Annotated in this window: 157 protein-coding genes (2 of these 157 cut by a window edge); 51 read left to right on the top strand and 106 right to left on the bottom strand. The window is 47.1% G+C overall.

The annotated features are described in order from the left end of the window. From HB364_RS09330 to HB364_RS09295, 8 genes are all read right to left on the bottom strand, one after another. On the bottom strand, positions 1 to 1,344 hold the 5' portion of the coding sequence (locus tag HB364_RS09330; RefSeq protein WP_208419885.1) for an arylsulfatase. It extends 81 nt beyond the left edge of the window; only the first 1,344 of its 1,425 coding nucleotides appear in the window; it begins with the start codon at positions 1,342 to 1,344; its stop codon lies off the left edge, out of view. Between the two features lie 84 nt (positions 1,345 to 1,428). Then, complete coding sequence (locus tag HB364_RS09325; protein WP_167287613.1) at positions 1,429 to 4,311, bottom strand: TonB-dependent receptor; 2,883 nt, start codon at positions 4,309 to 4,311, stop codon at positions 1,429 to 1,431. A 174-nt stretch (positions 4,312 to 4,485) separates the two neighbouring features. Beyond that, positions 4,486 to 7,422, bottom strand: a complete 2,937-nt coding sequence (locus tag HB364_RS09320; protein ID WP_167287612.1) for a glycoside hydrolase family 2 protein — start codon at positions 7,420 to 7,422, stop codon at positions 4,486 to 4,488. 89 nt (positions 7,423 to 7,511) lie between these two features. Then, positions 7,512 to 8,639 (bottom strand): glycoside hydrolase family 88/105 protein, encoded by a 1,128-nt coding sequence (locus HB364_RS09315; protein WP_208419884.1) that lies wholly within the window; start codon positions 8,637 to 8,639, stop codon positions 7,512 to 7,514. 62 nt (positions 8,640 to 8,701) lie between these two features. Beyond that, positions 8,702 to 9,499, bottom strand: coding sequence for a rhamnogalacturonan acetylesterase (locus HB364_RS09310; RefSeq protein WP_167287611.1), 798 nt, complete (start codon positions 9,497 to 9,499; stop codon positions 8,702 to 8,704). 33 nt (positions 9,500 to 9,532) lie between these two features. Beyond that, on the bottom strand, positions 9,533 to 11,437 hold the full coding sequence (locus HB364_RS09305) for a rhamnogalacturonan lyase (protein WP_167287610.1): 1,905 nt from the start codon (positions 11,435 to 11,437) through the stop codon (positions 9,533 to 9,535). A 198-nt stretch (positions 11,438 to 11,635) separates the two neighbouring features. After that, the gene (locus HB364_RS33500; RefSeq protein WP_167287609.1) at positions 11,636 to 14,227 is read right to left on the bottom strand and encodes a rhamnogalacturonan lyase family protein; all 2,592 of its coding nucleotides are present in this window, start codon (positions 14,225 to 14,227) and stop codon (positions 11,636 to 11,638) included. Positions 14,228 to 14,570: 343 nt separating this feature from the next. Beyond that, on the bottom strand, positions 14,571 to 15,035 hold the full coding sequence (locus HB364_RS09295; RefSeq protein ID WP_167287608.1) for a hypothetical protein: 465 nt from the start codon (positions 15,033 to 15,035) through the stop codon (positions 14,571 to 14,573). 238 nt (positions 15,036 to 15,273) lie between these two features. Between HB364_RS09295 and HB364_RS09290 the strand changes: the two genes are divergently transcribed. Beyond that, positions 15,274 to 17,745, top strand: coding sequence for an N-6 DNA methylase (locus tag HB364_RS09290; RefSeq protein ID WP_167287607.1), 2,472 nt, complete (start codon positions 15,274 to 15,276; stop codon positions 17,743 to 17,745). 39 nt (positions 17,746 to 17,784) lie between these two features. On the opposite strand, the gene HB364_RS09285 is transcribed toward HB364_RS09290, so the two are convergent. The 12 genes from HB364_RS09285 to HB364_RS09230 form a co-directional block, all read right to left on the bottom strand. After that, the gene (locus HB364_RS09285) at positions 17,785 to 18,108 is read right to left on the bottom strand and encodes a hypothetical protein (protein ID WP_167287606.1); all 324 of its coding nucleotides are present in this window, start codon (positions 18,106 to 18,108) and stop codon (positions 17,785 to 17,787) included. A gap of 312 nt (positions 18,109 to 18,420) precedes the next feature. Then, on the bottom strand, positions 18,421 to 19,350 hold the full coding sequence (locus HB364_RS09280) for a glycoside hydrolase family 43 protein (RefSeq protein ID WP_167287605.1): 930 nt from the start codon (positions 19,348 to 19,350) through the stop codon (positions 18,421 to 18,423). 62 nt (positions 19,351 to 19,412) lie between these two features. Beyond that, complete coding sequence (locus HB364_RS09275) at positions 19,413 to 23,033, bottom strand: DUF4450 domain-containing protein (protein ID WP_167287604.1); 3,621 nt, start codon at positions 23,031 to 23,033, stop codon at positions 19,413 to 19,415. A 58-nt stretch (positions 23,034 to 23,091) separates the two neighbouring features. Beyond that, positions 23,092 to 25,251 (bottom strand): hypothetical protein, encoded by a 2,160-nt coding sequence (locus HB364_RS09270; RefSeq protein ID WP_167287603.1) that lies wholly within the window; start codon positions 25,249 to 25,251, stop codon positions 23,092 to 23,094. Between the two features lie 16 nt (positions 25,252 to 25,267). Next, entirely contained in the window at positions 25,268 to 28,117 is a 2,850-nt protein-coding gene (locus tag HB364_RS09265; RefSeq protein WP_246228369.1) for a glycoside hydrolase family 2 protein, read from the bottom strand. Between the two features lie 21 nt (positions 28,118 to 28,138). Then, positions 28,139 to 29,137, bottom strand: a complete 999-nt coding sequence (locus tag HB364_RS09260; RefSeq protein ID WP_167287602.1) for a family 43 glycosylhydrolase — start codon at positions 29,135 to 29,137, stop codon at positions 28,139 to 28,141. Positions 29,138 to 29,223: 86 nt separating this feature from the next. After that, on the bottom strand, positions 29,224 to 29,658 hold the full coding sequence (locus tag HB364_RS09255; protein ID WP_167287601.1) for a nuclear transport factor 2 family protein: 435 nt from the start codon (positions 29,656 to 29,658) through the stop codon (positions 29,224 to 29,226). A 43-nt stretch (positions 29,659 to 29,701) separates the two neighbouring features. Then, entirely contained in the window at positions 29,702 to 32,572 is a 2,871-nt protein-coding gene (locus HB364_RS09250; protein ID WP_167287600.1) for a glycosyl hydrolase, read from the bottom strand. 90 nt (positions 32,573 to 32,662) lie between these two features. Then, positions 32,663 to 33,985: a rhamnogalacturonan acetylesterase gene (locus tag HB364_RS09245; protein WP_167287599.1), complete on the bottom strand. Its 1,323-nt coding sequence runs from the start codon at positions 33,983 to 33,985 to the stop codon at positions 32,663 to 32,665. 41 nt (positions 33,986 to 34,026) lie between these two features. Continuing rightward, positions 34,027 to 35,361, bottom strand: a complete 1,335-nt coding sequence (locus tag HB364_RS09240) for a glycoside hydrolase family 88/105 protein (RefSeq protein ID WP_167287598.1) — start codon at positions 35,359 to 35,361, stop codon at positions 34,027 to 34,029. Between the two features lie 143 nt (positions 35,362 to 35,504). Continuing rightward, complete coding sequence (locus HB364_RS09235; protein WP_167287597.1) at positions 35,505 to 37,499, bottom strand: RagB/SusD family nutrient uptake outer membrane protein; 1,995 nt, start codon at positions 37,497 to 37,499, stop codon at positions 35,505 to 35,507. A 34-nt stretch (positions 37,500 to 37,533) separates the two neighbouring features. Further along, entirely contained in the window at positions 37,534 to 40,830 is a 3,297-nt protein-coding gene (locus HB364_RS09230) for a SusC/RagA family TonB-linked outer membrane protein (protein WP_167287596.1), read from the bottom strand. 635 nt (positions 40,831 to 41,465) lie between these two features. Between HB364_RS09230 and HB364_RS09225 the strand changes: the two genes are divergently transcribed. The 7 genes from HB364_RS09225 to HB364_RS09195 all read left to right on the top strand — a co-directional run bounded on the left by HB364_RS09225 (position 41,466) and on the right by HB364_RS09195 (position 56,835). Next, entirely contained in the window at positions 41,466 to 43,688 is a 2,223-nt protein-coding gene (locus HB364_RS09225; protein ID WP_167287595.1) for a fasciclin domain-containing protein, read from the top strand. Between the two features lie 21 nt (positions 43,689 to 43,709). Further along, positions 43,710 to 46,994 (top strand): SusC/RagA family TonB-linked outer membrane protein, encoded by a 3,285-nt coding sequence (locus HB364_RS09220; RefSeq protein WP_167287594.1) that lies wholly within the window; start codon positions 43,710 to 43,712, stop codon positions 46,992 to 46,994. An 11-nt stretch (positions 46,995 to 47,005) separates the two neighbouring features. Further along, on the top strand, positions 47,006 to 48,496 hold the full coding sequence (locus HB364_RS09215; protein WP_167287593.1) for a RagB/SusD family nutrient uptake outer membrane protein: 1,491 nt from the start codon (positions 47,006 to 47,008) through the stop codon (positions 48,494 to 48,496). A 16-nt stretch (positions 48,497 to 48,512) separates the two neighbouring features. Next, positions 48,513 to 50,192 (top strand): fasciclin domain-containing protein, encoded by a 1,680-nt coding sequence (locus HB364_RS09210; protein ID WP_167287592.1) that lies wholly within the window; start codon positions 48,513 to 48,515, stop codon positions 50,190 to 50,192. A gap of 97 nt (positions 50,193 to 50,289) precedes the next feature. Further along, positions 50,290 to 51,735 carry a fasciclin domain-containing protein gene (locus HB364_RS09205; RefSeq protein WP_167287591.1) on the top strand — a complete coding sequence of 482 codons (1,446 nt, stop codon included), beginning with the start codon at positions 50,290 to 50,292 and terminating at the stop codon, positions 51,733 to 51,735. 27 nt (positions 51,736 to 51,762) lie between these two features. Continuing rightward, entirely contained in the window at positions 51,763 to 54,972 is a 3,210-nt protein-coding gene (locus HB364_RS09200; protein WP_167287590.1) for a SusC/RagA family TonB-linked outer membrane protein, read from the top strand. A gap of 111 nt (positions 54,973 to 55,083) precedes the next feature. Further along, the gene (locus HB364_RS09195; RefSeq protein WP_167287589.1) at positions 55,084 to 56,835 is read left to right on the top strand and encodes a RagB/SusD family nutrient uptake outer membrane protein; all 1,752 of its coding nucleotides are present in this window, start codon (positions 55,084 to 55,086) and stop codon (positions 56,833 to 56,835) included. Between the two features lie 123 nt (positions 56,836 to 56,958). On the opposite strand, the gene mddA is transcribed toward HB364_RS09195, so the two are convergent. Continuing rightward, positions 56,959 to 57,696 (bottom strand): methanethiol S-methyltransferase, encoded by a 738-nt coding sequence (gene mddA, locus HB364_RS09190; RefSeq protein ID WP_167287588.1) that lies wholly within the window; start codon positions 57,694 to 57,696, stop codon positions 56,959 to 56,961. A 115-nt stretch (positions 57,697 to 57,811) separates the two neighbouring features. Next, entirely contained in the window at positions 57,812 to 58,369 is a 558-nt protein-coding gene (locus HB364_RS09185) for a GIN domain-containing protein (RefSeq protein WP_167287587.1), read from the bottom strand. A gap of 270 nt (positions 58,370 to 58,639) precedes the next feature. Between HB364_RS09185 and HB364_RS09180 the strand changes: the two genes are divergently transcribed. Then, a complete protein-coding gene (locus HB364_RS09180) occupies positions 58,640 to 59,587 on the top strand; it encodes a bifunctional helix-turn-helix transcriptional regulator/GNAT family N-acetyltransferase (protein WP_167287586.1) in 948 nt (315 codons plus the stop codon). Between the two features lie 20 nt (positions 59,588 to 59,607). On the opposite strand, the gene HB364_RS09175 is transcribed toward HB364_RS09180, so the two are convergent. Next, positions 59,608 to 61,968 (bottom strand): CocE/NonD family hydrolase, encoded by a 2,361-nt coding sequence (locus HB364_RS09175; protein WP_167287585.1) that lies wholly within the window; start codon positions 61,966 to 61,968, stop codon positions 59,608 to 59,610. Positions 61,969 to 62,301: 333 nt separating this feature from the next. On the opposite strand from HB364_RS09175, the gene HB364_RS09170 reads away from it, so the two are divergent. From HB364_RS09170 to HB364_RS09160, 3 genes are all read left to right on the top strand, one after another. Continuing rightward, positions 62,302 to 65,457: a sensor histidine kinase gene (locus HB364_RS09170; protein WP_167287584.1), complete on the top strand. Its 3,156-nt coding sequence runs from the start codon at positions 62,302 to 62,304 to the stop codon at positions 65,455 to 65,457. Between the two features lie 27 nt (positions 65,458 to 65,484). Beyond that, positions 65,485 to 66,234, top strand: coding sequence for a LytR/AlgR family response regulator transcription factor (locus tag HB364_RS09165; protein WP_167287583.1), 750 nt, complete (start codon positions 65,485 to 65,487; stop codon positions 66,232 to 66,234). Positions 66,235 to 66,435: 201 nt separating this feature from the next. Beyond that, positions 66,436 to 67,272 carry an alpha/beta hydrolase family protein gene (locus HB364_RS09160; protein ID WP_167287582.1) on the top strand — a complete coding sequence of 279 codons (837 nt, stop codon included), beginning with the start codon at positions 66,436 to 66,438 and terminating at the stop codon, positions 67,270 to 67,272. Here HB364_RS09160 and HB364_RS33495 read toward each other — a convergent pair. From HB364_RS33495 to rhaT, 5 genes are all read right to left on the bottom strand, one after another. After that, entirely contained in the window at positions 67,224 to 68,636 is a 1,413-nt protein-coding gene (locus tag HB364_RS33495) for an FGGY-family carbohydrate kinase (RefSeq protein ID WP_167287581.1), read from the bottom strand. The two genes, HB364_RS09160 and HB364_RS33495, sit on opposite strands and share 49 nt — an antisense overlap. Positions 68,637 to 68,647: 11 nt before the next feature. Then, positions 68,648 to 69,922: a TIM barrel protein gene (locus tag HB364_RS09150; RefSeq protein WP_167287580.1), complete on the bottom strand. Its 1,275-nt coding sequence runs from the start codon at positions 69,920 to 69,922 to the stop codon at positions 68,648 to 68,650. Between the two features lie 11 nt (positions 69,923 to 69,933). Then, positions 69,934 to 70,248, bottom strand: coding sequence for an L-rhamnose mutarotase (gene rhaM / locus HB364_RS09145; RefSeq protein WP_167287579.1), 315 nt, complete (start codon positions 70,246 to 70,248; stop codon positions 69,934 to 69,936). Between the two features lie 77 nt (positions 70,249 to 70,325). Continuing rightward, complete coding sequence (locus tag HB364_RS09140; protein WP_167287578.1) at positions 70,326 to 72,479, bottom strand: bifunctional aldolase/short-chain dehydrogenase; 2,154 nt, start codon at positions 72,477 to 72,479, stop codon at positions 70,326 to 70,328. A gap of 10 nt (positions 72,480 to 72,489) precedes the next feature. After that, positions 72,490 to 73,611 carry an L-rhamnose/proton symporter RhaT gene (rhaT, locus tag HB364_RS09135; protein ID WP_167287577.1) on the bottom strand — a complete coding sequence of 374 codons (1,122 nt, stop codon included), beginning with the start codon at positions 73,609 to 73,611 and terminating at the stop codon, positions 72,490 to 72,492. Positions 73,612 to 73,885: 274 nt separating this feature from the next. Here rhaT and HB364_RS09130 point away from each other — a divergent pair, with 274 nt between their 5' ends. Next, a complete protein-coding gene (locus HB364_RS09130; protein WP_167287576.1) occupies positions 73,886 to 74,917 on the top strand; it encodes a GntR family transcriptional regulator in 1,032 nt (343 codons plus the stop codon). Here HB364_RS09130 and HB364_RS09125 read toward each other — a convergent pair. Together HB364_RS09125 and HB364_RS09120 are read right to left on the bottom strand one after the other, a co-directional pair. Beyond that, complete coding sequence (locus tag HB364_RS09125) at positions 74,900 to 75,649, bottom strand: hypothetical protein (RefSeq protein WP_167287575.1); 750 nt, start codon at positions 75,647 to 75,649, stop codon at positions 74,900 to 74,902. The two genes, HB364_RS09130 and HB364_RS09125, sit on opposite strands and share 18 nt — an antisense overlap. Positions 75,650 to 76,107: 458 nt before the next feature. Beyond that, positions 76,108 to 77,319, bottom strand: a complete 1,212-nt coding sequence (locus HB364_RS09120) for an ROK family transcriptional regulator (protein ID WP_167287574.1) — start codon at positions 77,317 to 77,319, stop codon at positions 76,108 to 76,110. A 278-nt stretch (positions 77,320 to 77,597) separates the two neighbouring features. Here HB364_RS09120 and HB364_RS09115 point away from each other — a divergent pair, with 278 nt between their 5' ends. The 3 genes from HB364_RS09115 to HB364_RS09105 all read left to right on the top strand — a co-directional run bounded on the left by HB364_RS09115 (position 77,598) and on the right by HB364_RS09105 (position 83,893). Then, positions 77,598 to 78,812 (top strand): ROK family transcriptional regulator, encoded by a 1,215-nt coding sequence (locus HB364_RS09115; protein WP_167287573.1) that lies wholly within the window; start codon positions 77,598 to 77,600, stop codon positions 78,810 to 78,812. A gap of 102 nt (positions 78,813 to 78,914) precedes the next feature. Next, positions 78,915 to 82,247, top strand: a complete 3,333-nt coding sequence (locus tag HB364_RS09110) for a SusC/RagA family TonB-linked outer membrane protein (protein ID WP_208419881.1) — start codon at positions 78,915 to 78,917, stop codon at positions 82,245 to 82,247. 32 nt (positions 82,248 to 82,279) lie between these two features. Continuing rightward, positions 82,280 to 83,893: a SusD/RagB family nutrient-binding outer membrane lipoprotein gene (locus tag HB364_RS09105; RefSeq protein ID WP_167287572.1), complete on the top strand. Its 1,614-nt coding sequence runs from the start codon at positions 82,280 to 82,282 to the stop codon at positions 83,891 to 83,893. Between the two features lie 62 nt (positions 83,894 to 83,955). On the opposite strand, the gene HB364_RS09100 is transcribed toward HB364_RS09105, so the two are convergent. Beyond that, positions 83,956 to 84,978 (bottom strand): hypothetical protein, encoded by a 1,023-nt coding sequence (locus tag HB364_RS09100; protein ID WP_167287571.1) that lies wholly within the window; start codon positions 84,976 to 84,978, stop codon positions 83,956 to 83,958. A 129-nt stretch (positions 84,979 to 85,107) separates the two neighbouring features. Next, positions 85,108 to 85,644, bottom strand: coding sequence for a hypothetical protein (locus HB364_RS09095; protein WP_167287570.1), 537 nt, complete (start codon positions 85,642 to 85,644; stop codon positions 85,108 to 85,110). A 269-nt stretch (positions 85,645 to 85,913) separates the two neighbouring features. Between HB364_RS09095 and HB364_RS09090 the strand changes: the two genes are divergently transcribed. After that, the gene (locus tag HB364_RS09090) at positions 85,914 to 86,120 is read left to right on the top strand and encodes a hypothetical protein (RefSeq protein ID WP_167287569.1); all 207 of its coding nucleotides are present in this window, start codon (positions 85,914 to 85,916) and stop codon (positions 86,118 to 86,120) included. Here the strand turns inward: HB364_RS09090 and HB364_RS09085 are convergent. Both HB364_RS09085 and HB364_RS09080 read right to left on the bottom strand, forming a co-directional pair. Continuing rightward, entirely contained in the window at positions 86,098 to 86,763 is a 666-nt protein-coding gene (locus HB364_RS09085) for a DUF2306 domain-containing protein (RefSeq protein WP_167287568.1), read from the bottom strand. The two genes, HB364_RS09090 and HB364_RS09085, sit on opposite strands and share 23 nt — an antisense overlap. 159 nt (positions 86,764 to 86,922) lie before the next feature. Beyond that, positions 86,923 to 88,332, bottom strand: coding sequence for a putative oxidoreductase C-terminal domain-containing protein (locus HB364_RS09080; protein ID WP_246228367.1), 1,410 nt, complete (start codon positions 88,330 to 88,332; stop codon positions 86,923 to 86,925). A 288-nt stretch (positions 88,333 to 88,620) separates the two neighbouring features. On the opposite strand from HB364_RS09080, the gene HB364_RS09075 reads away from it, so the two are divergent. From HB364_RS09075 to HB364_RS09030, 10 genes are all read left to right on the top strand, one after another. Further along, the gene (locus tag HB364_RS09075) at positions 88,621 to 91,971 is read left to right on the top strand and encodes a VCBS repeat-containing protein (protein WP_167287567.1); all 3,351 of its coding nucleotides are present in this window, start codon (positions 88,621 to 88,623) and stop codon (positions 91,969 to 91,971) included. Positions 91,972 to 92,000: 29 nt separating this feature from the next. Then, positions 92,001 to 92,594 carry an RNA polymerase sigma-70 factor gene (locus HB364_RS09070; protein ID WP_167287566.1) on the top strand — a complete coding sequence of 198 codons (594 nt, stop codon included), beginning with the start codon at positions 92,001 to 92,003 and terminating at the stop codon, positions 92,592 to 92,594. A gap of 115 nt (positions 92,595 to 92,709) precedes the next feature. Beyond that, positions 92,710 to 93,927, top strand: a complete 1,218-nt coding sequence (locus HB364_RS09065; protein ID WP_167287565.1) for a FecR family protein — start codon at positions 92,710 to 92,712, stop codon at positions 93,925 to 93,927. 245 nt (positions 93,928 to 94,172) lie between these two features. Further along, a complete protein-coding gene (locus HB364_RS09060) occupies positions 94,173 to 97,550 on the top strand; it encodes a TonB-dependent receptor (protein ID WP_167287564.1) in 3,378 nt (1,125 codons plus the stop codon). A gap of 18 nt (positions 97,551 to 97,568) precedes the next feature. Further along, positions 97,569 to 99,122, top strand: a complete 1,554-nt coding sequence (locus HB364_RS09055; protein WP_167287563.1) for a RagB/SusD family nutrient uptake outer membrane protein — start codon at positions 97,569 to 97,571, stop codon at positions 99,120 to 99,122. A gap of 118 nt (positions 99,123 to 99,240) precedes the next feature. Beyond that, positions 99,241 to 101,442, top strand: a complete 2,202-nt coding sequence (locus HB364_RS09050; RefSeq protein ID WP_167287562.1) for an alpha-N-acetylglucosaminidase — start codon at positions 99,241 to 99,243, stop codon at positions 101,440 to 101,442. 10 nt (positions 101,443 to 101,452) lie between these two features. Then, on the top strand, positions 101,453 to 102,583 hold the full coding sequence (locus HB364_RS09045; protein ID WP_167287561.1) for an acyltransferase family protein: 1,131 nt from the start codon (positions 101,453 to 101,455) through the stop codon (positions 102,581 to 102,583). A 14-nt stretch (positions 102,584 to 102,597) separates the two neighbouring features. Further along, positions 102,598 to 105,873 carry a GH92 family glycosyl hydrolase gene (locus tag HB364_RS09040; RefSeq protein WP_167287560.1) on the top strand — a complete coding sequence of 1,092 codons (3,276 nt, stop codon included), beginning with the start codon at positions 102,598 to 102,600 and terminating at the stop codon, positions 105,871 to 105,873. 186 nt (positions 105,874 to 106,059) lie between these two features. Then, on the top strand, positions 106,060 to 108,411 hold the full coding sequence (locus HB364_RS09035) for an ABC transporter permease (protein WP_167287559.1): 2,352 nt from the start codon (positions 106,060 to 106,062) through the stop codon (positions 108,409 to 108,411). Positions 108,412 to 108,436: 25 nt separating this feature from the next. Further along, positions 108,437 to 110,788 (top strand): ABC transporter permease, encoded by a 2,352-nt coding sequence (locus HB364_RS09030; protein ID WP_167287558.1) that lies wholly within the window; start codon positions 108,437 to 108,439, stop codon positions 110,786 to 110,788. Positions 110,789 to 110,790: 2 nt separating this feature from the next. Here the strand turns inward: HB364_RS09030 and HB364_RS09025 are convergent, their stop codons facing one another. The 13 genes from HB364_RS09025 to HB364_RS08965 form a co-directional block, all read right to left on the bottom strand. Further along, on the bottom strand, positions 110,791 to 113,418 hold the full coding sequence (locus tag HB364_RS09025; protein WP_167287557.1) for an alpha-L-arabinofuranosidase C-terminal domain-containing protein: 2,628 nt from the start codon (positions 113,416 to 113,418) through the stop codon (positions 110,791 to 110,793). Between the two features lie 82 nt (positions 113,419 to 113,500). Beyond that, positions 113,501 to 115,906 (bottom strand): glycoside hydrolase family 127 protein, encoded by a 2,406-nt coding sequence (locus HB364_RS09020; RefSeq protein WP_167287556.1) that lies wholly within the window; start codon positions 115,904 to 115,906, stop codon positions 113,501 to 113,503. Between the two features lie 156 nt (positions 115,907 to 116,062). Then, positions 116,063 to 118,243 carry a DUF6055 domain-containing protein gene (locus HB364_RS09015; RefSeq protein WP_167287555.1) on the bottom strand — a complete coding sequence of 727 codons (2,181 nt, stop codon included), beginning with the start codon at positions 118,241 to 118,243 and terminating at the stop codon, positions 116,063 to 116,065. A 43-nt stretch (positions 118,244 to 118,286) separates the two neighbouring features. Then, the gene (locus tag HB364_RS09010; protein ID WP_167287554.1) at positions 118,287 to 119,231 is read right to left on the bottom strand and encodes a DUF5007 domain-containing protein; all 945 of its coding nucleotides are present in this window, start codon (positions 119,229 to 119,231) and stop codon (positions 118,287 to 118,289) included. Positions 119,232 to 119,261: 30 nt separating this feature from the next. Further along, positions 119,262 to 119,930: a hypothetical protein gene (locus HB364_RS09005; protein ID WP_167287553.1), complete on the bottom strand. Its 669-nt coding sequence runs from the start codon at positions 119,928 to 119,930 to the stop codon at positions 119,262 to 119,264. A gap of 18 nt (positions 119,931 to 119,948) precedes the next feature. After that, on the bottom strand, positions 119,949 to 121,454 hold the full coding sequence (locus HB364_RS09000) for a RagB/SusD family nutrient uptake outer membrane protein (RefSeq protein ID WP_167287552.1): 1,506 nt from the start codon (positions 121,452 to 121,454) through the stop codon (positions 119,949 to 119,951). 10 nt (positions 121,455 to 121,464) lie between these two features. Beyond that, complete coding sequence (locus tag HB364_RS08995) at positions 121,465 to 124,629, bottom strand: SusC/RagA family TonB-linked outer membrane protein (protein ID WP_167287551.1); 3,165 nt, start codon at positions 124,627 to 124,629, stop codon at positions 121,465 to 121,467. A 412-nt stretch (positions 124,630 to 125,041) separates the two neighbouring features. Then, positions 125,042 to 126,244, bottom strand: coding sequence for an efflux RND transporter periplasmic adaptor subunit (locus tag HB364_RS08990; RefSeq protein ID WP_167287550.1), 1,203 nt, complete (start codon positions 126,242 to 126,244; stop codon positions 125,042 to 125,044). Between the two features lie 23 nt (positions 126,245 to 126,267). Then, positions 126,268 to 130,623 (bottom strand): CusA/CzcA family heavy metal efflux RND transporter, encoded by a 4,356-nt coding sequence (locus tag HB364_RS08985; protein ID WP_167287549.1) that lies wholly within the window; start codon positions 130,621 to 130,623, stop codon positions 126,268 to 126,270. Positions 130,624 to 130,779: 156 nt separating this feature from the next. Next, the gene (locus HB364_RS08980; RefSeq protein WP_167287548.1) at positions 130,780 to 131,094 is read right to left on the bottom strand and encodes a DUF6660 family protein; all 315 of its coding nucleotides are present in this window, start codon (positions 131,092 to 131,094) and stop codon (positions 130,780 to 130,782) included. Positions 131,095 to 131,175: 81 nt separating this feature from the next. Further along, positions 131,176 to 132,009 (bottom strand): helix-turn-helix domain-containing protein, encoded by an 834-nt coding sequence (locus HB364_RS08975; protein WP_167287547.1) that lies wholly within the window; start codon positions 132,007 to 132,009, stop codon positions 131,176 to 131,178. A gap of 250 nt (positions 132,010 to 132,259) precedes the next feature. Next, on the bottom strand, positions 132,260 to 132,598 hold the full coding sequence (locus tag HB364_RS08970) for a cupin domain-containing protein (RefSeq protein WP_167287546.1): 339 nt from the start codon (positions 132,596 to 132,598) through the stop codon (positions 132,260 to 132,262). Between the two features lie 25 nt (positions 132,599 to 132,623). After that, positions 132,624 to 134,912: a polysaccharide lyase 6 family protein gene (locus tag HB364_RS08965; RefSeq protein ID WP_167287545.1), complete on the bottom strand. Its 2,289-nt coding sequence runs from the start codon at positions 134,910 to 134,912 to the stop codon at positions 132,624 to 132,626. Positions 134,913 to 135,754: 842 nt separating this feature from the next. Here HB364_RS08965 and HB364_RS08960 point away from each other — a divergent pair. From HB364_RS08960 to HB364_RS08950, 3 genes are all read left to right on the top strand, one after another. Then, positions 135,755 to 136,150 (top strand): hypothetical protein, encoded by a 396-nt coding sequence (locus tag HB364_RS08960; protein WP_167287544.1) that lies wholly within the window; start codon positions 135,755 to 135,757, stop codon positions 136,148 to 136,150. A gap of 121 nt (positions 136,151 to 136,271) precedes the next feature. After that, positions 136,272 to 136,727, top strand: a complete 456-nt coding sequence (locus HB364_RS08955) for a hypothetical protein (protein WP_167287543.1) — start codon at positions 136,272 to 136,274, stop codon at positions 136,725 to 136,727. Between the two features lie 62 nt (positions 136,728 to 136,789). After that, a complete protein-coding gene (locus HB364_RS08950; RefSeq protein ID WP_167287542.1) occupies positions 136,790 to 137,527 on the top strand; it encodes an ankyrin repeat domain-containing protein in 738 nt (245 codons plus the stop codon). A gap of 70 nt (positions 137,528 to 137,597) precedes the next feature. On the opposite strand, the gene HB364_RS08945 is transcribed toward HB364_RS08950, so the two are convergent. From HB364_RS08945 to HB364_RS08930, 4 genes are all read right to left on the bottom strand, one after another. Then, entirely contained in the window at positions 137,598 to 138,578 is a 981-nt protein-coding gene (locus tag HB364_RS08945) for an alpha/beta hydrolase (protein ID WP_208419880.1), read from the bottom strand. Between the two features lie 194 nt (positions 138,579 to 138,772). Continuing rightward, positions 138,773 to 139,630 carry a helix-turn-helix domain-containing protein gene (locus HB364_RS08940; protein WP_208419879.1) on the bottom strand — a complete coding sequence of 286 codons (858 nt, stop codon included), beginning with the start codon at positions 139,628 to 139,630 and terminating at the stop codon, positions 138,773 to 138,775. Between the two features lie 107 nt (positions 139,631 to 139,737). Continuing rightward, entirely contained in the window at positions 139,738 to 140,502 is a 765-nt protein-coding gene (locus tag HB364_RS08935) for an alpha/beta hydrolase (protein ID WP_167287539.1), read from the bottom strand. Between the two features lie 105 nt (positions 140,503 to 140,607). Then, positions 140,608 to 141,459 carry a helix-turn-helix domain-containing protein gene (locus tag HB364_RS08930; RefSeq protein ID WP_167287538.1) on the bottom strand — a complete coding sequence of 284 codons (852 nt, stop codon included), beginning with the start codon at positions 141,457 to 141,459 and terminating at the stop codon, positions 140,608 to 140,610. A gap of 63 nt (positions 141,460 to 141,522) precedes the next feature. Here HB364_RS08930 and HB364_RS08925 point away from each other — a divergent pair, with 63 nt between their 5' ends. Beyond that, positions 141,523 to 142,476: a hypothetical protein gene (locus HB364_RS08925; RefSeq protein WP_167287537.1), complete on the top strand. Its 954-nt coding sequence runs from the start codon at positions 141,523 to 141,525 to the stop codon at positions 142,474 to 142,476. Positions 142,477 to 142,616: 140 nt separating this feature from the next. Here the strand turns inward: HB364_RS08925 and HB364_RS08920 are convergent, their stop codons facing one another. The 7 genes from HB364_RS08920 to HB364_RS08890 all read right to left on the bottom strand — a co-directional run bounded on the left by HB364_RS08920 (position 142,617) and on the right by HB364_RS08890 (position 155,507). After that, the gene (locus HB364_RS08920; RefSeq protein WP_167287536.1) at positions 142,617 to 144,773 is read right to left on the bottom strand and encodes a glycoside hydrolase family 97 protein; all 2,157 of its coding nucleotides are present in this window, start codon (positions 144,771 to 144,773) and stop codon (positions 142,617 to 142,619) included. A gap of 14 nt (positions 144,774 to 144,787) precedes the next feature. Next, positions 144,788 to 146,614, bottom strand: coding sequence for a RagB/SusD family nutrient uptake outer membrane protein (locus HB364_RS08915; protein WP_167287535.1), 1,827 nt, complete (start codon positions 146,612 to 146,614; stop codon positions 144,788 to 144,790). Between the two features lie 20 nt (positions 146,615 to 146,634). Continuing rightward, positions 146,635 to 149,772 carry a SusC/RagA family TonB-linked outer membrane protein gene (locus HB364_RS08910; protein ID WP_167287534.1) on the bottom strand — a complete coding sequence of 1,046 codons (3,138 nt, stop codon included), beginning with the start codon at positions 149,770 to 149,772 and terminating at the stop codon, positions 146,635 to 146,637. Between the two features lie 249 nt (positions 149,773 to 150,021). Beyond that, on the bottom strand, positions 150,022 to 151,626 hold the full coding sequence (locus tag HB364_RS08905) for a DUF6377 domain-containing protein (protein ID WP_167287533.1): 1,605 nt from the start codon (positions 151,624 to 151,626) through the stop codon (positions 150,022 to 150,024). A gap of 70 nt (positions 151,627 to 151,696) precedes the next feature. Continuing rightward, positions 151,697 to 153,775, bottom strand: coding sequence for a CehA/McbA family metallohydrolase domain-containing protein (locus HB364_RS08900; RefSeq protein ID WP_167287532.1), 2,079 nt, complete (start codon positions 153,773 to 153,775; stop codon positions 151,697 to 151,699). 106 nt (positions 153,776 to 153,881) lie between these two features. Then, positions 153,882 to 154,928, bottom strand: coding sequence for a nucleoid-associated protein (locus HB364_RS08895; RefSeq protein WP_167287531.1), 1,047 nt, complete (start codon positions 154,926 to 154,928; stop codon positions 153,882 to 153,884). A 57-nt stretch (positions 154,929 to 154,985) separates the two neighbouring features. Continuing rightward, positions 154,986 to 155,507, bottom strand: coding sequence for a DinB family protein (locus HB364_RS08890; RefSeq protein ID WP_167287530.1), 522 nt, complete (start codon positions 155,505 to 155,507; stop codon positions 154,986 to 154,988). A 201-nt stretch (positions 155,508 to 155,708) separates the two neighbouring features. On the opposite strand from HB364_RS08890, the gene HB364_RS08885 reads away from it, so the two are divergent. After that, the gene (locus HB364_RS08885) at positions 155,709 to 156,866 is read left to right on the top strand and encodes an RCC1 domain-containing protein (RefSeq protein ID WP_167287529.1); all 1,158 of its coding nucleotides are present in this window, start codon (positions 155,709 to 155,711) and stop codon (positions 156,864 to 156,866) included. 11 nt (positions 156,867 to 156,877) lie between these two features. On the opposite strand, the gene HB364_RS08880 is transcribed toward HB364_RS08885, so the two are convergent. From HB364_RS08880 to HB364_RS08860, 5 genes are read right to left on the bottom strand one after another with little or no spacing between them, the layout of a single operon-like run. Continuing rightward, positions 156,878 to 157,996: a bile acid:sodium symporter family protein gene (locus HB364_RS08880; protein WP_208419878.1), complete on the bottom strand. Its 1,119-nt coding sequence runs from the start codon at positions 157,994 to 157,996 to the stop codon at positions 156,878 to 156,880. Positions 157,997 to 158,043: 47 nt separating this feature from the next. After that, a complete protein-coding gene (locus tag HB364_RS08875; protein ID WP_167287528.1) occupies positions 158,044 to 158,970 on the bottom strand; it encodes an RraA family protein in 927 nt (308 codons plus the stop codon). Positions 158,971 to 158,977: 7 nt separating this feature from the next. After that, positions 158,978 to 160,228 carry an amidohydrolase/deacetylase family metallohydrolase gene (locus HB364_RS08870; RefSeq protein WP_167287527.1) on the bottom strand — a complete coding sequence of 417 codons (1,251 nt, stop codon included), beginning with the start codon at positions 160,226 to 160,228 and terminating at the stop codon, positions 158,978 to 158,980. A 9-nt stretch (positions 160,229 to 160,237) separates the two neighbouring features. Then, positions 160,238 to 161,452 (bottom strand): aminotransferase class V-fold PLP-dependent enzyme, encoded by a 1,215-nt coding sequence (locus tag HB364_RS08865; protein WP_167287526.1) that lies wholly within the window; start codon positions 161,450 to 161,452, stop codon positions 160,238 to 160,240. Positions 161,453 to 161,484: 32 nt separating this feature from the next. Continuing rightward, the gene (locus HB364_RS08860) at positions 161,485 to 161,952 is read right to left on the bottom strand and encodes a RidA family protein (RefSeq protein ID WP_167287525.1); all 468 of its coding nucleotides are present in this window, start codon (positions 161,950 to 161,952) and stop codon (positions 161,485 to 161,487) included. A gap of 307 nt (positions 161,953 to 162,259) precedes the next feature. On the opposite strand from HB364_RS08860, the gene HB364_RS33490 reads away from it, so the two are divergent. After that, positions 162,260 to 164,695 carry an outer membrane beta-barrel protein gene (locus tag HB364_RS33490; RefSeq protein WP_167287524.1) on the top strand — a complete coding sequence of 812 codons (2,436 nt, stop codon included), beginning with the start codon at positions 162,260 to 162,262 and terminating at the stop codon, positions 164,693 to 164,695. A gap of 36 nt (positions 164,696 to 164,731) precedes the next feature. On the opposite strand, the gene HB364_RS08850 is transcribed toward HB364_RS33490, so the two are convergent. Then, complete coding sequence (locus HB364_RS08850) at positions 164,732 to 165,706, bottom strand: App1 family protein (protein WP_167287523.1); 975 nt, start codon at positions 165,704 to 165,706, stop codon at positions 164,732 to 164,734. A 57-nt stretch (positions 165,707 to 165,763) separates the two neighbouring features. Between HB364_RS08850 and HB364_RS08845 the strand changes: the two genes are divergently transcribed. Next, entirely contained in the window at positions 165,764 to 166,651 is an 888-nt protein-coding gene (locus HB364_RS08845) for a diacylglycerol/lipid kinase family protein (protein WP_208419877.1), read from the top strand. Between the two features lie 4 nt (positions 166,652 to 166,655). On the opposite strand, the gene HB364_RS08840 is transcribed toward HB364_RS08845, so the two are convergent. From HB364_RS08840 to HB364_RS08825, 5 genes are all read right to left on the bottom strand, one after another. Further along, positions 166,656 to 167,618, bottom strand: a complete 963-nt coding sequence (locus HB364_RS08840) for a c-type cytochrome (protein ID WP_167287522.1) — start codon at positions 167,616 to 167,618, stop codon at positions 166,656 to 166,658. Positions 167,619 to 167,727: 109 nt separating this feature from the next. Further along, positions 167,728 to 168,282: a DUF1415 domain-containing protein gene (locus HB364_RS08835; protein ID WP_167287521.1), complete on the bottom strand. Its 555-nt coding sequence runs from the start codon at positions 168,280 to 168,282 to the stop codon at positions 167,728 to 167,730. Positions 168,283 to 168,346: 64 nt separating this feature from the next. Then, positions 168,347 to 168,469, bottom strand: a complete 123-nt coding sequence (locus tag HB364_RS33305) for a hypothetical protein (protein WP_262889759.1) — start codon at positions 168,467 to 168,469, stop codon at positions 168,347 to 168,349. A gap of 47 nt (positions 168,470 to 168,516) precedes the next feature. After that, positions 168,517 to 169,392: a retron system putative HNH endonuclease gene (locus HB364_RS08830; protein WP_167287520.1), complete on the bottom strand. Its 876-nt coding sequence runs from the start codon at positions 169,390 to 169,392 to the stop codon at positions 168,517 to 168,519. Continuing rightward, positions 169,389 to 170,774 carry an AAA family ATPase gene (locus HB364_RS08825; protein ID WP_167287519.1) on the bottom strand — a complete coding sequence of 462 codons (1,386 nt, stop codon included), beginning with the start codon at positions 170,772 to 170,774 and terminating at the stop codon, positions 169,389 to 169,391. The genes HB364_RS08830 and HB364_RS08825 overlap by 4 nt, the downstream gene beginning before the upstream one ends. Positions 170,775 to 172,011: 1,237 nt before the next feature. Here HB364_RS08825 and HB364_RS08820 point away from each other — a divergent pair. Further along, a complete protein-coding gene (locus HB364_RS08820) occupies positions 172,012 to 172,308 on the top strand; it encodes a DUF4884 domain-containing protein (protein WP_167287518.1) in 297 nt (98 codons plus the stop codon). Between the two features lie 3 nt (positions 172,309 to 172,311). On the opposite strand, the gene HB364_RS08815 is transcribed toward HB364_RS08820, so the two are convergent. Continuing rightward, positions 172,312 to 173,148 carry an MBL fold metallo-hydrolase gene (locus HB364_RS08815; protein ID WP_167287517.1) on the bottom strand — a complete coding sequence of 279 codons (837 nt, stop codon included), beginning with the start codon at positions 173,146 to 173,148 and terminating at the stop codon, positions 172,312 to 172,314. A gap of 98 nt (positions 173,149 to 173,246) precedes the next feature. Between HB364_RS08815 and HB364_RS08810 the strand changes: the two genes are divergently transcribed. The 9 genes from HB364_RS08810 to HB364_RS08770 all read left to right on the top strand — a co-directional run bounded on the left by HB364_RS08810 (position 173,247) and on the right by HB364_RS08770 (position 184,072). Next, complete coding sequence (locus HB364_RS08810; protein WP_167287516.1) at positions 173,247 to 174,380, top strand: DmpA family aminopeptidase; 1,134 nt, start codon at positions 173,247 to 173,249, stop codon at positions 174,378 to 174,380. Further along, positions 174,380 to 175,204: an aminotransferase class IV gene (locus HB364_RS08805; RefSeq protein ID WP_167287515.1), complete on the top strand. Its 825-nt coding sequence runs from the start codon at positions 174,380 to 174,382 to the stop codon at positions 175,202 to 175,204. The genes HB364_RS08810 and HB364_RS08805 overlap by 1 nt, the downstream gene beginning before the upstream one ends. 67 nt (positions 175,205 to 175,271) lie before the next feature. Then, positions 175,272 to 175,874: a TetR/AcrR family transcriptional regulator gene (locus HB364_RS08800; RefSeq protein ID WP_167287514.1), complete on the top strand. Its 603-nt coding sequence runs from the start codon at positions 175,272 to 175,274 to the stop codon at positions 175,872 to 175,874. Between the two features lie 72 nt (positions 175,875 to 175,946). Next, positions 175,947 to 176,687, top strand: a complete 741-nt coding sequence (locus tag HB364_RS08795; RefSeq protein ID WP_167287513.1) for an SDR family oxidoreductase — start codon at positions 175,947 to 175,949, stop codon at positions 176,685 to 176,687. Positions 176,688 to 176,846: 159 nt separating this feature from the next. Continuing rightward, on the top strand, positions 176,847 to 177,932 hold the full coding sequence (locus HB364_RS08790) for a Gfo/Idh/MocA family protein (RefSeq protein ID WP_167287512.1): 1,086 nt from the start codon (positions 176,847 to 176,849) through the stop codon (positions 177,930 to 177,932). A 66-nt stretch (positions 177,933 to 177,998) separates the two neighbouring features. Beyond that, positions 177,999 to 178,982 (top strand): ABC transporter ATP-binding protein, encoded by a 984-nt coding sequence (locus tag HB364_RS08785; RefSeq protein WP_167287511.1) that lies wholly within the window; start codon positions 177,999 to 178,001, stop codon positions 178,980 to 178,982. 108 nt (positions 178,983 to 179,090) lie between these two features. Further along, positions 179,091 to 180,197 carry a Gfo/Idh/MocA family protein gene (locus tag HB364_RS08780; protein WP_167287510.1) on the top strand — a complete coding sequence of 369 codons (1,107 nt, stop codon included), beginning with the start codon at positions 179,091 to 179,093 and terminating at the stop codon, positions 180,195 to 180,197. Between the two features lie 262 nt (positions 180,198 to 180,459). Next, complete coding sequence (locus HB364_RS08775) at positions 180,460 to 181,554, top strand: helix-turn-helix domain-containing protein (RefSeq protein ID WP_167287509.1); 1,095 nt, start codon at positions 180,460 to 180,462, stop codon at positions 181,552 to 181,554. 121 nt (positions 181,555 to 181,675) lie between these two features. After that, on the top strand, positions 181,676 to 184,072 hold the full coding sequence (locus tag HB364_RS08770; protein ID WP_167287508.1) for a TonB-dependent receptor domain-containing protein: 2,397 nt from the start codon (positions 181,676 to 181,678) through the stop codon (positions 184,070 to 184,072). Between the two features lie 66 nt (positions 184,073 to 184,138). Here HB364_RS08770 and HB364_RS08765 read toward each other — a convergent pair whose 3' ends face one another. After that, positions 184,139 to 187,297, bottom strand: a complete 3,159-nt coding sequence (locus HB364_RS08765; protein ID WP_167287507.1) for a TonB-dependent receptor — start codon at positions 187,295 to 187,297, stop codon at positions 184,139 to 184,141. Between the two features lie 527 nt (positions 187,298 to 187,824). On the opposite strand from HB364_RS08765, the gene HB364_RS08760 reads away from it, so the two are divergent. Continuing rightward, the gene (locus HB364_RS08760) at positions 187,825 to 188,436 is read left to right on the top strand and encodes a peptidylprolyl isomerase (RefSeq protein WP_167287506.1); all 612 of its coding nucleotides are present in this window, start codon (positions 187,825 to 187,827) and stop codon (positions 188,434 to 188,436) included. 680 nt (positions 188,437 to 189,116) lie between these two features. Here the strand turns inward: HB364_RS08760 and HB364_RS08755 are convergent. From HB364_RS08755 to HB364_RS08735, 5 genes are all read right to left on the bottom strand, one after another. Continuing rightward, entirely contained in the window at positions 189,117 to 189,824 is a 708-nt protein-coding gene (locus HB364_RS08755; protein ID WP_167287505.1) for a DUF6602 domain-containing protein, read from the bottom strand. After that, positions 189,824 to 190,672, bottom strand: a complete 849-nt coding sequence (locus HB364_RS08750; RefSeq protein ID WP_167287504.1) for an SIR2 family protein — start codon at positions 190,670 to 190,672, stop codon at positions 189,824 to 189,826. The genes HB364_RS08755 and HB364_RS08750 overlap by 1 nt, the downstream gene beginning before the upstream one ends. Beyond that, complete coding sequence (locus HB364_RS08745) at positions 190,669 to 193,260, bottom strand: N-6 DNA methylase (RefSeq protein ID WP_167287503.1); 2,592 nt, start codon at positions 193,258 to 193,260, stop codon at positions 190,669 to 190,671. The genes HB364_RS08750 and HB364_RS08745 overlap by 4 nt, the downstream gene beginning before the upstream one ends. 12 nt (positions 193,261 to 193,272) lie before the next feature. After that, complete coding sequence (locus tag HB364_RS08740) at positions 193,273 to 195,804, bottom strand: DEAD/DEAH box helicase family protein (RefSeq protein ID WP_167287502.1); 2,532 nt, start codon at positions 195,802 to 195,804, stop codon at positions 193,273 to 193,275. A 208-nt stretch (positions 195,805 to 196,012) separates the two neighbouring features. Next, positions 196,013 to 196,228 (bottom strand): helix-turn-helix domain-containing protein, encoded by a 216-nt coding sequence (locus tag HB364_RS08735; RefSeq protein ID WP_167287501.1) that lies wholly within the window; start codon positions 196,226 to 196,228, stop codon positions 196,013 to 196,015. Between the two features lie 439 nt (positions 196,229 to 196,667). Between HB364_RS08735 and HB364_RS08730 the strand changes: the two genes are divergently transcribed. The 5 genes from HB364_RS08730 to HB364_RS08710 all read left to right on the top strand — a co-directional run bounded on the left by HB364_RS08730 (position 196,668) and on the right by HB364_RS08710 (position 199,133). Further along, entirely contained in the window at positions 196,668 to 197,039 is a 372-nt protein-coding gene (locus tag HB364_RS08730) for a hypothetical protein (RefSeq protein WP_167287500.1), read from the top strand. 18 nt (positions 197,040 to 197,057) lie between these two features. Next, positions 197,058 to 197,405, top strand: a complete 348-nt coding sequence (locus HB364_RS08725) for a hypothetical protein (RefSeq protein ID WP_167287499.1) — start codon at positions 197,058 to 197,060, stop codon at positions 197,403 to 197,405. Positions 197,406 to 197,493: 88 nt separating this feature from the next. Further along, a complete protein-coding gene (locus HB364_RS08720; RefSeq protein ID WP_167287498.1) occupies positions 197,494 to 198,264 on the top strand; it encodes a HEPN domain-containing protein in 771 nt (256 codons plus the stop codon). A 41-nt stretch (positions 198,265 to 198,305) separates the two neighbouring features. After that, complete coding sequence (locus tag HB364_RS08715; protein WP_167287497.1) at positions 198,306 to 198,743, top strand: hypothetical protein; 438 nt, start codon at positions 198,306 to 198,308, stop codon at positions 198,741 to 198,743. A 78-nt stretch (positions 198,744 to 198,821) separates the two neighbouring features. Then, positions 198,822 to 199,133, top strand: coding sequence for a hypothetical protein (locus HB364_RS08710; RefSeq protein WP_167287496.1), 312 nt, complete (start codon positions 198,822 to 198,824; stop codon positions 199,131 to 199,133). Between the two features lie 72 nt (positions 199,134 to 199,205). On the opposite strand, the gene HB364_RS08705 is transcribed toward HB364_RS08710, so the two are convergent. The 17 genes from HB364_RS08705 to HB364_RS08625 form a co-directional block, all read right to left on the bottom strand. Beyond that, entirely contained in the window at positions 199,206 to 199,817 is a 612-nt protein-coding gene (locus HB364_RS08705; protein ID WP_167287495.1) for a hypothetical protein, read from the bottom strand. 29 nt (positions 199,818 to 199,846) lie between these two features. Then, positions 199,847 to 200,833 carry a relaxase/mobilization nuclease domain-containing protein gene (locus tag HB364_RS08700; RefSeq protein ID WP_167287494.1) on the bottom strand — a complete coding sequence of 329 codons (987 nt, stop codon included), beginning with the start codon at positions 200,831 to 200,833 and terminating at the stop codon, positions 199,847 to 199,849. After that, complete coding sequence (locus tag HB364_RS08695) at positions 200,830 to 201,183, bottom strand: plasmid mobilization protein (RefSeq protein WP_167287493.1); 354 nt, start codon at positions 201,181 to 201,183, stop codon at positions 200,830 to 200,832. Before HB364_RS08695 ends, HB364_RS08700 begins: the two co-directional genes overlap by 4 nt. A 180-nt stretch (positions 201,184 to 201,363) precedes the next feature. Then, on the bottom strand, positions 201,364 to 201,732 hold the full coding sequence (locus HB364_RS08690) for a hypothetical protein (RefSeq protein WP_167287492.1): 369 nt from the start codon (positions 201,730 to 201,732) through the stop codon (positions 201,364 to 201,366). A 62-nt stretch (positions 201,733 to 201,794) separates the two neighbouring features. Then, complete coding sequence (locus tag HB364_RS08685) at positions 201,795 to 202,808, bottom strand: toprim domain-containing protein (protein WP_167287491.1); 1,014 nt, start codon at positions 202,806 to 202,808, stop codon at positions 201,795 to 201,797. A 61-nt stretch (positions 202,809 to 202,869) separates the two neighbouring features. Then, entirely contained in the window at positions 202,870 to 203,151 is a 282-nt protein-coding gene (locus HB364_RS08680; protein ID WP_167287490.1) for a helix-turn-helix domain-containing protein, read from the bottom strand. A 109-nt stretch (positions 203,152 to 203,260) separates the two neighbouring features. Further along, the gene (locus HB364_RS08675) at positions 203,261 to 204,304 is read right to left on the bottom strand and encodes a hypothetical protein (RefSeq protein ID WP_167287489.1); all 1,044 of its coding nucleotides are present in this window, start codon (positions 204,302 to 204,304) and stop codon (positions 203,261 to 203,263) included. Positions 204,305 to 204,398: 94 nt separating this feature from the next. Further along, positions 204,399 to 205,868: a Fic family protein gene (locus tag HB364_RS08670; protein ID WP_167287488.1), complete on the bottom strand. Its 1,470-nt coding sequence runs from the start codon at positions 205,866 to 205,868 to the stop codon at positions 204,399 to 204,401. Between the two features lie 224 nt (positions 205,869 to 206,092). Further along, complete coding sequence (locus HB364_RS08665; protein WP_167287487.1) at positions 206,093 to 206,440, bottom strand: helix-turn-helix domain-containing protein; 348 nt, start codon at positions 206,438 to 206,440, stop codon at positions 206,093 to 206,095. A 5-nt stretch (positions 206,441 to 206,445) separates the two neighbouring features. After that, complete coding sequence (locus tag HB364_RS08660; protein ID WP_167287486.1) at positions 206,446 to 207,573, bottom strand: tyrosine-type recombinase/integrase; 1,128 nt, start codon at positions 207,571 to 207,573, stop codon at positions 206,446 to 206,448. Beyond that, complete coding sequence (locus HB364_RS08655; protein WP_167287485.1) at positions 207,570 to 207,968, bottom strand: helix-turn-helix transcriptional regulator; 399 nt, start codon at positions 207,966 to 207,968, stop codon at positions 207,570 to 207,572. The genes HB364_RS08660 and HB364_RS08655 overlap by 4 nt, the downstream gene beginning before the upstream one ends. Before the next feature lie 278 nt (positions 207,969 to 208,246). Further along, positions 208,247 to 209,629, bottom strand: a complete 1,383-nt coding sequence (gene mnmE, locus HB364_RS08650; RefSeq protein ID WP_167287484.1) for a tRNA uridine-5-carboxymethylaminomethyl(34) synthesis GTPase MnmE — start codon at positions 209,627 to 209,629, stop codon at positions 208,247 to 208,249. A 154-nt stretch (positions 209,630 to 209,783) separates the two neighbouring features. After that, positions 209,784 to 210,617, bottom strand: a complete 834-nt coding sequence (locus HB364_RS08645) for an energy transducer TonB (protein ID WP_167287483.1) — start codon at positions 210,615 to 210,617, stop codon at positions 209,784 to 209,786. A 202-nt stretch (positions 210,618 to 210,819) separates the two neighbouring features. Continuing rightward, positions 210,820 to 211,656, bottom strand: a complete 837-nt coding sequence (locus HB364_RS08640) for an energy transducer TonB (protein ID WP_167287482.1) — start codon at positions 211,654 to 211,656, stop codon at positions 210,820 to 210,822. Between the two features lie 68 nt (positions 211,657 to 211,724). Further along, positions 211,725 to 212,252, bottom strand: a complete 528-nt coding sequence (locus HB364_RS08635; RefSeq protein ID WP_167287481.1) for an ExbD/TolR family protein — start codon at positions 212,250 to 212,252, stop codon at positions 211,725 to 211,727. A 31-nt stretch (positions 212,253 to 212,283) separates the two neighbouring features. After that, positions 212,284 to 212,952: an ExbD/TolR family protein gene (locus HB364_RS08630; protein WP_167287480.1), complete on the bottom strand. Its 669-nt coding sequence runs from the start codon at positions 212,950 to 212,952 to the stop codon at positions 212,284 to 212,286. Positions 212,953 to 213,100: 148 nt separating this feature from the next. Beyond that, positions 213,101 to 213,961 (bottom strand): MotA/TolQ/ExbB proton channel family protein, encoded by an 861-nt coding sequence (locus HB364_RS08625; protein ID WP_167287479.1) that lies wholly within the window; start codon positions 213,959 to 213,961, stop codon positions 213,101 to 213,103. Positions 213,962 to 214,421: 460 nt separating this feature from the next. Between HB364_RS08625 and HB364_RS08620 the strand changes: the two genes are divergently transcribed. Next, the gene (locus tag HB364_RS08620; RefSeq protein WP_167287478.1) at positions 214,422 to 216,968 is read left to right on the top strand and encodes a zinc-dependent metalloprotease; all 2,547 of its coding nucleotides are present in this window, start codon (positions 214,422 to 214,424) and stop codon (positions 216,966 to 216,968) included. 122 nt (positions 216,969 to 217,090) lie between these two features. On the opposite strand, the gene HB364_RS08615 is transcribed toward HB364_RS08620, so the two are convergent. The 13 genes from HB364_RS08615 to HB364_RS08555 all read right to left on the bottom strand — a co-directional run. Continuing rightward, positions 217,091 to 218,368: an ABC transporter permease gene (locus HB364_RS08615; RefSeq protein ID WP_167287477.1), complete on the bottom strand. Its 1,278-nt coding sequence runs from the start codon at positions 218,366 to 218,368 to the stop codon at positions 217,091 to 217,093. Between the two features lie 72 nt (positions 218,369 to 218,440). Next, positions 218,441 to 219,820 (bottom strand): NADH-quinone oxidoreductase subunit N, encoded by a 1,380-nt coding sequence (locus HB364_RS08610; protein WP_167287476.1) that lies wholly within the window; start codon positions 219,818 to 219,820, stop codon positions 218,441 to 218,443. Positions 219,821 to 219,841: 21 nt separating this feature from the next. Beyond that, positions 219,842 to 221,311: a complex I subunit 4 family protein gene (locus tag HB364_RS08605; RefSeq protein WP_167287475.1), complete on the bottom strand. Its 1,470-nt coding sequence runs from the start codon at positions 221,309 to 221,311 to the stop codon at positions 219,842 to 219,844. A 47-nt stretch (positions 221,312 to 221,358) separates the two neighbouring features. Further along, positions 221,359 to 223,290: an NADH-quinone oxidoreductase subunit L gene (gene nuoL / locus HB364_RS08600; protein WP_167287474.1), complete on the bottom strand. Its 1,932-nt coding sequence runs from the start codon at positions 223,288 to 223,290 to the stop codon at positions 221,359 to 221,361. Positions 223,291 to 223,373: 83 nt separating this feature from the next. Then, positions 223,374 to 223,703, bottom strand: coding sequence for an NADH-quinone oxidoreductase subunit NuoK (gene nuoK, locus HB364_RS08595; RefSeq protein WP_167287473.1), 330 nt, complete (start codon positions 223,701 to 223,703; stop codon positions 223,374 to 223,376). A gap of 15 nt (positions 223,704 to 223,718) precedes the next feature. Then, positions 223,719 to 224,222: an NADH-quinone oxidoreductase subunit J family protein gene (locus HB364_RS08590; protein ID WP_167287472.1), complete on the bottom strand. Its 504-nt coding sequence runs from the start codon at positions 224,220 to 224,222 to the stop codon at positions 223,719 to 223,721. Positions 224,223 to 224,239: 17 nt separating this feature from the next. Beyond that, on the bottom strand, positions 224,240 to 224,797 hold the full coding sequence (nuoI, locus tag HB364_RS08585; protein WP_167287471.1) for an NADH-quinone oxidoreductase subunit NuoI: 558 nt from the start codon (positions 224,795 to 224,797) through the stop codon (positions 224,240 to 224,242). Between the two features lie 100 nt (positions 224,798 to 224,897). Next, positions 224,898 to 225,983, bottom strand: coding sequence for an NADH-quinone oxidoreductase subunit NuoH (gene nuoH / locus HB364_RS08580; protein WP_246228365.1), 1,086 nt, complete (start codon positions 225,981 to 225,983; stop codon positions 224,898 to 224,900). Positions 225,984 to 226,103: 120 nt separating this feature from the next. Next, complete coding sequence (locus HB364_RS08575; protein ID WP_167287470.1) at positions 226,104 to 227,186, bottom strand: 2Fe-2S iron-sulfur cluster-binding protein; 1,083 nt, start codon at positions 227,184 to 227,186, stop codon at positions 226,104 to 226,106. Between the two features lie 41 nt (positions 227,187 to 227,227). Then, positions 227,228 to 228,583 (bottom strand): NADH-quinone oxidoreductase subunit NuoF, encoded by a 1,356-nt coding sequence (nuoF, locus tag HB364_RS08570; RefSeq protein ID WP_167287469.1) that lies wholly within the window; start codon positions 228,581 to 228,583, stop codon positions 227,228 to 227,230. Between the two features lie 26 nt (positions 228,584 to 228,609). Continuing rightward, the gene (locus tag HB364_RS08565) at positions 228,610 to 229,107 is read right to left on the bottom strand and encodes an NADH-quinone oxidoreductase subunit NuoE family protein (RefSeq protein WP_167287468.1); all 498 of its coding nucleotides are present in this window, start codon (positions 229,105 to 229,107) and stop codon (positions 228,610 to 228,612) included. Between the two features lie 19 nt (positions 229,108 to 229,126). Beyond that, positions 229,127 to 230,362 (bottom strand): NADH-quinone oxidoreductase subunit D, encoded by a 1,236-nt coding sequence (locus HB364_RS08560; RefSeq protein ID WP_167287467.1) that lies wholly within the window; start codon positions 230,360 to 230,362, stop codon positions 229,127 to 229,129. A 26-nt stretch (positions 230,363 to 230,388) separates the two neighbouring features. Then, positions 230,389 to 230,686 carry the 3' portion of an NADH-quinone oxidoreductase subunit C gene (locus HB364_RS08555; protein WP_167287466.1) on the bottom strand. 221 nt of this gene lie beyond the right edge of the window, so the window shows 298 of its 519 coding nt (coding positions 222-519); the start codon falls outside the window, past its right edge; the stop codon is at positions 230,389 to 230,391.

The following is a 230,686-nucleotide window of genomic DNA, read 5'->3' as shown; positions in this document are numbered from 1 at the left end:
TACTATATCCGGATGGGCTGCTGCTATATTTTGCTGCTCTGCCGGATCATTTTTAAGATCATATAATTCTATCGGACCATCTTTCACTTTTGATACGTTCAGCCGCACGCCTTTCCAGTTACCGTAACGCACCGCCTGCTTGCCGCCCTGTTCATGAAATTCCCAATAGAAATATTCATGCGCCTGCTGCGGTTTACCGGTCAGGGCAGGTACAATGGAAATACCATCCGTGTTTTTTGATACCGGTACATTAGCCAGTTGCTGAAAAGTAGGGAACAGGTCCCACCAGGCAGCCGGTTGTTCATTCACCATACCAGCCCTGATCTTCCCCTTCCAGTTGGCAATAAACGGCACCCGGATACCGCCTTCATACAGATCGCGCTTGATACCCCTGAAGATGCCATTGCCATCGAAGAGCTCCGGGTCGCCACCGTCTTCCCGGTGCGGACCATTATCACTGGTGAAAATGATAAGGGTATTATCGGCCTGACCACTTCGCTGAACAAACCGGTAGATCTCTCCCACATACCTGTCGAGCCTGCTTACCATCGCGGCAAAGGCAGCATGCGGATAAGGCTCAAAGCGGCCTTTGGAAGGCGCACCAGGTGGAAGTGGTGGTTCATTAAACTGTTTTACGTAACGCTGGTATACACTGTCGCGCGGTACATCCAGGTCGCCATGCGGCAATGTGTAGGGAAGGAAAAGAAAGAAAGGTTTATCCCCCGTTTGTTGCAGGAAATCCATAGCAGCCTGGTGTATCTTATCGCCGGAGTACATGGAATCACTGGTACGGTTACCGGGGAAATCAATACGTTTGTCATTGTCCCACAGGTGATCCGGGTAATAGTTATGCGCTTCCGACTGACAGTTGTATCCATAAAAACGCTCAATGCCCTGCTTCAATGGTTCACCCGCAGAGCCGGGATAGCCCATACCCCATTTACCAAAGGCGGCGGTCCTATAGCCGTTCTTCTTCAATACTGCTGCAATGGTGAGGGAAGAATCGGGTAAAGGGAATTGCCCTTCCGGTTTAAAGCCCCGGTTGCCACGGATGGGGGTATGCCCTGTATGCATGCCAGTCATGAGGCTGGCACGTGAAGGAGCACAAACAGTAGTGCCGGAATAAAATTGCGTGAACCGCATGCCGGAAGCGGCGAGTTGATCAATATTGGGCGTAGCCACTTTCTGTTGCCCGTAACAATGAAGGTCGCCATAACCCAGGTCATCGGCCACGATCAATATAATATTGGGTTTGCGGTTACTGGCAGACTTTTGCTGAGCCTGTACTGTACCGGTGTGAGTCAGCAATAAGGTGCATACAAGAGCGGGAACAATTAGTTTCATGCGCATTATTTAAACCATGCACAATTTAAAAGAAAAGCCCGACAACTTACGTTGTCAGGCGTTCCTTCTTATAGATCATGCACTTTAAAAACGTCTTCCGCCACCGCCATTGCCGCCACCCATTCTTTGCATACCACCGCCATTGCCCCTGTTCTGTCCGCCATTGGCCCTGCCGCCAAAACGGTTCAGGTTGTACATAAAGGTCACCAGGAAATAACGACGCAGTGTTTCTGTGAAAGTATCTTCTATATAATACTCATTGATAGTACGGTCAATATTCTTATTCTGGTTCAGCAGGTCTACCACACTGAAACGCAGCTCACCATTCCGCTTCTTAAACATGACCCAGGCAATGCTGGCATTCCACAGGGGAATAGGCTGGTTAAAGCCATCAGCCCGGCCACTGTTTACATAATAATCGAAATCACTGCTCAACATTACCCGTTTCAGGAAAGTATAGGTTACATCCAGTGAATAGTTGTGGTTGAAATACCGGTTGTTGGAGTTTTCCTGGAAGCCGTACCGTGCGTCATTGTAGTTGAAGTTGGCGCTGGTACCCACATCCAGTCTATCGGGAATATTATAATCATACCGGATACGCTGTCCAAGCGTGGTAGTGGTATTATAGCCCATCACACCCTTCTGCTGGCTTACATCACGGTTATAACGTACCGTACTGGTCAGGTTCAGGTTCATGGGACTACGGCGGCCGGTGGTCACCTTGATCAGGGGAACACCCACTGTACCGGAGAAGGAAGCATTCCAGGCGCCGTTCAGGTTCACCGGACGGATCAATTGCGTGGTACTATTGATCAGCTCCATGCTGTTCACGATCCTGTTACTGATCACGGTGGCATTGAGGTTCAGGTTAAAGAACAGGAAGTTGGATACATTGAAGGTATTATAGCTGAAATTGAAGTTATTGGTAAACTCCTGCTTCAGGTTGGGATTACCGGTACGGTATACCAACTGGTTACTCTGGTCTACCACATCCTGCAACTGGCTGATGCTGGGAGCGCGGGTACTTCCCCGGTAACCAAAGCGGATACTTTTTCGGGTGCCCAGGTTATAATTAAAGTTGGCATTGGGGAAGAAGTTGGTGTACCGCTGACTCATGGTACTGTCCTTACCCGTCATAGCCCGGTGGCTCAGGTTCTCTAAAATGGCGAACTGTACAGCGCCGCCCAACTGGAAATCATACTTCTGCTTTTTCACCCGGAAGTTGGTTCCCAGCCTGCTGGAGATAAAGGTATTTTCGAAGTAGTTGGTCTGATTCTTATTCACGCTGTCATACTCGCCCGATGAAGCCCTGTAATCGAAGGTCTTCCGGTCGCTCGTGCTTTCATTGATGGAATAGGCATAGTTTAATTCCAGTATCTTATCGGTACCAAACATTTCTGTCAGGGATGAGCTCACGGTATTATTCCAGGAGGTGGTGATCTGTTCATTTTGCTGGCGCTGGTCCCTGGTATAGTTCCAGGTGCTGTCGGGATTATAATAATTATATGGTGAAATAGTGTACCCATCGCCTTCACTGTCATTCACGGCGGTACTCCAGCCAATGGTAAAGGTGCGGCCCGGCTTTTTGAAGCGATGGCGGAATAAGAGGTTATTGTTAAAGCTAATGCCATCACGCTGATTGGTGCGTGAGCTGCTTCCTTCAATCGCTTTATAATTGTACTTGGGCGTGGAAGATATCGTAACAACGGAATCGAGGCTTTCCGATTCCGATTGCTGGATATTGATATTGGGCGTAAGCAGGATGGAGTTCATGCTGTCAATCTCATATTCCCAGCGAAATCCGAAGCGATGACTAAGGTTATCATTCTTCCGGTAGGATTGCTCATCACTCAGGGAAGTGGAATCATTGGCAAAAAGGTTCTGCCGCAAACTCTTGCTACGGTTAATAGTGCTGGTTTTGGACACAAAGTAATTGCCACTGAATTCCATTTTCCGGCCCCAGTCGTCCCGGTAATTCACGCCCGCGCTCCAGGATTTGGTATTACCATTGCCGGCGCTGCCACCACCTCCTCCGCCACCACCGCGGCCTCCGCCACCTCTTCCGCCACCACCACTAAAGCCGCCCATGCCTCCCATACCACTGATCATGTCATTGGAGGAAAAACCCAGCCGGTTGATATTATTAGCACCACCAATAATGGATATACGCTGGTCTTCATCAAACATATTCAAAGACAGGTTGCCCGTGTACCGGTCATTGCTCCCTGCCCCCACTGTAGTGCGGCCAAATATACCTTTACGGCGGTCCTTCTTCAATTTGATATTAATGGTACGCTGGCGGCTGCCGTCATCAATGCGGGTAAACTTGGCTTGATCACTCATGTCATCAAATACCTGTATACTTTCCACCATCTCCGCCGTGAGGTTCTTGGTAGCCAGCTTGGGATCATTGCCAAAAAACTCTTTGCCATCTACATAGATCTTGGGAATGTTTTCACCCTGGGAGCTAACGTTACCATCTTTATCCACTTCCACACCCGGCAGTTTCTTCAGCAGGTCTTCTACCGTGGCATTGGGTTTTGTTTTGAAGGCGCTGGCCCTGAATTCGACCGTATCTTTTTTAATAGTAATAGGCGGTGCAGTGACGATCACACTGGCCATCATGGAAGTATCGGTATTCAATTTCACTGAATCGAGGTCAAAAACTGACCTGGCTGCTGTGATATCCAGGTTACGCATAAAAGGCGCATAACCAGTGAAACTAATGCCTAATATATAGGAGCCTGCGGGAATGTTCTTTAGTTCAAAAGCGCCCGTCTTATCGGTTACAGCAAAACCAGTGGCCGATGAATCTTCCTTGTTCGTTATTGTAACAGTAGCGTCGGGCAAGGGGAGATTATTCATCACATCCACTACTTTACCTTTAATACTGCCAGTCACTTTTTGCTGGGCAAGCAGACAGTGGCCTGTCAGTAGCACCAATAAGGTCAGGGTAAATAACTTCATGCGTTGATTTTGGACGGGTTATAAGATATTGGACGTCGGCTTTTGCTGAAACCAGCAAGATACAACCGATTTTTTTACGCATATACCAGGTTTGCCAGCAGGATTTAATAAAATGCTAACAGTCATTAATGACTCAATCCCTGACTACCGACTTTACCCCCCTGATAATCACCCTTATTGATATATTTCTACTTCTATTATGCTTAACGTGCCTGTTGCGTTGGCATCATTCCTGGCTACCCCGTCATCCAGCTTTTTACCGGATACCTCCACACTATTATTATCCTGAGTGGTGGTATTACCCAACAAACTTATCCTGACTTTCTTTCCTTTGTGTGGCGTACACACAGCAGTATAGTAACCTAATGACCTTTCTGTATTGCCTTTAAATATTTCCTTACCATCTACCGTGATGCGAATAGGATAGGTCCTGCTACGGAAGTTATTCAGCTTCAGGGTCACTTCCCGCACCGTTGCCGCTTCGCTCAGTTCATATTCGATCCAGGCATCAGACAATTGGCGGCCATTGTTCCACTCGGTAAGTTCATTATCATCAAAACTTTCAAAAGCACTGTCGGCATGCGCCCCGGCCGTTGCCTTTACAATGGTCAATGCCTGGCGCTTCCAGGTAAAAGAAGGAGTTAATGGCGTAGGTCCTTTGCTTAGGTTGGAAGGAAGCCCATCGCCCGGCAACTGCGTACTTAATCCCTGCTTCACCATCACCGGAAGGGTGGTCAGGGTGAGGGTCGCCGGCTGAAGACCGTCTGCTTTGGCTGTTAGTACAACTTTACCTGCCTGCGTAGTGCTGCGTATCAACACCCGGTTTACGCCACATTCCACCGGCAGGTCTTTGGAAAGAATATAATTATCCGGTCCCTGCGCCATGCCGCCACGCCATTCGGCTGCCCCTTCGAGCGAGAAATGGACCAAATTCAGCGCAGTGGGACAACGTTTGCCTTTTGCATCTGTCACTTCCACCTCTACCAATGCCAGGTCATGGCCATTGGCTTTGAATCCTGCCGGGCTTACTATCGGTGTCAGTTTAACTGCATAGGCCTCTCCGGCAGTTGACTTTTCGGCAGTAACTATTTTCTTTCCCTGCGCATCGTAACCTGTTGCTGCAATGGTGCCGGCCTGCCAGCTTACATTTTTGAAGGTATAGAGGAACCGGTTGCTTTGTTCGCCAAAACCCAATGACTTACCATTCACAAATAACTCCACTTTATCAGCAGAGGAAATGACATATACATCTTTGGTAACTGCCGGCGTATAATTCCAGTGACCTACAATATGAATACGTGGCTTTTCAATATCTACCCATCCCTCCCACATTACCTGGTGGGCGAAATAGTTTTCCTTATAAATGCGCAGGGCATCCACTTCTCCGCTCCTGCGGTAATTCTCGGCACCACGGTGATGGGTATTGGATTCAGAGAATACAATGTTCACCCCACCAGAGCTCACCCGCTTGCCGGTACCCGGCCTTTCTTTCCAGAACTCATACCAGCGTGCAATGTTTTCTTTGGCGTGTGATTCCTGGTTACGGTTGTATTCCGGAGCTGGCTGTCCCTTGTGCTGCGGGCCATCGCCATCTTTGTGATAAGGAGGCGAATAGTCGTCCCAGTATTTACGCAGGCCCTCATCCCTTGAATATTCCATGGCCCACACCGGTATATGGGCGCTTTTGTTGATGTACAACATCTCGCCGCCATATTCAGCCACCTTACTATCCAGCATCTCCCGGCTTCCGATGGCCCTCCCGCCATGCGGATCATACTGATCACGGATGGCTTTCATAGCTGCCATGTGCTGCTCACTGATGGACTCATTGCCCGACTCGTAAAAGATGATACTGGGATTATTCCGGTTATAGATAATAGCGTCCCGCATCACCTGTGTACGTTGCGTCCAGCGCGTGCCTTCCACGTCTCTTTCCGCATCACCGGCCGGCATGGCCTGCATAAGCCCTACCCGGTCGCAGCTTTCCACATCCTGCTTCCAGGGCGTGATGTGCATCCAGCGCACCAGGTTGCCATTGCTTTCCACCATAAGTTGATTGCTGTAATCGCTCAGCCAGGCCGGCACACTCAGACCAATCGCGGGCCATTCATTGGATGTTCGTTGTGCATATCCCTTGATCTGTATTACCCGGTCATTGAGGTATACCATGCCCTCTTTAAAAGCCGTTTTCCGGAAACCTGTTCTGGTGACTACCTTATCCACTTCTTTTCCGTTTATCTTCAGGAGGGTCTCTACTGTATACAGGTATCCATATCCCCAGCTCCAGAACTCCAGGCCCTGCACAGCCGCCGCCGCTGTCAGGATGCCGGTAGCGCCTGGCGCGAGCGTACTGCGGTTGCCTGCAAAAGTTTTTACCGGCTTTCCCTGCCCGTCTTTGATCAGCACTTCATACTGTACAGTGGCCGGTTGCGCACTTTCATTTTTTACTTCCGACGCTGCATGCACCACAGCGCTTTTACCACGGATATTAAAACTGTCGGCATAGATGTATACGCCTGTTGTACCAAGGTTGGAGAATAAAGGCAAAGTCTGGTACACTTTACCTGTTACATGCAGGTATACATTTTTGGGAATACCACCGTAATTGGCATTGAAGTTCTTATCACTCCACTGGTATTTGGTATTGGTGGCTTTTTCACGATAATCCCAGCTATTGTCGGTACGCACAGCAATTACATTATCAGCGCCACCGGTGTTCACCAGGCTGGTAATATCATAACCAAAGGCAGTTACGCCATTTTCATGCAGGCCAATATGGGTGCCGTTTACATATACATCTGCCGCCTGTCGCACTCCTTCAAACTCCAGGAATATCTTTTGTCCCTGCTGCGTAGCAGGGATGGCAAAATGTTTCCGGTACCAGGCTATGCCGGTAGAGAGGTCAACAATATCTTTTTTAAAGGCATCATCTTCATTCCAGGCCCGCGGCAGTGTAATGGGCTTCCAGGAAGCATCATCATAATTAACCGCCTCTGCACCTGCGATATCTCCCACCTGCAATTTCCAGCCGGGATTGAAATTGTATTTTACCCTTTGGGCAGCAACAGTAATAGTGATCAGCAATAGAAGAGAAGTGGCAATGTATTTCATGGCAATAAAAGCGTTCGCGGATCACACAGATGCACAGCAGCATTTGTACAATTCGCATAAGATTTGTGTAATTCGTATCAATTCGTGTATTACTTCTTCAGCTTGTACACTTCCGATCCTGCCAGCAGGAAACAACCCAGCCCATAATCTTCAAAATCCGGTACATTGGTATAGCTAACCGGCTGACCGTCTTTAGGCTCTTTACCGGTACCCTGTACATAACCCAGCATGCCATTCGGGTGCAGACAATCTTTCACCATGGCATTCCAGGCATTGATCACTACCGGCAGGTAAGTTTGTCTGTCAATAATGCCTTTATTAATACCCCAGGCCATACCATAGGTAAACAGGGCAGTGCCGGTAAGCTCTTTACCACCAAAATACGTGGAATCGTGCAGACTTACATTCCAGAAACCATCTGTACGCTGAATGGGCAATAAGGCTTTCAGCATGGCTTTATAATCTTCCAGGTATTCCTTGTAATGCGGATCAGTTTTAGGCAACCATTCCATCGTACGCACCAGTGCCGCCACTACCCAGCCATTGCCACGGCTCCAATAGCAATCCTCTCCATTCGGCTCTTTATAGGGTGGTACAAAATCCTTATCGCGCCACCACAATCCCTCGGCTGCATTGTACAAACCATTGCCGCCATGTTTGTATTTGGAAAAGCTGTACAGGTCATATAGCTTGCGGAAATAGGCAGTATCCTGGTAGATCACGCCCAATCTTGTATATATGGGCATCGCCATTTGCAGGGCATCGATCCAGTTCCAGTCGTCCTGCTTATCACTTTGCACCATCAGATCAATAGATGCCTTGATATCGCGAATATGCGTGGAATCCTTGCTTTTGAGGAATAGCTCTATATAAGTTTGTCCGCAACATTGATTGTCGGCATTCCGGGTACGGATACCATCCCGCAACCCCCATTTGTGCTTGTTGCCCCATTCGTAGGCATAATCTATATAGGCCTTCTTTTTATCGGTACGGTACAACTCCATCAGTCCTTCATAATACACAGCACGGGTCCAGATATTGCTGGGACGCTCCCGGTTGGTAATAATAGACTTGCCCGGATCGGGCCACTTTTCCATGAAGTATTTATTGGCCAGTGTCATGGCCTTTAGCACTTCTTTCTTCTTTGGTATAGACTGTGCCTGTACTGTAATAGTCACCGTCAACATTGCTGCAACAAGAACAATCATTCTATTCATAACATGCTTTGAACTGTATTTCATTCTGAATGCTGGCTTCTGAATGCTGTATTCTTGTATTCCTATTTCTTCACATACTTTTTCAGCTCACAATCTTTCAGGGCCTGCACACCTTTCACTACGATCTCCGCATTCAGCTTTGCGCCGGCTTCATTGGTATGGGTATGATCAGCGGGAAAGAAAGTCTTTACCTGATCAGGCCCCAGCTTTTCATATTCATCTGCAATGGCATTGTTGAGGTCAATAAAATAAGCGCCGGTGGAAGTGGCCGTTTCCCGGGCCCATTTGCCATAACTATCATCTGCACGACTTACTTTACCGTCTTTGAAATTATTACGGGGCACCGGTGAACAGATGATGGGAATAGCACCCTTAGCCTTAGCCTCATTCACATATTTACGCATGTACCAGCCATAGGTGTATACCACCTCCTGTTTTTTGGTAATGGGATTGTAGATATCCTTGCTTTCTTCACCAATGCCCCGGATGGTACCACGGGCACGGGCTGTATCATCGAGCGGACCGGCATCATTATGACCAAACTGCATGAGCACAAAATCACCGGGCTTCAGTTCATCGAGGATGCGCTGCCAGCGACCTTCATTGATAAAGGTGCGGCTGCTTCTGCCACCAATGGCATGGTTGCGTATGCTGATGGCATTGGTATCAAAGAAAGGCGCCAGCAGGCTGCCCCAGCCCCATTGCTGGTTGGTGCCCTTTCCATCGCCATTGCGCACGGTAGAGTCTCCAATGATATACAGGGTAGGTTTTTGTTGCTGCCATATAATAAATGACATGGTGCCCGCTACAGACAGCAGCAGTATAACAGCCTTCAGGTATTTGCTAAACTTTGTTTTCATATAATTTTCTATCGTGTATTAAACAGCTAATTATTATTTCCTTCCAATCCCTTTAACTCCTGCTTCCGGTGCAAGCAATTTAATATTGGGTTTGGGCGGGTTCTTCATGCCTTCTCCCATAAAGAAGCTGGTATGTGGCGGTTGGTTATAGGCTACATTTTGCCAGGCAATGCTGAGCCGGTATTGCGGGTCATGCATCAGGGTATAAAAACGATGGGTGGTTGGTATGGAGGTAGAGAAAATGCGCAGCTCTTTATTGTCCGCAGTACGGTAGATCACTTCCTCGCGCCAGTCTCCCCAGATATCAGCGCTCAGCACAGGGTTTGACTTGGTGCCATTATTGCGCACACAATTGTATTGTGCCGCTTCCAGCAGGCGGTTCGTTTTACTGTTCTCATAATCCCATTTATCAATGGTAGTACCATTCAATACTTCGCTCAGTACATCGCCATCCCACCAGATGCCCATGTTACAGGCCGGCGTATTGTTGGCTATTTTATTTCCTTTGCAGTCAAACATGCCGGTAATGCCGGCGCCTGCTACCCAGCACTCATAACCGGGATAACGGGGATCAATGTCCAGCGCCAGTCCACGGCCCGGACCTTCCCCATCTTCCCCCGCTTTTACAGAAGCTTTCTTCCATAATACGGCCCCTGTTTTAGCATCCCGGAAGTTGGCGCCTGCATCATCAAAACGTTCCTGTATATCGAATACTTCCATGCCGGGATGAGTGGGATCGAGGTCTGTTACATGCAAGGCATCGCCATGGCCCAGTCCGGTTGAATACAATCCTTTGCCATCATCATCTATCGTCATAGCGCCATATACGATTTCATCTTTACCATCGCCATCCACATCGGCCACTGTTAAATTGTGATTGCCCTGGCCTCCATAGGCAGGATTTCCCTGCTGGGAATCGAATATCCAACGGGAGTTCAGCTTCCCTCCCTTCCAGTCCCAGGCAGCCAGCACGGTACGTGTATAATAACCACGGCACATCACCAGACTGGGATGCACGCCATCCAGGTAAGCCACACAGGCCAGGAAGCGGTCCATACGGTTGCCATACCCATCGCCCCAAATGCTTTTCAGTTCATCGGTAGTGGGTGTGAGGGAAGAAGGATGCCTGGCAGGTAAATAGGCAGTAGTAGCCAGTGCAGCGCCGGTAAGTCCATCAAAAATGGTAAGGTATTCAGGGCCTGCCAATATATAACCACGCTCATTGCGCCAATCTTTGGAGGAGTTGCCAATCACTTTTCCTTTGGCATCTATACTGCCATCAGCAGTTTTCATGGCAATCTCTGCCCGGCCATCACCATCCAGGTCATACACCATGAACTGGGTATAATGCGCGCCCTCCCGGATATTCTTACCAAGGTTGATGGTCCATAATAAAGTACCATCCATCTTATAGGCCTGAAAAATGGGAGGATCAGTAATGCCTGCCTGGGAGTTGTCTTTGCTGCGGCCTGCCTGGTGCAGGATGAGCTCATACTCACCATCTCCATCGAGGTCACCTACAGACGCATCGTTGGGCGAATAGCCGTCGGGCGTTTGCAATGGCAATGAAACATAGGGCAAAGTACCCGGTTGCAGGGTGAAGGAAGTACTGGTCATCACTTCCTCTCCTTTTATCCACTCCCTGACAAAGTAAGTATAGCTCTTTGTAGTATCAGCAGTAGTATCTTCAAAGGAAGTGGAAGACGTAACCGGCTGCTTATTCAGCTTAACAGGCTTACCGGATGCTGTCTTACGATACACATTAAAAGCAATATTATCAGGATCGGTGCCCAGCAGCCGCCAGCTTACAAAAACATGTCCATCAGGTTTTGCTGCAGCATGCACACCGCGGCCAAGCCATTCCATTTGCCGCTGTGCAGGAAGCGGACCAAAAGCAAGCAGGAATAACAGGCAGAGTAAGGAGTATTTCTTTTTCATATAGCTACTAAAATGCAAGTCGTGGCTGCCATCATAATCGTTGCATCACATCCATCCACTAATAATGATCAGCGCCGTTTTTGACGTTGAAAAGGTAGTGTGGCTTGCGGGGTTGTCCATCCTGTACTGTTCTGAAAAGCAAAGTGGCGAGTGATACAAAGAACCACTCGCCACTCGTCATTTGCCGATTGCCATTCATCACTGCTTCGTCACCTTCGTCGAAATGGTTTTATCATTATGTATAATCTTCACCAGGTACCATCCTGCACCCCAGGCAGTTCCTACCTGTACTTTATTTTGTCCTTTCCCTTTCTCAATCAGTCGTCCTGTTGCATCATAGGCTTCATAATGGAAAGCGCCCGGCGCTGTTAAGAAAAACACAGTGGGCGAAGGATTGGGATACACAGCGATCCTGATGCGTTCGTCCGCAGCATGTACATCGCTCAGGGCGATCCTGGCGCCGGTGCAACTCACCGCTGCCGGGTTATTGCCTGTTATAACAAGGTTATCAATATTGGCGGGGCCTGTAGCATTGATACCTTCCAGGCGCAGGTTCACCGTACCAGCCGGCAGGGAAACATTGGTTGATACATTGGTCCAGGTGGTCCAGTTGGCAGTAGCCGGGAAACCAATGCTGGCTACAGCCGTACTGCCATTCACCAATAATCGCGCAGGCCTGTCGGCGCCACCTCCATTGGAATAGCGCCAGTTGAGGTTATAGCTGCCGGCAGCAGGGGTGGTAATACGCCAGTTTACACCAGCATTGGCAGCATTATTGCCATTGGCAAAACCAGTGCCCGTAAAGCCGGCATTGTTATTATCTACTGTTCCATCCACACTGCAGAAACCGGTGGTGTTTTCCTGTATCGTAATACTATTACCACTTGGTGGCGGTGCGCCCACCATCACAATATTGGGCGTGGGTGGTGCACTCATATCGGTACCCAGGTAAAAGCCCGGATGCGGCGGTTGGTTGTAAGCCGTGTTCTGCCAGGCAATGGCCATGCGGTATTGTGGATCGTGCATGAGGGTGTAGATGCGATTGGTGGCCAGTATCGTAGTGGTGTATATTCTCAAGGCGCTGTTATCAGAAGCTCGCAGGATCACCTCTTCGCGCCAGTCGCCCAATACATCTGCACTCAATGCCGGCGTGGCCTTGGTGCTATTGTTGGAGGCGGTGCCGCTGGCCGATAATAGCGTACTTACAGAAGAAGAACTGTAATTCCATTTGCTAATGGTGGTGCCATCCAGCAGTTCTCTGGAAAGATCGGCATCCCACCATACCGCAAAGTTGATAGAGGGTTTAGTAGTCGTTATCTGTACACCTTTACAGGTATACAATCCGCCACGGGAAGCCCAGCATTCATATCCTTTATAACGCGGATCAATATCTGCTGCCAGTCCGCGGCCCACATCGGCACTGGCCTCTGCAACAGTCCACAACCTTGCACCATTGGCGGCATTCACCAGGGCGGCGCCTACCTGCCCATTACTGCCCGGACTTTCATAAGGCTGCCATATTTCCAGTCCGGCCCTGTCGGGGTCCATATCACTTACATGCAGGGCATCGCCGTGGCCCATACCATTGGCCCAGGAACCGGTACCATTATCATTGATGGCGCTGGAACCATTGATGGTTTCCTGCCTGCCGTCGCCGTCAATATCGGCTACACTTACCTGGTGATTGCCCTGGCCGGCATAGGCGCTGTTGCCGGAATTGTTGCTGTCAAAATTCCAGCGTTGTGTAAGCTGGCCATTGCGCCAGTCCCAGGCCACACGCACCAGGCGGGTATAATAACCGCGGCCAAACACCATGCTGGGACGCTGACCATCGAGGTAGGCTACATTGGCCACAAAACGATCTACGCGGTTACCATAGTTATCGCCCCAGGAGGATACCGTTCCTCTTGCAGGCAGGTAGTTGGTGGTAGCCATGGCTGCACCTGTTTGTCCATTGAATACCGTGAGAAATTCCGGTCCGGTGAGCACATAGCCGCTGGAATTGCGGTAATCGGCAGAAGAACTGCCGATATAAGTGCCCGCGCCATCGCGGGTAGCATCGGCTGTTTTGCAGGCCATTTCGGCCTTGCCGTCGCCATCAAAGTCATACACCAGGAACTGTGTGTAATGCGCGCCGGCCCTGATATTACGGCCCAGGTCAATACGCCACAGGCGGGTACCATTGAGCTTGTAGGCATCAATGTACACATTACCGGTATAGCCGCTTTGTGAATTGTCTTTGGCATTGGTAGGGTCCCACTTCAATATGATCTCATATTCGCCGTCACCGTCCAGGTCGCCTACAGAGGCATCATTGGCAGTGTAGGTATAGGCTTCGCCACTGGGTGTGGTACCGCCAGCCGGTATTTGCAGCGGCACGTTGAGGTAGGTCTGTGTAGTAACGCCTGCTCCGGCAGAAGCGGTCTGTTCCACACCACCGATCACCGGCCGCACGGTATAGGTGTCATTGGTGCTCACATTGTCCACCACATTGGTAGAACCGGTGATGGGTGAAACATTGATCTTCGTAGCGCCCCGGTACACGTTGAAAGCAATACCAGAGGGATCGGTACCCAGCATACGCCAGCCTACATATACCTGGCTGCTGCTGGTGCGTACAGCCACCACACCTCTGCCCAGGTACTCCATCTGGTACTGGGCATGCAATGCACAACTGATCAATAAACAGCAGAGAAAGAAGGATAGCTTCCGGCTGAGGAGCCTGGCAAAGCGGTGTTGCCCGGGGCGCAAGCTAATACCCCGTGTAGCACACAGTAGAGAACATTTCATATGGCTTATGTTTGGTTAAAGAAAACGAGGTCCGGGCCGCTGACGTAAAAGCGTCAACAGTCGAGCGTGCAACAACCAGATTCACATCCTGGATTTATTTTCACGGCTAAAATAACAGGCTGATAATGCCCCGGGGAGAGTTAAAAAACCGGAGAGAGTACCTGCATGTTGTATGCAGTCTTATTATTAGCAAATGCAAGCATATAAATTTAGAATAATGCTAACTGTTGGCTATCCTGTACCGTCATGGAGAAAGATCATCGCAAGTTAATCATACAGTTCCGGGTACTTTGCTCTTGATATACAACAAACACTTTCCTCTATCGCCCCTGTTGCCGGCGGCCTATCTTTCCCGGTGTATCAATACTTCTGTGATTATATCTTTTTTGAACCAGCATTGCTGCTGAAATGCCTGGTCAGCCAATCGTTTATTATGGGCATCATAACAGGCAAAGTAGTTGATCACTAAAACCGAATCAGCTCTAATCTCTTTGAGCTGGCATTTTTCAATGCGCAATTTCACCTTGTCCACCATTTCCAGCGATTCCAGGTATTGCTCTATAAACCAGTTATTGAAACCATTGTCTTTTCTGCGCTCTACAAATTTCACCGGTTTTCCGTTGACAGGTATACTAACCGTATCAAGTGGAGAGCCATGGAATGATCGCCGGTAGAAGTCCAGGTGAGCAAATTCCTGCAGATAGGATGTGTCCAGGGCCTGGACACGAATATACCATATATCCGATCCGTCCTGTGCGGAAGATAATAGCGCGGCTGATAGCAGCAGAAAGGAGATCAGAACTTTCATGTATATATAAATATTCTTTATTAAATTATAAGAAGGCTTTTGTTTCCGGAAAAGAGGTAAACAGCAAGCAATGCTTTTAACTTATTATTGGGAATATAACCTGTTGCTTGCGTTTTTTGGCTTCACAGATCCATTGCTGCTTGCCACCTATCTGTAACCGTTGCCCAATTTATAACATTAAAGTTAGTGCTGGTTTTTTCTATGTTTAGAAATATCTTTAGTACAGATTGGGAAAAATATGAATCCATCAAAACGCCCTGCTGTGCCGCCTGCTGTGAAAGAAGGTTATATAACGGACTTTATTTCAGGGGAGCTGGTGAAAGAAACACCGGCAGAGGTGGAAGCTGTGCAGGTGTTTTCCAGGCAGTTGGTGGAAGACTATGGTTATTCCAAAGAGCAGTTGCAAACCCGTCCGCAGATGCGGAATAAAGCAAAGTCACCGGATGCACCCAAAGAATCCTTTCCTGATATAGCTGTTTTTTCCAATCATAAAAAGAAAGAGCAGGATCTCTGCATGGTGGTGGAATGCAGGAAAAAGAGCCGGAAAGATGGCCGCGACCAATTGGAAGATTACCTGCAGCACTCCTCTGCAGAACTGGGCGTTTGGTTCAACGGTGCTGAAAGGCTATTCCTAAGGAAACTTGAAAAGGGCGGCAAAATTATTTTCCAGGAGATTCCCAATATTCCCCTGGCCGGCCAGCGGGTGGAAGATATTGGCAGGTTCAGGCGGCAAGACCTGAAAACCACCCACAACCTGAAAGCCATTTTCAGGGCCATCCGCAATTACCTTGCCGCCAATACCATCGGCGCCACCCGCGATGAAGTGCTGGCCCGGCAATTGATCAACCTGATATTTTGTAAGCTATACGATGAGCAATACACCGCCCCCCATGACATGGTGCGGTTCAGAGCAGGTATCCATGAAAAAGAAGTAGCTATTGTACAGCGTATCATGGAACTCTTCCAGGAAGTTAAGGTCAACAGGCAGGAGGTGATCGAAGCCGAAGACAAGCTTACTTTGGATAACGCTTCTATCGTGTATGTGGTAGGCGAGCTGCAAAATTATTCGCTGATGAATAGTGAAAGGGATGTGATTGCCGATGCTTTCGAAGTCTTTATTGGTCATGCACTGAAAGGAGGCCAGGGACAGTTCTTCACGCCCCGTAATGTGGTACGGATGATCGTGGATATGATAGATCCTGCTGAAACGGATAAGATCATTGATCCCTCCTGCGGAAGCGGCGGATTCCTGGTTGATGCTCTCCGGTACGTATGGGCCAAAGCAGCAAAAAAGTATACTCAACTGGGTTGGCAAGAAGACCAAATAGAAAAAAGGAAGCGGGAGATAGCCGTCAACAATTTCCGGGGCATTGACAAAGACTATTTTTTAAGCAAGGTGGCCAAAGCCTATATGAATTTGGTAGGTGATGGCGCCACCGGTATATTTTGTGAAGACAGTCTCGAAAGACCCGCCGCCTGGAAAAAGGCAACACAGGTTGGCGTGGAATGGGGCAGTTTTGATGTGATCATTACCAACCCACCTTTCGGAAGTAAGATCCCGGTAACCGGCAAGGATAAGCTACAACAATATGAACTGGGGTATAAATGGAAATATGATACATCAGCCGGGCGATGGTATAAGACCGGTATACTGAAAGAGCAGGAAGAGCCGCAGGTGCTGTTTATTGAAAGGTGCTTTGAGTTATTGAAAGAGGGCGGAAGAATGGCCATGGTATTGCCCGATGGCATCTTGGGCAATGAGCAGCAGGAATATGTAAGGAATTACATACTTGAAAAAGGAAGCCTGTTTGCCATTGTTGACCTGCCATTTATCACTTTCTGTCCGCATGTGACGATCAAGACAAGCGTTCTTTTTATCCAAAAAGGCAGGCAGGCAAAAAGTGATAAAGTGTTCATCTCCCTGAATGAACATTGCGGGCATGATAAGAAAGGCCGGCCTATCCCTGAAGATGATATTACTCATGTATTTAACCACTACGCTACCCAACAATCAGACGGGCACAACTTTTTCATTGATAAGTCGGTACTGGAACCCAGTTTCATTGCCAGGCGTTACCTGCAAAAATACGTTGACAATCTGTTGAAGATAAACAGTACCACCCATGCCGTAATAGCGTTTGAAAAGATTATTGAGAAGGTACACAACGGCGCCAATATCTCTGATGCATCCATTTATACAGCCAAAAATGAAGGCATCCCTTATATATTGGTAAGCAGCATTACCAAAGAGGGGATTGACTTTGAGAACCTGAAGTATATTAAACAGTGTTTAAAGACGGATAAAGAAGTGATCAAGAATACGGTCAATGAACATTCCATTGTAATGACCAGGGCTGGTAATTCCGGCATTGCAGCCAATATCCCACCCGACCTGGTGGGCGGTGTTGCCTCCGGTTTCCTGATCAATATCACCATTCAAAAAGAAGTCAATCCCTATTACATCGTTTCCTTCCTGAATTCCCAATACGGACAAATGCAACTGGAAAGAATAGCCAGCGGCTCCATTCTTCAAAGTATCCGCTCTTCCGATCTGAAAAAGATACAGATCATTTTGCCCAACCAGGAAATACAAAACCAGATCGGCAATAAGCTAAAAGAGGCTGTTTATGCCAAAGCCGCCAGCAGAAAAAGCATAGAAGAAGCTGACAGGGATATTTTACATCTCGTCAACACAACCTACTCAGCTTAAGCAGTAACGATTTTTCCCTTGCGATGCAAACGAAAGGAGTCACTTCTTTTTAGGAGTAGTTTCCTTGTTTGCCTGCATAGTCTTAAAATACTCCCTTATCAGCGAAGTATATAATTTATTGCTGGTTACATTTAGCCGTACCTGTGCTTCATGTCGCAATGCCTCATCGGCCATAATCCTTTTGGCCTCGTAATTGGCCTCTTCCATGATTGTATTAACACGTAGTTGCTTGGGGCTGAGCTTGCGGCGGCTCATATTGGGATAACTGCTAACCACCGTTTTATCGCCGTATTGCTTGAATACGATCTGTTTGGCCAGGTGACCGGAGAGTTTTCCCACTAATAGATTTTTACTGATAGCCATAAAAAGTTGTTTTACTGTTTTATGCTACTATTCGAGGGAGCCTTAAGGTAGTACTAAGATAGTACTTTGGTTCGACTTTGGTTCGGCCTTTTTAGGGTACCCTTCAGGTATTCTTCAGGTTTTCTTAGGGTTTTCCTAAGGTTTAAACCCCAGGAAAACCCTAGGATGACCCTAAGATGACCCCAGGATGGCAGGTTGATGATAGGTGGATGATCGAACCATAAAAGCAGCCTCCCGCTTCGATGGTAATGTTTTTAAACTGAAAGTTTTGCAGGGAAGATGGTGTGGCTGTCCTGCGGCATCCTGACGGGATTACGGGTTCAGTCTTGCAAACTCTTCCTTTGTGATGGTAAACACCGTGCCATGCCGGGTACCTTTGGGAAAGCTGACCTTATCAGAGATATCTGTCCAGTGTTGCAGGTCGGGTGATTGAACAGCACCATATTTATGTTCGGTGTATTTATCAAAATAAACGATCCAGTTGCCATTGATCTTGATAACAGTAGGCCCTTCCGCCCAATATTTACCGGTGATGGGAGCAGAAGGAGAACTATAGCCGGCTGTTAAGTTTTTACTGGTAGCTACACGCAGGTTCTTTTGCGGTGGCTTCCTGGTTTCATCTTTCAGGAACATCACATATTGTTTACCGTTCTGCTGAATGGTAGCGTCAATTACATTGAAATCTTTATCGTACAAGAGCTTCGTGGGAGTGAAGGTTTTAAAGTCTTTGGTGGTCACATAATACATGCGGTGATTGTATTTATCATCACCGGCAGTATCTCCATTGCTGAAGCGGCCGGGAATGGTAGTGGCCCAGTAGATCATGTATTCTTTTTTGCGGGCATCATAGAATATCTCCGGCGCCCAGCAGTTGCGAGCTGTGGGCTCATGTTCCATCACAGGAATGTATTGCTGTTCACTCCAATGCACCAGGTCTGTGGAGCTGGCATAACCAATGCCTCTCTCATTCCAACTCACCGTCCATACCATGTGGTAAGTGCCATCGGGTCCGCGTACAATGCAGGGGTCGCGCATCAATTTGTCCTTACTCACCGTGGGTTTCAGAAAAGAGCTATCGCCCCGCAGAGCAGTCCAGCTATATCCATCATAGCTATAAGCCAGGTGCAGGCCATCTTCGCCATTGCCTTTGAAGTAAGAAAAGAAGTAGACGGGATCTGAGGATTGTGCAGCAAGGAATGCGGTTTGAACAAGCAAGCAACAAGCAATAAGGATCTTCTTCATATAGGTCTGCATGATTAAGTTACAGGTAAGGCAAGATAAATAAAGTGTAGGATTTAGAGTTATCAATTCCTCACCAGCGTCACGCTCATTAATCCGATCACGACATCATTGGCGAGGGCGTGCAGGTTGAGCGACTTTAATTCTTTGCCGGCATCGAGTGGCAGGTCAAGGATGGTGGCGGCGCCGCCATCAATGGCACGGTTGCTGAAACCTTTAATGGTGGTATATTCCGGCGCCGTAGTGCCAATGTGGCCCGTTTTGAGGTAGAGCCGCAAGGGCGTGGGTGCATCGGTTGTAAAGGCATAGCCATCCGTATAATAATCCTGCTCAATGGGCCACCAGTTCTGCGGATTCTTCAGTGCCAGCGTATCAGCCGATCCATCGGTATACTGCACCCGCACCTCCCCATTCACCAGGCGACTTTGCATGGGATTGGTGCTGCCCGCCATGATGAGGTAAGCGTGGGAGGCCCTGCCGGATAAAGCAATGACGGCAGAGTCGGGATAATTGTCCCACTGCGATGTAAACAGGATATTGTTGGCATTGGTATCGCCGGGAGTAGCAAAAGGAATATGCTGATCGAGATTCAACTCATTGTTGTTGCTGGCCAACCTGCGCAGCCCCTCATCATTGATTACCGGCTGCACCAGTGGATAACACCAGTTGCCGATACCCTGCGTGGGTAATTGCAGCGTAGGCGATACAGGACGGGGCGACAGGTACACCTGCTCAAATATTTTGGTAACCCGCGCATTCAGTTGTGCAGAAAGATCAATTTTTTCAAAGGCAATACCGATGGAAGGAATGCTCCAGTTAAGGATGGTGGTGCTCACCCGGTTATTATTTCCCCATTCAAACTGCACCTGGTTACTGCCGGTAATCAGGTACTGCGCCGGAATATGTACCGTTGGCGAAACACCCCTGGCTGTTATTTCCAAGGGCATGCGGATCATGCGTGGACCGGGATTGATAACCAGCGTGCCTTTCACGGCTGTTGTATAGTTACGTACGATAAAATAGATACCGGTAGAATCCTGCCTTGCCAGGGGCATGATAACAACAGGCGGCTTTACGGTAAAACAAACCGGCTGCCACCAACTGGCATCACCCTGCCGCAGGCGCACAAAAACAGTCTTATCACCATAAGAAGGCAATATGGTTGCCTGCATTCTGTTATTGCTAACGGAAGGTTTATTCAACACCTGCTGCGGATCGTACACATCCTGTACAAGCGCCGCGCCGCCAGTAAGTGTTAATGGTTCACCAGCTACATACGAACTATCGTTTTGTATTTTTTGCAGTGTGGCTCCTTTCCAGGTAATGCTAATCGAGTAGCGTGATTGCTTTGGTACGGTTATCTCCAACAGGGGTTCACCAATGGCTTCTTTCACTTTCCAAGTGGTTGCTTTTCCATTTACTGTTACTGCTTGTATACCTGTCTTACGCATCCGCACGCGTAATCGCAGGTGCATGTTGTGCGCAAAAGCAGGAACAAGGGTATACTGATCTTTGACGGCATCCCGTTCAAAATCAAATTGCAGGTCGGGTACCTGCAGGGAAGCATTGTTCCAGGCCGCTGGTAAACCGGGCTGTATGGTGAGCGTATCGTGCAGGGCATCGGGTTGTACACCAAACAATCCTTCTACCAGGCTTCTGGCCGCCATACCCACGGGATCGGCAAAGTCGCGGTACAATTCGCCCCGTATGGCATCATAAAAAGGCAGTTGCTGGAAGTTACCCGGACTGGCGCCGATGTACATGCTTTCCACCAAAGCACTTTTCCATAACCGGTAGGCATCTTCGGCCCGGTTGCCCTGCCAGTAAGCGAGGGAGGTGTGCAGGTTCTCTGCCAGGACTACATTGTTGATAGACCAGGTGTAGGGCTGCCAGTTGGTGGTGGACAATACATAATGGTTGCCTGTTATTCCTTTTGCCTTCACCGGTATGTGCGGGATCTTTGTATCTATATACCGCAGCGACTGCCAGGCTTTGAAAGCATCCGGTACCTTGGAATCAATGGCATGGTAAATGGTCCACAGGCCTGCAGCGGGGTGCACCATTTTCCGCCCCAGCAGGTCTTTGTATTCTGCATACCAGCCATCCTGCGGCAACCAGAGTTGCCGGTGAATAGCCCCGTAAATTTTAGCCGCTTCCTGTTGATAAGGGGTTCCCTCTTTTCCTGCTATGCCGGCCAATTGCGCCGCCAGGGTATTGGCCCTGTAATTATAGGCCGAAGAATGGGTAACACCGCCGCCACTGTATTGCAGGGCATCGCTGGCCCAGATACAACAATAGGCATCATACAGGCCATCGTTATCCCCATCAAAATTTCTTTTCTCCCAGGCGAGGTGCTGCTCTATTACCGGCCACATTTCCCGGATATAAGCCGTATCACCTGTCCAGTAAAAATGAGTAAAAAGCTGGTCTATGAACACGAGGTTCATATCATAGTGATGCGGACGTATATCGCCATTGGGATTGCGACAGATATAACCACTGCTGAATAGGGCATTACCAATCTTCTCCTGGTGACGGGCCAGGTGCAGGGCAGTATCTGCCACTACAGGAGCTGTAAGCGGTGAAGTGAGCTGCGATAAAGCGTAACTGCTGAAGTGCGTGCGGGCACGATCGTGCCAGCCCAATGGATCAGCCGCATAAGCGCCCCGCCAGGCCGGCAGGCGCATGCGCCAGGCCACAGCGCCGTGCATATAAGTAGGATCATCCCAGATGGCGTCGGCAGCAATACTCAATGCTCCGCCAAGCGTATTGATATAAGGATCGGGCGTATTAACCTGTATTCTTGCAGCCAGGTTTTTACGGACCGCTTCTGCTGTACGAAACACAGCCGGTAATTCAGTATAGTTGATAGCGGTGGCTTCCTTGCCGGGCTGGCGTACCATGAAATACAGGGTATCTGTTTTCTTCAGCGGCACTGTTCCACCTATCAATGTTGTATCGGCAACGGCAGCAGCGCGGTCCAGTACCAGCGGTGATTGTTGCCGGCCTGCATGGGCAGCATGCAATGACATGCCGGTGGGAAAAACACCTTCCAGTTTTTTGGCTCCTCCTTCCCCAAACCGGACAGTAAAGCCATTGGCCTGGATGTCATAAATATTATTGACACAATAAGCAGGTTGTAAATAAAAAGAGGATTCAGGATCGGCGCCAATGTCTCCATCACGGGAGAACTTTTTACCGGTTACGCCGCCAAAAGCACTGAATAGTTGAATGGTGGTGGTAATGCCTTTTGGAACCACCTGTATGATCATGGCTTCCTGGTCGTACGTTGCCAGGACGGTCACCAGTAATGTCCCTGCTCCCAGTAAGGGATCTTTTATTTCATACAGCATGGCGCCGGGGCGGTAAATGGCCTTGATATTTTTGGCCTCCGTAAGCCATTTACTGTTGTTACCGGCTATCATGCCCAGCTTACAATTACCACCCATGCCCGGCAGATACAGGGCAAACTCAGGCAGGTCGCCGGCCTCTACCCGGAAAGCGGTGTTGCCGCCATACAGGGCACGGTTGAACCGCAAGGCGCCATTGGTAGTAACAAAATCTTTTCCTTCCGGACGGTAATGAATAGTACGCTCCTTGCCATGCCAGGGAGTGGCAGTTGACAGTTGACAGTTAGCAGTTAAGGGGCCCGTCAGAATCAGTGCGATATATAGAATACGTATCATGGGGAAATACGTGAATCGTGAATAGCTACTTGCCACTCGTTATTTACCACTTGTCTCGCTAAGGCATCTTCCGCAATCCTTCCCACTTCACCTGCCAGGTATCTTTCGGAAAACCCGGATTACGGGTAGTATCTGCATCAGACCCGGCACACATCAACGCAATAGCGCTTAATAAACCACCATTGCCCGGCAGGTAAATCGTTAATCGTTCATCCTGGTAATTATGGCCATTTACAAGATAGGTATTTGTTCGTACTGGTAGGAATAAGGCGTCTATGGCTTTCTCAGGAATATGTAATCTGGTAGCTGTCATGGCCGTGAGGGGGAAATCCCAACCCCAGGTATCTTCCCATTTCCAGACTTTCCACACCAGATCGAATGTATTTCTCATGACAACTGTATCCAGGTTATTGCTGCCCGGAATGGAAGCATAAGTGGCCAATACAGCCGGATGGTCTGTTTTATAGCGTTCGGTAGTATAACAATCCGGCGTACTTTCAGTAGCAAGATACACTCCATTGGCTTGTGGTAAAGGGGCCAGGTTGTTAATTATTTTGTCCCATTCCGGCTTACGGGGTAATCCCAGCCGCTGCCGCCATTGCTGCGCTATATTCAACGCCCAGTGCCAGTAGGCCAGCTCATAGGTAGGATTGAAGGTAGTTACAGCATCAAAGCATTCCTGGGCAGGAATGAGCCCCTTACCCAGGTTGTATTTCTTCTTTGCGGGATCATAAGCAGGGAAAGAAGCCATAAAATCGGCGGTGGCAAAGACGAGGTCCTTGTATTTCTCCAATACCTGCTTTGCTTTTCTTTCGCGGTAGCTCAGCTCCGCCATATAGATAAAATGGGGTTGCTGCCAGATGAGGAAAGAACCGACCGAAGAGGGTGATTCATTACCGGCATGATCGGTCATTTTCTGCCAGCGCAGGCCTTCAAAGCCCTGCCGGCGCGCAATGGCTTTAGCTCCATCAGCCACCGTAGCATACCAGTCGAGGCTTTTTTCCATCAGTTCTATCCTGCCCCACAAGGCAAAATGAACAGCATGCCACCAGTGCATCTCGAGGTGCGGCTTACCATACCAGCTATTGTAGGTAAGTCCGGTTTCCTGTGGCGGATAGATCGAGGAACATTGTATTTTGGTAAGATACTGAGACAGTATGATCCTCCTTTCCAGTTCAGGCGCTCGGGTGTCTTTACTGCCGGCGAAATCTACTGCACCGCCGCTTTTCCAGAACCGCTCCCAGTACAGTTTACTATTGCTGCCGGTTTCGGCAAAAGAGGGTAAGGATACGCGGGACGGCTTTGACGCAAACAGGAAACTGGCTTCAAAAGTATTGGAGCCACCTTCAGGCGTGATCACAAACCGGTGTTGTGATTGCTGTATGATAGATGCTGGTTGTTTCCAGGTTGATTGTACCACGTATCGGGTAGTATCAAGGAGGTGGCGGATGGTTATCACCTCACCACGGGGTACGGGCAACGCACTCAAAGGCGACAGGCTACTGTGCAATTCAGTAACGTGCTTATCGGCATTGGCTTCATTCACCCCTACATCTTTAAACTGTCCATTGGGATACGGGAAATGCAGGGTAATCTTTACCTTCTTTTGTTGTACCAGCGGTGATACGATCTTCACGGCCACCAGGTCCTGTTGCTGGTGCGCATAGGTGATCACCTGCACCGGCTGACCTTCTACAGTGAAGCGGCTGTTGATCTCACCGGTCCACATGTCCAGTTGCTGGTCAATGTTTTTGATATCCTCCACAGCAGCAGGCTGACCATTCTTTTTGATGATCTCGAACCCAATATTGCCCAATTGTAAACGATGGGGATTGACGCGGAAATAATCAGCAGCATTTTTATTGCGCTCCGGCTCTTTCCATTGCACAGGATAAGGGATCTTTTTGCCTTCCAGCTCGTAAGTACGTAGCGATTCTTCGAATTTATAGTTGCCGGTATTGGGAAAGCTGTGCCAGCCCCATTCGGATTGGGTGCCCAGGGGCACACCTCCTTTATAAAAAGCCGGGAAGCTTTGCAGGCCGGTAACATCTACTGTAAAAGCGAAGCTGCCATTGCCTACGGATAGCGATGACAGGGAATCCGCTTTATTGATCTTAATGGTATGGCGTTGTACAACTGCTTTGCGGTTAATGGCTGCTTGCTGTGCATTGGCCACGTAACAGGTTAACGATAATACACCTATTGCTATCCACTTCATGCTATTGCTTTTACAGTTAAAATAAATCATTCACCGAAGGCATGGTAAACTGCCTGCGCTGGTCTTCGGGTTTGGGCAGACCGAAATAGAACCAGAGGGTACGTTTTACCGGACCGTTGAATTTTGTAAACTCACCCGCCGGGCCCAGGTTGGTGGTATTGGTACTGATGTTCAAAGCCAGCTTGGTACCAATCGGTGGAATGGCATCGAGGAAAGAGATATCCCCTGCGGGCAGTGCCGGATGAGGCTGTATGCCCGACAGTCCATAAAAATTAAACAGCCTTACATATAAACCAGTATCCTTACTCGCCACCAGGAATTTACCTTCTACCGTATTCAGTTCCATCCAGGTGATATCAGCAAAATATCCTTTGAATTCCGGAAAGTTCCAGGGATAGCTGCCCGTTTGGGTGTTGTTGTACATGTTCTCCCACACATTATTGGTAACACCCTGCAGGCGGTTCTTCCATACCCGGTAAGGACCCTTGCCCAGCCATTTGGCGCTCAATACAAAGTTCTCCGGGTAACTGAAACTAATACCCGCCAATGCATAACTGCCTTGCAGGCTGTATTCATAATCAAGGCTTACCCATCCACCGGGGTGCATGGTCCAGCGGGCATATTTCAGATTACCGGTATAAGTAATTTCCACCACCCTGTTGTTACCACTGGGTGATTGTTTGATAGCGCTAAAAGTAGCTTCACCACCCACCAATACAGGACCATTGCGGAATAAAAGGTTATTACTGGCGGCATTGGTAACGCCGGTGAGTTGCCCGTTCTTCTTGCTGAAAGAAAGGGTGATGCCTGCCGAGCGTAAGGCCAGGGTGGAATCGGTCTCTGCCACGTTCACCGAATCGGTATTGGTAGAGATCACACTGCCCAGCAACTGTTCATTGCTTTTGATGTTATAGCTACGGCGATAGACCTCTTTGCCGGAGGGATCAATGGCAATGACAGTGAGCGCATCATGGTTTTTCCAATCAGCAGGCAGATTTAATGACAAGCTGCCTGATTGCGTGGCTGCAATAGCCGGACTATTGGCCGTACCCTTTTGTAAGATGGTAACGCCGGATTGTCCGCTGAAGGGTTTGGTATAGTTGACCAGTTGCCAGTTGAACCGGCATTGGCTGAGGTTGGTAAAATGATAACGGTTCTCCACCGGCAGGCTGCCGGTAAAATCAGCCGTCAATGTAGTGACCGGTATTTTAACCGGTGAGAATATTTCGCGGATGGCATAAAAGCTGCCTTCTTTTTCGCGGTGAGGGCCTACTACGCCGTCGGGTGCATTGACACCATTCACATCAATACGACCGTTAAAATCCGTACGCACGATCCCCTCATCTACCAGCGCCCAGAGGAAACCACCGCCCGATTTTTTAGCCTGCCAATGCAGCTCCCAGAAATCATGCAGGGCTGCCCCGCCGCCACCATCATCCTGGCAATGCAGGAATTCGGTAGGCATGTAAATATCCGGGCCATTCAGGATGTTCCTGCTGCTGTAGTAATCTTCATAATGATTGCAATCAATACCGTTAAAGGTATTACCGGGACGATGATGCGCATGGGTCACCGGGCGATTGCTCAGGTCATACAATCCGTAATCATCATCCAGTTCTTTATTGTGTCCACCTTCATTGCCATTGCTCCAGAAGATGATGGAAGGATGGTTGGCATCACGGGTCACCATTTCTTTTACCAGTGGCGCGCCTGCTTTGGTGCTGTAGGCTTTTTGCCAGCCGGCCAGTTCATCCAGTACATACAGGCCCAGTGAATCGCATAGTTCCAGGAAACGTTTATCGGGCGGATAGTGGGAACAACGCACGGCGTTCATGTTCATTTCCTTGATGAGCTGTATATCGGCGAGGTCAATAGCCGGGCTTACCGTACGACCGGTCTCGGGCCAGAAGACATGGCGATTGATCCCCTTCATTTTTATTTGCACACCATTGAGGTAGATACCATCGCCTTTACGTATTTCTATGGTGCGGAATCCAAAACGTTCTTTGGTTTGGTAGCCGGGTTGCGTACCATTGCCCAGCACTACCTGCACCGTATACAGGTGAGGCGTTTCGGCTGTCCATAATTGCGGATTGTTTACCTGGGTAGTGAGTTTTACCAGCGAGTCATTCGCTTTTACCGGTTGCCGTATGGTAGCTACTGTTTTACCGGCTGCATCTTTGATGATGGCCGTCAGTTGCCGGGACAGCCGGATATTTTTTAGTAATATATTCATGGCAAAGCTGCCATCGGCCCGCGCATCTATAGCGGTATAATCAATATACTCTTTGGGTACTGCTTCGAGGTATACAGGACGGAAGATGCCTCCGAAGATCCAGTAATCGGCCAGGCGCTCTGCATTGTTCACCGATTCATCGGCCGACATTTTGCTTACCGTCACTTCCAGCTTATTGGGCTTGCCGGCCAACAGCTTATCGGTGATATTGTATTTGAAACGGTAGAAAGCGCCCTGGTGCACAGCGCCTGCCAGTTGCCCGTTGATCTTTACTTCGGCATCCGTCATTGCCCCTTCAAAAACGATGAAGACCTCTTTATTTTTCCAGGCTGACGGTACGGTGAATTGGTGCCGGTACATGCCCTTCTCTTCCGCAAAGCGGAAATTACGGCCATAGGTTTTATAATCACGTCCATAATTATAAGCCCCAAATCCCTGCTGTTCCCAGCAGGAAGGCACTTGTATGGTTGTCCAGGAGCCGCTTTTACGACCTGCGGTGCAATAAAAATCCCAGCTTATGGTGTGATCCTTATCTGTGCCGGAGAGGTATTTGATCTCTTTTTCCTGACCGGCTGTAGTGGCGGTAATGGCCATGAAGAGCATGGCGCTTATGGTGCGATGAAAATTCATATCGTGTTGAAAGAAACTCTACTATCTCCCCTTCTTCTTTGGCTTCAGCTTATCATATACCGGCTTATTGCGGTCGCAGGTGAGCTCACCATCCTTGTATTCCAGCATGGCCAGTTGTATAAGGGTGCGTTTATCATCAACACTTCCCCGCGGAGCAGGTTTATCCTTCCTCCTGCCGGGATGCGTGAAATAGTATAAGTACACTTTGTCATCATTCACCACCACATCGGCATGGCCGCCGATGGCCTGGTCTTCTGCACCCGTACCCGGCTCTTCCAGTATGCGGGTGTTTTGCTTTTTCCATTGCAACAGGTCGGCAGAGTTATAGATATCCATTCCTTTCCATACATCTACGACCATCCAGTATTGGTCTTTCCAGCGGAAGACTTTGGGTCCTTCCCCTCTTGCAGCAATGGCTTTTCCTTTATCTTCCCAGTGGTACAGGTCTTTGCTATCGGCATACCAGATAGACTTACCATCTTTTTCATTGTTGTACCACAAACGCCAGTTGCCGTCCGGCAAGCGATATACAGAAGCGTCTATCACTTTATCATTTACGAGTGACAGGGTAGATTCATATTGCCAGTTGAGTAAATCCTTACTGGTGCAGTGCACAATGTTGCGGGGATGGTTCCAGTCGGCGAAAATGCCGGGCACATAGGTAAGGTACATATGCCAGGTACCGTTGTGTTCTATAATATCCGGCGCCCAGAAAGTGTAACCTGCATCGGGCCGGTAATTGATATTGGCCGTATCCTTGTATTTCCAGTGAATGCCATCATCCGATTCAGCAATGCCTATCCGGGTGCCATGCACCCACTTTACGCCGGAGGAGTCGGGCATGGTAGCACGGCGGTTGGTATAGAACATCCACCATTTCTTTATGGCCGGGTTCCAGATCACCACCGGATCGGCTGCACCATCATATACCGGATCGCGGTACAATGGTTTGGGAGCGGCCTGCTGGGTATAAGCCAAACAACTGAAGTGAATCAATATAATGATACAAACTACTCTCATGGTAATACTTTTTACCGGCAATCGGCAGTGCTTCCTATTCACCGGCATCTATTCCTACTAATCCTATAAATCTTTTAAATCATGGTTCAGACTAATTTCACTGCCTGCCTGGCCAGCAGTTTCCATTCTTTTCCCTGTTTTTTCCATACAGTAAGGATGGCCAGTTTTACAGAGCCGGGATTACCGCCATCATTGGTTTGTGCGGCCAGCTTGTGACGTACAACGGCCACATCGCCCGATACGGTGATGGTTTGCTCAGTCAGGTCAATCGACACAAAGTCAGATTTGCCACTGGCAATGGCTTCCACAAAAGCCGCCTTGTCTTCTATCTTACCGCCGGAATGGCCATAGCTTAATTTATCATCTGCTATTTTTTCCAGGGATGCTTTTTCGCCACTGACCATCGCTTGCCGGAGTGTTTCTACGGCAGCAGCCACGGCTGCTTCGTCTTTGCTTTGTGCTGTAACAGTCATAGTGATAAGGTTTACCATGAATAACAAGCTCATTAGTTTGATACGCATAGAATGTATTTTTTGCGGGTTGAGAATAGCCCCAAATTAGCTTTTATTCTATTATACGCGACGGGTCCGGTTGCTTAATTTTCAGCTTATCTATAAACACGATTGGCGTAAGTGTAACCTCTGTTGTCAGCCCGGAAGCCTTTGGTGTCCAGTTCACGGCCGTGAATAATCCGTCCGCTCCGCGGTTGGCCGGCAGCCTGGCCGGGAAGTTGGTATTGTAAAATTTCTTCCAACCCACTCCTTTTTTATCCATATCGGCAATGCGGTTGGCCATGCCATTGGTTACTCTTATTTCCAGCAGGTTACTGGCTTTCAGATCACCCGCCCAAATCACTGTTTGGAATACCGGGCCTATTAAGGTGGCTATCCGTTTGCCATTCAGGAATACTTCGGCCGATTCCTGTACGTTGCCCAGATCCAGCAGGAAGTAATCCGTTTCTGCAGCAGGCTCCGCAAATGTTATTTTATAGACAGCCGTACCAGAAAACTTCTTTACTTCTTCTCCCGGCCATTCGGTCCAGGAAGTGAGCTGTGTAGTGGTAGTAGCTGCAGGCAATACGGGCCCACCGCTGATGAATGACACATTCCAGGTGCCTTCGATCTTAATGGCTTTACCGGTAGCACCATAATAAGGGAAGACCTCACCACCCGGAGATTTGGCTGCTGTTTGCAACACGCAACTTTCGCCCGGGTTGAGTTGCAGGTAAACAGCGGTCTGTCCACCGGTCTCTTTCTGCACAACCGCCCTTCCCTGCCTTCCCTGCATGGGATCGAACAGCGCAACATGGTCAGCAGCAGTGCTGATGTTCACCAGGCTATCCACGCGTTGCTTGCCCGTATTGGTAATGAAATAATATTTACCGCCGCCGGGTATCGTTCTGCGTATACACTGTAATCCTTGTGCTGCCATGGTTTCCTGCGGTACTTTCGCAGCGGTCAACAGTTGTTGAAGATTATCACCCAGTATAAACTTCCCTTTACCAAGAACTGCCTGTTGCATACCATTGGCCCTTGTAAACTTTAATTGGGCCAACAAGTTCTTAAAGGCAGCCTGGCGTTTATCAAGTGTTCCATAACCAGGTACATCACCGGGTAATGTTTTATGTACTATAACCGTGGCGCCGTTCTGTGCCAATGTTACCAGCTTTTGCAGGGTTTCCAGCGGCAGGTATTTGGTTTCAGCCAGCAAGATGGTCTTGTAAGCATTACCACCCGACAATAAGCCTGTACCATTGTTCTTTACCTGTTGCAGTTGCTTATCGGAGAATATGTCAAAAGCATAACCCTTTTCCAGCATCCAGGCAGCGCTGTTTTTAAAATCAGTGTTCTCAAAACCTTCCATGCCATCGAAGTGATGCAGGAGGTCGCGGCCCGGTTCGGCAAAACGGTCGTAGATGGGGAAGTACAATAACACATCATTATCCGGTTTACCGGCCTGCAGGAACGACTGGCAACGCGCTACGTATTGATTGAGTGTTGGGAAATCTTTCCAGAAGGGATTGTTGGGATGGAAGTGTACGGCGGCATAGAATAACCAGCCCGGCCAGGGATCATCTTTAGGAGAGTAGTTGGTGCCATGATAGAAGATATGGTTCACTCCACCAACGAAGTATTTGTCCAATGCCAGCTTCACATCGCCCAGGGTAGACAGAAAATGTTCATTGAGCCAGGTGGCAGCTTCTGCGGAGGCCAATGGCTTGCCCATCACATGTGCCGTGGAAGTAGCAAATTTAAACCGTAAGATATCAGTGCCTTCTGTTTCCGGAATATCAATAGCGCCATAGAGGTCTAAGATATTGGCCGGTGAACCGTGCGACTGGTTGCGGATGAGCGCCCCTTTTGCTTTGGCCCAACTGTGCCAGGGTGTAGTGAATTTTTCCAGCAGTAATTCAGAAATGGTTTGCCGGTAGTCGCTCAACACCCGCTCGTTCTTCTCTTTGGTATCCTTGCCATAGAGAGCAGGCAGTTCTTTCCGGAGATCGTAGCCGCGCCGTTGCTGAAAGGCCTGCAGTATACCCGGTGTCCAGTTGGCTTGCCCGCGCGCATCATCCACTTCATACGAGTCATTGAAAAAGGAGCGGATGCCTTTTACACCTTTACCGGCAAAGGCTTTATCAAAGTATTGCAGGTAATGTTGCAAGGCCGGTAAGGAAAAGTGGTCTATTACATCTCCCTCGCCGCCGGGCGCAGCACGTTCAACCATTTTACCATGCCATCCCTGGAACAACCCATACAGGGTCCAGTTGCCCACAGGCGCTGTCCAGTTAAGTGTTCCGTCGGCACTTACTTTAGCAGTAAGGTCCTGGCTATTCCCTTGCTCATCATACCCCATCAACAGGGTCACTGGCAGTTGCTTTTCATAACGTACCTGGTCAAAAGCATATTCCTGCAGGTTCTTATTGGTAGCAATGGGCCAGGTCAATGTTTTTATATCTACCGGTTTACCGCTCACGGTACGCACCAGCGGTTGTTGGGTAAAGGTAATTTTCTCTGTAAGCTGTTCACCTCCTTTGAGGTTCCATGTTTTCAGGTTCACATTTTTACAGGCATCTTCGGGTGTAACCCAGGGACCGCCAAAGGGCCAGCCGGTACCAGTGGCCATGTCGATGCCCATATTGAGGCGTTTCGCTTCCTGTAAGGTATATTCCAGCATACCCACCCATTTCGTGGAGAGGAAAGGAATGAATTGCTGTTCGGCACCCCGCACACCATAGATAGGTGTTATTTCCAATCCACCGAGACCAGCCTCCTGGTATTGCCGCATCAAACCGCTGAGACCGGCTTTATTGACAGCACTGCCCTCCCACCACCAGCGTGTCCAGGGTTTGGCAGTTTGGGTAATGGCTGGCCATTTGATCTGCGCCTGCACGGCAGTAACAAGAAGCAAACAGGCAATGAATGATAATTTTTTCATGGTTTCATATAGCAACGATTTAGCGTTTTACCGGATGTCTAAAGTAGGCCCCTACAGTTATTGAATCATCCTGACCTATCCTGTAAACTCCTAATTCCCATCCGGCTTTGCCACATTCATCCTTGGGCTGAGCGGCCAATGCCACTTCCTGATGTCATCGGGCTTTGCAGGATTAAAAGAACGGACGTCTTTTTTAATGTACCGGGCAAGGTCCAGCTTATTATCCTTAATACCCTGTACAATACAACGGGCTATTTCATAAGCGCCATAGGGATTGAAATGAGTATTGTCTTTTAGCTCTTTCTCCTGGCCCGGGAAGGTACGGGCAGGATAGATGACGAAGGCCAACTGACTTTTATCAGGGCCCCAGGCTTCATATAAAGTCTTACTCATATTATTGAGGTCAATAAGCGCTACTTTTTCTTCGGCAGCCGTTTGCCTTACTGCCGCAGGATAATCACCCAGGGTATTGATCACTTTCCCGGTACTGTCGAAGTTGCGGCGGTGCATGGAAGTAACCAGCACCGGTATACCACCTTTCTTACGGGTTTCATCAATAAAGAATTTCAGGTCGCGCTTGTAGGAAGTAAAAGGACCTATGCCTTCTCCTTTCTGCTTTTGGTCATTGTGGCCAAATTCAATGAAGAGGTAATCACCGGGCTTCATAAGACTCAATACTTTTTCCAGGCGGCGGGCAGACAGGAAACTGTTGAGCGCCTCCCCCGATTCTGCATAGTTGGCAATGGCAACTTTACCCGGTTGAAAGAAAGCCGGGATCATCTGCCCCCAGGCAGCATAAGGTTCTTCGGCCTGGTCTACCACCGTGGAGTTGCCTGCGAGGAATACCGTGATGGCATCCTGTACTGGAGTTATTTCAACGGCGCACACTTTAGGACGGGCATCATTGAACTCCAGCGTAAGCTTATTGTCCCAATGCAGGTAATTGAGCTCACGCGGCTTTAACCGCACTTTCCGGTTGGTACCCTGTATCAATGAGTCGCGCACATGCACGGTAAAGGATACGGTGGCAAACTTTCCCTTCTTTGTTGTGACCTGTTGCACCATCATACGACGGCATTCGGCACGGATGGTAGCTACCGTGACACTGTCTGCATCCCCCAGGATAACAGTCACATTGTAATTGCCTTCCGGCAGTTTTACCGAAAACTGGAAAGGAAGGTCACTGGTAATAAAATCACTGCGCAATGCATCCTTGCCGCCTCTGTCAGTAGCGATCAGGTCGGCTCCGCGCTCAAAGCCATAACCGGTTTGTTCATTGTAAAAAGTGGTAGGGCCTACGGCGGTATAACCGGCAGCAGTGGGGCCTGTACCGAGGTCAAAGCGCCAGGCATTGGTTTGGGCATTCAGTAACAAGGAAGTAAGGCAAGCAAGCAGTGCTATAAAATGTTTCATACATTGTATTATTCTGAATACTGGATTCTGAATTCTATATTCTATTTCTCATAATACTGCAGCGCGCTGTCGTTGATCCTGTATTTATTTTTCTGCAATAAATCATAAATAGCGGCGCCAGCCAGTAATACAGGGCCATAGCCATGCGCGGCATATACATTTACCGGACGATAGTAATAAAAGGCTGGCTCAAATCCCATACCGGTGCCCACGCAGGTGCCTTCTACCTGTCCTTTATCATTTACTTTGGTAGATACAGCATTCCAGGCCAACAATGCCATGGGGCCATACGCTACAGGATCAATCCATCCTTTTTGAATGGCATGGGCAATGCAATAAGTATAGATGGCTGTAGCAGATGTTTCGAGGTAAGAGTCATTGCGGTCCAGCAACTGGTGCCAGAAGCCTGAGCCTGACTGATAAGCCGCGAGCCCTTTTATATGAGCACGTAACAGCTCCAGCACTTTGGCGCGGCCGGGATGATTTTCCGGCAATACATCCAGCAATTCCACTTTTGTCATAATGGCCCATCCGTTGGCCCTTGCCCAATGAAATTGCGGATGTTCCTGCATGCCCTGTACCCAGCCATGCATATACACATTCTTTTCTTTATTGAACATGCGTTCAGAAAACTGCGTGATCTGCTTTACGGCGTCATCGAAATATTTCTGATCACCGGTGAGCTTGCCCATTTGCGCCAGGGCCGGCACGGCCATATAAAGATCATCGAGCCAGATGGTATTGGGATGCGGCCGGTTGCGGGCCAGGGTACCATCGGGCAGCCTGAATTCTTTGGTAAAGATGTACTGCATGAAATTGTCAATGAGCGGCCGGAGGTTCTTTACGGCGCCGGCACGTTCTGTTTTGATCATAGCAGCGCACATAGCCCCGGCATCATCCAGCGCATGCGGGTCAATGACCGAACGCAGCGGATTGCTACGGTTCTTGTATTTTTCAAAGAGCGGTTTGAAAACAGGTACCGCATCTGCCAGCAATTGCATACGGCGGGTTGTATAATCAATGTATTTCTTATCACCAGTCGCTGCTCCCACCTGCAGCATACCGCTATAGGTAACACCCCATTCATAACTGGTGAGGCGAAAATCGCCGGGCTTGAAGATAGTGCTGGTATCGGCCCCGCTTAGACTGGACAGTACAGCTCCGGAATTACGATTAATAAATTGCGGAGGCGTGACGGCATCGAGGTAATCATATATCCTGTCCAGTACTTTTTTCACCGCTTCAGGAGCAGGTGGATCATAAGGTACCGGGTAGTTTACTTTCAGGGCATGCAACGGTGCTGTTACATCATTGGCTTTTTGCGCAAAGGCAGGAAGTGCTGCACAAAGCAAGCAGGAAAATAATATACGTTTCATTGAATTATTCATATGGTGCAATATATGTTTTATCTCTTCTCAACCATCCCGGTCTTTCTCGTGCCTTCCAACAAAACAAAAGGACGGTCAATAAAAATTGACACGTCCGTTGCTTGCTATTCTACTAACTAAGACTGCGCTCATTAATTGTAGCCCGCGTTCTGATAGGCTGTGATTTCCTCCCCCGTCAATGGCCTTCCGTTGATCTTTAATGAAATGATCTGCGGAAGGGGTATGGGCCTGAGTTTATGGAATGGTGACAGGTTAGTGGCATCCGCATTGTACAGTTTTGTCCTGGCATACAAAGACTCTGTACGGGCCAGGTCTTCCCAACGGTACAACTCGCCGCACAGTTCACGGGTCCTTTCATTCAGCATGAAATGAATGAAGCGTTCTTCCGTGGAGCTAACGGTGGGCGGATACATTTCGCTGGCGGCATTGGTCGTAAACAAGGCTGCTGTAGCCTGCATGGCTGTTTCTGTACTGTTCACGTCTCCTTCTGTACCTCCATAGAATAACCAATGGTGCGGGTTCTTTGGTTCACCCGCCTTATAAGCTGCCCTTTTCCGTACTACATTCACGTATTCCAGTGCTTTCGCATAATCCGCCTTGCGTCCATAAGCTTCGGCCACGATGAGGTAAGTTTCCGCCACCCTGGCCAGTGTGCCGTTTCGGATACCTCTTTCTTCCTGCAGGTCGGCAGTAAGGCGCACGCCATCGAGGAATTTTATCAGGGTTAAATATTTATTGTCTGAGAAATCAGAAGTGATAGGCGATGAAGGTGTCCGCTGTTTATAACGGGCGTATACCCGGGCACGGAACTTCGCACTGTCGATAAGCGTAAAGGGCCGGTCGATCGTATTCACTACGAAGAGGCCGGCTGTATCACCGATACCCACCATCTTCTTACCCACCAGGTCGGGGCTGGGTGCATTGGCAGCCGTAAACACCGGGATGGCCGCGGAATTGGCATGACTGGTAGGAGCATTCCTGTAATATACTGTTTGAAAAGATTTGAAGAACCGGGAATCATTTATCCTGTCGAATATATCAATGGTATAATCCGTGGGCCGTAAGCGGCGGAAAGGCCTTCCATTAAAAGCATCGCGGATCATGCCGGGGATCGGAATACCTGCATCGTACTGTGTGGGATAATACAAGTGTACGCGGTTGCCACTTCCGGCAATCGCCAGGTTATTACTGAACTGGGCAGCAAAAATGATCTCTGTGCTGTTGTTATTGGCCGCCAGCTTGGAGGCATCACCCAAAGGTGTAGCACCATCAAAGCCGGGCTTGGGTGGCGTGTGATTGGCATAGCTGGCGCTGTAGAGATTGGCATAGTTAGCCTCCAGGTTATGGGCGCCTGCTTTAATGACCGAATCACCATAGATGATGGCGCTGTCCAGATCGGTTGCTTTCTGGCCGCGGGCCTCTGTAACAGCGCTGGCCCTGGTAAGGTAGGCTTTTGCGAGGAAGTGGTAGGCTACAGATTTGGATATCCTGCCACGCTCGCTGGGTATCGCATAGGAAAGTACCGGCGCTACGCTTCGCAGGTCGCCAATGATCTGCTCATAAATAGCTGCCACGCTCGCCCGGGGAAATTCAGTACGCAGCGTATCCGAAGATTGATTCACCAGGGGTACACCACCAAACTGCTGCACAAGCTGGAAGAAATAATAAGCGCGCAAGGCCCTTAATTCTGCTATGCGCTGATTACGCTGGGCAGGTGTGCCCAGCAGGCGGGAATTGGCATCGGTAAAAGCGCTGATCAGTTCTATTCCCAAATTACAGCGGTTGATACCTGCATAGCTATTGGTCCAAAGGGTATTCACAAATCCGTCCGAACCGTTGGGATTCAGGAGGGAATTGTATTTATTCCAATGTTCATTGTTAAACTGATCACCCAGCCGGAATTCATCGGTGCCAAAATTCCAGAGCGCATAAGATTGTTCTCCTTCAAATTTCCAGCGCAAGGGCGCATAAGCCGATTTCACCAGATCTTCCATACCCTGATCGGTCTTATAATAATCCATCGTTAAAGTAGTGACCAGGTCTTCCTTGATAAACTTCTTACAGGAAACCACCGTACCGATGGTGATCAGGACAGCTATTACCGTTATTTTATATAGTATTTTCATTGGTTGTTCTTTTTTTGGCAAACAATTGATTTGCTTACAGGCCCAGTCTTACCCCTACCACAAAACTTCTGAAACTGTAAGAGTTGGGACCGGGGTTATTGGTAGTGGAATTGAACTGCTCCGTATACTGGATCGTTTCAGGGTCGTACGGTGATTTATTATGGAACAGGAATGGATTCACGGCATTAATATATACCGACATGGAGTTGGCCTTTACTTTTGACAGCAGCGACTGCGGCACCCGGTAAGTAAGCGAAATATTCCGGATGCGTACAAAGCTGCCATCACGATAGCCCAGCGTCTCCCAATAGGTAGGCACATCGGAAGTACGCGTGGGCTGCTGGTATTCATTAGATGGATTAGTAGGCGTCCAGTAATTGACCCGGCTGGATTGGAAACGGCCCACCAGGCCGGGACGTGGCACCCGGTACATACCGCCTTTGCGGATGTAGATCAGGCAGCTCACTTCAACATTCTTATAGCTGATGGTATTGGTGATGCTGCCGGTCCAATCGGCATTATCATAACCCAATACGGTTTTATCATTCCCATCCAGGAGGGTATCGCCATTAATATCCCGTACTCTTATTTTTCCGGGCCGGTATAACGTGTTGGCTGCGTTGGTGCCCTTTGTCCAGAGGTAATCCTTCAGGTAGCCGCCTTTGGCAGTATCGCCATATTGGTAGATGCCGTCGGACACATAATTATAATATACCCGTATCGGCTGGCCCACCATCCACAGGTTGAGCAGGTTATTATTGTTGGTACCGTCGATGGTCACGATGGATTCCTTGTTCTTACTGAACACGATATCAGTGGTCCAGGTAAATCCACCTTTATTAATATTCACTGAGCTGAGGGAAACGTCAATACCCTTATTACTTACTTCACCCAGGTTAATGTACATGGTGCTTACGCCGTTGGCAGAAGGGATACGCATTTCCTGCAACTGATCGGTAGTAGAGCTTTTGTATACATCCACACTACCCGTGATCCTGTTGCCCAGAAATCCAAAGTCAATACCTGCATTAATGGTGGCTGTTTTTTCCCAGGTCAGGTTGGGTGTTTTAAAAGTAGTGGGCGCCAGGCCTACCACAGCCGTTCCATTGGTCCAGTTGTAGTTGGTAAAATCAAGCGGGCCGTTGGTACGGTAGGGAGGGATGGAGGAGTTACCTACCAGGCCATAGCCTACGCGCAGCTTGGCAGTGCTTACCACGTTCTGGTTGGCAAAAAATGCTTCATTGTCAAGACGCCAGGCAACAGCAGCGGAAGGGAACCACTGTCCTTTACTGCCTTCGGCCAGTACAGAAGAATTGTCGTAACGGTTACTGAGCGTTAAGTAATATTTGTTTTTGTAGTTGTAGTCGATCCTTCCCATATAAGACAGTAACTGCTGGGCGCTGTAGCTACCGCTACCGGTAGTTACGCCGAGGGTATTGCGGTTGAGCGAATACCATTTTTGCTCTTCAAAAATGAGGTTGTTGGCAGAGAGGGCCAATACATCTGTTTTGTTGAGGCTCTGCATTTCATGCAGCAGGGTAATGTTAAAAGAGTGGTCCTTTTTAATCTTGAAGTCATAATACAGCAGGTTGTCATACACCCAGGAAATACTGTTGGTGATGGTATGGCTGGCGCTGGCGGCACCACCCTGCCGTACAGAGCTGAGGGAACCATTGAACTGTCCCTGGCGGCTATTACGGGAGTCAATGCCAAAAACAGCCTTGTACCGTAAGCCTTTTAATAAATTTACTTCTCCATATACATTACCAAAAATGCGGCTCACTTTCATTTCATTGAATACCGTGTTCACATCATTCATGGGGTTCACAATATTCTGGTCGCCACCTGCGTACAGGAGAAATTTACCTGTACTGTCATAAGGTTGTGCAAAAGGCAATTGACCGGAAGCAGCACCATACATACTAGGGCCTATATTCTGTACACTATTGGAATAAGTAATGCTATTGCCGAAGGTGAGGAATCTGGCAGGCTTGAACTCCGTGTTATTACCAATGGTATAACGGGTATAATCCTGACCGTACTCAATACCTTTCTGGTTGAAATAACCGGCATTAAAGCTGGCCCTGATCTTATCGCTTCCTGCTGTAATGGTAATGTTGTGCGAGTTGGTGATCCCCTGCCTGATAGCGCCATCCTGCCAGTTGTATCCTTTTACTTTGGAAGGATCATATAGATCCACGCTGTCGAGTACAGGTAGCTTCAGGTTGGCCAGTACGGTCTTTTCTTCCTGCGTGGTGGGACGCTTTACGGCTATATAAATATTATTGGCCCGGTCAAATACGCGCCACTGGTAAGCTGCTTTAATAACGGCAAGTGTGTATACGTCACCGTCGAACAGGTTAATATCAGCGGCTGCGTTGGGATAGTAATTATTGGGCTGGGAAGTATTCTGCGTAGCATTATACACCCTGTCGGCAGAGAAGGCCTGACGCCAGGCATCCATGAGTTCGGGGGCGCTGAAAACAGGCAGGTCTTTCAACAGGTTCTCGAATGAAACACTGCCGCTGTATTCAATGCTCACCTTACCTGCCTTGCCTTTTTTGGTCGTGATCTGTATCACACCATTGGCGCCGCGCACACCATAGATAGCAGTGGCGGATGCATCTTTCAGTACATCAATCGTCTCAATATCCAGCGGGTTCATATCATCAATGGTATAGCTTACCGGAATACCATCTACCACATATAAAGGTTCATTACTGGCCGAGAGGGAGCGGTTGCCGCGGATACGTATCCTTGATCCGGATCCTGGGCGAAAAGAGCTGGCCATGGCTTCCACGCCTGCCACACGGCCTTGCAGGGCCTGCGTAACATTGGTAACCGGCACCGACCTGATCTTTTCACTGTTGATAGAAGCGGTGGAGCCAGTTACATCGCCTTTTTTACGGGTACCATATCCTATCACCACCACATCTTCCAGCGCTTTGGCTTCTGCCACCAGGGTTACCGTAATACTGGTGTTGTTGTTCAATTTTATTTCCTGTGAGAGATAACCTATATGACTCACCACCAGGGTAACATTGGCGCCCGGCACAGGCAGACTGAAAGCACCTTTATCGTTGGTAGTGGCAGAAGTGCCGGTCCTTCTTACCGCTACCGTGGCGCCCACCAGTGGTTCATTTTTTTCATTGAGAATGATGCCGGTAATGGTGGTATCGAACCGTGGAGGCGGATCAGTCAAGAAACCATCATTAACAAAGTGATCTTTAAAAGGGGGAGAATCGTTGGATTTGGGAAATACTGAGAAAGGATGTAAACATATCAATAGGATAATGCAAATCCCATAAGCATGAAGTTGGCTTTTTTCCATACAGCAGTTTTAAGGCGTAATGATTAAGATCAATCGTTAGTTGGCCTAAATTAATCACCCACTACTGGATAATCATCCTGAACTATCCTGATGCAACGACAGATAATCAAAGCACCTGTATCGTTTTAGCAATTTCAAGTACTATTTTAACCCGGGCAAAAAGCGCAAATCCTGTATGGCAGGACGCTTCAGGACGGTTACTGTAACATAAAAGTTAATTTTAGTACCGGATTATTGTGGTCTAACGATTATTGACGTGGTAATTTTTTATGCTTTTGCTATTTGCTAAACCTAATTTTTAACCCGAACCAAATTTGCTTGCCATGCTATATGATGACTGCCTTAGTTGCTATGCAGCAGCTTTTTGTCCCTCCGTTGCAGGCGCTTCCCCGTTGATGATACTACGGGACAACCGGCTTATCAGCCACTTTTCAGCCGAAAAACACGACCGATGTAAATTTTCCGGACAAAATTATCCGGGCAGTTCACCCTGCCTGTAAATGTTATTGTTGTTCATTATAAAACGGTAGGTATTGATATGCCTGCCGCTACCTGTCCTTGCTGTATACCTTAACGGCTGCCTTATCCCTCCCATTTATATACATCGTTTCAAAAAAGAAAAACAGACAATTTCTATGCACAAGCTTCTACAAAAGATGCTCCTGGTTGCAACGATTATGTTGCTGCTGGTGGGTTGCCGCAAGAAAGCATTTGATGAGTATTATGGACGTCCGGACTCCCTGGAACCGCCTATCTATCAGCAACTGGCGGCAAGAGGTAATTTCAAGCACCTGCTGGCGGTAATAGACAAGGCAGGTTATAAGAATACCCTGGGTGCAGCAGGTTACTGGACCTTTTTTGCCCCGCACGACTCCGCCTTCCAGGTTTATTTCGCCGCCAATAATATCAATGGGGTTGATCAACTGGACAGCAATGCCTGCCGGCAGATCGTTACCTACAGCCTGGTATACAATGCCTATAAAAAGGAACGCATCGGCGATTACCAGTCCAATATCGGCTGGGTGAGCGCCAGCGCTTTCAGAAGACGTACTGCTAATTATACAGGCGTATACGATGGTGTGGACACCTTCGGAAACACCCTGAAGATGATCGCTTCCAACCGCAACGGTGTGAACTACTATGTAGAAGCCGACAATAATTATAAGTGCATTCCTTATTTCGTTGACAACTTCATGACGGCCAGGAACCTGACAGCGGCCGACTACAATTATTTCTATCCCACTACCACTTATACAGGATTCAATGTAGCCGATGCCATTGTAACGGAGAAAGACATCCCGGCAGAGAATGGAGTGATCCATATCGTTAATAAGGTCATTACCACCTTGCCTTCCATTGATCAATACCTGGCCACCAAACCGGAATACAGCCTGTTTAAAAAGCTGTTCGACCGGTTCCTGATCCAGTATGTACTGAATGCAGCGGCCACGAATAAATACCAGGCCGTAACCGGCAGCTCTGACCAGGTATATACCAAGGTCTACAATCCGCTGCTGGGTTTTGCCCTCAATAACGAGAACTTCCTGAAAGCACAGGAGAATGACGCACAGAATAATTCCTGGAGCATTTTCGTGCCTACGAATGATGCCCTTGATAACTACCTGAACACCGTTATACTGGAGCATTTTGACAAAGTAGAAGACCTGCCCATCAGCATTATCTACGATCTTGTGAATGCACACCTCTGGCAAAATGCGGTATGGCCCAGCAAGTTTAAGACTAGCCTCAATGTTATGAATGAGGAAGCGCGCTTTGATCCGGTTACTGATATAGCAGAAAAGAAGATCCTCAGCAATGGCATGTTCTATGGGACCAAGAAGGTACAGGATGCGAATGTTTTCACCAGTGTTTTCGGCAAAGCCTACCTCGACCCGAATTATTCTATGATGGTGTCTCTGCTCAACATGGAGCTCAAATTCCAGGTGTCCGATATCTACCGCAACTATACCATCTTCATGATCAGCAATGCCATGTTCAATGCAGCCGGTTATACCACAGATGTCAGTATCAGCAACAACCCTAATGATCAATGGCGTTATACACCACCTGCGGGTTCTACCATACCTGCCAGTACCGGCAGCACGGCCCGCAACCGCCTGCTGCGCATTTTGAATATGCATGTGGTGCCGTTAAAGGTCCTCAACAACTTTTCCGGCGAAGGTGTGGCAATGACGTATGGCAATGAAGTGATCGCTTATAAAAACAATACCGTGTATGGCCCCGGCAACGTAGACTCGAACAATGTAGCGACCATACAAAGTAGCAAGACGGCGAAGAACGGTATTGTTTATTATATAGACCGCATCATGGAATTCAGCGAGGCAGCGGTAGGCAAGCACATTGAAGCATTGGGCACACCCACCGGCTCCCCTTATAATGCCTTCTGGCAATTCCTGCGGAATTCTTCCCTATGGAACAATACCACAAAAGAAATACTAGGCGTAGCCTCCGGCACCTTTTATACTTTATTCGTTCCCGACAGTGCCGCCATCCAAAAGGCGGTAGATGATGGCCTGCTACCGAAGAAAGCAGACGGCAAGCCCAATTTCACGCCTACCATCCCAGCGGAAAAGTTTTTAGTAGACAAATTTATCTTATACCATTTCCTCAATAAAAGGATCATTGCAGCAGATGGCGGAGAAAGTGGCGCTTTTGAAACCAACCTCAAAAAGAGCAATGGCGATGCTACTACCATTTTTGTGAACAATGCGCCGGGCGTTATTACACTGAGTGATATGGAAAGCCGGGTAGCGCATGTAATATCCACGCCGGGCACTTACCTGAGCAACCGCTGTATGATCCACCTCACCGACAATTACTTAAAATACATTGACTAATTATTCCAAATTATATTGCAAATGAGGAAGTATTTTGTAAGAACCAGTTGCGCCCTGATCCTGGCAACCACCTGCTGGCATACCGGTTCGGCGCAAACACCTACCACAACAACCATCAGTAACCAGATCATTCGTGGAAGGGTTGTCGATACAAAAACCAAGACGCCTATTGCAGGCGCCTCTGTATCGGAAGTAGATGCTGATGGACGTATCATAAAAGGGGCCGCCACAGATATTGAAGGGAATTTTGCCTTGAAGATCACCAATGCTAAAAATAAGATATCTGTTTCCTATGTAGGTTATCAAACGGCCACCCAATCCATCAATGGCCGTACCACTGTTAATTTCTCATTAGGGGCCGGCGGCGGTGCCGACCTGGAGGAAGCCATCGTGGTAGCCGCCCGCCGGATAGATAACGGCATGGGGCAAAAAGCAGAAAGGAATTTGACCACGGCCGCCTCGCGGGTCAGCGCCAAGGATATGGAAGAGATGCAGGCCGCCAGTATTGACCAGGCTTTACAGGGCCGTTTGAGTGGTGTGGACATTACCGCCACCAGCGGTGATCCCGGAGCAGCCATGAATATCCGCATCCGCGGCGTTTCCTCTATCAACTCTACCGGCACGCCCCTGATCGTGGTAGATGGAATGCCTTATGAAACGGAAATACCCGGCGACTTTAATTTCGGGACGGCCGATGAACAGGGTTATGCACAGTTATTAAATATATCTCCCGCCGACATTCAAGAGATCACGGTTCTAAAGGATGCTGCTGCTACGGCTGTATGGGGAAGCCGCGCAGCCAATGGCGTGCTGATCATTACCACTAAACGGGGGAGCCGCGGTAAGCCAAGCATTACGTATACCTTCAAAGGCTCTACTGCCATACTACCCAATGCCATCCCGATGCTGAATGGCGACCAATATTCCACGCTGATCCCCGAAGCATTTATGAACCGCCTGGGCACAACGCTGAGTTCTTCCACCAGGGAGTTTAATTATGACCCCAATGATCCCTACTGGTATCATAATTACAGTAATAATGTGAACTGGGTAGATGCCATTAGCCGCACCGGTATCCTGCAGGACCATACCGTTTCCATGACAGGCGGCGGTGAGAAAGCAAAATATTTTGCTTCGGTCGGTTACTTCAATCAAACCGGCACCACCATCGGTACGGCGCTGAAACGGATCAACAGCCGCATTAACCTTGACTATACGATCTCGGACAGGATCAAGATCTTTACCAGTATTGCCTACACGCATACCGACCAGGACCGTAATTACCTTAGCTCCAGTGACGGTGCTATACGTAATGTGGCCTACCTGAAAATGCCCAATATGAGCATTTTTGAATACGATGAGCAGGGCAACCTGACCCCTAATTATTTTTCACCGGCCTCTAATGTGCAAGGCCAATACAGCCGCATTTATAACCCGGTAGCAATGGCCAGTGAAGCCAAGTACAGTGTGCTGGGGGAAAGGGTGGTGCCACGTTTCAAGTTAGATTATTCGATTATCAAGAACCTGCTGCGTGCCACTTTTGATATACAATTCGATATCAACAATACCAAGAACAACAGCTTCCTGCCGCAAATAGCTACCGGCCGGCCAAATACGGAAACAGTAGTGAACAGGGCTTACGACGGCGATATTGATCTGTTTAGCGTTACTACCCGTACCAATATCAACTTTACCCCCCGATTCAAAAATCCGGACCATGATTTTTCCAGCAACCTGAATATTTTCACGAGTGATTTCAAAGCGGTGAACCAGGAAGTGGTGACCTCCAATACAGCCTCTTCCCTGTTGGTAGACCCCTCCTCTCCTTCGCGCACACAAAACCAGGATCTGTCGGCTGTATCCCGCATCTCCCAAACAAGGACCGTGGGCGCTGTAGTGGTGGTGGATTACAGTTATAAGGATAAATACCTGTTTGAAGCCACGCTGCGCGGTGACGGTAACTCCCGTTTCGGGCCAGATTACAGGTATGGTTTGTTCCCCGGCGGCTCCATGCGCTGGCGTATTTCTGAAGAAGGATTCTTTAAAAAGATCAAGAAACTGGACGACCTGAGCTTCCGCCTGAGCTATGCCCTGAGTGGTAATGCGCCGCGCTATGATTATAGTTTCTTTAATACTTATAATACTTATTCCTGGAGCTACCTGGGCCAGAGCGGCGTATATCCCTCGAGCCCGGAACTGAAGAACCTACGCTGGGAAACAGTACACGGCGCCAATATTGGTATGAACGTTTCCTTATTTAAAGCACGCATACGGGCAGATATTGACGTATACCGTAACCGTACTACCGATCTTTTCGCCGGCTCTTTACAGATACCTACCACCAATGGATTTGATGGCTTGAATATGAATATCGGTACCATGGACAACCAGGGCTGGGAACTGGCCATCTGGACCATTCCTTACCGGAACAAGACCTGGACGATCGGCTTCAATTTCAACGTATCACAAAACCAGAATATTATCCGCAAGATCTCTGAATATGCGCTCAACAGCAAGGGAAATGTGGGCGCCAACGGTGAGTACCTGCGCCTGCTGCAGATTGATAATCCGTTCGGTTCCTTTTATGGCTATAAATACAAAGGCGTATATAAGGACAAGGAATCAACCATTGCGACCTCTGCCGCCGGCAAACCCATTATCGGACCCAACGGACAGATTGTATACATGCGTTTTAACTACCCCAACGTAGATTATACGTTCCAGCCCGGCGATGCCATGTATGAGGATATCAACCACGATGGCAATATTAACTATATGGATGTGGTGTACCTGGGCAACAGCAACCCTACCCTGGTGGGTGGTTTTGGTCCTACTTTCTCGTATAAAGGAAAGCTCACCTTCTCGGCCTATTTCAATTTCCGTTATGGATACGAAGTGATCAACGGCACAAAGATGTCCACTACCAGCATGATCAATTTTGATAACCAAAGTACAGCCGTACTGCGCCGCTGGCGCAAGGAAGGCGACGTGACCGATATACCCCGTGGTGTGATTGCCGGTGGCTACAACTATCTGGGCAGCGACCGCTACGTGGAAGACGCTTCTTTCCTGCGCTTCCGTACCATCACAGCCAGGTACCTATTTGACAGTAAGGTGCTGAGCAAGGTAAAGATGAAATCATTGAGTGCTTTCATTACCGCCGAGAACCTGGTTACCTGGACAAAGTATACCGGACAGGATCCCGAGGTAAGCGCCCGTGGAGCAGATCCCTTCCGCCTGGCCATTGATTATTCTATGACCCCTCCTTCCAAAATATTCACCATTGGCATTGTAGCTGGTTTTTAAACTTACTGAACATGAAAAAGATATTGATATACACTTTGAGCATTGCACTGGCAGGCAATTTTGCTTCCTGCAAAAAATGGCTCGACCTGAAGCCGCAGGATGGCATTGTGCGCGATGAGTTCTGGAAAACGAAAGAGCAGGTAGAATCGGCGGTGACCGGTATTTATGCTTCCATGCTGGGCAGCACCAGCAGCGACCGTGCTATGGCGGAATATTTTTTTATCTGGGGTGAGGCCAGGGCCGATATGGTAACACCGGGCTTCCGCGCCAGCCAGGATGAACAGGATATCGTGAACCTGAACATACTGCCTACCAATAATTTTACCAACTGGCGTTCTTTTTATCAAACCATCAACTACTGCAATACAGTAATAGAGCTGGCCCCCCCTGTACTGGAAAACGATAACACCTTTTCACAGGACCAGCTTAACCGGGCTATCGGGGAAGCACTGACCATACGATCGCTCCTGTACTTTTACCTGGTACGCAGCTTTGGTGACGTGCCCCTCAAGCTCACTGCTACAACCAGTGACCAGCAGGTAACCAATATTGCCAAAACAAGCCGCGATACGATCCTCAACCAGATCGTAACCGACCTGAAGAAAGCGGAACCTTATCTTCCGTTTACTTATGGCAATAAGAATTTTGATAAAGGCCGCGCTACGCGCTATACCGTGAATGCCCTGCTGGCCGATGTGTATCTCTGGATGGATAAATACAACGAGTGTGTGGCAGCCTGCGATAAGATTATCACATCGGGTAATTTTGGCCTTGTGCAGGAGGATGATTTCTTTGATAAGGTCTTCTATGAAGGTAACTCCAACGAAAGCATTTTTGAGTTGCAGTTCGATGCACAAAAGCTCAACCCGTTCTATGGCATGCATACACCTGGCAACCGCCGCTGGGGCGCCGCCTTCCACCTGACCGAAGATGTATACGGCATTGACCTGGTCAATACCGAACCTCAGTCAGACGTTCGCGGCGATGAGACCTCTTTCCGCGGAACTGATTTTTCTATCTGGAAATATATGGGCGCCGATAACTCGGGAGATAATTTCAGAACACAGGATCAATCCTTCGCGCACTGGATCTTTTACCGTTATGCCGATATTTTATTGATGAAAGCAGAGGCGATCAATCAACTGGACCAGCCACTGGAAGCATCCCGTATTGTAAAAACCATCCGCGAGCGGGCAAACGCACTGGAACTAAAAGAGATGGACAGCACCAACAAAAGCGCTATGACCGATTATATCCTGGAAGAGAGGCAGCGGGAGTTTGCTTTTGAAGGCAAACGCTGGTATGATGTGCTGCGCAATGCCAAACGCAATAATTATGAAGGGATGGACTTCCTGCTGAATATGGCCGCCATCAGCATTCCGCAAGACAGGCTGCAGGCAGCCCTGAATAAGCTGCGTGATAAGAACAGTCATTACTTCCCCATTTTTACCAATGAAATACAACTGAACCAGCTACTGGAACAAAATCCTTTTTATAAATAATTAATACCGCTTGTTTATGAAGCAGCAATCCGCCACACTGGCTTCTTTCATGCTGACCGCCCTGCTTACAGCCCTTATTACAAGCGGCTGTAAGAAACAACAGTTCAGAGACTCCACTACGGAGGATGTGAATATTGTGGGCTACCTGGAGAAGAACATTGATTCTTTCTCCTTATTCAAACAAATACTGGACAGGACCGATAACAGCGCCTTCCTGAATGCGTATGGTTCCTATACCTGCTTTGCACCCACGAACAGTGGTGTAAAAGCATGGCTGGCGGCTACCAATACCGCTTCTGTGGATGCTGCCGATATCAATGTCCTGAAGGAGCTGGTCAGGTTCCACCTGCTGTCGGATACCGTAACGACGGCCGCCTTTAAGGATGGCAAGTTGCCGGTACCTACTATGCAAAGCCAGTTCCTGATCACCGGCGTTACTTTTACGGAGGGTATCTCCACTTATACGGTCAACAGGCAGGCGGCCGTATTGCGCTCGAATATAAAGGTGGGTAATGGCATCATTCATGAAATTGATCATGTACTGCAGCCATCCAAGCAAACCATTGCCCAGCAACTGGAAAGCAATCCCAGCTTTTCCATCTTTGTGGAAGCTCTGAAAGCAACGGGCTATTATGATCTGCTCAATACGGTAGATCCTGATACTTCCAAACGATGGATGACAGTAATCGCAGAAAGCAACCAGGCTTTGGCCGACAGCGGTATCACTTCTTATGCAGACCTGAAAGAGCGGTATTCCAATACCGGTAATCCTGCCAACAGCAATGACAGCCTGCACATTTATGCAGCTTACCATATCCTGCGGGACATTAAATTCCTGGGAGATATTATCAACTCCGCTACCCACCAAACCTTGCAGCCGCAGGAAGTGATCAGTACGCAACTGATCAATAAGGAAGTAATCGTGAATGAGGACGTATTTGATGGTGTAGTGGAGAAAGGCATCCAGGTTATCCGGAATACCAGTGACAATGCCGCTACCAATGGGGTATGGCACGAGGCAGCCGCCCATTATATGGCAAAGTTCAGGGCGCCGGCTGCTGTGTACTGGGACCTCTGTTCATTCCCGGAGATCATGAAGCTACCTGCTTACTATAAAAAACAGAATTACCCTTTCGTGCGGACGAATGAACTGGACAAGCCTATTAAGGATATTGATTGGGAATACAAATCAGCCAGCACTACTTTGACCTACTTCTACAGTACCACCAGTTCGCTGGGCATTTACCAGTATAATAATGATTGCCTGGTATTACCATTGGGTTCCCCCAGCAGGGCTACCTGGTTTGAGTTCACCACCCCGGTGGTCATTAAAGGACGTTATAAGGTATGGGTTTGTTATAATGCGCGGAATTCAGTGGTATGTAATGTACGGATAAACGGGGATCTGATGCAAAGACCGGTTAACCTTGGCGAATTCAGGCCCGCCGGTAGCGACGCAGAACTTGAATCAATAGGCTGGAAACGTTATATCGAGTCCACTGGTTCCAATTCCGGTTATTATGTATCGCGCCTCGTGGGGATTATTGATATTAAAACCACAGAAAGGCATAAGCTGCGCCTGGAAACGGTTTCGGGAACCAACGCAAGCAATTACCTGGATATGATCCATTTTATACCGATAGATCAGAACCAGATATTGCCCCGTTTCCGTCCGGATGGAACTAAGGTTTATTAGTAATCAGCAACACTGTCACCCTGAGCCTCTCGAAGGGCTTCGACAAGCTCAGCCAGACACGCTACTTAACTCAACTGAATTTTAAAATAAGCGAATAATGCGAAGCAAGCTATTTCACCCATTACTGGCCCTGGCCCTTACCGGCCTGCTGTTTTCGGCCTGCAAGAAATGGGAAGACCATAATGCTATTACCGACCCTGCAACAGATAAGGACCTGTTTCAGCAGATCAGCACCAATACGAACCTCAGCAAGTTTACAGAGCTGCTCACCAAAACGGGCCTTGATAAAGTGATTGCATCCTCCAAAACATTCACCGTATTTGCCCCTACCAATACAGCGCTGGCCACCCTAGACCCCGCCATTGTAAATGATGCAGCGAAGCTGTACGCCTTTGTTGCCAATCACATTGCCAACCAGGTGTACCAGACCACGGCAGCAAGCTCCCAGTTGCGCCTGAAGATGCTAAGCGATAAGTACAATAATATGCTGGGTAAGAAACTGGAAGATGCCAATATTACAGAGGCAGACCGTTATGCTAAGAATGGTGTACTGCATGTCATTGACAAAATGGTGCCGGCACTACCCAATGCCTGGGAGTTCCTGGAAACAAGTCCGCTGGCCCCTTCCAAACAAAAGCAATACCTGCTGGCCCTCTTCCAGAATGTATTTGATACCAGCAATGCTGTACAGATCGGTGTTGACCCCAATACAGGCAATCCCATCTATCAGCCTGGTACAGATTCGGTACGCACCAATACTTTCTGGCGCAATGTGTATGACCTGCGTGATGAAAGCAAGCAGTATACTTTTTTTGTGCTGGCCGATCATGCCTGGGATACAGAGCTGATTAAGTATATTCCCCTTCATGTGGCCGGCACTGTTGACAGCATTTTGGGGCTTTCCAGTTGGGCCATAGTAAGGGACCTTGCCGTAGAAGGTGTATATGATCCTGCTACGATCCCCGATACGATCCTTTCCAAATTCAATACCAAGATGGGGATTGATAAGAGCGCCATTGCACAAACTGTAAAGACAAGTAATGGCGTGGTGTTTATCATGAATAAGTTAGATGTAAGGCCCGTCCACAAATTCCGTCCACTTATTATACAGGCAGAAAATTATAACACCTACAGTAATGATCGCCGTGGCAATACTTATTTCCGGGAGAAGTACAACCCCGTTACCGGTTATGATTTCAGGGATGTGCTGGTATACAATCATGGCGTGGCGACGTTCAACCTTGGTTATCGCCTCAATGGCATGCCTTCCATGAAGTACAAGGCTTACTGGGTAGCAGTACACGATAATATCAATGGCATGACCACTACTTTCACCCAAAAGCTGGGCATCGGCACCCCTACGGCTACCACCCTGCCTTATATAACAGTTACCGTGAACAACTACAATGAGGTATACCTGGGTGAGTTTACCCTCACCACGTACAGGCCCATGCTGATGATCTATCTCACGGCGGCCAATAGTACCTCTGCCACCGCCAATCCTATTGTGTGTGATTATATCAGGCTGGAGCCTGTTTTGTAAACCCTATTAGTTTTTTGAAACAATACCATGACGATGCTTATAGTAAGAAGTTTTATCAGGAAAACAGCGGCCGTATCGGCATTTGCGCTGGTGACGGGTACCCTGGCCGCGCAAACTGATTCTACTGCTGCAGACACCAGTATAGTAAAGGTGCTAAAGCCGGCTGCGCCCAGAAAAGGCGTACCTGTTACCGGCACCATCACCGATGCGGTGAATGGAAAAGGCATACCCGGCGTACGGATTAAGGTGGATGGGTTTTCCGCTGCCATTACCGACGACCAGGGGAGCTTTACCATCCAGGCGCCTGCCTACACCTCCACACTAACCATCGAGGGTGAAGGTTATGACAGCCGGAGTGTTCCGCTTAAAGGCAGGAATACGATCCAGATAGCCCTGCTCGATGATACGCATGAATCATTCCATGAAATGGTTACCCTGCCCTTTGGCCCTGTTGCCAAAAGCAAGGTAACAGCCGCTACCGGCCAGTACCATGTGAACGCCGCCTGGACACAGCCGGATGCCATGGCCGATGGCCTTTTACAAGGCCGCGTTGCAGGGCTGCATGTCATCCGCCGTTCCGGAACACCCGGCGCCGGTGCGAACCTGTTCCTGCGTGGTTATAATTCATTGTATGGCACCAACAAACCATTGATCGTAGTAGACAATATGTTGTATGATGCCAATGAATACGGGGAAAGCATCATTGCCAATTCTTCTGTTAATCCGCTGGCATTGATAGACGCCAAGGATATTGATAATATTACTGTATTGAAAGACGCCTCCAGCATTTATGGAACAAAAGGCGCCAATGGTGCGATCATTATTACCACTGCCCGGTCCAAAAGCCAGGCTACGAAGATTGACTTCGCCGCTTATACCGGCTTCAACCAGGCGCCTGATAACCTCCCTGTGATGAATGCGGCTGATTACCGCATCTATTTAAGTGAAATACTACAAAGCAAGGGAATGAGCAGTACGGAGATCGCGGCCCTGCCTTATATGATTGACGACACCAAGAACCCTGATTATGCCCGCTACCATTATAATACCAATTGGCAGAAAAATGTGCTGAAGAACAGTGCGAACCAAAATATTTTCCTGAAGGTAACGGGTGGAGATAATATTGCCACTTATGGCCTTAGCATGGGTTATATGGGCAATAAGGGAGTGGTAAAGGAAACGGACCTCACCCGCTATAATACGCGGTTCAATGCCGAGTTTAATTTCACCCGGCGCTTTACCGGTACCGCCAATCTCTCTTTTACGTATAATGAGCAAAACCTGAAAGACCAAGGCATAACTGAAAAAACGGCGCCCTTGTTCCTTTCCTGGATCAAAGCGCCGTTCCTGCCGGCCAACCAGGTGAATGATGCCGGGGTAGAATCGCCCAACTTCGCTGATGTGGATATACTGGGCATCAGCAACCCCGCTGCCATCATCGCCAATATGCAGGCTTACAATAAATACTACCGTTTCTTCGGTTCCTTTGGCTTTAAGTATGAGATATCAAAAAGCTTTAGCGCCAGCACGCTGGTAGGCGTCGTGTACGACAAGGTGCGGGAGAATTTCTTCATACCCCGTAAAGGCGTATCAGACGATAGTCTTTCCAATGCTATTGTCGACAGCCGTATGGGTACCCAGGTAAAACGTCTTTTCACAGTTTACAATGATACCCGGCTCGACTATAACAAGCTCTTTAACCGCGACCATAGCCTGCGCGCCAACCTGGGCATGCGCTACCAACATAATGACGCGGAACAGGACTATGCAAAAGGATTTAACTCCGCTACTGATGACCTGGTAAGTGTTCAGAATGGCCTGAATGCCCTGCGGCAGATAGGTGGCGGCATTGGTGAGTGGAACTGGTTAAACGTATATTTCGGCGCCGCTTATGGCTATAAAGAAAAGCTGTTCCTCACCCTGAATGCCGCGATGGACGGATCATCGCGCTTTGGCAAACAGGCGCCCAATGGCATCAGCCTTTCCGGCAACAAATTCCCCATCATGCCTTCCCTGGGGGCCGCCTGGCTCGTTTCGTCAGAAAACTTTATGGCCAACTCGCCCCTCGACCTGCTTAAGGTAAGAGCCACCTACAGCATTACCGGCAATGATGATATCGGCAATTACAGCACCCGGCAAACGTATGTATCACAAAACTTCCTGGGCGCCCAGGGTCTTGTACGTGGTAATATTGCCAACCCCACCCTGCAATGGGAAACCAATCACAAGCTGAATGCTGGTGTTGATGTAGCTTTCTGGAATGAGCGGGTGGGCCTGAGTGTGGAGGTCTACCATACCAAAACAACCAACATGCTGGTGTATGAATCACTGGGCACCCCTACCGGTTTCAAGACCCTACCCACCAATAATGGTGAGATGCAGAATACGGGTATTGAAGCAAGCCTGAATGTGCGCGTACTTAATAAACGTGACCTTACCTGGGATGCCGGCATTAATATCGGCACTTACAAAAATGAAATCGTAGCCGTTCCCGGTAACCAGTTCACTACAGAATATGGAGGCGCTACCATCCTTACGGCAGTGGGCGGCCCGGCCAACCAGTTCTATGGCTACACTACACAGGGTGTGTTTGCGAGCGATGCAGATGCTGCTGCTGCAGGCCTGACCAAGAAGAATACCGACGGTTCCTTCAGCGCCTTCAAAGGAGGCGATGTACGGTTTACTGATGTAGACAATAATAAGCTTATTGATGAGCGCGACCGCCAGGTAATTGGCGATCCCAACCCTGCTTTGTTTGGCGGCTTCAATAACCGGGTTATCTGGAAACGTTTTGAACTAAACGTGTTATTCACCTTTAGCCAGGGCAATGATGTATTCAATTATGTGCGTTACCGCCTGGAATCCTTAGGCAGTGTGGAGAATCAACTGGAAAGTGCGCGGAACCGCTGGCGTGGCAATGGTCATGTAACCAATATGCCCAAAGCTACCTGGGGCGACCCGATGGGCAATAGCCGCTTCAGCGACCGCTGGATAGAAGATGGTTCTTATATCCGCCTGCGCACTTTGTCGCTGCAATACGATCTGCCTTTGAAAGCGGGCAACTTTTTGAAGAATGCCAGTGTGTATGCTACAGCCAGCAACCTGTTTACCCTCACGGAATACAAGGGCTATGATCCTGAATTCAGCGCATCGCCCAGCGTGTTTGCACAGGGTATTGATACCGGGCTCGATCCTTTGTACCGGACGGTAACCCTAGGTGTGCGGATTGGTTTGTAATTAGCTGACAAGTGCCGCAGAGTCCCCCCGCTGTTGCGGGACAAGCTCTACGGGAGACTCCGCGGAGAAAGAGAAAGAAAAATTGATTGTTCTTGTTTCTAAATAAGTAATATGAAAAAGCTCTCTATAAAAACAATTCTACTGGCGGCGATGGTGATAGCTATAGGCGGAGGTTGTAAAAAAGCCTTTGACATCAAACCGGGCACAGAGCTCGACGCCAGCCAGATGTACCGCAATGTGTATGATGCGGATGCCGCCGTAATGGGTATCTATGGTAAGTTCATGGGCCTGGCCGACCGCTATATTATCCTCAATGAATTGAGGGGCGACCTGCTGGAATATACGACCAATGCCGATGAGTACCTGCGCCAGATCAGTACGCATACCGTAACGGCGGATAATCCTTATGCCAGTCCGCGCCCGTTTTATGAACTGATACTTAGTTGTAATGACGTACTGAAGAACTTCCTGATCATGAAGGAAAAGAATGCGATGAAGGAAGCGGAATTTAACCAGCGTTATTCGGATATTGCCTGCCTGCGTTCTTTCCTGTACCTGCAACTGGGCATTCATTATGGCGATGAGGTGCGGTATGTAACCGATCCGCTGGAAACCATAGAGGCAATAAAAGATGAGCGCCGCTTTCCGAAAGTGAAGTTTGATGACCTGCTCGATAGCCTCATCAGCTTTACAGAAAAGATACCCTTCCGTGACCCCTATCCCTCAGGCACTACCCTGAATATTACGCTGGATGGGTCGCCGACTTCCATTTTTTTTATCAATAAGAAATGCTTACTGGGCGACCTGTACCTGTGGAAAGGAGATTATAACAAGGCAGCCATTAATTACCGCCAGGTGATGGAAACAGCTACGGTAGGCGCGCAGGGCATCACCTATTACACCAAGTACAAAATTGGTTGGAGCACCGAAACCAATACTTATGTTAGCTATACAAGACCGGGGGATGCTTCCACCCTGAATTATGCAGATGGATGGCGTTTGGTGTTTGAGTCGGGATACGATGATCGCTATAACCGGGAGTGGATCTGGGCCATACCTTATGACAGCCGTTTCAGGCCTGAGAATCCGCTCATCAAATTGTTTTCACCTATTGGTGGCAGCTATCTTGTAAAGCCTTCCCAGGAGAGCATTGATAACTGGAAAAATCAGCAGCAAAGGCCTATCGCCGTAGCCGGCACAGGTGGCGGTATCCCTTATGATGCGCGCGGACCATTAAGCGTGAGAACGATTGGGGGGCAACTGGTGGTCATGAAGTTTTTGTACAATTATATCAATTATGCCACTAACCTGCCGCTGAACCCATTGAACAAAAACGGCAAGTGGTTTTTATTCCGTCAAACACACCTGCACCTGCGGTTTGCAGAGGCCGCCAACCGCGATGGCTATCACCGGCTGGCGTACGGGTTTGTCAATTCAGGGATTCGCGGCGTCTACCCCACACCGGCCAATACACCGAATGTAACTCCCTACGAAAACACCCTATTCTATCCCGCGCCTTACAATTTTGATGCACGCATGGGTGAGATACCTTTTTTCAGGGGCGACTGGCACCGGAATACCGGCATCCGCAACCGGGCATCGCTGCTCTATGATACGGTGCCTGCCAGTGCAGACAGTCTTACCTACCTGGAGAACAGTATTATCAATGAAGGAGCGCTGGAGAATGCTTTTGAAGGCACCCGCTGGCCCGACCTGCTGCGCATTGCACGCCGCCGCCATGATGGAACTATCCTCTCTGAGAAGATCTATAATAAACTGCAGAAGGATGGCATACCGCAAGCAGAAGCGGTGAAGGAGTACCTGAAGAAAGAGGAGAACTGGTATTTGCCGTTTAAATTATAGGATTCAGGATGTAGCATTCCGGATCCTTCAGGTGTTACTTAATGATTAAAGGCAAGCTGCTTGACACAGCTTGCCTTTTTTGTGGGAACAAGGTAATTCACCTTACTACTAAGTACTACTATCTTATCGTTTCAGCCACCGGAGAAAAGGTATCAGCATGGGCACCCATCTTTTGTAACGCCGGTATTGCTCACCGAAATGGGCAACCAGGTCGCGCTCTTCAAACTGTATTGCCACCAGTATATACCCGGTAGTAAGGATGGCGAATAACAAATGCGCCACCGTCATCGTAGAAGCCGACCAGAAAGCAATGAGGAAGCCCAGGTATAAGGGATGACGCACCATCTTATAAAACAAAGGCAGCCGGAAAGGCAGCGCGGTATAAGGCCTGCCTGTAAAATATAACCACACCTGCCGCAGGCCAAACAGGTCAAAGTGGTTAATGAGGAAGGTGCTGGTAAAAACAATGGACCATCCGCTGAGGTAAGCAATGGACAGGATGGCCTTGAATGCCGGATTTTCTACTTTCCATACGATGCCGCCCATAGGTTGCCACTGCCACATGAGGAATATGAGGCAAAGACTGGCCAGCAATACATACGTACTGCGTTCGAGCGGTTCGGGAATGATCATCGTCCACCGGTGCTTAAAGGCCGGCCGGGCCATCATGCTGTGCTGTAAAGCAAACAGCAGTAGCAGGGAAGCATTGATGAGCACCGCGCTCAGTAAAGAGGTTTGCGGAGCGCTGTCAATGGATTTGGGCACAAACAGGTTGCCTACAAAGCCGATGGCATACAGGATGGTACCAAAGAAAATGCAATAACAAATAATACCATACAGCAGGAATAATACTTTTTTCATACTAAGGGAGGTTCTGGATGAGTAATTGGTTTATGTGAGTGCGTGCAGAGAAGGCAGTGAAAGAAAGCTAAAAACAGGTGACACCTGTTTAAGCAGGCGCCACCTGTTTTTACGGTCAGCGCAATGGTCCCCGTGTTACATTAAGGATAGTATTCTTCTGGTAGTTAAATTCCATCTCCTCATTCTCAATGATGTTAATAACCCCGGTGGTCATTAAGCGTACATTGCAGGCGCCATCCAGCTCAATATCCAATTCGGGTGAATTGAGCACAGTAGTGGAACGTACCACGGCATTGTTGCCCAGGCGCAGGGTTTTCAGTCCCTTTACCGGCACCCATACATGCCCTTTCACTTTTGGCCCTTTGCGTGGCGAGCTGATCTTCAATCTTCCGCCCTGTTCCTTTACCTGCACGTATTGCAGGAAACCCGGGTCACCTTCCATACGCAGGATATTACCGCTGTCTTCCACCAATACCACGATGACATTGGCGTCTACAATAATATCCCCGAAAGTCCTTATTTCCAGTTCCTTTAATTCGGGCCAGGCAACAGCAGGAACGGCCATACTGGTATCGACCGCCGGGCAGCGGACAGGTCCGGAATGATTAACAGGAGATGCCTTTACGGCAAAGGCTACCAATAAAAACACGATGGCAAAAACACACTTTTTCATGGCTAATAAAAATTTATACCGCTTATTGACGGTATGGTTAATGATGATAATTGATAACAGGGGGTATTTTTATCGCACTGCAAGATTAGCACAGAACAGGAGCGAATAGATGCGCACATTAGCAGAAGGCCCTGCATCCTGCGTAATACCCGTAGCTTTTTGAGGGGATTGATGCCCGGCATTAAAATAATTACCCGTTCATGAATATTTTATTCCAACTAATCCAAAATACTTATATTTGCGTAACCAGTTACGTAAATAGCTACTAATATGGAATTCTTCAATCAAACCGGTAAGATGGCCATTGGTAGCCGGCTTCGCCTGCTTACAGACAGGATAACAGCCGATGCTGCCGATATTTACAAGCTCTATGAAATAGAGTTACAGCCGAAATGGTTCCCTGTTTTCCACGCCCTCTCACAGGGAAACTTTACGATCACCGAGATTGCCCAGCAAATCGGACACTCCCATCCTTCTGTTAGTAAGATCGTTGCTGAAATGTCTAAGAAAGGATTATTAACAGAAAAGAAGGATAAGCAGGACGGGCGTAAGAATGTGGTCAGCCTGTCGAAAAAAGGGAAAGAGCTGACAGAAAAGATCCAGGAGCAGTATACAGATGTGACGAATGCCGTGGAAACGATATTGAATAATACGCAGCACGACCTTTGGAAAGCCATTGAAGAATGGGAGTTTTTGTTGAGCCGTAAAAGCCTGTTGCGCTATGTACAGGAAGAAAGGAAACAACGTGAAAGCAGGCTGGTAAAGATCGTTCCGTACAGGCCCAAATATGCGGAGGCGTTTAGAAAGCTCAATGAAGAATGGATCTCCACTTATTTCAAAATGGAGGAAGCCGATCATAAAGCATTGGACCATCCCAAGGAGTATATTTTAGACAAGGGTGGTGAAATAGTAGTGGCCCTATACAACGAAGAGCCCGTTGGTGTTTGTGCATTGATTAAAATGAACGACCCGCAGTATGATTATGAATTGGCTAAAATGGCCGTATCGCCCAAAGCACAAGGCAAAAATATCGGCTGGTTGTTAGGCCAGGCAGTCATAGAAAAGGCCCGGTCACTTGGAGCCACTATGATCTACCTGGAAAGCAATACGATCCTCAAGCCTGCCATCAGCCTTTACCACAAATTAGGGTTTAAAAAAGTGACTGGCCGTCCTACCCCTTACGAGCGCTGCAATATCCAGATGGAACTTGCCTTATAACCCCAGGCATCACCAGGCTGTTATTTGCCTATGGGCACTTTTATGCAGGTAGGATATTCCCTGCTCATCAGGATGGTTGCTTTAATGATGCGTGGTTCGCTGGTCATTTCATTGGCTACCACACCGCCAAAACCGTAGTTCTTTTCATAATAGGGGCGGTTCAGGCTTTCAAATTCCATGCGCAGTTTGCTGCCCTTAGCAATCTTCTTTATATAGATAAAAGCGTCATTAAAAGACAATTTCTCCACCTTACCAGGTGTCATCAGTTCCGGCTTGTCGCCCCCCTTCCGGTAACGGCAGCGCAGGAGTGAACTACCAATAGCTTTGACTTTCCCTTCTGGTGTTACTTCAGAAAAATTAATCGAGAAGTCGGCATCAGGCACATTCAAGGAAATATACAGATCGGCCATAACACGGTCCGTCAGCATAATGTCTTTCTCCAGCGGGGCTGTTTCAAACATCAGGTTGTAAGGAGAGGCTATTTCAAAGGAATCAGTGTCTGGTGCTGATGAATAATAGATAAATGCTGAGTCAATCGCTTCGGTGATGTTATGCTGGTACTCCAGGCTTTGTTGCACAGCGACAGGCCTCGCCTGCAACTGGTAGATCGTTCTTCTTTTTTCAGTGGCTACCGGCGTTTTGTGCAGGTAGAACTTCAGGGTATCGGCAGTGGCGGCCTCAAAAGAGCTGGCACCCTTCCACTGTCCCGTACCGGTAGCAAAGTAAGTGATCTTGTCTTTTATCCAGGCCGGCTTTGCCTTTCCTTTCAGTGTCCAGTCGAACCAGGCAATCACATATTTATAAATGGGTACCTGGGCTTCTTTTTCAATGAGAATGCCCTGCTGGCTCGGAGCAGGATTCCATTGGGCGCCCCCATGGTCATAAGGACCAATCAGCAGGTAATGGTTCTTTTGAGCGGCTGCACCACCATACCTGTGATGGTTATTGTAGTAATACAAGGCCCCTGCCTGATCGCCGTCAAAATAACCGGTAATAGAAAGCACCGGTATATCCAGGGCCGCATAGTCTTCTTTGGCAGGGAGGATATCCTTCCAGTAACTGTCAAGATCAGGATGGCTTACCCATTTCTGAAAAAAAGGATTGGGCAGTCCTGCGAGGGAATCCAGTTTGGAGAAAGGAATATGCCTGCGGTACAATTCCAGTCCCTTGTTCCTCCAGAAACTATAATCACTGAATAAGGCGCTGTTCAACTCTTTGCCGCTCACATAAGTAGCCCATTGCAGGATATAGGGATAAAACATGTTGCTCCAGCGCGGGAAGTCAACACCAAAACCTACGGCCACCATCGGATTGATGGCCTTGAGGGCCGGATGCCTGTACTTTTTACGGATGGCCTGCCATTGGGTAAAGCCAAGATAGGAGCCGCCGGTAGTAGCCACCTTGCCATTGCACCAGGGCTGTTTGCTGATCCAGTCGATAATATCATAAAAATCCTGCGCGTCATTTTCATAAGGGAAGAAGTCTCCTTCCGATTGGCGGCGGCCACGGCTATCCACATACAAATAGATATAGCCATAAGCGCCGAATATATTCCCCCTGGTGGCTTCACCGCCTGAAGGATAGGGGCTCTGGCTGACAATAGCAGGCAGTTTTTCTTTTGTATTCACATCCCGGAACAACAAGGCGCTCAGTTTCGCGCCATTGCGCAATGGTATCTTCACCTCCATTTTCTCCACCTTTGATGGATCAAGGGCATACAATGTCCGTTGCAGCAGGGCATGCTGCTGCAACAGGAAGTCGCGCAGTGCCAGGCAACGCACTATATAAAGCACATTGCTGTACTCAATCTGGTTATTGGCTGCACCTTTGGCTTGCTGTAGCGTAGTAACAATAGCTTTGTCAAACACTTTAATATAATCCGGATGAAAAATACCCTTCCAGGTATTTACATTGTCCTTCTGAAAATCTTTATTGATAGCAGCTACCTTTTTATTCACCGCCTGCACAATACCCTCTGCTGCATCGGCAGTGAGATGAGCCATTATTTGCAGCTCCAGGAGGAAGTGAATGCCATTGACAGTGGAAGGCGTATAAAGCGCCTTTGTATAGGACAGCAGGGAGTCGTAGGCTTCTTTGTATTGTGCGCGGTAAATAGCGGTGGCGGCAATGCCAATGGCCGGATCGCGACGTAAGGCAGAATCATTGATTATGAAATCTTCGCCGGCATGTTTACAAAAAAGATACAAACTATCAGCCAGCCTGGTGATCTCTTTGCGTACAGCACTGGTATCATTGATATCCAATACCGGGTTGATCGTATAGATCTTACTGATGAAATAATCCTGTGGAAGCGTAGGTTTTTGTGCAAACGACGAGATAAGGGCTGCCTTACAAAGGCAAATAAGGATGATACAGCGCATATGGATGTGGTTAATGGAAAATACAATCAAATATAAGAGCACGGGCTGAATAATGAATAAACGCAGGATTTTTATCCCGCCCGGCAAGATTAGCACAGAACAGGAGCCAATAGAAGCGTACCTTAGCAGAAGGCCCTGCATCCTGCGTAATACCCGTAATTTTTTGAGAGAATTGCCCTGTGAGCATACCAGGGAAATACCCTACGAATGGACCAGGCGGCTCAATATAAAGTGGCTTTTACACAGGAAATGAGGCCATTGAATCAGGATACCCTCTTTAATTCCGGGAAAAAAGGTCTATTTACATACCAATAAACCCAGGCCCATTCATTCATGAAGTTGTTGCCAACCATTCAGCTAATCTTCCTGGCAGTGACCTGCTGTTGGCTTCCGTATGGGGCAGGGGCTCAATATAACTTCGACAAAGCCATTTACTTAAATAAAGAACAGGGGCTGCCGGCCAACCATGTATACCTGACCCAGAAGGGGCCGGACGGTTTTATCTGGGCAGGCACCCGGGAAGGGCTGTGCCGGTTCGACGGGCAGCAGTTCAAGGTATACCGGCAGGGCAATGACCTGCGCTATTCCCTGTTTGATAATACCGTGAATGCTATTTTACCCCTTAAGCGGGAGATATGGATAGGTACCAACCAGGGCATATCCGTGCTCAATATCAGCAGCGGGCAATTCAGGCATTACCAGTTGGGAGAAACGGGCAAAATGGATAGTCTTACCCGGGACCTGAATTATGCCGTTCATGTGATCAGGCAGGATGCTGCCGGGGTAATATGGGTGGGCACCCGCACTTTTGGCGTATGGGCTTATGACAAGGCAACAGATAATTTCAGACATTATACCGGCTCGCCTGCAGCCTATCCGCAGGTAGTACCCTTGCTGGGCTCCAACAGCTCTGTACTGAGCATAGAGCCCTGCAACAACAATGATTCCATTATATGGGCAGGAACAGTAGGTGGCCTGCAGGAAATTAATAAGTTTACCGGCGCCGTTAAATGGCATGTCTTTCCGCAAAAAGATAAAGATTACCAGGTAGCCGTGAATGCCTTTCGCAGGCTGTACCACCACACTGATGGGCTGCTGTATGTAGGCGGATGGTCGGCAGGCATGCATGTTTTCGATCCTGCTGCGCAAACTTTACGTCCGCTGCCGGTGAGCCATCGCTGGGGACGGGTACTGAAAACCCCGATTGCCAGCATCCTTCGTAAAAACGATCATGAATTGTGGATCACTACGCTGGACGGCCTGGTGATCTATGATACCCGCCTGAAAGACATTGTATGGTCCAGGCTCAATAACATTCCGGAAAATCTTTTTTATGGCGTGCATTGTATTGACGAGCACAACAGGATATGGTATGGCAATATCAATGGCATCCAGCTTTTTGATCCGGCCATGCAGCAATTCACCAGTTTTTCTTTCGAAGCCTTATACGGACGCGATTGGGCTTTTAACCGGCATATCATCAGCGACTCCACCGGCAGGATGATCACGGTATGTCCTATACAGGCCAACGGGCTGTACGTTTTTGATAAACTAAACAGCACCTGGACAAAGATGCCATTGAATGCACCAGCGCCTTATAAAAAACTGGAAGTACGCGGCCTGGTGCCGTTGCCCGACGGCAGGCTGGCCATTTCATCGGAACAGGGATTGTTCACTTACCAGGTAAGCACCCGGCAACTGCGGGCGATGAAGCCACCGCCTACACAGTTCAACAGGTGGTACGATATGCAGCTAGATAAACGGGGGCGTTTGTGGCTGGCGGCTGACCTGGATGGGCTCATTTGCTGGGACTACCGTACCGGTCAATACCGCAATTATAGCAAGCAGATCTGGGCCTATGATACTTCTATGCCTTCTGTAAGAGTGGCGAACCTGTTTGTAGACAGCCATAACAATGTGTGGTTTGCCCGTTATAACGGATTTGGGGTGTACCTCGCCGAAAAAGATAGCATTGCCAATTTTATTTATTCGCACAACCGGTCAACAAGCTTGTCCTATGTAAACTCATTTGCAGAAGACAAAGCCGGGCGGATATGGGTGAGCAATAATGAAGGATGGCTGGGCTTTGCACAGGTGCAGGCGCCGGAAAAAGGCATTGTATCAAAGACCTGGCTGCCGGATAAAAAGATTGAAGGGAAGATATACACGCTGGCCACAGATCGCCAGGGCCATGTATGGGGATATACCGATAAGTTACTGATACGTATCAATGCTACTGATACCAGCCTTTCCACGTTCAACTTTCAATACGGCTTGCGGGAAGTTGACTTTTACCATTTTTCTTTCCTGCCCTCCGGCGACATGGTGTTTGGAGGCCGCGCTGATATTGTGCTAGCCAATCCTTCCACCTTCAAACGCAATGAAGAGCTGCCCGCGCCTTATATCAGTGAACTCCAGGTGCTCAACCAGCCGGCCGCTTTTCCCGCAGTGTTTAACGATACTACCCTTAACCTGTCCTATAACCGCAACTTCTTTACTATTGGATTTTCGGCGCAGGCCTATACACTGGCCAATGAAGTGCGCTTCCGTTACCGGCTGCAGCGCTTTGATGACTGGAAGGAAGTAACCGGCAAGAATACCGCCAACTATACCAACGTGCCGCCAGGAGACTACATTTTCCAGTTGCAGGCAGCCAATAACGAGGGTGTATGGAATGAGAAAATGCTGCAGCTCTTTGTACACGTGGCCACTCCCTGGTGGCAAACCTGGTGGTTCCGGATCGCGGCGCTTGTAGTGGTGGCTGCTATCGTGTATTGGCTGTACCGGTTCCGGATCAAACAGATCAGGAAGAAGGCGCAACTGAAATCCCAATATGAAAAGAAACTGGCCAATGTGGAAATGAGTGCCCTGCTGGCGCAGATGAACCCGCACTTCCTGTTCAACAGCCTTAATTCCATTGACAGCTATATTATCAAAAACGAATCGAAGAAGGCTTCTGAGTACCTGAACAGCTTTGCGCGATTGATGCGGCTGATCCTGCAGCATTCGCGTTCCAATTATATCAGTTTGAAAGATGAGCTGGAAACGCTGGACCTGTACCTGCAGATGGAAGGCTTGCGTTTCCGGGACCAGTTCCGCTACGAAATAAACGTGGTGACCCAAACCGATACCGGCTCGATTGTGATACCGCCCATGCTGATACAGCCGTATGTGGAAAATGCCATCTGGCACGGATTGATGCATAAACAGGATGGCACGGAAAGAAAGGTGGAACTGCTGATCGAGGAACGCGACAATAACCTGTTCTGTGTGATACAGGATAATGGCATTGGCCGGGCGAAAGCGCAGGCACAACGGGCCTATAAGTTTGCCGGCAAGAAAAGGTCGATGGGCATGCAGATCACGCGCGACAGGCTGGAGATTATTAATAAGTTGTATAATATTAATACGTGTGTAACGATTACGGACCTGGTAGATGCGGAAGGTGGAGCAGCGGGGACGAGGGTGGAGTTGGTGATACCGGTATGATAATTCTATATTCTCAAAGCATTTTTTATGATCAAAGCAGTAATTATTGACGATGAGCACCACAGCATTGAAACGCTGAAGTGGAAGCTGGAAAATTATTGTCCCGAGGTATCGGTGGTGGCTTCTTTTGAAAAGCCGGCAGAAGGTGTAGCCTGGCTGAAACAAAATGCCCCCGACCTGCTCTTCCTCGATATCGAAATGCCCATGCTCAATGGGTTTGATGTGCTGGAAGAACTGGGCAGGGACATTGAGTTTGACGTGATCTTTACTACTGCCTATGACAATTTCGGCATTCAGGCCGTTAAGTTCAGCGCACTCGACTACCTGCTGAAGCCGGTGCAGAATAAAGAACTGAAAGAAGCCATTGAAAAACACCAACGCAAGACACAACGCCGGATACCACCGGAACAAATGGATGTATTGTTAAATAATATCCAGGCGGAAAAAAAAGGCAGGATGGGCCGCATTGCGCTCGCTTCCAAAGAAAGCATTGAGTTTGTAGACCCGCAGGTGATCATCTGCTGTGAAGCCAGCAGCAATTATACCACGATATACCTGACCGATAACCGGAAGAAAGTGATCTCTCGCATCCTGAAGGATTTTGAGGACATGCTGTCGCCTTATCATTTCTTCCGGGCGCATAATTCTTACCTGGTGAACTTAAACCAGGTGCGTGAGTTTATCCGTGGGGATGGCGGTTACCTGGTGATGGAGAATAAAATGAAGATACCGGTGTCTAAAAGCAGAAGGGAAGAGTTGATGAGTTTGTTGATGTAGCTATTCTCCGCAGCGTCCCCTGCGGGAGACACTGCGGGGAAGAATCCAAAATCCAGTATTCAGCATTCAGAAGCTTTTGCTTCGAGACTGCCTGAAGAACCAGGGCTAAAAGCCCAGTAATAAAGCTGCGAGGCTGTAAGCCTCGCAGCGCGGTAAGCAAATGTGAACAATCTACTATTTTGAATCCAATACAGTACCTCTATGTATGAAAGCAATACGATACGGACCAAGGATGGTTACAGGATCGGTGTGAAGCTGTATGCCCATGATACAGCCCATCACAAAGTGATCCTGATTGGCTCGTCCGTGGCCGTAACCCAGGAATACTACCATGATCTGGCTGTGTACCTCCAGTCGGAAGGATACCCCGTAGTCACTTTCGATTACCGTGGTGTAGGCCTGTCGGCGCCTGATCATTTAAAAGGCTATAAAGCCGACCTGCACCAATGGGCGGTACAAGACTTAGACGCAGTAATCCTTTATACCAGAAACAATTTTCCCGGAAAAGAAATTATTTTTATTGGTCATGGGGTGGGCGGCGAACTCGTCGGGCTGTCACCTGCCAGTCAATACATCAGTCGCCTGGTGCTCATCAACAGTTCCCTTACCTGTAAAAAATTATGGCCACTGAAAGGAAGGGTGCGCATCCGGCTGCAAAAGATATTCATCCGCACGCTCTATACCGTGTTTGGCTATTTGCCCGGCAAGTGGGCGGGCTCCTTGCCCAACCTGCCCAAAGGCGTGGTACATGAATGGCTCAACTGGTGCAGTAATTCCAATGGGCTCTTTGACCAATTCCCCGATAATAATTACCGAAAGTTACAGATACCTCTCCTTGCTTTCAGCTTTTCCGATGACTGGCGCTCACCCCGCAGGGCCGTACAGGAATTACTGAATTATTTCTCCAGTGCACAGGTTACCTGGCATCACTTAACCCCCGCCAATACAGGCATGAAGAAGACAGGCCACCTGGGGCCATTCAGAAAGCATTATCGTGATACAATATGGAAGTCGTTGTCGGTGTGGATAGAAAAGTGAGGGTATTTTTTGAGATCAATCAGTTCCAATGGCGCGGATTGCTTGTTCCAGTAAGCATGTACTGCCATGGCAGCGCCTACGGCTGAGGCCTGCGCAATGGAAGCGGCATACACTTCCACCTGCGGATAAGCATTGGCCAACAGGTGCATGTACACCGGATTGCGGCTAAAGCCGCCATCCACAAAGATCTTCTTCACCTCCCTGTTCATGACGAGGTTGGTAGAAGCTACCTGCTGCGCCATGAGGTCTATGATCAACTGGTGATAGGCTTCTTCATAAGTAGCAAACCCCGCGAGTGACCTGCTGCCAAAGGCCGACTGCTGCAAAAGCTTTGGTGCGTCTGCTGCTGTTTGTACGGCAGGCGCCGCTATTAGTTTGGCCACTATAGCCGGATTGTATGCCACCGTTTTATAATAGTTTTCAGACAAGCTGAAATGTTCCGCCAGTTTCTTCACCTGCTGCTCATGTTCATACCCTGCAAAGAGGCGGGATGCCTTGACCGGCTTCGCCCTGAATTCCATGTAACAGAGACAATCCTGTTGCAGCTCTTCAGCCAGTAACCTCGATTGGTTAAAGGGGTTGAGGGTAATACACCAGGTGCCTGTAGAAATGAGCACAAAGGGTTCGGTAAAGTTGGACAGGTAAGGGATCAGGGCAGCTGAACTATCATGTAACCCTACCCCACTCAGCACCGGCCGGCCGTTGAATGAAGCCGGGATCAACTGGTTGGAGGGGAAAATGGGCGCCAGTTTATCTATCACTGCTTCACGGAACAGCCACTCATGATAATGGTTCTGCGAGAAATTCCAAAGCGCCGTATGACAACCGATACTGGTAATATCCGAATAGGTTTTACCGGTAAGCAGGTAGCTCATGTATTGAGGCAGGTGCAGGGAATACCTGATCTTGTCGAACAACTGCGGCTTTTCCTCTTTTAACCAGTATAACTGCAGGCCGGAGTTGAGGTTGCCCAATGCCGGTGAAGCCGTATGAATGGAGAAGGTGATCTCCCCACCATATTTCTGGTAAAATGCTTTTTGCAGGTCGGCTGGGTAAGGCTTGAGGTAATTATACAAAGGCGCTACCGGTTTGCCTTCTGCATTGATGTGTACAAAGCTGGCGCCATAGGTAGAGCAATTCACCGCTTTAAGGTCGAACTCCCGCATGGCCAATATTTCCTGCAGGGATTTCCTGACCCATTGGGTGAGGGCTACAATGTCTTCACAGGGATCGCCATCCTCGTCTTTTGTTTCAGAGAAAGGCGTTGACCGCTCCAACAGGATGTTGTAGTCTTCATCGAAGATGAAAAACTTCTTATTGGTTTTGCCAATGTCGAAGATCGCTATGACGGGCGTGGTGGTCACTGGCTGCTTTATTATAATCCTGTAGCTACGGTTTTTTGTCCGCGGTCTTTGATCAACTGCTCACGCACTTTCGCAGTGCGGTAGAATGCGAGGGGCTGCAACGCGCCACCGGCCTGCAGGCGTGCTTCGGCCACGAGGGGACGCACATCTGTACGGTAAGCCTGTTGCAGTATTTCCTGGGCCTTTGCCACATCATTGTTTTCCTGCGCCTGTTGCAAAGCCTTTGTATCTACCAGCAGGGCCTGCGCATAAGCGATCTTGATCGCTTCTACTGATTGCAGCAGGTCTTCCAGCGGATCTTTTACATTGTGCGAGGCATCAATCATCCAGCCAAGGTCGGTAGTATGGTTCATAGACCGGGCATCCATCCCTTCCACCAGTTCATTAAAGATGAGGAATAACTGGTAAGGATTGATGCTGCCTACAGTAAGATCGTCATCACCATACTTGGAATCATTGAAATGGAAACCACCGAGCTTTCCTTCATTGAGTAAGAGCGCCACGATCTGCTCAATATTGGCATTGGGCAGGTGGTGACCAAGGTCTACCAGGGTATAGGCCTTCGGTCCTAATTTGTTGGCATATAATAATGACTGGCCCCAATCGCCCACGGTCATTGAATAGAAATTGGGTTCAAAAGCTTTGTATTCTACAAACATTTTCCAGTGGGCGGGCAGGGCGGCATAGATCTCCTGCAAACCTTCCAGCGTACGCTGAAATGCCTTACGGAAGTTGAGCTGGCCGGGAAAGCAGGATCCATCCGACAGCCATACGGTGATGGAATCGGAACCCAGCTCTACACCATGTTTTATCACCTCAATATTGTGTTCAATGGCTTGTTTGCGTACTGCTTTGTCCACATGCTGCAGGGAGCCGAATTTATAGCTATGCTTTTGATCTTTCTGGTCCTGGAAGGTGTTGGAGTTTACGGCATCGAAGCGCAGGCCGTGTTGTGCAGCCAACGCTTTGATGGCCTGTGCATTTTCGGGAATGTCCCAGGGTATGTGCAGGGAGATGGCGCCGCCCGATTGGTTGAGGCTATGTAATAGACCTACATCTTCAATCTTCTCTTCAAGGGTGCGGGGTTCGCCTCCGCCGGAAAAACGGCCAAAGCGGGTGCCACCAGTGCCGAGTGCCCAACTGGGGATGGCTACCTGGAAATCCTTTAGTTTCTGAATAACTGATTTAACATCGGGTACATCAGCGGCTACAAAATCCAATTTGCGTTTATGTTGAGCAAGAAGGTCACTGTTATGGCTGTCAATCTTATGCTTTTCCACTTGCATGTTCAATCGTTTTATGGTAAGTAAAATACTTCTTTTAAGGGAATACTCACGGGTGAATTATCCGGGTTGCTTTCCATAATGTCTTTCATGTAGGCCCACCACTTTTGCATGACGGGCTGTGCAGGCAGGTTATCCAGCGCTTTGGGATCCGTTGCCTTCAGCACGCCAAACAGGCTATTGGTGGTTTCATCGAGAAAGATGGAATATTCACTGATGCCGGTTTGTTTCAGCAGTTGTTCCAGCTCCGGCCACAGCGCCTCATGCCGTTTGAGGTATTCCTCTTCGAAGCCCTTATACAGTTGCATTTTGAATGCTACGCGCGCCATAGTAATTTTTTTCAGCCAGAGCCAGAGGCTCTGAAATAACCGTCACCAGCCAGAGGCTGGCGACAGTGGATGATTTATTATCTTACGAAAGCCATTGCTACTCCTCCATCCACATTCAGCACATTGCCGGTTGATTTATCCAGCAGGCCGCCTACGAATACGAAACAGGCATTGGCAATGTCTTCCGGTAAGATGATCTCATTGAGTAAAGTACGTTTGGCATAGAAAGCCGGCAGGTCTTCCACCTTTACGCCATAAGCTTTGGCGCGGCCTTCGGCCCAGGCGCCTTCCCAGATCTTACTATCGGAAATAACCGCATCGGGATTGATGACATTCACGCGGATATTGTCTTTACCCAGCTCGGCAGCATTGAGGCGGCTGAGGTGCAACTGCGCCGCTTTGGCAGAACCATAACCGGCATTATTCGGACCCGATACCAGGGCATTCTTACTTACAATGTTGAGCACATCGCCATCCAGTCCCTGCTTGCGCATGATATTCACGCCGGCCTGCGTTACAAAGAACTGGCCTTTCACCAGTACATCATACAGCAGGTCCCAATCTTTCTCTGTATGCTCTTCAATCGGCTTGGAAATGGAAAGACCGGCACAGTTCACTACAATATCTATCCCGCCAAAAGCAAGGGCCGCTGTAGTATAGGCATGCTCAATATCATTTTCATTGGTAACATCCAGCACCGCTGTACTGAAAACATCTTTACCATATTTTTTCTGGAAATCCTCTTTCGCGCTTTCCAGGCGGGAGGCATCATTGTCATTAATGATCACACAGGCGCCTTCATCGGCAAACTTTTTAGCGATGGCTTTACCAATGCCGCCGGCGCTGCCGGTTACCAAGGCAATCTTGCCGGATAGCGGTTTCGGCTTAGGCATCCGCTGCAGCTTGGCTTCTTCCAGCAACCAGTATTCAATGTTGAATGCTTCCTGGCGGGGCAGTGAAGTATAAGAAGAGATGGCTTCCGCGCCACGCATTACATTAATGGCATTCGCATAAAACTCGGCAGCTACGCGGGCCGTTTGTTTATCTTTCGCAAAAGTGAACATACCAACGCCGGGATACAGGATCACCACGGGATTGGGATCGCGCATGGCGGGACTATTGGGATGCTTGCAGGAATTATAGTATTCCGCATACATGTTGCGGTATGCCTCAAAAGGCGCTGTCAGTTGTTCTTTGAGTTGCTTGGCATCGGTTAGGTTAGCATCCGGCGCCAGGGTCAATACCAGCGGACTGATCTTGGTACGCAGGAAGTGGTCGGGGCAACTGGTACCCATGGGCGCCAGCCTGTCCAGATCTTTGGAATTAATAAACTGCAGCACCCGGTCATCATCGGTAAAGTGTCCGATCATACGGGAAGCCCCCCCTGATCCCCCCTGAAGGGGGGACATACCGGCTCCGGAACAAAAACCCCGTAATATGGGGGCGAGCAGGGCCGCCTGTTTCAGCCGGTCTTCTTTCTTAAGGGACGTTAGCTTAGCGCCACCGAAGGTGTTTTCCTTCTTTGATTTTGATTCTATGTATTCTGCGCAACGCTCTATCACTTCGAGGGTATTGATATAGCTTTCATAAGCCGTATCACCCCATGTAAAGAGACCATGAGAACCCAGCATAATACCACGGATGCCGGGATTTTCATCCAGGCATTGCTTCAGTTTAAGGCCGAGGTCGAAGCCGGGACGTTGCCATTCTACCCAACCAATAGCGCCTTTGAAGATCTCCTGCGTAATGCGCTTGCCGTCTTTCGCGGCAGCGATGGCAATGGCCGCATCGGGATGCAGGTGATCAATGTGTTTGAAAGGCAAAAAGCCGTGGAGAGGGGTATCAATGGAAGGTGCTTTGGAGCTGAGGTCGAATATGCAATGATTGAACAGCTCTACCATTTCATCTTCATACTGAATGCCACGGTATACGTTGGTAAGGCTACGCAGGCGGTCGACATACAAAGCAGCCAGGCCGCTTTTTTTAAGGGTGCCGATATCGCCACCGGAGCCTTTGATCCACATCACTTCTGTTTCCTTTCCGGTGAGGGGGTCTTTGGCTATTACTTTGCACGAGGTATTGCCGCCGCCATAATTGGTAAGCCGCAGGTCGGCGCCCAGCAGGTTAGAACGATAAATCAACAAAGCCACTTCATCACCAGCCATAGAGGCGGCTGTAGCTTCATTCCACAAATAACTGACATGCTTAAATGTTGATGTAGTAACAGACATTTTCAAATATTTAAATGCTATGAATTGCGGTTTGTTGTTGCTGTTCCTTTTTTGCCTTGTCTTTGAGATAGTTGCCATAGCCTACAATCAGTACGGACAGCAGGATCACCGCGATGCCGGTGATGATGGTATTTTTAGTTTTCCGGGTAACGCCTTTCCATTCGTTAAGCGCCAGGCCCCAGGCATTGGCGATGAGTATAATGAAGGCCATGTGCAGTATCCAGGAGCTGGCGCCATTGCCCAGCCTGCTTTCGCCCATGCCGTAGAAAAAGAACTGCAGGAACCAGGTAGTGCCGGCTAACGCTGAGAACAGGTAGTTTTTGCGGAGCGGCGCCTGCTTATTAGTATAGTCTTTAAATGTTTTATTACGGGCATTGAGGATCATGCACCAGATCAGGTTGGTGGTGAGCCCTCCCCATAATAACACCACATAGATCACATTGTTTCGATACAGGAACTCTCCTTCGCCAGGATGGGCGGCTTTCCAGGCCTCGTTGGCTACGACCGACATGGGCGTTCCCGCCTCAATGCCAAAGCTGAAACAGGCGCTGAGCACGCCGGAAATGATGGCTACCAGCAATCCCAGGCCAAGCTTAAATTCCTGATTGGCAGCACTTTTATTAGCGGCCAGGTCTTTATCTTTCATGCCCCCGGCCTTGCCGCAAATGATAATGCCGATTACGCATACCAGCAACCCCAATAGCACCATCTGTCCCCAGCGATGGGTAAACAGGTCGGTAATGGTATCCTTCCCGGCTTCGGGAAAAATATCATAATACACGGAGGGGATGAGCGAACCGAAAATGGAACACAGCCCCAGGATAATGGAGCTGCCGAGTGATACACCGAGGTAGCGAACGCCCAGCCCATACGTAAGACCGCCAATGCCCCAGAGCACACCCATGATATAGGTCCACTTGAGCACTGAAAAATCGGTTGAGCTAATGATGCTGCCAAAATCGGGGATGGTCAGATAAGCAGCCAGCGGGGGAACAATGAGCCAGGAGAAAAGGCCGCCAATGATCCAGTAGCTTTCCCAGGCCCAGCCTTTTACTTTTTTAAATGGTATGTAGAAACTTCCTGATGCAAAACCGCCGATAAAGTGAAATATAACGCCGAAAATAACACCCATGAGTTAAAAGTTTTTTCAATATGGCCTGGCAAGAAATTACAAAATAATGTGATTAAAAGTAGCCGGATTCAGTTAGTCCGCCGTCATGTACCATCATGGTTTGTAGACGAATAGCGCGTTATAAATGGTTGGGTGTGGTGACGGTATAAGATCCATTGCCGATTGCCGGTTCATGGTTGCTGTCCTGCCCTGCAATCGTTCCCGTAAATAAGCCGGTCTGCATGCCACATTTTTTGTAGGTTTGAGAATTAATGAGTTAACGAACGCCGCTGTGATGAAAAAGCCGCCGATCTATCAACACCTGTACATTGACTATCATTCCGCCACCCCCAAGTACCTGCAACTGGCCAATTCCATTGTAAAGGCTATTGCAGACGGTAAGATAGCGAAAGATGAAATATTGCCTTCTATCAATGAGTTGAGCTTCGAGTTTGAGATCTCCCGTGATACGGCCGAGAAAGGATATAAGCACCTCAAGAAAATAGGTGTACTGGGCTCGGTGCCGGGTAAAGGTTTCTTTGTGAAGACGACCGAGGTGAACCACCAGTTGAAGGTATTCCTGTTGTTCAACAAGCTAAGTCCGCATAAAAAGATCGTATATGATGCTTTTGTGGCTGCACTGGGTGAGATGGCCAGCGTGGACTTCTATATTTATAATAATGACTTCGCTTTCTTCAAAAAGCTGCTGGAAAACAAGAAAGATGATTATACGCATTATGTGATCATCCCCCATTTTATGGAAGGTGGCGATAATGCGCATGAGATCATTAATATTATAGACAAGAATAAGCTGATCCTGCTGGATAAGTTGGTAGCTGGCGTGAATGGTGAATATGGCGCCGTATATGAGAATTTTGAGAAGGATATTTACAATGCGCTGGAGCAGGCTTTGCAGCAACTGAGCAAGTATGATACGCTGAAGATCATTTTCCCCGCCTATACTTATTTCCCGCAGGAGATCTTAAAAGGCTTTTACCGCTTCTGCAATCAGTATGCGTTTAATTATAAGGTAGTACATGACATTGAGGAAGAACCGATACAGGAAGGCGAGGCCTATATTAACCTGATGGAAAATGACCTGGTGACCCTGATTGAACGAATACTGGCCACGAAATTAAAAGTGGGCAAACAGGTTGGAGTGATCTCTTACAATGAAACGCCGCTGAAGAAGATTATCCTGAATGGCATTACTACTATTTCCAGTGATTTCCAGATGATGGGTGAGAAGGCCGCACAATTAATCCTGGAGCGCAGCACAGAGCATGTAGCCATACCGTTTTATCTGACGTTAAGGGCTTCGTTGTAGAATTTCGAATTTAGTATGTAGCATTCCGGATTCTCCAGGTGTAACTGCGTGATCAATTCCGGGAGGACCTGTATGAAGCTTTCCATCGCTTAATACGTGCCATGCTCCAATCACTACCTCCTTTGCAAAAACGCTGGTAACTTCTGTCTCCTTCGCTAAAGCTTCGGCGGCTAAGGTTGCTTGTTTTTTCTCTTCCAGCTTTTTGATCCAGGCTTCTTTTGCTTCGCGGGCTTTGCGTTCTTTTTCTGCTTTGATGAGTTCCGGATATTTGGGCTTGCCGTATTTATCACGCTTGCGCATCATGGCTTCGAGGGATACTACCCTTCTCTTCCTGATCTTTTTTGGTTTGGGCTGGAAGATGGGGTTGTTGGGATCAACTGCTTTTATTTGTTCCCAGTATTCCACGTAACATTTCCAGAGGAGCTGTTTTACATGTTCATCTGTATAAGGATTCTCTTTTAATAAGGTGAAGGCTTCGCCGGTAAAGGAGCGGTACATCCAGAACTGGCGCCAGCCGGGTGGCAGGGCTTTGTATATCTGTGAACCAATCTTTGAGGCGCGGGTTAGCAGGCGGGCAAAGATCATGGTCTCTTTAAACTCCCAACTGGTTTTGACCCGCTCACTGGTGAGGGAACTTTGGGCGCGGGCATAATACTGTCCGTCCATTTTATAGAAGGTGATGCCATGAAGGGTGCCTTCAAAGCGGCAGAGTCCGGCGATTTGCTTTGCCATAGATTTGGATTATATACATGAATTTAGTCATATTTATTGTCTGAACCAAGATGAAGGGGATTAATGGGATTAATGGGATGGGAGGAGGGACGGGGCGCGGTTTTGGGGCTAAAAGCCCCGTAATAGACCTTCGAGGCTAAAAGCCTCGAAGAGCGGCACTAAGGGTTGAGCTGGTTGCTGGTTGGCAGTTACTGGTAGTTGAAACAACTTGTATGAATACCTAAGTAATTGATTGTAGAATAGTTAAACGTTCATTCCGCTGCCTGGCGGGGAGATGTGACCGGGTTGCGATTTTAGTAAAATGCGCCTTTACTATAGCTATGGGTTAAGGTTGGTATAGCTTTGGTATTTAGTACCCATTTAGTATCCACTTACTATCCCAGGCGGACCTGGTTACTATCAGGAGGAATCCCTTCCCTTAAGGGGGGTAGTTGTCCCGACGACTGACTGGTCATTGTTTACGCATATAAGAGCTCCTGCTTCTTCCGGTGCATGGGTAATTCATCAAAATGTTCCATAATGAGGGCCGCAGCGCCCAGGCGTTCTGCATTGTACCCGAGGGGCGAGATCATGATCTCAATATGCTCGGCTATTTTAGGAATGCAATGCTCATTAAGGGCCTGTTGCACAGGCGCCAGCCAAAGACGGCCGGCCAATGCCCCTCTCCCACTCAGTACGATCAAGCCGGGATTTAAGATATGAATAAGGATAGCTATTCCCCGGCCGATATGGTAAGCGGCCTGCGATAATAACTCTACTGCATATTTATCACCTTTTACGGCTGCCTCCATAATGGCCTTACTGGTTTCTTCGAGGTGTTCCGGCGACAGGTTTTTTAAGATGGAGGTCCGGCCTTCCTTCAAACCCTGGATGGCTTTCTCTGCAATCACCTGGAGAGAGGTTTCGGTTTCCAGGCAGCCCATTTTACCACAGTTGCAGATCTTATTATTGGTAAAAAGCGGTATATGGCTGAATTCTCCTGCAAATCCATTCTGTCCCCTGAATAAACTACCATTCAGGATCATGCCCAGCCCAATGCCCCAGCTAATATTGACCACCACCGCATTCCTGCGGTTGCGGGCAGCCCCCAGTTTCCATTCGGCAAGGGCTATTAAGCTGGAGTCGTTATCAATCAATACGGGTAAGCCGGTAACAGACTCAATGTAATTAATGATGTTATTATTAGTCGGATTCAGGAAGGAGTAATTAATGCCTTTCTGGCCATCCACAAATCCCGGCATGCCTATTCCGATACCAGCAATCTTTTCTTTGTCAATACCGGCATTCAGGATAAAATGACTCAGGTGACGGCCCAGTTCCTGCAGTGCCTGGGGATTCAGCTGAAGGGACAGTTCAATCCGTTCTACTTTAGCCACTACCTGGTTAGCCAGGTCCAATATACTAATATGGGTAATGAACTGATCCATCGCTACCGATATCACATACATGATATCCGGGTTTACCGCATATACCTGTGGCCGGCGCCCTCCGGTAGACATGGCATGGCCAGATTCGCGGACTATTCCCTCTTCGACCAATTCATTCAACGCGCGGGCGGTATGCGGCAGGCTTTTATCAGTTAAAGCGCTTAGCTCGGCACAGGATAACTTCTGATTAAAGTACAGATGCTTAATCAGTGACTTTTTGTAGATAGCCTGTTTCTCGGACACTTATTAAAATTTTTGTTTAACGGTTGGGATTCAGGCGAAAAGATACACAACTTTCTGCTGAAGGCCATTATCTATGCCTTACTATAACATCCCGGTAACGCGCTTTTGTTCCTTTTCTGCGGTTCTACTTCTTGTTATTTTTCATATAACTTCTTCCAAATTGTTAACCATTCGTCAATAAAACGTAAACAAATTGTGAAAGTTTTATTCATTTTTTAAAAAGTATTAGTAACTTACTGTAATATTTAAAGAAGTTATCTTGTTAATACAGCTGCTCGATGCCCGACAAACAAACCATTTACAGGAGAAAAATCATCAAGCACCTCTACTTTGATGGTTCCCTTTCCTGTACGGATTTGAGTTTGTTGACCAAAAAAAGCGTTCCGCTGACTTCCCGGGTATTGAATGAGCTGATTGAAGAAGGGTATGTGCTGGAAACCGGTCTCGCCTCCTCTACGGGTGGCCGCCGGGCGCAAATGTATTCGCTACGGAATGACCTGATGTATGTGGTATCCATAGCCATGGACCAACTGATCACGCGGATGGCCGTGCTGGACATGCACAATAATTATGTGGGCAAACCGGAGCAGTTCGAATTAAAGCTGGCCAATAACGCGCATGCCTTGCATGAGTTAAAAGATGCGATTGCCGGATTTATCGGGCGGCTGGAGATACCGAAAGAGAAGATAGCCGGGGTGGGCATTGGCATGCCGGGGTTTGTGGATGTGCGTAAAGGGATCAATCATTCTTTTCTTAAAGCCAGTGAAGGAAGCATTGTGCATTATATCGAATCGCACATTGGCTTGCCGGTTTTGATAGATAATGATTCCAGCCTGGTGGCCCTGGCAGAACTGCGGTTAGGCGCTGCCCGCAACCGCCAGAATGTAATGGTGATCAACATCAGTTGGGGCATTGGACTGGGATTGATACTGAAAGGAGAATTGTTCAGAGGATACAATGGCTTTGCAGGAGAATTCAGCCACATCCCGGTGTTCATGAATAATAAGATGTGCAGTTGTGGTAAAAGCGGCTGCCTGGAAACAGAAGCATCCCTGCTTACCATAGCAGATAAAGCGGTGACAGAACTACAACAAGGTAAGATATCACAGTTAAAAGACCTGCCGCGTGAACATGTGGAAGAAACCATACAGGCCATTGTAGAGGCCGCGGTGAAGGGCGACAAGCTGGCGGTAGGTCTTTTCTCTGAAGCAGGCTATAACATCGGAAGAGGCATTGCGATCCTTATTCACCTCCTTAATCCGGAACTGGTAGTACTGAGCGGAAGGGGCGCTGCAGCAGGCCGTCTTTGGTTGCCGCCCATTCAGCAAGCTATCAATGAACACTGCATACCCAAGATTGCAGAGAATACAGAAGTAATTATATCAACACTTTGTTTCCAGGCTGGCTTAACAGGGGCTGCTGCATTGGTAATGGAACATTTTGACAAAAATACGCTCGATCACTTATCGAGGAAACAAGAGAAAGTAGCCTGATCAGTTAGCCTTATCCTGCCGAATACTTCATTTTCCTACCCCAAAGCTTGTTTATAAACCAGACAAACTAACAATCATTTTCTAACAACCAAAACAATTACAATGAGAATGCAAATTGGCAGATGGCTTACTTTGCTCTGCATGTTCCTGGTGAGTACAGTATTGTACGCGCAGGAAAGGAAAACCGTAAGGGGTATAGTGCAGGACAACAAGGGCGTTGCGTTGGCGAACGCAGCCATCAAAGAAAAAGGGGTTAATAATACCGTTTTATCAAATACGCAGGGCGCTTTTACCATCCAGATAAAACCCAATGCTATTCTGGAAGTGAGCTATGTGGGGTATGACCTGGTAGAGATCCAAACGGGTAGTGACGACAGCTATACTATATCCCTGCAGGAAAAACAAGGTAGTTTGCAGGAAGTGGTAGTCACTTCTTTAGGCCTCTCCAAACAACAGAAGGCTTTGGGATATGCTGTAAGCACCATCAAGGCTGAAGATCTTACCCAAACAGGTTCACCTAATTTTGCTTCAGCGCTGTATGGTAAGGCTCCCGGTGTACGTATTGGTACTACGCCCGGAGGCGCCACCAGTGCTGTGAATATCACTATCCGCGGCATCAATTCTATTACCGGTAAAAACCAGCCCCTGATCGTGCTGGATGGTGTTCCTATCCGTGACGGTGAGGTAAAAAATAATGACTACTGGGGCGATCAACGTCTGCGGGGTAATGGATTATTGGATATTAACCCGGAAGACATTGACAATATTACCATTTTAAAAGGCGCTTCTGCTGCAGCGTTGTATGGTTCTGAAGCGGTAAACGGCGTGGTATTGATCACTACCAAGAGCGGCAAAGGCAAGAAAGGGTTCAGCGTGGATGTAACTGCCAATTACAGCAGGGATGAAGTGGCCTTTTTGCCGAAATACCAAAATGTAAGAGGCCCCGGCGCTCCTAAACATGTAGCCGATGGCGGTCAGGATGCTGAAGGCTTTATTTACCAGGACCTGGATGGGGATGGCGTAAAAGAAACGCGGGGAGTAGTTGGTTTTACTATCAACTTCGGGCCTAAATTCGATGGAAAACCGACAGTGGGCTGGGATGGTAAGATAAGACCTTATGAGGCGCAGACAGATAATTACAAGAGCTTGTTCAGGGTAGGCAATAATTCGAGTGTGAATGTAGCGATGACCCATGCAACTGAAAATGCCAATGTACGTTTCTCATTGACCCGTCAGGACAACCAGGGCGTAAGCCTTGGCGCCAAGAATACGAAGAATATCGCCAACCTGAACAGTTCCTTCCGGCTCCATAAAAATTTCTCTACCGATGTAATGATCAATTACATCAATCAACACACCAAGAACCGTCCTTATTCCATTGACCGGATGATCAACAATTTTACCGGTATGATGGGCAGGTTTGAACATGCTGACTGGTACCTGGACAAGTATAAAACCAGCAGGGGATATAAGTTTGTGACCGGAACGGACCAGAGCTTAACACCGGACGAGAATATCACCCTGCCTGGCTTCAAACCTGACCTGGCGGATTACGTATGGCGGATCAAAGAACACCGGGAAGACGAATACAGCAACCGGGTGATCGGTAGCCTTACCAATAACTGGCAAATCCTCAACAACCTGAAGTTGCGTGCCAGGATAGCTACCGACTTTACTTCAGAAAGGGCAGAGAGCAAACAATCTACCGAAATACCCTTGATCTTCGGGAACTCAGGCTTCTTTGCTTACAGAAACACCGTTAGTACTATTATTTATGGCGATGTATTGCTGACCTATACGCAAAAGATTACGCCCGACATCGAAATGAACGTAATGGGTGGTTATACGGCTACTGATACCAAAGTAACCTCCGTTCAAAGGGAAACCAATACCGGCCTGAGTGTAGAGAACTGGTTCGATATAAAAGCCTCTGTGAATACACCTGGCGCCAATGATGCTTTTAACTTCCGCAACAGGCTGGTAAAGGATGCATTTATCGGAACCATTAACGGCAGCTACAAAGATTACCTGTTTGTAGAAGGTACTGTACGGAGGGACAGAACTTCCAGCATGCACCCCGACAATAACAGCTTTGTATATCCTTCTGTTAATGCGAGCCTGGTAGTATCAGACGCTTTCCAATTACCGGCTTTTATTAATTATGGTAAGGTACGTGCTTCCTGGGGCATCGTAGGTAACTATCCTGATGTATATGCTGCCAATATCGCGTATACACAAAATACCCTGGGTGTGCAGCAGTCAGGCGGACAGGCAGTGCTGTATACCACCATTCCGCGTGACTTTGGCAATGATGGTATCCGTCCTGAAGAGAAACATGAAATTGAAGTGGGACTGGAAGCCAAGTTCCTGAATAACCGGCTCGGTGTAGATATCTCTTATTATAATGGACAGATCAAGGACCAGATATTGCCTATTACTATTCCTGGCAGTACAGGCGCCACTTCTGTGTTAACAAATATCGGCACCCTGAGAAATAAAGGCCTTGAAATAGGTATTACCGGCTCACCGGTAAGGGGCCGGGATTTCAGATGGGAATCAGGGATCAATTTTGCCTTTAATAAGAATATCGTAGAAAAACTGGCAGACGGTTCTACTGAATTAATACATGCCGATTACGACGGAAACGCCGCCCAGTTAATTTCCACCGTTGGTCAGCCCATGGGCGACTTCTATATTCACCCCGTAGCTAAAAACGATAAGGGAGAGATGATTGTTGAACCCAATGGTTTGCACAAACTGGATGAAAAGCTGGTAAAGGCCGGCAATGCCATGCCTAAGGTAGTGGGTGGCTTTTTCAATACCTTTTCCTACAAGAACTTCTCCTTAGATGTAATGACCGACTTCCGCTTTGGCGGTTATGTAATGCCCACCGGTGTTAACTGGATGATCAGCCGGGGACTTTTGGAAGAAAGTCTTAACTATATGGATGCTGCGCATGGCGGTTTGAGTTATTATGTCAATGCAGCCGGCAAAGGCGTGCAAACAACTGCTGCGGCAGGCCCCAACGGAGAAACAGTGTTCCACGATGGTATGCTGATGGGTGGTGTTACCGCCAATGGAGATCCCAACAACAATGTGATATCACAGGCTTTTTATTACTGGAATACTTACAACTGGGGTGGCCCTCAATACAGTTATTCAAGGTATGAGCTGTATGTAAAAAAGAACTCTTATATCAAGATGCGGGAAATGGCGCTGAGCTATAGTTTACCAGCGGAAGTAGCCAATAAGATAGGACTTAAGAGAGTACAACTCTCTGTATTTGGGCGGAACCTGTTTTACATATACCGGACCATTAAAAACATAGATGCCGAACAAACTGTGGCAGGCTCAAGATGGTTCCAGTCGCTTACCAATGCGGGTACGAATCCATCTACCAGAACTTTTGGTATTATGTTAAGAGCAGGTTTGTAAAATCTATTCCAGCATTACACAAAAATTATTACATGAAAAAGACATTCATTATACTGACAACAGCGGTACTGGTCCTTGGTTTTGCCGCCTGCAAAAAGTCGGACTTTTCCGATAGTTATGCAGACCCCTCCAAGGTAGCCGCTTCCACGGTGGATAAACAATATGCGGGCTTTATTACTTCTTTTACCTGGGCCAATTCTGATAGAGGTCAACATGGATATGTAATACCCTCTTATTGGGATTATTTTGTGGTATTGCGCACCACGTTGCTTCGCTATACCCAGGCCGTGGGCTGGGAAAACGGCGATAACCAATATGTACCTGGCTCTGCAGGGTTGAGGGACCGCTGGAACGATTATTATTATTTCGTGAGCCAATTCAGGGAACTGGAAAAGATCTATGCCAATCTTACCACCACTGAGCAGGCTGAGCTGCGTGCTTATATGCTGACAGCTACCATTTTCTTTTATGACCAAACTCAGAAGGTGGTAGACCTGCATGGTGGCATTCCCTGGTCGGAAGCCGGTAAGTTAAGCACCAATGGGGGCGATTATAAAGCATCCCTGCCCAAATATGATGATGCTGCAGCGATTTACACGAAGATGCTGGATGACCTGAAAGCATTTGCCACTGAGCTCAATACCTTAACGATCAGAACAGAACTGGCTTCCAAGTTCAAAAGCCAGGACCTGATCAATAAAGGGGATCTTACTATGTGGAAGCGGTATTGCAATTCGCTTCGCTTAAGAATGCTGACAAGGGTATCGGGCGTGACCAGCTTCCAGTCGAGGGTCAATAGTGAGATCGCCGAAATTCTGGGAGCTCCAACTACCTACCCCATTGTTACTTCCAATGCTGAGAATATTAAAGTATCCATTTATGACCTGAGCTCTGATCTGGCAGCCAAGGGATTCAGGAGCGGACTGGAAGATTGGAATGGTAATATATCCGGCAAGGCAATGATTGACCATATGAAAGCAAGCAGCGATCCCAGGTTACGGGCTATGTATGAGCCAGGCGCTAATGCCGGTGGTGTATATAATGGCCTGAACCAAATGCTGAACAGGGGTACTCAGAATGCATTAATTGCCGGTGGCACCATCGCCATTTATAACCGTTCTACTTTAAGCCGCAACCAGTTTTTCCCGGGCATATTGATCACTGCTGCTGAAGTAAGTTTTATGCTGTCAGAGTATCACCTGAGGGCAGCCAACAATGCTACGGCTAAAACAGCTTATGAAAATGGGATCACCCAGTCTATAGAGTATTATTACTGGTTAAGAAGCCTGAGTAACGATAATACTTCGGGCAGTCTTACTCCCACCAATGCTACTGAAATAAACAGTTATAAAAGCAGCGCTGCCATAAACTGGGACAATGCCGCTACAACAGCCGATAAGCTGAAATTGATCGCCACCCAGAAATGGATACACTATAGTGTGATACAGCCGATGGAAAGCTGGGCCGAGATCAGGAGACTGGATGCCCCGGTATTTAGTTTTGAAGTGGACAATTCCAATGCACAGACACAACCGCCTGCGCGGTGGATCTATCCCAGCACTGAACAGATCTATAATACAATAAATTATGACGCAGTAAAAGCCAATGACAAGCTGACGACGAAAATATTCTGGGATTTACAGTAGGGTTAGGTATTCATTTCAAGGAAAGGGAGGCCGTTAGATATGGCCTCCCTTAATTATTTTATCTAATTAATCCTTGTAAGATGGTGGTCCATTTCTTTGCCTTCCATTAAATACTGTATGCTACGGCCATCTTCCCCTTCCACCGTAAATTTCACTTTATAGGACTGCCTGTAATTACCGGCACCCGTTATCATAAAGTCTTTGCCGGGCAACAGGCTGAGTGGTAGTCCCTTTTCACACGACCATTGTATTTTGCCTTCTGTGGACTCAATTTTTGTAAGTGTGCCCGCAAGACCTTCATTCAGGATTTCCATATTGATCTCATTGGCACTCCAACTGGCATAGTGACCATCTGTGAGCAGCGGACCATCCAGGCGGTATATTTTCTCTACCCGGTAAAGCTCGTTGCGTTCACCGCTTAGTTCAATGCCTTTAAATTTATGCCGCTCATCATAATCGGTACAAATGAGTCTGCCCGAATCGCCCCGGCTAAGCGTGATCGTCTCCGTTTTATTGACAGGGTCAACAAAGAGTTTGGCAATATCCAATGGCTTACTGCTACTTACCCATCCTTCAAATTTGGGAATATAGGAAAGCTGAATATTGTTTTTATCAATCCCGGTTACCCGCGCGTATTTAGCGGAATAGCCCGACACAGGCGTTAATACATAATAATCATCGGGCGATGGTTTCCTGAACCTGGCCGCATTGTTGGCATATTGTTGTTCAAATTCCTTTTTATTGTATTTGTAGGAACGATGCTCTTCTACTTTTTCATTGATCATAAAACCCAACCCTACTATCCCCAGTAACAACGGGCCTGCATAAGTATACCAGGGCGTTTTCACCCGCAGGTCGGACCGGCCACGCAAGGCATCCTTGTATACTGACGGTATTTCATACAGTTGTCCGGCCTTGCGGATAGCCCATTTCTTGCCCAGTCCAAAGCAGGGTATCCAAAACAGGTGGAAATAGCTTTGTCTTACTTCAATGGAAAAATCAGGTTGTGCAGTTTGTGAAAGACCGATGGTCCGTGGATCAAAAGATTTGATCTTAAAATGATTCCAGCCGAAGACAATACTCATAAAGGATCAGGGTTTGGATGAACCTTTATAACGTAAAACCTGCTTTTGAAATTACCTTGTGCTCCTATAATTAACACGGCCGCTGCCAGAATACAACCGGCAGCGGCCATTATATATAGCATTAAAATATTATTCTATCTTTCTTCCCGACATTTCACGCTTTTCCACCTTCAATGTATTCAAAGCGCTTTTCCTGATCATGAGCTTAGCCTCTGACCCGGCGGGTAAGATATAATAACTTTTCCCGTCATACTTTATCTCGCCCAGTTCACGGCCCCAGGCATCAGCATAGAGGGTATAGGGAGCACGACCATCGCGTTTCAGCTTACCAAAGGTCAGGTAACGTCCTTCCCCCATTTCAAAGGATATGTCCATCCTGTCATCATAGGCCCTGGTACATACGCCGGGCGTATTTCTTTTTAAGGTAATGATGTTGACATATTTTCCATTTTCAAATTTGACCACACCCGCAGATACCTGTGCTGAACCGGAAGCTACTTCCCGGCGCAGTTCCACATCCCTGTCTACATAGAACTGCAGTTTGGATACAGGAATATTACTGGATTCGATCTTTGAACGGACGGATGGTGTAAAATAGGTTTTGGGCGTACTGCAGGAAGCAAACGCCCCGGCAGCCATCAGGGAAGTAAAAAATATACGCTTCATAAGTATGTAATTAGCAGGTTTGCAGTTTAAAATAATGCCTTTGCAAAGGTGCGTTGTTCTGACTTTGGGGCAGCGGTCAGGTTTAATAATGAAACGTTAAAGCAATTCAGGGAGAGGCGGGCCAAAGGCCCGGAAATAAAACTTCGAGGCTAAAAGCCTCGAAGAGCGGCGAGCGGCGCGAGCCAAGCAATGAAAGTAAGGGTATTTTTAACAAAAAGGCCGTTGCAATATTTGCTGAAAATGAATATTATTATGGAATACACGACTATATGGGTATAGCACTCTTTTTTCTCATTGTTTTTTTAGGCGTTGTTGGCCTGGTATCTTATGGTATATCCAGGGGTGTCCATGCACGATTGGTACGTGCAGGTAATTCCTATGCTACGGTTATTACCATCGCGACTTTTGTGCTGATCTTCAGTGCGATCATTGCAGGCACCATAGCAGCACTTTCTACCGTTGAGTGGGGACGGTAACCGTATGCGATCTCTTCCGGGAACTTCTGCGAATGATCCATTCCGCCAGCAAGAGGTTGGGCACAAATCCCAGCCAGGCATCAATCATGTATAGTGTCACGGGATCAATGGTAAAACTGTTGGACAGGATCAATTTCCACATACGGAGGGTGATCGCTGAAAAGGTAAGCGCATAACTGCGGATCATGTATTGCTTATGTTCCGTGAAGCGTTTTTGCCGGGCAGCAATCACCGCCTTGTACGTAAACCAAAACCATAAACAATCCAGGATAACGAAAGCGATCTTTGAGGGCAGCAGCCCATTCGCATATACGGCCATGATCATGGCTGCGGGAAAGTTAATGACCAAAATATCCCAGGCATACAGGCGGCCAATGAGCCGGTGCAGCTTTTTATAGCGCTTCAGAAAATCGGGGGAGAACTGGGTGAAGCCCGCCAGCAGGGCAATGATGGCAGTGAATACATGTACATAGAATGCTGCTTTCCATACCGGATTATGTATATAATCCTGTTTAAAACGCAGGAACTCCACATCATCGCGGAATGCCAGATAGCTGGCAGTGAGTCGCAGCATTAAAAAAGTACCCACGCATAAGACAAGGTAAACAAAGAGATTCCGGGCGATGAAAGCAACGATCTTCATGGCAGGGCCTGCGAGGTTTACTCAAACCTATATACAAATCTGTAGATATACAAGCCCGTATATACTATTAAAAGTTAAAACCTGCCGGGGAGGCGGAAAGACGGGAAGGGAACTCCGCAGAGTCCCCTTCGGGAGACTCTGCGGAGAATACTAATAAGATTATTTGCGGGTAGCTATTTCGAGTGCTTTGGTAGAAGTGTAGTATTTGGCCAGCATGCCGGGCACTTCCCAGTCGGGCAGTTTACCGGCTTTGAGGTACTGCAGGTAGCGCTGCATCACTTCTCCAAAATGCGCTTCATGGCCTGTTTTGAAGGATTGCGGGATTACCACTTTCCAGCCATTGGCCACTTTCTCTACGCTGATGCCGGCATAACGGCCTTGTAAGGTACCGATGGCATTCTGCAGGGCCTGGGCATAAGCAGTATCATTCTTAGCAGGGAGAACATATAGTGTAGGCTGGTTATTCTCCTCCTTACCCTGCCGTATTTCAAGCCTGGCCAGGGAACCTTTCAGCAGGGAATAATGGGTGTCTCCACTTCCTTCGGGCGCTTTGTAATCCCAGCGGGCAATGATTTTCACGTGCACGCCTTTCAGCGCATAATTCACCTCGCCATTGGCATGTGTTTGCAAAATGGAATCTTTTACTACAAAGGGCTTCAGGAAATCCGGGAAGCTGTCTTTCTTCGTCACTGCCGTAAACTGCGAAAGCGTAACCGGCGTAGGCCATAGACGGGCAGCATTGACCTGGATATCTTTTTTATAATCCAATACGGCATCGGGAAAGCATTGCCACTGCACCAGGTCAATGAGGTGCGTACCTACGTCGGCAATGGGTTCGCCTTGTTGGGCGGGATCAAAGAACCAGGAAGGACGGGTCAATGCTTTGCCGGAAACATATTTGTAAAAGTAGTGAACGCTTTCGATGACCACGCCGGGATCTTTAGCCGTTCCTTTGTGCTGTTCGCCAAAAACCGCCGGGATATGGGCCAATTCTTTCTGCAATACATTGGTGATCTCCGAGCGCTCGGTCATGATATCATACAACAATACTTTTTTGGCAGCAGCATCTGTAAAGGCTTGCTCCAGCAGGGTGAAATTGGCGGGCGTAATGGCCATGGGCTTATCGCCCAATACATTGAGGCCTGCATCAACAGCTTTCTTAATATACTCCGTCTTCTGCCTGTTGTTCCCGGCCAGCACTACCACATTGCCTTTTCTGTCGGCAATCATTTTATCGAGGTAATCGCCGCCGGTATATACTTCTTCTTTCCAGTGGGTAGGATTTTCTGCTCTTTCATTATACTGCTTGATAAGGCCCAGGTAGGCATCCAGTTCGGGGCCGCCGGGGGCATATACCTGTACTACGGAATCAATCTCAGGGTTGTCTGATTTCTGAACCAAGGCCGCATGAAAATGGCCGGGGTCCAGGGTAATAAGCCTTACGGCTGTGCTGTCGGTCATTACTGGTTCTGTTGAAGCGGTAGGTGATTGGCAGCCAGGGAGCACGGTGGCAAGCATACCAAACAAGGTCATGGTCAATGACAAGCGATAAATCATAGTGTTCTGCATAGCCCTAAAAATACAGCATTTGCTATTTTCGCGAAACCGATTTCGCAAATAAAAAGAAACTCATGCGTGGGAATCTTCCCAAAAAGGTTGAATTTAGGTTCCGGTGCCGTTTTATATGAAAACCTAAAAAGATTGTCATGATCACTTCAGGTACCATCTGATCCCTGAAAACGGCACCTCTGCCTTGTCCTGGTAAACGCATAGAAGACAGGTTGAGCATTTTATCAAACTAACTGTTACAGCTTCTAAACAGGTTAAGGTCTTTACACAGGAAGCCCCCATAACTGTATGACTAACTTAACGAGGTTTTCAGGACTGCTTGCTGCTATTGTACTTTCATCCTGCCAGCATGAAAGTGACCATCTTCTGTTTACAGCCATCCCGGCTTCTCATTCCCATATTGATTTCCGCAACGATATACAGGAAAACGAAGACTACAATATTCTTACTTATGAATACTTATACAATGGCGGCGGGGTAGCCACCGGTGACCTGAATAATGACGGATTACCGGATATCGTATTTACCGGCAATATGACGCCCAATAAACTTTATATCAATAGGGGCGGATTACAATTTGAGGACGTTGGGGAACAAGCCGGCATACAGGGCCGTTCCAAATGGAAAACAGGTGTAGTAATGGCCGATGTAAATGGCGATGGGCTGCTGGATATCTATGTTTGCTATTCGGGACCAGGCACCGATGAAGAAAGGGCCAATGAACTCTATATCAACAATGGTGTAAAGAATGGTATCCCCACCTTTACCGAATCGGCCAAACAATACGGGCTGGATGCGCCCGGTACGTATACTACGACGGTTTCTTTTTTTGATATGGACAATGATGGCGACCTGGACCTATTTATGGTGAACCACGCCGATATGTTCTTCAATCCCTATTTCAATACAAGCCAGCTACGTGCTGCCAGGAACCCGAAGTTCGGGAACAGGCTATACCGCAATGAGGAAGGGCATTTTACAGATATCAGTGCAGCAGCGCATATAGACGGCAGCGGGTTGAATTTTGGTTTAAGCGTGGCCATCAGTGATATTAATAATGATGGCTGGGCAGATATTTATGTGACGAACGATTATGATGAGCGTGATTTTCTTTACCTCAATAATCATGACGGCACCTTCAGGGAAGTATTGACAAAAGCCACCGGCCATATTTCAGAATTTGCCATGGGCAGCGATATTGCTGATTATAATAATGATGAAAGAACAGACATCCTGGTGCTGGACATGTTGCCGGAAGACAATTACCGGCAAAAGTTATTGAAAGGGCCTGATACTTACGACAGGTATATGATGCGCGTAAATGCCGGGTTTCACAAACAACAGATGCGCAACACGCTGCAACTTAATAACGGGATGGACAGCAGCGATATACCCCTGTTTAGTGAAACAGGCCAGTTGGCAGGCCTTTCGAATACCGACTGGAGCTGGGCGCCTTTGTTTGCCGATTTTGATAATGACGGCTGGAAAGATGTTTTTATTTCCAATGGCATTTTCCGGGATTTTACCAACCTCGATTATGTAAAATATACCTCCGGCTATTCTGCACAGTACACCAAGCGGGCAGGCAACAAAAAGGACATGTGGCAGTTGGTGCAGCAAATGCCTTCCATTAAACTCAGGAATTATGTATTCAGGAATAATCATGATCTCGGTTTTACCAATATGACCGATGCCTGGGGATTTACCAAAAAGTCCATCAGTAATGGCGCAGCTTATGCCGACCTGGATAATGATGGCGACCTGGATATGGTGATCAACAACCTGAATGATGAGGCAACTATTTACAGGAATAATACTTCGGGTACTGCCAAAACCCATTTTATAAAGATCAGGCTGATAGGGGAAAGCAGGAACAGCTTTGGTATTGGCGCAAAAGTGCGTGTACAAACGGCTGCCGGCGCACAAGTGCAGGAACAATTTCTTTCACGCGGGTTCCAATCTTCCGTAGACCCGGTGATGCATATGGGGCTGGGAAACGACAGTGTGCTGCAGACCATACAGGTTACCTGGCCCGGCGGGAAGACCTCCTTATTACAGCATGTTACAGCCGACACATTATTGTTGATCCGTGAACGGAATGCTGCTCCCGCCGGTTCGCCGGAGCAGCAGGCAACTCCGGTGAAGCAATTATTCGAGAACGTCACTCATAGTTCCGGTATCCATTTTGTGCATAAACAAACCCAGTACGTTGATTTTAAAATTTCTCCTTTATTGCCTTACCAGCTATCCAAAACCGGTCCCTGTCTTGCCAAAGCAGATGTCAATGGCGATGGACTGGAGGACCTGTTTATAGGCACTTCGGCAGGACAGGCAAACGCCCTGTACCTGCAAACAACAGCCGGCGCCTTTGTTTTGGACGCCAGTGAACCATGGAATAATGAAAAAGAGATTACCAATACAGGCGCTTTATTTTTTGATGCAGATAAGGATGGAGATGCTGATCTGTACCTTGTGAGCGGTGGAGCAGATCACCCGCTGAATAGTTCCCATTACCAGGACAGGCTGTATGAGAACGATGGCCGGGGACATTTCAGCCGTGTTGTTGATGCCCTGCCGGCAGAAACAGTGAGTGGAAGTTGCGTACAGTCCGCAGATATTAATAAAGATGGATTACCCGACCTGTTTGTGGGCGGGAGCTTTCAACCCGGCCGGTTTCCAGAGGCACCGGAGAGTTTTATCCTGAAAAATAAAAGCATCCCGGGCAGGATCAGGTTTGAAAAAGATGCGCAGCAAACCGATACGCTTCTTGCACACCCGGGTATGGTAACGGATGCCGCCTGGCAGGATATGAATAAAGACGGATGGGAAGACCTGATCGTGGTGGGGCGGTTTATGCCGGTATGCATTTTTGAAAACCATAAGGGTAAGCTGAGTGATGCTACCGCTGCTTATGGACTGGGCAATACCAATGGCTGGTGGTGCCGCCTGCTGGCAGGTGATTTTGACCGGGACGGAGACCCCGACCTGGTGGTCGGCAACCTCGGGAATAATACCCCCTTCAAACCTTCTCCACAGGAGCCATTGAGCATTACTTACGGGGACTTTTATGGCAATGGTTTTATTAATCCTGTTCTATGTTATTACAACCAGGGTAAGCGTTACCCTTATTATTCAAAAGATGAAATGGCAGAGCAGATGCCTTTCATCCACAAGAAGTTCCTTCGCTATACAGATTATGCCGGTGCGCAGTTAACCGATTTACTTACCGGAGAACAGTTGGCAAAGTCATCTTCTGTTGAGATTAAGACAACGCAATCCTCTTACCTGCAAAATGACGGGAATAAGAAAATGACGATCAAATACCTGCCGGCTATGGCCCAGATCAGTGCAGCCAATGGACTCCTGGAAACCGACGTAGACCAGGATGGGAATAAGGATGTGATACTTGCGGGTAATTTTTACCCGTTCCGTGTTCAGTTGGGGCCCCTGGACGGAGCAATAGGACTTGTGTTGAAAGGCAATGGCAAAGGTGATTTTACTTCCCTGCCTTATCCCGCCACGGGTTTATACCTGGCGGGCGATATACGTTCGATGGTGTCTGTAAAAGGCAGGAACGGAGCATTGATCGTTGCAGCCAGGAATGACGGCGCATTGGAAGTGATGAAGTTATTATACTAAGCAATACAAGAAGTGTGTTTTAAAATATAATGGGGTATCCGGCTAACCATACTGATCACAAGGCGCTTTTTGCCGCCATTGCGGCAGGAGATGAGGCTGCTTTTAAGGTACTGTTTGAACAGCACCGGTCGAAGCTGTATGCCATTGCCTTTAAGTGGACCAAATCGGCCTATGCAGCAGAGGAGATTACCCAGGATGTGTTTATCAGCATCTGGACCAGCAGGGCGCAATTACCCGCTGTAAAAGAGCCCGGGGCCTATATTTATACCATTGTTGCCCATAAGATAAGCAGGCATTTGAAAAAGGATGCCAACCAGTCACGGATCATCCGGTTGTTTTTACGCAATAAGAAGCATTACAGCAACGAAACAGAGGAAACCATTTATGCGGATGACAGCCGGAAGTTCATCAACCATGCTATTGCGCAGTTACCACCTCAAAAAAAGCTCATATACGACCTGAACCGCAACCACGGGAAAAGCTATGAAGAGATCGCAGAAGCCCTTGACCTTTCTCCCCACACGGTGAAAAGTCACCTGATGCAGGCAATCAAGTTCATCCGCAATTATGTAAAAGAAAACGCCCTGGCGCTTGCCGGGTTGCTCATTTCCCTGTTCCGGTAATAATTCTCAAAAATATTTCCCTGTTGGCTCATCCGTTTTTGCCCGGGGTGACTCTATGTTAATAGGGGTTTTCGACCATCCTGGGTTTACAGGCCGTTGATACTATTTACAAGCTATGGATAAAGGCAGAATAAGCTACCTGTTGCAGGAATACGCAGCAGGCAGGGCGTCACAAAATGAAGTGGAAGAATTATTTGAGCTACTGAAATCAGTGGAGCATGAGGATGTGCTACGAAACCTGATTGTAAAGGAAGGAACGGACAATGACCCAGGAATCAGCCTGCCGCAACATAAGTGGGATGAAATGTGGATGGCTATCAGCACGGCCGCAGCCACGCATCGGCCAAAACGGGTACGCACGATGCAATGGGTGAGCATTGCTGCCGCCATCCTGGTGATTGTTGCTGCAGGCTTTTATTTCTTTTCCGGAAAAAAAGAGCGGGCCGGCGAGCCGGTGACGGAAAAGAGTGACCCGCAGCAGGATGTTGCCCCGGGTGGCAACAAAGCCCTGTTAACGCTGGCAGATGGCTCCACCATTGTGCTGGACAGTATACAGAACGGCTTATTGGCGCAGCAGGGCAATATCATAGTGGTGAAGCTGGATAACGGGCAGTTGGCCTATAAGCCGGGCACTCAGGGACAGTTGCCGGGAACAGTTGGCTACAATACCATTGCTACCCCACGTGGCGGCCAATACCATGTAGTGTTGCCTGATGGGAGCGCAGTGTGGCTGAATGCTTCTTCTTCCCTGCGTTTCCCAACAGCTTTCACCGGCCAAGAACGCCGCATAGAACTTACCGGGGAAGCCTACTTTGAAGTAGCCAGGAATAAACAAGTGCCCTTTAAGGTATTTGTTCCCCCCCAACCAGGGAGGCTGGAAGGGACCGAAGTGGAAGTAACAGGCACCCATTTCAATATAATGGCTTATCCCAATGAGGAAAGCACTAAAACTACTTTACTGGAAGGGAGCGTAAGGGTCAGCAATCAACAGCCCGCATCCGGCCAGCAGCGACCAGCAGTCACTTTGAAGCCGGGCCAGCAGGCACAGATGGACAATGATAAAATATCAGTCGTTAATAATGTTAACCTGGACCAGGTGATTGCCTGGAAGAATGGGCTTTTCCGCTTTAAGGACACCGACATTAAGGAACTGATGCGCCAGGTGGAAAGATGGTATGATGTGGAAGTGGAATACCAGACAAAACGCAGAGACCAGGTGTACACGGGGATCGTAGCGCGGTCGGAAAACCTGTCATCCGTATTACAATTACTGGAGCTGACAGGAACTGTGCATTTCCGGGTACAGGGAAAGAAGATCATTGTATTACCCTAACAACCGATCAAAGTATTGTAAAACATAAAAATAGCTGCTATATGCAAGAACCGTAATCCGGGGATTGCCTGAAAAAAAACCGGGAACGTTGGAGCCGCTCCCGGTGGAATGTCAGGCTCTCCAATCAGGCCACAGCTAAATGACACTGTATTGTTAAACCAAAACGTAACAAAAGTATGAATTTGCTTGTACCAGGCAAAGCCGCTTATGAACGAAGGCTTGTGCCTTTTAAAATGCTGTTGATTATGAAATTGACTGCTATTTTATTGCTAACTGCTGCTTTACATGTGAGCGCCACCGGGCTTTCTCAAAAAATAACCTTCTCCAGGGATAATGCTACCCTGGAACAGGTATTTGAAGCCATACAACAACAGGCGGGTTATAGTTTCATCTTTAATAGTCACATGCTCGCCGGGGCTAAAAAAGTAAGTATCCGGGTAAGGAATGCTTCGGTGGAAGAAGTACTGAACCTATGCTTCAAAGACCAACCACTTTCTTTCGTGATACAGAATAAGGTGATTGTGGTAAAAGAAACTCCCCGCCTTACAGTTGCCCTACCCGGTCCGCCACCATTGCCACTTCGTGTTACAGGCACCGTGCAGGATGAAAACAATAAACCCATAGAGGGCGCCACGGTAAGCATACCCAGGTTATCTATTGGCACAGCCACCGATAAGGAAGGAAAATTTGCTTTAGAGGTTCCGGATGGCGTATATGAACTGGAGATCTCGTTTGTAGGCTATGCCACTGCACGAAAAAGTATTACAGTCAATAACAGTACCCCTCCTGTTACCATTACCCTTCAACTGGCCACTACAGCGCTTGGCGACCTGGTAGTAGTAGGTTATGGCACGCAAAGAAAAAGGGATGTTACCGGCAACATCACTACCGTAAAAGGAGATGATTTTAAAAACCTGCCCGTCAGCAATGCTGCACAGGCTTTGCAGGGCCGGGCATCCGGGGTTGATATTGTACGCAGTGACGGCGCACCGGGTGCAGCTTATACCATCCGGGTACGGGGCACCGGCACCATTAATAATTCTGACCCACTGATCGTGATTGATGGCGTACCTGCCACCAATCTGAATGATGTTAATCCCAATGATATTGCCTCCATAGAAATTTTAAAAGATGCTTCTTCTTCCGCTATTTATGGTACCCGGGCTGCCAATGGCGTAGTGTTGGTTACCACTAAAAAGGGCAACTATGAAGAGAAGATGCAAACAACCGTCAATGTTTATACCGGCTCTTCGCAGGTGATGAAATACCTGGACCTGCTGACAGCGCCCGACCTGGTAACATTGAAAAAAGAAGCCTTTAGCAATGACGGCTCGCCTGTTCCTGCTGTATGGAATGACACTTATTATGCCACCCAGCGGACCGACTGGCAGCGGGCGCTTTTCAACACAGGCAAAACAAATAATATCGATGTGGCAATAAGAGGGGGCAATGCTAAGTCGAAGTATAGTGTTTCGGCCAATTATTTTGATGATAAGGGAATTATTGTAAACTCTTTCTTTAAAAGAGTAAGCGGATCATTCAATTCTGAACATAAACTGGGGAGCAGGATCAGGGTAGGTGAAAATTTCCTGTATGCCTATACCAATGGCAATGCACTGGATACCCGGTCGACACAGACGGGCCTGGTATGGAGCGCCCTGCGTTTTAATCCTGCTATCCCTGTTCGTGATGATGACGGCTCCTGGGGAAGCTCAAAAGCCGATAATGAACTGGGCGATATCAATAATCCCGTATTCACAGCGGCAACAACAGATAAAAACAAAGAAGGCCGCCGTGTACTGGCCAGTGCTTTTGCCGAAGTGGATATTATCAAAGGGCTTACCCTGAAGGTGAATTATGGTTTTGACCAGACGGTCAGTGATGAATACAATTTTGAGATCGCCACACCCGATCAAACGCGGGTGAACCAGTTGGCTACCTTAACGCAAACAAGTGCAAAGTCCACCTCCTGGCTGCAGGAAATATTCCTTACCTATAATACGCTGTTCAAAAAAGATCACAGGCTGGGCTTAACAGCCGGCTACTCGGCCCAAACCTATGCAGGCAGCTCTTATTTTGCCCAACGGAGAGGTTATCCCGATCCGGCAGATGATCACCGCATACTGGATAATGGCAGCAGCGCCAACCAGTTTTCCGGCGGCAGCGGCAATAGCCGGCCTTATGCAGGCTTGCAATCCTATTTTGCAAGGGCCAATTATGCTTATAAAGGCAAGTATCTTTTAACCGCTACTATGCGGGCAGATGGTTCCAGCAAATTCCCGCCGGGTAAACAGTGGGGGTATTTTCCTGCCTTTTCAGCCGGCTGGCGTATATCGGACGAAAACTTTTTCAAGGATAATGTTTCCTTTATCAATAGTTTAAAATTGACCGGCGGATGGGGTCAATTAGGTAACCAGCAGATCAATGACTTCCAATACCTCGCTATTATCAGAAGCGGTGGTAATAATACACTGTATAGTTTCGGCACAAACGGCACCGTGGTAGATGGCGCTTATGTGATCAGTCTGGCCAATCCCAATATCACCTGGGAAAGGGCCGTGATGACCAATCTCAGCCTTGAATTTGGTTTGCTGAAAAACCATCTTACCGGCTCTATTACCTGGTTCAATAAGAATACACAGGATATGCTGATCCCGTACTCGCTGGTGGAGAACTATGGGGCCAATGTGTCGTTGTCGTATGGCGCCGGTAACGTAACCATTCCCTTTCAGAATCTTGGAGAGCTTAATAACCGGGGCATAGAAATAGACCTGAATTACCAGAACAAAGTGGGTAAGCTCAGTTATTCCATCGGGGCCAATGCTTCCTTTATAAAAAATAAAGTAACCTATCTGTACGGAACCAAAGCAGATTATATCGGGTCTATACTATATGGACGCCAATCCCTGGAGACGTCCCGTACTTATGAGGGACAACCTATTGCCTCTTATTATGGTTTTAAAACAAACGGTCTTTACCAGGAACAGGGTGATATTGATAAAGACCCAGGCATTGCGAATGATCCCAATAAAGCCACTATTAAACCGGGCGATGTAAGGTTTACAGACCAGAACGGTGATGGTATTATCAATGACAATGACCGGGTAAATCTTGGCAATCCCAACCCCGGTGCTGTGATTGGCCTTAATGGCAATGCCAGCTTTAAAGGATTTGATCTCGCTTTTTCTTTTGCCGGCGCACTTGGGTTTGAATTGTATAATGCCGACCGCATGGCCGGATTGGATGGCACGCAGGTGTTTAACTGGTACAGTGAACAACTCAACAGGTGGCATGGAGCAGGCACCAGCAATAGCGTACCCCGTTTAACCAGGGCCAATACCAATCAGAATTACCGTACATCGGACCTGTGGATAGAGAAGGGAGATTACCTGGCGCTCAAAAATATTTCATTGGGATATACATTCCCCGAATGGCGTATTGCAAAAGCCAGTATGCCCGCTACCAGGCTGTATGTAACCTGTTACAACGTTTTCTTCCTGACAGGCTACAGCGGCTATACGCCGGAACTTGGTTACACAGATGGTAATAAGCAAAGAGGGGTTGATGTAGCCCAATACCCTGCGGTACGTACCCTGACTGTTGGTGCAACTTTTAATTTTTAGCGCACAAATTTTACTACGATGCAAAGAAGATATTTATTTGTTTCCATTATTTGTTCAATACTGGTCGTTATTGCGGGCTGTATTAAACAGCCCCTTGATGTGCAGCCGGTAGGCGTTTATACCACTTCTAATTTCTGGCGCAACCAAAGCGATGTACTGGCGGGTATAGCCGGTATTTATAATGTGCTGACACAGGAAGAAGGCGTTGGTCATAATCTATACGCATTTGAAGATGCTTCCGATGATATTTCTGTGGATGGCGACCACTCCGACTTCTGGGAAATTGAGCGGTTCATTGCTACGTCCAACACTTACCAGTTGCGCCCTACCTGGGGCTGGGCCTATGAACAGATCGCAAGGGCCAATAATGCGATCATTTATGTTCCCAAAGTGCCTGTGATGGATGAGGCGATCAGGAAGCGTTCTTTGGGCGAGGCTTATTTTCTGCGCGCCCATGGCTACTGGACACTGAACCTTATTTTTGGTGAGGTGCCGCTTATTGTTGAGGAGAACGTATTGACAGGCAATTATAATATTCCTAAGTCTTCCGTTGATTCCGTCATGCAGCTAATAGAAGCAGACCTGTTAAAGGCAGCCGACTTATTACCTGAAACCTATGGTGCAGAAGACAAAGGACGTGTGAGCAAGGGCGCTGCCTGGGGTTTGCTTGCCAAGCTGTACTTATTCTGGGAAAAAGCAGACAAGGCAAGGGAGTACGGGTTAAAAGTAATACAGAATGCCAATTATGCCCTGTCTACTGCGTACACGGATAATTTTACATTGGGCAAGCAGGAATCCAATTCAGAGATCCTGTTCGCCGTCTGGAACAGGAATAACTTCAATAACGCCCTGATGAATGTTTATTTTACGCCAAGGGCCTGGAATGGCTGGGGATTTCATCACCCCACGCAAAACTTTGCCGATGAATTTGAGCCTAAAGACTCGATCCGTAAGAAAGCAACTTTATTATCGGTCGGTGATTCCATTCCAAACCAGACAACACTTATTGAGATCACCAGTAAAGACGCCTACCAGATGTTCTCCGGAATGACTGGCCAGTTTACCGGCAGGATGCTGCCCAGTAATTCACTGACAACGGGATACTGCATCAGAAAATATACGGCCTATAATACGGATGGTTCGGGCAACCTGGATGCCAACTTAAAACAACCGATCCTGCGGACGGCAGATATCTACCTGGTGGTGGCGGAAGCCAAGATCAGGTTAAACGGCGCGGGTGCAGGCGATGCAGAAATCAATGCGGTACGTAAGCGGGCGGGCTTGCCCGAGATCAGCGGGGCAGGGATGCCAGCACTTATTCATGAACGCAGGGTGGAACTGGGCGGAGAAAATATCCGGTTCTTTGACCTGCTGAGATGGGATAAAGCCAAAATTATCAATGTTGATACCATCTTTAATAAGCCCAAGAAAGCTTCTCCGTTGCCACCGTATAACGGAGCTGTGGTGGTGCCCGCACGCACCTTTGCCCGGCCTAAAAATTATTACATGCCTATTCCGCAAATAGTCATTGACCAAAGTAAAGGGGTGCTGAAACAGAACTCCAACTATTAAACCTTACCAACGTAGCAGTAGTTGGCATATAAGGTCCGGGTCGCTACGGACCGATCTACAAAAAGCAAAAAAGACCTGTAAAGCACCTGCTTTACGGGTCTTTTGCCAAAAGCAAAATATGAAAGCACCAGCGTTTCTTTTAATAGGCGTCGTCCTGTTCATGCACAACCCCTCGTTTTCCCAACTTGACGAGGAAGCTGTGACCTCCTTTATTACAAGGATCGTAAAAGACAAAGATTCTTTTTTCCGGGTAGCTTACATAGCGCCCGAAGCAGGTAAGGATGTATTTGAAATTGAAAGTGTGGCCGGCAAGATCCTACTGCGCGGTAACAATGGCCTTAGCATAGCTTCTGCGCTTAATTATTACCTGAAGCATTTTTGTCACAGCAGTATTTCCTGGAATGGCAACAACCTGCAACTGCCGGCGGTATTACCATCCACGAAAAGAAAGATCAGAAAGACCACACCGTACCAGTACCGGTATTATCTTAACTACTGCACGTTTAACTATTCCATGTCGTGGTGGAACTGGGAGCGCTGGCAGCAGGAAATTGACTGGATGGCCTTGAATGGCATTAACATGCCACTGGCCATAACAGGAGAGGAAGCTATCTGGCAGCGGGTATATACCTCGATGGGGTTTACCCATGATGACCTGAACCGGTTTTTCAGTGGGCCGGCTTATTTCTCCTGGTTCTGGATGGGTAATATTGATGCCTGGGGCGGTCCCTTGCCCCAACATTGGATGGATACGCACCGGGAGCTGCAAAAGAAAATCCTTGCTGCAGAAAGGGCCATGGGCATGAAACCGGTATTGCCTGCTTTTACCGGACATGTGCCGCCTTCGTTCAAAGACAGGTTTCCTGCAGCCAAACTAAAGAAAACGAACTGGGGAGCAGGCTTTCCCGATGTGTATATACTGGACCCTGCAGATCCGCTGTTTGAAACGATCGGGAAAAAGTTTATTGAAGAGCAAACCGCAGTGTATGGTACAGATCATTATTATTCGGCTGATACGTTCAATGAAAACCTGCCACCTTCCAACGATTCCACCTACCTGAATGACATCAGTAAGAAGGTATTTGAATCAATGGCAGCAGCAGATCCCAAAGCTGTATGGATCATGCAGGGCTGGATGTTCCATTACCAGGCATCTTTCTGGAAGCAGCCGCAGATACAGGCATTACTCAATGCCGTTCCGGATGATCACATGATCATGCTTGACCTGTACAGCGAAAGCCATCCGCTGTGGAACCGCACACAGGCTTATTATGGCAAACCCTGGATATGGAATATGCTGCACAATTTTGGCGGCAATGTCGCTTTGTGGGGAAGGATGCGTAATGTAGCCCATGATCCTGCTGCCGCTTTACATGACCCTGCCTCCGGTAAAATGGCAGGTATCGGGTTAACGCCTGAAGGAATAGCCCAGAACCCCGCCTTGTACCAGTTAATGCTGGAAAATGTATGGCGCGACAGTGCTATTGATCTAGCAGCCTGGTTGCCTCAACATACTTTACAACGTTATGGAACATTGAACCCCACCATCAATAAAGCCTGGACAATACTGCAGCAAACGGTTTACAGCGGAGGCCTGGGAGAAGGCGGCCCTGAATCTATTATTGTGGCAAGGCCTACCATTAACGGATGGGCAGACCGGGTAAGGACAAAGCTGGATTATAACCCGGTGGACCTGATGAAAGCCTGGGAATTGTTTGTACAGGCATCGCCTGCCTTGCAACACAGTGAAGGATTTCAATACGACCTGGTGGATGTAACCAGGCAGGTGCTTGCCAATTATGCCCTTCCCTTACAGCAAAAATGGGTATTGGCTTACCTGCAACACGATACAGCATCCTATAACAAGCATACAAGGGCTTTTTTGGAATTGATGGAGGATATGGATATATTACTATCAACCCGGCCCGATTTCTTACTGGGCAAATGGATTGCTGATGCGCGGCGCTGTGGCGCTGATGCAAAAGAAAAAGACCTGTATGAGCTCAATGCCAGGAACATCATTACGCTGTGGGGCGATAAGGACAGTGAACTACATGAATATTCCAACCGGCAATGGGCCGGACTAATAAAACATTTTTACAAGCCGAGGTGGGAACAGTTTTTCGTTTATTTAAAAGAAAAGATGAAGACAGGTGGCAGGATGGAGGCCAACGATTTTGAAACAATGGTTAAAGACTGGGAATGGAAATGGGTGAATGGCCATGAGCATTATACAGATGAGGTAAAAGGAAATGCGGTAACAATATCCGTAGCGCTTTATAAGAAGTATAAGAATAGCATACTGGCCGCTTATAAGTAAATAGCTTTTTATGACTGTTAAGAATGATCGATTTCTTTCACTGGATATTTTCAGGGGGTTGACTGTTTGTTTTATGATCATTGTGAATTCCTCGGGCTGGGGAGCCCCTCCCTATGGACCACTTGATCATGCCGAATGGTTTGGTTTCACCCCTACGGACCTGGTGTTTCCCTCTTTCCTTTTCGCCGTGGGTAATGCCCTGAGTTTCTCAAAAGCCAAATACAGCAGCAACTCCGCTTTCCTGTTGAAGGTATTTAAACGGACGCTGATCATTTTCCTGCTTGGCTACCTGATGTACTGGTTCCCCTTCTTTCATCGTACAGCAGATGGAACATGGGCCTTTAACCAGATCAGTAATACCCGGATCATGGGTGTATTGCAACGAATTGCGCTTTGTTACTGCATAGCCGCCCTGCTGACGCATTACCTGCGTGGCAAATGGATCGTGGTGATGGCTATTTTCCTGTTATTGGGTTACTGGGCATTGCTGTATTTGTTTGGCGAGCCGGGGCAGGAACTGACGATGCTGGGCAATGCAGGCACCAAACTGGATATTCTTTTGCTGGGCAATGATCACCTGTACCATGATAAAGGCGGGCCCATTGCCTTTGACCCGGAAGGTATATTGAGTACGCTGCCTGCCGTGGTAAATGTTATTGGCGGTTACCTCGCCGGCGTTTTTATCCAGCAAAAGGGTAAAAGTTTTGAAACCATTGCCCGGCTGCTGATGGCAGCCGCCATTATGATCTTTGTCGCCTTGTTCTGGGCGCAATTTTTCCCGCTGGCCAAAAAATTATGGACAAGCACTTTTGTACTGCTCACGGTTGGTCTCGATCTGGCGATACTTTCCCTGTTGATCTACGCTATTGAAATAAAACAATGGAAACGGGGCATCGGGTTCTTCCTGGTGTTTGGCAAAAACCCGTTGGCCATTTACCTGTTGTCGGAATTATTGTTTGTCAGTTTTATATTGATCATGGTACAGCGGGGGATAAGTTTCTATCAGTGGGTGAACCAAGCTTTTTTTCAACGCCTCTTTCCCGGTTCTTTTGGCAGTTTAGTATTTGCTGTTTGTTTTATGCTGCTGTGCTGGCTGGTGGGCTATTGGCTTCACAAAAGGAAGGTCTATATCAAAATTTGAATTAACATATTACCATGCGTTGTGGCGGCCTGATACTTTCTGCCGGTTTATTGTTCTGCGCGGTGCACCTGTCATTTTCCCAGGTACCTGGTTCCCTGCAATATGTAAATCCTTTTATTGGCACCACCAAAAGCAAGGTATTGACCAGTTGGGGCTCTGAAGGCGGCACGTATCCCGGCGCGGCAGCTCCTTCAGGGTATATACAGTTAACCCCTGAAACAAGGATGGCGCCAACCAGGGGATATGACTACAGCGACAGCAACATCTATTTTTTTAGCTGCCTGCAGCACCTCAGCGGCTTTCCCAATGGTTCTTCGGGACAGTTATATATTATGCCTGTTGATGCTCCTGCGCCTTTTAAATTGTACCAATACAAGCGGCCTTTTTTGCATTCAACCGAAAAAGCCGAACCTGGTTATTACCGTGTTCTTTTTACCGATAATCATACCCAGGTGGAAGCAACGGCTGCTGTACATACCGGCATGTTCCGTTTTACTTTTCCTGCCGGCGTACTTCCGAGGGTTTTTATCGGCGATGCGGGCACTATTACCACACCATCCAAGAAGATTGTACATACATCCCGGCATCATGCCGTTATTCATTTCAGCGAAGCGTATACTGCCACACAAGAAGTGGAAGGCGGCAGCATTTTTGCGTTTGCAGCCGCGGCAGCAGGTCCTACCATCCTTACGCTGCAATTAAGCGCCTCAACGGTGAGTGTTGAGAGCGCACAAAAGAATATCGATACAGAACTGCCTGCTACCAGCTTTGACCAGTTGCGGGAAAGAACGCGTAAGCACTGGGCGAAGGAATTAGCTGTTGTTGAGATCAGTGACAACGATATAAAAAATAAAACGATCTTTTATACTGCCTTGTACCATTCCTTATTGGTTCCCTGGATCATTTCTGATGTGGAGGGAAATTACCGGGGACGGGATGGGCTTGTACATACCACCAAGGGGCAACATGAATATGGGGCATTCTCACCATGGGATACTTTCCGCACCTTGCATCCCCTCTTATGCCTTTTATACCCGGCCAGGCAAAGGGATATGGTGTTGTCCATGTTGAATATTTATCAGCAATCGGGTTACCTTCCTATTGAATCTATGACAGGCAACCATGCTATTCCTATCATTGTAGATACTTACCTCAAGGGTATAAAAGATAATATTGACAGCAGCCTGGCCTACAGGGCTATGCAGAAAAGTATTGTGACCGGCCCGTTTATCCAGGGCGACATGGATAGTTACCATCAACAGGGATACATTCCGCTCCTATATCCTGAATCCGTTACAAGGACTGTAGAATATGCTTATGACGATTGGGCGCTGGCAACATTTGCCAGGCAGGTTATGAACGACGATGATGGATACCCTCATTTGCTGGAAAGAAGTTATTATTACCGTAACCTGTTCAACACACAGGAATTGTTTTTATTACCGAGGGATGAGGCCGGGTTCAGGTTACAACCGGGCACATTCGGGTATAAGGAAGGTGATGCCTGGACCTACTCTTATTTTATACCGCACAACGCAAAAGACCTGATCAACCTGATGGGTGGGAATGAGCGTTTCACCAGCCGGCTGGATGAGGCATTGAGTAATAACCGGATCGTTTTTGATAATGAAACGGTCTTTCACGTTCCCTACCTGTTCAATGCTGCCGGACAACCTGCCAAAACACAGCAGTGGGTAAGAAAGATCATGCGCTCCCGCTTCTCCCCTGACCCTGGCGGGCTTCCCGGTAATGACGACCTTGGTTCTGTGTCCAGTTGGTATGTATTAAGCGCCCTGGGGATTTTCCCTGTTTGTCCCGGACGGCCTTATTATACCGTTGGCGCTCCTGTTTTTAGCCACGTGACCATTCATCCTGAACAAGGGAAGCAGTTTGTTATTAAGAGTACCAATGCATCTCCCGAAAATTGCTATGTACAGTCATTACTGATCAATCATGCTCCCTATAACCAGTTGGCCATTCCCCATTCATTGATTGCCGAAGGAGGGGAAATGCAGTTTATAATGGGTAACCAGCCTGCGAAAAGATGGCCTGCGGATAAGGACCCGGTTATATTTTCTGAAACAAAAACGGGGTCGCAATTCACTGTAACAGGTGTTGCTGTAGCAAAGAAGAAAGTAAGTCCGCATGAACTATTCCAGGTCGTTTTCTCCCTGAAGAACCAGGGCAGTCCCGGCACCAATATTATGCGGGTGCTTGTTGATGGCCGGGAATATGCCCGTAAAAATTGTATGCTGCCAACGGGTTACAGGCTTACCGATTCTATTGCCTGCAGGTTATATAAACCCGGTAAACATTATTTGCAGATCAGTGGCGTCCATACAGTGATGATAGAAGTAGCCAACCTCCATATACCAGGTGCCAATCAACCTGCCATCAGTGACCTTGTTGTTAAGCCCATCATCCCGAAAGGAGCAGCACAGCAGGTAACCTTTCGTGTTCAGAATATTGACGGTGTTGTCCACACATATTCTGTTCCCATTATGCTGAATGATTCATTGACAAGCCGCAAAAGTCTCTCTCTTCAGCCGGGAGAGCAAAGAACGGTTGCTGCAACGTTGAGCGTTTCCGGAGAAGGCATGCAGGCCATTACCATAAAAGACAAGCGTGCAATTTTTAAGGTTTATACTGATAATAAAGCATCTGCCATATTGGATCTTGATCTGCGCCGGGCGGGACGGGACAGCACCGTACCGGACAGGTCGGGATTTGAAAACAATGGCAAGATCATGATAGCTCATGGCCGGCCAATTCCCGCTTCAGGAGATAGTATATTATTGGGGAATGACTGTTATATAGAAATACCTCCTTCGGCAAGCCTGGATAAGATGGGCGAAACCATTACGATGATGGCATGGATCTTTCCAACGACAAATAATACGGGACTGATAGATGTATTGACAAAAGGGGATAACCATGTACTGCAGTTAACAGGCAATAAAACACTGAGCTTTTTTGCCGGTGGCTGGGGAAGAGGTGATTGCACGGTAGACCTCCCTAAAGACTGGAAAAATAACTGGCATCATATAGCCGGTGTTTGTGATGGAAAAAACTTGCACGTATATGTTGACGGCGAGCTGAAAGGCAGCACCACGCTTGAGCAATCCGCCAATTTATCCGTCTCTAATAAATGGACCATCGGACGGAATGAAGAATTCCCTTTACAAAGGATATTCAATGGATATATGGACCAGGTGAAAGTTTTCGCGGCTCCATTGACGGGAGAAGAGATAAGATCGGTGATGCACCTGCTGGAAGGCTCCCACAGATAGAACATGGCTCCCCCTCTTCAAAACTTCACTACTTGCAGCTCAAATACTGTTAAATAAACTGTAAAGTATAGGCTAAACGGTGCACTCCCGGCGCAGGTTTCACAATATTTTTTCATCATTGCAGGCACGTTCCCGCTGTTCATTTCCGGCGTGTTTCATAAATGTTGTTTCACTTCAAACCTTTTTATGATACAAAACTACCTGAAGATCGCCTGGCGAAACCTGCTACGGCACAAAAGTTTTTCCCTCATTAACATCCTTGGTTTATCAGCAGGCATTGCGGCCTGTATTGTTATTTTCCTGTATGTACAGTATGAGTTGACGTATGACCGTCATAACAGCAAGGCCGACCGTATTGCCCGGGTAGTGACCACCCTGCATGCGCCGGGTTCGGCTGACACGGAATTTGGCACCAGCCCTAACCCGCTGGGCGATGCGCTTAAACGCGACTTCCCGGAAATTGTCGCTTCGGCCCGCCTGGACGAAAGTTCTACGATTATCAAGCATAACGGAGAGCTGATCGATGAACCTGATTTCTGCCTGTCTGATCAACATATTTTCTCCGTTTTTGACTACTCTTTTGTTGAAGGATCTGCTGCCGGCGCTTTGCATGAACCGGGTTCGGTGGTACTCACAGCCACTATTGCGAGGAAGTATTTTGGTAAGGAGCCGGCCGTAGGCCAAACGCTTATTTGCGACGGAAAGCCCACGAAGGTAACCGCTGTGATCGCCGACCCTCCGGGCAATTCTGATATCCGTTTCTCAGCTTTGCTGTATACTGATTATTCAAAAAAGACGGGCTGGGTGGAGGATTTCCCGGTGTATACTTTTGTTTTGTTTAACAAACCATCTGACCTTACCCCTTTTGAGCAAAAGATGAAACGGGTGGCCGACAAGTACTGCAGGGCGGAACTGGATAAAATGGGGGCCAAGGATTATTCTGTCACCTTTTCCCTGGAGCCTCTACCGGAGGTCCATTTCAGCAAGGGCAAGCTGGTAGATACACCGAAGGGCAATAAGCAGTTCAATTATGTTTTCTCTCTCCTGGCTATTTTCATATTGGTGATCGCTTTGCTTAACTATATCAACCTGTCAACAGCGAGGGCCACCGAGCGTGCAAAGGAAGTAGGTGTACGGAAAGTAAATGGCGCCCGGCCTTTCCAGTTGATCAGGCAATTCTTATTTGAATCCTTCCTGCTCATTGCCGTTGCCTGGACCATCGCCTTTGGTATTGTGCTGGCGATACTTCCCTATTTTAATTCCCTGCTGCACGTACAACTGCATCTTAGCTGGCAGGGAAGCGCGCTGTTCATGGGCTGCATTTTCGTGGTCACGATATTGCTGGCGGGCCTGTATCCTGCTTTTATATTGTCCCGGTTCAGGCCGGTGGAAATATTAAAAGGAAAATGGAAGAACAGCACCAGGGGTATTCTGCTTCGCAGGATGCTTACTACCGCGCAGTTTGTAATAACGGCTGCCCTGATCACCGGAACGATTGTGATCTACAGCCAACTACAATATATTGAAAATAAAAATCCCGGTTTTGTAAAAGAACAGGTAGCCACCATCCAGGTTTCCAATGATTCTTCGGATCAACATGCTGTGACGCCTTTTATCAATAGGTTGAAAGCAATTCCGGCCATAAAAGGCATTTCTGCGGGCAGCGGCCTTTGGATGGATGGACTGAGCATCGCTACTACTGTTGCCGGTTCCGGCGACAAGAAGCGGGAATTTATGAGCAATTATTACCTCATTGACAAAGACCTGTTGCCCTTGCTACAGATGCATTTAAAGGAAGGCAGGAATATATCGGATAGTCTTGGCACCGATAAAAAAGAAGCCTTTCTTGTGAATGAAGCCTTTGCCCAAAAGATGGGATGGTCCTCTGCGCTGGGGCAATCCATGGAAGGTTTTGAGCATAAGGGTACAGTGGTGGGTGTTGTAAAGAATTTTTATTATAAGTCCCTGCATAATATGGTGGAGCCGCTGGTCATGATCTATAATACCAATCCCATCAGGGCGGTGATGATCAAGATCCCACCCAAAGACCTGCCGCTTGTTGCAGCAGCCTGGAAAGAACATTTCCCGGCAAAGCCTTTCTCCTACACCTTCCTGGACGAAGCCTATAAAGCGCAATACGACAAGGACAGGTTAACGATGAAGCTGTTTACTTATTTTACTGTGCTGGCGATCCTGATCTCCTGCCTGGGATTATACGGTTTGGTATCATTAATGGCTGCGCAGCGCACTAAAGAGATCGGTGTCAGGAAGGTGCTGGGCGCTTCGCTGCAACAACTGCTCGTGTTGCTGACCAGTAGTTTTCTCAAACTGATCGTTTTGGCTTCCTTGATCGCATTACCATTAGCCTGGATTGCTATGCATGAATGGCTATCGTCTTATGCTTATCATATTTCACTGGCCTGGTGGATGTTCTTATTGCCGGTGGTGTTGATCGTACTGATCGCGCTGGCGGTGGTTGGCCAGCAGGTGGTAAAAGCTGCTTTGGCCAACCCGGTTACCGCTTTGCGCACAGAATAGTCATTGTTCCACTTCAAACCTTTTTATGATACGAAACTACCTGAAGATCGCCTGGCGAAACCTGCTACGGCACAAAAGCTTTTCCCTCATTAATATCCTTGGTTTATCGGCAGGCATTGCTGCCTGTATTGTTATTTTCCTGTATGTACAGTATGAGTTGACGTATGATGGCCATAACACCAAAGCCGACCGTATAGCCAGGGTGGTCAGCGCCCTGCATGCACCCGGATCGGCTGATATGGAATTTGGCACCAGCCCTTACCCAATGGCCGATGCCCTTAAACGCGATTTCCCGGAAGTAGCTTCCACCGCCCGCCTGGAACCCAAGCCCACTGTTGTGAAGCACAACGGAGAGTTGATGAATGAAAAAGGCTTCTACCAGGCCGATCAGGAGCTGTTTTCCGTTTTTGATTATACCTTCCTGGAGGGAACGGTTACCGGTGCTTTACAACAACCCCATTCCGTGGTATTGACCGCCTCCACTGCACGGAAATATTTTGGAAAGGAACCTGCCCTGGGTAAAACAATCATTTGCGACGATCAACCAAAGACAGTAACAGGGGTTATTGCCAACCCTCCCGGCAATTCGGATATTCAATTCACCGCTTTACTCTATACGGATTATTCAAAGAAGACAGTTTGGCTGGATGATTTTCCCGTATACACTTTTATCCTGTTTAATAAGCAGCCAGACCTCAGGAGCTTTGAGCGTAAGATGAAACGGGTAGCCGATAAGTATTGCCAACCCGAGCTGGATAAAGCCGACGCTGCAGGATACTCCGTTGGCTTTGCCCTGGAAGCTTTGGCAGACGTACATTTCAGCAAGGACAAGCTGGAGGACACTCCCAAAGGCAATAAGCAGTTCAATTATATTTTCTCCCTGCTGGCCATTTTCATATTGGTAATAGCGCTGCTGAATTATATTAATCTCTCTACAGCCAGGGCTACTGAGCGGGCCAGGGAAGTAGGTGTACGGAAAGTGAATGGCGCCCGTCCTTTCCAGTTGATCCGGCAGTTCCTGTTTGAGTCTTTCCTGCTTATTGCCATTGCCTGGACCATCGCTTTTGGTATCGTGCTGGTCATCCTTCCTTATTTTAATTCCCTGCTGCAGGTACAGCTTCACCTAAGCCGGCAGGGCAGCGCCTTGTTTTTGCTGTGCATTTTCGTTGTTACGATATTACTGGCGGGCCTGTATCCTGCTTTTATATTGTCCCGGTTCAAACCAGTGGAGATATTAAAAGGAAAATGGAGGCATAGCACTAAGGGTATCCTGCTGCGCAGGATGCTTACTACCGCCCAGTTTGTGATAACGGCTGCCCTGATCACCGGAACGATTGTGATCTACCACCAGGTAAAGTACATAGAAAATAAAGACACCGGATATGTAAAAGACCAGGTAGCTACCGTACACCTGGACAATGATTCTTTATCACAACGTTCCGCTCCTGCCTTTATCAATACCCTGAAAGGGATACCCGCCATCAAAGGCATTTCTGCCGGCAGTGGCATCCACTCAGAAGCCCTGTCTATGGGTACTACTTTTGCCGGAGCGACCAGAAGGGAGTTTATGTGCCATTATTATTTTATTGATAAGGAGCTATTGCCTTTGCTGCAGATCCGTCTGAAGGAGGGAAGAAATGTATCGGACAGCCTTGCAACGGACAGAACCGAGGCCTTTATTGTGAATGAGGCTTTTGTAGAAAAGATGGGATGGACTTCCGCTTCCGCGCTTGGACAACCTATGGATGGCTATTTCCACAAAGGCAAAGTGGTGGGCGTGGTGAAAAACTTTTATTATAAATCCCTGCATAATATGGTGGAGCCGCTGGTGATGGTGTATAATACCAATCCCATCAGAGCGGTGATCATCAAGATCGAGCCCAAGGACCTGCCGCTTATGGCAGTAGCCTGGAAAAAACATTTTACGGCCAAGCCTTTTACCTACACCTTCCTGGATGAAGCCTATAAAGCACAATACGATAAGGACAGGCTAACGATGAAGTTGTTTACCTACTTCACCGTATTGGCTATTCTTATCTCCTGCCTGGGGTTATACGGACTGGTATCTTTGATGGCAGTACAACGTACCAAAGAGATCGGGATCAGGAAGGTGCTGGGCGCTTCTGTACAACAACTGGTATCCCTGCTGACCAGGGACTTTGTAAAGCTGATCATCCTTGCTTCGCTGATCGCCTTACCGGTGGCCGGTATGGTCATGCATCAATGGCTATCCGCTTACGCTTATCATATTTCACTGGCCTGGTGGATGTTCTTATTGCCGGTTGTATTGATCATCCTGATCGCACTGGCAGTAATTGGTCAGCAGGTTGTAAAGGCCGCACTGACCAATCCTGTTCATGCTTTGCGGAATGAATAGCTTCAGCGGTGCGCCTGCTTCTTCCAGCCCGTGTCCTTCACACGCAGTATGGAAATAGAGTAGGGCTTTACCGTCGTTTCAAAAGAAGGTTTTATCCCGGTGAGTATGGTGCTTACCGGGATATATTTTTGCGGCTGGTCCAGTGAGTTCTCTGCCTCCGGATAATCAGCCTGCAGCGTGATCAATTGTGCTGAAGGGGATACGTTTGTTACGCCTTCCAGGTTGATGGTAGTTGTGTAGGGCGTTTCAGCGCCATTCACCAGCTTGATAATAATATCTCCTGTTTCCTTATCCCGGCCGGCAATGCTGAAGAATTTATTGGGCTCGCGGTAATTGAAGAGCAATTTGCCATCGAGGTAACAATCTACCTGGTCATTTCCTACTTCAATGGTAATATCATACCAGCGGCCTGTTTGAATAGGTTCGGGCAATCGCTTCTGCGGCATCATATTGGCCACAGAAAAACTATCCGCTACCAGCTCCACTACCGAATTGAGGTTTACATAAGAGCCAATGTGTACCCGCATTTGCCGGGCGCCGTCTTTCACGGCAAAGGGAACAATAAAGGCATTGGTACCACCTGTCTTGCGCGCTTTCAGTTTGAGTGTATAGGTATCGAATGTTTTACCGGCAAGGATGTTCAGCCGCTGCGCTCCCTGTGCGGTTTGCGCCAGGGCACTGTCTTTCACCACCCATTTACCACGTATGGCCTGCCATTCTTCCGGCCTGTTGATGAAATCACTTTTGTATAAAGTCTTGCCATCTTTCACTACTTCAATATCCCTGTACTCCGTTTGCGTATCCCAGGTGGCCAGTCCAATGCCACCGGTGAACTGCGGGGCAGGGCTCGCCGGAGGTGGAAGCGTAACGGCTGTCTGCACATTCTGATCGGCCCGGTGGTCATTCATCATTTTGATGGCATAGTAAGATATGCGTCCAAAGCTGCGGCCCGCATCGAAGTTAATGAGGTTTACCGGCCAGTGCTGTGTATTGACATTCTCAAACAAAGGCGCATAGCTCGACATCTTCACCAGGTCGCCATTGCGCTCCATGCCCATGATGTACACTGCATCGTTGAGTGCGGCCAGCATGTTACCACTGCCCACGCCGGCATTGGTAGCATATTCCCCTACATATACATCCCAGTCGCCCCGTTTGTATTTATCAAAGTGATCAAAGTTGTTGAATGACCAGTAGGCTGATTTATAAGCATGCTCATCGGCCATGTCTACTTTTTGCATACTGTCCAGCGTACGTTTATTGATATCACCAATGCCCATGCTGGCCATGAGAATGAGCTGCGGGTATTTCTTTTTGATGGCATCATAAAAAACATTGTACCGCTTTGCATAACGCGGCCCATGCTGCTCATTGCCTATTTCCACATATTTAAGCGGAAAAGGTTTTGGGTGGCCATTGGCTACCCGCACTTTACCCCATTTGGAACTTACCGGCCCGATGGCATATTCAATGGCATCGAGCACATCATCTACCACCGGCTGCAGGGAATCATCGGGAATAAAAGTGCCGCTGCGGTATTCGCAAGACACGCCGGCATTGAATACATACAAGGCATCAGCGCCCAGGTCTTCACAGAACTGCAGGTATTCATGGTAACCAAATCCATCACTGCTCCAGTAGCCCCATACACTATAGGTGCCGGGCCTTTTTTCTACGGGACCCAGTGTGCGTTTCCAGTTGGCCGCATTTTCAATATTAATACCTTCCACAAAACAACCACCGGGCCAGCGTACGAAAGCAGGCTTGAGATTGGCGAGGTATTGCGCCAGGTCTTTGCGCATACCGTTGGAGCGGTTCTTAAAAGTTTGTTGCGGGAACAGGGATACGAAGTCGAGCCATATGGTACCCGTACTGCCAAAGGAGAAGACCAGCTTCGCTTTCAGGTCGGTGGTTACCGGCTTCAGGGTACTGGTGTATTTTTTCCACCCAACTCCTTTTACATTGGGGAAGACCTGTTTTGCCAATACCTTCCCGTCCTGTGATTGGAGTGATACCGTTAACTGACCTTTATAACGATCATCTGTACGGGCATAGAATGACAGGTTGTACAACTCCCCGCTGTTGGTCCGGATGCCCCAGAAGCCTTCATTCACCAGGTTATTTTTTCCACCGGCATCCAATGCCTGGATATCTACCTGCATGGAATTGGGCGTGGCCTCATTCAAAGGCTTGTCCTGTGTAAGCTGTAGTTTGATATCACTCTTCTCTCCCACTTCCAGTGACCAGGCAGGCCATTGGCTGGTGAGTGGCCAGCGCATTCTCCAGTCACTTACGCGTGGTTGCAACATGAAATGTGGTGTACGGGCCGTGGGAATCAACCATCCGTTTTCGACCTTAGTGCCTGCCGGCAGCCGGCTTTCTTCAAAGCCACGGTTCTGGATGAGCTCGCCATACAGGCCGCCTTCACCACCATGGCTGATCTCTTCAAAGAAGATACCATGCAGGGTGGAAGCGATGGGGGCGCCGGGTTTTGCCGCATCAATGTTGATGACGGCCTGGCGCTGGCTGTGTGCAGCGATACTAATACCGCAGAGTCCTCCTGCCATCCACAAGGCTTTGCACGAGAGACATCTGCGGAGAAAATTAAAGATGAATAGTTTTGTTTGCATGTGAACACCAGGTTTGTCGCAGCGTCCTCCCGCTACCCACAAGGCTTTGCGGGAGAGACACTGCGGAGAAGTTTAAGTAGGTTTATTTCACAATCCACTCATGAATGCCGGTAGCGTGTTCTGCCGGTAGTTGTACCTCCATTTTCAGGGCAGTGGTGGTTACCGGTTCAAATTTTACCAGGTTGTATTTGTCTTTGGCAATTTCATATTGACCAACCGGCTGTACCGGCACCCAGTCATTGCCTTTCTTATAATAGAGTTTCCAGGAGGCAGGGATGCGGCAACCGCCCCAGGGACCATCATCGAACCAATAGACCTGTGATTGTGATATAGTATACTCCTGATCAAAATCATACTGCACCCATTCCAGTGTATTTTTCTTTGGCCACCAATGCAGGTAAGGCGCATTGTGGTCCTGGGAATTTTCCGGATCATACTGATCACTCAGCGCCTTGTACATGCGTGTATTCTGAAGGGAGGCAGTGGCCTTGCTTTTCGTAGCAATGGTAGGCGCCGGCTTTGGCTTGGCGGCTGATGCTTCATACGGTATCCATACCACCATTTCACCGGGGCCGCGGTTGGCCCAGCTATAGTAAGGAATGGCAGTTACTGTTTGCTCAGACTTTATCAGGTCATCACTGTTCAGTTTTCTTTTGGTGGACGAACCTTTCATTTCCAATACCGTCACGCCATTCAGCAGGCTGGGTTTATTTACAGCCTGTATAGCGGCTGATTTATCTACTACAATGTTTTGAACAGCACTGTCTTTATTGTCGGGCCCTTCCAGGCAATAGATGAGGGGGCCACGCTGCAAAGCAAAACGGCTCTTATCGTCTTTCACCGTTTCTTTGGCATACACTTTCTGGATCTCCATCGGTAATTCAAAAGCGATTACATCGCCCTTCTTCCAGGAACGGTTAATGACGGCATAACCTTTTACCATTTCATATTTCACCGGCTTTCCATTGAGGGTGATGGCCAGTGGTTTTTCTCTTTTATCAGCCGCATAGTACAGATCACCAGGTACCAACTCCTGCTTAGACCAACCGGGCACCCGTACCTGCAAGGCGAAAGCCGTTGTCTTTACGGGGCTCACTACAATCTTCACTTTCCCTTCCCAGGGATATTCTGTTTGTTGCTCCAGGTTTATTTTACCAGCCGGCAAGGTGATGCTGGCAGTGCCGCCGGCAAAAAGATTTACATAGAGGTTGTTCTTATTCTGTGCATACATGTACCCTGGCATGGAAGGCAGAAAACGCGCCATGTTGGAAATACAGCAGGCACAACCAAACCAGGCGCTGCGCTGGTGCTGTCCCATAGAGGCCAGCGGATTGGGATAAAAGAAACGGTCACCACTTAAGGAAACACCGGATAGTAATCCATTGTACAGGATACGCTCCAATACATCTACGTATTTGGCATCGCCATGCAATAAGAACATACGACTGTTCCAATATACATTGGCAATGGCAGCGCAGGTCTCTGCATAAGCCGACATGTTGGGCAACTGGTACGGCGCACCGAAAGCTTCACCGGCGCCGGTAGCACCGATACCACCGGTAATGTACAGTTTCCTTTCCACTACATCATGCCAGATAGCATCAATGGCTTTGAGGTAGGCTTCATTGCCTGTAAGGGCCGCAATATCGGCCATACCTGTATACATGTAGGTAGCACGCACGGCATGGCCTACTGCTGCTGACTGATCTACCACTTTTTTATTCGACTGGCTGTATTCTGAACCCTTTGGTCCGCGAATGTCCAGGAAGAACTTGGCCAGGTCGAGGTATTTTTTCTCGCCGGTAACCCGGTACAGTTTGGCCAATCCTATTTCCACTACCTGGTGGCCGGGTGACTTTTCTTCTTTACCATAACCAAAATCCTTTACCAGCAGATCGGCATTTTTGGTGGCAATGTTGAGGAGGTTCTTTTTACCGGTAGCCTGGTAATGTGCCACGGCTGCTTCAAAGAGGTGGCCGGAGTTATACAGTTCATGGCTGAGGTCTTCTTCTTTTTCCCAGCGCTTTGATCCTAACCAGTCATGCGGTTTGGCCGCTTTCATAGTACGGAAAGTATATAGGTAGCCATCCGGCTCCTGTGCATCAGCAATGATCTGTATGAGTGTATCGAGGTATAATTCCAGTTTGGGATTCTTTTGTACCTGCAATCCATAGGAAGCCCCTTCAATAGTCTTGTAGATATCCGTATCATCAAACGGGTACTCTGTGTATTTGTTGGGCGGCATTTTTCCCGCAGCCTTCAGGAAATTATCAACGCGCCCGGTACGCTGGCACTGGCTAAGGGTATAGGGAATGGTCACATCTGCATTCACCTGTATCTTGGGCGCCCAGAAATGATCGGTCAGGTGCACATGGGTAAAATCAACAGGCTGAATGGGATAATCGGAATGTTGTGCACAAACCGGTAATGCACCCGCCACTACGGCGGCACATATCACTACTTTTCTTTTGATTGATACAAACATCATAATGAAATGCTTAAAAATCCGCAGCGTCCCCTGCGGGAGACACTGCGGGGAAATAAATAACTTAATAAGTGGCAATTTAACAATTAATGAATGACAAAGACTGCCATTTTTCAGGCAGTCTTTATTATGATAATATCGGTTTATGCCGTAGCATTTTTAGTCTACCACCTGTAATTTACGGACAATAGACTGCCTGTTGCTCACTGCTTTCAGCACATAGGTGCCGGCAGTCAGTTTCAGGTCACCGATATGTAAATTGAGTATCCGTTTGTTATCCAGTTGACGGCGGTATAGTTCCCTGCCCAGCGACAGGTCGTATACATACACCACCACGTCCTTATCTTCCTCAAATCCATCTAATTGGACCGTGAATGCCGACTGTATGGGATTGGGATATACCAATAGATCAGCTTTCCTGCCAGGCGCCATTGTATTGGTAGTGAGCAGGCCGGCGGCACTTGCCGGACAGGAAACTGTTCCTGTAAAGGCCATCTGCGCGTCGGTAAACTGTGCATAGGTACTGTTCACATCCACATTGGAGGTATGGCTGGCCGGCCTTCCATCACAATTGGTACGGCCATTGTTGCCATGCGGCACCTGCAGGTACACCCCGTTTGTACTGCAATTGGGTATTTCTGCATCGCCGCCTACGATTACCGAATTACCAAAAGTGGCGCCCCATTCCATCGCATTGCCTTTTGCCTGCACAGTGCCGGAAACCGTACAGTTGTTCATGATGGCATTTTCTGAGATGACGGTACTACCGGAATAGTTACCGCCCCATACATTGGCATTGTCGCGGATGATCACATTGTTCTGCACAGTGGCATTTTGCACCCAGGCCGTTCCTTCAATACGCGCATTGCCGGAGATATTGGAAGAGCCCAGTACAATGGCATTGGGTCCTACATAAGCAGTGGAGGCTATTGTAACGGAATTGGCCACCCAGCCGCCGCCATTGGGATGGGTATGCCCATTGGTTTTGTAAGCCGACCGGAAATTGGATTGATAGCCTTCCGGAACAGCATTGGCAATGCGCAACTCATACGGATATCTTTTGATCTTTGGCCAGCCGGGCTCCCATACATAAGAGGTATGTGTAGTGGGTGCTCCTACCACCACAAAGTACAATTCTGTTTCACCGGCATTCATCTGGAAGCTCACCTGGCTTTCATTGGCCGAACTCAAGGTACTGTAGCGTGACACCGTACCGCTGCTGTTCAATGCCACAAAGCCATAACGCCAGCCGGCGGTGCTGTTCACTTCCGTATGTCCTTTAAACTTCACCGTTACATTGCGATTACTGCAGGTAGTATGCAAGGGGATAATGTTGTATCCATAATCCTGCGGAGCAAAAGCGTCGGGTACGATGTACCGCCCGGTAGAAGCATTGATCTGCTTCAGGATGGTATGCCTGCGCCAAACGTAATGCGGCTCCTGGGTCTTTATACGATTGTACTCTGCCCGCATGATGGCGCCAAAGTTATTACTGGTGTAATCATAGGCCACTTCCCGTTTGGCATAGTCATACATGAAATCATTGAGCTGCGCCTGGTTCCATCCTTTCAGGCGGCGGTAAGTGATCACCGGATGTTCATTGGCCACCGACTCTTTCCACAGGCGGTTCACCATGGTAATACCCTCTACATCCTGGATACGGTACAACCATTTAAAGGTTCCATAGTGGTGACGGGTAGAGCTCAGGTGAAAATGTTGTGTACCCCACCACCGCGGGAAATCATCACCCGCAAAGCGGGGATACATTTGGGTACGCATGTAATTAGCATGGGCCTCCCAGAAGAAGCCGGCAGGTTCCCAGCCTGTATAGCCGCCACCCACGGTATTTTCCTGTATTTTGATCATGCCCTGCAACGCATGGGTAAGCTCATGGCTGGTAACTGCTCCATCGCGCGCAGCATTGGGATGTACCCACATGGCGCCAATGGTATTGCCGTAGGTACCACCAAAAGCCCAGCCTGCAGGCCCACCACTACCCCAGGTATCGTTCATAACGATGATGATCTTATACTTCCCCAGGTTCTTAGTGGGTGCATCTGAACAAAACTGGAGCTGTGTAACAAATTTTACATAGATTTTTTCCAGTGTATCACAGATGGACTGCGGGTTGAAGCGCAGGTTAGGGTCGGAATAATTCGCCGGATTGGTGCCTACTATATTACCCCAGAAGACAACAAAGTTGGCCGACTGGTAGGATTTACTCCACGACCAGGTATTCAGCGGACTGGAGCTGAACTCCGTGGGGATGTAAACAGTCTTCTGCGCCAACAGGCAAATAGTAAACAGCATACAGACGGTTGTTAATAGCATTTTTCTCATACGACAAGTTTTAAGGTTAATGGTATTGGTTGGATAGTAATGCTTATAGTTTAGCCGCCGTGAGCATTTTTATTTTAATGATCCAGGTGCCGCGTGAATATACCCGGAACTGGAATGTAGGATTGATATGCTTGCCCAGGCTATTGGCCGAAGCCGGTATCCGGTAATAGTTATTGAAATCATTAAACGCGCCACGTATGAAAGGGAATGGCGTGATGGGATATTGGAATACGAGTGCGGTATCTGTCTTTTCTTCCGGGTAAAACGGGTCCATGGGTGCAAAATGAGGACGATCACCGCGTATGATCACCTGCCCTGCTTTGGGGTTAAAAGGCACGCCGTTCATGTCTATGAACATGATGATGATCTTATCGGGCCCGGTGGGCACTCTTTCAAACGTAACAGGTGCGCCGCCTGGCACCTGTACAAATCCGCCCTCCGGTAAAGGCGGCGCATCGGAGGTAGTAGCATTGGACCCGATGAGTTCATAGTGTTTCTTTGGACCTAACTGGATCTCACAGGCATTGTTAATGACTTTGCTGCCCTTCATGTTGGACACTTCAATGTCTATCTCATAAGTACCTATATCCACAAATTCAGAAGCCTGCGACATTTCGAGCCGGCCGCCAATTTCATTGACGTTAAAAGGCTTTACCATTTTTTTGGTGATCTTGCTTTGCAACAAAGCGATGGTGGAATCGGCAGCCGTTAATTCACCGGCAAACACCTGTACTTCCCGCTCTTTCAAGAGATCATCAGCAGCTTTGCCGGTAGCTTTATTCCTGATCGAGAGCAATTTTACTTTTATAGGTTGCGTAGAACCGTCTACCTCCAGGGGTCTTGAATAGGTAACACCAGCCTGAGTGGCCACAAAGGGATTAGCCCGGTAGAAGATCTTATCGCTGAAGAACCCCTCTTCAACTTTCTGACAACAATAGAATACCACACACAACAAACACAGCAGACCGGTTATTTTAAGCGTTTTCATGTTTGACTATTTATGATTGAAGCAATGGGGTTAAAAGGATGAAAAAATATGCCGGTTGCTCAACACGTGCAGTGTAGTAGCGCCATTGGAGGTTTGTATACCGGTGGTTTGGCATACTACCGATATATCTGTTTCATTGGCAGGCGGGGGCGTTCCGGGAATATCCAGCGCTCCCCTGACTTTAATAAAGTACAGGAGATAGGTAGGCGCTGAGCTACGTTCCACGTATTGGAAGTCTGTTTGCAACTGTTTTACCACTGCGCAGGATGTTTTGCCCAGGCTGGTATATGGCTGGGCCTCCAATTTTGCCTCGTCCAATGTTATTTTTTTATCAAAGAGGTATTGTCTTACCGAGTCGATGGTAATATCCTGGTAGAGGCTGTCGAATGTGTAGACCGCATTTTCATCAATGAGCTGTACTTCTGCCAGCTTTTTCTTCATGTAAGCGGTGATGGAATAGTTGGCCGGCGCAAAGAATGTAGCCGCTTTGTTGACTTCCTCTTTTAAGCTGTAGTGATCAATGATCTTTATGAGCGTATCAAAGCTTTTCCAGGGGTGTTGCGCCAGGTAATCATAATTACTCAGCGGTGTTTTAGGATCATGTACTCCCCCATCTGTGAGGTAGTTCGACTTTTTGCAAGCGGCCATTATGCCAAGCAGCATCACCGCTATTGCTATTATATAATGATTGTATTTCATTGTAGTTGCTTTTACAGTTTACATTCTTGTTTTCCAATAACCTGTTTGCTGTAACAGGGGATTATTGCTGATGAGGATAGGATCGATGGGCCATTTGTATTTCCCCTGCTGGAATTGCTCGGGCGTCATGCGCCCGGTACCTGAACCATCAAATTTGAGGATGCCTGTTTTCCTGGCAAGCCGTACCAGGTCGTAAAAACGGTGCCCTTCCAGGAAGAGCTCGCGGCCCCGTTCATCAATGACCGCCTCAAAGAGTTTATCATCGGTTACCGTAAGCGGGGTGGCTCCGGCAGCAGTACGAATCGTTTCTACCAGGGTGCGGGCCTCACCGTATTTGGCGGTAGCCGCCAGCGCTTCTGCACGCAACAACATAATATCCGCCAGGCGGAACACGACCATATTATTCAGGGCGATGGGAGAGGAAGGTTGTCCCTGTGAGTTGGTTTGCGTGTACAATATGTTGGAATATTTGATACAGACAGGATCGGCTGTATTGAAGAATGCAAAACCTTTGGCAACACGGAGGTCCGTATCGCTGGGAAATAGTGTATGAAGGGCATTGGCATCCAGCGTGAATGCCGTGTTGCCCAGGTTGGTGGCAAGGTAGGGTGATTTTAAGGTAGCAAAGGCGATACTGCCTGCAGAGCCTTCATTAACGGCGCTCTGTGCAATTTCAAAGATCCCTTCGGTTGATTTCCCTTTATAAATACCCAGGTAATCATTCCTGTTCACCAGTGTGTAGCCACCATGTGTGATCACCGAATCGGCAGCTACGGCACATTTTGGATAATCTTCGCGCCAGGCATAGATATGCGCCAGCAATGCATAGGCAGCTCCGCGGTTGGCCCGCACTGCGCGGTCGCCCGTACTGGCATAAGTCCAGGTAAGGCCTCCCGTCGCTGTATTCAGGTCTTTTATGCATTGATCAAGGATCGCTGCCTCACCTGTACGGGGTAATGGCGGCGCCTGTGTTACATCATCCACCGTTTCCAGTACCAGGGGAACATCTCCCCATATCCTTGCCATGTAGAAATAGGTAAAGGCCCGCAGGAAGTAAGCTTCCCCTATGAGGCGCTTCTGTGCAGCGGCTGCGTCGGGAGAAGTATATTTGTCCAGGGCTATACCCGGAATGTATTTGATACAACGGTTAGCCTGATCAATAACCCTGTAAAAGTTATCGAACCGGCGCAGCTTCATCATGCTGCGCCAGGTAGAAGAAAGCGGAACATTCAGTGACCAGTTGATACGGCCGATATCACCCCAATCTTCGCCCGGCAATGTATTCACAAATTGATCTGTTGGCAGATCACCATAAGCATGGTGGGCTATGCCCCTGTCGTTCCCTTCATTCAGGGCTTTACGCAATAATACATAGGCGCCTGCAATACCATTATTGGCTTCGTCTTCATTTGACCAGAAATTTTCATCGGTGGGCGCTGTAATGGGTTTCCTGTCGAGGAACTTACTGCAGGATACACCGGTTACTGCAATGAGTATGATGAATAATATATAATGAGTTTTCATGTGCCTGTTTTTAAAAGTTAACTTCTATACCAAATGTGAATTTCTTTGGTATGGGATAATCGTTCCCGGAAGAATAGCCATCCGGCTGTACCGCTTCAGGATCGGGCACGGTGGCATTGGAAAGCACCAGCAGGTTATCGAGTATGCTATATACCCGTACACCTTTGATGACCTTTAACCCTTTAAATAAATGTTGGGGTAATGCATAACCGATGCTGACATTTTTGACCCTGAAAAAGCTGGCATTCTCCACAAACAGGGATTGGCCGATATGCCATTTGTCTACGTTGTTACCAAAGAGTGAGGGATAGTCGGCCACATCACCTACCTGCTGCCAAAAGTTCAAGCCTCCAAAGTCGGAAGAGGGACCTGAGTAAGGGCCCCAGCGATAGCTGTAGTTATCGCCACTGCCGGCATCCTGCAGTTTATCTGACAAATAGCCATTCCATAAGTTCCTGCCGCTGATGAAGGTGCACAATACCTGTACACTGAGCCCTTTCCAGGTGAAGGTGTTGATGATACCGCCCTGCATCTTTGTTTGCGGGCTGCCCATTTCCACCTTGTCCAGGTCATCAATGATATAATCTCCATTCAGGTCCCTGCGTATGGGATCGCCTGCACCGAAGAAGTTACCGGTGGCGCTTCCCCAGCGCATCCTGTCGCCGGTTAATGGATCAACCGGAACATCTTTGTTGCTGGCATATACGCCCTGCACATCCCATACAGAGAAGCCAAATAACGGTCTTCCAATAGTGAGTTTCCGTTGCATCCAGGGTGGACCATAGATAAAGTCACGGTTGTTCTGCGGCAATTTGAGTACATAGTTGTCATTGAAAGCAATGTTGAGGGTGGTGGTCCATTTGAAAGCGGAATTGCGGGACAGGTTGTTGGTAGTGAGCGAAAGTTCTATCCCGGTATTACGCACATCCACGTAGTTATTGGTAGCTGTAGTATATCCTGTGGTAAGCGCTACCGGCACATCAAATACCATTTCTTTTGAGTCCTTGACATAATAATCAAGGGCCATGTTGATACGGTCATTCAGGAAGCTTGCATCAATGCCGATATTCGATTGCGGGCTTCTTTCCCAGGTGATATTGCGTGCCGGTGCAGAAGCCGAATAGTTGGGATATACAGCAGTAGCGCCATTGTAGGTTGTCATGCGGCCAGAGGAACCGGCGCCGAGTGAAGACCCGGGATAAGAACCATCAATGGCCAGTGTTCTGTATTGTGCATAGAAGCTGCCGGGATCCCTTCCCGTAACACCATAACTACCCCGCACTTTGAAAAAGGATATAACGCTTTTAAGCGGTTTAAAGAATGGCTCGTCGGAAATGATCCATCTTCCGGAGATGGCCGGGAATGTACCCCAGCGATCATTTTTACCATACCGTGAGGAAGCATCGCGGCGGAAGCTACCATCAATGCCATATTTCCCTTTATAATCATATCCTACACGGGCGAAGAGGGAGAGGCGCGCCCTTTCTTCAAACGAGGTACTGGCCGAAAGGCCGGCACCGGGAGAGATGCCCTGAATCATTTTAATGGCACTGACGGGTATGTCCAATGCTTCGGCATTGGTGCCATTAATGGTCAATTCTTCCATACCCTGACCGATGAGTGTTGTGATCGTATGATCTTTGATCTCTTTGGTCCAGGTGAGGTAGTTCTCCAATTCCCAGCGCCTACTATTGGAAGCAAAATGAATGGCATCCGACCTGCCGGGCGCAAACGGGTTGACAGTACCAGGCCGCAGGTAATCTCTCCGTACGTTGCCTACATTGTAAGACAATGAGCTGGTGAAAAGGATTTCCGGTGTGATATTCGCAATAAGCCTGGTGTTGCCGTTGACCGAAAATGTACGGTCATCATCCCTTACCTCATCATTTCTTCCCTGGTAGTTCTTCATATCCTGTTCTGTCACCCGCCAGAAAGATGATGGAAAACCCCAGGCGGTGAAAGGATACCGGTCGCCTGTACCGGAACCATGTTTGGATTTGGTAAACTCCATGTACAGGTCGGTGGCCACTTCTATGCCTTTGTAGGGTTTTACAGAAAGGTAGAGACGGGGCGACATCCTTTGCAGGTTGTACCCGATCATCACTCCTTCTTCATAGTATCTGTTCAATGACAAGCGGTAAGCAAATTTTTCTTCTGCTGCTGCCAGGTTCAGGTCTACGTTGTTGATGATAGCATCCTGCAGGAAGAGACCCTGGAAGTCGGTATTGTTATTAAAAGCAGGATTCAGACTATCGGTAAGCCACTGGCTCATATTGGCCCGCTGTTCATAGGCAGCCATCTTGTTGATGAGGTCCATTTTCTGCCTCCTTTCGGCCGTACCGGTAAGTACGGGTTTCATGGCCGGCCTGGTAGAGATACCTACATAGGAAGACAGCCTTATTTGCGGCCTGCTGCCGGCTTTGGGTCTTTTGGTTTTTACAATGATCACACCGTTGGCAGCACGTGCTCCGTAGATAGCAGCCGCGGAAGCATCTTTCAATACGTCGATGGATTCAATATCATTGGGGTTGATGGCTGTTAACGGATTATTGCCGTAGGATGTGCGGGAATCGCTTACATCAAATACAACTCCATCTATTACATACAGGGGTGTACTGATGCCATTGCCTTCATTGCTGATGCTGGAACTACCCCGTATGTTAACAATATTATTAGCGCCCGGCTCCCCGGAAATACTCAATACGTTGAGACCGGCCACCCTTCCCTGCAGCATCTGATCGAAGGTGGCATAAGGTGTATTCTCTATGTCCTTGCCTTTTACCGTAGAAATAGCCGCAGTAGTTTTCCGGCGCTGTACGTTCTGGTAACCGATCACCACCACATCTTCCATACCTTTGGAATCTTCTTCCAGGACAATGTCAACAGAAGTTCTTCCATTTACCGCTATTGCCTGCCTGGCATAACCGACAAAACTTATTTCCAATACCGGCTTTGGGGTTTTCAGTGTAATGGTGAAGGTGCCATCTTCTTTGGTAGACAAACTATTGGCGACGCCTTTCTCTTTGATGGTAACACCAGCCATGGGGGCGCCGGTCTTTTTTTCTACCACCTTGCCATTTACTTTTTGTTGTGCAGAAGCAGCAAGGGATGTCAGGATACAGACAATGAGCCATGGGATACGCCACGACTTTCCTGCAGTCAAACAGTTCTTCATGATTGTTTTTTTGTTTTGGTTAATGCAATAGCAGGCCACCCGCTATGGTGGTGCAGGTAACTATACTATTGTACACGGTAATAAAGGGACCAGGAATCGTTTTCCAGGAACAGGTTAAAGTATCATATCCGGAATACTGAGAGATCAATTAAACGAGGTATGTATTCCATGGCAGGAATACAGCAGTGCTGTAAATTTTTCATATAGCAGGCTTTAGCGTTGATAGATAAGCAATTCTCTTCCTAACCAGCCTTATACGTTGGTATATAAGTCACGATTAGTTTAATTGTCAATATTACAATTAAAAGTACCTACCTTTCTGAACATGCCTTTTACCTATTTTATCTTCTTTTACTGAAATATTGGCCTAAAAAGGAACCGGCCGCTGGGAGCGGCCGGTTGGTATGATTTTTTAATGTGCGTGTCCTCCTTCGCTTTCGCTGTTCTTCAGCTTACCCAGCAGATCATAAGCGCCTTTTATAATTACTTTGGTATGATCTATATTGAAATCTTTCGGTAGTAACACTTCCACATACCCCAATTCCTTCACGCCTGTTTTCACCGGTATGGCCTTGTAATGATGCTCTTCTTTATTACCTTCTTCAGCAATAAAAATATAGTCGGTCCCTTCATAATTTACAATGGCCTGTTCCGGAACAGCCGGCAGGTTGATGTTCTTTGTTTCTACAAAAGCGGTGAGGTACATACCAGGCAACAGGTTCTTATCTTCCTTGTCCAGGTGGCAATGCACGCGCACGGTGCGGTCGGTACCGATCTCACGCCCCACCAGGTACACAGTGGCCATGCGCTCTGCTGTTTCATTGGCCAGGATGAAACGGACTTTCTGTCCCACCTTCAGCAGCGGCACATCTTTTTCAAAGACCGTCAATTCAGCATGCAGGTGTTCTGTATCCACTATCTCAAACATGACATCTGTTGGGTTTACATACTTGCCCAGGTTTACGTTTACTTCTGTCACATAACCGGAGATAGGCGCATACAAATTGATAGTGCTTTGAATATCGCCCTTTTCCAGTTGATCGGGATTTATGTTTACCAGTTTCAGTTTTGCTCTCAATCCAGCCGCTTTGGCCTGCATGGATTGATAGTTGGCCTTTGCCTGCTGCAGGGTTTTACGGGCATTGATCTCCTCCCTGGAGAGCTCTTCCTGCCGCTCATATTCAGCTTTGAGGTATTCCTGCTGACTTACCGCTTCGAGATAATCCTGTTGCAATTGGATATAGGCAGGGTCCTGCAGGGTAGCAATGATCTGGCCTTTATTAACATGCTTGCCCTGCAGCAGCTCTGAAGATTTCAGGAAACCACCCATCGGAGCCGATATGCTCACCAGTTGCTGCGGCGGCACATCCAGTGTGCCATTTACTTTTATGGTGCCACTCAGGGTACGGTATTCCACCTTACCGGTTTCAAGACCGGCAGTCAATACCTGCTCGGGCGTTAGTTCCACTTCCAGCTCTTCCTCCTGATGGGCAGAATCTGCTGTACTTACTTTTTCCGGCGCTTTATCTCCACCACCGCATGACATAATGAGAACGGCAGCGAGCAGGATAGCGGACCATTGGAAGAAGACGTTTATTTTATTGTTGTACTTCATGATAGTATTAATTGGATAATGAGCTATTTGTCGCCGGCCAGCCAAAGCAACCTGATCACAGATTGGTTATAGCGGTTGAGCTGGTCCAGGTATTTCAGTTGTAATTCATTGCTTGTTTTGATGGCCTGCAGGTATTCGATATAATCCACTTCCCCGTAACGAAAAGATTTTTGTCCCTGCTGCAGGATGAGTTGCGCATTGGGCAGTGCTGTGTTTTCATAATACTCCACACTGCGCTTGTCTTTCTCATATTCCTGCAGGGCCTGCCTGTACTGTGCCTGCAGGTTATGTTGCATCAGCCGGTAGTTGTTTTCAGCATCCTGTATTTCCACCTGCGCCGCCTTCACGCGGGCCGTGTACGATTTTCCGAATACCGGCACATTGATACCTGCCTGCACGCCCTGGAAACGTTTACCGCCGCCATAGTATTTCTCTGTGCCATCCACGTTCTGGTAACCGATAATAGACTGATTGAAATAGCCAATAGAGAAATCGGGGCTGCGCTTTGCTTTTTCTACTGCTACCAGTTTGTTGCTTACAGCTACCTGCTGCTGCACGGCCTGCACCAGGGGATTATTGGCCAGGCTATCCTGTACAGCAATAGAGGGTGATAATTTAACGATACCTGTAAAGGGTATGTTCACCGGCAGTGAATCATTGATTAACCGTTGCAGCTCGGTAAGCGCTACCATAATATCCGATTCATTTTTCCGTATTTCATTCCTGTGCTCCGCCAGGGCGGTGGCGGCTGTGGTTTGTTCCAACAATTTTGTTTCCCCTGTTTTATAACGCAACTCTGCTGCTTTCAGAAAGCTGCTGTACACCGTATCCTGCTGTTGCAGTTGTTGCTGCAATGCTTTGAGGTAAACCAACTGGTACCAGGTTGTCTTCACTGCGTAGATCAGCTCATGCTGTGTTGCACCCAGTTCCAGTTCGCTGCCTTTGATGCGTGCATCGGCCAACTGTTTTTGGTTCCTGATGAGGGAAGGATTGGGTATTTGCTGGCTGAGGGAAATGTGATTGTCCCATTTGGTAGTATTGGCCTGGCCATACTGGAGGTTAATATTGGTCTTGCTCCATTCGGCCGCAGCGCCTTTGAGTAGCTTTTCTTTTTCCACGGCCAGCCTGGACAGTTGTATGTTTCCATTGTTCTTCAGGGCCCGGTCAATCGCCTGCTCCAATGTCAGGGGCGACTCCTGCGCCTGCCCGGACAAGGAAGCGGTTACTAACAGCAGTATCATTGCTACCACTCCTGTTTGTCCCTTCCGCCTGCGGCCCATGTTTTCCACCCATCCATATAAGCAAGGCAATACTACCAGGGTCAATAAGGTAGCGGACAGCAATCCGCCAATGACCACGGTGGCCAGTGGCCTTTGTACTTCGGCGCCGCTGCCATGGGATAAAGCCATGGGCAGGAAACCCAGTGAGGCTACGAGGGCCGTCATGACTACCGGGCGCAAACGTGTTCTTGTGCCGGTGAGCACCAATTCCTGTAAGTTGGTCATACCTTCTTTTTTTAACCGGTTAAACTCAGCGATCAATACAATACCATTCAATACCGCCACGCCAAAGAGGGCAATAAATCCTACGCCGGCAGAAATACTGAAGGGCATACCCCTTATCCATAATGCCAGCACACCACCGATAGCGGAGAATGGAATAGCGCTGAAGATGAGCAGACCATATTTGAGTGACCTGAAAGTGAAGTATAATAAGACAAGGATCAATAAAAGGGCGGCAGGTACTGCAATGCTCAACCGCTGCTTGGCCTGTTCCAGGTTTTCAAAAGTGCCGCCATAGGTGACATAATAACCGGGCGCCAGCTTTACCTCTTTATCCACCCGTTGCTGTATCTCCTTTACAATGCTGGCCACGTCTCTGCCCCGTACATTGAAGCCAACGATAATACGGCGTTTGGCATCTTCCCGCTGTACCTGATTGGGGCCTATCTTCATTTCCACGGCTGCCAGTTGATCCAGTGGCACCTGGTTGCCATTGGGCGCCGTAACGTATAAGGTTTTCAGGTCTTCAATACTTTGCCGGTTTTGCCGGTCGAGCCGCACTACCAGGTCAAAGCGCTTTTCTCCTTCAAATACTTCACCGGCCACATCCCCTGCAAAGCCTGCCCTGATCACCTGGTTAATGGCTGCAATGTTCAATCCGTATTGTGCTATTTTATCGCGTTTAAAGTTGACCACGATCTGCGGCAACCCACTTACCTGTTCTACATATATATCTGTGGCCCCTTTGGTGGCTGCGGCTATTTTACCCACTTTGGAAGCGTAATCCGTTAAGGCCTCCAGGTCTTCGCCGAATATCTTCACCACCACATCCTGCCTGGCACCGGACATCAGTTCATTGAAACGCATCTGGATGGGTTGCTGAAAACCAAACGTAACACCGGGTATAAATTTCTCCAGTTCGGCCTGCATTTGTTCAGCCAGCTCTTCCCTTGATGAGGCCGAGGTCCATTCCTCTTTGTCCTTCAGTACTACAATGAGATCACACGACTCTACCGGCATAGGGTCGGTAGGAATTTCGGCAGAACCTATTTTGCCAATGACCTGCTTTACTTCAGGGAATTTTTTCATCAGCACATCGGCCGACTTATTGGCTACCTCTACCGTTTTTGACAAGCTGCTGCCTGCCAATACCCTGGTCTCCACAGCAAAATCCCCTTCATCCAATGTAGGAATAAACTCAGCCCCCATTCTCGTAAACAGCAGGATGCTTACCAGCAATAATGCCAATGCGATACCAATGGTGATCCGTTTGTGTTTCAATACCCTGTGCAGGACCGGCGTATAGAATCGCTGAAAGAAGCCCATAATACGGTCGGAAATAGTTCGCTTATGGGTAATCTTTTTGCTGAGGAATAAAGCGCTGGCCATGGGCACCCAGGTAATGGACAGCAGGAAGGCACCTAATATGGCAAAGGACACGGTTTGCGCCATTGGCCGGAACATTTTGCCTTCAATGCCTGTGAGCGCCAGTACCGGCAGGTATACGATCAGGATAATGATCTCCCCAAAAGCGGCGCTGTTACGGATAGCCGCCGCCGACTGATACACTTCTTTATCCATTTCCTGCTGCGTGAGTATTCCCTGTTTTCGCAACCCCAGGTGATGCATGGTGGCTTCCACAATGATCACGGCGCCATCTACTATCAATCCAAAATCAATAGCGCCCAGGCTCATGAGGTTACCGCTTACGCCAAACAGATCCATCATAGCTATGGCGAAAAGCATAGACAGTGGGATAATAGATGCCACAATCAACCCTGCCCGCATATTGCCCAATAACAGCACCAGCACAAAGATGACGATCAGTGCGCCCTCGAGCAGGTTGGTGGCCACGGTGCCAATAGCCCGGTCAACCAGTTTTGTCCTGTCAAGGAACGGTTCAATGACAATGCCTTCCGGCAGGTTCTTTTCAATCTGCTCCACCCTGTCCTTCACCCGCTTAATTACCGCCGATGAATTGGCCCCCTTCAACATTAAAACCATCGCGCCCACTACTTCACCTTCATTGTTACGCGTCATGGCGCCATAACGGATGGCAGATCCATATTGTACTTTACCAATATTCCTGATGAGCACCGGAATATTACCACTGGTATTTTTCACTACAATATTTTCAATGTCTTCAATCTTTCCAATCAATCCCACGCTGCGTACAAACCAGGCATGGGGATTTTTATCAATGTAAGCGCCGCCTGTGTTCTGGTTATTTTTTTCCAGCGCATCAAAGACATCAGCCATGCTAAGGTTCATGCTGCGCAGCTTCTCCGGGTTAAGGGCTATTTCATATTGCTTGAGGTAACCGCCAAAGCTGGCTACATCGGCTACTCCTTCCACGCCCAGCATTTGCCGGCGTACGATCCAGTCCTGGATGGTACGCAATTCCATGGGTGTGTATTTATTTTCATACCCTTTTTTTGTATGAACTACATACTGGAATATTTCACTGAGCCCTGTAGTTACCGGCGCCAGTTCAGGAGCGCCCATTCCTGTCGGCAATTGATTACTTATCTGTACAAGCCTTTCACTCACCTGCTGGCGGGCCCAGTACACATCTGTCTTTTCTTTGAATACAATGGTGACCACACTTAACCCAAAACGTGAAAAGGAGCGTATCTCTTCAATGCCGGGTATAGTGGCCATGGTTTGCTCTACCGGGAAGGTGATGAACCGTTCAATATCTTCCGCGCCATTGGCCGGTGATACAGTGAGCACCTGCACCTGGTTATTGGTAATGTCGGGCACCGCATCAATAGGCAGCTTTGTAAGCGCGTACACGCCCCAAACGATCAGCAGCAGTACCAGCAGTGCAACGATCAGTTTATTGTTGATCGAAAAACGAATAATCCTGTTTAACATAGTGGAATTACCTATTTGTGTAGGCTCATAGCCTATGAGCATTGAATATAGAACATTATACAGCCATTGAAAAATGTTCAGTTTCCTTCCGATGGCTACCGGAATAATGCTTCATGTTCAATAAAAATAATGTTGTAAGTTCTGGGAGAGAATAGACTAACCCAACTGGGGGGGCTGCCATACCGGAATGGACACTTCCCGGATCGTTTCTATGTAGCGGGAAGCATGGAGGGAAGCAGACGGCGGACAGGATTGTTGTATAGCAGCTACCTGGTGGTGGATAGAGAAACCCGCACAGCAGGAGCAATGACAGAAAGGAGAACAGTCGTCCTCGTGTTGATCACCGTCGGCACATTTTGACAGTTCATATTTCGCTTTGCCTTCTTTCAGGACAAGGGTACTCACATCACCGCAGGGCAGACAGCTCAGCGATAATACCAGTACGGCCATGAAGAAGGTGAGTAAACGCATGACGCAAAGATAGAAAAGAATATAGAATAGAGAAGTCAGAATCCAGAATTCAGCATTCAGAAGCACGATAAGAAGAAGAAATTACCGCTTTACAGGCATAGTGCCTTTGATGCGGCGGTAAGTACGGGAAAAATGACTGGTATCGGTAAAGTGCAACTCGGCTGCTATTTCATCCAGGGACATGCGGGTGTAGGACAGCCGGGTATCGGCCAGTTTGACCTTATAGGTGAGGATGTGCTGTTCCAGCGGAACGCCATATTGATCTTTGAAGTAAGTACTGAAATCGCCGGGCGCAATATGAAATTCCTGCGCCAGGTGTTCTATGGTCAGGTTTTCCGGTTCATAGATGTGGTAGTTGATATAGTGCAGCACATCATGTGTAATGGCATGCGGGTGTACCGCCTGCACGTAGTTGGATTCCAGTATGTTCCTGGCCACCATATTGAGCAGGGCCAGCAGGCATAAGGTGATGTTGCTGTCGGCATACGACCTGCGGTGACTGGCCTCTGACACCAGTACATTGAACAAAGCAAATACCGATATTTTATCACTCTTTAAATGGATGAGTGATTGTTTGTGTTGTTGCCCGCTATAGAGGATGAATTCCAGTTTCCTGAACTGTTCGGAAGAAAAAGGTAATACATTCCGGGTAGTCGCCGCATCAAACAGGAGCTGCTGGAACTTGATAAAATGTATGCGGGAGTGCTCTTCCAGGCAGATGGTATTTTTCTCGCCGGGGATGTGCATGAAGAGATCGCCTGTTTGGAAATGGATCTGCTCATCATTCAGCATTCTGTAGCCGCTGCCATTCTCCACAAAGACCAGTTCAAAATAATTGTTGTCAGGAAAAGTACAGTGCAGCACTTCCGTATCATACGTCACGATCTCCAGCGGCTGAAAGATATTGCGCGGCATAGTTCCTTGTTCCTTGAATGTTGAATGTTCCGGTATTCCGGCAAAAGCCGGGTATTAAATTTACAACCTTCGGTCCTTTTAGCCAATAACAGGCCCCGAAAATGCGGGGAATATTCCTGTAAACGCAGAAATAAACGCTCCGGATGTAAGAATTGTTTAATGGACACGAAAAAGCTGATACCAACGCAACCGGTTTCGCGGATAGCAGTAGAGCCGCTTTCATCGCTGGCCAGGAGGCTACGAAGTATACTTATTTCAAAAAATCTTCTCTCAGTGGGCTGAAGGCATCTATGAGCATACCGGGTTCAATACATACACAGCCATGCATTACATGAGGTGGTACATAGTAACCATCGCCCTTGCGGATGATCTTCTTTTCGGTGCCGATGGTCATTTCAAACACACCACTGTCCACATAGGTCACCTGTGAATGGTGATGCTCATGCAGGGCGCCAATAGCTCCCTGTTCAAACTTTGCCTTTACCAGCATGACCTTATCATCATAACCAAATACCTGCCTTTTGATGCCATTGCCAAGGTCTTCCCAGGGTACTTCCTGTTCAAACTGAAATTCACTGCTTTGTGCCATAGCTTGTTAATTAATTGTTTTCCTCCTAATTCACGCCCAACCGTTTTCCCTTGTCCGAAAGGAGAGGGGTACCGGGAGCCAGCCTGAAATCGAACCGGGGCAAATTAATAAATGTAGGGGTACTATGATAAATATGTTTGCCCGTTACGTTATTAAAGAAGGAGCTGATCCTGCCGCTCTGGTAAAAATTGCAATAGTCTACCAGTAATTTATCCCAGCTCATTTCCTCAAACCAGATGACCCTGCCGGCGGCACCGCTTTTATTGAATACCGAATTGGTAATGGATGCTTTTTGCACACCCCATAATTTAATAACACAACCCTGCATGCGGTTTTCCACTTCACTGAACGTACAATGGTCTATGATCACCTGCGGACCGGTAGTGCTTTCGTCATTGCCTCCGCGGTATACATTGATAGCGCCGCTGAGGTCATTGGCAAATACCGTATTGCGCACAATGAGATGTTCCACATTGTAAATACCTTTATCCTCCTTCTCCCCCGAATAATCAATGCCAGTAGCCGCATTGTTCCTGAACAAACAATCTTCCACAACTACCTTACTGGCATAGGTGCTTTTGGCGCCTTTTATACAACTGGAGCTGTTTTCATTAAAGTTGAAGAATACACATCCCTTTACGCGGAGGGAGTAATGGCCATTCATAGGACCGGTGGTAGTGCTGATGGCGGACTGTACCTCACCATAGCTTTTATAAGCGCTGTTGAATTGAATATTCTCTACAGTAAGACTTCCACCTTTTTCAATGATCATAAAGGCAGGAAGACTTTTCCCAGCTATGTTTACCAGTTCCGGCTTGTTGCCCAACCCCTGCTTAGCCCGGATGGTAATCAGTTTATTGATGATGAGGGGCCTGTCAATTTCATAGGGACCCACTTCCGTGAGTTCAATAACATCCCCATCCGCTGTCTTACTTACGATAACCGGCAGTTCTTTTGACTGAGCAAGGGAAACTGTGTAAATAGTAGCCTTGGGTATAGTGCTATCAACAGCCATATACCAGGAGGGGCCGGTGTTGCCGCCATCCAGCCAACTTAACAAGGAGAGATCGGCTCCCCGCTTACTTACCGGCAACCGGTAGGTGCCTCCGTGATAGCGTTGTGTTGTATACGTTGTTTTTTCATACACAAACCCCTTAACAGGATTGGTGAATGCCGTGCCGGCATAAGCATTACCGGAGAAGGATATACCGCCGTCTTTATTGGCATCTTCATACAAGATTTTTCCTTTAACCGGTTCAATCAGGTTATTGGTAAAGCGCACATCCTTCGGCGGCGCTGTTCTTTCCGCATCCTTACCCGCGCCGAATATGATGCTGTTGCAATTGATAAAGGTATTGTTGCTGATGGCAGCATCTTTTACCTGGTGATAGCGGCTGATAGAAGAATTGGGCACACCGTTCAATACACTGAAGGCTGAATGGAACCGTTCCCCTGCCAGGTCGATGAACAAGTTGTTGGACACGGTATGGCCCGGATTGATCACCCGTACACCACCGGTATAAGGTTTATTATTACCAATGAAGATATTATTGGCAATCTTGTTCTGCGAACCGTGTCTTAGTACCAGTCCGCCTTCACATTCATAGAACACGTTACTACTGATCTCATTGTTACCGCTCTTAATGGAAACAATCTCTGCTTCACCATTGCATTGTTCGAAATAGTTATGGTGGATCATAGTGCGGGAAGGCGTGAGTGAATACCTCGACACGCCAACACGTATCGTTTCCCCGCCATTGGCGCCCAGCGGAGAATGACCTTTAAAGTAGTTGCTGTCAATACTGTGGTAATTGTTCTGGCTTCTTTCATCGTTGAGCTCAACTATGATGGTAGGCCCGCTGTTGAGCTTATCGCCCAGTACGCAATGGTCAATACGGTTGTGCTGTCCCCACAGGATCAGCCAGTGATCAGCATCAAAGCGTCCGGACTTGCTGTAATCTTCCATCACGCAATTGGTAAACCGGCAATGATTGGCCAGTTGCTGTTCTTTATTGCGAAACTCTACCACGGCGCCCTCTCTGGCATATCCATTGGTGAAATGAATACCGCTCACCGTAACATAGTTACTACCAAAGCGGATAAAGGAATTACCGGTAAACTGTACTTTGCCCGGTTCCTGCGCTGCAATCACCAATGGCTGTTGGGCCGTGCCGCTGGTTTCAATGATGAGCGCAATATCTTTCCATATGCCCGATCTGAGCAGGATACTGTCGCCGGGATGCGCTTTTGACAGTGCGGTATTGAGTTCCTGTTGATTGGCCACCACGATCGTGCTGGCTTTCATTTTTATCATGAACAGCAGCAGGAAGGTTGATACAATATACTTTTTGATAATAACAGGGATTATTGGGTTATTGATTATGGCGTTTGCTAACTCACTCGCCAAATTAATAATTCGCGCTACAGGGCGGTAGCGCCTGTAAAGCAATGTATTAACCTCATTATGCCTCCACTCAGCGTCAAAACAGGGCTAAAAAGCGCACTGGGGTTAGGTAGACTGTATGCTAAAGGGGGCTCTATCCTATTGATTCTGTGTAAGTCCCCTACGCGTATAGCACCAGCACTGTAGTGTAAAGCGCACTGGGGAGACCATTCCAGTGCAAGTCGGAGAGCACTCCAGTGCAAGTATTATAGGGCAAAGCCGCGGTATGGGTACAATCCAAGCGTGATAAAGGGTTAATTAAGAGGAGATTATCAAGGGTTAGCCTGCCAAACAATATAGTGATTGCTTATCCTGCTCGAAGGAAACCCGAACAAGGTCCGGCGCGAAGGCTTTTGTCTGCTGCTGAAAAGAGTTGCCTAAAACCAACAGCACCTGGAAATTTTCCGTATACTTGAACAGGTAATAATCACCTCTTAACCCTTTGCGTGAGGACTTATGAAATTTCTTTTATTCACTATCATCCTATACATATTGGCATTTATTAGCGCGGGTATATCTTCAGAAGTTAGCGTTGTAATAATAGTAATCCTACCTGTTTTAGGAGCGATACTTGGTCTGGCACTGACACCCTGGTATAACGGCCCTTTTTCGGAACGCCTGGCCAAAGGCTGGAAGCTCTCGTTTCCTGTTGTGGCCATTTGCTTTATGGCCAGTTACTGGTATGAAATATTTTCTACTTATATCCGGTACCAATGAAGCTTTTCTGGAAAATATTATCCCTGCCGTTGATAGCTGCTATCGTCTACTGTTGTATTGTTCTCGGGCTTATTGGGACAATGGAAGGCTATCACCCCCTTTATCCGATGATCGACACACAACATCCGAAAGGCTACTCGATCTCCGCATTCAATAAAATCAAGCCCGGCGATCCGGCTGATAATGTGTTTTCACTGGTCGGCCCACCGCTCTATTCAACAACAGACAGCTTAACGATGGAAACTACCCTGTGGTACACGGCAGACGGAAGATTACTCAAGCTTGCCAATAGCAACAGGGGTTACAAAGACTTCGCATGGTACCGTTCTATATTAAAACTTGATAGTACAAGAAAAGTAACTACCATTGATAAAGGATGGAGTAATGATTAGATTCCATTTCCGCAGAGTCCCCTTCGGGAGACTCTGCGGGGAAAATGAGACAATTTTAAATATTTAACCCGGGATACACTTACCCAATTCACTAAACTTATAAACCCACCCTTTTTTAACCATGAGCTTATACACCATAGACGTAAAGAAATACAAAGCTTATTTTTTTCAAACCCTGATCACCAATATAGTTATTACCACAGGAACTTATATACTCCTCAAAAATGGGATCTATATCCTTTCGGGGTTTGACCCCGGCAAGAAATTAACATCGCCTATTTTATTTGCCATGATCATACTGGCAGTAGTACATGGTCAACACCAGAAGAAGCAAGTAAAAAAGCTCGAAGGCATCAGCAACTTTGAAGATAGAGTAACGGCGTATGAAAAGATATACAAATCGAGACTATTGTGGTTTTTCTTTGCCTGTTTTATTTCCTGCTTCCTTGCCATACTAACAGGACGTTATTTATTTTTCTACTATGCCATTTTTGACATAGTATTTTCTCTTCTTTGTTACCCTAATTTGCTCCTGTTCAAACGTGAACTAAAGAATGAGGAAATAATATTTTATTAACCTAACTATAGAAAACTCCGCCATTATTATCTTTCATTTTTATACCTCTAAACAAAAGAAATATGTCTAAACCTATCTTCACATTACTACTATTGCTTGTATTTTCCTGCTCCCTGTCGGCCCAAAAACTTTTAGAAGCCATAGAAGCGAAAAACTATGAGGCTGCTGAACAATATATAAAGGATGGTGAAAAGGTAAACAAACCCAATAAACAAGGACAATTCCCACTGTGGGCTGCCGTATGGAACCAGGATACTAAAATGGTAGAACTGCTGTTAAAGAACGGCGCCGATGCCAAACAAAAATTCAAAGGCAAAGCTGGAAGGTTTGGCTGTCTTGAAATAGCGGCGCAGGAAGGACTTTTAGAGATTGCCAAATTGCTGGTAGAGGCAGGTGCTGACCCTAATGAAGGAGACCTTCACGGTCAGACCCCACTCCGGATCGCTGCCCGAAATGGAAGGATTGAGTTAATAAAATATTTTATCTCCAAAGGATGTGAAGTAGATACAAAAGGAGACGATGGCGCTACTCCACTGGAAGCTGCAGCCAGTAAGGGACACCTGGACATTGTTAAACTGTTACTGGAAAATGGCGCCAATATCAACCACCAGGATAACGATAAAGATTCTCCTTTGGGAGAAGCTGCCAAACATGGTTTTATAGATGTAGTAGACTTTTTATTATCAAAGGGAGCAGATACCAGCCTTAAAAATAAAGACGGACATACCCCCGAAGCACTGGCCAGGATTTCCGGGCAAGCAAAAGTTGAAGAATTATTGAAGCAAAAAGCAAAGGGTTAATAAGATTTTACGACAAACAGGCCGTCCCTTGTGGAGACGGCCTGTTCTTTTATAGATAATCTATCCATCATTACTCAGCTAAAGCCTTCTTCAGTGCAGCGGCGGCTTGCAGTGTTGCTGTTTGAACCGCCGGAATGTGGGCCAAAGGATTCAGTAAACCATAGTCGTGGATGAGGCCATTGTACCTTGTTAAGGTTACCGGAACACCAGCCTGGTCCAGTTTACGGGCATAGGCTTCACCTTCATCACGCAGTACATCATTTTCTGCAGTTTGTACCACAGCAGGAGGCAATCCTTTCAGTTGATCCAGCGTGGCCTGCAAGGGAGAAGCATAAATCTCTTTACGTTTGGCAGGATCGGTAATGTAATTATCCCAGAACCAGATCATCATGTTTTTGGTCAGGAAGCGGTCGTTGGCCATTTCATTGTAAGAGCCGGTTTCAAAATTAGCATCGGTCACTGGCCACAGTAACAACTGCAATTTAATAGCCGGTCCTTTCTTATCCTTCGCCATGAGCGATACTACTGCTGCCATGTTACCCCCTACACTGTTACCGGCAATGGCCAGGTTCTTTCCGTTTACACCAATCTCGTGCCCATGTTCTGCCACCCATTTGGTAGCGGCATATATCTGATTAATAGCTACCGGATACCTCGCTTCGGGTGAGGGAGTGTAATCAGGAAATACAGCCACAGCACCACTTTCCACTACCAGGTCACGCACCAGCCTTCTGTGGGTAGGATAATCGCCCAACACCCATCCACCACCGTGAATGAAGATGAATACCGGTGCATTGGCTTTTACCCCAACAGGTTTTGTAATGTGTATGTTGACGGTTTGTCCATCCTGCGTAATTTTTCTTTCGCTTTCTTCAATACCTGAGTAATCCACTTTTACGGATTGCTGTGCGCCGGTAAGCACCTGACGTGCCTCTGCCGGACTCATCTGCTCAATAGGTTTACCACCACCTGCATTCAGTGCTTTCAGGAACTGCTGTACCTGTGTAAAGATGCGGGGATCATTTTCTGCTTTGATACTTGATTGTGCCATGACTAAAGAATTAATGTTAAGAAATAAGATTGCCAATAATGTGAGGCGGAGCATAATGCGTTTCATGTTGTATCTTTTTTTACTTGTTTGCTAATTTTGATACAACAAAGTTATTTCGCCGGGGAGGCGTTAAAAAGGGCAAAAGGGCGACAAGAATTGTACTTTTTTCCCCACAGGGGAGTTATTAGCAGGACTTAGGCTTCTTCCGTTTGCATGAATTGCTTCCTGAAAACAGCCGGTGTAGTACCCAGTTTACTGGTAAACAGGCGATTGAAATAAGCGGGATCATCATATCCCAGGTTGTAAGCCACCTCTTTAATGCTCATGGATGAATAGGCCAACAGGCGTTTCGCTTCCAGCAGAATGCGGTCTTTAATAATGTCATTGGGTTGTGTGAGGCGCAGGCGGTTGAATTTTTTAGAAAGTGTTTTGGGCGCCACGGCCAGCAGGTCGGCATAGTCAGTTACACTGTGTTTTTCCCGGAAGTGGATCTCTACCAGCCGGCTGAAGGTCCTGAAAAATTCCAGGTCCTGGGCCGGTGTGGTACTCAGGTGGCTCAACTGTTGCTTTTTCCAGGCACGTGTAGTGCGGATGATGATCTGCTTTAAATAGGTACGCACCATTTCTTCGCGGGATGACTCCTGCGATGCCAACTCTTCCATGATGTACTGAAAAGCCTGGCTGATGAAGGGGTCATCAACGGATGGCAGTTCTGTCACAGGTATTTCATAGATATTGTTGAAGAGCAAGCCATCGCAGGCTACTTCTTCATCATGGATCTGCACACAGTAGAAATCGCGGTTGTAATACATGCAATAACCGGATGCCTTCCCGGCCTGCTCCAGGTGCAGGTGCTGATTGGGATGAATACAGAATAAACTGCTTTTTTTAGTGGTGTAATGCTTGAAATCTATGGTTAATGAATAGCCGGCAGGTACGTAGATAATTTTTATGTAAGGCTTGTACTGAGGGCCATTAATGGTCTCCTGGTTGTCTTTATTGATGGTTACAATACCCAGCTTTTTGTAGTTGGACTCAAAATACCTTTCCATACGATTCATTGTTACGCGCATTCAAACTTACATAAATTATACTTACCCATTAATGCCGAAACTCCGGCAGGTTGTGCCGGAGAGTCCGCGGTAAGGTAAAAACCTATTTACTTTTTTCCTACTGCTTTGGCAGCTTCTATAATAACTGCCGCCACTTTTTCGGGTTGTGACATGAATACCACATGGCTTCCTTTTACTTCAACGCTCTTTGTATTGGAACGTTTGTACATGTTGCGTTGTATTTCGGGCACAATGGCTTTGTCTTCTGTAGCGACCACTGCAAAGGAGGGTTTATTTCTCCAGGCGGCGTTGGTAACGGGCGTTGCAAATGCTTTGGCATGAAAGGCGCCCTGTGAGGCATACATAAATTCAGCCTGTTCTTTAGGAATGTCGGCAGCAAAACCCGCATGATATTTGGATTTTTCGAAGTAAACAATTCCTTTATCGTCCGGAGGCTGAATGCCGTTCTCTGCAGCCGGTTGGGCTGTCTGAATCCATTGTAACCCTGATTCTCCTTTATCGGGCTGAAAGGCGGCGACATACACCAGCGCAGCTACTTTTGGATGGTTACCGGCTTCGGTAATAACAACACCTCCCCAGGAGTGGCCTACGAGTATTGTGGGACCACCCTGCCTGTCGAGCGCCAAATGAGTGGCTGCCACATCATCTTCCAGTGAGGTAAGGGGATTCTGAACGATGGTAACATTATATCCTTGTTTGGTCAATGCGGTATACAATGCTTTCCAGCCTGAACCATCTGCGAAGGCTCCGTGCACGAGTACTACATTTTTAATTTGCTGAGCCTGCAGATTACTATTTGAACCAGCGATGGCGGCTGAAAGGAAACTTGCGGCGAGAAATACACTTTTCATTTTGTTTGTGTTGAATTTTGAATAATTAATTGACAACACAAAGTTGCATCAACAGGCAGGCTGAAAGAATGGGCATATTTCCCGGAATACTCTGATTATTTCCCGTCAATGGACTGCCGGCTTCGTTTTCCGGAACTCTACCGGCGACTGGCCGGCAACGCGCTTGAAGAAGGTAGCGAAGTAGGCGGGGTCTTCAAATCCCAGCTCGTAAGTGATCTCCTTCACGGTTTTATCGGTGTAAGACAAAAGTCGTTTGGCCTCCAGTATGATCCTCCCCTGGATGAGCTGCAATGGCGGTTTTTGGTTATACCTGGGGAAGATATTGGCCAGTGTTTTAGGCGATTTATTCAACTGGTCGGCATAGAACTGTACCGAATGCTCGCTACGAAAATGCTTTTCCACGAGCAAATTAAAGTGCCGCACGAGGTCAAACTGTTCCGGCTGCTCTTTTACGTCGGGTATAAAGGCAGATCTGGCCAGCCTGGTAATATCAATGATCAAACGTTTTAACAATACCAACAACATTTCACGCTGAATGGTGTCCCGGGTTTTGAATTCGGCAATAAAGAGGTTGAGCAGCCATTCCATTTTTTGATGGGTGGGTTCATCCAGGGGAACGAATACCTGGTCGCCTGCCGCAAACAGGAATCCGACACAACTGACCTCCGCATCATGATCAACAATACAATAAAATTCCCTGTTGAATTGCCAGGCCGTAACGGTCATTGGATCTTCAAAAGAAAAGGACTGGTCAAACATCAGGGGCAGCACAGAACGGGGCCTAAAAGTGTATTCTTCGCCGTCTATGTTAACCGTTTGCGCTTCTCCCCGGTTCCAGACAATGGTAAAGTATTTATTGCCTTTGTCGCGGCTATAAAAAAGCCGGTCAAAAGCAGGCTCCTCACTGACCAATAACAGGTCTGCGCCGGTTTTCTGATCACTCACCGATAGTTTCATGCTATTAAGGTAATTAATTCATGGGTTATTATTATCTTCTTGCTGCAACGGTCATATTATATTATGAAACAATTCATCAGCAGGTTCGGCGGCATTATCATCGGTTCTCTGTATGGTCTTTTATTCCGGCTATCCATGGGAAGAGAATTTGGAGACCATAAGTTTACCGATCTCTTCTCCATAACATTTATCTGGATAGTACCTATTATCATTGGTACTATTCCCATGCTCTTTGCCACAAAAGAAAGACTGGCATCCAACAGCTATCGCCTGGGCGCGCCGGTTTTAACCGTTTTCCTGTTTTTCATCTATTGCTTTATAACCCGGATTGAGGACCTCATTTGCATTATAATTATTGCCAGTCCCTTTTTACTGGGGGCCGCTGTGGGTGGATATGTTTTTGCCCGGGTTATACTACATCACAGGAAGAAAAAAGGAATATTGTATTCCATTTTCCTACTGCCTTTGCTTACCGGGCTTTTAGAGGGACAGCTACCGGCACCAGCAAAAACGTACGAGATCAGGACACCTATACGGATCAATGCGCCGGCAGCAAAGATCTGGGAAAACGTGATCAGGGTAAAAGAGATCAGAGAGGACGAATACTCAAAAGGTTTTTTCCATTATGCAGGTATTCCAAGGCCCTTGTTTGCTGAGCTTAACAAGGATACTGTTGCCGCTACCCGGACCGGGCATTTTGAAGGCGGACTTACTTTCAGGGAAACCGTTACCCACTGGGAACGCCATAAGAAAGTATCTTTTAGCATTGAGGTGATACCCGGCACTATCCGGAATGCCATTTTCGACCAACATATATTGAAAGGCAATCATTTCAGGTTTCTGAATGCCTCCTATGAGCTGGAATGCATCAATGATCAGGAAACTGAACTTACGTTGATTTGTTCTTACCAACTTACTACCAGGGTCAATGCCTACGGATCATTTTGGGGCAACACGCTATTAACCGACTTCCAGGAGCGGCTATTGGCAGTTATCAAACAAAGATGTGATGAATGAATGTGGAAGACTCTGCGAAGAAGGGATAAAGAATAACCGCAGCTAACGTGGAAAACGCCCACAGGAACGAAAGCGTCCGGGCGGATTAAGCTTACACGTTAATATTCCTATTGAACTCCACGTCGCTGCGGTTAAGGCCTTTATTTGGCTATATACTTTTTATATTGCTTTGCATTCGCTGCCGCCACTGGCTTAATATGCACCGCTGCACCGCCTCCCGCCGCCAGCTTCAGCTTTAAGGTGCTGTTACTGTCTACCAGGAAGGATTCTATCTTGTATGCTTCGGGATTCGTTTTCCAGTCAGCTCCCGGCGCATCGCCATAGATCACGGCCACATATGGTAGCCCTTTATCCAAGAAAGTGAGCGGCACCACTGCCGTCCGGCTGTTTTCATCAGTAATAGCGCCCACAAACCAATCGGCTTTGCCTTTCTCCTTACGCGCTATACTGATGTAATCGCCCGGTTCCGCTTCTATGATCTTTGTATCATCCCAGTCTACCGCCACAGCTTTGATGAACTGAAACGCATCAGGTTTAGCCTCATAATTCTCCGGCAGGTCGGCTGCCATTTGCAACGGGCTATAGATGGTAACATATAAAGCCAGTTGCTTTGCCAGGGTAGTATGCATCTGCCTGTCTGGCGCATATGATGTATATCCCTTCATGTTGAAAATACCTGGCGTATAATCCATCGGTCCACCCATGAGCCGCGTGAAAGGCAATATGGTTTCATGTTCCGGCGCGCTGCCATTACTAAAAGCATTGTACTCATTGCCCCTGCCAGCTTCGCTGGCCATCCAGTTGGGCCAGGTACGGTGCTGGCCGGTGGGCCGCATGGGTTCATGCACATCAATGGTGATCTGATGCTGTGCTGCTTTTTGCGCCACACGCTCATAATGGTTTACCATCCACTGTCCGTCGTGGTGTTCACCACGGGGAATGATCTTTCCCACATAACCGGTTTTCACGGAATTGTAGCCAAACAGGTCCATAAAACGGAAGGCAGTATCCAGTTGTCTTTCGTAATCGGTGGCTGAGCCGGAAGTTTCATGGTGCATAATCATCGCAACACCTTTGGAAGCAGCGTAATGCGTGATCTCCCGTACATCAAAATCGGGATAGGGGGTAGTGAAGTTGAATACATTTTCTTTCCAGTTGCCAAACCAGTCTTCCCATCCTTTGTTCCAACCTTCTACTAAGACAGCTCCGATACCATTGGTTGCTGCAAAGTCAATGTATTTTTTTACATGGGCGGTATTGGCGCCATGCCTTCCATTGGGGATCAGCTTACCATTAACCCCAACACTATCAGGGAAATCAGAATAATTCCAGGTAGCCCTGGCGGTCTGCATTTCCCACCATACGCCCACAAATTTCATAGGCTTTATCCAGGAAGTATTGGTCAGGGTTGTTGGCTCGTTCAGGTTCAGTATCAATTTCGAGGCCAGGATGGCTGTGGCTTTATTACTCACAATAATGGTTCGCCACGGCGTCTTGCAGGGGGCATGCAGGTAGGCTTTATTACCGGTGGCATCGGGCACCAGCCGGGATGACAAGGAATAACCAGCCTTGTTTACCTGCAATTGCATAGCCGGGTAGTTGCTCAGAGCTGCTTCGTGGATATTGATGTACAGGCCCTCCCTGCTCTTCATCATGAGGGGTGTTTGTACCGCATACGGATCGGGCGCAGTACGTACAGCAATATCCGTGGAGGCATTGACCATTTTGGTATTGTCTATTTCACTGAGCGCGGAAGTAGTGTAGGGGTATTCATTGGTATCGTAATCGCCCGGTATCCAGAATGCTTTATGATCGCCGGTAAGGTTGAATTGTGTCTGCTCTTCCGTTACTATAAAATATTTCAGGTTGGGCTGCAGCGGAAATTCATACCGGAAGCCAACACCCTCTTCAAATACCCGGAATATAATATTGAGTAACCGGCCGGGGGCCTTTCGCTGGCGCAGGAACAGGGTCAGTTCCTCACACTGGTTACGGATGGTATTTACTTCGCCCCATACCGGCTGCCAGGTTTCGTTGATGGAACGGCGGCTGGTATTCAGTAATTCAAAATCTTTATAAAAAGTACTGTCATCTGCCAAAGAGAATCCCAGCTTCGAGGCAAGGATCACCGGCTGCTGATCAAACTGTACGGTATAGACGGGCGTTCCTCCTGCATCCAATAATACCTCCAGCTTTACCTTGTTCATGGTGACTGATAAAGGGTTGGTGGATTGCGCAGCCACACGAGGTACCAGGATCACCAGGAATATATAACAATTGATTTTTTTCAATAACATGCTTATCTGTTTTATCAATACCCGGGATTTTGTTGTCCGGCCATTTTGGGGTTGGAGTTGAGTTCTGTAATAGGGATCGGCCAGGCATAAGATTTATTGCTCCAGTCAAATGGAGCGCCATTGAGGGCCCTTGCGGTGACATAGAACTTAGCTTCTGATTCTCCGATATGCCAGCGGCACACGTCGAACCACCACTGCGCTTCATTGAAGAATTCGGCCCAGCGTTCATAGTATAGCGGGTTATTGCCCAGTACAGGATCATTCGCTTTTTTGGCCATGGTCTCTGCCGTGAGGCTGGCATAATCTACCGGAGAAGGCGTATTAACAGGATACCCATAGGCGCGTCTTTTTACTTTATTCAGGTACTCCACCGCAGTAGTTGCTTCGGATGAATTGGCACAGGCTTCTGCATATAAAAGGTACACATCGGCCAAGCGCAGGATGTAGATATTGGCAGCATCTGCAGGACCCACGTTGTTGATGTCATTGAAGATGGGCGCATATTTACGGAAGCTCCAGCCGTATTGCTCATTCAGGTTGGCATCACCGAAGATATAGGAAGGCCTTGCCACCGGGTACCAGTTGGTGCCGTCTCGCTTTACCGAATCGAGCCAGGGTTGTAAGGTGTTTACATATAACCGGGGATCGGCAGTCTTATCAGTTCTTACCGCCATTGCTTTTGCCCTGTATAGGGGGTCCATGGTTTTCTGGGGATTCCTGTAAGTAGCCGGCTTGCTGTTGTCAAATTCGGGGTTATTGACCAGCGTGTAAGTGCCTTCACCATAACCAAAGCGTAGTACGTTCTTATCGTGCAAACCGATGTTACCACCATAACCAAGCGGCAGGGAAGATTCTTCTTTACCATCCAAACCAAGCGCATAAGGCGGGAAGATCAGGCCATTGATAGAAGTAGCATTGGCGGCGCCACTGTACACGCCATAACCACCTTTGGAATCCTGGTCAATGTTCAGCTCGAACAATGATTCTTCATTGAATTCATTGGCGCTGATACCGATGAAGGCATCGCGGTACTTAGCGTAAGGCATGAGGCTTTTACCACTGTTGTCAATCACTTCTTTCAGTACGGTCTTTGCTTTTGCCCAGTCTTTGCGGAATACATAAGCTTTGCCCAGCAGGCCTTTGGCCGCCCACTCGGTTACGCGGCCCACATCATTGCCGGTCCATACTTTTCCTTTGAGCAAGGTAGCAGCCTGCTGGAGGTCGCTTTCAATCTGCGCCCATACAGCATTGATGTGCGCACGGGATTGTTGTGTAGCTTCAAAGCCTGCCGGCAATCCTTTAAAGAGGGGCACACCCATGGTATCTTTGGCAGTGGGGCCTATAACATTATCTTCTCCATACAGGTTCTCCAACTGAAAGTAATAATAAGCACGCAGGAAGTAAGCCTGACCACGTATCCAGTCTATTTTCGGTTTATCGGCCTCTTTTGCATAGTTCTTTTCAAAGAAATCCGCACCTGCCAGCGCTACATTGGTATTCTTTACGCCGGCATACAAGGCGGTCCATACCCCTGATACAAATCCATTGGCCGGTTGCATATTGCTTACGTCTATAAAGCCCAGCCAATCGGGATCGGAATGGGCCGAACTACCGGCATGGGTGGCATTGGCCATCATTTTGGTGAGGTAGTTGAATCCGAACAGGTGCTGATCCCTGAGATTGGAATAGCAGGGCGCCAGTACACTTTCGAGATCGGCTATGCTGGCCGGATAGTTACCGGTAGAATATTGGTCTTTCGGCCCTACCAGGTCGGGGTCCTTCTTGCAGGCCGTTACGGTTACAGCGGCCAGAAATATGATGGAAAATAGTTTGTTGTACATATCACTAAGTTTTGAGGGCATTAAAAAGTAATGTCAAAGCCTACAGAGAAGATCCTGTTCTGCGGATACTGTGGTACGGCATCCACCCCTCTGGTAGTTACTCCTACGGTGGTGCCTACAAAACCTGCGGCAGACTGAATGGAATAAGCGCTGCCAATTTCAGGATCCACACCGGAATAGTTCGTGATCACAAACAGGTTGTTGGCCATTCCAAAGATGCGCGCACTCTGGATACCTGCCCGGCGCAGGATATCGCTGGTAAAAGTGTAACCCACCTGCAGGTTCTTCAGCTTGAGGTAACTGCCATTCTCCACGAAATAGCTGTTCACTGAATTGTAATTGCCATTAGGATCTATCGTACCATCGGGGGCCGTGATACGCGGCTGATTGGTAAGACGATCGTTGCCAAAGAAAGAAGCATTGAAGATAGCGGTGGTGGTATTGCCATCGGAGAAGCGCGATTGCTGGTAAGCTTTTACACCGTTGAACAGGTCCACACCAGCTACCCCATTGAAGAGCATGGCTACATCAATCCCTTTCCAGCCAAGGCGGATGTTGGCGCCATATACCAGTTTAGGATTGGGATTACCGATCACCTGCCGGTCATCAGCAGTAATGTTACCGTCCTTGGTAAGGTCTTCGAAAATAAGATCACCTGCATGCGCTGCTTTACCATTCACCTTTTGACCGGCGGCGGCGGCATCTGTCTGGAAAATGCCCAGCACTTTGTAGCCATAGAAGGAACCAAATGGCAGACCCGCTTTGGTAACGGTGAGCGGAGCTGTACCCATGAGGTTATAACCACTCTGATCGGAGTTGTTGAAATAATTGCGGCCATCATACAGGGCATCATTGGTAATACCGTTCAGGTCCAGTACCTTATTCCTGTTGAAGCCGGCGCTTATACTTATATCATAACTGAAATCGCCTTTTTTATCCTTATACCCCAGCAGCAGGTCTACCCCTTTGCTGCTTACCTGGCCAATGTTTACAAAGTAAGGGGATATATAACCCGAACTGTTGGGCAGCGGCAGGGCATAGAGCATATCTTCTGTTTTCTTATTGTACCATTCTGCCGTGAAGTATAATTTTCCATTGAGCAATTCAGCATCTATGCCGATGTTTGTCTCGTATACCGTTTCCCAATGCAGGTTGGGATTGGGAATGGCATTGATGGAATTGGCAATCACCAGTGGTGCGCCGGGGGCAAAGTTCTGTCCACCGTTGGCGATACCACTGGTACCATTGAACTGTGCATAGGAAGCGAGGTAATAATAAGGAGGAATATTGCTATTACCCAAGGTGCCGTAGCTGCCGCGCAGTTTGAGCACATTGATGAAGTCTACGTTGTCTTTGAAGAAGCCTTCATCGCTGATGTTCCAGCCGGCAGACACAGCGCCAAAAGTACCCCGCTGCCTGTTGGGACCAAAGACGGTGAAGTTGGCATCCTCACGCAAAGAGCCGGATATGTAATAACGGCCATCGTAATTGTAGTTGATGCGTCCGAAGAAGGATTTCACCAGGCCATTCGGATCGTTCTTACCAAAGGTGCTGATGGCCGAGTTGGAAGTTTGGATGAAGGAGAAACCAGGCAGGCCCACTGCACTCATGGTAGTGCTTTGGTTATTCCATTTGGAAACGATCTGCTCAAAGCCGGCCACCGCATTGATGTTATGGTTGCCAAAAGCCTGATCATAGGTGAGCAGGTAGTTGGTGAGCAACTGGCTGCTGCGGATGCTGGACTTGGTCAATGAATTGGAAGTAGGTGTACCAGGGCCAAAGTTGGGATTGTCCTGGAAGTAGTCCTGTGATTCATCATAATAATTGTACCCGATATTGGTACGGAAGGTCAGGTTCAGCGGCAGCTTCACTTCTGCGTATACATTCGCCTGGATATTGTTGCGGAAGTTCTGGATGTCTGCTGCGTTCACTACACCCAGCGGATTGGGGCCGCCAAAGTTGATACCATATCCCGACGGTACCGAACCGATACGACCATCCTTCTCATAGAAAGGGATGATCGGCAGGGAGCGGAAAGGCGCGATCTTGAGCTGTGATTCCACCTGCCCCAAGGGAGCTGTCTTGCGCCTCGATACCGCCAGTTGTTCCCCGATCTTCAGGAACTTGCCCAGCTTATAATCTGTATTGATACGGGCGCCGCCGATATTGGAATAGTTCCGGATGTAGATCCCATCCTGTTTGTTGTAGAAACCGGAAAGCAGGTAACTCACCACGGGCGAAGAACCGGATATCGAGAGGTTATAATTTTGTTCTGTTCCGTCGCGGTACAAGGCATTTGTCCAGTCTATATCGGCCAGGGTATCCGTCTGCGTAGCATTGGCAAAATAAGTGGGGTGCAATACATTCTCCATTCTGATGTATTCCGCCTTATTCAGCAGGGTGATCACTTTGGGTTTAGTGACCCCAAAACGCGCATTGAAGTTGATGGTGGGTTTGCTGCCGCTGCCTTTTTTGGTAGTGATAACGATCACACCGCCTGCCGCTGCAGAACCATAAATAGCCGTAGCGCTGGCGTCTTTCAGGATGTCGATCGTAGCAATGTCCTGCACATTGATGTTGTCTGCCGGTACCCGTATCCCGTCTACAATATATAGCGGACCGGGCTGGTGCAGGGACGACAGTCCCCTGATGATGATGGTAGGTTGTGCATCGGGCTGACCTGTATTCTTAATAATTTCCACGCCGGCAGCCCTGCCTTGTAACGCTTCTGTAACATTGGTAACGGGCAGGTTTTTGAGCTGCGTACCAGAAACGGAAGATACGGAGCCGGTCACATCTTTCCGACGTTGGGTGCCATACCCTACCACTACCACTGCGTCAATGGATTTAACGGAGGGCTGCAGGGAAAAGTCTACCACTGTTTTGGAGCCGATGGCTACTTCGGCTTCCTGGTATCCTACATAAGAAACAACCAGCGTGGTGGCAGACGCCGGTATGGTGATCCGGAAGCTGCCGTCGGCGCCGGTACTTACCCCGGTTTTGGAACCCTTCACGGCAACGGAAGCGCCCGACAAAGGGGCATTTTTTTCATCTGTAATAGTACCTGTAATGATTTTGTCCTGAGCCCGGACAACCTGTAGTGTCAGCAGGAAAAGAAAACTACAAAGGAATTGCGGTAGCAATCGTTTTGTTTGCATGGCAGTAGTTTAAGATTAAGTGATTATATCGTCAGGTGATGGCTTATGGGTAAGTATAGTACCCGTTTAGGATACCAAAGAAACAGGCAGGAGCAAACGATTCCAACTTATATAGGGAAAGTATAAGAAATAATGCCCTCCAGGGGATGAAGGAAGATTATTAATTATTGATTACTAATTGTTTGCTATCACATTAATTATTACACTATATAATGAAATTGAGCCCTGAAAAGGTCATAAACCATCCACTCAGAGGCTCTTGATCTCCATGATCCGGTGTTCAAACTCTTCGTTGGGGATTAGGGATTTGTTCTTGATCCTGGTTTTGTAGGTGTTGATGGTATTGACCGAATATTCGAGGATGCGGGCAATTTTTTCACTGTCATGAATACCCATGCGGATGAGGGCAAAAATGCGGAGGTCGGTATTCAGCAGCTCATTTTCTTTTAGCTGTATCTTGTTTTCGGGGGCAAATAAGGCATTAAATTCTTCAATAAAGTGAGGGAAGAGTTTGAGGAAGATGCGGTCGAAGTTGCTTAACAGTTCTTCTTTTTCCTTCTTGATATTGATGGTATTGGCCAGCAGGCGTATTTCCTCCAGTTTGCGGTCGTTCACTTTCACCTCCAGGTTCTTTTTGAATTTCTCCATTTTGGCATAGAACTCAGAGTTGCCATTAAAGAAATAGCCAATGTATTCGTCTTTGAATTTGTTGGCTTCAGACAGTTTATTGTTGATCTCCTGTTGCCTGCTATTGGCTTCCGTAATGATCTGCTGGGCGATCTTCAGTTTGCGGAGTTGCCGGAAGATGATGATGATGAGCGCCACCAGCACTCCCAGCAGCAAGGTTACAATAGCCGCGTAGGTGATGAGGGTTCTCTTTTCATTTTCCACCCGGTTCATTTTTTCCGCTTCGATCAGGGGCAGGATAGCGCTTACCTGTATTTTCCGCTGGCGGGCGCCATAGGAAAAGGCATCGTTCAGAGCCTTTTCTATGTAGGTGGAAGCGCTTTTCAGGTCACCCTGCTTAAACAGCAGGGAGGACAGGTTAAAGATAGCAGCGGTTTCTTTGGTAGAGGACTTGATGTCTGCTATGGCCGCCTGGGTAAGCAGGTGAATGGCCGTATCTGTTTCCCCGAACTGGATATAGTTATCACTGAGGGTGGAAGCGGTGAGGGCCAGTTCATGATGGGTGAGCGATGGGTTTTGCATGAGGAGCTGAAAGTAACGTCCTGCTTCCTCCCGTCTGCCATTACGAATGTGTTTGAGCCCGCTGTAATAGTTGAAAGCAAAAGAGGATGGCGGAAATAATTGCAGTGCCAAATCAATATATTCAGTTCCCTTTTTGATATAGGCCGGCGTATGGTATTGGTCATTGTCATAATCGGCCAGGTCATAATAATAGCGGGCCATGAGGGAATAATATTCGGCCTTGAGGCTATCGGGAAAATGGTCGAGGCGGATGGGTTGCAATGAATCATAGGCTTCCTTAAACATACCGGAGGAAGTGAGGATAAAGCCGAGCTTCATACGTGCCAGGTCGCTGCGCAGCGGATCGCCCAGGAGGTCGGCCGTTTGCTGCAGCTTACGGGCATAGTTGTAAGCAGAATCATACCGGAAGATCTTGTATTCGTCATATAACTGTAAGTAGAGGTTGAAACGGGCAGGAAGGTCAGTGGCAGGGATCTTACCGGCCGATTGTTTTAATTGCTGAATGGCCTGCACTTTTGCCTCATCATACCGGGCAGCTTCGCTAATAACCTTGTTCAGTTCCATCAGCAGGCTATCTGTTTTGGTCTGGCACCGGACGGTAGCACCAATAACAAGCAGTAAACAACAAACAATCCATTGCTTCATATGCAGCCAGTAAGGTTACCGGTAAACTTCGGGTATTTTTATGAAAGAAACCCGAAAAATAACCGGGACTTTATTGATCGAGCCAAACCATTTGTGTGAAGGCGCCATTGGCAGCAGCATCCCATACTTCTATCCGTACCCATTTACGGTTGGCCAATGAAAGGGAGAACTGGTATTCCTTTTTGCCGAAAGCTTCGGTATTATTTAGATTAATATGTTCCCGGTATACCTGTTCGCCATCACCTGAAACAATCTCCAGGTATTGCAAGGGGAATGTCCAGTCTATTGTTATAGCTATGGCTGCTTTGCCCTGCTGCAGGTGTGCCGTTTCACCAGAGCGTTTACCATTCACCCTGAACCGGGGCAACAGGATCTCTCCTGTAGACACGAAGAACTTTCCCTGTTCCATCGCATCCAATACAGGTTGCCAGCCACTTTTCCAGGAAGGCAGGGTATCCAGTTGCAGGTAGTTCACATTCAGGTGAGCATATACTTCAAAATGTGGTTCTATTTTAAAAAGATCTGCTTCAGCAATCACATGCTTTCGATGGCCCCAGTTGGCCATATCATCCATGAGGTCCAATATCCGCCGATTACCGAGATAGGGCTGTGAAAGATCGGCCGGCATTGCTTTCCAGGCAGCACCGAAGAAACGGTCCGATATAAAGAAGGCTTCGTTTTTGTATTTATCCGGATAACCGGTAGATCCTTTGGTACGGGCATGGGCTGTCCAGGCCAACCCTTTTTCGGTTTGGAGTAATTGCAGCATCTCCTCTTTGTTGCCAATGCGATATACTGTTCCATATTTCGGGTCCTGTTCTACATAAGGCTCTTCCGGTTTGCGCGACATGATCCAGTACACGGGTTTAGGAAAGAAATTCATCCAGTGACCGCCCAGGAAGTTATTCGGTTCCTCGCCGGGCAGTAAGAGGAAGCTGGTATCGGACAAACGTTCGCATTCATCAAACAATGTTTTCAGTTCCGGTAAACGTTCATTGACCGGACCTTTCGGATGTCCTGGTCCGTGAAACTCGCCCAGGTGAACAATATCAACACCGGTATTTTTAAACACCTTCACAAAGTTGGGCGTTTCGGGTATGGGCTTATTGCCCAGCACATCCTGCACATGTTCAATATGGAAATGGCTGGCCATGGTTTTATAACCGGGCATAGCGGGATATTGATCATTATGCGTAAAACGCTTTACCTCCGTTAATGCCTTACCGGCTTTCTGTGTGCTCAGGAGGCAAAAGAAATGAAGGCGTTGTTTTGTACCCGGCGGGGCATTGAACCAGGGTACATAACGGCGATCACCAAAGAGGTCCTGCCGGATACCAATACCGTATCCCTTGATCATATCGCGGTAATTGCTGCCATGCCAGGTAAATTTCAGGTTGAAGGCTTCATCCAGGGGGTAAAAGTACTGGTGAGGCGCCGGGAATAAAGCCAGGCTACCTCCCTGCCCTTCTCCTATAATAGTTCTGTATTTTACTTCCTGGTTTTTGGCGGGCCTGGTGGCCACGGGCATCACTGACTGCATGGTGTTATCAACATCCGACCAGCTTACCTTATTCCACAACTGGTTACGGCTTACCAATCCGGCATCGTATAATAAAGCAGTAGAATCCATTGCTGTGGAGATCACGGCCGCCACATTGAACAAGGGACTTCCTTTGTATAGGGTAATCTCTATATCGCCACTGAAAGAAGCTGCCGCCACCTGTGAAATAATGATCTGTGTACGGAAACCGTTGCTGATTACCCGGGCGCTGCGTTTTTCAAACTGCAGGGGATAAGCCTGATAAGGCTTCTGTGGCACCCGGTCGAAGAAGATATTCCAGCCATTCTGTGAAACCAGGTCACGCTTACCCAGTGTAATAATAAAGGCCGGATCTAACCCGGCGGCTATTTCTTTAAACACTCCCTGACTGGTAAGTTGTATGCTTTTGAATAGGGGCTGCTGCTGATCGAGGCTGATGAGCAATTTTGCCTTTTCTGATTTACCGGCCTGCCAGCTAATATCCAATACGTTGTTCCGGACAGTAGCTACAGCACCACTATTCTTTTGGAGACCGGAGAGATCAACCGGCAATTGTGCTTTGGCAATCGTATTGGCAAGGAGAAGGACGAATAAGGTAAATTTCTTCATATGGCTGCTTTACAAATGCAGCGATGAAGATAAAGTATTCGATAGATTTCCGGCCATAAGGAAGTACAGACCGGACATTAAAAGTTATTAAAGTATATAAAGGCAATCAGGTCTCCTCGTCATAATAGATCTTATAGTACTTCTTGCCGCTCATTTCATCAACGCCTCTTTCGATGAGGTCACGGCGGCCATGGATGTAGATGTGAAAGTTCTTGTCCAGCTTCAGTACTGTTTTAAATACCTTTTGCTGTTTCTTCACCGCCGAGAGGTTGATATCAAACTCGTCTTCTATTTCAAAATTGCGGGCCGATTCAAAGTTCTTCTTGTAAGCCATGAAGGTATCCACTACTTCCGGGTGGTGAATGACCTCATCGGCAAACTCCTGCAGGTTGAACTGTTCTTTGGTCTTGAAATAATCCATCGAACGATTCAGCATGTCTATCTGGTCGCTCTTGCTTACATCGAATTTCTCCGCATACTCATTCGTCACAAAGGTTTTGCAAAGGCTCAGGTATTTATCGGTATGGTGATAGCTATCGGCATAAGGCTGTACCTGCAAAAAATCAGTGACCCAGTACTGGGTATCATTCTGCTTGTTGGTACTGTCTACCACACATACCTTATATCCATCTACTGTATTCGTGTTGAAAACCAGGCAGCCTTTATCGAGCTTATTGATATTGATGCCCGTTTCCTGAATTACTTCCCAGCTTTTGCCATGCTGGAATACTTTGAGGAAGGTTTCTTTGGTCTCCGACTTAAAGATGCCGATGGCCCGTACGTATTCTTTTTCAAACAATACCCGGTCGAACAGCACCACGTACAGTTCCCCTTCCTTTACCTTGGTATGGGTAGATTTGCTGTACAGGAATTGCGCCAGCAGGGCAGCCTGTGGTATAAAGGTATCCGTATCATCAAAAATGGTACGCACGTAATTATATACTTCATTCAGGTTCACATCACTAAGGTGGGTGAACCGGAACAGTTCATTTTCATTAAAAGCACCCAGGAAGTATTTGGTGAGCAGCCCCTGTACAATCTCATCATTCAGGGTAAGCGGGTTTTCAGAAAGCTTTAATTCTTCTCCGCGCGAGGGATTGCCCACTTTGTGCACCATCACTTTTTGCAGTACTACGCCATCAAGTCCTGTCATTGTCCATTTTTTTCAGGCGGCGAAGATAAGGGGAAGGAAGGTTTTATCCGGGCTGAGTTATTCACCTTGCTTTGCCTTCAATACCTGCACGGTTACCAGCAACTGGCCGGTATGCCGCATAGTATGCTCGGCGGAATGGAAAAGCAGTCCCAGCACGGTAGAAGGCACCTGTTTACGGCCCACGCCCCGCACGGCTGTGAGTGTATCGGGGTCGATCGTTTTCAGTCGCGTTATGGATTGCCGGACCTGCACATCCAGTGTTTCCAGCAGGGAAGACAGTCGAACCCCTTCCGTTATTTTACCTTCCAGGGAGAGGTAATGCAGTTGCTCATCTGACAGCATGCGCCCATCAGCATAGGTAAACAGCCTGTCCAGTACACCGGGTATGTGCTGCAGGTGAAAGCCGGGCGATGCCACGCCTGCGGGTTGCTCCCACAAGAGGCTTTCCGGAAAATCCTGCAGCCTATCATGAATTTCTTCCTGCGCCTGCAACAGGGCATGCGCCACGGGCTGCAATAAAGCAGGTATCCCCTCCAGGGGACCGCGCAGCCATACTTCGGGTAGTTTATCGGATGCCATGGTAATGACCACAAGTTAATAAATAAGTGCGGAGCAGAAACTAATCAGGTAATATCCCTACGCTTCATACAGCGTATTGTTCAATTGACCAATAAGGCAATAGCAGGCGGCTATGCAAGGCTATACTTTTGTTTGCCGGAGAGGTGACACCTTTTCTGCGCGAAGCGGGCGAAAGGTCACCTCTGCCTTAAAATAACTCCCATGAAAGCATTGTACAGTCTGCTCACGGCACTATTTATCTTCATCACTACCGGCGTAGCGCAGTCGCCCGTTAAAACACTTAGCACCACGCAACAAGGATGGATGGCTACGATGATCATCTCCGACGCGCGCAGTGTGGTAGTGCATTATATACTGATGGCCGATGGCACGGTACAATCATTCAGGCCCGGCGGAGTACTGGAGCCGGTAGGTATTGACAATGTGGCAGGCATAGCTGGTGGCCTGTTTCATGTGGTGGCCGTTAAAAAAGACGGCACAGTATGGACCTGGGGGCGTAATGACGACCAGCAACTGGGCAACCAGGCATTGACCGCTGCCAAGAAATCGGAGAGTCAAACACCCGTACAGGTGAGCGGCATTACGAATGCCATACAGGTGAGCGCTGCCGCCAAAACCTCTTTTGCCTTACTGGCTGATGGAACGATTAAAGCCTGGGGCGTGGGCAATTGCGGTATGACAGGCGATGGTAAAGAGTTGACCGGTGAGATGACAACCGCCAGAATCTCCGGCAGGCCGATACCTGTAGCGGTGAAAGGCATTACCAATGCTATTGCTATATCCGGCGCGATGGCTTTACTGGCAGATGGCACTGTAATGACCTGGGGCAATGGAAAACATGGGCGACTGGGCAATGGTACTACCGAAAACGTAGCTGCCCCGGTACCTGTATCAAACATAAAGAATGCGATAGCCATTGCAGGATATGAGGATGGCGGTATGGCCCTGCTGGCAGACGGCTCTGTTTGGGTATGGGGTAAAAATTACAAGGGACAACTGGCCAATGGAACGCGCGGCAACAATCAACATGAATTCAGCGCCGTACCGCTCAAAGTGCCGGGTATCAATAATGCAATCGCTATAACAGCCGGCACCACCTGCTTTGCCTTGCTGAAGGGTGACAGCATCAAAGCATGGGGTTGGGGTGAAGTAGGCGCTATGGGCGCGAAGCGTCCGGATGTTAATTCCACGCCTTTGCCCGTACCCATTATCACCAATGCTACCGCTATCAAATCAGCCAATGGTTCAGGGTTTGCTTTATTGCCGGATGGGACTGTGATGGGTTGGGGTGCCAATACACAGGCAACGGGCCTGTATAAACATAGTTATTCGCCCATTAAGGTAGCCAGTATAAAATAGCCTGTAAGCCATTACCTTACTTGTGCCACAGCATCTGGTTGTAAAGATATATCGGCCTGCTCCTTATCATTGGGCGGATGCCGGTGCCACCAGGAGGCCAGTATTGATCCTGTAATATTCATCAGGGGTCCGAATATGGCCGGCGCTAATCCCAATGTTGCAGCTTTGCCCATTTCTTTGGCGAGCCCGGAAGCAAGTCCGCCATTTTGCATACCCACTTCAATAGCAATGGTGCGTGAATCACGCTCGCTTAACCGGAACAAGCGGCCTACCCAATACCCGAATAGATAGCCGGTGGTGTTATGGATCAGGGCGCAGGCAATGAGTGCAGGCCCTATCAGTACAAGGCTATTCCTGCCGGAGGCAGTAATGATGACGATGATAAAAGCAATGCCAAACATAGACACCAGCGGCACGGCTTTATCCAGCCAGGTAATCCTTCCTTTGAAATACCGGTTGAATAGAAGGCCGGCGCCAATGGGAATAACCACCATTTTTACAATATCCCACATCATGGCCAATACATTGACTTCAATGAACTGACCTCCCAGGAATTTCATCCACAAAGGAGTGATCAAAGGAGATAATAAGGTAGCGATGGCGGTTAGTGTAACAGACAGTGCTAAGTTGGCATTGGCCAGGTACGACATAACATTGGAGGCCATGCCACAGGGCATACTGCCAATGAGCACCACACCGGCTGCAATTTCGGGCGGGAAGTTAAATAGCCGCGCCAATGCAAAACCCATCAGCGGCATAAATGTAAAATGGCCGGCCAGGCCGATCAGCACTGGTTTGGGCATCCGGATAATACCGGCAAAGTCTTTAACACCCATTTCCGTGCCCATACCAAACATAATGAGTTGTATGAGTGGAGTGATCAGTGTAGTAAGCTTGAACCCGTACCAGGTAGCAAAATACGTGGGATAAAACAAGGCCATGGTAACGGCTGCAAAGATGATGGCCGTGTAAGCAAATCCTTTGAGCAATGCAAAACCCCTGAACGCAACAGACAGCATGATGAAAAAAGCAATCAGCAAAGGACCGCCATAGTCAACAGCACCTTTTGTCAATAGAACAACAGCAGCTATTAATAATACGGCAGCAACGTAAAAAGCAATCCTGTACATAATTATCCGGTGCAAAGTTTGATTAATGTAAATACCAGTGCAGGCAATTACCAGGTCCTGTTCTTCATGTATTCATCCAACTGGGCGCGTGTCATGGGAATCTCTTCCGGATGCTTGCTGAGCCATTGCAGGAAGTCCTGTTTAATAGCATCTGTCCAGTCGTTGTCAATTTGACCGGGTGTATAACGCCCTTCTTTCAGCATGCTAATGCCAAACTTGTCTTTCAGTATAATAAACTCGGCGGTAACAATCACCTTTTCGGCCAGGTGGGCTGGAATAAAGATCACGCCTTCCCTTTTTGCCAATACGAGGTCGCCGGGCAATACAATAGCATGGCCCATGCGGATCGGCGTATTCAATCCCATCAAGACTACATCCTGGAGATAAGAGGGGTCCCAGTCACGCACAAATGCATTAAACCCTTTGATGGCCAGCAATCCTTCCAGGTCACGCGCTGCCGCATCGAATACCACTCCATTCCCCGATCTGGCATAGATCGCATTGCCTAAGTTGTTGCCGATGAGTGTACCATTGGCTATTTTTCCAAAACCATCGGCCACATATACATCTCCTTTCGTGAGCCGGTCAATGGGCCATGCATTGGTGTTGCCTACGCGGCCTTCCTTTTTGCCTCGCTCTTTGATGTTCTTCTCCACATCGGGCCGGGCCGGCATGAAAGAAGCGGTCAATGCACGCCCTACCACCGGCGAATCCGCATGTATCATTTTCCAGCTTCCTTCAAACTGGCAATGATATCCTTCATTGCTTAGTATGGTCCACACATCGGCAATGGCAATGTTTTTGGCTCGCCGTACCAGGTCGTCAGGAATTTTAGGCCGTCCATCTGCAAACCGCTCCCCCTTCCAGGCGGCCGTTAAAAAGATCAACTCTTCTTTGGGGATTGTTTGTGCCTGTAGCAGGCAGGGCGCCATGCAAGCAAAAACTGATATAGCAATGACCGGTATGTATTTCATCCCTAAACTATTTCTTTTGATTAATAACAATTACCGGTGTGGCAATCCCGTTCAGGTCGTATACGATCTTTCCGCCTTTTATGGTCATTTCACATTCCAGCTTTTGGGGAGCTTCTATTTTATAACCGGTATAGTCGTAATAGCCAAACTTGCCTTCCCGTACACTGAGTATCGCTATATCGGCAATGGCGCCCGGAGAAAGATGGCCTAATTCTTCGTGCTTTATTTCTTTGGCGGGATTCCAGGTAGAAGCTTTAATAACACCTGGGAGGTCCATGCCTATGGCCATCAATTTCGACATGACGTGAAGCATGTCTTTCATGGCCAGGTTCATACTCCTGCTATGAATATCGGTACTGATGGAATTCGGATAGAACCCATTCCTGATAGCAGGGATGGCCTGTGAAAAGGTAAAGCTCAGTTCTCCATACCCCACATCAAAAACAACGCCTTTCCGCTGCGCTTCCAGCACAAAAGGCTTTACTTGCTGATTATTGATATCTACTACCGGCTCCCGGTCTTTTAGCTGGCCGAAGCAATGGGTGAAGATATCGCCCGGCCGCAGGTATTTCAGGAACAAGTCCTGAATGGATAGCTGGGGCTGACTGGAGCCGAAATCTATCATTACCGGAATACCGGCTGCATTGCCCGCTTTTACAGCCTCCTCTACCGGTGTCCATTCCTGCCCGATAAAATGCGCCACCTTAACCCCTACAATGTATTCCGGGTAACGTTTGGCCACCAGTGCCGTCATCTTTGCATCCATATCGTGGGTGTTCTGCTCATACAAAATACCCTTCATCCCATCTCCCACAATATTCAATAATGACAGTACTCTTGTTTGTGAATTGTCTATCACCTGTTTTTTAAACAACGGAAAGTTGCGCCAGCCGGCCCCGCCGGCATCTACAACAGTGGTAACCCCGGCACGAAAAGTGAATCCATCCGGGGGAATAGCCCTGGTGCCATTGCTGAAAGCATTATCAGGATCGGTGCCATAAAAGAAATGACCATGTATATCAATCAGGCCCGGCGTCACATACATGCCTTTGGCATCTACTACCTGTATGGCCTGCCGGGCATCAATGTTTTTTGCTACGGCAACCACTTTGCTATCGTTTATGGCTATATCCATGAGCTCATTGATATTGTTCCTGGGATCAATAATATGCCCGCCTTTAATCACGATAGCATATTGCTGGGCCTGTACAAACAAGATGATACTGAAGAGGAATAAGAGTACAGTTGTTTTACGCATGGGCCGGGTTTAAGCTTTCACCAATTCTTCCTTAATCCTGGTGGCCACTATTTTCTCCTGTCCGGGTTTCAGCATCCATACGGTCACCACAATGCTGTTATCCCGTACGCCTCCGATTTCTATGGAAGGAGTAGCATTGCGCAATCTTGTTTGCAGGTCTTTCCCGGTCAATTTCACGGTGGCATTGTCCCAGCTTATTTCGAGGGTAGGTGTAGTATTGCCCAACGGAGGGACTGTTATGTTTGTTGTAACCCCCTTCACCTGCTTCACGGCACTTTCAATATGTGCTACGGCTGCTTCCCATACCTTCCATTCTTTATCATGGTCCTGGTTGATGTATTTTTCCAGCGCTACGTACATACCAATCACTTCTTCTTTGTTCACCTTCATCCCCCGGCCAATGTTGAAACCACGCGGCGGCATGTGTAAGCGGGCGGCAGCAATAATCTCCTTCTTCCCCATGAGCAGGCCGGCGCTTTGCGGCCCACGGATGGCTTTGCCGCCTGATATGGCCACAAAACTGAAGCCCATATCATTAAACTTCCAGAGGTTAGATAAAGGTGGCACATCGGCTGCTATATCGATGGAAGTCGCTATCCCGTGTTTACGACCGATGGCCACCCATTCTTCATGCACGATCTTTCCTTTGTCCGCTTCGATGTTTAGAAAATGAAGCAGCGCTGTTTTTTCATTGATCGCCTTTTCCAACTCTTCTATCGTTTCTATATAGATTATTTTACAACCGGTATTTTTCAGGGCATGGTTGTAGACTATCTCATGTGCCTTCTGGCAGATCACTTCCGATTTCATACCGGTGCCTTCCAGGTGGGGAAGCTGTTCTACCTTTTTGAGGTCCATACCGGTAAGAATGCCAGCCAAGCCAAGGGTCATAGCAGCAAAAGCGCCGGATGTTACCACAGCCGCTTCTGCATGTACCAGGGAAGCGATCTTTTCCCCTGCCCTGTCCTGCAACTCATCCATCATGCAGAAGTCTTTTGAACTGTCATAGATGGCTTCCAATACCACATCGTGCATCAACGAACCGGTCATGGCCGTATAAGTACCTGCTGCATTGATGAAAGTGCGCACGCCCAGTTCTTTAAAAATATCGCGCTTTGCAGAAGGGGTAAATGGTGATGCCCAAGCAGGTTGCCCGGAAAGGTTTGCCGCGCCGCCGGCCAATGGGAATGCGGACAGGTATTTAAGCAGTTCTCTTCGTTGCATAAGCTGGTTAGTTTGGGATGACCGGTTATTGATTATACGTAGGCAATACAATCTATTTCCACCAGGGAATCGCCCGGTACGCCGCCTTTGGCAACGGCAACAGTGGTACGTACAGGAGGCTTTGCTCCAAATCGTCCCCGGTATACTTCATTCATCGCCTTGTAGTCGGCAATGTCATTGAGGTATACATTTACTTTCAGTACTTTTTGCATGGAAGAACCGGCTGCCAGGAGTTCTTTTTCCAGTTCTTTCAGCACATGATCGGTATGTGCTTTGATATCGCCATCAAAATGGGCTCCTTTACCAGCTATGAAGACAAGGCCGTTGAATTTGGTAGCCATGGAAAAAAAAGGCACCTGCTGCTCTTCCACTACATTAAACACTTCCTTCTCCCCGGCAGCTCCTTCGGCTGTTTCTGCATTTGCCAAAGATTTTATTCCGACCGTACCTGCCACCACAGCCAGCAGTTTTTTTAAAGCATTTCTCCGTTGTGCGCTCATTGTTTTGGTTTTTTTATAAGTGTTGGGAATGGTTTAATAGTCAATTACCTGCAATATTTGCAACTAAAAATAGGGTATTTTGAGGATAAAACAGCCTAATACTGCAAAATATTTGCAATTAATACGTATTAAAAGATACCACAACTGCAAATTATGCAACAACCTTATGCAGAACGGCATGGGTATGTAAATAAGCGCCAAAGCTTTTATCAGGCGCCTGCCGTCTGTGTAAAAAGCCGCCCGGCACCTGCTTTTCCGGGTAAAAGAAGCGACATTTATCGCCAACCAACTTTAAAACGACCGATCAGTGAAGTGGACTAACTGCCTAATCGCTTTATTATCCTTTTTAATCTGTCATGCCCTTTCTGCCCAGCCTGCTGTCAGCATCAAAATTTCCGGCTCTGTTACAGATAGCTCCGGGCAATTGTTGCCCTCCGTAACGGTGATGCTGTTAAAATCGGCAGACTCTTCTACTGCTAAAATCACCAGCACTGATCACAGCGGCGTCTTTGCGTTGGAAGAGGTTCCTGCCGGCCAATATTTCCTGTCTTTTTCAGCTACGGGTTATATGCCCCATAGCGTAGCGTTACCTGCACTCGATGCTTCTTTTACAACCGGTCCTGTACGCCTGCAACGCACTGCCACGATGCTGGCAGGTGTAACAGTAGTAGCCCGTAAACCCCTGATCGAATTAAAGCCCGACCGTACGATCGTGAACGTAGATGCGGCTGTAACCAATGTAGGCGCTACCGCATTGGAGGTACTGGAGAAATCGCCCGGCGTAACGGTTGACCGCAATGGCACGATCAGCCTGAAAGGCAAACAGAATGTGCTGATCCTGATGGATGGCAAGCCCAGCTATCTTTCGGCCACTGACCTGGCCAATTACCTCGGTGGATTAAGCGCTTCGCAGGTTGAACTGATAGAGATCATGACAAACCCTTCTTCTAAATATGATGCAGCAGGCAATGCTGGTATTATTAATATCAAAACCAAAAAGAATAAAGTAAAGGGCTTTAACGGCAATCTTAACCTCGCCTACGGACAAGGGCGTTATTATAAAAACAACAACAGCCTGCTGCTGAATTACCGCAACGGCAACTATAACCTGTACCTCACGTACAGCAATAATATCTCACAATACTTTACAGATATATACGCCTATCGCTGGTATTACGCAGACGACAATAAGACGGTCACGAACCGTTTTGAACAACCCACTTATATCACCAGTCCCCTGCGCAACCATAACCTGAAAGTGGGTGTTGATTATTCCCTGAGCAGGAAAACCACGCTGGGTGTATCTGTCACCGGTCTTCACTCTTCCCGTAAAACGATCAGCAATAATTACGGGGAGTGGATGAGCAAGGATGAGACGGTGGATTCTGTGATCCGCACCAGCAGTAATAATAAAAGCCGCTGGAAAAATGCCGGCTTCACGGTGAGTGCCCGGCATACCTTCAGTGAGAACAAGGAACTGTCCGCTGATATTGACTATCTTGACTATCAGCTTGACAACAGCCAGTATTACCTGAATACACTTACCGGCAATACGAATTATACAGATGGGTTAAGGGGCAACCTGCCTTCTGCCCTGCGCATTTTTTCCGCCAAAGCTGATTATACCCAACTGATCGGTAAACAACTGAAGCTGGAAACGGGCTGGAAAACATCGCATGTGAAAACGGATAACCTGGCCGACTATGAATATTTGGAAAGTAATGTATGGAAGCCCGACTACGATAAAACGAACCATTTCCTGTATGCCGAAACGATCCATGCTTTGTATGTGAATGCACAGCAGCAGGTATCACGCTGGACTTTACAGGGTGGCCTTCGTTTTGAGCATACGGCTTATGATGCTGACCAACTGGGCAATACTTTCCGGAAAGACTCTTCCTTTTCCAGGCAATACAGCAGTTTATTTCCCACTGGTTTTGCCAGCTTCCAGGCGGATAGCTCCCATACTTTTAGCTTCAGCGTCGGCAGGCGTATTGACAGGCCGGCTTTTCAAAAGCTGAACCCATTTGTATTCCTGATCAACAAGTACACATATCAAACGGGCAATCCCTATTTCCGTCCCCAGTATACCTGGAATTTCGAGTTCAGCCACCTGTATAAGGAAACACTGATCACTACCTTGTCCTACAGCGTTACCAATGATTATTTCTCCCAGATATTTCTTTCTGATACCAATGGGTTGATCATTTATACAGAAGGCAATCTGGGCAGGATGACGAATGTGGGCCTGTCTGTAAGCGCCCAGCTTGCTCCCACTTCCTGGTGGTCGGCATCCCTGCAGGCCAACCTCAACCGTAAAAAGATAGAAGGCGTAGTAGTAAACGCGTTGTCGGCTACCATCACGCAACTGAGTATGAATATCAGTAACCAGTTCCGTTTTAAAAAGGGATGGTCTGCCGAACTCTCCGGTTTTTATATTACCCGTGCACAGAATGACCTGCAGGAAGTGCTGGACCCTACCGGACAGTTAGCGGCGGGCGTAGCCAAACAGATTATGAAGAACAAAGCAAGCCTTAAACTCAGCATCCGCGATATTTTCTACACACAGGCCATGGCGGGATGGACAAGCTTTCAGGGCGCAACAGAATATTTTAAGCTCACCCGCGATAGCCGGGTGGCGACACTGGCTTTTAGCTGGCGCTTTGGTAAGCCCCTGAAAGGCGCTACCCGCAGAACGGGCAGTGCTTCGGATGAGATCAAAGAGAGAATAGGACAAAATTAGGCTTAGGGTGAGCCGCCTTTGGGAAGGCGACCCACCCTAAGCCTCTATCAATCCAATGGTCCGTCCATGTTCACGGGCCTCATCGCTACCAGTAAATAAAAAGGTATGAATGCCGGCTGCTTCTGCTGTTGCTAAGGTTTGCCGGGTGGCCGCCTCCTTTTCAGGCCTCACATTACGGATATAAATAGCAAATATCTTTTTCGGGTATTTGGTGGCAATGGAGGTATAGATATCAGGGTCATGTTGTGAATTATCGCCTATCAATACAAACTGTTGTTTGGGAAATACCTCCATTATGCGGGCTATCCGCAATAATTTACCGGCATGTTTTGTTTTACCGGTCCTGAATAACTCGTACCATCTTTTTACCTGGTTCAATAAGAAGGTCCCTTCCGGCAGTTTATTGTAACGAAAGAACTCCACCAGGTAATTATATAAGTTCCACTCACTGCTGGATACATAAAAGAAGGGATTGGGTGTTGTAACATTTGCCTGGGCAATGGCCAGGTGCTGGTACCAGTCGGCCACTTTGGCAAACTGCTGCCGGGTACGTGGATTCCTGATCAGCAGTTCCCGCAGCCGCCTGAATTTGGTAGCTGAATAGGAAACCATTACGGTATCATCAATATCGGAGATGAACGCATACTGGGTGGAATGTGGTACATATATCTTTCCCTCACCCGTGGCAACTGCGTTACCTTTCCTATCCATATAATCAACCCTTACCCCATGCCAGCCTGCTTTTATTTCATGTTGGGACTGCCATTCAAATTTAAAGAAACCATCATCTTCCGTTAAGGTGTTAATATAACCTCCCTTCCAATACAACCGCACCCGGGCCCGGGGAAAGGGTTTTACCCAAAAAAGACGCAACAGGTGTATAATGTTGAGCCATACCCGGCTGGTGTACTGTTTTCTTACAACGGCTTTGTTCTTAAACACATGGCCATACAGCACGAGGTCGTGCGTGTGCCCATATCCATGATATATTTTCACCTGTACGGTACCCATTGGCGGGTTATTAAGTGTTTTGCCTCAATGTGGTAATGTTTTTGCATAGTACCGGGTATGATGACGCCGGGTCCTATAAAACTACTCTTTATCGTAAACCACCGGTCGGGAACGAATAATACCGACTGGCACTCCATCATCCGGCAATATTTTAGCAATTCGCCACATACGGCTGATATTTTTGAGTTACCGGAAAATTGCAACACAGAACAGGTAAAACAAAAAATCCATGCCAGCCAGGCCCAACGGGTGATAGCGGTGGGCGGCGATGGTACAGTAAAAATGGTGGCGGAAGTAGTGGCAGGTACCGACCTGCCGCTGGGAATCATACCCGGCGGCTCTGCGAATGGGATGGCCAAGGAACTGGGCATACCTTTAGATATAAACGCTGCATTGGGGGTAGCTACAGAAGGGCTTGTTACCAAAATAGATACGATCCGTGTAAATGGTGAGTTGTGTATACACCTGTCCGACATTGGCTTCAATGCTTTTGTGGTCAAAACGTTTGAGTCCATGAAACGCCGCAGCATGTGGAGTTATATAAAAGCTGCCTGGCGGGTGCTATGGCGCAACCGGAAGATGCAGGTAAAGATTGAGACCGACAATGCCTATGTAAACCGGCAAGCGCAGATGATCGTACTGGCCAATGCCAGCCGGTATGGAACAGGCGCTGTGATCAACCCGGAGGGAAAGCTGAACGACGGCTTGTTTGAGATTGTGGTGATCAAAAAGATATCACCGGGCGAGATCTTTAAGATGTTTTTATCACACAAGCCCTACGACCCTGTGAAAACCGAATTGTTTAAGACCCGCTCTGTGAGTGTGCGGTCGCGCCACAAAACCCATTTCCAGGTAGATGGAGAATACCTGGGAAAGATCAATGACCTGGAAGCCACTATTGAGCCCCATGCACTCTCCATTATTGTTCCGGTAGAAAATAATTAGGGGACTATTCTTTTTCCTTCACCAGCCCGGGCTGTACAATGTTCTTTACCGGCTTTACTGTTTGCAGAAATTTATAGATCGCCTTTAATTCATCATCACTCATGCGGCTGAATGGACCCCAGGGCATGTGCGATTCCTTAATAACAGCTCCAATACGAAACCGCTCAATGAACTGTTCCTGTGTCCAGCCTTTTATGCGACCGGTTTCATGGGGTGTAAGGTTGGGCGTTGTTAAAGAATACATACCGGAATCGGTGGGCATTTCAAACTTTAATCCCCCGGCATAATCTTCACCGGTGAATGCACCAGTCATCAGGTCGCGGTTGGTATGGCAGCCCCGGCAGTTGGCTACGCTATTGGCAAGATATTGACCATATTCCGCCGTAGTATCTGGTTGAATGGATTGCAATACGGGGCCTGACGGGCCGACAGGCTTTATCAGGAAAGCTTTCACTGCTTTTCCCAGTAAATTGAATTCATGTCTGGGCACTTCGCTCTTTACTGGTGGCTGGCTGCGCAGGTAGGAAATAATAGCTACCAGGTCATCATCGCTGGTATTGTGGAAAGGCATGAAATCCAATAAGGCGTTGCCTTTGGCATTGACACCATAGCGCAGGGCACGTGCAATTTCTCCATCTGTCATACCCCCAATACCTGTTTCATGCGGGGTAAGGTTTTTGGAATACAGTTTACCGATCGGCAATGCAAATTCATTGCCCCCTGTCAATGCTACTTCCTCTCCCCGGAGCACTGCTGCTGCCATCGCTGCCGGCACATGACAGTTAGCACAATGCGCCGGTCCAAATACTAATTTTTTACCGCGGGCGATAACGGCACTGTCCATACTGGTCTTTACAGCGGGATAAGGGGCTTCAAATTTCAGGTCCTGCCTTGCTTCCACAGTTATGTAAAGCCCGGCAATAATGATCAGTAAAATAATGCCTGTCCATTTTAATATTCTTCGCATAGCATGTATGTTAGTACACGAAACTAACTATGCGGTGATGGATTGGAAATACCATAAAGGAAGGAAGTACCTCACCGGTTTTGGGGATAGGCGTATATGACGGGGATGGTCAGGATATGTTGAGGCAACTATCGCGCAACATTTTCATGTAGGTAATGCCTTTGTTACGGGCGAAATGAATGTTGTTCTGCGGTATGCTGTCCGGGTCGGGATAACGTTTAAGCGCCTGCTCAATGCTTTCCTCCCGCAGTAAATGTAGCATGGGATACACAGACCGGTTGGTAAAGTTGGCCGGATCATCAGCCGGCGCACCGGCAAAGCGATAATTGGGATGGAAGCTGGCCACCTGGTAAACGCCTTCATAGCCCTTTTTCTTCAGGAGTTTTTCAGCAAGTCCAACCAGATCGAGGTATTCATTAAAATCAGTAAAAGCCTTCGGGAAAATGAGCAGGATGGTTTCAATGTCCGGCTGTTCATCCAGTCGTTTGCATTCCTGCAGGAGCACTGTTAAACCATTTTCTATGCCGGCGCCTGTTTCCACCTGGTAATGGATGCTGTTGCGTTTTACTTCCCTGGCTGCAAAGGGACAGAAGTTGCAGGCTATCACTACATCGGTGATCCATTTCCGGGTTTGCTCAATAATCTGTGCCGTTGTGTATTCCATCGGCGCGAAGGTACCGGAAAGAAGGCAACAAGGCAGCAAGGCATAGAGGCAACAAGGTAAAAACTTAGCATCCTCCCCAGCCTAAGATCCAATAAAGGAGCAGGAATACAGCAATGGTACCGAGGCAACCACCTCCCCATTTCCAGGCGCCGTAACCAGCGATCAGCGCCCGAAGCCAATCTTTCATGTTGTAAGATTTATCAGGCAGTAATTAAAAAACCATGCCATCGGTGATCAATACAATCCATTTTCTTGCAGGATAGGTTGAATGAACTGTTTGGCGATTGCTGAATAAGGCTGGTCGGGTGCAATATATTGCGACAGCTTATCCAATGTCTGCATTAACCTTTCATAACAACTGTCTTCCCACGGCTTGATACCTGCCTTTTTGGCCTTCACGATTTCTTCACGGGTAGAGAGCAGAACTGAGATATGATATTGAATATCTTTTACGAGCTTAGCCCTTTCCTTTACAAGTGGATCACGTAACAAGGCATACACGCTGATAGACTGTTCTGCTTTTTTTATTTTAAACCGGTCAGGTTGGTTTTTTGCCTTAATGGCGCCATTATCAAGGTATTCGAGATACTCTTCCGGGTCTTCTGTACAGGGGTTGATCAGCAGACGCACTTTTTCTTCTTTAGCAAGATCTCCAGTGTGCGATTTGCAACGTGCACGTTCATCATCGATAGGGAATTGGTTGGCCTTACCCATGGTAAAAGCCCCCCCTTCAAACTCCTCCTGTGTGATTTTACGGTTACAGTTATTGCAGGACAGTAAAAGATTGTCCCAGTCTGCAGCCAGCCAGTAGTAGCCCGGTTTGAGCATCTTCTTTTTGTCGGTTACAATAGCAGCCTTCGGACGGAAATGTTCAATATCGCCAACCGTTACCGTTAAAATAGGGCTTTCACAATAAGCACACTTCCCATTGAACAACTTTTTCAATGCAATTTTTACTTCATCACTATTGTAAGCACAGAAATCAAACTTCTCATTTTTACTGGCGGAAGTGAAATGCAATTTTGCCTGCTCCTTTTCAAGCATGGCCTTCCCCATAGGATTTGTAAGTTCCTGCGGTACAGGTATTGTATGGCGGTCTACATGGATCACTGTTTAGTGTTTTTATCCCACACTTCGCGAATACGCGCCCTGACTTCCGCTTCGGCCTGCTTGCGAAAGTCATCACTTTTGATACGGTACTCAGCACCAGAATCATTAACTATTAACTCTTCGGAGGTTTCATTGGTCTCGTATTTTTGCACCCCTTTATATTGCCCAGGCATTTTAAGCTTGTTCATGGCCACAACTTCATCAACGGCTTTGTACAACAGCTCTTCCCTCCAAGTATTTCCCAACTCCTGGTAAGGTTTAAGAGCGGTTTCCAGCTCCCCTATACGCTTCTTCTGTTTGCTGGTAGGACGCGCCCTACTCAACAGGTAATGATATTCATTCAGCATTTTTTCCTCCGCAGGATCGATCACACTATTCAGGCCAAAGAACTCGGAGGTCAGCAACTGGTCAACCCGCATCCTGGAAGGATCAGGAAGATCAGTAATGGCAGATATCTTATGGGCTTCCTTGTCTTTCCGGAAAATGACCACTTCATTTTTTTGTAGTCCACGCAGACAGAGAGGGTCATGGGTAGTAGCAATGAACTGCATGTGTGGAAATGTTTTACGGAAGCTTTCTACCACCCGCATGCACCAGCGGGGATGCAGGTGGGTGCCTATTTCATCAATTACTACCAATCCTTCCGCACTCTCCATGGTGCCGGCACGCAGCAGGAGGCTCATCATATCGCAGGCGGTAGCAATAATGGATTTATAGCCATCGCTCAATTCCTTCATTTTATCGGGAGGCCGGTGAGTATGCGTTACAATCACCTCGCCTTTTTCCACCTTCAACATGGCTTCCGGGTCATCGAGTTCCTCCGATAATATATCCATAATGGCGCGGGCGGCATAGTCAAATTGTTCACGGTTTGTTTTGTATAAGGATACCAGCCATTGATTGCCATAGAGGGCATAGGAGGGATCGAACAGGTTCATGGCCCTGATATTTCGGGTGACAGCATTGGGTTCGGGTTTTAGCTTCTTACCGACCAACAACCGGGTAGAACCGTAGGCCAGCAGGTAGCCTTGTGGAGTGGTATGCGTGGACATGATCTTAGCGCTTCGTTTGGAGAACTCAATGCCTATCGGAACATCACTGCCAGTAGTGTATATTTTTACGAAGCCTTTTTCAGCGCCGCGTCTGAGAATATCCTTTGCCCTAATATCCAGCTTATCGAGGTATTTGCTACCCATCAGGGAAAGTACAATGGCCTGCAGGAATGAACTCTTCCCTACCCCATTTTCTCCCAACAGCATCAGCCAATTATTGTTGCCGCTGCTATTAATATTGCTCACATTTTTACTAAAATTGGTATCAGCCTGGGTATGGGGGAAGATAATTTCCATGTCTTCGATAACCCTGAAATTGTTGATTACCATCCGATCTATTATGAGACGATTTATTGGTACTTCAATTTTTGTGAAATGTATTTCCTCAACAACCAAATTCTTTTTTTCGCTTACCTTGTTTGTTACAACAGGATCAAACATTATTTCATCTCCAAACTTTCTATAAAATTCAGACTTAACTCCTTTAGGCAAGGTTCTACGAATAAACTTAAAAAAGGTATTCGTCGTCTCACTTCCACATACATTTAATACTCTTTTCAGACAATTACGCGCAGTTCCTACATAAGGACTTCGGGAATTGTCATAGAATATATCTCCAACTTCCCTCTCCCATGATTTGTAAATAAAATCCCATTCAGCGGAAGAAGATTTATCAAGGAAAATTATTAAAGATTGAATGTATTTTTCTAAGGAATCTATAACATTAACCCTCGCTTTTATCAACGTCTTCCGGTTAAGTTGCAATATTTTGATAGTCCAATCGCCTTTCGTACTAAGCGGAATGGCGATACCCAGATTATTAAATTCAAGATGATCCTGCGGATCTTCATTGCAGGGATCTATTAATAGGTTTCTTTCCGTTTTAACAATCTCATTATAAGACATTTTTACCGGAGCCCGCTTCCCTTCTACAGGGAACCAATTGGACTTAGCGCGATTGCATGCTTGGCAACAATAGAATATATTCTTCCATTCATAACATAGCCACCAATAATGATCAGGAGAAAACTCATTATTGGCCCCTTTTGCGCTCATTGGCCGAAAATTCTCCAAATCGGTGCTACCAACTCCATTAATAAGGGATTCACAATAAGCGCATTTGTAATTGAATTCTTTAGCCAACTGCTGTTTGGCACCCTGGATAGGCCATGCATTAAAATCGAACCTCTTTTGTCTTTTTATAGTAGAAGATGATTGCTCATAAAAATTTTCCAACTCTTTCATAAGCGAAGCTACCTTATATGGCTGCAAGGAAGGCGGTATTGTATCTGAGCGATAAATGCGGATCATTGATGCATATTTTAGGCATGAAAGAGAAAAGGGTATAATTGACCGCAACCCAACCCAATATAAACCCTTTTCCTGATATGAAAAAAGCGTGTTTCAACGGCTTTTTGTACGCATCAATCACCGGTTAGCTTCAGTACCTCTTCTTTGGAAATACGGCAGTTATCTCCGCGCAGTTACCAACCTTAATAAAAAGTCAAAAATCGCATTTTAACGCTTCAGTATGACCATACCGTTTATTTTTAGGGAAACCCTGTCTATGCAAAAGTTTTTACCATTTATTGCCATCCTGGCCTTTGCATCGTGTACAATAGCACGGCCACTTTCCAAAGAACCTTCACAAAACAACGTTACGTATACGGTGGAATATCTTTTTGAGCACGATGGCTGTAAGGTATACCGGTTTTACGACCGGGGTAATTATGTATACTTTACCAATTGCAAAGGTGAAGCGATTGCCATGACAGACAGTACGGCTATTAGAAATACCACGAGGTTAGTCTCAAAATATTTTCAGCCTGACCCTCACCGAGAGGATATAAAAAAACAGCAATAGGCTTCACGAGGCATTACTTCCTATTATCTCCAGGTAGCGTTTTACCGACTTCGTAAATATTTCTTTTGCTCCTGTATAGACATTAAGGCCGTCGAATGCACTGAACATGCTGTCAAATGCCAGTGGAGCTAACCGCTCATGAATGATACGCACATCGGCGGACGGCATGGGAACGTAATTGGGAAAGCTGTACATGAAACCTACCTGTTTTCTATCCCGGCTTACAAAGATGCTATCGCCGGTAAGCAAGGTACCCTGCGCGCCATGATGCGGCATATGTAATACGATACTTCCCGGGAAATGGCCAGGCGTATGCACCAGGCTCATCCCATCCCATAGTTGCTTTTGATTACCACTCCACAATGCTATATGATCATGCTTATCCATGATCCATTGCTGGTCGGCTTCATGCAGGTAGATGGGACAATCAAAGATCTTTGCCCAGGCGACCATCAAACTATAGTAATGGGGATGGGAGATGGCAATGGCTTTTAATCCTCCCCTGGATTGAATGAAAATGGCTGTTGGCTCATCTACGAAGGGAAGGCAATCCCACAGGATATTGCCTCCAGGCGATTGTACTAGGAACGTCCGCTGTGTTATAGCAAAAGCAGGCACCAGCCGCAGGTCATGGAGGTCTTTATCCCTTTCGATAATCAGGATAGTATGGCTACCGGCAATTGCTTCATAGCTGGTCCAGTGCTGGCCGCTTTCCAGCACATATTGCCGGTCATCATTACAGATAGTACAACCATCACCGGCCTGTTTGGCCGTAGCATACCGGGTGCCGCAGGTGGCGCAGATGTTAGTGTCCTGTTTATTATCAATAGCGAATTTCATGATGACTCAGTTTAAATTATGTATGTTTACCAGGCTGCCTTTGTATAAAGCGGTATCACTGACCTTTTCCCTAATTTTACTTTTATCATTTCTTATCTATGCTAAAGTTCCTGCTACCAGTTACCGTTCTTATATGCTGCATATTCACCAGCCATGCACAAAAACGGGCCCGTGATTATGGCATCCACATTGGCGTTATGAAGCCCGGCCAATGGAATGCCATTACAGATGTGCCTGGCATAAAGGTAGGACATACCACTCTTATCAAAGGTGATTCCATCCGAACGGGCGTAACCGCCATCCTTCCTTATGACGGCAATATTTTTCAGCAGAAGGTACCGGCAGCCATATACACCGGTAATGGGTTTGGCAAACTGGCAGGCACCACACAGGTGCAGGAATTGGGCAATCTCGAAACACCTGTTATCCTGACGAATACATTGAGCGTAGCCACTGCCATGAATGCAGTGATTGAGTATACCCTGCAGCAAAAAGGCAATGAAAATGTTCAGTCGGTGAATGCCGTGGTAGGTGAAACCAATGATGGCTGGCTGAACGATATACGCGGTCAGCATGTTTCTAAGAACGATGTACGCGCTGCGATACATCAGGCCAGTACAGGTGCGGTTAAAGAAGGCTGTATAGGGGCCGGTACAGGTACTGTATGCTTTGGATTCAAGGGCGGTATTGGAACCGCTTCCCGCGCTTTACCCGCCAGCCTGGGCGGTTATACTGTGGGGGTGCTGGTACAAACCAATTTTGGGGGTGTGCTTCAAATTGATGGCGCTCCCATAGGGGAAGAACTGGGTAAATTTTCTTTCAGCAACCAGTTGCTGAATAATGTGGACGGTTCCTGCATGATGGTAGTGGCCACCAATGCTCCCCTAGATGCACGCAACCTGCAGCGACTGGCCAAGCGGGCTTTTATGGGCCTGGCCAAAACCGGCGGCATCGCTTCCAATGGCAGTGGCGATTATGTGATCGCTTTTTCCACTGCCGACTCCATCCGTGTGCCGCACAATTATAAACAACCCTTACAACGGGTGAGCCTGCTGCACAATGACGAACTATCGCCGCTCTTTATGGCAGCTATTGAAGCTACAGAGGAAGCCATTATTAATTCCCTGCTCACCGCTACTTTTACCACCGGCTACAAAGGCCATGCTGTAGAAGCATTACCGATGGATAAGGTACTGCCCATATTAAGAAAATATAACCGCCTTCAGCAATAATGATGTACACTATTGTCAATAATGAGTTACTGCCCGCTGAGCAAGCTACCCTGCGGGTGAATGATCTTTCCATACAAAGAGGATATGGCATTTTCGATTTCTTTAAAACCCTGCATGGTAGGCCTGTTTTCCTGGAAGATCACCTCGACCGGTTTTACCAGTCGGCAGCGATCCTGCAACTGCCCGTGCATTATACACGGGATGCGCTTAAAGGCCTGTTCCGGCAATTAATGGAAAGGAACCACCTGCCGGATTCAGGTATCCGTATTACCCTCACCGGCGGCTATTCAACAGATGGTTATACATTGGCTACTCCCAACCTGGTGATCACCCAGCAACCCCTTCCTGCGAACCAGGGACTGCATGCCACCGGCATTCATCTTGCCACTTATGCGCATCAGCGGCAACTGCCTGCGGCCAAGAGCATTGATTACCTGATGGCCGTGTGGTTACAATCATTTGTACAACAGCAGCAGGCGCACGACGTGCTGTATCATCAACATAATGTTATTTCAGAATGCCCGCGTTCCAATGTTTTTATTGTTACTGCTGATGATAAGGTAATAACCCCGGGACATCATATTCTTAAAGGCGTTATCCGCAAGCAGGTACTGGCATTGGCAGCCAGCCGCTTTACTACGGAAGAAAAAAGCATTACGCTGCAGGACCTTTACCAGGCCAAAGAAGTATTTATTACCAGCACTACTAAAAATATCCTGCCGGTGGTGAAAGTAGACGGGCAGCCAATCGGTACAGGCGTCCCTGGTACGATAACCAGCTTACTGGCCGAAGACTTACGCAAAGTGATAGCCACCACATCTTAACAATTCTTTTTAAAAATAGGGCCCGGAATATTTGGCCGCACCATATACCGATCGGTATATTTGCAATATGAAGTTCACACCAAGATCAGAAGAGACCCGCCGGTTCATTATTGAGACCACTGCCGGCATATTCAATACCAAGGGGTATGCGGGCACTTCCATGTCTGACCTTACAGCCGCTACCCAACTTACCAAAGGCAGCATTTATGGCAATTTTGAGAATAAAGAAGAGGTAGCGCTGGCCGTATTTGATTACACCCTGGAACGCCGGGATAAGATAATAGCCGAACAACTGAGCAAAGCAAAGACGAATAAGGAGAAGCTGCTGGTCTTCGCCAATCTTTTCTGCAGCACCCAAAAGCAGCCTTTTATTGAAGGAGGCTGCCCCCTGCTGAATGCCGGGACAGAAGCCGATGATACTTTTGAGCCACTGCGGAAAAAGGTAGCCCGGGCAATTACGGATATGAAGAAAGACCTGGAAACCATTATTAATGACGGTATCGCTGCCAAAGAGTTCAGGAAAGATACCAATGCAGAAAAAACAGCCCTCACCATCATGGCCCTGGTAGAAGGTGGCCTGTTGCTGGGTAAAACAACGCATAAACCGGCTTACCTGGACATGGTACTGGAAACCGTAAAAGACGTGGTGAACAATATATCCGCTCCCTGAGCTCATTTTTTTTGACCCTACATATACCGATCGGTATATAATTATATACACCAAATTAAAAAAGATAACAAAATGAAACTTAGTAACAACACCGTATTGATCACCGGCGGCAGTGCCGGTATCGGCTTCGCTATAGCGAAACAACTGACAGAACATGGCAACCATGTTATTATTACCGGCCGGAATAAAGAGCGCCTGGAAAAGGCAGTAGCACAATTAACTAATGTAACAGGCATTGTATCGGATGTAGCCGATGAAAAGGATGTGCATGAACTGGTAGCAAGATTACAGAAAGACTTTCCCCAACTGAATGTAGTGATCAATAATGCGGGCCGGGCTTTTGTATATTCCCTGTCGGAAAAAGGGGTAGATTCTTATAGCAAAGCTTCTGAAGAATTCCATACCAATTATTTGTCTGTTGCCCGATTGAATGAACAACTGCTTCCCCTGTTGCAACAACAACCGACGGCAGCTATTGTGAATGTCACTTCCATCGTGGCGTTTGCACCCAATCATATCCTGTCGTCTTACAGCGCCAGCAAGGCAGCCCTGCACTCTTATTCCCAGTCATTGCGCATTGAGCTGGCTAAAAAGAGTAATGTAAAGGTGTTTGAGCTGATGCCTCCGCTGGTAAATACTGATTTCTCCCAGGATATTGGCGGCAGTAAAGGTATTCCTCCTTCCGCAGTAGCAGACGCCTTTATTGATGCCTTCCAAAAGGATGAATATGAAATCCATGTAGGCGGCACCGCCGATCTTTATAAATTGTATCTCTCTTCACCTGCCCAGGCTTTGGCAGCTTTGAACGGGTAAAGAAAACAGGAAGCCCATGCATTACCCATTATTATGGGTAGTGCACAGGCTTTTACACCTCACTTAACGGAAGCGAAAGGCCGGTTAATGAACAGCACTTTTAATTTAATGAGTATCCGGTTCCCCACTCCATCGCTAAAAAACATCTTATATTTAGGCATGCGAATCCTCCTCCTTTTTTTATTGGTAAGCTGTTGCTTCGCCACTATGGCACAACCGCTGAAGGTAGCCGTAGCAGGAACAGATCATGGACATGCTACCTGGATACTGGGCTATAAAGACAAAGCGCAAATACAGCTTGCTGGTGTGTATGAGAAAGATACGGCCCTGGCCAATCGTCAGGCCAAAAGATATGGCTTCTCCCCTGCCATTATTTATACTGACCTCGGCAAGATGCTCGATGCCGTAAAACCGGAAGCTGTACTTGCTTTTGGTTCTATTTATAGTCACCTGGAAGTAGTGGAAGCCTGTGCACCAAGAGGCATACATGTGATGGTGGAAAAGCCACTGGCGGTGAGCATGGCGCATGCCCGCCGCATGGACTCGCTGGCCCGCAAGTATCATATTTACCTGCTCACCAATTATGAAACAAGCTGGTATCCTTCCGTAGCCAAAACTTTCCAACTGGCACTGGACAGCAATTATACGGGACGCATCCGCAAAGCAGTGATCCATGACGGCCATTCAGGTCCCAAAGAGATAGGCTGCGGCCCTGAATTCCTTGCCTGGCTTACCGATCCTATATTGAATGGCGGTGGCGCCCTGGTGGATTTTGGTTGCTATGGCGCCAATCTGATGACACATCTTATGAAAGGACAGGAGCCCATTGCGGTAACGGCGGTTACCCGCCAATACAAACCTCAGATCTATCCTAAAGTGGAGGATGACGCTACGATTATTGTGGATTACCCCGACGCACAATGCATTATACAGGCGTCCTGGAACTGGCCCTATAACCGTAAGGATATGGAAGTGTATGGCGACAAAGGCTATATTTTTGCGCCCGACAGCAAAACACTAGTCGTAAGACAAGGCTCCCAGGTTATGACCCGGCAGGTAACTGCTCAAGATATTCCAGTATATGAAGATCCTTTCAAATACCTGGCCGATGTAATACACGGAAAAATTAAAGTAGCGCCGGATGGCCTCTATGCATTGCCCAATAATCTTACCGTGGTGAAGATCCTCGAAGCTGCCAAAGAATCGGCACGCACCGGTAAGAAAGTTCAATTATCGGCAAGATAACTGCCAGGTACTTGTCATCTCTTATAGTTATTTTTGACAACCGGGAGCAACACTCCCTTTTATGACATGCACCTATTAGAAGTATCCGGTATTTCCAAAAAAGACGAGCGGGGTTTTGAATTAAAGCAGATCAGCTTCCTACAGGAAAAGTTTCAGCAGATAGCCATTGCAGGAGAAACAGGTTCCGGTAAAAGCACCTTACTGAAGATCATTGCGGGCCTGGTGGAATCTGATGCCGGACAAGTATTGTTTGAGGGAAAGAAGATCCTGGGACCTGCAGATAAGCTGATACCCGGACATCCGGGTATTGTATACCTTTCCCAACATTTTGAACTGCCCAATAATTTGCGGGTAGAGCAGGTACTGGAATATGCCAACCTGCTATCCGATGAAGCGGCCGCCGCTTTGTATGAAGTATGCCAGATCAATCACCTGCTTAAAAGAAGAACGAATCAATTATCCGGCGGCGAAAAGCAACGGATCGCACTGGCCAAGCTACTGATCACTTCCCCACGGCTGTTATTACTGGATGAGCCTTTCTCCAATACAGATATGGTGCATAAGCAATTGCTCAAAACGATTATCCGGGATATTGGCGCTAAACTCAGGATCAGTTGTATGATGGTATCACACGATCCCCTCGATACACTTTCCTGGGCCGACCTGATACTGGTGATGAAAGATGGCGCAGTTATACAATCGGGAACACCACAAGAGATCTATCAGCAACCCACGAATGAATATGTAGCCGGCCTATTTGGCAATTATAACCTGCTGAACCATTCCCTGGCAACGATACTCCTGGGCCCGGCTATTTCCATGAAACATTCCGCCCATCTTTTTCTACGGCCTGAAGACCTGGTTGTTTCTTCCACGCAGGACCAGGGTGCGGCAGCTATTGTAAAAGCAGTACTTTATTATGGCAGTTATTACGAACTGACGGTGATGGTTGGAAAGCATAAGCTGTTTGTGAAGACAGCGGATGATGATTTTACAATTGGTGATACCATTTATATTACCGTACGGGCCGGAGAAATATGGTGTATGTAAATGTATACAGAACTTCTTCTTGCCAAAATCAGTTCATAAACAGCTATCTGTGGTTACTATGCCTAAGTCCTAATGGGTTAAATTGGTTTGCCATATAACCCATCTGTTATGAAAAAAATAATCAGCCGCCGTTCATTTCTTTCACAGCTATCAGCCGGTACAGCAACAGCAGTCATAGCCGGTCCGTTGGGTCTTTATGCCGGTGAGCGGCAAGACCGCAAACTGGGTGTAGCCCTAGTGGGACTGGGCAAATACAGTACCCGGCAATTGGGACCGGCTTTGCGCGAAACAAAGTTCTGCCGGCTGATGGGAGTAGTCACCGGCTCAAAGGAAAAAGGAGAACAATGGGCAAAAGATTATGGATTTCCTGTTAAAAACATATATAGTTATGATACGATGGCCCAACTGGCCAGCAATCCTGATATAGATATTGTATATGTTGTTACGCCCAACGGCCTGCATGCAGCACATGCCATTGCCGCCGCACAGGCAGGCAAACATGTTATCTGCGAAAAACCGATGGCCAATACGGTGGCAGAATGCGATAGCATCATAGCTGCCTGCCGGGCTGCCAAGGTGAAGCTTTCTGTAGGATACCGGCTCCATTTTGATCCTTATCATCAGGAATTGATGCGGCTGGCAAAAGAACAGGGCTTTGGCCCGATCACCAATATGACAGGCGACCGTGGTTTTGTGATGAGCACGAAAGTATGGCGTGCCGATAAAAAGCTGGCAGGCGGCGGACCTATTATGGACCTGGGTATTTATATTATTCAGGGAGCGTGTATGGCAGCCAATGGCGCAGCTCCCCTCGCAGTAACGGCGATCGCACATCCTACCACCCGACCAGATCTGTTTGTTGATGTGGAACAGGGAATGAGCTGGACGATGGAATTTCCCGGAGGAGCTATCTGCACGGCACAAACAAGTTATCAGCATAATTGCGATCGCTTCAAAGCGGCTTCCGCCAAGGGCTGGATTGAATTTAAGGAACATGCCTTTACTTACCGGGGCATGGTGGTGGAAACCAGTCGCGGACCGCTGAGCTTTACACCACCCAATCAGCAAGCTTTACAAATGGACGATTTTGCCAGGTGTGTATTATCCAACCGCGAGTCGCCCATACCGGGTGAAATAGGCCGTCGTGACCTGGTCATTATTGAGGCCATTTATAAAGCTGCCGCAACGGGACGACGCGTAGCGCTCAATATATAGCCAATCCGTTTATTTCGCGGGGATCTATTTCTTTTCCAGTATTTTTTTGGGATGGTATGCACTTCTTTTATTGACTGAATCTGCATAGTAAGGAATATCTTTTTCTGTGGTATATTGCTGTTAGGCATGTGCATATAGTGCACCTGTCAATAAAAGAAGGAGGAGGATCTTTCTCATAGATGCAAATTTTAGGAATAACAGGGTTTATTCCGCGTAATTTGTCTTAATTTTTCCCCCTCTGTCACCCTTTTTACAGGTATCCATGAGCATTGGTCAGCAAATATTGTTTTTTATTAGTTTGTTAGGGGCTTTTAATGGCTTTGTGCTGAGCATTTATCTTTTTGTAAGCAAAAGGATAAGGTCACTCACTACCCTCCTGCTGGGTGTACTGTTGCTGGCCATCAGTTTGCGGGTAGCCAAGTCTGTTTTTTTATTTTTCAATCACGAATTGGTACCCTATATCTATTTGCAGATAGGTTTGTCGGCCTGTTTCCTGATCGGCCCTGCGCTGTATTATTTTACGCGGTCGGCACTGCTGCAAGTTACCCGGCCGCCAGCTTCGTGGAAATGGACCTGGGGTATTTTGTTGGGTGTTTTAGTGGTGGTGGGTATTCTCATTCCTTACCAAACTTTTCCTTTGGCCTGGAACCGTATTATAGCTTATGTTATTTATGGGCAATGGACGCTGTATGTGATCGCTACGGGATTTTTACTGAAGGGGCTTTTAAAAACGCTTTTTACACAGCCATCCAGCCTGAAGAAAAGGGAAGTCTTCTGGCTATTGATATTCCTGAGTAACTTCATTTTTTTCCTTTCCTATCTGCTGGCCTTATGCGGAGTGGCCGTACTGGGCATCTGCCTGTATATCAGCGGGGCAGTTTTATTTTCTTTTATGTTATATCTTACTGTTTCCTTTTATTTATATGGCGCCAGGATGGAAAGGATATTGCAGGTACCTGAAGCAGAACAGCCCGGGAAACCTGAAAAAAGAAAGATAGCCGAAAGCGATGCCCTGGCATGGATAGAAAACCTGGAAAAGGCTATTGTGGATAAGGACCTGTACAAGGACCCCAACCTCAAACTAAGCGACCTGGCCCAAAAGATCAATATCTCCACCCACCAATTGTCGCAACTGCTGAATGAGAACCTGGGTAAAAGTTTTTCGACCTATATTAATGAATACCGGATCAGGGAAGCCTGTAAACTGATCACTACTGATGACCGCCTTACCCTGGAAGCGATCGGGTACGAAGTAGGTTACAACTCCAAATCCACTTTTTATACTGCTTTTAAGAAGGTGACAGATACCACACCCGCTCTTTTCAAGGAAAGCATGGAGAAAAATAATACTAAGTAAAGAACTGATTTCCTGCATTCCGCTATTATAAATCGTACGGTTTTATAAATCCGTACGCCGGATTTACAATGTGGTACCTTCCTAGTTTGCCCCCTTATTAGGTTTGCGAAAAATGTTGCAAATGCTGGTAAGGTCCTGTCTTATTTTTAGCCTGCTCCTGGGCGCTCATATAGCATCCCAGGCACAAATAGCTGTTAAAGGAAAGGTTGTAGATGGTAAAAATAGCCAGGGGATAGGCTTTGTTACTGTACGCCTGCTTTCCTCCCGGGATTCAATCCCCGTTAAGGAACAGGTAACCGATTCTACCGGCGTTTTTGAACTACGCAATATCCTAAACGGAAAATACCTCCTGTTGCTTTCTTCCCTGGGACACCAGGAATTGTATAGAGAGGTTTTGGTGGCAAATGCTGTTCAGGACATGTTGGACCTGGGTAATATACCCATGACTACTGACCCCGGCTTGCTGAATGAGGTAGTAGTGACCGGTGGAAAACCTGCTATTCAGCGTATGGCAGACAGGCTAGTGCTTAACGTGGCCGGCAACCGTTTTTTTAAAACAGCGACGAATGCCCTTGATGTATTTAGAAAGATACCCGGCCTGGAAGTGAGCGGCGATGGTGCGCTCCTATTGTCGGGGAGGATTACGCCGGCCGTATTTGTTGACGGCAAAGCGGTGCCCATGAGCCCGGAAGAATTACAAAATTACCTGACGAGCCTGTCACCCGATATGATAGAATCGGTGGAAGTGATTGCGAATCCCTCCGCACAATATGATGCTGAGCATAAGGCAATTATTGACATTAAATTAAAGCGGGACCGGACATTGGGTTGGAAAGGCAATGTGAGCACCAATATCCAGCAAAATGCTTATACGCTGGTGGAAAATAATCTCCTGCTCACCTATAAAACAAACAAGATCGCCTATACAGCCCGTTTGGGATATACAGTGGGCTCAAATATTTACCAGTACCGTGCCTTGCAGCATTTGGCCAATACCAATATCATGGCTACAAAAAACCGTCGATCAATGGATAACGATAATTTTAATTTCCAGTTGGGAGCAGATTATACTATTAAAAAAGACCAGCGTATCGAGATCTTGTTAAGGGCTTACCAGGTAAACCGGAAAATGCATGCCTACAATACACTTCATACTACCGATTCATCGGCCAAAAACATGGTTTCCCATACGAATACCCATAATTATTATGATCCGGAACAGGATAATTATGCTGTGAACCTGAATTATATGGCACGGATTGGCAAAACACAATTGCAATTCTTAAGCTCACTGGTGAATATCAGCAACCGGCAGCGGGAGGATATACAAACGAGGAATACACTTACCGGAGATTTACAGACTTATTGGAAAACTATTTTAAAGAATGATATTTTCATCCGTACGGCGCAGGTGGACCTTTCAGGGAATGCTGGTAAAGGGAAATGGAGTGTAGGCGGAAGGTTTGCTTTTACGACTACCTGGAATGACCTACGTTATGATACCTTGAATACCGGGAATAGTTTTGAGCTGGACAGCAGTCGCACGAATAGTTTTCGGTATGATGAGTATGTTACTGCCGGGTATGCTTCTTATGAAAGGAAATTCAAAAAGTTTACTATTATAGCAGGTTTGAGGGCTGAACACACGCATAGCACTGCCGATGCCGTTACCCTAAAAGAGGTAACGAACAGAGATTATTTAACCTGGCTGCCCAGTGTGAATGTAACTTATGCCATTAGTGAAAATCAACAGCTTCATTTTTCATATAGCCGCCGCATCACCCGCCCCGTTTTTGCCCAGCTTAATCCTTTCCGGTTTTATTTCAGTCCGCTCAATTACTGGGTAGGTAATCCTTATTTACTGCCTTCGAAAACGAATACCCTGAGTATTTCCTACTCCCAAAAGGCCTTTACTGTTTCTGTGAGTGCCGGCAGGGAAACAGATCCCATGACGCGCTATCCCGAGTATGACCCTGTTACGAATATTCTGCAATACCTGGGAAGAAACCTGCCTTACAATGATTTTGCCAGCATAGAAGTAAGCTTTCCGCTTACCGTTACAAAGTGGTGGAGAATGAGCCATACTATTGGCGGTTATTATTTAAAGGAACAAACACCCTACCATAACGTTACTTACGCGATACCTATCAAGCGACACATGGTGAATGGTAGCCACGTGTTTTCCCTTCCCAAAGGGTGCACGTTTGATATTTATTATAATTACCGTTACAACCAGGGTTCGGGTCTGTATATTATCAGGCCTATCGGTAATGTAGACCTGGGCCTGCAAAAAACATGGTTTAAAGGGAAGCTGAATTCCAAGTTCAATTTTTATGATGTTTTCAATACGTTTGAAGTACATTATATATTCCGCGAAAAAAGCATTATTAATAATCAATTGTGGCACTGGTTTGGCCAGAAAAAGGCGGCATTAACGTTGAGCTACAGTTTTGGAAAATCAACCCACAGTGCCAGGCAAAGCAAACAGAATGAAGAAGAGAACAGGGCCAGTATGTAACAGGCTCCCTGAATAAAAAAGGGTGTATCAGTATATGATACACCCTTTATACATATAGATGATTTTTTAGAAACTATACCTGACCCCTAACTGGAACTGGTAAGGATCACCTGAAGGCGTTACAACACCGGCAGTATTGACACCATAGTTGTAGCGCTGGTTTGTTCTATCAAAACTTTTGCTGTTATACAATGCCTGCGTGCTAAGGTTCTTATAAGCCCCCCATGTTTTATTGAGCAGGTTGGCCACGTTGAACAGGTCCATTGAAACCTCCAGACCCTGTTGCTTATTTTGAGAGAAAGAGAATTTTTTGCTGAGGCGCAGGTCGAAGACGCCATAGAAACCGTTAATGCCTCCATTTCTTTCTGCGATCTTTCCTGAGTATTTGGTAATATAATCTTTCAGGCTCGGGCTCGCACTGGGGTTATCCAGTATAGCCTGTAAACCCTTTTTAATAGCCTCTGGCGTAGCGCTCCCTTTCATATCAAAAATATAGGCCAGGTCATTGGTAGTCACAAAATCGGCATTGCTGTTTACGCCAGACAGAAGGCTATACCGGGTGCCACCAATACCAGAATAACGCACACCCATACTGAAACCCCATAAAGTAGGCGAGGTAGCATAGAATACTACTTTATGGCGAAACTGGTTATCGGAATAAGTAATGTTGCTTACGTCTCTCGGATCGTCCTTCACCGGTAAGGATAAAGTGGAGGTGTTGGCTACGTTACCATTATAGGAGATATTGTCTTTGGCATCATTCCAGGTATAGCTTACTGATACTTCTCCATCTTTATAGTATTGCCAGTTTGCATCCATTACCACCGCAAACTGGTTCACCTTTCCTGTACTGTTCAGTTCCAATACCCTGCCAAGTTTTTTACTGATACGGCCCTGTAACCAATCACCCTGACCATTGTCGGGCATTGATTCAAGCGGTACGTATACACCCCGGTTGTCTTCACTGGTAAGCCTGAAGAGGGGCTCTTTGGACATGTTTCTATCTACGTAGAGGTAATTGTTCCTTCCGAGGGTCATGTAGCCGGTAACACCCACTTTTAACCGTTCCGTGATAAAGCGCGTATAGGAGATATTGGCTTTGTACACAACGGGTATTTTAACATCAGGTCCGTTGGTATTGATGGTAGGCACCTGGAATGCGGCCAGCGTAGGTGTCAAAGCAGGGTTATTGCGGAAAGCCACGAAGTCGGGCGTTGGGATATTCGGAGCTCTTACATCAACAGTGCCATAATGCTTACCATCAAAGGTGAGGTTATTAATAATCATGTAATTATTAATATCGGAAGCAAATACACCGGCGCCGGCGCGGATATAATCCGTATGTTTTTCATTTACATCCCAGGTAAGTTGAAAACGCGGCTGTACAATGAATGACTGCAGTTTATTATCCGTACGCAGTCCCAGTTCATCATACACCAGTTGATTAAACGGCGAAGTAGGGTAATGTGAATAATCGAGGCGAAGCCCTACGGTAACGTCTACTCCTTTGGCCAGTTTGGTTTGCAATTGCCCATAAGCGCCGAGGTTGTAAATACTGGAAGTTACGCTAGGATCTGCCATCAGCGGTACTTCCCTGAAAAAACGATAAGGCGTATTGTTCAGGAAGTTCCTGATACTGTCGTAATGGTAACGGCCATTTACTTCACTGCCATACAGTGACCGGGCGCGGGTGTACATGAAGTCAACGCCAAAGGTATACCTGATGGTATTGGTGTTGTAATAGAGATTATTAACGAGCTGGAATACATTGTTCTTAAACCATTCCTGGGCAAAACGATGACCGCCTATCTGAATATTGGTAGTACGGTTAGCTCCTCCAATAGAAGAAACTGAACGCTCAACAATAGCTCTTGGAATATTTTGCTTCGGCAATGCATCGCCGGGTTCACTGCTCTGGTAAGTATACAGGTGCTGTACCTTCAGTTCATTGGTCAATTTTGAATTAATGGCAGAGCGGAGGGTAACCAGGAAGCTATTATCGAAGTTGAAGTCATTACCGGTAGATTCATATAAATTGATGGCGGTATTATCTACAAGACCCAGCTTGTTCACATCATTGGTGAGGTTGTTGCGGATGGTAAGCAGGTTTTTCCTGTTGATCTGCCAGTCCAGGCGCAGAAAAGCAGCATCTGAATTACGTTTTTTATCAAATGATCCATACTGCGGTTGTGTTTTGGAAACACCATATTGATCACGCGCGATCATGACTACAGAATCAAGTGTTGTCCTGGTCACATTGAACCGGGTTTCATCTGCGGCCGACCGTACATCGGCAATAACCAGCGAACGCAGATCTTGCTGGTGGTCCCAGGCTACAAAGAAATGCAGCTTGTCTTTAATGATCGGCCCCCCCAATGAAAAGCCGTATTGGTAAGTAGAATAATCATTGTTCCTTTTATTACCCCTGATATCATAAGGGCTGGAGAGCCAGTTGGCCCGGCCGAAACCAAATACAGAACCGCTGAGCGTATTGGTGCCCGATTTGGTAACTGCACTCACGGTACCGCCGCCACTGCGGCCATAGGTTACATCATATTGGTTGGTCACCACTTTAAACTCCCGTACAGCTTCAATGGATATACTATAAGGAGCTCCACTGCGGCTGGTAGTAGCGCCTGCAGAGGTAGGGTTTTTAGCATTCATACCATCAATGGTATAGTTGGTGGAAGAGCCCAACTGACCGGATATATTACCGCCCCTGCTTAAGGGAGAAAGGTCCATTAAGGTAGTGAAGTTGCGCCCATTCACAGGCATTTTGGTCATTAACCGGGAAGAGATGGCAGTGGCAGCGCCAATGTTCTCAATTTTCCCTTTAGTCCGATTGGAAGAAGCCGTTACGGTTACCGCACCGATCTCTGTGGCACTATTGACCAGCTCAAAGTTGACCGTAACCACATCACCCTGGCTGAGCATGTAACCTGGCTTTTTTTGTTCGCCGTATCCAACAAAAGTAACCTGCACATAATAAGGTCCTCCCAGCGGAAGCTCTTTAAACACATAATCACCTTTTGCATTGGTTACTGTGGTAGAAGTAAAACCTGTAGATTCATTTTTGATGAGCACACTTGCATTGGCTAATGGCTTGTTCTCTGTGTCGGTTATTTTCCCGATAAAAGAAGCCTGTGTTGTTTGCGACCAGGCATTGGTGGTACAAAGGATAAGACATAGCACGAACGTACTTACAAATAGTAGTTGTTTTGGCATTTTCCCGTATTTGCGGCCAAAAGTAACAGCCCAGTGTTTCCTGAATGTTAAATTAGTATATCTATTACGTTGTAGTTCACCCTATATGCTTCAACCTAAATTGCTGATAACAGTTATAGCACCTGATAGTACATCCCTAAGAAATATAAAAAGCCGCTGCAGGAAATATTATTAACAAAGTAACGATGAGGTGTGTTTAGCTGTTACGGGCGTACCCGTGGCGGTTCGACCGATCAGGGATATTTTGCCGGGATGGGCCAACGTTGCTAGGGCAAAAGCCGTAAATTGCCAGGAGAGCCTATATTTTAGTACTCCTCCATACAACGCAACCGATAAAATCCGTGTCTTATAGGTCTTAATTAACTATTTGATAGTTATGCAATTATTTAACATTTTATTTCACAATATCCGGTAGCCTGACCAATGACAATATTATGAAAAAATAGTATCTTCAAAAAGCATGGTTATCATTGAATTAACCAGCTAAGGATAAAGTTATTCAAGAGAACAGATTAAAAATAATAAATATGAAAAATAGCCTTTGGGGTTTATTGATGCTCTTTTCAGCACCGGTTTTTGCACAGCCATCCGTTATTGACGAGTTCAAAAAGATTAATACGCTTGATCAGGCACAGAAGTATGTTGATGCCCATCCGGAATTGAAGCCGGCCATACTTCGCCTCTCTGCCGGGAAAGATTCAGCCCTTATAGACAAGCGGTTATTGCGACAAAAAAAGGGGGATGTTTTTTCTGTAGGTTATGTTACTTATAAGGTAATAGAGTCTGAAGAATCCGTTAAATACCGGGCCCAGTATATTTTCCTGGACGGAGGATCATTATCCAGTTCCCAGGTTGACAGCCTGAAAAAGCTTATTGTACAAAAGGCCAATTCGGGGGCCCCGTTTGAGAAACTCTCTGATGAGTATACGATGGATGGTAATACCACCCGTGGGGATACAGACTGGTTTTTTGGAGAACTGATGTTTCCCAAAGAGTTCCAGGATGCAGTAGCCGCCCATAAGAAGGGAGAGATCTTTTTCGTGGATGTATCGGAGAAGCAATGGCACTATATCATCAAGAAAACCTACGATGATGATTTGAGAAAAGATATTGTGGTGTTGAGGGCGAATGGAAGGTAAAAGATAAAAGTCAGGCCGCTCATGCGGCCTGATTCATTAAATGGAACTGGTTAATATTTTCTTTTATTAACAAGCTTTACTTCCCGATACAGAATGTGGGAACGATTGATTACCAATATCAAACTTGTCTGAAGGAAGTAAATATGGTGATTAGGGGTTATTTTCTGGAAAAAAAATTTTGAAAATCATTTCACCTTTTTCCTCTCCAATATACCACCCTCCTACATCACGCTTATTAATGGAACTATTAATCAGAGGGTCTCAGGTTCAAACCCTGAAGGATGAGCTTAAAAATCAACAACTTAGAAGGTCGCGTCAGCGGCCTTTTTTGTTTTTGGCAGCAATTTGCTAGCGGGTTGACGAAGAGCTTTGACACTTATTTAAAGAAAGAGAATACCTTGTCCAACGTTATTCTATAATTGCAAATTCTGTCAGGCTAAATCTTTTAGAAATACTTTTCAATACTCACAGCTTACCGTTTGTCGGCAGGTCGCCGTAGTTTTTTCAAGTACATGTTTGACTGAATCAATCTCAAGTGTAAGGTTGGCAACAATGCGTTTAACCTCACTGGCCGCCATAACGCCATATTTAGCCTTCCAATTGTAAATGGTACCAAGCATTAATTTAAGTATTGGCTTGTTCGGATTGGCAATTTATGTGTCTGTGAAGGATTATGTTTTTTATCTTATTAATAAACTCCTTACTAGTCCAACAAGGTTTCTGATTACAGGGTCGTGTGTCCCTTTGAAATACCTTGCATCCAATTCAAGTCCTTTTCTCATGAATAGTTGGTTTCGTCCTTGCATTTCTAAGCCTTCTTCTATTTCCTCCTCTTCAACTTTGTCAAGCAGCAGAATAAAGTCAATGTATGGATAGAAAATTGGCGATGGTTCTTTTACTGAATCAAAATAGGTTTTGGTGTCCAAATCAAAATCATACCCGCAACGCTTCATTATTGTTTTCTTTTCTATTTCGGATTTGTAGGCAAACATTCCGCAAATAATGTTGGGATTCGCTGTTTTTATTCTTTGAGCTTCAACGTTCAGCTCGTTTAGGTATGTCCCTGTCAAAGTGCTTTTAACTTCAACAATCATTAAACAGTCTTCTGGGTTTACAATTACATTGCCTCTATTACCTAAATCAATAATTTCTGCAAACTCTTTTACCAATAGTATGTCCGCTTGTCCGCTTTGGTCAACTTTATCAAGGTTAATGAACCCTCTTTTCAAAAATGCTTGACAGTTTTGAATTGACTTTGTGAGATACTGAATGATAAAATCTTCTCTTACTTCTCCTCTGGTTAGGGTGTGTTTAATAATCTCGGACACTTCATGTTGAGCAAGCAAAAGATTTTGGCTGTAGTGATGATATTGTTCAAATGATTCCATTAGCCGTATAACTCTGAATAGTCATTGATTAATCTTGTTTCTACTCCCAAGTTTTTCATGAGATTATTTATGGCAGGGGCAGGAGTTCCCTTTGAGATGTAGTAAACTTCCATTGGCCCGTTGTAAATATTCAAATACTTTCTTCTCTCAATTAATAACCATCTTAGAAATACTTCGTCTATGCCATAGCCTAAGCCAAAAATGACAATAGGTAAATTAAACCAGACATGCAACCAAGTTTGATGACCTTGCCAATATTCTTGTCTCTTACCGTTAAAAAGACGGTCGTCACCATTATGGATAAGTTTTCTTGCCCTTTCAGCACTACCCATATAATCAGTGAGGCCTAAACGAATGCTGTCTTTATAGCGAACGTCACCGTGTATTTTCCATATCCCGAAACCATCGGTTGGCAAAGTCAATTGTTGATGTCCGTAGTAAGTTTTCCAGGGGTAAAATCGTGTAAAACCTTTTGAATCTATGTGAAACAATTGTGCATTAATTGATTTCTCAAATGATTCATCAAAATTTGTAGTTAGAACAGGGGAATTGTGCATTCTCGCAAGCTCCATTAGTCTGCGATGAATATCAAGATTGAAAGTTGGCAATAGTTCCAGTTTGATTTTTACCCGTTCTTTAACGTCATGACCGTTTTCTGAATGCAGTTCCACCAAATCATAAACCTCAGTATTAGTTAAACCATCTACTTGAAAAGCAATTGGTCGGTCAGCAGCAGAAGTTAAAAGGTCTTTCCAAGAAGGCATAATATTGGCAGCCAAGTTTGGACCGTTGCCAATCAAAAAGGCAACTCGTGGATGTTGTTCTATTATGTTTTGTAATTCTATCATAATGTTTCTCCCCAAACTTTCGCAATCTTATCCTTTATCTTCTGCTCAAATATTTCGATAAGTTGTTTATTGGCATTTACTAAATCTTGCTCCTTATTAAGCCTATTCGCTATTTCTATTTGAATTTCTCTAGGCGGAATAGGAACTTCGATATCATTAAGTATTCCTTGTGATAGGTTTCTAATATTGGCTCCTTGTCCTACTGTTTTCATAAGTTTACTATGGAAATCAGACTTTAATAGATAGCCGATAAATAATGGCTCGATATCAAATTGGAGCCTACACCTTATCGTAAACCCTGAAAATGATATTCTTTCATTTACCTCTGGAATTACAACACTTCTGCCAACTAAATCTTTGTTTCCATTTGACCTGACAAATAAGATATCACCCTTTTGAAGTAAATAATTATCATTTAGATTTTCATTAATCTGAACTACTTCTAAGTCTTCGAGTGGTGCAATGAGATGATTTTTAAAGTTACCTACCCCAAATACTTTAATTAATTCACCTGATGATGATTTTGTGAAGTTTAATCCATTTTTGAATTCAGAAATGTCTCCCATCTTTTTTAATCCCCAATTGGGGTCAATATCAATTTTGGGTTTGTAGTTAGCTACTACGGCTTTGGCGCCATCAATGATTTTTTGGTAGTCTTCAATTTCAGCAACTATTTCTTCCTGAATGGATAAGGGAGGAAGGGGAATTTGAAGGTCACGAATAATAGTTTGCGAAATATTTGGTTGAGCTCCACCACCGCTTAGGGAAATCAAATAGTCTTTCTGAGACTTCAATATCAAGTAAAGATATTCTGGTATAGCTTTGTCATTGGGGAGTATTCCGCATACTGCTTGGTTAGTGCTAGCCTCAAATTTTAAAATACCAACTTGACCTGCGGTAGCTCCATACATGGCGACTAAGACAGTATTAATAGGGAATATTTTAGCAGATGAGTTTTTCAATCCTTCTTCAGTAATATATAGCTCTGAAGAAGTTATAAACCCTTGAGCAACCTCACCACTTCTTAGCCAAGGAATATTTCCATTTTTGTAATACTCTTCTTTGTCTTTTAAAGGTGTTCCACCTGATGATGTTTTAAAAACATCACCGATTTTAACAATATCAAAGGCAGTTCCTGATAAATCTTGGATTGTTTTATACCTTTCCCCACTCAAATTAAAATCCCTATTCTTCGCTATTTCCGCTTTCGGAACAAGGTGAGCAATGGACGTTTCTTCAAATTCTCCCGTTTCGAAAAATTTTTGGGTAACTTTTATCGCTTCTTCTAACTGCCCCCCTTTCACGGCTGTTCGTTGTGCCCCCAAATTATAACCATCATTGTCAATTTTGATAAACAAGATTTCCTCCCGCTTTTTAGCCACTTCTTTATCCATCAGTAAAATGGAAGTTTTTACCCCACTATAAGGATTAAAAACACCTGCGGGCAGACTCACTACCGCATACAAATGGTTTTCCACCAGCATTTTACGAAGGTCTTTGTAAGCGGTTCCACTCTGGAAAATGATGCCTTCGGGAACAATGATACCCGCCTTACCCCTGGGGTTTAAGTGTTCAGCTATGTAATCTACGAACAGCACTTCACTTCTGTTGCTACTGATGGTGAACTTCTTGTGTGGCCTTATCCCACCTTTAGGACTCATAAAAGGCGGGTTTGCCAACACCACATCGAAACTTTCCCGCCAACGTTCTTCGCTGCTGAGCGTGTCGTATTCGTGAATTTTGGGTGTGTTGAACCCGTGCAAATACAAATTCACCAAACTTAATCGCACCATATCAGGCGAAATATCATAGCCCACAAAATTTTGGATCAGTTTTTTTCTATCGTCGGGCGTTAATTGATCACCCAGATTATTGAAGGGCTTATTTTGGAGTTTGTTGTACTCGTAAATATTCAATCCCTGCCTATTGTCTTTTGAGTATTTGAGCAGAATATGTTTGTAGGCGGAAATCAAAAATCCTGCTGTTCCACAAGCCGGGTCAAGAATCGTGTCAGTTTTATCAGGGTCAATAATAGCGACTAAAAAATCAATGATGTGTCTTGGTGTTCTGAATTGCCCTGCATCACCTTGAGAACCCATTACAGAAAGCAAATACTCAAATGCATCCCCCAATTTCTCGCTGTGGGTGTATTCAAATTCGCCAATGGTTTTTAGAAACAGTTTTAAAGTTTCAGGGTCTCGATAGGGTAAATAGGCATTATTGAAAATGTCCCGAAACAATTGAGGAATGTTTGGGTTTTTCTCCATGCCCTCAATAGCTTCCGAATAAAGTGTGAGCATTTCGATAGCTGTCACTTTGGGGTGCATCAACTTATCCCATGCGTATTTGCTGAATTCAACGACTTTGTCCTTTGAGCTGTTATTTGGAAACTCAGGGTCTGGCACTTTGTAATCAGAAAAGAACTTTGCTTGACCGCCCAATTCAACCGCTTCTTTGTCCATGTCATCCATGAACTTGTAAATCAAGCCAATGGTGATTTGCTCAATCTGTGCTTTGGGGTCCGGAAGTTTTCCTACCAAAATATCTCTGCAATCGTCTATTCTCCTTTTTGTCTGTGTATCTAACATATATTCCTTTGGTTAAGCAGCGAACCGCTCTAAATTGATGTAATCTTTGATGTAAACAGGGATCACTTCCCTGTACTTATTAGTAACAGCCTTGAATTGTGAAATGGTAAGCGTTGGATGCGTTTGCAAGGCATGGAAATCTTTGGTTTCAATGATTTTCCGAATATCTTGGTCAACTATGTACGCCTTAAAAAAGTATTTCAACGCTCTTAGGTTTACATCTTCTTCCGGTGGGTAGATAGAAATAAACTTGTCGAACTCTTCCTCCAACAATTCGTCTTTGGATTTAAATTTTGGGATGATACCAAAAATTTTTTCTACTACTTCACGAATGGAAACCTTGCGGTCGATTTTGGCAGCTTTTCTGATTTTTTCGAGATTGAAGTATTCCCATGGCTTGTCGAAGATCTCTTGTTGAATGTGGCTAGCCACTTGTTCCCAATTTCCGAGCTCCACATTCTTTTTAATGATGTCGTCCATGATAATACGGTTTTCAAACTTTTTGAAAAGTTCTCTGTCAATCCGCATACCTTCTGGGCCAATTGGCTCCTCAACCAAACTCAATAATGGGTCGGGTTGATAAGTAGTGTATTTTTTTTTAATATCAACACCACCAATTCCGCCTCCACCGTTTCCTTTTTGGGGTTGGGGTAGTTTTAGTTTTTCATCATAGTCAAACTTTTCTTCGAAGTATTCGCAATTGGCAAAAAAGTCGAACAGTTTAAATATTTCCTTGTCGTGACGAATGATTTCTTCTTCGTTCAGTTCGTTTTTGAATTTGTATTCAAAAGTGTTTTTGCGTGTTCCTCTACCTTTAATCTGCACAAAATCAGCAGGACTAAAAATCGGTCTCATCATGCAGATATTCAATAAATCAGAACAATCATAACCAGTTGTCATCATGCCAACGGTCACACAAATCCTTGTTTTACATGATTTGTAACCTTCCAGCCAGGTGGTCTTTCCGCTAAGGTTGTTATTGGTAAAATTAATGGTCATTTGTTGCGCATCACCTACCTGAGAAGTTACTTGTACTGCAAAGTCGGAATTGTACTTGCCAGGGAAAAGTTGCTCCGCAAATTCATTTAATTGTTCTGTCAGCTTGCGAGCATGGTTTTGACTTACCGCGAAAATGATTGTTTTACCAATTTCGTTTGTGATTGGGTCACGCAAAGCATTTTCTAAAAAGGTTTGGCAAAAGATGCTGTTTGTGTTTTCGGAGAAAAATTTCTTTTCAAAATCACGAGAAACAAATGTTTCCGTTTCTTCTCCTTCTTCGGTTGGAACAACAACTGCATAACCTTCATCAGAGAGTAATTGAGTAGTGATTTCTGTTCTGGCATCTAAAACCTTGGGATTAATCAAATAGCCATCTTTAACACCATCAATTAAAGAATAACGGAAAGTTGGGTCGCCACCCTCACAACCGAAGGTTGAGTAGGTGTCTCGCAACATTCTCCGTTCAATTTCTCTTGGGTCGTTTTCTTTTACTTTGTCAGGGTCAACACCTTTCAAGTAGTCTTTTGGTGTAGCGGTTAATCCCAGTTTGTATCCGTGGAAATATTCAAAAACGGCTCTCGCATTTCCTGAAATAGATCGGTGTGCTTCATCAGAAATTATAAGGTCAAAGTCAGTCGGTGAAAAATCATATCGGTATTTATCATTGTGCATCACTGACTGAATAGTCGTAACCATAATGTCGCATTTTCGCCAGTCGCTTTTGTGTTCCTTGAAAATAAAAGTCGTGTAATCAGGCTTCAAATATTCTGTAAATGCTTTCCAAGCCTGGTCTTCCAATTCCAATCGGTCAACCAAAAACAAAACACGCCTTGCGTTTTGTGTCCTTAAAAACAATCTGATAACAGCCGCAGAGGTCAAGGTTTTTCCCGTTCCAGTAGCCATTTCAAATAGGAATCTTTCTTTACCTTCCGTAACTGCACTCTGTAAAGCCTGTATCGCTTTTAATTGGTAATGCCTTAAAAATCTAAGTCCGTTTGACCAGATAAAATCCTTACTTGCTTCAACGCTTCCGTTCCATTCAGGTCTTTCCGCAAGGTCAGGCATCTGAACTTTAACAATATAGTCAACATCCACTTCTTCGTTTGCTAGAGAATTTCTGTCAGGACTCCAATTTTTGATCGCTCCAATTTCTTCGGGAGAAGGAAATTTATAAATCGGTTTTGGATTTCCCTTTGTCGTGTCCCAGAAGTAGTGAACAATACCGTTGGAAAGAATTACATATCTGGCACCAACTGTCTTGGCGTATTTTCTTGCCTGTTCTTTTGCTACTAAAGGATGAAGGCTCTCCTTTTTTGCTTCAAGAACACAAATCGGTTTATTGTCACTGTCAATCAGCAAAAAGTCCAGAGAACCATTTTTTGTTTTTTCATAGTCGTTTCCCCATGCGTCAATTTCTTGTTGCGTAATCTTCGCATGATTTTCAAGCAGAATGTTTGCTTTTCCTTCCTCATTGTCAAAGAACCTCCATCCCGCCTCTGTTAGTAGTTGGTTTATTTTAATTCTTGCATGAGCTTCATTTTTCATTTTTCTGTCTATATATGTCGAGCGTTGGCAAAATTGAAACACCTAATGACACTTAGAGCCTCCTAACTTTATCTTTTAAGATCCAGGTGCACATTTGGAATAATTACATTGCTATAACTAGAATATGCTTATACGCGGAATACAACTGCGAATGTCAGGTAATGGTGGCACTGTAAATTATGCCGATATTTATTACTCGATTTGATACCTATTCTTCCAACTTCAAGTCTCCGCACATCGCTTCAAGTAGATCGCACGGTTTTACGTCAACGGCCAACGCAATTAAGTACAACTCCTCAGCTCTCAAATGACTTCTGTCATGTAAAGTAAGTTCATTCATTCTTGCCCTTGATAAACCAGTTTTGCGGGCTACTTCAGATTTATTCACTGATTTCTGAGCCAGATACACACCCAGTTTAGTCATTGATTGTTAAGATTTTCTATAATAATTGAAGGAATAAAAGTAAAAAAGTGTGGAAATACTTACAATCAGTTTGTTAAATTGTAGGAATAGGCATAAATTGTGTTGGATATTCTATAATTTTTGACCGACAAACCATCGCCCATCATTTATGAAATGGAATAGCTCATAGTGCAAAACAATAATTTGCGGGCTTAAATATTAAAGCGCATTTGCTTTATTCTCGTTCTGGAAATCTACGACCTTTCGGTACGACGAGTAGATAAGGTGAATCGCTCACGTTTTCCTTTATATCTTTAAAGGCTAGGCGTGGGCGTCCTTATTTCGTCGTCAGGGTGTCGTAGCCCTTCCAGAACGGTAAGGACTAACCCACGTCTTTCTTTTTGTTTATCCTCAATAGTCCTTACCACCAAACCTGTTTTCCCACCTTTATTGTTTGGTCATGAGCCGAAAGGACAAGGAAGAAATGGACCTGATTATTAATTCCTTCTATCATCCCAGTAAGAAATCCCTATTTAAGCGCATGGCCGGTGGTGACAAAGCCGCTTTTGATCACTACTATGATATGTATATAAATAACACGTATCGGGCAGTGCGTCATCTTCCCCGCCTGGACGATGAAACTTTCCTCACAGTCACAGATGTAACAGCTGAAGTTTTTGCCGATGCCTGTCGGCAGAAAGCCTTATTTAACTTTCCCAAAGTTGCGGAAGCCTTTCTATTTCTTACTACGCTAAAATTGACGGCAATCCATCTTGAGCGGCTGGGTCGTCATGACCGAATCCGCCAACTCCAAAAAATCATCCAACTCTAATGTTCAAATACTTTCGCTATGAAAAAGAAAAGCTCAAAAGCTTCACCTTCGAAAAAGACCCACAAAAAAGAAAAACAACAGAGAAAAAGACCGGAACAACTCTTGCTGCTTAGTGAGGAAGAACAAAAACAACCTGTTAAAGTATTGGATGCCTTCTTTGACTGTTATCATCTAAAAGACTTGCGGGAAGTGTTATGGGACTGGTTGGTCGCAGCACTGGGTACTGACAGTGGTATCTATGACCGTGGGCGGGAACGCAGTAACTTGATCTTCCTCTACAAGCAAATTGAATTACTATATGAAGCCGCTTATGTGATTCATAAGATACAGTCAGTACAAAAAAACGACCGAAAGAAAAAGAAGTAACCAGTTTCTTTTAATTAAACTATCCTCTATGCTTACCCATATTAATAAAGAACAACTTGAACCGGTCATAGCTACCATCCTCCGGATCATGAAACCTGAAAAGATATACCTGTTGGGTGCTACGAACCATTGCCGACAGGCAGATACGATTTTTAGCCAGGTCGTATTAGCCTCTTGGTCGGCATCGGAATACCAATTACTGATCATTTCGGCAGCCGATGAAAAGCGAAGTACCGATGAATTACACGATGTAGTAGAGAGTAGCTGCCGAATTTCCACGCCTGTTACTTCGATTGTGATTCCCATGCAGGTATTTAATCAATGGTTGCTAAAAGGTCATTTGTTGGCTCACACCGTTTACCATTCTGACTGCTTGATTCATGATGGACGTAACACGCCCCTTAAGCTGCCCGGCAACTACAGTTTGAAAGATATTCAGCAAAAGCTACAAAAGGAATTTGAAGACTGGACAGCAAGGTCGGTTGAGTTCCTCATTGGTGTGGAAACCTTTCGTACCCGCCGTCAATATAATATCGGCGCTTTTCTGGTGCATCAGGCAGCAGAACTGGCCTGTATGGCGGCAGTGCGGTTGGTGACCGGCTACCGGGCCGGAACCCACAACCTCGACCGATTATTGCGGTACAGCCTCGCTTTTTGCGGGTCGGAATTGAATGTATTTCCCAGGAATACCGATCAGGAGCGTCGACTGTTCAAGTTGCTGCAAAAAGCCTATATCCACGGCCGGTACAAAGATGATTTTGTAATTACCGAAAAGGAGTTTTTAATCCTATATGAGCGTGTTCAAGTATTGGTGGCTAATGCCAAACAACTAAAACCTGCGAGCTATCAACCAGAGTGATTAACTATAGAAATCATTTTTCAAGTATAAAGAATATAGCCATGGGAACTAAAATAATTATCCCGCCCAAACCGGATAAATTTGAAAGAAATCTTTTGGATAACTTCCTGCAATTACGGGATTGGCATATCAATATGGTAAAGCAACGCTGCACCGAAATCTACCGATATGCTGTAAAATGGGATTCTGAAACCAAAAGTTATATTTACGCCTTTGTTTATGGTTTGCGTGCCGTTATAGGAGAAGCTAAAGAGCCTTGCATTGCAAACTTTTTTACATGGTATGAAACCCGCCTTTATCAATCCTTCTACCTTGAAGAAGTTGTCACCTTATTGAAATGCCTGGATAAAGAGCGCCGCTACAAAGACTATGAACATGAACAATGGGAATTGAAAATAAAGGAGCGGCAGCTGATGGCCTCCAAAAAGGAAAAGAAGAAGCGCACGGCTAATGGCAAAAATGGAACCCCGATAAATTGAGTCTGGCCTGTAAATATATCAATACCTGAAGCTAACCGGCAAACCCGATTGATTAGGAATCATTAAATGTACCGAACAATGAAATATAGAATTGTAGTAGGCCATAACAGCAAGGCCCTCTTTTGTACAGATCCTGCTAACATAAAAACATCGGATGAACTGATCCGGGTATTCTCGGCACTCGATAATAAATTTCCGCAGAATGAAGGTTATTATATCAGTATTCAGATCTTCTTGCATGACTCCATCCACGTGGATACAGAAGAATTTCGGGAGAAATTAAAAGCTGGTAAAGCAAAAGGCGCTTTACTACGGCTGCGCAACCTGAGAAGAAAAGCTTCCACCATGGCCCAGGCAGTTTATGGCCGGTTGGAAGATGGGCTACTTTAAACAGCTATAGGCGAAAGGACTTCCTATTTGTCGCAGCCCTCCGCAAAACAGCTACCTTTATGACACCAATGGTTATGGCTGTCGGGAAGAGTTTCCTGCCTTTTTCTGTAACTCTTCGAGTTCTTCTTTGGTTCGATTGATTTCTTTAGCCAGCCGGATTTGTCTTGCAAGTTCTTCTTCCATTACAATAACGCTATCGGAGAATTGGTCTGCATTTTGCCGGTAAAGGCTGTCTGCTATTTTTAATTGCCCTTGAAAATCGGGGCTTTTGACAAACTGCAGGTGCCGATATTTGATGTCATGCTCTTTGTATAGGCTTAGTTGATCATGGGTCATCAACCAGCCAGCACAAACCAATACCAGTATCAGGATTAAACCTGCTGTTATATACATCAGTTTATGAACATGATAATGATGGATTATTTCTTTTGGCTTTTGCCAGACAATTATCCCTTCTTCCACCTTATTAGACAGTGTTTGCATACCCCGCACAGGAAAATTTACTTCCGCCAGCTTTTTTTCCAGGCTAATCAATCGGAGTTCCAGTTTTGCTATCAGTTGGGCCAATGACGGAAATACTTTAGCCATTTCTTTTAACTCGGCTATATCCTTTGTTAACTCCCCGACCTTTCTTTCCTGGGCCTGCATGGACTCTACCATCATATCATTGAAAAGCTCACTCATAAATAATAGGTTTAATTGTTGTGTGGGTTTTACAGCTTAGGTTTCTTTCTTTTCTTTTTACGGCGCGCTTCTTCAAGTAAGGCGGGATTAATACCTTGTTCATGAGCGGGCTCGTCCTTTAATAAAGCATCAATTGCAGCGACTCCCAGGCTACCCAATTGCTGCGACTCCCGGAAAATAGATTCCAGCCAATCGGCTGTGGCGCCCAACTTCTCCAGTAATTGGTTACTGGTGGATCCCTGACTATTTACAGGCTTGCTTGCGCTGATAGATGGTTTTATCTGATGCCGTAGGTTATAGGCAATTATCTTTTGTAAGCCGGCTAATGAAAACTTTCGGTCTATTTTACTGCCCTTGAAGCAATCGCTGCCGATCTTAAAACTGATGCCCTGCTTCTCCTGGGTTTGACCTTTGTATTTATACTGGGTGATAATGCCCCGCTCTAATAACCGGCTTTCCAATTCTTCCAGGCTCAGACAACCGGGCAGGATCTCCATCATGGTCATGTAAATGGTATAGCGATTGGCTTGTGATTCAGTGAGGGCTTCCAGGTTCGTGAGGCTTAAATTTTTTCGTTCTACCTGTATGAGTTTATACTCCTGGGTGAGTTGCTGGGCCAGCTTTTTACCTTTAAAGCCTATCCAGCTATCGGAAATTACCTTTCCGTCGTTATTCACCATATTGGCCAGAATATGGACATGGAGGTGTTTTTTGTCTGCGTGTTTGACGATGGCATATTGGGTATTGCTGATGCCCAATCCTTCCAGGTACTTCCGGGCAATTTCGGTGATGGTGGCATCGCCGGGATCTTCACCGGGATAAAAACTGAGCACACTGTGAAAACATGCCTGCTTTTTGGAAGGACGCAGGGAGTGTTGCCGGTTGAAATCTTCGGCCATAAGCCTATAATCATGTCCCCTTACTCCTTCGGTGGCCAGTACCCCTGCTTCCGGTTTATTGCACATATACCGGGCAGCATGATAGAAAGAATGGCCTGGGAAATTTTTGCTGATCATGGCCTGAGCATTTTTAAAATGCCATCAATCTGGTTACGGTAGTGCTCAAAATGCAGGACGGTTTTGACATGACCCGCCTCATGAAACCCTTTGGCTAACTGGTTTAAGTTGGTGGACATACCCACCAGTTGCCGGGCCAGGCTTCTTTCTTCTTCAGTCAGTCGGGCTTTTACTTCCCCTCTCACTACCATCTCCCGGACATACCGCGACCAAGTTAACCCAGCCTTTTTGGCCTTTTGGGTGACAATAAAGTGCTCGGTTTTCTCCAGCCGGATAGTGATAATCTTTTCTTTTTTGACCGGCTTAACCGGCCTTCCTCCTTTATTTTTTGGTGGTTTTACTGTTTCCATAACACTCATTTTCGGGTTCACGACAGTGGGCTTTCATTCCCTTTGAGACCAACGGGAGCAAAGGGCAAGCAGTTTTTGGCTTACAAAAACACCGCTTGCCTTTCAGCGCGGCCAGGATACCTAACGGCCAGCTCCTATTATTACAGGTGAGCTATGCACTGACGCCCGGTAGGCGGGTTATTATTCCGTTGCCTGCTGTCTACTGCTTAGGCCAGTCTTTTTATTGCCAGTTGTTTCCGTTGGTTGCTTGCCAGATTCTCCTGTGAATATCCTGGGGCTACTCACACCAAACCGGCGGATATTTGCTTTTAAATCCATCCAAAGCTGAATATTGAAGTCAGCCAGTTCCATCAGTTCATCCGGCGTCAACTTATACGGATTAATAACACCAGCGGAAGTATTGCCGGGCTGTTCATTATTGCCGGAAAGAATATTAGGAGCATACCCTTCCCCTATTTCCAGTGATCGGCTGATGGCTACACTGTTGCCATACAGCCGGATTTGCTTTCCAGATGAAAGCGTTAAGACCTTTCTTTTTAGTTCTGCCATAATACTTGTTTGAATTGTATACATGTTTGTTTCTGTTAGCGGGTGAAAAGAAAAAGGTTGGTTTACCCCAGTCTGCGCTTCTTGTCACCAGGAGGATTATCAGGCCCCATCTTAAATTGTTTGTAAATGCTTCGGGCCTTTCCCACATCTTCCGTTTGTTTTAAAACTTTTGCTTGCCGGGCAATCAGGAACTGGTTACAGTCTTTGTAACCGACGTATAACCTACTTCCATCTTTGTATTGATTACTGATAGCAAGTGCCTGCTCTGTACAATCCTGACCCGCTTTATCCCGGTCCAGGTACAGATTGATTTGCTGGTACTGTTCTAATACAGGCCTGCTCTTTTGAAAGAAGGAAAGGGAGTTTAGTACCAGGTAGTTGGTGGCTGATGGTGGGGTATTCTGCCGGACCGCAACGAAAGAAAGGAAACTGAAAAATCCTTCAAAGACAGCTATGTCTAGCGCCTGGTTGTTAATAAACCTAACAGTTTTGGGAGAGCTGCTACCTTTAAAATGCAGGTTCCGTAATTCATAACCGCCTTCATTATTGGGAAACCCAATGGCATAAAAGGTTTTGCCATACAGACTGTACCGTACTTCCTGACAATAAACTTTTGCCAGATCAACCGGGATAGCCCGGTCTTGTAAGTAATGTAGCAGTGCAGGTGAACGCAGCGGGCCGGTGTCCAGAATGGCAATCCGGGAAGAAGGGGTCTCTTTCTTTTCACCCGCCTCGGGACTGGGAACAATGAGCGGGTTACCCACCCGGGCAGGCTGATAAACCCTTAATCCCCCGGGCAACCCCATGTCCGACAGTTTTTGCAGCAGCGTTTTTACCGGGCAATTGAAATACAAAACGCCAAAATCCACCAGGTTACCGCCCTGTCCAGAACCAAAATCAAACCACACATTTAACTTCCGGTTGACCTTAAAGGAGGCGGTTCTTTCCTGTCGTAGAGGTGACAAATACCAATAATCCTGTCCTTTTATCCTTTGCGGATGATGGCCAAGATGAGACAGAAAGGCAACCAGGTCGAGCTGTTTTGCCTCCTTTACAGAAAACGGAAGGGATGCCATAAGAAAATGTTAATCTGAAACAATATGGTAAATCAAATACGGAGAGAGATTAATAGAAGAATCACTTCCTGATCCTCTTAATATCATCTTCCAACTCGGAAGGATAAAATACTTTTTTTCGTGGGCCAAGGTCATGCCGACGAATTACCCCCATGTCAACATATTTTCGGAGTGTTGGGGCAGAAACTCCAATGATTTTACAGGCTTGCTTGATGGTAAGGGGCATCTCTGCTATATTCTTTACGGGAGGTATATTTTCTTCCAGGCAGGATCTTACTATATCCTGTATAAACGATTTGGCTTGTTCTATACTGAATCCAATAAACTGCATCTGCTGTGTCATATCTTCTCAATTTTGATTCACAGCAAATGTCCTGTCAGGAAATACCGATTTTCGGTAAACAGCGGAAAATGGAAGTAAAAACCGGATATTATTTAGCGATGAATTGTGCTCATTTTCTCTTGGCAGGGGCTAATTCGTTCCTAATCAAGGTCAATAGCGGTTCTATGGCTTTCCTGACCCGGTTGCGCTTTTGTGCATCAATCTTTCCGTTACTTACATCTGAAAAACCGGAAAAAGCATCACCTTCACTTTTGTATACCCTGACTTTTTTATCTATAACAAGCCAGGAAACCTGTAACACTTTCTCTTTTTTCAGCTCCCTGAACAGAATGGCAAAGCATTGGTTATCCCAGGTAGACTTTTTGATCAACTCCAAGACAGAGGACTCTTCGCTAGTGAACAGGAGGGCAAAATTCTTGCGCGTGTAGGAGTTCCGGAAACAGGGTTCCAGAAGATTATATAAATGATCTATTACTTTTTGATGAAGTTCCGGGGAAAAATCCTCGTTTAATTTGAGAAAATTATACAAACTGGCTTCCCGTTCTCTACGTGGGGCCGTCCGGTTGTTGGGTATCAGTTTCATCACCGGGGTGGACATACCCCTTGGATTTATGTGTTCTGCAGGGGGAGTTACCTTTAATTCATCCAGTATTGCCCGAAACTGTTCGGCTAATAATAGCCTTTGGGTCCGGTCAATGTCCACAATCTGCCGGAACGTATGGCATTTTTGAAAGTTTGATTTCTTCAGGAGCGCCCACTTCTGCCGGAAGTCCGCATTTTCCAGGTTATAGCTATAAGCCATCGGATATCGGGCCAATACTTGCACCATGTACTCGATTTTATCGTGGCTCAATCGAAGTTCCTCCAGTCTGGTAAAGATTTCAATCCTAAGAACTGACTGTTCGAAATTGAAATACAAGTACTTGCAACACCAATCAAAGTGCGCTAACAGGTTATCAAAATCCAATCGAAATGGGCAATTAAGGAAGGAAATACAGTAGTGGTTGTGTAGGGCATGGCTGGCCACAAAATCAAAGTCAACCGGCCACCCGAAGGCCTTTTTGGGCTGGTCTTTATAGGGAATTTCCCTGATAAAGGCATTGGTTTCTCTGACCCTTACACTAAAAGGTACGTCTTTTACCTGCATCAACATATTCATACATCACAATTTATACCTTCACTAATATAATAAATAATTTACACAAATCACCTATTTGCAATGTGCAAAAATTGCACATTGGTCAGGATTAACCTTGATCTGTGACCAGCATCACATCGAAATCAAAATTATCAATACTACCTGATAACTCAATACGGCATCTAACCGGATAATCGACTTTTAATACGCCATTACTTCCAAGCAGATCAGGTAAGATTATATTTGGTGTTACAAGTAAAACCGGTTGATAGTAAGTTGGATCATTATATCCAAATATTGAATACCTCTGCTGAACTACTATTCCTTTACTTGTTGCTACATTAACTGTAATGTAAAGGCCATTTTGCGAAAGTTTCCGGACCCATTCATCAGGATGTTTCCATTCGAATTTGGGCGTCAATACAATTTTCTTAATTCTGAAAAACGCTCCCAATTGCGATAAAGTGAATTCCTTAACCGGCTCTTCGTTAGTCAATATCATTGCAACGTCTCGTTGTACCAAATCCGTTGTTGCAATGCTGTAGCTAGTTCCCCTACCTGCTCCGTGTACAATGAGATTTCTAGCAGATACAAGATCTGCCAGAATACGTTTCACCGTTGAATTAGGTATACTTAGTTTTTTCGATATCTCCCCACTGCTAATGCCGGGATTGTTTTCGACCATTGCATAAATGTGCTGCTCACGTACACCAATACTCTCACGCTGTTCTTTTTCTTTTACTTTTTGCAATAACTGACCCTGAATATTTTTTAAACAATCAAGGAAAAAGTAAGCCCATTCTGTTACATCTTCACCAGGCCTGTTGCGCTGTGCCTCCATTAATTTTTTATAATATTCTTTTTTTCGGTGCTCAATCTCATGCTCAAAACTCACATACTCTATCCATACATACCCGCTCTTCATTAGCAGTAATGTCGCCAGCAGCCGACTAAGTCGGCCATTACCATCCTGGAAAGGATGTATACTCAAGAACTCATAAATGAAAAGAGCTACCTTGATTAATGAGTGCGTGGTTGAATCATTGTTGTACCAGTTGATAAGTTGCGTCATTGCCTCTTGAGTAGCCCAACCGGGAGAAGTTGTTTCGAAAATAGTTGTTTTACGCCCATCTGCTTCGGTTCGTTCTACCCGATTGGTGTTGATCTTATAAGCCCCTTTATGATAATTATCCTTTGAACTATACTTCATTAGGGTATTATGCAGTTGCCTGATACTGGTCTCTGCAACTGGAATATCGCGGTATGATTCCCCTATGAGGTTCAGGGTTTCGTAATATCCTGCCACTTCCTGCTCATCCCTTTCGGTCAATTTATTGATATCCAGATTTTCAATCAGCACTTCGACTTCCTTGTCAGACAGGCGTGATCCTTCTATACGGGTAGAAGCACCAACACTTCTTACGGTGGCGATTGACTTTAATTCTTTTAACGTTTTTTGCTCCCGCCGCTCTATTGCTTGCCATTGAGCATCAAAGCGATCCAATTGACTAAGTTCCTGAGCCAGTTGCATCCAGTTATTAGGACTAAAAATTAACGTATGAATTTTCATTTCAGACATCTGAGACGATTTGAGACGCAAATATACGATTAAACTCAGGCCAAAGTGAGACGATTTAATACGTTTTGAGCCGATTTATCAGGAAAATAATCACTAATTCATTGATTGTCAATAAAAGTTAATACGTTGCAAAAGTGAGTTATTGCTTTTTATGCAACAACTGGATTTATCACTCCCGTCCTAGGCCGCTGAATAACTATTGCCCAGTGATCCGTCTTTTATCGTTATCCTTTCAAAATATTCTTCTGCAAATACCTATCGACGTAATCATCGACGGAAAAAGCAGAAGTACTATCCTGTTTTTTCACCCATTCCAGGATCTCCGATTTTCTGAACTTATACAACTTACCCATCTTGAAGCAAGGAATTTCACCTTTGGAGCACTTGGCATAAACGATATTAATATCCAACCCCAGAAAATCGGCGACCTCTTTCGCTGACATGATATTTTCATGGGCATGAGATTGGAAAGCTGCCTTTGTAATCTCTAATAACTCACTAAGCATCATTTTTAATTGCCGGATTTCAGTTTCCATCCGATCGAGTCGCTGTTCAAACGCACTTGTATTCATATTCCTCAGTTTAAGTGACTATAAATTGCTTTGCTGGCCGCTTTCGCCCTATTGGTATCAGGCACTTTGGCATATATCTGTGTAGTCTTAACATGCTTATGATTGAGCATTTTACTGACCACATAAATATCCTCTCCCTTCTCAATAAGATCAGTGGCGTATTTATGGCGCCAGTTATGAAATTTCGCCTTATCCTTTAATCCAACGTTACTGAACCACTCTTTTAGCTTTGTCCTTGTCCTGGAATAATTCAAATCAGGAAATACCAATTGATCTCCTTCCTTCTTCTTTCCCAATATATTGACAGCCTGATGGCTGATATAATGCTTAAAAGAACGGTCTGGCTTAGGGTCAATAATATATACATACCAGGCATTTAAGGCAGTGGAATAATGAAAGTCACTCCATTTTATAATTTTCAAAGCACTGAACCTGAATCCGGATAATAATGCAAATATGGATGACTTAAATACCGTTTCATCTTCAATAGGGTTTTCAAGTAAGAGCTTCAGCTCTTCATCATCAATGATCTGCCGGAATGTTTCCACATTACTGATCCGTGGAACTCTTACTGTGTAATCCTCAGTTAAATACTTATCCAGAAATGCCTGTTGAACAACGACGGCGAATTTATCATAGTACGATGCTGCCGAGTTCTGTTTTAGCTTTTCTGATTTGGATTTAAGCGAATGAGTAGACAACAGGTAATCTTTAAACTTCTGCAATAGCTTTTCATCAATATGGCGGAACTTAAGATGCTCTCCCATCCATCTTTTCAGGTATTTGATGGCAGTTTCATAATGCGTGGTATCTACTTTTTCTTTCTGTTTAGCACGAATAAAATTTAAGGCATAAACAAAGAAATCACCTTCCAGCACATCTTTATTGAAAAGGCCGTTTTCTTCCAGCATTAGCGCTTTCATTCGTTTCAAGTAAATCTTTTCTGCGATCTCCGTATATAATTTATTCTCTTGTTTTTCAAGAGTAGTAACGGGATTTGCGTGAAGGTGCAAATTCAAAAACTCCCTTCGGGTATATTGTTTGGTTTGCGGATTCCATACCGGCGGGTAATAATCAATGTACAGGCTTAATTTCCCGCTCTTCAGTTTCTTTTTACGCAAGGCACCTCTCATAGACTGCCGTATTTAGATTTAATAAATTCAAGAACCTGGTTCTTATCAAACAGCAACTTCCTTCCAATTTTTATACGGGGAAAGCTTTTATCTTCCATCAAATTAAAAATGCTTCTTCTACTAATGCCTATTAGTACAGCCAATTCCTTTACATTGATAAGAGCTTTCTCCATAGACACCGTTTCCTGCACATTCTTTGGAGTATTACTATTAAGTAATTGATCCATTTCATTTCTTGCGCCTTCTTTTGAAGCCTGCAATTTCTCACCGCGCATCCTCAGTTTATAATTACGTTTTGCGCAATCATCAGAACAGAACTTAGTCACTGTTGTCTTTGCTGTAAACACCTTTTTACAATGTAAACATGCCTTTTGTATTCTGATATTACTGCTCATAACCTGAAAATCGTTTACTTGTTAACTATGCAATAATCGCCAATACTGCATTGGGGGATGATTTTAATGCACTATAATGAACTAAAGAGCATTAAAGTGCAATAATTTCTCCACGCCTCTAAAATTCTTGTACCTCCGTATCTCAGAACTAATTTAGAGGTTTAAAGTCCAACAACAAAATAAAACGATGGAAAAAATATGAAATCTTCTACAATGCAGTGCTGATAAGCATTGTGTTAGGTAAGTAGATGAAAATAAGAGAAAGGAAAAGAAAGGCCTTATTTGCCGATACAAAACTTACTGAATATATAATCCAACTGGTCTTCGGTAGTGATCTCGCCGGTGATCTCGCCTAAGTAATGGAGGCAGCGGCGTATGTCGAGGGCGAGCAGGTCGCCGGGAATCTGGTTGTCGAGGCCGGCATGAATGTCCTGCAGGGATTTCAGCACTTCCTGCAAAGCATGGTAATGACGGGCATTAGTAACTACTGTATCTTCTGTTTGTAACCGGCCTTGCAATACCATGTCTACCAGCCGTTCTTTTAATACCTCCACATGCTGATTTTCTTTAGCAGCAATAAAGATGATGGTAGCCCGGGCATCAAAGGAATTGCGGAGGGCGTCATTGGCCAGGTCTGATTTATTACCCACCAGCAGGTACTTGATCTGTTGCTGGTCGAGGTCATGTTTCACGGCTTCCAGTTCGGGTACCGTAGTGCTGTTCACATCAAACAGGTAAACGACCACATCGGCCTGCTTCATCTTGGCCAGGCTCCTTTCCACACCGATGCTTTCAATGACATCGCTGGTATGCTCCCGGATACCCGCCGTATCCACCAGCCGGAACAGGATGCCATCTATGTTCAATATCTCCTCGATCGTATCCCTTGTAGTACCGGCAATATCACTTACAATGGCCCGGTTCTCATTGAGCAAGGCATTTAATAAGGTAGACTTACCGGCATTGGGCTTTCCAACAATCGCTACCTGTACACCGTTTTTGATCACATTGCCAAGCTTAAAGGAATGCAGCAGTCGCTCTACCGCACCCTGTGCTTCCCGGATGAGCGCGTAGAACCTGGAGCGGTCGGCAAATTCCACATCCTCCTGGGAGAAATCCAGTTCCAGTTCTATGAGGGCAGAGAAGGATAGTAACTGGTCCCTTAACTGTTTCAGTACTTCTGAAAATCCGCCCCGTATATTGTGCAGGGCTGCTTTACGGGAAGCTTCTGTATTACTAGCTATGAGGTCGGCTACGGCTTCTGCCTGGGTAAGGTCCAGCTTGCCCTGCAAAAAAGCACGCTGAGTAAACTCTCCCGGTTTTGCCAGCCGGGCGCCCAGGTGCACACAGGCCTGGATAACCTGTTGCTGTACATAAGGCGAACCATGACAGGATATTTCTATCACATCCTCCCCGGTATAAGACCTTGGCCCCTTGAATAGGGATACCACCACTTCATCCAATACTTTCTCTCCTTCCTTCAGGTAACCGACATGCAGGGTATGCGAAGGCTGCAACAAAAGGTCTTTGGCAGGAAATAGCTGGTTAATGATCTCAAATGAGCGGCTGCCACTGATCCGTATCATCCCAATAGCCCCGATGCCCGGTGGCGTGGCCAGGGCCACTATCGTATCATCCCATCCCAACAACTTTGCTGCCATATTGTATTCGTTTATGGATATCCTATCCGTGTGTCTAAAGCAGCACAAAAATAGTATACCTGGCCTGAAACGCAACAGTCCCGCATAATGCGGGACTGTTGACAACGCTAATCAGCATCGAAGAGGGGGTAACGGAAATCCAACACAATAACTACTATTCGTTATTCAACTGAAAGACAATAGGCTGACGTTTGTAGGATTTTACCCTGCGTCCGTTCTGGATAGCAGGCTCCCAGGTACCGCTTTTTTTAATAACCTTGATAGCAGCTTCCCAAAGCTCTTTAGGGCCGCTTACCGCCTCTACATTGCTTACTTTGCCCAGGGTATCTACAATAAACAGTATCTCTACTTTTCCCTGTATTTCATTGTCAGCAGCCTCCTGCGGGTAGTTGTTGGCCAGGTTCTTATTCAGGAACCGGGCCCAGGCGGGCATACCACCGGGATATTTTGCATCAATTTCCACTTTAGTGAAGGTGGCGCCATAATCGGTATCGTCCTTTTTCACTATGTCTGTGATCCCTTTGCCGGCCGCCTCATCTGCGGGTGGCCCGGCAAGGCCATCATCCTTTAATCCCTCTACATTGGCGGTGCCGATCTTTACATCTTCCAATTCCTCCATGGCAGGAGGCGCCTCTTCTGGCTTTACCAGTTCATCTTTGGTGATCTTGAACTCAGTGAACTGTTTTGTTTCTATCTGCTGTGGGGGAGGTGTCTTCAGGGGCGGTGGTGGTTCTACGGGTTCTTCCTGGTCAATCAGTTTCAGCTCATTGTCGGGGATGATGATCTCTTTAACAATTTGCTCTTTACCGCCCATGCTGGCAAATACAAAGCCGCCGATCAACAGCAGCAGGATAGACAACATAACTGAGAGGGATATGAGTAAGCGGCGTTTGTATGACTTACGTAGTTCGTAAGCGCCGTACGATTTGTTGCGACCCTCGAATATAATATCGAGTACGTCGGCAGTAAGGATTTTGGTAATCTCCATGGCAAATATTTATTATTAAGATGCCCTGGAAAACACATTCCACAGATGTTTATTTTTTGGAAACCCTTGTGCAATCTGCATTGTACTGCATCACCAGCCTTATTTCAGTGTATAGGTGATAGTTATGTAAACAAACATACAGGCATAAAAAAATCCCCTCCGGAACCGGAGAGGATTTACAATCATTTATTTGGCTGCGGTATTAACCTTCTGTTTCCAGACGGAATACGATAGGCTGTTTCTTATAAGATTTCACCTGACGGCCGTTCTGAACGGCGGGTGTCCATTTACCACTCTTCTTGATTACCCGTACTGCTTCGCCACGTAATTCTTCAGGTCCACTGATCGCTTCCACGTCACTCACGTTACCTTCCTTGTCTACAATGAACTGGATCACTACAGTACCCTGGATCTCGTTGTCGATAGCATCCTGCGGATAACGGAGCGTTTTGTTCAGGTAACGCTGCCAGGCTGCAGAACCGCCGGGATATTCAGATTCAATTTCTACTTTGGTAAATGTTTTGTCCCAATCTTCTTCTACTTTCTTGGGAGCTTCCACCACACCTTTACCGGCGTCATCTGCCGGAGGAGCTACGATACCTTCATCTTTCACACCTTCCTGGTTCACGGTACCGATCTTGGTTTCCTCCAGTTTCTCCACTTCCGGTGGTTTTTCTTCTTCCTTCACCTCTTCATCTTTTACGATCTTGGGAGGGGTGAATTTAGCCATTTCCACTTTGGGAGGCTCTGGTGGTTTGGGTGGCGGTGGAGGAGGTGGCTCTTCTTTTTTCTCTTCCTGTTTGATCTCCTCCAACTGCACATCCTGCACATTCAGTTCTTTTTTCTCGTCTTCAGTGCCTAAGAAGTTAGACAGCACGTAGCCGCCAAACGACAGCAGGATGATAGACGCAGTTACAATAAGGGCGATCATCAGCCGCTTATTATAGGTTTTGCGCAGTTGATAAGCACCATATTCCTTATTTCTTCCTTCGAAGATAATATCAAGAACATCAGCGCTTAATATTTTATTGACTTCCATACGTGTGCTTTGTTATAAGATGCATTCTAAATAAGATTCCATACACCTGCTGATGAATATTTTAATGTTTACTTCCCGGAAGCTTTAACTAACTGAAGTTCAACATCAAAGATATCAACCAAAGCATAGCGTTTAACCTCATTAATGGTCATTTCATCCAATATGTCAACCGTATTTTTATAGGTTGCATCGGGCGTGGGCTTTATCACCACCACGAAATCGTCCGGACTGGTAGATCTCTTTTTGTTGATGATGATGTCCCTGATCCCCTGGAAGTTGGTGCTCTTGAAGTTACTGCCATCAGGCGCCAGTTCCCCTTCGTAATAGAAGATGGAATTATCCTTCGCCAGGATAAGGCTCAAAGCACCGGAGGCTTTTACCTTATTTTGCTCTTCGGGCTTCTCCGTGTCTTTCGGCAGGAAAAGCCGCATAGCTGTAGGCTGGCTCATCGTCGTGGTGAAGATAAAGAAGGTGATGAGCAGGAATCCCAGATCCACCATCGGCGTCAGATCAACGCGCGTGGAAAGCTTTTTCCCTTTTTTTACACCAGGCCCTTTTTTATGTCCCCCACCCGACGAGGTATCCATTTCTGCCATATCGCAATTTTTTTAAAATTAGAAACTTGGTTTACTCATCTGTCGCTTTGGCGCCGATGGCCTCTTTCCGCTTGAACAGGTCGGTACCGGGCGGAACGCCTTCGGGGTCAGTGATCATGGAAAATTTAAATAACTCATTCTTTTTCAGGGCATCAATAATGCCTTTGAAAGAAGGATATTTAGCATCATTATCACCCTTTACAAACATTCTCATTGTCTTGCCCTGGAAAGCGGTAGTCGCAGCCCGTATCCAGTCAACCAACTGGTTATTGGCGCTATCTACCGGAATACCAGGCGCTTTAAAAGCTTTTATTTGCTCAGGTGATAACTGAAGATACGATTTTAATTGCGTAAAAGGTACACCGATGAGGTTGCCGGGAGCCAGGAAGGCTTTCTTTTCGGCAGCGGTCAGGTTCAGGGCTTTGGACTGGTCGATCATGTCGATCAGTTCAGATTTTTGATCCTTGTTTTCGTCGGCTACTGAAAAATACACCTTACCTTCTTTATCCATGGTCACCAATACCGCGTTCTCTTGCTCTACAATCTTGGTAGACACAGACTTAGGTGTTGTCACCTGTACAGGATCCGGAGTTTTGAACTTGGTGGTGAGGATGAAGAACGACAACAACAGGAAGGCCACATCGCACATCGCCGTCATGTCGATCGTTGTACTTTTCCGCGGTACTTTAACTTTTGGCATGATTTAAAATTTCAATTTCTAACTAATGAGATGCACATTCAGCCAATTTCCATATTTATCGGTCGCGGCCTTGCCGGCTTTGCTATGCCCTTAACCAGGCAATTGCCCCAACCTGGCCATGACGGATAAACTGGTCTTTACTTCACCCTTATTTGTAGAGGGAAGCAAAACTTTGTGTTAAAGTGAAACCAGACTCGTCAATACCATAAGTGATAGAGTCGATCTTGGTCGTAAAGATGTTGTAGAAGATGATCGCAAAGGCAGATGTACCGATACCTAATGCCGTGTTATACAGGGCTTCAGAGATACCGCGGGACAGTTCTGCAGCAGCACCGCCGCCACCTTCAGAACCCAGGGCAGAGAAAGAAGAGATCATACCCAATACGGTACCTAACAGACCCAACAGGGTAGCTACGGAAGCGATGGTAGAAAGGAACACGAGGTTCTTTTCCAGCATGGGCAGTTCCAGCGCAGTAGCTTCTTCTACTTCTTTTTGAATAGACAGTACTTTTTGCTCTGTATCCAGCTCCGTGTTGGAGATCATTTCTTTGTACTTGCGCAGACCGGCTTTCATTACATTTCCTACGCTGCCTTTTTGTTTGTCGCACTCAGAAATAGCCTGATCCACATTTTTATTAGCGAGGTGATATTGCACTTTGCGAATAAACTCAGCAATGTTTCCGGTACCGGAAGCTTTGCTGATGGTCAGTAAACGCTCAATGATGAAAGTGATCGCTGTGAGGAATGTTGCGATCAATAAAGGCACGATAATACCACCCTCATACATCTTGATCAATCCGCCTTTTGGTCCTTCATGTTTGGGCCAAAAACCACCAGATAAATCGGGTTTTGTAAAGTTACCTTCAGCGCCCAGGCCAAACCTCCAGATCAGATAACCAGCAAGAATACATACTACTGGCGCGATCCATGAAATAGCATTACTACTCTTCTTCGGTTGAACAGATGTACTACTCTTCGCGGCGGGCGCAGTTGGTTTTGTTTCAGCCATGATTGTGTTTTTTTTAGTGTTTGAAAAAATTAGTCTATCTGTAGTTTAAAAATTAGCTCACAATGCTAATGAAAAATGCTTTTCCACAGGCGATTTTGATCAAGAAAAATTTTTGACAGGGTTCACAAGATAAGGAATTTCCTGAACGGGTGCGCTAAAAATAGGCGTTTTGATTGAATAAAACCGCGGCGAATGTAGAATTAATTTAAAAACAAAACATCTATGTACAACGCTTTTAATGCGCCACTAATCCGCCTGCAAAAAGCATTTTGCAATTACCGCTGACAACAAATATCAAACCAACCGGCCCTGCCGGATTACGGTTTGGAACCTATCAATCAGCCCTAATTGTATACAGGTTTCCGTCTGTCACGAATCCCTGGTTTTTAACCACTGGTATAATCCTGCCCTACCCTTTGAACCCCTTTTCCTTATCTTCAGCCATTAAATAAAATTTAACATGGAGAAAACCCTCAGTCTGAGATCTGTTTTACTGATGGTGGCTGCCAGTAGTTTACTAACCTCCGTTTCTGCCCAGAACAGAAGGCCGGCGACTACAACACCTGCTGCAGACACTACTAAACCCCGTACCGCTGTTACCCCCCCTGCGTTCCCCAAACCAGGCCCCAAACCTTACAAAGAAATTATCACCGACAAGGCCCTTAGCCGTAAGGGGCTTTTCGCTGTTCATAAAGTAGACGACAAGTGGTATTTCGAAGTAGGCGATTCCCTGCTGGGCAGGGATATCCTGGTAGTGAACCGCATTTCCAAAGCCCCCGCCGACACCCGCTCCGGCTTCTTCGGGTATGCAGGCGATGAGATCAATGAAAATGTGATCCGCTTCGAAAAAGGACCCAACAATAAAGTATTTCTCCGCAACATCTCTTTCTCGGTTTATGCAAAGGACTCCACCAAGCCCATGTATAAATCCGTACAGAACTCCAACATTCAACCCATTGCCGCCGCTTTCGATGTAAAAGCATTTTCCAAAGACAGTACCGGCTCTGTAATAGACTTTACTGACTTTGTCAGTGGCGACAATGATATCTTTTTCTTTGCCTCTTTCTTTAAAAGCATGCTCCGCCTGGGCGGCCTGCAGCCTGATAAATCGTATATCGTTGATATCAAAAGTTATCCGATCAACACAGAGATCAAAACAGTAAAGACTTACAGTAAGATGGCGGCACCCTCCCCCATCCCTGGCCTCATGCCTTCCGGCCCTACCGGCAATGCCACTTTTGAGCTCAACACTTCCATTGTGCTGCTGCCCAAGGTTGCGATGCGCCCCAGATACTATGATGACCGGGTGGCATATTTTACCACGGAATACACAGATTTTGACGCAGATCCCCAGGGCGTAAAGGACATCAGCCTGATTACCCGCTGGCGCCTGGAGGTTAAATCAGAAGACCTGGAGAAGTTTAAACGCGGTGAACTGGTAGAGCCTAAGAAGCCTATTATATATTATATAGACCCGGCTACACCTGCCAAATGGGTGCCCTACCTCATCCAGGGTGTAAATGACTGGCAGAAAGCCTTTGAGAAAGCCGGCTTTAAAAATGCCATTATGGCCAAGGTAGCCCCTACCCCGGCCGAAGACAGCACCTGGAGCCTGGAAGATGCCCGTTATTCGGCTATCGTTTATAAGCCTTCCGATATTCCCAACGCCAGCGGCCCGCACGTACATGATCCCCGCAGTGGTGAGATCCTGGAATCCCATATTAACTGGTACCATAATGTTATGCGCCTGCTGCGCAACTGGTACCTGATCCAGGCTTCGCCCAGCGACCCCCGCGCCCGCAAAGCTGAATATGATGATGAGCTGATGGGACAACTGATCCGTTTTGTATCCTCACACGAAGTAGGCCATACCCTGGGTTTACCCCACAATATGGGTTCTTCGGCAGGTACGCCTGTTGAAAAACTGCGTGATAAAGCCTGGGTAGAAGCCAACGGCCATACCGCTTCTATTATGGACTATGCCCGGTTCAACTATGTGGCACAGCCAGAAGATAAGATCACGGATGCCGGTATGTATCCCCGCATCGGAGAGTACGACCTGTGGTCTATCGAATGGGGTTACAGGCCTATCCTGGATAAAGACCAGGACAGCGAAAAAGCTTTGCTCAATGATTGGGTAAAGAGCCACTACAGCAACCCTCGCCTCCGTTTCATTCACCAGAATGGTGTGGACCCCAGGGCGCAGACTGAATCACTGGGTGACAACAATATGAAAGCTAATGAATACGGTATCAAGAACCTGAAGTGGATGATGCCTAAACTGGCTGGCTGGCTGAATGAAAAGGGAGAAGATTATGAAAACCTGGATGAGATTTATAATGAAGCGATTGGACAATTCAGCCGCTACTTTGGTCATGCCGCTACTTATGTAGGTGGTATTTATACCGACTATAAAACCACCGAGCAGGAAGGCAATGTATATACGGTAGTTCCGAAAGCGCTGCAAAAAGAGGCCATGACCTTTATGCAGAAAAACTATTTCGAAACACCTACCTGGCTGCTGGATAAGAATATCCTGGATAAGATATCTTCTCCTACCAGCGACCGGGTGAGCGGACTGCAGGACGGATGGCTGGGCGTACTCCTGAACACCTTGCGTATGCAACGCCTCATCTCCTCTTCCAACCGGGACGCATCCGCCTATCGACTGGATGAATTTATGGAAGACCTGAAGAAAGGCATCTGGAGTGAACTGGCTGCCCGCAAACCTATTGACAATTACCGCCGTAACCTGCAAAAGGCCTACGTGGAAAGAATGGGTGCTATTATCAATCCCGCTCCTGCCGGTGGTGGAGGTGGTATTATTATTTCTTTTGGCCCGGTAGTGGACCCGAAGAAATCAGATATCCTGTCTGTTGCCAAAGGCACCCTCCGTGCGCTGAAAGCAGAGATCGCTGCCGCGATACCTGCTTACTCAGACAAGATGAGCCGTTATCACCTGCAGGACCTCAATGACCGTATCGGAAAGATACTGGACCCTAAGTAACATAACCAGTCTCAATAACTTTAAAGGGTGGGTCGCTTTTGAAAAGCGGCTCACCCTTTTTAATGATAAAGGTGAGCCGCCTCTGAAAGGCGACCCACCTTTTGTATTTTTAAATTAGAAGATTATTCGTAGCGCAACGCATCAATAGGATTCAGCCGGGAAGCCTTGATGGCAGGATACAGACCGGCGCCCAACCCTACCAGGGAACAAATGACTACCCCCGCTATTACCCAGTTCCAGGGGATTACAAAACTGGTAGACAGCAGCAGGCCCGCAATGTTACCGACAACAATGCCGAGGAAGATACCGATACCCGCGCCCAATAAACTGATGATAACAGACTCCAGCAGGAACTGCACCCGTATGTTACCACGCTTACCACCGATGGCTTTTACCAGGCCAATTTCTTTGGTACGTTCCGTAACAGCCACCAGCATGATGTTCATGAGGCCAATAGCTGCCCCGGCCAGCGTGATGATACCGATCAGCACGGCAGCGATGGTGATGAAGCTCAGGTTACGCATCAGCATTTCTACAATGCTGTCGCTTTTATCAATCACGAAGTTATCATCCTCTGTCACATTCAACCGGCGGATAGGCCTGAAGATACCGGTAGCCTCACCAATAGCTCCATCCATTAACCTGATATCCGGGACCTTTATCTGTATTGAATAAGAAGCATTCACGTTGGAATTAAAATAGCTGCGCACGTTGGCATAGGTGGTAATGATGACATTGTCGAGGCTTCTGCCGAGGGTAGAACCCTTGGCTGCCAGCGCGCCGACAATGAGGAAGGGAATGTTATTGATCTTAATGGTTTTGCCAACCGGTGTTTCTATGTTCTCCCCAAAAAACTTTTTCGCTATATCCCTTCCTATGAGGCATACATTACGCCCCGATTGAATGTCCATTGTATTCAGGTTCCGGCCATAGGAGACGGTAAAGCCGTTGAGGTCGGCATAATGCTCATCGGCGCCCTGCACCCACACGTTGGGGCTGGTCTTCTTACTGCCTGCCGATACAATGGCGTTCCGGGTACCGAATATGCTCATACTCACCTGTGAAGGGAACTGGTAAGTAGCTTTAAAGGTCTCTGCCTGTAATTTGGTAATGGGCTTGCCCTGGTTGGATTTCTTTTCCCGCTTTTTGCCCTTTTGCTCTTTTTTCAGATCCGAGTTATTGCCAAAGAACATACGCGGCTCCCGGAAGCGGATCGTGAAACCCGTAGCGCCCATGGAAGAAAAGCTCTCCAGGAACTTTTGCTGGATGGCCACAATGGCGGTATTGATACCTATTAATGCAGTAATGCCCAGCGCTATGATAGCTACTGTAATACCTGTACGCAGCCTGTTACCACGCACGGTCCTGAAAGCTAAGGAAAAGGTATCCCGGAATGTCATATACAATATGTCTCACTAAAGTAAGAAATATTACCGAACAGCGGGAAAAGGGATGGCCGGGCGGGCCTCACATTACAGGAAATAATAAAGCTTGTCCAGCAGCCATTGGGGGAAGATGCCCAACAGCACTACGATGGCGGCCATGACAACCAGTAAACCCTTGAAAACCGGGCTTACTTCCATTTCCTGGGCATCGCCATCCTTGAAGTACATAGCCTGTATAACGCGGAAATAATAATATACACTGATAGCAGCGCACAATACCCCTACAATGACCAGCCACATCACATGGCCATTGTTCACGGCTGCGGCCAGCATGTAGAATTTTGCCATAAAGCCCGCTGTAGCAGGAATGCCTGCCAGCGACAGTAAGAAGATGGCATTGGTGGCTGCCAGTACGGGCTGACGTTTGGCAAGGCCATTGAACCCTTCAAACGTATAATCTTTCATTTTGATCAGTACGGCAAAGACCCCGATGGTGGCCACGCTGTAAGCTGCCGCATAGAAGATCAATCCCTGCCGGGCCATTTCATTGAGTGCTACCAGGGCAAACATCATGAAACCTGCCTGTGCTATACTGGAGTAAGCCAACATGCGCTTTACGCTTTGCTGGAATACGGCGGTGATATTACCAATAACGAGGGTAGCTGCTGTAACAATCGCTACGATTAATTGCCATTGCGGCTGCAACTCACCAAAGCTGTCATCAAACAACCGCAGGAAAGCGATGAATGCCGCTGCCTTTACAATAGTGGCCATGAAGGAAGTAAATACGGTGGGCGCGCCATCGTATACATCCGGCGTCCAGAAATGGAAGGGAGCAGCAGATACTTTGAAAGACATGGAAAACAGCAGGAGTAATAAACCGGCGCTGAGCATTGGCGTAAGCGTGCTGGCACCCAGGCGGATCTCTTCCATACTAAAACTGCCTTTAGCGCCATATATCAGGGCAATACCCATCAGCATCAAACCGGTAGAAAAAGAACCCATCAGGAAGTACTTCAGGGCAGCCTCATTACTTTTCAGGTTCCGCTTATCAGTACCGGTAAGGATGTACAAAGGAATAGACATGATCTCAATGCCCAGGAACAGCATCAGCAAGGTATTGAAGGAAGAAGCTATGCTGATACCACAGAGTATAAAGAAGATCAATGCAAAATAGTCGGACAGGTTATGACCTACTTTTTCCATATCACGGCCCGACAGCAGGGTATACAGGAAGGTGCTGCCGAAAGCAATGGTATTGAAGAGCAGGCCAAAGCCATCAAAGTAAAGCATGCCATGTACGTTCACCTTGAACAGGACCGTACCATTCATATCCAATATATTCACTACGATCAGTAAAGCAAGCCCGGTCAGTGCCGTACCACGTATAACAGCATTATTCTTGCTGAATATACCGCTGAACATCATCACTACACCCCAGATAGCCGATATTACAATTGCATTCATAACTAAAATCTATGCTTTCGCTTATGATGGATGTTTAATAACCATTCTTGATAAGATCGTATCTACAGTACCCTGTGTAAGTTCCAGGAATGGCCTGGGATATACACCAATTACCAGGATCACGATCACCAGCACGCCCAGTACAAACCGCTCATTGAACTTAATATCCTGTATACCGGCAGTGAGGGTATTGGTATTGCCAAAAAAGACCCGCTGTATCATATTCAGGGTATATACTGCCGACAGGATGATGGTGATACCACCCGCTGCAGCAAACACATAACTCATTTTGGAAACAGTGGAATTGAATACCCCGCTGAAGAGCAGGAACTCACCAATGAAGGCATTGGTCAATGGCAGGGCTACGTTGGCCAGCGCCACTACCACCAGCATGATAGCCAGTCCCGGCGCCTTTTGTGCCAAACCGCCCAGCTCAGATATCTTACGGGTATGCAACTGGCGCTCGATCAGTTCCACCACGATCCACATACCGATGATGTTGATACCGTGGTTGAACATTTGGATCATCACGCCCTGCAATGCCTGATCGGATGTTACGAAAATAGCCATGCACATTAACCCTACGTGCGCAATGGAAGAGTAAGCGATCAGGCGCTTGAGGTCGTCCTGCTGCATAGCGATCAGGGATGCATAGATCATTCCGATCACACACAACAGCCCTACCGTATCTCCATTGAGCCAGGTGGCCATGGGCAATACAGGCGCCAGCCAGCGCATTACGCCAAACAAGCCCATTTTCACCATCACCCCGCTCAGCACCATAGTGGTAGCGGTGGGTGATTGCTCGTAGGTATCCGGCTGCCAGGTATGAAATGGAAATACCGGCATTTTGATGGCAAAGGCAATAAAGAATAACCAGAAGAGCCAGCCCTGCTCTTTGGAAGTAAGGACGGCTTTATAGAATGACTCTATCGCAAAAGACTGGTCGGGTGTATGCAGGTAGAGGTAAATGATACCTACCAGCATTAACAGCGACCCAACGAAGGTATAAATGAAGAACTTGAAAGTAACTGCAATACGTTTTTCACCGCCCCACTGTGAGCAAAGGAAGTAAGCAGGTATGAGCGCCAGTTCCCAGAAGAAGTAAAATAATAAGGCATCAAAAGCCAGGAATACGCCCATCAGCCCTGCCTGCGACAGCAGCATGAAGGCATAGAAGCTGCGCGCATTCTTATAGCTGGAATTCCAGGTAGCTATAAAGATCATGGGGAAGGCCACCGCGGTGAGCAGGCAAAGGATCTGCCCCATGCCATCCAGTCCTACTGAAAACTTACTGCCCAGCAGGGGTAACCATTCTACTTCGGTATGCAGGTTGGCAGCCTTATTCAACAACGTCAGTCCAAGCAGGGAAACAGCCAGCGTAATCACCGTAGACAACAAAGCCCAGGTTTTCACGCCTTTCTCCTGTTTGATGAAGAAAGCCGCCAAACCACTCAGCAACGGGACAACGATTAGTAAAACAGGTATCATTTCTGGATTTCTAAATTTCTGATTTTAAAATTCTGATTTGCCGGCACTTACTTCTTCACAAAAAACTGGATAACAAAGAATGCCAGTATACCCAATACCATCAGCAATACATAGCTGCCCACCTGGCCACTTTGTAACAGCCGCACCTGCCGGCTGCTATAATTGATAATACGACCTATACCATTCACGGTCCAATCCAGCACATCCTTCTCCACAAAGCCATTGAGTAATTTAGCCAGCCATTGCAGCGGCTTTACGATGATGGCATTGTACAGCTCGTCCACATACCATTTGTTGGCCAGCACTTTTCCAAAACCTGCAGGCTCTCCCAATTCGGGCCGCTTGCTGAAGCGTGCGAGCGCATAGAAAATAGCGATCACCGCAATACCTACAGAAGCACCCATCAATCCATATTCAGTGGTATGGTCCAGGTGATGTGCAGGTCTAAACTCGTGTACATATTTGCCTGATTCGGCAAAGATGGGATCGAGGAAATGTTCGAGAGAATGCGCATTAGGCATTAACACTTCCGGTATACCCACCCATCCGCCTATCACACTTAAGATAGCCAGCACGATGAGCGGAATGGTCATCGCTGCCGGGCTCTCATGGGGATGATGCCCATGGAGATGTTCTTCACCACGGAACTTGCCCAGGAAAGTGGTAGCGTACAGGCGGAACATATAGAATGCTGTCATACCCGCTGTGATCACACCAATGATCCAGTATATTTTATTGGCGCCATAAGCGGCAGCCAGTATTTCATCTTTGGAGAAGAAACCGGAGAAAGGAGGAATACCCGCGATAGCGATACAGCCCAGCAGGAAAGTAAGGTGCGTAATGGGCAGGTATTTTTTCAGGCCGCCCATCTTGCGGATGTCCTGCTCATGGTGCATGGCATGGATCACCGAACCGGCGCCCAGGAATAAGAGGGCCTTGAAGAAAGCGTGGGTCATTACATGGAATACAGCGCCGGTATAAGCACCAACACCCAGGCCAAGGAACATATAACCCAACTGGCTCACCGTAGAGTAGGCCAGTACTTTCTTGATATCGTTTTGTTTGAGGGCAATAGTAGCAGCAAACAGCGCCGTTGCCAAACCAATGATGGCCACAATACCCTGTGTAAAAGGAGCCAGTGTATACAGGATATTGCTCCGGGCGATCATATAAATACCCGCGGTCACCATCGTAGCCGCGTGGATGAGCGCCGACACGGGTGTGGGACCTGCCATCGCATCGGGCAACCAGGTATATAAAGGTATCTGCGCACTTTTACCGGTAGCGCCTACAAACAGCAGCAGGGTGATCCCTACAATGGCCGCAGTGCCATCGAGTGTTTTGGCGCTGGCAGCTACCTGCTCAAATAGATCACCATAGGCAACCGTACCAAATTTATTGATGATCCAGAAGATGGCCAGCAAAAAGCCCAGGTCACCAATACGGTTCATCACAAAGGCTTTTTTCGCAGCGTTGTTATAATCTGTATTCTTAAACCAATAACCGATCAATAAGTAAGAGCACAATCCTACGCCTTCCCAGCCGATGAACATGATCACATAGTTGGAGCCGAGTACCAGCAGCAACATGGAGAACACGAACAGGTTGAGGTAGGAGAAATACCGGGCAAAATGATGTCCTTCTTCTTCGTGCATGTAGGCAGCGGAATACACATGTATAAGGAAACCTACACCGGTAATGATCAACAGGAAGAGGGAAGAAAGCTGGTCTACCTGGAAGGAGAAAGGAATGGATAATTTCCCTACGCTGATAAAGTCAAACAGGTCCACCACCGCCGTATTGCCCTGCTTTACCTGCAGGAAAATAAGCAGGCTTATTACAAAGGAACCCAGGATCACACCACTGCCAATAATACCCGTAAGGGCTTTGGAAAGCTGCCTGCGCAACAAGCCATTGATCAGAAAGCCAATCAATGGCAGCAAAGGAATTAACCAGACTAATTGTAAAACATTCTTCATAAAGCCTAATTGGAAGTCTGAAGTATGAAGTAAGAAGTCTGAAGCTTACGCACGTTCCGACCTCCGACTTCTGACCTCTGATTTCAGTGTTTCAACCGGTTAAGGAAATTAACGTCTACTGAATGCACATTCCGGTACATCATCACAATGATGGCCAGTCCCACGCTTACTTCAGCCGCTGCAACCACCATGATAAAAAATACAAACAGTTGCCCATCAATCCCGGCATTGGGATTGGTTGCCACTCCTTTCAGGTGGTGCATTTTGGAAAATGCTACCAGCAACAGGTTCACGGCATTGAGCATAAGCTCTATGCACATAAAAATGATGATGGCATTACGGCGTGTAAGTACACCGGCAATACCGATGCAGAACAGCGCAATGGACAAAACGATATAATATTCAATATTCATAAATACAATATGATATTAGTCAGCCTTCTTACCAATTACTACCGTACCTACCATGGCGCTCAGGAACAATACACTGCTGATCTCAAAAGGCACCACGTAATCCGTAAATAAGGTTTCTCCCAGTTGTTTGATCAGCCCGATATTGCCATCCTTCAGTTGTACAACGGAGCGCTTTACTTCGGCATCTTTCAGGGCGGCCACCATTACCAGTAATAAACAGCCGCCGGCCACAATGCCTGCCATCCGCAGCCACTTATTCTTTTTAGGTTCTGTTTCCGCATTCAGGTTCATCAACATGATCACGAACAGGAACAATACCATAATAGCGCCGGCATATACGATCAGGTTCACAATACCCAGGAACTGGGCATTCATCATGATATAATGTCCGGAAATAGCAAAGAAAGTAACGATGAGCCACAGTACGCTGTGTACGGGATTGCGACTGATGACAACCATCAAGGCACTGCCCAGTGCCAGTACACTTAAAAAGTAGAATAATATTTCAGATATGCTCATGGCAGTTCACGGGTGGTTTAGTTCGCCTGTTGTTCCTTATTAGCCCGGTTACCCAGCGCTTGTTTATATTCTTCGGGATTCTCTTTCGGATCTGGTATCAGCAGATCCGGTTTACCATATATAAATCCTTTACGCTGGTAGTTGGCCGGTGCAAAGGTTTCACTCAGATAGATGGCATCTTTGGGACAGGCCTCTTCACACAAACCACAAAAAATACAACGCAGCATATTGATCTCATACCTGGCCGCATATTTCTCTTCGCGGTACAGGTTCTCTTCACCCGCTTTACGCTCTGCCGCTTCCATGGTGATGGCTTCTGCCGGGCAGGCTACAGCACACAATCCGCAGGCCGTACAACGCTCACGTCCTTCCTCATCGCGGTTCAGCACATGCAAACCACGGAATACCGGGCTGAAGGGACGTGTTTGCTCCGGATAATTGATGGTCGCTTTCTTTTTAAAAACGTGCTTCAGCGTAATCATCATACCCTTGAAAATGTTCCAAAGGTATAGCCGCTCCACAATGGTCATGGGCTTACGCTCCACCGGTTTCGCTCTGCTCGTTAATGCTTGCATACTAATAAGTTACTTGTTAGAACTACAGGCCCGGGCGTGCTCTGTTGGCTGCAAAGAAATCAAAATTATAGCTAATTACAGCGCAGATACCCAAAGCTTGTTATTTTTTCAGCCACAATACTACGGCGGCTGTAACAATCATATTGATCAAGGCCAGCGGCACCAGGCGCTTCCAGCCCAGGTGCATCAACTGGTCATAACGGAACCTTGGAATGGTCCAGCGCACCCACATGAACAGCAGGATGAAAGCCACTACTTTCGCAAACAGGGCGCCTCCCTGCAACAGGGCCATCCAGTTCAAACCAATCTTTTCCGTCAACTGTGCATCATTCACAAACGGAATATCATATCCCCCGAAGAACAGGGTTGCCATTACCGCACTGCTGATGAACATGTTGATGTATTCTGCAAAAAGATAAAAGCCCAGTTTCATGGAAGAATACTCCTGGTGGTAACCAAAGTTCAGCTCATTCTCCGCTTCCGGCAGGTCGAAGGGGGTACGGTTACATTCTGCAAAAGCACAGATCAGGAAGATCAGGAAACCCAAAGGCTGGTATACCACATTCCATACACCGTCTATTTGTCCGCCTACGATATCACTCATCTTCAAAGAACCGGTGAGCATCAGCAACGCGATCAGCGACAATCCCATCGGCAGCTCATAAGAGATCACCTGGGAAGCGCCACGCAGGGCAGCCATCAGGGAGAACTTATTGTTGGATGCCCATCCACCGATCATGATGCCATAGATACCCATGCTCACTACAGCGAATATGTACAGGATACCAATATTTATATCTGCAATCTGCAGGCTTACTTCCCTGCCAAAGAAATCTATTTTACCACCCCAGGGAATGACCGCCGACGTCATCATGGCTGCCAGCATCGCCAGGCAAGGTCCCAGGATGAACAGCATACGGTTGGAAGTATTGGGGATGATCTCTTCTTTCATAAACAGTTTCAGACCATCTGCCAGGGGTTGCAACAACCCGAGGGGGCCGGCCCTGTTGGGACCGCGACGGTCCTGCATGACAGCCGCTACCTTACGTTCGGCCCAGGTTTCATACATAGCTATTCCCAATGAAACGGAAACGATGCCTATGATCAATACCAGCTTCTCGATCAAGAATAACCAGTCAAATGCTAATAAGGTAGAATACATATTATAAAAGTCAACTTTGTTCATTAATCAGCTTGCATATCACCTCAAGTTCGGTATCCTTCCGGGCTAGTAGCTAGTGGCAAATGGCTAGTGGGCTTTTAGCGACGCAAGCGCCCCACTCGCCACTCGTCTCTTACCACTTGCCTATTTCTTAAAGTCATCCGAATGGGCAGGCCCGGGGATCTTTGACAGCTCAACGTTCGGCTTATTCACCTGGCTCACATCATGTATATCCATCAGTAACCTTGGCTTGCGGCCCTCCAGTACTTCTGTGATGGTTTCTTTGGGCCTCTTCAGTCCTACATAGTGGCCTTGTGATATGACTGACTGACGGCTTACTTTGGTAGGCCCTTCAATCACCCAGTCACTGGTTTGCTTTTTCTCAAAGCGGCATTCGTTACAGATCCAGTCTTCCACCTCACCCCACTGATCTTTGCGGGCAGTAACGCGGTATACTTCATCGCCACGGTTCCATAAGGTTACCTTACCGGAACATTTGGGACAGTCACGATGAGCATCTACCGGCTTCAGGAACCAGACGCGGTTCTTGAAACGGAAGGTTTTATCGGTCAGTGCGCCTACGGGGCACACATCAATGACGTTTCCTATAAAATCATTGTCGAGCGACTTCTCTATATAAGTAGCGATCTCGGCATGATCACCCCTGTCCAGTACGCCGTGTACCCGTTTGTTGGTGAGTTGATCGGCGGTGAATACGCAACGGTAGCACAGGATGCAACGTGTCATGTGCAACTGGATATAAGGACCCAGGTCGTGCTTATTGAAGGTACGCCTGTTAAATTCATAACGGGTGCCTTCTTTACCGTGGTCATAGCTCAGGTCCTGCAGGTGGCATTCACCGGCCTGGTCGCAGATAGGGCAATCCAGGGGGTGATTGAGCAGCAGGAATTCCACTACGCCATTGCGGGCATCTATCACGCGCTCACTGGTAATATTCTTCACTACCATTCCATCCATCACATTGGTACGGCAACTGGCTACCAGCTTGGGCATCGGACGTGGATCGGCAGTAGAACCGGCGGCTACTTCCACCAGGCAGGTACGGCATTTACCACCACTTCCTTTGAGCTTGCTGTAGTAGCACATAGCCGGCGGGGCTACATCACCTCCAATCATACGCGCCGCATTCAGGATAGAAGTTCCCGGCTCCACCTCGATGGTGATGTTATCAATAGTAACCTTAAATAGTTTCTTTTCTTCGGCCATAATTATATTGCTTAACGGCTAAAATGTACAGTTCATGAATCCTACGCCACCGGCACCGGTCTCGGATCGGCATAATGCGCCAGTCCAAAATTCCTTTGCTGGCTTTCTACCGGGTTCAGCACATGCCATTCAAATTCATCCCGGAAATGGCGGATGGCTGCTGCCACAGGCCATGCAGCCGCATCACCCAGCGGGCAAATGGTATTGCCTTCGATCTTGCGCTGAATATCCCACAACAGGTCTATATCACTCATCTTACCCTTTCCGTATTCAATATTCTTTAAGATCTTCTCCATCCAGCCTGTTCCTTCGCGGCAGGGTGAGCATTGCCCACAGCTTTCATGACGGTAGAAACGGGCCAGCGTTAAGGTATGACGTACCACACACTGGTCTTCATCCATTACAATGAAACCACCACTACCCATCATAGTGCCGGTAGCAAAACCACCGTCGGCCAGGCTTTCATAGTTCATGATCCTGGTATCGCCTTTCGCTGTTTTAAATAACAGGTTAGTGGGCAGGATGGGTACTGAGGAACCACCCGGTATACAGGCTTTCAGTCTTTTTCCATTGGGGATGCCACCGCAGTACTCATCGCTGTAAATGAATTCCTCTACAGAGATGGTCATATCAATTTCATACACACCTGGCTTTTTGATATTACCGCAGGCAGAGATCAGCTTGGTGCCGGTTGATTTACCGATACCGATCTTTGCATACTCTTCCCCACCCAGGTTGATGATGGGTACTACAGCCGCCAGGGTCTCTACGTTGTTCACCACGGTAGGACAATCCCACACCCCTTTCACCGCAGGGAAAGGAGGCTTGATACGGGGATTACCGCGTTTTCCTTCCAGCGATTCTATGAGGGCTGTTTCTTCACCACAGATATAAGCACCAGCGCCCCGCTGCACATAGATCTGGCAGTCGAAGCCCGTACCTAAAATGTTTTTACCCAGCCAGCCATTGGCATTGGCTTCGGCAATAGCTTGTTCCAGTATATCAACAATCCAGGCATATTCGCCCCGGATATAAATGTAGGTTCTGTTGGAGCCAAGAGCATAGGAGGATACGATCAACCCTTCAATGAGCAGGTGGGGAATGAATTCCATCAGGTACCTGTCTTTGAAAGTACCCGGCTCCGATTCATCGGCATTGCACACCAGGTAACGGGGCACACCTTCGGGCTTGGCCAGAAAGCTCCATTTCATACCGGTAGGGAAACCCGCACCGCCACGGCCACGCAGGCCGCTCTTCTTCACCTCTTCCGTTACCTGGTCGGGGCTCATGTTCTTAAACACCTTTTCTACACTGGCATAGCCACCCTCCCGGCGGTACACGTCGTAAGAACGGATACCGTCGATATGCGCCTTTTCTAATAATAATTTTCTGCCCATGGGTCTATTTGAAATTTGAGAATCTATCAGTTCAGGGAAGTTGCCCTGCTACGGCACTCTTCAATGATCTGATCTACTTTTTCCTTAGTGAGGTGCTCGCGGTAATGTTTGCCCAATTGCATCATCGGCGCATAGCCACAGGCACCAAGGCATTCCACCGTCTTAAGCGTAAACAAGCCATCGGATGTAGTTTCACCTACCCCAATGCCCAGTTTCTCTTTAATATAGTCAATGATCTGGTCACTGCCATTCAACATACAGGGGCCGGTTTGACATACCTCGAACAGGTAACGCCCTACCGGTTTCAAATTATACATACTATAGAAAGTAGCCACCTCATATACTTCAATGGGTTCAATGCTCAGTAAGGAAGCCACATAATCCATGGCTTCAGCACTCAGCCAGCCACCAAACTCTTCCTGCGCCAGGTGCAATACAGGTATCAAAGCACTCTTCTGCTTGCCGGCCGGATAACGGGCAATGATCTCCTGTACCTTCTTTAGTTTGTCCTCTGAAAAAACCATATTCTTTGATAATTTCTTATTAAGCGTCTAATTCTCCCGCAATCAGGTTCAGGCTACTCATCACAATGATGGCATCACTCAGCATCGCTCCTTTTGTCAGCTCTTCATAAGCCTGGTAATAGATGAAGCAGGGACGACGGAAATGCAGGCGGTAAGGCGTACGGCCACCATCACTGATGAGGTAAAAGCCCAGCTCGCCATTAGCGCCTTCTACCGGGAAGTACACTTCACCTTTCGGTATATCAATTTCACCCATGATGATCTTGAAATGCCAGATGAGCGCTTCCATTTTGGTGTACACATCCTTCTTCTCGGGCAAATAGTATTCCGGCACATCAGCGTGGAATATTTCTGCATCGGCGCCTTTGAATGCTTGTACTTTCTGATAGGCCTGCTCTATGATACGCAGTGACTGCCACATTTCCTGGTTGCGTACCAGGAAGCGGTCATAACAGTCGCCGGTAGAACCTACCGGTACGTCAAATTCAAAATCTTCGTAGCTGCTATAGGGCGTATGGATACGTACATCATAATCAACACCGGCAGCGCGCAGGTTGGGGCCTGTAAAGCCATAGTTCAATGCTCTTTCGGCACTGATAGGGCCGGCGCCCATGGTACGTTCCATGAAAATGCGGTTACGGCTGAAGAGGTTTTCAAACTCTTTCAGCACGGCAGGATATTCTTTCAGGAATTTCTCCAGCTTCTCGAAAGCCAGTGGAGTAAAGTTTCTTTCAAAGCCACCAATGCGGCCCATATTGGTAGTAAGACGGGAACCACAGATCTCTTCATAGATCTCATAAATGAGCTCCCGGTATTGCATTACATACAGGAAGCCGGTATAGGCGCCGCTATCCACCCCAACGATAGAGTTACAAATAAGGTGGTCGGATATGCGTGCCAGCTCCATGATGATCACCCGCAGGTAATCCACCCGTTTGGGCGTTTTAACACCCAACAGCTTTTCGCAGGTAAGGTGCCAGCCCATATTATTGATGGGAGAAGAGCAATAGTTTAACCGGTCGGTAAGGGTAGTGATCTGGTATAAAGGTCTCCGCTCTGCCAGCTTTTCAAAAGCCCGGTGGATGTATCCTACTGTTTGTTCGGCCGAGATAATGCGCTCGCCATCGAGCTCCAGGATATTCTGAAATACACCGTGCGTGGCCGGGTGGGTAGGCCCAAGGTTAAGCGTGGTGGTTTGCTTCTCAATAGAGCCTTCCGGTAATCGGATATTTGAATGTTGTATTACGTCAGACATTACTGTCTTGTTAGTTTAATAGTGAACTATATAATCGAGCCGCCTCTGCCGAACATCTCATCGTCTTTGTCAATCCTTGTCTGGTCTTCCAGCGGGAATTCTTTCCGCATGGGGAAGTAATCCATCTCATCCACATTGAGCACCCGTTTCAGGTTGGGGTGACCTACAAAGTTAACCCCAAAGAAATCATAGGTCTCTCTCTCCATCCAGTTGGCCGATGCATACAGGGCAGTGGCGCTGTATACATCCGGCTTGCCGATCTCAGTATATACTTTAAAGCGCATGCGGATATTGTCGGCCAGGTTGTGCAGGTGATATACCACG

The organism is Paraflavitalea devenefica (assembly GCF_011759375.1).
Classification (GTDB): domain Bacteria; phylum Bacteroidota; class Bacteroidia; order Chitinophagales; family Chitinophagaceae; genus Paraflavitalea; species Paraflavitalea devenefica.
The sequence above is the reverse complement of the archived record's forward strand: the minus strand, read 5'-3'. Positions and strand labels throughout refer to the sequence as shown.

What these genes read in the sequence shown, in the direction of transcription:
- HB364_RS08800 (WP_167287514.1), top strand. Translation starts at nt 175,272, where the DNA reads ATGAAGTTCACACCAAGATCAGAAGAGACCCGCCGGTTCATTATTGAG.
- HB364_RS08740 (WP_167287502.1), bottom strand. Translation starts at nt 195,804, where the DNA reads ATGAAAAATGAAGCTCATGCAAGAATTAAAATAAACCAACTACTAACA.
- HB364_RS08875 (WP_167287528.1), bottom strand. Translation starts at nt 158,970, where the DNA reads ATGAAATACATACCGGTCATTGCTATATCAGTTTTTGCTTGCATGGCG.
- HB364_RS09000 (WP_167287552.1), bottom strand. Translation starts at nt 121,454, where the DNA reads ATGAAAACTCATTATATATTATTCATCATACTCATTGCAGTAACCGGT.
- HB364_RS08755 (WP_167287505.1), bottom strand. Translation starts at nt 189,824, where the DNA reads ATGGAATCATTTGAACAATATCATCACTACAGCCAAAATCTTTTGCTT.
- mnmE (WP_167287484.1), bottom strand. Translation starts at nt 209,629, where the DNA reads ATGGCAGCAAAGTTGTTGGGATGGGATGATACGATAGTGGCCCTGGCC.
- HB364_RS09050 (WP_167287562.1), top strand. Translation starts at nt 99,241, where the DNA reads ATGAAAGCACCAGCGTTTCTTTTAATAGGCGTCGTCCTGTTCATGCAC.
- HB364_RS08815 (WP_167287517.1), bottom strand. Translation starts at nt 173,148, where the DNA reads ATGAAATTCGCTATTGATAATAAACAGGACACTAACATCTGCGCCACC.
- HB364_RS09215 (WP_167287593.1), top strand. Translation starts at nt 47,006, where the DNA reads ATGAAAAAGATATTGATATACACTTTGAGCATTGCACTGGCAGGCAAT.
- HB364_RS08795 (WP_167287513.1), top strand. Translation starts at nt 175,947, where the DNA reads ATGAAACTTAGTAACAACACCGTATTGATCACCGGCGGCAGTGCCGGT.
- HB364_RS08695 (WP_167287493.1), bottom strand. Translation starts at nt 201,183, where the DNA reads ATGGAAACAGTAAAACCACCAAAAAATAAAGGAGGAAGGCCGGTTAAG.
- HB364_RS08985 (WP_167287549.1), bottom strand. Translation starts at nt 130,623, where the DNA reads ATGTTAAACAGGATTATTCGTTTTTCGATCAACAATAAACTGATCGTT.
- HB364_RS08605 (WP_167287475.1), bottom strand. Translation starts at nt 221,311, where the DNA reads ATGATACCTGTTTTACTAATCGTTGTCCCGTTGCTGAGTGGTTTGGCG.
- HB364_RS09255 (WP_167287601.1), bottom strand. Translation starts at nt 29,658, where the DNA reads ATGCGTATCAAACTAATGAGCTTGTTATTCATGGTAAACCTTATCACT.
- HB364_RS08630 (WP_167287480.1), bottom strand. Translation starts at nt 212,952, where the DNA reads ATGCCAAAAGTTAAAGTACCGCGGAAAAGTACAACGATCGACATGACG.
- HB364_RS08750 (WP_167287504.1), bottom strand. Translation starts at nt 190,672, where the DNA reads ATGATAGAATTACAAAACATAATAGAACAACATCCACGAGTTGCCTTT.
- HB364_RS09315 (WP_208419884.1), bottom strand. Translation starts at nt 8,639, where the DNA reads ATGAATAGAATGATTGTTCTTGTTGCAGCAATGTTGACGGTGACTATT.
- nuoK (WP_167287473.1), bottom strand. Translation starts at nt 223,703, where the DNA reads ATGAATATTGAATATTATATCGTTTTGTCCATTGCGCTGTTCTGCATC.
- HB364_RS08810 (WP_167287516.1), top strand. Translation starts at nt 173,247, where the DNA reads ATGCTAAAGTTCCTGCTACCAGTTACCGTTCTTATATGCTGCATATTC.
- HB364_RS08960 (WP_167287544.1), top strand. Translation starts at nt 135,755, where the DNA reads ATGAAGCTTTTCTGGAAAATATTATCCCTGCCGTTGATAGCTGCTATC.
- HB364_RS08965 (WP_167287545.1), bottom strand. Translation starts at nt 134,912, where the DNA reads ATGATAAAAATGAAAGCCAGCACGATCGTGGTGGCCAATCAACAGGAA.
- HB364_RS09235 (WP_167287597.1), bottom strand. Translation starts at nt 37,499, where the DNA reads ATGAAAATACTATATAAAATAACGGTAATAGCTGTCCTGATCACCATC.
- HB364_RS09085 (WP_167287568.1), bottom strand. Translation starts at nt 86,763, where the DNA reads ATGAAGATCGTTGCTTTCATCGCCCGGAATCTCTTTGTTTACCTTGTC.
- HB364_RS08690 (WP_167287492.1), bottom strand. Translation starts at nt 201,732, where the DNA reads ATGGCAGAACTAAAAAGAAAGGTCTTAACGCTTTCATCTGGAAAGCAA.
- HB364_RS33500 (WP_167287609.1), bottom strand. Translation starts at nt 14,227, where the DNA reads ATGAAATGTTCTCTACTGTGTGCTACACGGGGTATTAGCTTGCGCCCC.
- HB364_RS09175 (WP_167287585.1), bottom strand. Translation starts at nt 61,968, where the DNA reads ATGCGCTGTATCATCCTTATTTGCCTTTGTAAGGCAGCCCTTATCTCG.
- HB364_RS08715 (WP_167287497.1), top strand. Translation starts at nt 198,306, where the DNA reads ATGGGAACTAAAATAATTATCCCGCCCAAACCGGATAAATTTGAAAGA.
- HB364_RS08845 (WP_208419877.1), top strand. Translation starts at nt 165,764, where the DNA reads ATGATGACGCCGGGTCCTATAAAACTACTCTTTATCGTAAACCACCGG.
- HB364_RS08700 (WP_167287494.1), bottom strand. Translation starts at nt 200,833, where the DNA reads ATGATCAGCAAAAATTTCCCAGGCCATTCTTTCTATCATGCTGCCCGG.
- HB364_RS08635 (WP_167287481.1), bottom strand. Translation starts at nt 212,252, where the DNA reads ATGGCAGAAATGGATACCTCGTCGGGTGGGGGACATAAAAAAGGGCCT.
- HB364_RS08820 (WP_167287518.1), top strand. Translation starts at nt 172,012, where the DNA reads ATGCAAAAGTTTTTACCATTTATTGCCATCCTGGCCTTTGCATCGTGT.
- HB364_RS08765 (WP_167287507.1), bottom strand. Translation starts at nt 187,297, where the DNA reads ATGCCAAAACAACTACTATTTGTAAGTACGTTCGTGCTATGTCTTATC.
- HB364_RS08745 (WP_167287503.1), bottom strand. Translation starts at nt 193,260, where the DNA reads ATGTTAGATACACAGACAAAAAGGAGAATAGACGATTGCAGAGATATT.
- HB364_RS09195 (WP_167287589.1), top strand. Translation starts at nt 55,084, where the DNA reads ATGAAAAAGCTCTCTATAAAAACAATTCTACTGGCGGCGATGGTGATA.
- HB364_RS08880 (WP_208419878.1), bottom strand. Translation starts at nt 157,996, where the DNA reads ATGTACAGGATTGCTTTTTACGTTGCTGCCGTATTATTAATAGCTGCT.
- HB364_RS09125 (WP_167287575.1), bottom strand. Translation starts at nt 75,649, where the DNA reads ATGGCAAAGCAAATCGCCGGACTCTGCCGCTTTGAAGGCACCCTTCAT.
- HB364_RS08905 (WP_167287533.1), bottom strand. Translation starts at nt 151,626, where the DNA reads ATGAAGCAATGGATTGTTTGTTGTTTACTGCTTGTTATTGGTGCTACC.
- HB364_RS09075 (WP_167287567.1), top strand. Translation starts at nt 88,621, where the DNA reads ATGACTAACTTAACGAGGTTTTCAGGACTGCTTGCTGCTATTGTACTT.
- HB364_RS08770 (WP_167287508.1), top strand. Translation starts at nt 181,676, where the DNA reads ATGCTGGTAAGGTCCTGTCTTATTTTTAGCCTGCTCCTGGGCGCTCAT.
- HB364_RS08995 (WP_167287551.1), bottom strand. Translation starts at nt 124,629, where the DNA reads ATGAAGAACTGTTTGACTGCAGGAAAGTCGTGGCGTATCCCATGGCTC.
- HB364_RS08615 (WP_167287477.1), bottom strand. Translation starts at nt 218,368, where the DNA reads ATGACATTCCGGGATACCTTTTCCTTAGCTTTCAGGACCGTGCGTGGT.
- HB364_RS09305 (WP_167287610.1), bottom strand. Translation starts at nt 11,437, where the DNA reads ATGAAAAAGAAATACTCCTTACTCTGCCTGTTATTCCTGCTTGCTTTT.
- HB364_RS09070 (WP_167287566.1), top strand. Translation starts at nt 92,001, where the DNA reads ATGGGGTATCCGGCTAACCATACTGATCACAAGGCGCTTTTTGCCGCC.
- HB364_RS08685 (WP_167287491.1), bottom strand. Translation starts at nt 202,808, where the DNA reads ATGGCATCCCTTCCGTTTTCTGTAAAGGAGGCAAAACAGCTCGACCTG.
- HB364_RS09180 (WP_167287586.1), top strand. Translation starts at nt 58,640, where the DNA reads ATGGAATTCTTCAATCAAACCGGTAAGATGGCCATTGGTAGCCGGCTT.
- HB364_RS08825 (WP_167287519.1), bottom strand. Translation starts at nt 170,774, where the DNA reads ATGGTAATCAACAATTTCAGGGTTATCGAAGACATGGAAATTATCTTC.
- HB364_RS08660 (WP_167287486.1), bottom strand. Translation starts at nt 207,573, where the DNA reads ATGAGAGGTGCCTTGCGTAAAAAGAAACTGAAGAGCGGGAAATTAAGC.
- HB364_RS09100 (WP_167287571.1), bottom strand. Translation starts at nt 84,978, where the DNA reads ATGAGTATTGTCTTCGGCTGGAATCATTTTAAGATCAAATCTTTTGAT.
- HB364_RS08645 (WP_167287483.1), bottom strand. Translation starts at nt 210,617, where the DNA reads ATGGAGATTACCAAAATCCTTACTGCCGACGTACTCGATATTATATTC.
- HB364_RS09200 (WP_167287590.1), top strand. Translation starts at nt 51,763, where the DNA reads ATGACGATGCTTATAGTAAGAAGTTTTATCAGGAAAACAGCGGCCGTA.
- HB364_RS08935 (WP_167287539.1), bottom strand. Translation starts at nt 140,502, where the DNA reads ATGAAAAGTGTATTTCTCGCCGCAAGTTTCCTTTCAGCCGCCATCGCT.
- HB364_RS09060 (WP_167287564.1), top strand. Translation starts at nt 94,173, where the DNA reads ATGAAATTGACTGCTATTTTATTGCTAACTGCTGCTTTACATGTGAGC.
- nuoF (WP_167287469.1), bottom strand. Translation starts at nt 228,583, where the DNA reads ATGGGCAGAAAATTATTATTAGAAAAGGCGCATATCGACGGTATCCGT.
- HB364_RS09140 (WP_167287578.1), bottom strand. Translation starts at nt 72,479, where the DNA reads ATGTCTGTTACTACATCAACATTTAAGCATGTCAGTTATTTGTGGAAT.
- HB364_RS08760 (WP_167287506.1), top strand. Translation starts at nt 187,825, where the DNA reads ATGAAAAATAGCCTTTGGGGTTTATTGATGCTCTTTTCAGCACCGGTT.
- HB364_RS09245 (WP_167287599.1), bottom strand. Translation starts at nt 33,985, where the DNA reads ATGAAACATTTTATAGCACTGCTTGCTTGCCTTACTTCCTTGTTACTG.
- HB364_RS09170 (WP_167287584.1), top strand. Translation starts at nt 62,302, where the DNA reads ATGAAGTTGTTGCCAACCATTCAGCTAATCTTCCTGGCAGTGACCTGC.
- HB364_RS08885 (WP_167287529.1), top strand. Translation starts at nt 155,709, where the DNA reads ATGAAAGCATTGTACAGTCTGCTCACGGCACTATTTATCTTCATCACT.
- HB364_RS08945 (WP_208419880.1), bottom strand. Translation starts at nt 138,578, where the DNA reads ATGGCACAATCAAGTATCAAAGCAGAAAATGATCCCCGCATCTTTACA.
- HB364_RS09105 (WP_167287572.1), top strand. Translation starts at nt 82,280, where the DNA reads ATGAAAAAGACATTCATTATACTGACAACAGCGGTACTGGTCCTTGGT.
- HB364_RS09270 (WP_167287603.1), bottom strand. Translation starts at nt 25,251, where the DNA reads ATGAAGTGGATAGCAATAGGTGTATTATCGTTAACCTGTTACGTGGCC.
- HB364_RS08785 (WP_167287511.1), top strand. Translation starts at nt 177,999, where the DNA reads ATGCACCTATTAGAAGTATCCGGTATTTCCAAAAAAGACGAGCGGGGT.
- HB364_RS09090 (WP_167287569.1), top strand. Translation starts at nt 85,914, where the DNA reads ATGGGTATAGCACTCTTTTTTCTCATTGTTTTTTTAGGCGTTGTTGGC.
- HB364_RS09210 (WP_167287592.1), top strand. Translation starts at nt 48,513, where the DNA reads ATGAAGCAGCAATCCGCCACACTGGCTTCTTTCATGCTGACCGCCCTG.
- HB364_RS09280 (WP_167287605.1), bottom strand. Translation starts at nt 19,350, where the DNA reads ATGAAGAAGATCCTTATTGCTTGTTGCTTGCTTGTTCAAACCGCATTC.
- HB364_RS08900 (WP_167287532.1), bottom strand. Translation starts at nt 153,775, where the DNA reads ATGAAGAAATTTACCTTATTCGTCCTTCTCCTTGCCAATACGATTGCC.
- HB364_RS08705 (WP_167287495.1), bottom strand. Translation starts at nt 199,817, where the DNA reads ATGAGTGAGCTTTTCAATGATATGATGGTAGAGTCCATGCAGGCCCAG.
- HB364_RS08610 (WP_167287476.1), bottom strand. Translation starts at nt 219,820, where the DNA reads ATGAATGCAATTGTAATATCGGCTATCTGGGGTGTAGTGATGATGTTC.
- HB364_RS08560 (WP_167287467.1), bottom strand. Translation starts at nt 230,362, where the DNA reads ATGTCTGACGTAATACAACATTCAAATATCCGATTACCGGAAGGCTCT.
- HB364_RS09150 (WP_167287580.1), bottom strand. Translation starts at nt 69,922, where the DNA reads ATGCAAGTGGAAAAGCATAAGATTGACAGCCATAACAGTGACCTTCTT.
- HB364_RS09230 (WP_167287596.1), bottom strand. Translation starts at nt 40,830, where the DNA reads ATGGAAAAAAGCCAACTTCATGCTTATGGGATTTGCATTATCCTATTG.
- HB364_RS09015 (WP_167287555.1), bottom strand. Translation starts at nt 118,243, where the DNA reads ATGAGAAAAATGCTATTAACAACCGTCTGTATGCTGTTTACTATTTGC.
- HB364_RS08970 (WP_167287546.1), bottom strand. Translation starts at nt 132,598, where the DNA reads ATGGCACAAAGCAGTGAATTTCAGTTTGAACAGGAAGTACCCTGGGAA.
- HB364_RS08805 (WP_167287515.1), top strand. Translation starts at nt 174,380, where the DNA reads ATGATGTACACTATTGTCAATAATGAGTTACTGCCCGCTGAGCAAGCT.
- HB364_RS09080 (WP_246228367.1), bottom strand. Translation starts at nt 88,332, where the DNA reads ATGCAGAACACTATGATTTATCGCTTGTCATTGACCATGACCTTGTTT.
- HB364_RS09290 (WP_167287607.1), top strand. Translation starts at nt 15,274, where the DNA reads ATGAATCCATCAAAACGCCCTGCTGTGCCGCCTGCTGTGAAAGAAGGT.
- HB364_RS09240 (WP_167287598.1), bottom strand. Translation starts at nt 35,361, where the DNA reads ATGAAACGTATATTATTTTCCTGCTTGCTTTGTGCAGCACTTCCTGCC.
- HB364_RS33305 (WP_262889759.1), bottom strand. Translation starts at nt 168,469, where the DNA reads ATGAAAGATTGGCTTCGGGCGCTGATCGCTGGTTACGGCGCCTGGAAA.
- HB364_RS08680 (WP_167287490.1), bottom strand. Translation starts at nt 203,151, where the DNA reads ATGACACAGCAGATGCAGTTTATTGGATTCAGTATAGAACAAGCCAAA.
- HB364_RS08840 (WP_167287522.1), bottom strand. Translation starts at nt 167,618, where the DNA reads ATGCGAAGAATATTAAAATGGACAGGCATTATTTTACTGATCATTATT.
- HB364_RS09020 (WP_167287556.1), bottom strand. Translation starts at nt 115,906, where the DNA reads ATGATGTTTGTATCAATCAAAAGAAAAGTAGTGATATGTGCCGCCGTA.
- HB364_RS08920 (WP_167287536.1), bottom strand. Translation starts at nt 144,773, where the DNA reads ATGTTATTGAAAAAAATCAATTGTTATATATTCCTGGTGATCCTGGTA.
- HB364_RS08980 (WP_167287548.1), bottom strand. Translation starts at nt 131,094, where the DNA reads ATGCGTTTACTCACCTTCTTCATGGCCGTACTGGTATTATCGCTGAGC.
- HB364_RS08895 (WP_167287531.1), bottom strand. Translation starts at nt 154,928, where the DNA reads ATGACAGGACTTGATGGCGTAGTACTGCAAAAAGTGATGGTGCACAAA.
- HB364_RS09110 (WP_208419881.1), top strand. Translation starts at nt 78,915, where the DNA reads ATGAGAATGCAAATTGGCAGATGGCTTACTTTGCTCTGCATGTTCCTG.
- HB364_RS09265 (WP_246228369.1), bottom strand. Translation starts at nt 28,117, where the DNA reads ATGAATTTTCATCGCACCATAAGCGCCATGCTCTTCATGGCCATTACC.
- HB364_RS08910 (WP_167287534.1), bottom strand. Translation starts at nt 149,772, where the DNA reads ATGCAAACAAAACGATTGCTACCGCAATTCCTTTGTAGTTTTCTTTTC.
- HB364_RS09115 (WP_167287573.1), top strand. Translation starts at nt 77,598, where the DNA reads ATGCCCGACAAACAAACCATTTACAGGAGAAAAATCATCAAGCACCTC.
- HB364_RS08930 (WP_167287538.1), bottom strand. Translation starts at nt 141,459, where the DNA reads ATGAAACTATCGGTGAGTGATCAGAAAACCGGCGCAGACCTGTTATTG.
- HB364_RS08780 (WP_167287510.1), top strand. Translation starts at nt 179,091, where the DNA reads ATGAAAAAAATAATCAGCCGCCGTTCATTTCTTTCACAGCTATCAGCC.
- HB364_RS09250 (WP_167287600.1), bottom strand. Translation starts at nt 32,572, where the DNA reads ATGAAAAAATTATCATTCATTGCCTGTTTGCTTCTTGTTACTGCCGTG.
- HB364_RS08870 (WP_167287527.1), bottom strand. Translation starts at nt 160,228, where the DNA reads ATGCGTAAAACAACTGTACTCTTATTCCTCTTCAGTATCATCTTGTTT.
- HB364_RS09325 (WP_167287613.1), bottom strand. Translation starts at nt 4,311, where the DNA reads ATGAAGTTATTTACCCTGACCTTATTGGTGCTACTGACAGGCCACTGT.
- rhaM (WP_167287579.1), bottom strand. Translation starts at nt 70,248, where the DNA reads ATGGCGCGCGTAGCATTCAAAATGCAACTGTATAAGGGCTTCGAAGAG.
- HB364_RS09160 (WP_167287582.1), top strand. Translation starts at nt 66,436, where the DNA reads ATGTATGAAAGCAATACGATACGGACCAAGGATGGTTACAGGATCGGT.
- HB364_RS09065 (WP_167287565.1), top strand. Translation starts at nt 92,710, where the DNA reads ATGGATAAAGGCAGAATAAGCTACCTGTTGCAGGAATACGCAGCAGGC.
- HB364_RS08575 (WP_167287470.1), bottom strand. Translation starts at nt 227,186, where the DNA reads ATGGCCGAAGAAAAGAAACTATTTAAGGTTACTATTGATAACATCACC.
- HB364_RS08940 (WP_208419879.1), bottom strand. Translation starts at nt 139,630, where the DNA reads ATGGAAAGGTATTTTGAGTCCAACTACAAAAAGCTGGGTATTGTAACC.
- HB364_RS08655 (WP_167287485.1), bottom strand. Translation starts at nt 207,968, where the DNA reads ATGAGCAGTAATATCAGAATACAAAAGGCATGTTTACATTGTAAAAAG.
- HB364_RS09260 (WP_167287602.1), bottom strand. Translation starts at nt 29,137, where the DNA reads ATGAGAGTAGTTTGTATCATTATATTGATTCACTTCAGTTGTTTGGCT.
- HB364_RS08950 (WP_167287542.1), top strand. Translation starts at nt 136,790, where the DNA reads ATGTCTAAACCTATCTTCACATTACTACTATTGCTTGTATTTTCCTGC.
- HB364_RS09095 (WP_167287570.1), bottom strand. Translation starts at nt 85,644, where the DNA reads ATGAAGCGTATATTTTTTACTTCCCTGATGGCTGCCGGGGCGTTTGCT.
- HB364_RS09220 (WP_167287594.1), top strand. Translation starts at nt 43,710, where the DNA reads ATGAGGAAGTATTTTGTAAGAACCAGTTGCGCCCTGATCCTGGCAACC.
- HB364_RS09320 (WP_167287612.1), bottom strand. Translation starts at nt 7,422, where the DNA reads ATGAAATACATTGCCACTTCTCTTCTATTGCTGATCACTATTACTGTT.
- rhaT (WP_167287577.1), bottom strand. Translation starts at nt 73,611, where the DNA reads ATGGGTGTTATTTTCGGCGTTATATTTCACTTTATCGGCGGTTTTGCA.
- HB364_RS09165 (WP_167287583.1), top strand. Translation starts at nt 65,485, where the DNA reads ATGATCAAAGCAGTAATTATTGACGATGAGCACCACAGCATTGAAACG.
- HB364_RS08720 (WP_167287498.1), top strand. Translation starts at nt 197,494, where the DNA reads ATGAAACCTGAAAAGATATACCTGTTGGGTGCTACGAACCATTGCCGA.
- HB364_RS08915 (WP_167287535.1), bottom strand. Translation starts at nt 146,614, where the DNA reads ATGTACAACAAACTATTTTCCATCATATTTCTGGCCGCTGTAACCGTA.
- HB364_RS08675 (WP_167287489.1), bottom strand. Translation starts at nt 204,304, where the DNA reads ATGTTGATGCAGGTAAAAGACGTACCTTTTAGTGTAAGGGTCAGAGAA.
- HB364_RS08790 (WP_167287512.1), top strand. Translation starts at nt 176,847, where the DNA reads ATGCGAATCCTCCTCCTTTTTTTATTGGTAAGCTGTTGCTTCGCCACT.
- HB364_RS08625 (WP_167287479.1), bottom strand. Translation starts at nt 213,961, where the DNA reads ATGGCTGAAACAAAACCAACTGCGCCCGCCGCGAAGAGTAGTACATCT.
- HB364_RS09005 (WP_167287553.1), bottom strand. Translation starts at nt 119,930, where the DNA reads ATGAAATACAATCATTATATAATAGCAATAGCGGTGATGCTGCTTGGC.
- HB364_RS09055 (WP_167287563.1), top strand. Translation starts at nt 97,569, where the DNA reads ATGCAAAGAAGATATTTATTTGTTTCCATTATTTGTTCAATACTGGTC.
- mddA (WP_167287588.1), bottom strand. Translation starts at nt 57,696, where the DNA reads ATGAAAAAAGTATTATTCCTGCTGTATGGTATTATTTGTTATTGCATT.
- HB364_RS09010 (WP_167287554.1), bottom strand. Translation starts at nt 119,231, where the DNA reads ATGAAAACGCTTAAAATAACCGGTCTGCTGTGTTTGTTGTGTGTGGTA.
- HB364_RS08620 (WP_167287478.1), top strand. Translation starts at nt 214,422, where the DNA reads ATGGAGAAAACCCTCAGTCTGAGATCTGTTTTACTGATGGTGGCTGCC.
- HB364_RS09040 (WP_167287560.1), top strand. Translation starts at nt 102,598, where the DNA reads ATGCGTTGTGGCGGCCTGATACTTTCTGCCGGTTTATTGTTCTGCGCG.
- HB364_RS08665 (WP_167287487.1), bottom strand. Translation starts at nt 206,440, where the DNA reads ATGAATACAAGTGCGTTTGAACAGCGACTCGATCGGATGGAAACTGAA.
- HB364_RS09310 (WP_167287611.1), bottom strand. Translation starts at nt 9,499, where the DNA reads ATGAAAACAAAGTTTAGCAAATACCTGAAGGCTGTTATACTGCTGCTG.
- HB364_RS08955 (WP_167287543.1), top strand. Translation starts at nt 136,272, where the DNA reads ATGAGCTTATACACCATAGACGTAAAGAAATACAAAGCTTATTTTTTT.
- HB364_RS08670 (WP_167287488.1), bottom strand. Translation starts at nt 205,868, where the DNA reads ATGTCTGAAATGAAAATTCATACGTTAATTTTTAGTCCTAATAACTGG.
- HB364_RS08860 (WP_167287525.1), bottom strand. Translation starts at nt 161,952, where the DNA reads ATGAGCGCACAACGGAGAAATGCTTTAAAAAAACTGCTGGCTGTGGTG.
- HB364_RS08925 (WP_167287537.1), top strand. Translation starts at nt 141,523, where the DNA reads ATGAAACAATTCATCAGCAGGTTCGGCGGCATTATCATCGGTTCTCTG.
- nuoI (WP_167287471.1), bottom strand. Translation starts at nt 224,797, where the DNA reads ATGCAAGCATTAACGAGCAGAGCGAAACCGGTGGAGCGTAAGCCCATG.
- HB364_RS08735 (WP_167287501.1), bottom strand. Translation starts at nt 196,228, where the DNA reads ATGACTAAACTGGGTGTGTATCTGGCTCAGAAATCAGTGAATAAATCT.
- HB364_RS09025 (WP_167287557.1), bottom strand. Translation starts at nt 113,418, where the DNA reads ATGCAAACAAAACTATTCATCTTTAATTTTCTCCGCAGATGTCTCTCG.
- HB364_RS09285 (WP_167287606.1), bottom strand. Translation starts at nt 18,108, where the DNA reads ATGGCTATCAGTAAAAATCTATTAGTGGGAAAACTCTCCGGTCACCTG.
- HB364_RS08730 (WP_167287500.1), top strand. Translation starts at nt 196,668, where the DNA reads ATGAGCCGAAAGGACAAGGAAGAAATGGACCTGATTATTAATTCCTTC.
- HB364_RS09045 (WP_167287561.1), top strand. Translation starts at nt 101,453, where the DNA reads ATGACTGTTAAGAATGATCGATTTCTTTCACTGGATATTTTCAGGGGG.
- nuoH (WP_246228365.1), bottom strand. Translation starts at nt 225,983, where the DNA reads ATGAACAAAGTTGACTTTTATAATATGTATTCTACCTTATTAGCATTT.
- HB364_RS08775 (WP_167287509.1), top strand. Translation starts at nt 180,460, where the DNA reads ATGAGCATTGGTCAGCAAATATTGTTTTTTATTAGTTTGTTAGGGGCT.
- HB364_RS09275 (WP_167287604.1), bottom strand. Translation starts at nt 23,033, where the DNA reads ATGATACGTATTCTATATATCGCACTGATTCTGACGGGCCCCTTAACT.
- HB364_RS08590 (WP_167287472.1), bottom strand. Translation starts at nt 224,222, where the DNA reads ATGAGCATATCTGAAATATTATTCTACTTTTTAAGTGTACTGGCACTG.
- HB364_RS08975 (WP_167287547.1), bottom strand. Translation starts at nt 132,009, where the DNA reads ATGCCGCGCAATATCTTTCAGCCGCTGGAGATCGTGACGTATGATACG.
- HB364_RS08865 (WP_167287526.1), bottom strand. Translation starts at nt 161,452, where the DNA reads ATGCAACGAAGAGAACTGCTTAAATACCTGTCCGCATTCCCATTGGCC.
- nuoL (WP_167287474.1), bottom strand. Translation starts at nt 223,290, where the DNA reads ATGAAGAATGTTTTACAATTAGTCTGGTTAATTCCTTTGCTGCCATTG.
- HB364_RS09130 (WP_167287576.1), top strand. Translation starts at nt 73,886, where the DNA reads ATGAAAAAGCCGCCGATCTATCAACACCTGTACATTGACTATCATTCC.
- HB364_RS08890 (WP_167287530.1), bottom strand. Translation starts at nt 155,507, where the DNA reads ATGGCATCCGATAAACTACCCGAAGTATGGCTGCGCGGTCCCCTGGAG.
- HB364_RS09030 (WP_167287558.1), top strand. Translation starts at nt 108,437, where the DNA reads ATGATACGAAACTACCTGAAGATCGCCTGGCGAAACCTGCTACGGCAC.
- HB364_RS08835 (WP_167287521.1), bottom strand. Translation starts at nt 168,282, where the DNA reads ATGGAATACACAACGGCACAGATTATTGAGCAAACCCGGAAATGGATC.
- HB364_RS08640 (WP_167287482.1), bottom strand. Translation starts at nt 211,656, where the DNA reads ATGGAAGTCAATAAAATATTAAGCGCTGATGTTCTTGATATTATCTTC.
- HB364_RS08725 (WP_167287499.1), top strand. Translation starts at nt 197,058, where the DNA reads ATGAAAAAGAAAAGCTCAAAAGCTTCACCTTCGAAAAAGACCCACAAA.
- HB364_RS09035 (WP_167287559.1), top strand. Translation starts at nt 106,060, where the DNA reads ATGATACAAAACTACCTGAAGATCGCCTGGCGAAACCTGCTACGGCAC.
- HB364_RS08990 (WP_167287550.1), bottom strand. Translation starts at nt 126,244, where the DNA reads ATGAAGTACAACAATAAAATAAACGTCTTCTTCCAATGGTCCGCTATC.
- HB364_RS08710 (WP_167287496.1), top strand. Translation starts at nt 198,822, where the DNA reads ATGAAATATAGAATTGTAGTAGGCCATAACAGCAAGGCCCTCTTTTGT.
- HB364_RS09185 (WP_167287587.1), bottom strand. Translation starts at nt 58,369, where the DNA reads ATGAAAAAGTGTGTTTTTGCCATCGTGTTTTTATTGGTAGCCTTTGCC.
- HB364_RS09205 (WP_167287591.1), top strand. Translation starts at nt 50,290, where the DNA reads ATGCGAAGCAAGCTATTTCACCCATTACTGGCCCTGGCCCTTACCGGC.
- HB364_RS08565 (WP_167287468.1), bottom strand. Translation starts at nt 229,107, where the DNA reads ATGGTTTTTTCAGAGGACAAACTAAAGAAGGTACAGGAGATCATTGCC.
- HB364_RS08850 (WP_167287523.1), bottom strand. Translation starts at nt 165,706, where the DNA reads ATGGGTACCGTACAGGTGAAAATATATCATGGATATGGGCACACGCAC.
- HB364_RS09295 (WP_167287608.1), bottom strand. Translation starts at nt 15,035, where the DNA reads ATGAAAGTTCTGATCTCCTTTCTGCTGCTATCAGCCGCGCTATTATCT.
- HB364_RS09225 (WP_167287595.1), top strand. Translation starts at nt 41,466, where the DNA reads ATGCACAAGCTTCTACAAAAGATGCTCCTGGTTGCAACGATTATGTTG.